Origin of the sequence: Mesorhizobium sp. M1142 (assembly GCF_040318565.1) — a bacterium.
Lineage (GTDB): Bacteria > Pseudomonadota > Alphaproteobacteria > Rhizobiales > Rhizobiaceae > Mesorhizobium.
In genome coordinates, this window is the sequence record NZ_JAMYMK010000007.1 from 1 (window position 1) to 225,191 (window position 225,191).

The 225,191-nt window shown below is 62.5% G+C and carries 217 protein-coding genes, 4 tRNA genes and 5 pseudogenes (1 of these 226 running past the window's edge); 128 read left to right on the forward strand and 98 right to left on the reverse strand.

What is annotated here, in order from left to right:
* The first annotated feature begins 240 nt into the window (after positions 1–240).
* Genes NKH42_RS13350 through NKH42_RS13360 form a run of 3 tightly spaced genes read left to right on the forward strand, consistent with a single transcriptional unit; the run spans position 241 to position 4,037 of the window.
* The gene (locus NKH42_RS13350; protein WP_352751675.1) at positions 241–1,170 is read left to right on the forward strand and encodes a carbohydrate ABC transporter permease; all 930 of its coding nucleotides are present in this window, start codon (positions 241–243) and stop codon (positions 1,168–1,170) included.
* Positions 1,170–2,027 (forward strand): carbohydrate ABC transporter permease, encoded by an 858-nt coding sequence (locus NKH42_RS13355; protein WP_352703313.1) that lies wholly within the window; start codon positions 1,170–1,172, stop codon positions 2,025–2,027. The genes NKH42_RS13350 and NKH42_RS13355 overlap by 1 nt, the downstream gene beginning before the upstream one ends.
* Positions 2,028–2,054: 27 nt before the next feature.
* Positions 2,055–4,037, forward strand: coding sequence for a glycoside hydrolase family 127 protein (locus NKH42_RS13360; RefSeq protein ID WP_352751671.1), 1,983 nt, complete (start codon positions 2,055–2,057; stop codon positions 4,035–4,037).
* Here NKH42_RS13360 and NKH42_RS13365 read toward each other — a convergent pair.
* Positions 4,024–4,763 (reverse strand): annotated as a pseudogene (locus NKH42_RS13365) (gamma-glutamylcyclotransferase). The gene NKH42_RS13360 and the pseudogene NKH42_RS13365 overlap by 14 nt on opposite strands.
* A 2-nt stretch (positions 4,764–4,765) precedes the next feature.
* A complete protein-coding gene (locus tag NKH42_RS13370; RefSeq protein ID WP_352509449.1) occupies positions 4,766–4,999 on the reverse strand; it encodes a hypothetical protein in 234 nt (77 codons plus the stop codon).
* Positions 5,000–5,072: 73 nt separating this feature from the next.
* Here NKH42_RS13370 and NKH42_RS13375 point away from each other — a divergent pair, with 73 nt between their 5' ends.
* Both NKH42_RS13375 and NKH42_RS13380 read left to right on the forward strand, forming a co-directional pair.
* Positions 5,073–6,230 (forward strand): putative hexosyltransferase, encoded by a 1,158-nt coding sequence (locus NKH42_RS13375; protein WP_352509451.1) that lies wholly within the window; start codon positions 5,073–5,075, stop codon positions 6,228–6,230.
* Positions 6,217–6,849: a hypothetical protein gene (locus NKH42_RS13380; RefSeq protein ID WP_352509452.1), complete on the forward strand. Its 633-nt coding sequence runs from the start codon at positions 6,217–6,219 to the stop codon at positions 6,847–6,849. The genes NKH42_RS13375 and NKH42_RS13380 overlap by 14 nt, the downstream gene beginning before the upstream one ends.
* On the opposite strand, the gene NKH42_RS13385 is transcribed toward NKH42_RS13380, so the two are convergent.
* From NKH42_RS13385 to NKH42_RS13400, 4 genes are all read right to left on the reverse strand, one after another.
* Positions 6,846–7,301 carry a GtrA family protein gene (locus tag NKH42_RS13385; protein WP_352703304.1) on the reverse strand — a complete coding sequence of 152 codons (456 nt, stop codon included), beginning with the start codon at positions 7,299–7,301 and terminating at the stop codon, positions 6,846–6,848. The genes NKH42_RS13380 and NKH42_RS13385 overlap by 4 nt on opposite strands.
* Positions 7,279–7,971, reverse strand: a complete 693-nt coding sequence (locus NKH42_RS13390) for a class I SAM-dependent methyltransferase (protein WP_352509455.1) — start codon at positions 7,969–7,971, stop codon at positions 7,279–7,281. Before NKH42_RS13390 ends, NKH42_RS13385 begins: the two co-directional genes overlap by 23 nt.
* Positions 7,946–8,986 carry a glycosyltransferase family 2 protein gene (locus NKH42_RS13395; protein WP_352509473.1) on the reverse strand — a complete coding sequence of 347 codons (1,041 nt, stop codon included), beginning with the start codon at positions 8,984–8,986 and terminating at the stop codon, positions 7,946–7,948. Before NKH42_RS13395 ends, NKH42_RS13390 begins: the two co-directional genes overlap by 26 nt.
* 476 nt (positions 8,987–9,462) lie before the next feature.
* Entirely contained in the window at positions 9,463–10,845 is a 1,383-nt protein-coding gene (locus NKH42_RS13400) for an FAD-binding oxidoreductase (protein WP_352509456.1), read from the reverse strand.
* Between the two features lie 226 nt (positions 10,846–11,071).
* Between NKH42_RS13400 and NKH42_RS13405 the strand changes: the two genes are divergently transcribed.
* Complete coding sequence (locus NKH42_RS13405; RefSeq protein ID WP_352751669.1) at positions 11,072–12,079, forward strand: AraC family transcriptional regulator; 1,008 nt, start codon at positions 11,072–11,074, stop codon at positions 12,077–12,079.
* 131 nt (positions 12,080–12,210) lie between these two features.
* Here the strand turns inward: NKH42_RS13405 and efp are convergent, their stop codons facing one another.
* Complete coding sequence (efp, locus tag NKH42_RS13410) at positions 12,211–12,777, reverse strand: elongation factor P (protein ID WP_023674374.1); 567 nt, start codon at positions 12,775–12,777, stop codon at positions 12,211–12,213.
* Between the two features lie 114 nt (positions 12,778–12,891).
* On the opposite strand from efp, the gene epmA reads away from it, so the two are divergent.
* Positions 12,892–13,938, forward strand: coding sequence for an EF-P lysine aminoacylase EpmA (epmA, locus tag NKH42_RS13415; RefSeq protein ID WP_352509458.1), 1,047 nt, complete (start codon positions 12,892–12,894; stop codon positions 13,936–13,938).
* A 126-nt stretch (positions 13,939–14,064) separates the two neighbouring features.
* On the opposite strand, the gene NKH42_RS13420 is transcribed toward epmA, so the two are convergent.
* Positions 14,065–14,199 carry a hypothetical protein gene (locus NKH42_RS13420; RefSeq protein WP_352474393.1) on the reverse strand — a complete coding sequence of 45 codons (135 nt, stop codon included), beginning with the start codon at positions 14,197–14,199 and terminating at the stop codon, positions 14,065–14,067.
* 89 nt (positions 14,200–14,288) lie between these two features.
* Here NKH42_RS13420 and NKH42_RS13425 point away from each other — a divergent pair, with 89 nt between their 5' ends.
* Positions 14,289–14,978 (forward strand): DUF8692 domain-containing protein, encoded by a 690-nt coding sequence (locus tag NKH42_RS13425; protein ID WP_352690755.1) that lies wholly within the window; start codon positions 14,289–14,291, stop codon positions 14,976–14,978.
* A 12-nt stretch (positions 14,979–14,990) separates the two neighbouring features.
* Here NKH42_RS13425 and NKH42_RS13430 read toward each other — a convergent pair whose 3' ends face one another.
* The 3 genes from NKH42_RS13430 to NKH42_RS13440 all read right to left on the reverse strand — a co-directional run bounded on the left by NKH42_RS13430 (position 14,991) and on the right by NKH42_RS13440 (position 15,961).
* On the reverse strand, positions 14,991–15,305 hold the full coding sequence (locus tag NKH42_RS13430) for an ABC transporter permease (RefSeq protein WP_352509460.1): 315 nt from the start codon (positions 15,303–15,305) through the stop codon (positions 14,991–14,993).
* Positions 15,299–15,439, reverse strand: a complete 141-nt coding sequence (locus NKH42_RS13435) for a hypothetical protein (protein WP_352509461.1) — start codon at positions 15,437–15,439, stop codon at positions 15,299–15,301. The genes NKH42_RS13430 and NKH42_RS13435 overlap by 7 nt, the downstream gene beginning before the upstream one ends.
* 231 nt (positions 15,440–15,670) lie before the next feature.
* Positions 15,671–15,961 carry a hypothetical protein gene (locus NKH42_RS13440; RefSeq protein WP_352974201.1) on the reverse strand — a complete coding sequence of 97 codons (291 nt, stop codon included), beginning with the start codon at positions 15,959–15,961 and terminating at the stop codon, positions 15,671–15,673.
* A gap of 150 nt (positions 15,962–16,111) precedes the next feature.
* Here NKH42_RS13440 and NKH42_RS13445 point away from each other — a divergent pair, with 150 nt between their 5' ends.
* The 6 genes from NKH42_RS13445 to lpxK all read left to right on the forward strand — a co-directional run bounded on the left by NKH42_RS13445 (position 16,112) and on the right by lpxK (position 21,696).
* Complete coding sequence (locus NKH42_RS13445) at positions 16,112–17,455, forward strand: TldD/PmbA family protein (protein WP_352751667.1); 1,344 nt, start codon at positions 16,112–16,114, stop codon at positions 17,453–17,455.
* Entirely contained in the window at positions 17,442–18,248 is an 807-nt protein-coding gene (locus NKH42_RS13450) for a 3'(2'),5'-bisphosphate nucleotidase CysQ (RefSeq protein WP_352509466.1), read from the forward strand. The genes NKH42_RS13445 and NKH42_RS13450 overlap by 14 nt, the downstream gene beginning before the upstream one ends.
* Positions 18,249–18,322: 74 nt before the next feature.
* Positions 18,323–18,568, forward strand: a complete 246-nt coding sequence (locus NKH42_RS13455; RefSeq protein ID WP_023674378.1) for a DUF4170 domain-containing protein — start codon at positions 18,323–18,325, stop codon at positions 18,566–18,568.
* A gap of 5 nt (positions 18,569–18,573) precedes the next feature.
* Entirely contained in the window at positions 18,574–19,353 is a 780-nt protein-coding gene (locus tag NKH42_RS13460; RefSeq protein WP_352509467.1) for a lysophospholipid acyltransferase family protein, read from the forward strand.
* Positions 19,350–20,666, forward strand: coding sequence for a lipid IV(A) 3-deoxy-D-manno-octulosonic acid transferase (gene waaA / locus NKH42_RS13465; RefSeq protein WP_254817457.1), 1,317 nt, complete (start codon positions 19,350–19,352; stop codon positions 20,664–20,666). The genes NKH42_RS13460 and waaA overlap by 4 nt, the downstream gene beginning before the upstream one ends.
* 1 nt (position 20,667) lies before the next feature.
* Positions 20,668–21,696 (forward strand): tetraacyldisaccharide 4'-kinase, encoded by a 1,029-nt coding sequence (gene lpxK, locus NKH42_RS13470; protein ID WP_352509468.1) that lies wholly within the window; start codon positions 20,668–20,670, stop codon positions 21,694–21,696.
* A gap of 252 nt (positions 21,697–21,948) precedes the next feature.
* Here the strand turns inward: lpxK and NKH42_RS13475 are convergent, their stop codons facing one another.
* Together NKH42_RS13475 and NKH42_RS13480 are read right to left on the reverse strand one after the other, a co-directional pair.
* Complete coding sequence (locus tag NKH42_RS13475; RefSeq protein ID WP_031211156.1) at positions 21,949–22,182, reverse strand: DUF2093 domain-containing protein; 234 nt, start codon at positions 22,180–22,182, stop codon at positions 21,949–21,951.
* Positions 22,183–22,412: 230 nt separating this feature from the next.
* Complete coding sequence (locus NKH42_RS13480; RefSeq protein ID WP_352690774.1) at positions 22,413–23,339, reverse strand: LysR family transcriptional regulator; 927 nt, start codon at positions 23,337–23,339, stop codon at positions 22,413–22,415.
* 90 nt (positions 23,340–23,429) lie between these two features.
* Between NKH42_RS13480 and NKH42_RS13485 the strand changes: the two genes are divergently transcribed.
* Together NKH42_RS13485 and NKH42_RS13490 are read left to right on the forward strand one after the other, a co-directional pair.
* The gene (locus NKH42_RS13485; protein ID WP_352690775.1) at positions 23,430–24,323 is read left to right on the forward strand and encodes a DMT family transporter; all 894 of its coding nucleotides are present in this window, start codon (positions 23,430–23,432) and stop codon (positions 24,321–24,323) included.
* A 76-nt stretch (positions 24,324–24,399) separates the two neighbouring features.
* Complete coding sequence (locus NKH42_RS13490) at positions 24,400–24,744, forward strand: DUF2185 domain-containing protein (protein WP_352690779.1); 345 nt, start codon at positions 24,400–24,402, stop codon at positions 24,742–24,744.
* 61 nt (positions 24,745–24,805) lie between these two features.
* Here NKH42_RS13490 and mutL read toward each other — a convergent pair whose 3' ends face one another.
* Positions 24,806–26,656, reverse strand: a complete 1,851-nt coding sequence (gene mutL / locus NKH42_RS13495; RefSeq protein WP_352690837.1) for a DNA mismatch repair endonuclease MutL — start codon at positions 26,654–26,656, stop codon at positions 24,806–24,808.
* Positions 26,657–27,259: 603 nt separating this feature from the next.
* Positions 27,260–28,162, reverse strand: a complete 903-nt coding sequence (locus tag NKH42_RS13500) for a LysR family transcriptional regulator (RefSeq protein WP_352751665.1) — start codon at positions 28,160–28,162, stop codon at positions 27,260–27,262.
* 103 nt (positions 28,163–28,265) lie between these two features.
* Between NKH42_RS13500 and NKH42_RS13505 the strand changes: the two genes are divergently transcribed.
* On the forward strand, positions 28,266–29,255 hold the full coding sequence (locus tag NKH42_RS13505; RefSeq protein WP_352509568.1) for a zinc-dependent alcohol dehydrogenase family protein: 990 nt from the start codon (positions 28,266–28,268) through the stop codon (positions 29,253–29,255).
* Between the two features lie 17 nt (positions 29,256–29,272).
* Here NKH42_RS13505 and NKH42_RS13510 read toward each other — a convergent pair whose 3' ends face one another.
* Positions 29,273–30,175, reverse strand: coding sequence for a LysR substrate-binding domain-containing protein (locus tag NKH42_RS13510; protein ID WP_352509569.1), 903 nt, complete (start codon positions 30,173–30,175; stop codon positions 29,273–29,275).
* 91 nt (positions 30,176–30,266) lie between these two features.
* Here NKH42_RS13510 and NKH42_RS13515 point away from each other — a divergent pair, with 91 nt between their 5' ends.
* From NKH42_RS13515 to NKH42_RS13540, 6 genes are all read left to right on the forward strand, one after another.
* Positions 30,267–31,817, forward strand: coding sequence for a trimethylamine methyltransferase family protein (locus tag NKH42_RS13515; RefSeq protein ID WP_352690781.1), 1,551 nt, complete (start codon positions 30,267–30,269; stop codon positions 31,815–31,817).
* A gap of 41 nt (positions 31,818–31,858) precedes the next feature.
* Positions 31,859–33,508 carry an ABC transporter substrate-binding protein gene (locus NKH42_RS13520; protein WP_352690786.1) on the forward strand — a complete coding sequence of 550 codons (1,650 nt, stop codon included), beginning with the start codon at positions 31,859–31,861 and terminating at the stop codon, positions 33,506–33,508.
* Positions 33,509–33,613: 105 nt separating this feature from the next.
* Positions 33,614–34,093, forward strand: coding sequence for a DUF3828 domain-containing protein (locus NKH42_RS13525; protein ID WP_352690791.1), 480 nt, complete (start codon positions 33,614–33,616; stop codon positions 34,091–34,093).
* A 4-nt stretch (positions 34,094–34,097) separates the two neighbouring features.
* Positions 34,098–34,655: a hypothetical protein gene (locus tag NKH42_RS13530; protein WP_352690796.1), complete on the forward strand. Its 558-nt coding sequence runs from the start codon at positions 34,098–34,100 to the stop codon at positions 34,653–34,655.
* 11 nt (positions 34,656–34,666) lie between these two features.
* Positions 34,667–35,851 (forward strand): mandelate racemase/muconate lactonizing enzyme family protein, encoded by a 1,185-nt coding sequence (locus NKH42_RS13535; protein ID WP_352690799.1) that lies wholly within the window; start codon positions 34,667–34,669, stop codon positions 35,849–35,851.
* 23 nt (positions 35,852–35,874) lie between these two features.
* Positions 35,875–36,747, forward strand: coding sequence for an alpha/beta hydrolase (locus tag NKH42_RS13540; protein ID WP_352690805.1), 873 nt, complete (start codon positions 35,875–35,877; stop codon positions 36,745–36,747).
* 14 nt (positions 36,748–36,761) lie between these two features.
* Here the strand turns inward: NKH42_RS13540 and queF are convergent, their stop codons facing one another.
* Positions 36,762–37,223, reverse strand: a complete 462-nt coding sequence (queF, locus tag NKH42_RS13545; RefSeq protein WP_023674394.1) for a preQ(1) synthase — start codon at positions 37,221–37,223, stop codon at positions 36,762–36,764.
* A 114-nt stretch (positions 37,224–37,337) separates the two neighbouring features.
* On the opposite strand from queF, the gene NKH42_RS13550 reads away from it, so the two are divergent.
* On the forward strand, positions 37,338–39,383 hold the full coding sequence (locus tag NKH42_RS13550; RefSeq protein ID WP_352751661.1) for an oxidoreductase: 2,046 nt from the start codon (positions 37,338–37,340) through the stop codon (positions 39,381–39,383).
* A 140-nt stretch (positions 39,384–39,523) separates the two neighbouring features.
* Here NKH42_RS13550 and NKH42_RS13555 read toward each other — a convergent pair whose 3' ends face one another.
* A complete protein-coding gene (locus NKH42_RS13555; protein WP_352509581.1) occupies positions 39,524–39,931 on the reverse strand; it encodes a hypothetical protein in 408 nt (135 codons plus the stop codon).
* 117 nt (positions 39,932–40,048) lie between these two features.
* Here NKH42_RS13555 and NKH42_RS13560 point away from each other — a divergent pair, with 117 nt between their 5' ends.
* The gene (locus NKH42_RS13560) at positions 40,049–40,477 is read left to right on the forward strand and encodes a MarR family winged helix-turn-helix transcriptional regulator (protein WP_352509583.1); all 429 of its coding nucleotides are present in this window, start codon (positions 40,049–40,051) and stop codon (positions 40,475–40,477) included.
* A gap of 21 nt (positions 40,478–40,498) precedes the next feature.
* The gene (locus NKH42_RS13565) at positions 40,499–40,741 is read left to right on the forward strand and encodes a type II toxin-antitoxin system Phd/YefM family antitoxin (protein WP_352509585.1); all 243 of its coding nucleotides are present in this window, start codon (positions 40,499–40,501) and stop codon (positions 40,739–40,741) included.
* Between the two features lie 5 nt (positions 40,742–40,746).
* Here NKH42_RS13565 and NKH42_RS13570 read toward each other — a convergent pair whose 3' ends face one another.
* The gene (locus NKH42_RS13570) at positions 40,747–42,819 is read right to left on the reverse strand and encodes a putative bifunctional diguanylate cyclase/phosphodiesterase (protein WP_352509586.1); all 2,073 of its coding nucleotides are present in this window, start codon (positions 42,817–42,819) and stop codon (positions 40,747–40,749) included.
* A 264-nt stretch (positions 42,820–43,083) separates the two neighbouring features.
* On the opposite strand from NKH42_RS13570, the gene NKH42_RS13575 reads away from it, so the two are divergent.
* Together NKH42_RS13575 and tdh are read left to right on the forward strand one after the other, a co-directional pair.
* Positions 43,084–44,271 carry a glycine C-acetyltransferase gene (locus NKH42_RS13575; RefSeq protein WP_352509587.1) on the forward strand — a complete coding sequence of 396 codons (1,188 nt, stop codon included), beginning with the start codon at positions 43,084–43,086 and terminating at the stop codon, positions 44,269–44,271.
* Positions 44,272–44,324: 53 nt separating this feature from the next.
* On the forward strand, positions 44,325–45,359 hold the full coding sequence (gene tdh / locus NKH42_RS13580; protein WP_352509588.1) for an L-threonine 3-dehydrogenase: 1,035 nt from the start codon (positions 44,325–44,327) through the stop codon (positions 45,357–45,359).
* 67 nt (positions 45,360–45,426) lie between these two features.
* On the opposite strand, the gene NKH42_RS13585 is transcribed toward tdh, so the two are convergent.
* Positions 45,427–45,864: a MarR family winged helix-turn-helix transcriptional regulator gene (locus NKH42_RS13585; RefSeq protein ID WP_352509589.1), complete on the reverse strand. Its 438-nt coding sequence runs from the start codon at positions 45,862–45,864 to the stop codon at positions 45,427–45,429.
* A 154-nt stretch (positions 45,865–46,018) separates the two neighbouring features.
* Between NKH42_RS13585 and hmgA the strand changes: the two genes are divergently transcribed.
* Genes hmgA through NKH42_RS13610 form a run of 5 tightly spaced genes read left to right on the forward strand, consistent with a single transcriptional unit; the run spans position 46,019 to position 50,162 of the window.
* Positions 46,019–47,332: a homogentisate 1,2-dioxygenase gene (gene hmgA, locus NKH42_RS13590; protein ID WP_352509591.1), complete on the forward strand. Its 1,314-nt coding sequence runs from the start codon at positions 46,019–46,021 to the stop codon at positions 47,330–47,332.
* A gap of 10 nt (positions 47,333–47,342) precedes the next feature.
* The gene (locus tag NKH42_RS13595) at positions 47,343–48,242 is read left to right on the forward strand and encodes an MBL fold metallo-hydrolase (protein ID WP_352690828.1); all 900 of its coding nucleotides are present in this window, start codon (positions 47,343–47,345) and stop codon (positions 48,240–48,242) included.
* Positions 48,243–48,290: 48 nt separating this feature from the next.
* On the forward strand, positions 48,291–49,313 hold the full coding sequence (locus NKH42_RS13600; protein WP_352509910.1) for a fumarylacetoacetate hydrolase family protein: 1,023 nt from the start codon (positions 48,291–48,293) through the stop codon (positions 49,311–49,313).
* Positions 49,310–49,603 carry a hypothetical protein gene (locus NKH42_RS13605; RefSeq protein ID WP_352690829.1) on the forward strand — a complete coding sequence of 98 codons (294 nt, stop codon included), beginning with the start codon at positions 49,310–49,312 and terminating at the stop codon, positions 49,601–49,603. Before NKH42_RS13600 ends, NKH42_RS13605 begins: the two co-directional genes overlap by 4 nt.
* Before the next feature lie 4 nt (positions 49,604–49,607).
* Positions 49,608–50,162, forward strand: coding sequence for a DinB family protein (locus NKH42_RS13610; protein WP_352690831.1), 555 nt, complete (start codon positions 49,608–49,610; stop codon positions 50,160–50,162).
* Here the strand turns inward: NKH42_RS13610 and NKH42_RS13615 are convergent, their stop codons facing one another.
* From NKH42_RS13615 to hppD, 3 genes are all read right to left on the reverse strand, one after another.
* Positions 50,163–50,540 carry a type II toxin-antitoxin system VapC family toxin gene (locus NKH42_RS13615; protein ID WP_352509908.1) on the reverse strand — a complete coding sequence of 126 codons (378 nt, stop codon included), beginning with the start codon at positions 50,538–50,540 and terminating at the stop codon, positions 50,163–50,165.
* Positions 50,537–50,761 (reverse strand): type II toxin-antitoxin system Phd/YefM family antitoxin, encoded by a 225-nt coding sequence (locus NKH42_RS13620; RefSeq protein ID WP_254817725.1) that lies wholly within the window; start codon positions 50,759–50,761, stop codon positions 50,537–50,539. The genes NKH42_RS13615 and NKH42_RS13620 overlap by 4 nt, the downstream gene beginning before the upstream one ends.
* A 68-nt stretch (positions 50,762–50,829) precedes the next feature.
* Positions 50,830–51,945 carry a 4-hydroxyphenylpyruvate dioxygenase gene (gene hppD / locus NKH42_RS13625; protein WP_352509906.1) on the reverse strand — a complete coding sequence of 372 codons (1,116 nt, stop codon included), beginning with the start codon at positions 51,943–51,945 and terminating at the stop codon, positions 50,830–50,832.
* 153 nt (positions 51,946–52,098) lie between these two features.
* On the opposite strand from hppD, the gene NKH42_RS13630 reads away from it, so the two are divergent.
* Complete coding sequence (locus tag NKH42_RS13630; protein WP_254817488.1) at positions 52,099–52,566, forward strand: Lrp/AsnC family transcriptional regulator; 468 nt, start codon at positions 52,099–52,101, stop codon at positions 52,564–52,566.
* A 9-nt stretch (positions 52,567–52,575) separates the two neighbouring features.
* Here the strand turns inward: NKH42_RS13630 and NKH42_RS13635 are convergent, their stop codons facing one another.
* The 4 genes from NKH42_RS13635 to aztA form a co-directional block, all read right to left on the reverse strand.
* The gene (locus tag NKH42_RS13635; RefSeq protein WP_352509905.1) at positions 52,576–52,914 is read right to left on the reverse strand and encodes a protein tyrosine phosphatase family protein; all 339 of its coding nucleotides are present in this window, start codon (positions 52,912–52,914) and stop codon (positions 52,576–52,578) included.
* 182 nt (positions 52,915–53,096) lie between these two features.
* Positions 53,097–54,038 (reverse strand): zinc ABC transporter substrate-binding protein AztC, encoded by a 942-nt coding sequence (gene aztC, locus NKH42_RS13640; RefSeq protein ID WP_352751659.1) that lies wholly within the window; start codon positions 54,036–54,038, stop codon positions 53,097–53,099.
* A 22-nt stretch (positions 54,039–54,060) separates the two neighbouring features.
* Positions 54,061–54,936: a zinc ABC transporter permease AztB gene (aztB, locus tag NKH42_RS13645; RefSeq protein WP_254817491.1), complete on the reverse strand. Its 876-nt coding sequence runs from the start codon at positions 54,934–54,936 to the stop codon at positions 54,061–54,063.
* Positions 54,936–55,748, reverse strand: a complete 813-nt coding sequence (gene aztA / locus NKH42_RS13650; RefSeq protein ID WP_352509901.1) for a zinc ABC transporter ATP-binding protein AztA — start codon at positions 55,746–55,748, stop codon at positions 54,936–54,938. The genes aztB and aztA overlap by 1 nt, the downstream gene beginning before the upstream one ends.
* Positions 55,749–55,960: 212 nt before the next feature.
* On the opposite strand from aztA, the gene NKH42_RS13655 reads away from it, so the two are divergent.
* Positions 55,961–56,305, forward strand: coding sequence for a RidA family protein (locus NKH42_RS13655; RefSeq protein WP_023674415.1), 345 nt, complete (start codon positions 55,961–55,963; stop codon positions 56,303–56,305).
* A gap of 176 nt (positions 56,306–56,481) precedes the next feature.
* Here NKH42_RS13655 and hutC read toward each other — a convergent pair whose 3' ends face one another.
* Together hutC and NKH42_RS13665 are read right to left on the reverse strand one after the other, a co-directional pair.
* Positions 56,482–57,243, reverse strand: a complete 762-nt coding sequence (gene hutC, locus NKH42_RS13660) for a histidine utilization transcriptional repressor HutC (protein ID WP_352506564.1) — start codon at positions 57,241–57,243, stop codon at positions 56,482–56,484.
* Complete coding sequence (locus NKH42_RS13665; RefSeq protein ID WP_352751655.1) at positions 57,240–58,592, reverse strand: formimidoylglutamate deiminase; 1,353 nt, start codon at positions 58,590–58,592, stop codon at positions 57,240–57,242. Before NKH42_RS13665 ends, hutC begins: the two co-directional genes overlap by 4 nt.
* A 98-nt stretch (positions 58,593–58,690) precedes the next feature.
* On the opposite strand from NKH42_RS13665, the gene hutI reads away from it, so the two are divergent.
* From hutI to NKH42_RS13705, 8 genes are all read left to right on the forward strand, one after another.
* Positions 58,691–59,926: an imidazolonepropionase gene (gene hutI / locus NKH42_RS13670; RefSeq protein WP_352974202.1), complete on the forward strand. Its 1,236-nt coding sequence runs from the start codon at positions 58,691–58,693 to the stop codon at positions 59,924–59,926.
* On the forward strand, positions 59,923–61,458 hold the full coding sequence (gene hutH, locus NKH42_RS13675; RefSeq protein ID WP_352738222.1) for a histidine ammonia-lyase: 1,536 nt from the start codon (positions 59,923–59,925) through the stop codon (positions 61,456–61,458). Before hutI ends, hutH begins: the two co-directional genes overlap by 4 nt.
* A gap of 421 nt (positions 61,459–61,879) precedes the next feature.
* Positions 61,880–62,698: an N-formylglutamate deformylase gene (hutG, locus tag NKH42_RS13680; protein WP_352751652.1), complete on the forward strand. Its 819-nt coding sequence runs from the start codon at positions 61,880–61,882 to the stop codon at positions 62,696–62,698.
* A gap of 32 nt (positions 62,699–62,730) precedes the next feature.
* Complete coding sequence (gene hutU / locus NKH42_RS13685; RefSeq protein WP_352738227.1) at positions 62,731–64,401, forward strand: urocanate hydratase; 1,671 nt, start codon at positions 62,731–62,733, stop codon at positions 64,399–64,401.
* An 8-nt stretch (positions 64,402–64,409) separates the two neighbouring features.
* Positions 64,410–64,997, forward strand: a complete 588-nt coding sequence (locus NKH42_RS13690; protein ID WP_352738229.1) for a HutD/Ves family protein — start codon at positions 64,410–64,412, stop codon at positions 64,995–64,997.
* A 267-nt stretch (positions 64,998–65,264) separates the two neighbouring features.
* On the forward strand, positions 65,265–73,835 hold the full coding sequence (locus NKH42_RS13695; RefSeq protein ID WP_352754647.1) for a glycoside hydrolase family 94 protein: 8,571 nt from the start codon (positions 65,265–65,267) through the stop codon (positions 73,833–73,835).
* 364 nt (positions 73,836–74,199) lie between these two features.
* A complete protein-coding gene (locus NKH42_RS13700) occupies positions 74,200–75,969 on the forward strand; it encodes a glucan ABC transporter ATP-binding protein/ permease (RefSeq protein ID WP_254817502.1) in 1,770 nt (589 codons plus the stop codon).
* 263 nt (positions 75,970–76,232) lie between these two features.
* Positions 76,233–76,988, forward strand: a complete 756-nt coding sequence (locus tag NKH42_RS13705; protein WP_254817503.1) for a heme ABC transporter permease — start codon at positions 76,233–76,235, stop codon at positions 76,986–76,988.
* A 13-nt stretch (positions 76,989–77,001) separates the two neighbouring features.
* On the opposite strand, the gene NKH42_RS13710 is transcribed toward NKH42_RS13705, so the two are convergent.
* Positions 77,002–78,060, reverse strand: a complete 1,059-nt coding sequence (locus tag NKH42_RS13710) for a D-TA family PLP-dependent enzyme (RefSeq protein ID WP_352506556.1) — start codon at positions 78,058–78,060, stop codon at positions 77,002–77,004.
* Between the two features lie 141 nt (positions 78,061–78,201).
* On the opposite strand from NKH42_RS13710, the gene NKH42_RS13715 reads away from it, so the two are divergent.
* A complete protein-coding gene (locus NKH42_RS13715) occupies positions 78,202–78,888 on the forward strand; it encodes a D-lyxose/D-mannose family sugar isomerase (protein ID WP_352506555.1) in 687 nt (228 codons plus the stop codon).
* 40 nt (positions 78,889–78,928) lie between these two features.
* Here NKH42_RS13715 and NKH42_RS13720 read toward each other — a convergent pair whose 3' ends face one another.
* Genes NKH42_RS13720 through NKH42_RS13750 form a run of 7 tightly spaced genes read right to left on the reverse strand, consistent with a single transcriptional unit; the run spans position 78,929 to position 85,253 of the window.
* A complete protein-coding gene (locus tag NKH42_RS13720; RefSeq protein ID WP_352506554.1) occupies positions 78,929–79,279 on the reverse strand; it encodes a hypothetical protein in 351 nt (116 codons plus the stop codon).
* A gap of 17 nt (positions 79,280–79,296) precedes the next feature.
* A complete protein-coding gene (locus NKH42_RS13725) occupies positions 79,297–80,163 on the reverse strand; it encodes an RDD family protein (protein WP_352506553.1) in 867 nt (288 codons plus the stop codon).
* Positions 80,150–81,181: a stage II sporulation protein M gene (locus NKH42_RS13730; RefSeq protein ID WP_352506552.1), complete on the reverse strand. Its 1,032-nt coding sequence runs from the start codon at positions 81,179–81,181 to the stop codon at positions 80,150–80,152. Before NKH42_RS13730 ends, NKH42_RS13725 begins: the two co-directional genes overlap by 14 nt.
* A complete protein-coding gene (locus NKH42_RS13735) occupies positions 81,178–82,485 on the reverse strand; it encodes a DUF58 domain-containing protein (protein ID WP_352974203.1) in 1,308 nt (435 codons plus the stop codon). The genes NKH42_RS13730 and NKH42_RS13735 overlap by 4 nt, the downstream gene beginning before the upstream one ends.
* The gene (locus NKH42_RS13740; RefSeq protein WP_352506550.1) at positions 82,482–83,438 is read right to left on the reverse strand and encodes an AAA family ATPase; all 957 of its coding nucleotides are present in this window, start codon (positions 83,436–83,438) and stop codon (positions 82,482–82,484) included. The genes NKH42_RS13735 and NKH42_RS13740 overlap by 4 nt, the downstream gene beginning before the upstream one ends.
* On the reverse strand, positions 83,425–84,624 hold the full coding sequence (locus NKH42_RS13745; RefSeq protein ID WP_352506549.1) for a DUF4350 domain-containing protein: 1,200 nt from the start codon (positions 84,622–84,624) through the stop codon (positions 83,425–83,427). The genes NKH42_RS13740 and NKH42_RS13745 overlap by 14 nt, the downstream gene beginning before the upstream one ends.
* A complete protein-coding gene (locus NKH42_RS13750) occupies positions 84,621–85,253 on the reverse strand; it encodes a DUF4129 domain-containing protein (RefSeq protein ID WP_352506548.1) in 633 nt (210 codons plus the stop codon). The genes NKH42_RS13745 and NKH42_RS13750 overlap by 4 nt, the downstream gene beginning before the upstream one ends.
* A 192-nt stretch (positions 85,254–85,445) precedes the next feature.
* Here NKH42_RS13750 and NKH42_RS13755 point away from each other — a divergent pair, with 192 nt between their 5' ends.
* Positions 85,446–86,180: a hypothetical protein gene (locus tag NKH42_RS13755; RefSeq protein WP_352506547.1), complete on the forward strand. Its 735-nt coding sequence runs from the start codon at positions 85,446–85,448 to the stop codon at positions 86,178–86,180.
* 201 nt (positions 86,181–86,381) lie between these two features.
* Here the strand turns inward: NKH42_RS13755 and NKH42_RS13760 are convergent.
* Both NKH42_RS13760 and NKH42_RS13765 read right to left on the reverse strand, forming a co-directional pair.
* Positions 86,382–86,717: pseudogene (locus NKH42_RS13760) on the reverse strand (N-formylglutamate amidohydrolase); the annotation flags it as partial.
* Between the two features lie 23 nt (positions 86,718–86,740).
* Positions 86,741–86,995: pseudogene (locus NKH42_RS13765) on the reverse strand (isochorismatase family protein); the annotation flags it as partial.
* 152 nt (positions 86,996–87,147) lie between these two features.
* On the opposite strand from NKH42_RS13765, the pseudogene NKH42_RS13770 reads away from it, so the two are divergent.
* The 5 genes and pseudogenes from NKH42_RS13770 to NKH42_RS13795 all read left to right on the forward strand — a co-directional run bounded on the left by NKH42_RS13770 (position 87,148) and on the right by NKH42_RS13795 (position 91,433).
* Positions 87,148–87,871: pseudogene (locus NKH42_RS13770) on the forward strand (LuxR family transcriptional regulator).
* Between the two features lie 83 nt (positions 87,872–87,954).
* The gene (locus NKH42_RS13780) at positions 87,955–88,614 is read left to right on the forward strand and encodes an acyl-homoserine-lactone synthase (RefSeq protein ID WP_352689416.1); all 660 of its coding nucleotides are present in this window, start codon (positions 87,955–87,957) and stop codon (positions 88,612–88,614) included.
* A 37-nt stretch (positions 88,615–88,651) separates the two neighbouring features.
* Positions 88,652–89,686 carry a hypothetical protein gene (locus NKH42_RS13785; protein ID WP_352751643.1) on the forward strand — a complete coding sequence of 345 codons (1,035 nt, stop codon included), beginning with the start codon at positions 88,652–88,654 and terminating at the stop codon, positions 89,684–89,686.
* 472 nt (positions 89,687–90,158) lie between these two features.
* Positions 90,159–90,590, forward strand: a complete 432-nt coding sequence (locus tag NKH42_RS13790; protein WP_023674442.1) for a YybH family protein — start codon at positions 90,159–90,161, stop codon at positions 90,588–90,590.
* 363 nt (positions 90,591–90,953) lie between these two features.
* Positions 90,954–91,433 (forward strand): YybH family protein, encoded by a 480-nt coding sequence (locus tag NKH42_RS13795; RefSeq protein ID WP_352506543.1) that lies wholly within the window; start codon positions 90,954–90,956, stop codon positions 91,431–91,433.
* Positions 91,434–91,734: 301 nt separating this feature from the next.
* Here NKH42_RS13795 and NKH42_RS13800 read toward each other — a convergent pair whose 3' ends face one another.
* From NKH42_RS13800 to NKH42_RS13815, 4 genes are all read right to left on the reverse strand, one after another.
* The gene (locus tag NKH42_RS13800) at positions 91,735–92,433 is read right to left on the reverse strand and encodes an NYN domain-containing protein (RefSeq protein WP_352506542.1); all 699 of its coding nucleotides are present in this window, start codon (positions 92,431–92,433) and stop codon (positions 91,735–91,737) included.
* A 456-nt stretch (positions 92,434–92,889) separates the two neighbouring features.
* Complete coding sequence (locus NKH42_RS13805) at positions 92,890–93,327, reverse strand: hypothetical protein (RefSeq protein WP_352751638.1); 438 nt, start codon at positions 93,325–93,327, stop codon at positions 92,890–92,892.
* Between the two features lie 193 nt (positions 93,328–93,520).
* Positions 93,521–93,594, reverse strand: a tRNA-Gln gene (locus NKH42_RS13810).
* Positions 93,595–93,713: 119 nt separating this feature from the next.
* Positions 93,714–94,646, reverse strand: coding sequence for a lysylphosphatidylglycerol synthase domain-containing protein (locus NKH42_RS13815; RefSeq protein WP_352506572.1), 933 nt, complete (start codon positions 94,644–94,646; stop codon positions 93,714–93,716).
* A 290-nt stretch (positions 94,647–94,936) separates the two neighbouring features.
* Between NKH42_RS13815 and NKH42_RS13820 the strand changes: the two genes are divergently transcribed.
* The gene (locus NKH42_RS13820; RefSeq protein WP_352506540.1) at positions 94,937–96,367 is read left to right on the forward strand and encodes a Ppx/GppA phosphatase family protein; all 1,431 of its coding nucleotides are present in this window, start codon (positions 94,937–94,939) and stop codon (positions 96,365–96,367) included.
* Between the two features lie 58 nt (positions 96,368–96,425).
* A complete protein-coding gene (locus tag NKH42_RS13825) occupies positions 96,426–97,136 on the forward strand; it encodes an RlmE family RNA methyltransferase (protein ID WP_352506539.1) in 711 nt (236 codons plus the stop codon).
* Positions 97,137–97,348: 212 nt separating this feature from the next.
* On the opposite strand, the gene NKH42_RS13830 is transcribed toward NKH42_RS13825, so the two are convergent.
* Positions 97,349–98,770: an MFS transporter gene (locus NKH42_RS13830; protein WP_352751636.1), complete on the reverse strand. Its 1,422-nt coding sequence runs from the start codon at positions 98,768–98,770 to the stop codon at positions 97,349–97,351.
* Positions 98,771–99,063: 293 nt separating this feature from the next.
* On the opposite strand from NKH42_RS13830, the gene guaB reads away from it, so the two are divergent.
* From guaB to NKH42_RS13845, 3 genes are read left to right on the forward strand one after another with little or no spacing between them, the layout of a single operon-like run.
* Positions 99,064–100,566 (forward strand): IMP dehydrogenase, encoded by a 1,503-nt coding sequence (gene guaB, locus NKH42_RS13835; protein ID WP_352458563.1) that lies wholly within the window; start codon positions 99,064–99,066, stop codon positions 100,564–100,566.
* Between the two features lie 28 nt (positions 100,567–100,594).
* The gene (locus tag NKH42_RS13840; protein WP_352751634.1) at positions 100,595–101,134 is read left to right on the forward strand and encodes a hypothetical protein; all 540 of its coding nucleotides are present in this window, start codon (positions 100,595–100,597) and stop codon (positions 101,132–101,134) included.
* Between the two features lie 28 nt (positions 101,135–101,162).
* On the forward strand, positions 101,163–101,582 hold the full coding sequence (locus tag NKH42_RS13845) for an MAPEG family protein (RefSeq protein WP_352754348.1): 420 nt from the start codon (positions 101,163–101,165) through the stop codon (positions 101,580–101,582).
* Positions 101,583–101,594: 12 nt separating this feature from the next.
* Here the strand turns inward: NKH42_RS13845 and rnd are convergent, their stop codons facing one another.
* Together rnd and NKH42_RS13855 are read right to left on the reverse strand one after the other, a co-directional pair.
* Positions 101,595–102,746, reverse strand: a complete 1,152-nt coding sequence (gene rnd / locus NKH42_RS13850) for a ribonuclease D (protein ID WP_352703169.1) — start codon at positions 102,744–102,746, stop codon at positions 101,595–101,597.
* Between the two features lie 74 nt (positions 102,747–102,820).
* Positions 102,821–104,068, reverse strand: a complete 1,248-nt coding sequence (locus NKH42_RS13855; protein WP_352689404.1) for an MFS transporter — start codon at positions 104,066–104,068, stop codon at positions 102,821–102,823.
* Positions 104,069–104,325: 257 nt separating this feature from the next.
* Between NKH42_RS13855 and NKH42_RS13860 the strand changes: the two genes are divergently transcribed.
* From NKH42_RS13860 to aspS, 4 genes are all read left to right on the forward strand, one after another.
* On the forward strand, positions 104,326–105,594 hold the full coding sequence (locus NKH42_RS13860) for an ABC transporter substrate-binding protein (RefSeq protein ID WP_352506532.1): 1,269 nt from the start codon (positions 104,326–104,328) through the stop codon (positions 105,592–105,594).
* Between the two features lie 20 nt (positions 105,595–105,614).
* Complete coding sequence (locus tag NKH42_RS13865; protein ID WP_352751685.1) at positions 105,615–106,535, forward strand: carbohydrate ABC transporter permease; 921 nt, start codon at positions 105,615–105,617, stop codon at positions 106,533–106,535.
* 19 nt (positions 106,536–106,554) lie between these two features.
* Complete coding sequence (locus tag NKH42_RS13870; RefSeq protein WP_352751631.1) at positions 106,555–107,379, forward strand: carbohydrate ABC transporter permease; 825 nt, start codon at positions 106,555–106,557, stop codon at positions 107,377–107,379.
* A gap of 214 nt (positions 107,380–107,593) precedes the next feature.
* Positions 107,594–109,384: an aspartate--tRNA ligase gene (gene aspS / locus NKH42_RS13875; RefSeq protein WP_352751683.1), complete on the forward strand. Its 1,791-nt coding sequence runs from the start codon at positions 107,594–107,596 to the stop codon at positions 109,382–109,384.
* Between the two features lie 76 nt (positions 109,385–109,460).
* Here the strand turns inward: aspS and NKH42_RS13880 are convergent, their stop codons facing one another.
* Positions 109,461–110,654, reverse strand: coding sequence for an aq_1923 C-terminal domain (locus tag NKH42_RS13880; protein ID WP_352751629.1), 1,194 nt, complete (start codon positions 110,652–110,654; stop codon positions 109,461–109,463).
* Positions 110,655–111,023: 369 nt separating this feature from the next.
* Here NKH42_RS13880 and parC point away from each other — a divergent pair, with 369 nt between their 5' ends.
* Both parC and NKH42_RS13890 read left to right on the forward strand, forming a co-directional pair.
* On the forward strand, positions 111,024–113,276 hold the full coding sequence (parC, locus tag NKH42_RS13885) for a DNA topoisomerase IV subunit A (protein WP_352506530.1): 2,253 nt from the start codon (positions 111,024–111,026) through the stop codon (positions 113,274–113,276).
* 279 nt (positions 113,277–113,555) lie between these two features.
* The gene (locus NKH42_RS13890) at positions 113,556–114,776 is read left to right on the forward strand and encodes an AI-2E family transporter (protein WP_352506529.1); all 1,221 of its coding nucleotides are present in this window, start codon (positions 113,556–113,558) and stop codon (positions 114,774–114,776) included.
* Here the strand turns inward: NKH42_RS13890 and NKH42_RS13895 are convergent.
* From NKH42_RS13895 to NKH42_RS13905, 3 genes are all read right to left on the reverse strand, one after another.
* Positions 114,764–115,660, reverse strand: a complete 897-nt coding sequence (locus tag NKH42_RS13895) for a DMT family transporter (RefSeq protein WP_352506528.1) — start codon at positions 115,658–115,660, stop codon at positions 114,764–114,766. The two genes, NKH42_RS13890 and NKH42_RS13895, sit on opposite strands and share 13 nt — an antisense overlap.
* Before the next feature lie 122 nt (positions 115,661–115,782).
* The gene (locus NKH42_RS13900) at positions 115,783–116,547 is read right to left on the reverse strand and encodes an arginyltransferase (protein ID WP_023717252.1); all 765 of its coding nucleotides are present in this window, start codon (positions 116,545–116,547) and stop codon (positions 115,783–115,785) included.
* A gap of 138 nt (positions 116,548–116,685) precedes the next feature.
* Positions 116,686–117,156 (reverse strand): RDD family protein, encoded by a 471-nt coding sequence (locus NKH42_RS13905; protein WP_352506527.1) that lies wholly within the window; start codon positions 117,154–117,156, stop codon positions 116,686–116,688.
* Between the two features lie 210 nt (positions 117,157–117,366).
* On the opposite strand from NKH42_RS13905, the gene sthA reads away from it, so the two are divergent.
* The gene (gene sthA, locus NKH42_RS13910; protein WP_352506526.1) at positions 117,367–118,755 is read left to right on the forward strand and encodes a Si-specific NAD(P)(+) transhydrogenase; all 1,389 of its coding nucleotides are present in this window, start codon (positions 117,367–117,369) and stop codon (positions 118,753–118,755) included.
* A 9-nt stretch (positions 118,756–118,764) separates the two neighbouring features.
* On the opposite strand, the gene NKH42_RS13915 is transcribed toward sthA, so the two are convergent.
* A complete protein-coding gene (locus NKH42_RS13915; protein WP_352689395.1) occupies positions 118,765–119,439 on the reverse strand; it encodes an alpha/beta hydrolase in 675 nt (224 codons plus the stop codon).
* Positions 119,440–119,655: 216 nt separating this feature from the next.
* On the opposite strand from NKH42_RS13915, the gene NKH42_RS13920 reads away from it, so the two are divergent.
* On the forward strand, positions 119,656–120,831 hold the full coding sequence (locus NKH42_RS13920) for an OpgC family protein (RefSeq protein WP_352751627.1): 1,176 nt from the start codon (positions 119,656–119,658) through the stop codon (positions 120,829–120,831).
* A gap of 23 nt (positions 120,832–120,854) precedes the next feature.
* Here NKH42_RS13920 and NKH42_RS13925 read toward each other — a convergent pair whose 3' ends face one another.
* Positions 120,855–121,937, reverse strand: a complete 1,083-nt coding sequence (locus tag NKH42_RS13925) for a LacI family DNA-binding transcriptional regulator (RefSeq protein ID WP_352506523.1) — start codon at positions 121,935–121,937, stop codon at positions 120,855–120,857.
* Between the two features lie 164 nt (positions 121,938–122,101).
* Between NKH42_RS13925 and NKH42_RS13930 the strand changes: the two genes are divergently transcribed.
* Entirely contained in the window at positions 122,102–122,245 is a 144-nt protein-coding gene (locus NKH42_RS13930) for a hypothetical protein (protein WP_352506522.1), read from the forward strand.
* A gap of 63 nt (positions 122,246–122,308) precedes the next feature.
* Positions 122,309–122,452 (forward strand): hypothetical protein, encoded by a 144-nt coding sequence (locus NKH42_RS13935; RefSeq protein WP_352477145.1) that lies wholly within the window; start codon positions 122,309–122,311, stop codon positions 122,450–122,452.
* 70 nt (positions 122,453–122,522) lie between these two features.
* Here the strand turns inward: NKH42_RS13935 and NKH42_RS13940 are convergent, their stop codons facing one another.
* Complete coding sequence (locus tag NKH42_RS13940; protein WP_352506521.1) at positions 122,523–122,894, reverse strand: DUF423 domain-containing protein; 372 nt, start codon at positions 122,892–122,894, stop codon at positions 122,523–122,525.
* Between the two features lie 53 nt (positions 122,895–122,947).
* On the reverse strand, positions 122,948–124,207 hold the full coding sequence (locus NKH42_RS13945; RefSeq protein ID WP_352751623.1) for a multidrug efflux MFS transporter: 1,260 nt from the start codon (positions 124,205–124,207) through the stop codon (positions 122,948–122,950).
* 181 nt (positions 124,208–124,388) lie between these two features.
* Here NKH42_RS13945 and NKH42_RS13950 point away from each other — a divergent pair, with 181 nt between their 5' ends.
* Together NKH42_RS13950 and NKH42_RS13955 are read left to right on the forward strand one after the other, a co-directional pair.
* Positions 124,389–125,051 carry a GntR family transcriptional regulator gene (locus NKH42_RS13950; protein ID WP_352506519.1) on the forward strand — a complete coding sequence of 221 codons (663 nt, stop codon included), beginning with the start codon at positions 124,389–124,391 and terminating at the stop codon, positions 125,049–125,051.
* A gap of 97 nt (positions 125,052–125,148) precedes the next feature.
* Complete coding sequence (locus NKH42_RS13955; RefSeq protein WP_023674477.1) at positions 125,149–125,406, forward strand: DUF982 domain-containing protein; 258 nt, start codon at positions 125,149–125,151, stop codon at positions 125,404–125,406.
* Positions 125,407–125,457: 51 nt separating this feature from the next.
* Here NKH42_RS13955 and NKH42_RS13960 read toward each other — a convergent pair whose 3' ends face one another.
* Positions 125,458–125,616: a hypothetical protein gene (locus tag NKH42_RS13960; RefSeq protein WP_254817539.1), complete on the reverse strand. Its 159-nt coding sequence runs from the start codon at positions 125,614–125,616 to the stop codon at positions 125,458–125,460.
* Positions 125,617–125,729: 113 nt separating this feature from the next.
* On the reverse strand, positions 125,730–126,773 hold the full coding sequence (locus NKH42_RS13965; protein WP_352449292.1) for an aldo/keto reductase: 1,044 nt from the start codon (positions 126,771–126,773) through the stop codon (positions 125,730–125,732).
* A 280-nt stretch (positions 126,774–127,053) separates the two neighbouring features.
* On the opposite strand from NKH42_RS13965, the gene NKH42_RS13970 reads away from it, so the two are divergent.
* On the forward strand, positions 127,054–127,527 hold the full coding sequence (locus NKH42_RS13970) for a polyphosphate kinase 2 family protein (protein ID WP_352751621.1): 474 nt from the start codon (positions 127,054–127,056) through the stop codon (positions 127,525–127,527).
* Between the two features lie 45 nt (positions 127,528–127,572).
* Here NKH42_RS13970 and NKH42_RS13975 read toward each other — a convergent pair whose 3' ends face one another.
* The 3 genes from NKH42_RS13975 to NKH42_RS13985 form a co-directional block, all read right to left on the reverse strand.
* Entirely contained in the window at positions 127,573–128,220 is a 648-nt protein-coding gene (locus tag NKH42_RS13975) for a dihydrofolate reductase family protein (RefSeq protein ID WP_352477155.1), read from the reverse strand.
* A gap of 515 nt (positions 128,221–128,735) precedes the next feature.
* Positions 128,736–129,767, reverse strand: a complete 1,032-nt coding sequence (gene hemB / locus NKH42_RS13980; RefSeq protein WP_352751620.1) for a porphobilinogen synthase — start codon at positions 129,765–129,767, stop codon at positions 128,736–128,738.
* 87 nt (positions 129,768–129,854) lie between these two features.
* Positions 129,855–130,679 (reverse strand): DUF8605 domain-containing protein, encoded by an 825-nt coding sequence (locus NKH42_RS13985; RefSeq protein ID WP_352703159.1) that lies wholly within the window; start codon positions 130,677–130,679, stop codon positions 129,855–129,857.
* Between the two features lie 144 nt (positions 130,680–130,823).
* Between NKH42_RS13985 and NKH42_RS13990 the strand changes: the two genes are divergently transcribed.
* From NKH42_RS13990 to NKH42_RS14065, 16 genes are all read left to right on the forward strand, one after another.
* Positions 130,824–131,867 carry an enoyl-CoA hydratase/isomerase family protein gene (locus NKH42_RS13990; protein WP_352751618.1) on the forward strand — a complete coding sequence of 348 codons (1,044 nt, stop codon included), beginning with the start codon at positions 130,824–130,826 and terminating at the stop codon, positions 131,865–131,867.
* Positions 131,864–132,286 (forward strand): DUF6163 family protein, encoded by a 423-nt coding sequence (locus NKH42_RS13995; protein WP_352751617.1) that lies wholly within the window; start codon positions 131,864–131,866, stop codon positions 132,284–132,286. The genes NKH42_RS13990 and NKH42_RS13995 overlap by 4 nt, the downstream gene beginning before the upstream one ends.
* Before the next feature lie 202 nt (positions 132,287–132,488).
* A complete protein-coding gene (ldtR, locus tag NKH42_RS14000; RefSeq protein ID WP_023674486.1) occupies positions 132,489–133,004 on the forward strand; it encodes a transcriptional regulator LdtR in 516 nt (171 codons plus the stop codon).
* A gap of 353 nt (positions 133,005–133,357) precedes the next feature.
* Complete coding sequence (locus NKH42_RS14005) at positions 133,358–134,611, forward strand: L,D-transpeptidase family protein (protein ID WP_352477160.1); 1,254 nt, start codon at positions 133,358–133,360, stop codon at positions 134,609–134,611.
* A 439-nt stretch (positions 134,612–135,050) separates the two neighbouring features.
* The gene (gene glyA, locus NKH42_RS14010; protein WP_352751615.1) at positions 135,051–136,364 is read left to right on the forward strand and encodes a serine hydroxymethyltransferase; all 1,314 of its coding nucleotides are present in this window, start codon (positions 135,051–135,053) and stop codon (positions 136,362–136,364) included.
* A 70-nt stretch (positions 136,365–136,434) separates the two neighbouring features.
* Positions 136,435–137,013, forward strand: coding sequence for a hypothetical protein (locus tag NKH42_RS14015; RefSeq protein WP_352751614.1), 579 nt, complete (start codon positions 136,435–136,437; stop codon positions 137,011–137,013).
* A gap of 153 nt (positions 137,014–137,166) precedes the next feature.
* Positions 137,167–137,676 (forward strand): transcriptional regulator NrdR, encoded by a 510-nt coding sequence (nrdR, locus tag NKH42_RS14020; protein WP_352506509.1) that lies wholly within the window; start codon positions 137,167–137,169, stop codon positions 137,674–137,676.
* A gap of 2 nt (positions 137,677–137,678) precedes the next feature.
* Positions 137,679–138,809: a bifunctional diaminohydroxyphosphoribosylaminopyrimidine deaminase/5-amino-6-(5-phosphoribosylamino)uracil reductase RibD gene (gene ribD, locus NKH42_RS14025; RefSeq protein WP_352751612.1), complete on the forward strand. Its 1,131-nt coding sequence runs from the start codon at positions 137,679–137,681 to the stop codon at positions 138,807–138,809.
* Positions 138,810–138,839: 30 nt separating this feature from the next.
* On the forward strand, positions 138,840–139,457 hold the full coding sequence (locus NKH42_RS14030; RefSeq protein ID WP_352751611.1) for a riboflavin synthase: 618 nt from the start codon (positions 138,840–138,842) through the stop codon (positions 139,455–139,457).
* A 130-nt stretch (positions 139,458–139,587) separates the two neighbouring features.
* Entirely contained in the window at positions 139,588–140,082 is a 495-nt protein-coding gene (gene ribH / locus NKH42_RS14035; protein WP_352506506.1) for a 6,7-dimethyl-8-ribityllumazine synthase, read from the forward strand.
* Entirely contained in the window at positions 140,079–140,579 is a 501-nt protein-coding gene (nusB, locus tag NKH42_RS14040) for a transcription antitermination factor NusB (protein ID WP_352506505.1), read from the forward strand. The genes ribH and nusB overlap by 4 nt, the downstream gene beginning before the upstream one ends.
* Positions 140,576–141,793 carry an MFS transporter gene (locus NKH42_RS14045; protein ID WP_352751610.1) on the forward strand — a complete coding sequence of 406 codons (1,218 nt, stop codon included), beginning with the start codon at positions 140,576–140,578 and terminating at the stop codon, positions 141,791–141,793. The genes nusB and NKH42_RS14045 overlap by 4 nt, the downstream gene beginning before the upstream one ends.
* Before the next feature lie 159 nt (positions 141,794–141,952).
* The gene (gene osmF / locus NKH42_RS14050; protein ID WP_352751608.1) at positions 141,953–142,864 is read left to right on the forward strand and encodes a glycine betaine ABC transporter substrate-binding protein OsmF; all 912 of its coding nucleotides are present in this window, start codon (positions 141,953–141,955) and stop codon (positions 142,862–142,864) included.
* Between the two features lie 42 nt (positions 142,865–142,906).
* Complete coding sequence (locus NKH42_RS14055; RefSeq protein ID WP_352506503.1) at positions 142,907–144,082, forward strand: ABC transporter permease; 1,176 nt, start codon at positions 142,907–142,909, stop codon at positions 144,080–144,082.
* The gene (locus NKH42_RS14060; protein ID WP_352506502.1) at positions 144,079–145,017 is read left to right on the forward strand and encodes an ABC transporter ATP-binding protein; all 939 of its coding nucleotides are present in this window, start codon (positions 144,079–144,081) and stop codon (positions 145,015–145,017) included. Before NKH42_RS14055 ends, NKH42_RS14060 begins: the two co-directional genes overlap by 4 nt.
* Positions 145,014–145,778: an ABC transporter permease gene (locus NKH42_RS14065; RefSeq protein ID WP_352974208.1), complete on the forward strand. Its 765-nt coding sequence runs from the start codon at positions 145,014–145,016 to the stop codon at positions 145,776–145,778. Before NKH42_RS14060 ends, NKH42_RS14065 begins: the two co-directional genes overlap by 4 nt.
* 26 nt (positions 145,779–145,804) lie before the next feature.
* On the opposite strand, the gene NKH42_RS14070 is transcribed toward NKH42_RS14065, so the two are convergent.
* Positions 145,805–146,038 (reverse strand): hypothetical protein, encoded by a 234-nt coding sequence (locus NKH42_RS14070; RefSeq protein WP_352506500.1) that lies wholly within the window; start codon positions 146,036–146,038, stop codon positions 145,805–145,807.
* A gap of 79 nt (positions 146,039–146,117) precedes the next feature.
* On the opposite strand from NKH42_RS14070, the gene NKH42_RS14075 reads away from it, so the two are divergent.
* Both NKH42_RS14075 and NKH42_RS14080 read left to right on the forward strand, forming a co-directional pair.
* Positions 146,118–146,618, forward strand: coding sequence for a DUF2165 family protein (locus NKH42_RS14075; protein WP_352506499.1), 501 nt, complete (start codon positions 146,118–146,120; stop codon positions 146,616–146,618).
* Between the two features lie 252 nt (positions 146,619–146,870).
* The gene (locus NKH42_RS14080; protein WP_352477171.1) at positions 146,871–149,012 is read left to right on the forward strand and encodes a sodium-translocating pyrophosphatase; all 2,142 of its coding nucleotides are present in this window, start codon (positions 146,871–146,873) and stop codon (positions 149,010–149,012) included.
* 123 nt (positions 149,013–149,135) lie between these two features.
* Here NKH42_RS14080 and NKH42_RS14085 read toward each other — a convergent pair whose 3' ends face one another.
* Complete coding sequence (locus NKH42_RS14085) at positions 149,136–149,669, reverse strand: outer membrane protein assembly factor BamE (RefSeq protein ID WP_352506497.1); 534 nt, start codon at positions 149,667–149,669, stop codon at positions 149,136–149,138.
* A gap of 114 nt (positions 149,670–149,783) precedes the next feature.
* Here NKH42_RS14085 and NKH42_RS14090 point away from each other — a divergent pair, with 114 nt between their 5' ends.
* From NKH42_RS14090 to NKH42_RS14120, 7 genes are all read left to right on the forward strand, one after another.
* Positions 149,784–150,323, forward strand: a complete 540-nt coding sequence (locus tag NKH42_RS14090; RefSeq protein ID WP_352506496.1) for a ubiquinol-cytochrome C chaperone family protein — start codon at positions 149,784–149,786, stop codon at positions 150,321–150,323.
* 41 nt (positions 150,324–150,364) lie between these two features.
* Entirely contained in the window at positions 150,365–150,913 is a 549-nt protein-coding gene (locus tag NKH42_RS14095; protein ID WP_352477174.1) for a YceD family protein, read from the forward strand.
* 123 nt (positions 150,914–151,036) lie between these two features.
* Entirely contained in the window at positions 151,037–152,107 is a 1,071-nt protein-coding gene (gene plsX / locus NKH42_RS14100) for a phosphate acyltransferase PlsX (RefSeq protein WP_352477175.1), read from the forward strand.
* 9 nt (positions 152,108–152,116) lie between these two features.
* Positions 152,117–153,088 carry a beta-ketoacyl-ACP synthase III gene (locus NKH42_RS14105; RefSeq protein ID WP_352506495.1) on the forward strand — a complete coding sequence of 324 codons (972 nt, stop codon included), beginning with the start codon at positions 152,117–152,119 and terminating at the stop codon, positions 153,086–153,088.
* Between the two features lie 104 nt (positions 153,089–153,192).
* Complete coding sequence (locus NKH42_RS14110; RefSeq protein WP_023717292.1) at positions 153,193–153,516, forward strand: integration host factor subunit alpha; 324 nt, start codon at positions 153,193–153,195, stop codon at positions 153,514–153,516.
* 242 nt (positions 153,517–153,758) lie between these two features.
* Positions 153,759–154,301, forward strand: coding sequence for a MerR family transcriptional regulator (locus NKH42_RS14115; protein WP_254817568.1), 543 nt, complete (start codon positions 153,759–153,761; stop codon positions 154,299–154,301).
* A gap of 74 nt (positions 154,302–154,375) precedes the next feature.
* Positions 154,376–154,717, forward strand: a complete 342-nt coding sequence (locus tag NKH42_RS14120) for a hypothetical protein (protein ID WP_254817569.1) — start codon at positions 154,376–154,378, stop codon at positions 154,715–154,717.
* A gap of 127 nt (positions 154,718–154,844) precedes the next feature.
* Here the strand turns inward: NKH42_RS14120 and NKH42_RS14125 are convergent, their stop codons facing one another.
* Positions 154,845–155,030, reverse strand: a complete 186-nt coding sequence (locus NKH42_RS14125) for a hypothetical protein (protein WP_352506494.1) — start codon at positions 155,028–155,030, stop codon at positions 154,845–154,847.
* Positions 155,031–155,345: 315 nt separating this feature from the next.
* Here NKH42_RS14125 and NKH42_RS14130 point away from each other — a divergent pair, with 315 nt between their 5' ends.
* The gene (locus tag NKH42_RS14130; RefSeq protein ID WP_352506493.1) at positions 155,346–155,624 is read left to right on the forward strand and encodes a helix-turn-helix domain-containing protein; all 279 of its coding nucleotides are present in this window, start codon (positions 155,346–155,348) and stop codon (positions 155,622–155,624) included.
* A gap of 118 nt (positions 155,625–155,742) precedes the next feature.
* Positions 155,743–156,201, forward strand: a complete 459-nt coding sequence (locus NKH42_RS14135) for a YbaK/EbsC family protein (protein ID WP_352506492.1) — start codon at positions 155,743–155,745, stop codon at positions 156,199–156,201.
* A 38-nt stretch (positions 156,202–156,239) separates the two neighbouring features.
* Here NKH42_RS14135 and NKH42_RS14140 read toward each other — a convergent pair whose 3' ends face one another.
* The 7 genes from NKH42_RS14140 to NKH42_RS14170 all read right to left on the reverse strand — a co-directional run bounded on the left by NKH42_RS14140 (position 156,240) and on the right by NKH42_RS14170 (position 162,323).
* On the reverse strand, positions 156,240–156,431 hold the full coding sequence (locus NKH42_RS14140; RefSeq protein WP_352506491.1) for a hypothetical protein: 192 nt from the start codon (positions 156,429–156,431) through the stop codon (positions 156,240–156,242).
* A 121-nt stretch (positions 156,432–156,552) separates the two neighbouring features.
* A complete protein-coding gene (locus NKH42_RS14145) occupies positions 156,553–156,747 on the reverse strand; it encodes a hypothetical protein (RefSeq protein WP_254817574.1) in 195 nt (64 codons plus the stop codon).
* Between the two features lie 825 nt (positions 156,748–157,572).
* A tRNA-Pro gene (locus NKH42_RS14150) sits at positions 157,573–157,649 on the reverse strand.
* Between the two features lie 36 nt (positions 157,650–157,685).
* Positions 157,686–158,975, reverse strand: a complete 1,290-nt coding sequence (locus NKH42_RS14155) for an O-antigen ligase family protein (protein ID WP_352751603.1) — start codon at positions 158,973–158,975, stop codon at positions 157,686–157,688.
* The gene (locus NKH42_RS14160) at positions 158,972–160,507 is read right to left on the reverse strand and encodes an undecaprenyl-phosphate glucose phosphotransferase (RefSeq protein ID WP_352477292.1); all 1,536 of its coding nucleotides are present in this window, start codon (positions 160,505–160,507) and stop codon (positions 158,972–158,974) included. Before NKH42_RS14160 ends, NKH42_RS14155 begins: the two co-directional genes overlap by 4 nt.
* Positions 160,508–160,622: 115 nt before the next feature.
* A complete protein-coding gene (locus NKH42_RS14165) occupies positions 160,623–161,747 on the reverse strand; it encodes a glycosyltransferase family 4 protein (RefSeq protein ID WP_352506488.1) in 1,125 nt (374 codons plus the stop codon).
* A 12-nt stretch (positions 161,748–161,759) separates the two neighbouring features.
* Complete coding sequence (locus tag NKH42_RS14170; RefSeq protein ID WP_352506487.1) at positions 161,760–162,323, reverse strand: polysaccharide biosynthesis/export family protein; 564 nt, start codon at positions 162,321–162,323, stop codon at positions 161,760–161,762.
* A gap of 255 nt (positions 162,324–162,578) precedes the next feature.
* Between NKH42_RS14170 and NKH42_RS14175 the strand changes: the two genes are divergently transcribed.
* Positions 162,579–164,828, forward strand: a complete 2,250-nt coding sequence (locus NKH42_RS14175) for a GumC family protein (protein WP_352751601.1) — start codon at positions 162,579–162,581, stop codon at positions 164,826–164,828.
* A gap of 21 nt (positions 164,829–164,849) precedes the next feature.
* Here the strand turns inward: NKH42_RS14175 and NKH42_RS14180 are convergent, their stop codons facing one another.
* Complete coding sequence (locus NKH42_RS14180) at positions 164,850–166,079, reverse strand: GNAT family N-acetyltransferase (protein WP_352751599.1); 1,230 nt, start codon at positions 166,077–166,079, stop codon at positions 164,850–164,852.
* An 89-nt stretch (positions 166,080–166,168) separates the two neighbouring features.
* On the opposite strand from NKH42_RS14180, the gene NKH42_RS14185 reads away from it, so the two are divergent.
* The gene (locus NKH42_RS14185) at positions 166,169–167,227 is read left to right on the forward strand and encodes a polysaccharide deacetylase family protein (RefSeq protein ID WP_352703112.1); all 1,059 of its coding nucleotides are present in this window, start codon (positions 166,169–166,171) and stop codon (positions 167,225–167,227) included.
* On the opposite strand, the gene NKH42_RS14190 is transcribed toward NKH42_RS14185, so the two are convergent.
* Positions 167,224–167,451, reverse strand: coding sequence for a DUF2842 domain-containing protein (locus tag NKH42_RS14190; RefSeq protein ID WP_254817582.1), 228 nt, complete (start codon positions 167,449–167,451; stop codon positions 167,224–167,226). The two genes, NKH42_RS14185 and NKH42_RS14190, sit on opposite strands and share 4 nt — an antisense overlap.
* A 151-nt stretch (positions 167,452–167,602) precedes the next feature.
* On the opposite strand from NKH42_RS14190, the gene NKH42_RS14195 reads away from it, so the two are divergent.
* A complete protein-coding gene (locus NKH42_RS14195; protein ID WP_352703110.1) occupies positions 167,603–168,697 on the forward strand; it encodes a COX15/CtaA family protein in 1,095 nt (364 codons plus the stop codon).
* Here the strand turns inward: NKH42_RS14195 and NKH42_RS14200 are convergent.
* Genes NKH42_RS14200 through speB form a run of 3 tightly spaced genes read right to left on the reverse strand, consistent with a single transcriptional unit; the run spans position 168,687 to position 171,490 of the window.
* Positions 168,687–169,526, reverse strand: a complete 840-nt coding sequence (locus NKH42_RS14200; RefSeq protein ID WP_352703108.1) for an aminoglycoside phosphotransferase family protein — start codon at positions 169,524–169,526, stop codon at positions 168,687–168,689. The two genes, NKH42_RS14195 and NKH42_RS14200, sit on opposite strands and share 11 nt — an antisense overlap.
* Positions 169,527–170,453 (reverse strand): N-acetyl-gamma-glutamyl-phosphate reductase, encoded by a 927-nt coding sequence (gene argC / locus NKH42_RS14205; RefSeq protein WP_352703106.1) that lies wholly within the window; start codon positions 170,451–170,453, stop codon positions 169,527–169,529.
* 29 nt (positions 170,454–170,482) lie between these two features.
* Positions 170,483–171,490 (reverse strand): agmatinase, encoded by a 1,008-nt coding sequence (gene speB / locus NKH42_RS14210; RefSeq protein ID WP_352703104.1) that lies wholly within the window; start codon positions 171,488–171,490, stop codon positions 170,483–170,485.
* Positions 171,491–171,795: 305 nt separating this feature from the next.
* Here speB and NKH42_RS14215 point away from each other — a divergent pair, with 305 nt between their 5' ends.
* Positions 171,796–172,854, forward strand: coding sequence for a glycerophosphodiester phosphodiesterase family protein (locus tag NKH42_RS14215; RefSeq protein WP_352751597.1), 1,059 nt, complete (start codon positions 171,796–171,798; stop codon positions 172,852–172,854).
* A gap of 30 nt (positions 172,855–172,884) precedes the next feature.
* Here the strand turns inward: NKH42_RS14215 and NKH42_RS14220 are convergent, their stop codons facing one another.
* Positions 172,885–173,769, reverse strand: a complete 885-nt coding sequence (locus NKH42_RS14220) for an aldo/keto reductase family oxidoreductase (RefSeq protein WP_352751596.1) — start codon at positions 173,767–173,769, stop codon at positions 172,885–172,887.
* Between the two features lie 94 nt (positions 173,770–173,863).
* On the opposite strand from NKH42_RS14220, the gene NKH42_RS14225 reads away from it, so the two are divergent.
* Complete coding sequence (locus tag NKH42_RS14225) at positions 173,864–174,772, forward strand: LysR family transcriptional regulator (RefSeq protein ID WP_352703097.1); 909 nt, start codon at positions 173,864–173,866, stop codon at positions 174,770–174,772.
* Positions 174,773–174,860: 88 nt separating this feature from the next.
* On the opposite strand, the gene NKH42_RS14230 is transcribed toward NKH42_RS14225, so the two are convergent.
* From NKH42_RS14230 to NKH42_RS14245, 4 genes are all read right to left on the reverse strand, one after another.
* Complete coding sequence (locus tag NKH42_RS14230; protein WP_352703095.1) at positions 174,861–175,391, reverse strand: hypothetical protein; 531 nt, start codon at positions 175,389–175,391, stop codon at positions 174,861–174,863.
* A gap of 224 nt (positions 175,392–175,615) precedes the next feature.
* Entirely contained in the window at positions 175,616–176,098 is a 483-nt protein-coding gene (gene rpsI, locus NKH42_RS14235) for a 30S ribosomal protein S9 (RefSeq protein WP_023674644.1), read from the reverse strand.
* A gap of 1 nt (position 176,099) precedes the next feature.
* Positions 176,100–176,564, reverse strand: a complete 465-nt coding sequence (gene rplM / locus NKH42_RS14240; protein ID WP_023674645.1) for a 50S ribosomal protein L13 — start codon at positions 176,562–176,564, stop codon at positions 176,100–176,102.
* 214 nt (positions 176,565–176,778) lie between these two features.
* Positions 176,779–177,243, reverse strand: coding sequence for a PaaI family thioesterase (locus tag NKH42_RS14245; RefSeq protein ID WP_352751594.1), 465 nt, complete (start codon positions 177,241–177,243; stop codon positions 176,779–176,781).
* A 156-nt stretch (positions 177,244–177,399) separates the two neighbouring features.
* Here NKH42_RS14245 and NKH42_RS14250 point away from each other — a divergent pair, with 156 nt between their 5' ends.
* The 5 genes from NKH42_RS14250 (at position 177,400) to NKH42_RS14270 (ending at position 181,041) form a co-directional block, all read left to right on the forward strand.
* Complete coding sequence (locus NKH42_RS14250; RefSeq protein ID WP_352737998.1) at positions 177,400–178,221, forward strand: enoyl-CoA hydratase; 822 nt, start codon at positions 177,400–177,402, stop codon at positions 178,219–178,221.
* A gap of 9 nt (positions 178,222–178,230) precedes the next feature.
* Entirely contained in the window at positions 178,231–178,653 is a 423-nt protein-coding gene (locus NKH42_RS14255; RefSeq protein WP_352702557.1) for a VOC family protein, read from the forward strand.
* Positions 178,654–178,729: 76 nt separating this feature from the next.
* Complete coding sequence (locus tag NKH42_RS14260; RefSeq protein ID WP_352738000.1) at positions 178,730–179,251, forward strand: CoA-binding protein; 522 nt, start codon at positions 178,730–178,732, stop codon at positions 179,249–179,251.
* 153 nt (positions 179,252–179,404) lie between these two features.
* The gene (locus NKH42_RS14265; RefSeq protein WP_352738002.1) at positions 179,405–180,685 is read left to right on the forward strand and encodes an O-acetylhomoserine aminocarboxypropyltransferase; all 1,281 of its coding nucleotides are present in this window, start codon (positions 179,405–179,407) and stop codon (positions 180,683–180,685) included.
* Positions 180,686–180,690: 5 nt separating this feature from the next.
* Complete coding sequence (locus NKH42_RS14270) at positions 180,691–181,041, forward strand: cupin domain-containing protein (RefSeq protein ID WP_352738004.1); 351 nt, start codon at positions 180,691–180,693, stop codon at positions 181,039–181,041.
* A gap of 33 nt (positions 181,042–181,074) precedes the next feature.
* Here NKH42_RS14270 and NKH42_RS14275 read toward each other — a convergent pair whose 3' ends face one another.
* Positions 181,075–182,322, reverse strand: coding sequence for a cytochrome P450 (locus NKH42_RS14275; protein ID WP_352751593.1), 1,248 nt, complete (start codon positions 182,320–182,322; stop codon positions 181,075–181,077).
* A gap of 97 nt (positions 182,323–182,419) precedes the next feature.
* Here NKH42_RS14275 and NKH42_RS14280 point away from each other — a divergent pair, with 97 nt between their 5' ends.
* On the forward strand, positions 182,420–183,523 hold the full coding sequence (locus NKH42_RS14280; protein ID WP_352754335.1) for an NAD(P)/FAD-dependent oxidoreductase: 1,104 nt from the start codon (positions 182,420–182,422) through the stop codon (positions 183,521–183,523).
* A gap of 4 nt (positions 183,524–183,527) precedes the next feature.
* Here the strand turns inward: NKH42_RS14280 and NKH42_RS14285 are convergent, their stop codons facing one another.
* Positions 183,528–184,118: a hypothetical protein gene (locus tag NKH42_RS14285; protein ID WP_352738007.1), complete on the reverse strand. Its 591-nt coding sequence runs from the start codon at positions 184,116–184,118 to the stop codon at positions 183,528–183,530.
* Between the two features lie 346 nt (positions 184,119–184,464).
* Here NKH42_RS14285 and NKH42_RS14290 point away from each other — a divergent pair, with 346 nt between their 5' ends.
* The 4 genes from NKH42_RS14290 to NKH42_RS14305 all read left to right on the forward strand — a co-directional run bounded on the left by NKH42_RS14290 (position 184,465) and on the right by NKH42_RS14305 (position 189,835).
* Positions 184,465–185,094, forward strand: coding sequence for an ATP-dependent Clp protease proteolytic subunit (locus NKH42_RS14290; RefSeq protein ID WP_254817601.1), 630 nt, complete (start codon positions 184,465–184,467; stop codon positions 185,092–185,094).
* A gap of 305 nt (positions 185,095–185,399) precedes the next feature.
* Positions 185,400–186,674, forward strand: coding sequence for an ATP-dependent Clp protease ATP-binding subunit ClpX (clpX, locus tag NKH42_RS14295; protein WP_006332719.1), 1,275 nt, complete (start codon positions 185,400–185,402; stop codon positions 186,672–186,674).
* Positions 186,675–186,954: 280 nt separating this feature from the next.
* A complete protein-coding gene (gene lon, locus NKH42_RS14300) occupies positions 186,955–189,366 on the forward strand; it encodes an endopeptidase La (RefSeq protein WP_254817728.1) in 2,412 nt (803 codons plus the stop codon).
* A 196-nt stretch (positions 189,367–189,562) separates the two neighbouring features.
* Positions 189,563–189,835 (forward strand): HU family DNA-binding protein, encoded by a 273-nt coding sequence (locus tag NKH42_RS14305; RefSeq protein ID WP_006201846.1) that lies wholly within the window; start codon positions 189,563–189,565, stop codon positions 189,833–189,835.
* 74 nt (positions 189,836–189,909) lie between these two features.
* Here NKH42_RS14305 and NKH42_RS14310 read toward each other — a convergent pair whose 3' ends face one another.
* Complete coding sequence (locus NKH42_RS14310; RefSeq protein WP_352506467.1) at positions 189,910–190,932, reverse strand: aldo/keto reductase; 1,023 nt, start codon at positions 190,930–190,932, stop codon at positions 189,910–189,912.
* Positions 190,933–191,112: 180 nt separating this feature from the next.
* Between NKH42_RS14310 and hxlB the strand changes: the two genes are divergently transcribed.
* Positions 191,113–191,679, forward strand: coding sequence for a 6-phospho-3-hexuloisomerase (gene hxlB, locus NKH42_RS14315; RefSeq protein ID WP_352506466.1), 567 nt, complete (start codon positions 191,113–191,115; stop codon positions 191,677–191,679).
* A gap of 5 nt (positions 191,680–191,684) precedes the next feature.
* Positions 191,685–192,426 (forward strand): annotated as a pseudogene (locus NKH42_RS14320) (creatininase family protein).
* Between the two features lie 60 nt (positions 192,427–192,486).
* Here the strand turns inward: NKH42_RS14320 and NKH42_RS14325 are convergent.
* The 3 genes from NKH42_RS14325 to NKH42_RS14335 form a co-directional block, all read right to left on the reverse strand.
* Positions 192,487–193,404: a carbohydrate ABC transporter permease gene (locus NKH42_RS14325; RefSeq protein ID WP_352506464.1), complete on the reverse strand. Its 918-nt coding sequence runs from the start codon at positions 193,402–193,404 to the stop codon at positions 192,487–192,489.
* A 13-nt stretch (positions 193,405–193,417) separates the two neighbouring features.
* Positions 193,418–194,539 carry a carbohydrate ABC transporter permease gene (locus NKH42_RS14330; protein WP_352506569.1) on the reverse strand — a complete coding sequence of 374 codons (1,122 nt, stop codon included), beginning with the start codon at positions 194,537–194,539 and terminating at the stop codon, positions 193,418–193,420.
* A gap of 128 nt (positions 194,540–194,667) precedes the next feature.
* The gene (locus NKH42_RS14335) at positions 194,668–196,332 is read right to left on the reverse strand and encodes an ABC transporter substrate-binding protein (protein WP_352689363.1); all 1,665 of its coding nucleotides are present in this window, start codon (positions 196,330–196,332) and stop codon (positions 194,668–194,670) included.
* Positions 196,333–196,626: 294 nt separating this feature from the next.
* Between NKH42_RS14335 and NKH42_RS14340 the strand changes: the two genes are divergently transcribed.
* Genes NKH42_RS14340 through rbsK form a run of 3 tightly spaced genes read left to right on the forward strand, consistent with a single transcriptional unit; the run spans position 196,627 to position 199,115 of the window.
* Positions 196,627–197,685, forward strand: a complete 1,059-nt coding sequence (locus NKH42_RS14340; protein WP_352506462.1) for an ABC transporter ATP-binding protein — start codon at positions 196,627–196,629, stop codon at positions 197,683–197,685.
* A gap of 31 nt (positions 197,686–197,716) precedes the next feature.
* Positions 197,717–198,169, forward strand: a complete 453-nt coding sequence (locus NKH42_RS14345) for an RbsD/FucU family protein (RefSeq protein WP_023674665.1) — start codon at positions 197,717–197,719, stop codon at positions 198,167–198,169.
* Positions 198,170–198,173: 4 nt separating this feature from the next.
* The gene (gene rbsK / locus NKH42_RS14350; protein WP_352506461.1) at positions 198,174–199,115 is read left to right on the forward strand and encodes a ribokinase; all 942 of its coding nucleotides are present in this window, start codon (positions 198,174–198,176) and stop codon (positions 199,113–199,115) included.
* A 235-nt stretch (positions 199,116–199,350) separates the two neighbouring features.
* Here rbsK and NKH42_RS14355 read toward each other — a convergent pair.
* Positions 199,351–199,427, reverse strand: a tRNA-Asp gene (locus tag NKH42_RS14355).
* 217 nt (positions 199,428–199,644) lie between these two features.
* On the opposite strand from NKH42_RS14355, the gene NKH42_RS14360 reads away from it, so the two are divergent.
* Positions 199,645–199,720, forward strand: a tRNA-Val gene (locus NKH42_RS14360).
* A 737-nt stretch (positions 199,721–200,457) separates the two neighbouring features.
* Positions 200,458–200,784 carry a hypothetical protein gene (locus NKH42_RS14365; protein WP_254817609.1) on the forward strand — a complete coding sequence of 109 codons (327 nt, stop codon included), beginning with the start codon at positions 200,458–200,460 and terminating at the stop codon, positions 200,782–200,784.
* A 201-nt stretch (positions 200,785–200,985) separates the two neighbouring features.
* On the opposite strand, the gene NKH42_RS14370 is transcribed toward NKH42_RS14365, so the two are convergent.
* The 8 genes from NKH42_RS14370 to NKH42_RS14405 all read right to left on the reverse strand — a co-directional run bounded on the left by NKH42_RS14370 (position 200,986) and on the right by NKH42_RS14405 (position 208,603).
* Positions 200,986–201,642: a GNAT family N-acetyltransferase gene (locus NKH42_RS14370; RefSeq protein ID WP_352506460.1), complete on the reverse strand. Its 657-nt coding sequence runs from the start codon at positions 201,640–201,642 to the stop codon at positions 200,986–200,988.
* Positions 201,639–202,409 (reverse strand): SDR family NAD(P)-dependent oxidoreductase, encoded by a 771-nt coding sequence (locus NKH42_RS14375; protein ID WP_352506459.1) that lies wholly within the window; start codon positions 202,407–202,409, stop codon positions 201,639–201,641. Before NKH42_RS14375 ends, NKH42_RS14370 begins: the two co-directional genes overlap by 4 nt.
* The gene (locus NKH42_RS14380) at positions 202,406–203,401 is read right to left on the reverse strand and encodes an ABC transporter permease (protein ID WP_254817612.1); all 996 of its coding nucleotides are present in this window, start codon (positions 203,399–203,401) and stop codon (positions 202,406–202,408) included. The genes NKH42_RS14375 and NKH42_RS14380 overlap by 4 nt, the downstream gene beginning before the upstream one ends.
* A gap of 162 nt (positions 203,402–203,563) precedes the next feature.
* A complete protein-coding gene (locus NKH42_RS14385; RefSeq protein ID WP_352506458.1) occupies positions 203,564–204,604 on the reverse strand; it encodes a sugar ABC transporter substrate-binding protein in 1,041 nt (346 codons plus the stop codon).
* Positions 204,605–204,643: 39 nt separating this feature from the next.
* Positions 204,644–205,408 (reverse strand): ATP-binding cassette domain-containing protein, encoded by a 765-nt coding sequence (locus tag NKH42_RS14390; protein ID WP_254817614.1) that lies wholly within the window; start codon positions 205,406–205,408, stop codon positions 204,644–204,646.
* Positions 205,405–206,571, reverse strand: coding sequence for an ROK family transcriptional regulator (locus tag NKH42_RS14395; protein WP_352506457.1), 1,167 nt, complete (start codon positions 206,569–206,571; stop codon positions 205,405–205,407). Before NKH42_RS14395 ends, NKH42_RS14390 begins: the two co-directional genes overlap by 4 nt.
* A gap of 133 nt (positions 206,572–206,704) precedes the next feature.
* On the reverse strand, positions 206,705–207,997 hold the full coding sequence (locus NKH42_RS14400; RefSeq protein ID WP_352974209.1) for a M23 family metallopeptidase: 1,293 nt from the start codon (positions 207,995–207,997) through the stop codon (positions 206,705–206,707).
* A gap of 138 nt (positions 207,998–208,135) precedes the next feature.
* The gene (locus NKH42_RS14405; RefSeq protein WP_352974211.1) at positions 208,136–208,603 is read right to left on the reverse strand and encodes a peroxiredoxin; all 468 of its coding nucleotides are present in this window, start codon (positions 208,601–208,603) and stop codon (positions 208,136–208,138) included.
* Positions 208,604–208,699: 96 nt separating this feature from the next.
* On the opposite strand from NKH42_RS14405, the gene NKH42_RS14410 reads away from it, so the two are divergent.
* Complete coding sequence (locus NKH42_RS14410; protein ID WP_352506454.1) at positions 208,700–212,077, forward strand: AsmA-like C-terminal region-containing protein; 3,378 nt, start codon at positions 208,700–208,702, stop codon at positions 212,075–212,077.
* A gap of 264 nt (positions 212,078–212,341) precedes the next feature.
* On the opposite strand, the gene NKH42_RS14415 is transcribed toward NKH42_RS14410, so the two are convergent.
* Positions 212,342–213,205 (reverse strand): LysR family transcriptional regulator, encoded by an 864-nt coding sequence (locus tag NKH42_RS14415; protein ID WP_352506453.1) that lies wholly within the window; start codon positions 213,203–213,205, stop codon positions 212,342–212,344.
* 98 nt (positions 213,206–213,303) lie between these two features.
* Here NKH42_RS14415 and NKH42_RS14420 point away from each other — a divergent pair, with 98 nt between their 5' ends.
* On the forward strand, positions 213,304–213,966 hold the full coding sequence (locus tag NKH42_RS14420; RefSeq protein WP_352689357.1) for an FMN-dependent NADH-azoreductase: 663 nt from the start codon (positions 213,304–213,306) through the stop codon (positions 213,964–213,966).
* A gap of 477 nt (positions 213,967–214,443) precedes the next feature.
* Here NKH42_RS14420 and tyrS read toward each other — a convergent pair whose 3' ends face one another.
* Positions 214,444–215,697 carry a tyrosine--tRNA ligase gene (gene tyrS, locus NKH42_RS14425; RefSeq protein ID WP_352506451.1) on the reverse strand — a complete coding sequence of 418 codons (1,254 nt, stop codon included), beginning with the start codon at positions 215,695–215,697 and terminating at the stop codon, positions 214,444–214,446.
* Between tyrS and NKH42_RS14430 the strand changes: the two genes are divergently transcribed.
* The 3 genes from NKH42_RS14430 to NKH42_RS14440 all read left to right on the forward strand — a co-directional run bounded on the left by NKH42_RS14430 (position 215,684) and on the right by NKH42_RS14440 (position 217,039).
* Positions 215,684–215,869, forward strand: a complete 186-nt coding sequence (locus tag NKH42_RS14430; RefSeq protein WP_352506450.1) for a hypothetical protein — start codon at positions 215,684–215,686, stop codon at positions 215,867–215,869. The genes tyrS and NKH42_RS14430 overlap by 14 nt on opposite strands.
* A gap of 116 nt (positions 215,870–215,985) precedes the next feature.
* Entirely contained in the window at positions 215,986–216,714 is a 729-nt protein-coding gene (locus NKH42_RS14435; RefSeq protein ID WP_352477338.1) for a glycosyltransferase family 2 protein, read from the forward strand.
* A complete protein-coding gene (locus NKH42_RS14440; protein ID WP_023674681.1) occupies positions 216,707–217,039 on the forward strand; it encodes a lipid-A-disaccharide synthase N-terminal domain-containing protein in 333 nt (110 codons plus the stop codon). Before NKH42_RS14435 ends, NKH42_RS14440 begins: the two co-directional genes overlap by 8 nt.
* A 40-nt stretch (positions 217,040–217,079) precedes the next feature.
* Here the strand turns inward: NKH42_RS14440 and NKH42_RS14445 are convergent, their stop codons facing one another.
* Positions 217,080–217,748 (reverse strand): FMN-binding negative transcriptional regulator, encoded by a 669-nt coding sequence (locus tag NKH42_RS14445; RefSeq protein ID WP_352506449.1) that lies wholly within the window; start codon positions 217,746–217,748, stop codon positions 217,080–217,082.
* Positions 217,749–217,754: 6 nt separating this feature from the next.
* Entirely contained in the window at positions 217,755–218,429 is a 675-nt protein-coding gene (locus tag NKH42_RS14450) for an alpha/beta hydrolase (protein ID WP_023674683.1), read from the reverse strand.
* A 254-nt stretch (positions 218,430–218,683) separates the two neighbouring features.
* Here NKH42_RS14450 and NKH42_RS14455 point away from each other — a divergent pair, with 254 nt between their 5' ends.
* The 6 genes from NKH42_RS14455 to NKH42_RS14480 all read left to right on the forward strand — a co-directional run.
* Complete coding sequence (locus NKH42_RS14455) at positions 218,684–219,862, forward strand: cysteine desulfurase family protein (protein ID WP_352506448.1); 1,179 nt, start codon at positions 218,684–218,686, stop codon at positions 219,860–219,862.
* A gap of 187 nt (positions 219,863–220,049) precedes the next feature.
* Positions 220,050–221,567, forward strand: a complete 1,518-nt coding sequence (sufB, locus tag NKH42_RS14460) for a Fe-S cluster assembly protein SufB (protein WP_352506447.1) — start codon at positions 220,050–220,052, stop codon at positions 221,565–221,567.
* A 19-nt stretch (positions 221,568–221,586) separates the two neighbouring features.
* Entirely contained in the window at positions 221,587–221,853 is a 267-nt protein-coding gene (locus tag NKH42_RS14465) for a hypothetical protein (protein ID WP_352506446.1), read from the forward strand.
* Complete coding sequence (sufC, locus tag NKH42_RS14470) at positions 221,853–222,608, forward strand: Fe-S cluster assembly ATPase SufC (protein WP_352506445.1); 756 nt, start codon at positions 221,853–221,855, stop codon at positions 222,606–222,608. The genes NKH42_RS14465 and sufC overlap by 1 nt, the downstream gene beginning before the upstream one ends.
* 43 nt (positions 222,609–222,651) lie before the next feature.
* A complete protein-coding gene (sufD, locus tag NKH42_RS14475) occupies positions 222,652–223,920 on the forward strand; it encodes a Fe-S cluster assembly protein SufD (protein ID WP_352506444.1) in 1,269 nt (422 codons plus the stop codon).
* Positions 223,921–224,099: 179 nt separating this feature from the next.
* A protein-coding gene (locus NKH42_RS14480) for a cysteine desulfurase (protein WP_352506443.1) crosses the window boundary here: on the forward strand, positions 224,100–225,191 show its 5' portion. 150 nt of this gene lie beyond the right edge of the window; 1,092 of the gene's 1,242 nt are visible here — the first part of the coding sequence; the start codon lies at positions 224,100–224,102; the stop codon falls past the right edge of the window.

The window sequence follows — 225,191 nt, forward strand, 5'->3', positions numbered from 1 at the left end:
GCATCCCGAACCCCCCAGCGCAAAGCGCGCCAAACTGTTCGCGATGTCCTCGCACACCTGTTCGCGATGTCCCCGGTCCAAACAGAGGGGAGGTCGGACCGCAGGTCCGGGTGGGGTCATCGCGGCAGTGCTCGACGCTCTTTTGATGTCGGCGCGCTTCGCGGAGGACCCCACCCCCGGCCTTCGGCCGGACCCTCCCCTCAAGGGGGAGGGGGACGTCCCGCCAATGGAAAAACAGGCATGACCACCATCATAGCAACCACCGCCGCGCCAGCGCGCGCATACAAACAGGTCGGCGCCGGCCGCCGGCAGTGGATCGGCCTGCTCTATGTCGCGCCGGCCGTCGCCCTGGTCGTCGTCTTCTTCATCGTGCCGCTTTGCATGACGGCCTGGATGTCGCTGCACAACTGGCCGCTGATGGGTGCGCACAGCTTTATCGGGCTCGACAATTACTGGGCGATCCTGCGCGACACCCGCTTCTGGAACGCGCTGAAGTTCACCGGCTACTACACGGTGGTGGTGACGATCGCGATCTTCGCCGTCGCCTTTCCGCTGGCGCTGTTCATCGAAAGGCCGCGGCAGCTGACGGGCTTCTACCGGACGTCCTTCTTCATGCCGGCGGTCATCGGCTTCGCCTCGGCCAGCCTTTTGTGGTCGTGGCTGCTCAATGTCGATTCCGGCCTGTTCAGCCCGGCCGCCTTCGAGCTTGGCCTGACCGAGAAGAAATTCAACCTTTTGGCGACCTTCCAGCCGGCCTTCTGGTCGATCATCGCCATGGTGGTGTGGAAGGTGGCGGGCTTTACCATGATCATCCTGATGACCGGCCTGCAGTCGATCCCGCCGGATCTGCAGGAAGCGGCGATGATCGACGGGGCAGGGCCATTCGCACGGTTCCGGGCGATTACCTTGCCCTTGATGCGCCGCACGCTGGCGCTGGCGCTGATCCTGTCGGTGGCCGGCTCGATCCTCGCCTTCGACCAGTTCTACATCATCCTGCGCGGCGGCCCGCGCAACCAGACGCTGACCGCCGTCTACTGGATCTTCAACCAGTCCTTCGTGTCGTTCAAGCTCGGCTATGGCGCGGCACTTTCGATGGTCCTGCTGGTCATCCTGGTGGCGCTCAGCCTCATCCAGCTGCGGCTGCTGCGCCAGCCCGAGGGGGTCGACTGATGGCGCAGGCAAGGAGCCGCAACCGCCGCATCGGCATGCAGATTGCCGAGCACTCGACCGGCATCATCGCGTCCATACTGTTCCTGGCGCCGATCGCCTGGACGGTGCTTTCGGCCTTCAAGCCGGCGCAGGAAGCGCGCCAGCCGCCGCTGCCGCCCTGGCCGACCAGCGGCATCTCGCTCGAGAACTACGCCACGCTCAACACCTTCGGCGATGGCCTCTGGCTGCCGGCGCAAAACAGCATCTACGTCTCGGTCATGACCGTGGTGCTGTCAGTGATCGTCAGCGTGCTCGCCGGCTACGGTTTCTCGCGCTTCCGTTTTCCGCTGAAGAACCTGCTCTTCGTCGTCATCCTGTCGACGATCATGATCCCGTTCCAGTCGATTCTGACGCCGATCTTCCTGGTGCTGACAAAAATCGGCCTGCACAACACGCTGACCGGGCTGGTCTGCGTCTATGTCACGCTGCAGCTGCCGTTCTCGATCTTCATGATGCGCAACGCCTTCGACGCGGTGCCGCGCGAGATCGAGGAGGCCGCGCGCATGGACGGCGCCAATAATGTCACCATGCTGTTGAGGGTGATGCTGCCGCTGGTCTGGCCGGGCATCGTCACCATCGCGCTGTTCGCCTTCCTCGGCGCCTGGAACGAGTTTCTGGCGGCCCTTGTGCTGATGACAGACCAGTCCAAATTCACGCTGCCGATCATGATGACCGCACTCCAGTCCGGCCGCTTCGGCGCCATCGACTGGGGTGCCGTGCAGGCCGGCGTCACCGTCATGATGGTGCCGTGCCTCGTGCTCTTCCTATTGCTGCAGCGCTTCTACATCCGCGGCCTAATGGCAGGGGCCGTGAAGTGACCAATCGAACCGAACCGGAGTGAATTGATGACCGCATCGCAATCCGCCAGTCAGGGCGTCAAGCCGAAACTCGCCTTCCGCCCGCTGCCGGTGCCGCAGGTCGACGTGCGCGGCTTCTGGGGCGACCGCGTCGATGCCGTCGCCTCGAAGACCGCCGGCATCCTCTATGACCGCTGCGTCGAGGCGCGCATGCTCGAGCAGATCGACCCGGACCGGCCGTCGCCCGGCGTCGTCATCCCGTTCCACTCACCCTCGCCGGACGAGGCCGCCACCGCCGGCAACGAGTTCACCGGATCGACGGTGACCACACAGATGTTCTGGGACTCCGATTGGGGCAAGACCATCGAGACTGCCGCCTATTCGCTCTACCGTCGCCGCAACGAGGAGCTGGAGAAGAAGATCGACGCTGTCATCGACATGTACGGCAAGCTGCAGCAGCCCGACGGCTATCTGTCGAGCTGGTACCAGCGCATCCAGCCGGGCTTGCGCTGGACCAATCTGCGCGATTGCCACGAGCTCTATTGCGCCGGCCACCTGATCGAAGGCGCGGTCGCCTATTACCAGGCCACGGGAAAACGCAAGCTGCTCGACATCATGTGCCGCTATGTCGATCATATTGCCGAGACGTTCGGTCCCGAGCGCGGCAAGAAGAAGGGCTATTGCGGCCATGAGGAGATCGAGCTGGCGCTGGTCAAGCTGGCACGGGTGACGGGCGAGCGCAAATACATGGAGCTTGCCAAATATTTCATCGATCAGCGCGGCCAGCAGCCGCATTATTTCGACGAGGAGGCGCGAGCACGCGGCGCCGACCCCAAGGCCTATCATTTCAAGACTTACGAATACAACCAGTCGCACAAGCCGGTGCGCGAACAGGACAAGGTCGTCGGCCATGCGGTGCGGGCGATGTATCTCTATTCGGGCATGGCCGACATCGCCACCGAATATGGCGACGACACGCTGCGGGTGGCGCTCGACCGGCTGTGGGACGATCTCATGACCAAGAACCTCTACGTCACCGGCGGCCTTGGGCCGTCCTCGCACAATGAGGGTTTCACCGTCGACTACGACCTGCCCAACGACACCGCCTATGCCGAGACCTGTGCTTCGGTCGGCCTGGTGTTCTGGGCGAGCCGCATGCTCGGCATGGGTCCCAATGCGCGCTACGCCGACATCATGGAGCGGGCGCTCTACAACGGCTCGATCTCGGGCCTGTCGCTCGACGGCTCGCTGTTCTTCTACGAGAATCCGCTCGAAAGCCGCGGCGCCCACCACCGCTGGAAATGGCATCGCTGCCCGTGCTGCCCGCCCAATGTCGGGCGCATGGTCGCCTCGATCGGCAGCTATTTCTACGGCCTGTCGGACGACGCACTCGCCGTCCATCTCTATGGAAACGGCACGGCTCGTTTCGATATCGCGGGCCGGCAAATAGAGCTGACCCAGACCAGCAATTATCCGTGGGACGGCGCGGTCTCGATCTGCGTCGAACCGGAAGCGCCGACCGCGTTCACCTTGCACCTGCGCCTGCCGGGCTGGTGCCGCAAGGCAACGCTCAAGGTGAACGGCGCCGATGTCGATCTGGCTGCTGTCACGAGCGACGGTTATGCCGCGATCCGCCGCGAATGGCGCAAGGGCGACCGCGTCGAGCTCGATCTCGAGATGGCGGTCGACCGTCTATACGCCAACCCGCAGGTGCGGCAGGATATCGGCCGTGTCGCACTGGCGCGCGGGCCGCTGATCTATTGCGTCGAGGAGACCGACAACTCCAGCCAGTTGCACCGCATCGCTCTGCCGCGCACGGCCGACATCGAGGCGCATCAGCAGCCGAACCTTCTGGGCGGCGTCGTGACACTTTCGGCGATCGCCAAAAAGGAGGCTTTCGAAAACTGGGAAGAGGGGCTCTACCGCACCGAACCGCCGGCGGTCGAGGAGGCAAAAGTCACCGCCGTGCCGTATTTCGCCTGGGACAACCGCGACCCAGGCGAGATGCTGGTCTGGCTCAGGGGCGAATGAAGCCCGACGGCAGCGCCCGACCGATCTCCTCGGCCACAAGTTCCTGCAGCTGCCAGAGATTGCGGTCGCGGATGCCACAGGCGTCGAGATGGCGAATGGTCTCGAACAGATATTCGGCGCCCGAACCCCAATGGCCGACGGCGTTGGCCAGGGTCGCCGCTATCGCTCGCTTGTCGAGTTTGCCGGCATAGCGCGGATTGGCGCGATCGACAACGAAACCAAGCGCTTGGCCCATGCCGTCGGCTGTCCTGACCTGCAGCCAGCGCGGCAGGTTGACGGAGGGCAGGATGGTCATCTCGCGGCGCAGCAGCGCTTCGAGATTGGCCGCCACGGGCTCGGCGATCTCGAACACCATGCCTGGCATTGGCCGCCGCGGTCGAGCGCCATCATCAGGCCGGGCTGCTCGACGGTGCCCCTGAAGCGCTGCACCGTAAAACAGAACGAACGGTGCCAGCCCGTCGCCACGGCCCGTTCGCCACCCCTGACCTCGCCGGCCGGCTTCCACAGCAGCGAGCCATAGGCGAACAGCTTCACCGGCCCGGCCGGCGCGCCGGCCACCACCTCGTCGCGAATGCGCGCGTAATCGGCATCGGTCATGTAGACCATGCCCGGTGTCGGCCCGGCATCCTCGACCGCACGCAAGGTGCGGGCGACCAGCGCCTCGGTCAGCGCCATCGGTGTCTTGCGTGGCGAACGCCGTGATGCGGCGGAAATGACCTTGCTCATCCTCATGCTCTCAGCCTTGCCGCCATGTTGCCGAAGGCTGAAAGATTCTCAAGGGCCGAGTACACCAGCGCGGTATCAGGATTCGAACTGTCGTGTACAACAGCTTGACTGCACAAATACCTACGCGACGGGTTAAACGCGTCGACTGAACCCATTTCAACGTGATGCAGCGAGATGCTGGTCTGGCTCAGGGACGCCGGATCGCTGGTATCACCAATTTGAGCCGCCAAATGCATGCCTTGAATTCGCCCGGGCGCGCGTCATCTAGCTTTGAGTGGCGCCAGTCACTTGAACGGGTGGAGGCAGATTGTGGCGCTCGAAGCTGTCGCGCGTCCCGGCGGTCGCTATATTGCGGTCGCCGTCGTGGCGGTGCCATTGCTGTTCGTCGTCGGTGGACTGGCCATTCGCTATGCGGCATTTGCCTCGATCTCGGCGGAACCAGGCTTCGCAGCCTATGCCCAGGCGCTCTGCCGGTGGGATTGCGCGTGGTATGTCGACATTTCCGAACACGGTTATGAGCGCTTTCCCATTCCAGGCCAGAGCAATGTCGGACGCTGGGGCTTCTTTCCGCTCTATCCGATGCTGGTGGCGGCAATCCGGTCTGTTTTCCCTTTGCCGACGATACTGCTCGCGTCGATCGCATCGATTGCGTGCAGCTACGCGGCCTGTCTGGTGGCGTGGCCGCTGCTCGAGAAGAACATGCGCGCTTATGTGCTGTATTGCGCCTTTCTGCTCAGCGGCCCGTTCTCCTTTCACTTCACGACTTTCCTGACCGAACCTCTTTTCGTGCTCCTGACGTCGTGCGTTTTTCTGGCACTCAAACGCTCCAGCTATCTGACCGCGGGGCTGTCATCGGCTCTGCTGTCGGCAACCAGGCTCGTCGGAGTGCTTGTTGTATTTGCGACCGTCATTCAGATGTTCAGGGATTACCGCGCAAAGGGCGGATCGGCGCTTTCGTTCCCACGTTGGGTGCTTGGCCGACCGGATCTGCTCGTTGCAATTCTCATCTCGCCTGCCGGCTTGTTCGCCTACATCCTGTTCCTCTATCTGACGGTCGGGGACGGCTTTGCCTTCCTGCACGTCCAGCGCGCGTTTGGACGGGTGGCGGGCAATCCGCTCGCCTTCATATGGGATGGACTCTCGGCCGTTCCGACGACTGGATGGCTGCCTACGGCGCCGCAATGGAGCGCGCTCGCCGCACTCATAGGACTGGCATTATCGGCGGTTCTGGCGGTTCGCAGGCAATATGGCGCCGCGCTGTTCTGCGCCTGCTGCATCATCCTGCCGCTGATCACGAACCTGGCCTCCATGGTCAGATACGTCATTGGGCTTGCGCCTCTGACAATGTTGCTGACCACGTTGTTGTCGGCGTCGAAGCTGACTTTTCTTTCGGCTCTGGGTCTCTTCCTTGGCGCCTGCTATTTCATGACGGTGGCATGGATCGGGGGCTATCTTGCCCTGGTCTAGCACTCCGGGCCCGCATCGGCGCGCGGCCTCGCTTGGCGGCTACACGCTGGCGGCGGTTCTGGCCGGGGCGGAAGTCATCATCCTTGCGCTTGCTGTCAATCCAAACGTCAATGCCGACTATCGCGCCTATTACATCGACTGGATGACAACCTGCCTCAATCGCGATGCGGTCGGCAGCTACACCCTTGGCCAGACGGTGTCGTTCCGGTCCGACGGAGCCAAAAAGGCAGCCGGCATGAGGGTCTGCGGCTGGTCGGGACCGGTAGCCGACGGCACCCATTCGCTGGGCGAGACCTCGCGGCTTCGCCTGAAGATACCGCCGCTCCGCGACGGCCTGACGGCTACGCTGCAAATGGCCGCCGTCATTCGCCCGCCACAGGTCACGCAAAGGGTCGTGATCTCGGTAAACCGCGTTCGGGCGCATGCGGTCACGCTGTCCGGCAAAGAGCCACGAACGGTCTCGTTCGTTATCCCACCGGCGGCTCTCGCCGAGGCTAAAACACTCGACATCGCTTTCGACTACCTCGACGGCATTCCGCCAAGTCCGGCCGCCAGCAACATCTACAAGCGCTCCATCAAATTGTTGTCGCTCCGGCTCGATCCCATTGAGGCGGATTAGGGCAGGCGATCACGCTGCTGGCCGCGTCTTCGCTGCGCGAAAACCCAGCGGTCGAGCATGAGAAGATTGACCGCCGGAACAAGCAAGCATGTAACCAGGATGGCGATGATCGGTGGAAGGCCGAATTTCGCGGTCAAAAGTGCCGGCGCCGCGTAGGCAACGGCGAAGCCTGTCGCCGTCAACAACAGAAAACGCGGAGCCTCCGATCGATGCGATCCGCTCGACGCGAAGGTCACGAACTTATGCGCGAGATAAGAAAACAGGGCGGCAGCGGTATAAGCCGCGAGCGAGGCACCGACCGGCGAGAGGCCGAACCGTTGCCATTTGACCAAAGCGGTGGCCATCACTGCATATAGGATCGTTGCAGCAATGCCGACCGACCCGAAGCGCGCCAGCAGCCTCAGCCCAGCGTCGCCGGTCGAACGGCGCTCAGACATGCGCACTGCACGCATACTGCGCTCCAAGCGGCAGGGCGGAAAGCAGGCGCTCGACCTTTTTGGCCAAGGGCGTTGCCGAGGGTAGCAGCAGAAAATGCTCGGAGCGGATGTCCCTGAAGCCTGTTTCCTGAAAAAGGGACCTTGCTTTAGCGGCGTTGAGCAGGACTGCCTCGTGATCGAACGGACACCGAAACACCGCAAGACGCGTCAGTGGATTGTAGGGATTGTGCTCGATGATGCAGGCGACGCCGCCCGGCCGCACGACGCGGCGCAGTTCCAGGAAGAAATCCAGCCAGACAGCGGGCGAGACATGATGGACGACGCAGCTGGCGAAAGCCAGATCGAACGTGCCGTCCTCATAAGGCAGCCGCTGCGTGCTGCAGGTCCTGTAGGCCACACGCGAATTGTCTTGGCTGGCACGCAAGATCGATTCTTGCGAGACGTCGCAGCCATCCAGGCTGTCGAAAGCACCTTCGAGGTAGGGGTGGAGCGAACCGACGCCGCAGCCGACATCCAGCGCCCTTACGGTCGCCCCACCCTGTCCAAGCTTTCGCTCGACGAGCAGACGCCGCAGCAGGTCCGCCTTGGCGACAAGGAAGAAGTCGTGCCTGAGTCCGGAAAACCGGATGGACCCTTCGACCGCCTCGCCATAGTTGGAATTATAGCTGTCGAAGAGTTCGCCCATTGGCGGGGACTCCACTCCTGGGCTTGTGAAACGATCGGCGGCGCTCACCAGAGACGGCACGCATCGCCTCGTCGAAGCCGGTGAGCCGATCGATCACATACAGCGGGCGGCGTTTCACCTCGGCGTGGATGCTGCCGACATAGAGTCCGACCACGCCGGTCATGAAAAGGTTGATGCCGCACAGGAGCGACACGATCACCACGGTTGATGTCCAGCCGGCAATGATGCCGGTTTCAAAAAACCAGGCAAAGATGGCGTAGGCACCAAAGACCACCGCAAGCGCGGAAATGGCCAATCCGCCCCAGAGGGCCAGGCGCAACGGCTTCTCGGAGAAACTAACGATGCCGTGAACCGCAAGGTGCATCATCTTCCAGAATGGGTATTTGGTCTGGCCCAGGGTTCGGGCGTGGCGCTCAAATGGCACTGCCGTCTGCTTGAAGCCCATCCAGCCGAACATGCCCCTGACGAAGCGGTCATGTTCGGGCATATGCTTGAAGGTTTCCAGCGCCTTGCGGCCGACCAGGCGGAAGTCGCCGACGTCGCGCGGAATATCGACCGACGTCATTTTCTCCAGCAGGCGATAAAAAAGACTTGCCGTAAAGCGCTTGAACCAGGATTCGCCCTCGCGCTTGACTCGGCGGGCATAGACGATCTCGAAGCCTTCCTTCCACTTTGCCACCAGGTCGAGAACGACTTCCGGCGGGTCCTGCAGGTCTGCATCCATGACGATGACGGCATCGCCCGCAGCGGCGTCCATACCGGCGGTAATCGCCACCTGGTGACCGAAATTGCGGGAAAATTCGATCAGCCGAAAGCGCGGCTCGGCGGCAACCACCTTTTGGAGGTATTCGACGCTTCCATCGAGGCTTCCGTCATCGACGAAGATGGCCTCCGTTTCGCCGTCCAGCCGGCCGATAAGCGAACTGATCCGCTCGATCAGCCGAGGAAGCACCTGTTCTTCATTGTATACGGGCAGGACCAGCGAGTAGCGAGGCGGTGACCTGTTCACCGTCATTCCAGGGTCGTGGACCACAGACTCTCGCATGCGGTTGAAAATGGAACGAAAGCTACAAAGTTCCAAAGGCACTTAAGAAACTGCTAATTTATCTAGTTCTGGAGGGAGTACCGGTTCTCGATAAGCACTTGGAGGATGTCGTCGTGAGGTCGGACGTCCACATCGAGGCGTAAACTATCGGTGGCTGCCGGCGCGATCGGGCTGGCGAGAAGCAGTCGTTGAGGCATAACGCGTTGACCGCGAGGCCTACTCTCCCGGACTTGTCGGTTAAAGCGGGGCTACGGGTGACCCTAAGGGTGCGGGCCGACCGCTTTTGACGCATGCCGGACATCGCTCATGGAACACGGTCGGCGAGCGCGGCCGAGTGTCCCGCTGGCAGGCCAGCGAGCGCCCTAACCGGCCGCCTTATCGTACCGGCCAAGCCTCAGCTGGCCCGCAGCCGGTACGACACTTGCCGGCCTGGCCGGTCGCCGCCGTCAAGCAGCCGGTCGAATGTTTTGGTTCACCCGGAAGAGGTTGTTCGGGTCGTATTTCTTCTTCAGCGTAGCCAGGCGCTCATAGTTGTCGCCATAAGCCGCCTTGAGCCTTGCATCGCCCTCGTCATCCATCATGAAGTTCAGGTAGGCGCCACCCAGATCGAATGGATGCACGGCCTCCCAGTAGGCCTTGGTCCAGCGCGTCACCGGGCCCGCTTTCTGTGGGTCCGGATCGATCCCGGCGATGACCATCGACCAGGTCGCATCACGGTAATTCCAGGGTGTCTCGTCTTTGCCGACGCGATGGACCGCACCATCGATCGGGTAGAGATGCATGAGCGATAGCTCGCTCGGCGTCTTCGCCGCCTGCTCGAGATGGGCGTCGATCGCCTCGTCGGACAGCGTCTTGACGAAATCGCCGCGCCAGTACCACTGCATTCCCTTCGGGTAGAGCCCATCGAACATGCTCTGCACCGCGGGATAGGGCATCGTTCCCATCCAGTTGAACCAGGGCGCGGGCAGCGCATCGAGCAGCGGGGCCAGCGCCTCTCTGCCCTTTTCCTCCGGGCCGTTGTAGCAGCACATCAGCAGACACATCCGCTGTCCCCAAAACTCTTCCGGGAAGGGTGCGCTCGACAGGACGGTCTTGAGCCCGAGGAAGATCCCGAGTTCTTCGGGCGCGTTCGGCAGGAACTCGCGATAATGCTGCATGATGGTGCGGGCGTGGCGCTGATCCCATGCGATCGGCCCCGCAAAGACCATGCTGACCCGGTGGAGCCTGAACACAAAGCTGGTAACGATGCCGAAATTGCCGCCGCCGCCGCGAAGCGCCCAGAACAGGTTGGGGTTCCGTTCCTTGCTGGCGGTGACGAAGCTTCCGTCGGCAAGCACGACATCGGCCTCGACCAGATTATCGATGGTCAGGCCATATTTGCGCGTCAGATAGCCATGGCCGCCGCTCAGCGTCAGTCCGGCGACCCCGGTGGTCGAGATGATGCCCGCCGGTACGGCCAGGCCAAAGGCATGGGTGGCATGGTCGAGGTCGCCCTGAGTGCAGCCCGGGCCTACCCGCGCCGTGCGGGCATCCGGATCGACGCGCACGCCGTTCATCGCCGACAGGTCGATCACCAGACCGTCGTCGCAGCTCCCCAATCCTGGTCCATTATGGCCGCCGCCACGTACCGCAACCAGCAAATTGTTGTCGCGGCCGAAATTCACCGCTGTGATTACGTCGGCGACGTCGACACAGCGGGCGATGATCAGCGGCCGCTTGTCGATCATGCCGTTGTAGAGCTTGCGGGCCTCGTCATAGCGGGCGTCGCCGGCGCGGATGACTTCGCCTCGCAGGCTTGCTGCGAATTTGGTGATGTCTTCATCGTTCATGACATTCCTCCCTGTTATTGGACCTGTCGGCCGGCCGATGAAACGCTAATCCCGTCCGCTGTTCCCGCAAATGTCACATCGTCCATTTCTGTTGCCCGATCGTTCAGAGTAGGATTAGACCGGATGGATAGTTGCTCGGGCGGCCATATTGCCGGATAGTTCGAGATGCCTGGCGGAAAAACTCGTTGTCAAAGGGAGTAGCCGATCGTTTCCGGAGGTGTAGTGCATGGATGTCCTTTCCGATGTGCTCCGAGCCGTTCGCCTCACCGGTGCGATCTATTTCGACGTTGACGCCAGCTCTCCCTGGGTTGGCGAGTCGCCGGGCACGGCCGACATTGCCGCCGCCATCATGCCGGAGGCAGAGCACATCATTTCTTTTCATGCCGTGATGTCGGGCTCGTGCTGGGCCGCGCTGGGAGACGATTCGGTGCCCCCGGTGCTCGTGAACGCCGGTGATGTCGTTGTCTTCCCCGGTGGTGTTCCGAACGTGTTGAGCTCCTCGCCGGGGGCGCGGGGCGAACCCAATATGGCGATGTATTATCGGCCGATAGACGAGAGCCTGCCGTTTGCGGTGATCCATGGTGGCGGGGGAGACGAGCGGACCCGGTTCATTTGCGGGTATCTTGGCTGCGATGCACGTCCCTTCAATCCTCTCCTGGCCGCATTGCCGGCCATCCTGTGCGCCCGCAAGCCCGCCGATGGAAGCAGCTGGGTTATCGACCTTTTTCGGCTGGCGCTGGCAGAAGGTGGCAGTGGGCGGGCGGGCTGTGAGACGATACTCGCCAAGCTGAGCGAGCTGATGTTTGTCGAGATCATCCGCCGCCATCTCGAGACCCTGCCCGACGATTCGCGCGGCTGGCTGTCAGGCCTACGGGATCCACATGTCGGCGAGGCGCTCCGGCTCATCCACGCTCGCCCCGGGGAGGAATGGACATTGGACCGGCTCGCCCGCGAAGTAGGGCTCTCGCGCACGGCGTTTGCGAGCCGCTTTACCCACTATGTCGGGGTTTCGCCCATGCACTATCTTGCTCGCTGGCGTCTACAACTGGCAGGACGCTTGCTCGAACGCCCTGAAATGAGCATCGCGCAAGCGGGTGCCGAGGTCGGCTACGAGTCGGAAGCCGCCTTCAATCGCGCCTTCAAAAAGTTCGTCGGCATTCCACCTGGCACCTGGCGAAAGGGACGGTCGGCGTTGCTCGAGGCTCAGAGATTGCCCGCTGGCGTCGTGCAATAGGAAAGAACTGGCAGGGCGTTGACGCTTCGGTCCGCGTAAAGCGTCCCAATGCTCGAAAGCCCCTGCCACAAAGCGGTTGACGATGACCGGCAGCCTCGACGCGTTCGGCGAGGCGTTTCAGGCCTCGCGCCTCAATCCTTCGCGCGCTCGACATAGGCGCCATCGGCGGTCATCACCACCACGCGGGTGCCAGCGCTGATGTGTGGCGGCACCAGGGTACGCACGCCGTTGGACAGCGTTGCCGGCTTGTAGGACGAGGACGCCGTCTGGCCCTTGGTCACCGGCTCGGTCTCGACCACCTCGAAAGTGGCGCGCTGCGGCAGTACCAGCGAGATGGCGATGTTGTTGTATTGCGAGATCTGCACCGGCATGCCTTCCACCAGATAGGGCGCCATGTCGCCGACCACGCTTTCCGGCACCGCGACCTGGTCGTAAGTCTCCGGATTCATGAAGTGAAAGCCTTCGCCGTCACGGTAGAGGAACGTGTGCTCGCGCTCCTCGACATAGGCGCGCTCGACCTGCTCTGTGGTGCGGTAACGCTCGGAAACCTTTACCCCGTCGGAGATACGCCGCATGTCGAGCTGGGTGACCGGCGTACCCTTGCCAGGATGAATGTTTTCGGCAAAGAGGATCACATAAAGCTTGCCGTCCTTTTCGACGACGTTGCCTTTGCGTAAGGAGCTGGCGATGACCTTCACGGGTTTCCATCCTGATAAAATTTGTTGGCGCAAATCGGCTGGAGAGGCCGTTGCGTGCGGCCTAGCGCATCTTGGCCGCAATCGCCAGCCCTCTGTGCAATTCCCCTGAAGCCGATGACCGCCGCCTCGCCGTGGTGGACGCCGCATGTCCACGCCGACCGCCGGCCGCGGCTGATCCTGCGCAATGCCATTGCCACCGGGATGCGCGACTGGTTCGCCCGCCGCGACTTCGTCGAGGTGGAGACATCGGCCCTGCAGGTCTCGCCCGGCAATGAAGCGCACCTGTCGGCCTTTGCCACCGAGGCGATCGGGCCGGACGGGCAGCGCCAGCCGCTCTACCTCCACACGTCGCCGGAATTCGCCTGCAAGAAGCTGCTTGCCGCCGGCGAAGAGCGCATCTTCAGCCTCGGGGCTGTCTGGCGCAACCGCGAGCGCGGCCCCTTGCACCATCCTGAGTTCACCATGCTCGAATGGTACCGCGTCGGCGAGACCTATGAGAGCCTGATGCGCGATTGCGCCGAGCTCGTAGCGCTGGCGGCCGAACGGGCCGCAGCGAAGCGTTTTAGCTTCCGCGGCCGTGAGGCCGATCCGTTCGCCGGGCCGGAACGGTTGAGCGTCGCCGAAGCCTTCATGCGCCATGCCGGCATCGATCTGCTGGCGACGGTTGCGGCCGATGGCAACACCGACCGCGCGGGGTTGCATGCCGCCCTGGTCCAGGCCGGATTGCGGACCGCGCCCGACGATAATTGGGCCGACCTGTTCAGCCGGGTGATGGTCGAAAAAATCGAGCCAGCGCTGGGGCAGGGGCGCGCTACCATTCTTTTCGGATATCCGATCTCGGAGGCGGCATTGGCCCGGCCGAGCGCCGACGATCCACGCACCGCCGAGCGTTTCGAGCTCTATTGCTGCGGCATCGAACTCGCCAACGCCTTTGGCGAATTGACCGATCCGGCCGAGCAGCGCCGACGCTTTGCCGCCGAAATGGATGAGAAGCAGCGCGTCTATGGCGAACGCTACCCGATCGACGAGGATTTCCTCGCCGCGCTCGCCATCATGCCGCAGGCGAGCGGCGCGGCGCTCGGCTTCGACCGGCTGGTGATGCTCGCCACCGGCGCGCTCAGGATCGACGACGTGATCTGGACGCCGGTGGCTGGTCCCTGAGGAAGGTTGGACAAGCCGATCTCGCCCGGCTTGAAAGCCAGGATCAGATGGTCGGTCCAGGCCGCCGCCGGCTCCGTCGAGCCAGAAGATTGGCGACGACCAGGAGGATTATCGACAGCCCCATCATCAGCGTGGCGGCGGCGCTATTGCCGGGGAGAGCTTTTCGCGCAAGCCGATGAACATTTCGAGCGGCATGGTGCGTTGGTTGGCGCTGGCCAGGAACTGCACCGCGACGACCTCGTCATGTGCGAGACGCTGCAACCGTTCCGTGTGTTGCCACGATCATGGTGGGCCGGCATAGTGCTGGCGGGGTTCTCGGCGCCGCGGAGCTATCGGCCGTCGTACTCAGAATGGCCTTCGGCACAATGCCAGACAAAAACGCGCTGAACGCAAAACATAGCAGCGAATGGACAATGTCCTGGCGCCTGGTCATACTTGCGGCCGTGGCGATTAATGTTGTGATGCTCTTGGCCGCGCTGTTCGTCGCGCAAACTCTTGGTCTGGACGCTACAATCTTCTATCGAGATCCATCTGCAGCCGCGGATGTCGGCTTCTATACGGGGTGGATTTCGTCCCTAGGTGCTTCACTGTGGATCGGCACCGGCGCGGCGACCCTGTTTGCCGGTCTGCTCACGCACCGATGGGATTGCACGTTTCTCGGCGGCCTTACCTTGGTCATGGGCCTCGATGACCTGTTGTTGATCCATGAGGACGTGCTGCCGTTTGTCGCGATACCAGAGATTGTTACGATGATTGCCTACGCCGTCGCCGGGTTGTTCTGGTTCTTTCGGCTGCGACGGAAGACATTCGACGGCTCGATCGTATTTGTGGCCGCAGGCTTCCTACTCGCGATGTCAGCAGCGATCGACCAGCTGGGAGAGCTGTTTCCTAGCCCGAGTTCGGCGGTCGACATCGCGGAAGACGCTGTCAAAGAGCTTGGCATCTTCCTTTGGGCGGCAGGTGCCGTCGGGTACGCGGCGATGGTGACACGGTTGGGCCGCCCGTGGGTGGATCCAGCCGATCCCAACTCTACAGGCTGACTGCCGCACATGCTATGAGCCAACGGCGGTGATCACCACCGGCACGATCAGGGGCGACAGCAGCAGCGGCATGACGATGCGGCGGCCGGGAAACTTTTCGTCGGAAAGCGCAATCGCTGCAAACGTGCCGAGTGTCGTTGCGATCAGCGTCGTCCCGAACGCAACGATCAGGCTGTTCCCGATCGCCGATTGCCAGCGTTGGGTGCCGAGCACGACCGCGTACCAGCGCGTCGAAATCCCCTCCAGCGGAAAGATGAAGAAGGCGCCGCTGTTGAACGACAAGGGGACCGGAACGAGGATCGGCACGAGGAGAAACAGGATCACCATGCGAGGCCCTTGGGCACGGAGGCGATGAGGCAGGCGAGGGGGAAGCCCAGTATCAGCGTGGCCAGCGTCTCCACCGCGGCGACGAAGAATGTGGGCATGAACACCTGCAGGAAGATCGCCTGCTCCGGCGGCACTCTTTCAATGCCTCCAATTCGTGCGGCAATCGCTTCCGGCGGCCACCCGCGCCAATGCGCTGGCGCTCGCCGGTCTGCTGGCCGAGGCCCTGACGGCCTGGGAGGAGGTGATGGCGGACGCTGACCTGGCAGACTTGCCGCGCTCCACGGCTGTCTCTACTTGTATCGTCGCGAGAGCGATTTCGCCAAGGCCGCTGGGGGCAGGGCACTGCGCGCCGGGTTTGGCGTCCATCAAGAGGTTATGATGGCGGAAGCGGTGGCCGCGCTGGAGCCCGGCCTGCCCGCGACCGGGGCCAGCGGTCTGTACTTCCCGGACTCGATGAATGTCACCGATTCCCGGCCGGTCATCGGTCCGTCGCGCGGCAGCTCCAGGTGATCCATGCCTTCGGTCATGGTCATCTCGGCCTGACACTCGCGCCGATCGCCGCGCGCCTGGTCGCCGAACTGATCGCTGGACGCGGCGATCCAGCGCGTCTCGCGGCGTTTTCGGCTGATCGCTTCCGCGCCTGATCGATCGAACATTTCGCCGTCGGGTTGCGATCAGGAGTCGCGCCGACCTGGGCTGGATGCCCCCTGATTGTCCGCTTCTCCCATTGCAGAAGCCGCACCGGGACAATAGATGGTGCAGCAACGGCTGCCCTTCAGCCGGCCGGAAATAACAGGATCATGCGCATGACCGATACGCTCGACGCAGCGAAACTGACCGATCGCGTCGCAGCCCTGGTCGAGGCTGCCAAACGGGCCGGCGCCGATGCCGCCGATGCGGTTGCGGTGCGCGGCCGTTCGACCGGCGTGTCGGTGCGGCTCGGCAAGGTCGAAGGCACAGAGGCGTCCGAGAGCGAAGACGTCTCGCTGCGTGTCTTCGTCGGCAAGCGGGTAGCGAGCGTCTCGGCAACGGCGGCATCCGACCCCAATATGCTGGCCGAGCGTGCCGTCGCCATGGCCAAAGTGTCGCCCGAAGATCCCTATCAGGGTCTGGCCGATCCGGCCTTGCTGGTCAAGACGCCGCGCGACCTCGATCTGTTCGACGCCACTCAGGTATCGGCCCACCAGTTGAAGGAAGCAGCCCTTGCCGCCGAGGCGGCGGCGCTTGCCGTCAAGGGCGTCACCAATTCGGCCGGCAGTAGCGCCAGTGCCGGGCTGGGCGGCCTTGTGCTCGCCACTTCGCATGGCTTTGTCGGCCATTATGTCGCGTCGCGCTTTTCGCGTTCGACCAGCGTGATCGCCGGCGAGGGCACCGGCATGGAGCGCGATTACGAATTCTCCTCGCGCCAGCATTTTTCCGATCTCGACGCGCCGGAAGACATCGGCCGCAAGGCCGGCGAGCGCGCCGTACGCCGTATTGGCGCGCGCAAGGCGGCGACCGGGCCGGTCGACGTGGTGTTCGATCCGCGCGTGGCGCGCGGCATTGCCGGCCATCTCGCTGGTGCCATCAATGGCGCCGCAGTGGCGCGCAAGACCAGCTTTCTGCGCGACATGATGGGCAAGAAGGTGGCTTCGGCCGCAATTACCGTCACCGACGAGCCGCTCCGGCGCCGCGGCCAGGCCTCGCGCCCGTTCGACGGCGAAGGCGTCGAGGGCGAAAAACTGTTCATGGTCGACAAGGGCGTGCTCAACCACTGGTTCCTGTCGACTTCCGCGGCGCGGGAACTCGGCCTCGTCACCAATGGGCGCGGCTCGCGCAATGGCTCGTCCGTCTCGCCGTCATCGACCAATCTTGCAATCGAGCCTGGCGAACGGACGCCGGAAGAGCTGATCAAGTCGCTCAAGACCGGCTTCTACGTCACCGAAGTGTTCGGCCAGGGCGTCGACATGGTGACGGGCGAATATAGCCGCGGCGCTTCCGGCTTCTGGATCGATAACGGCGAGCTGGCCTATCCCGTCGCCGAGGTGACCATCGCCTCCAATTTGAAAACCATGTTCCTCAACATGGTTCCGGCGAGCGATCTCGACCGCAATTTCGGCACTGCCGCGCCCACGCTTTTGATCGAAGGAATGACCCTTGCCGGAGCTTGATCCGGCCGTCTCGGCCGGCGCTACTGAAGACCTGCAGCTGCTGCTCGACGCTGCCCGCGAGGCAGGGCTCATCGCCATGCAGTACTTCAACAACAATCCGCAGGTGTGGATGAAGGGCGGCACCTCGCCGGTCAGCGAAGCCGATCACGCCGCCGACAAATATCTGCGCGAAACCTTGCTGGCGGCCCGGCCGGACTACGGCTGGCTGTCGGAGGAAACCGTCGACGACCCGGTAAGGCTTATCGCGCGCCGCACCTTCGTCGTCGATCCGATCGACGGCACGCGCGGCTTCCTCGAGGGCTTGCCCACATGGTGCGTCAGCGTAGCGGTGGTCGAGAACGGCCGCACGCTTGCCGGCGTGCTCGACTGTCCGGCGAAGGGCGAGATCTATTGGGCGCTGCCCGGCGAGGGCGCGTTCCTGAATGGCAAGCGCATCAGCGTGCGTCCGCCGTCGGAAACGGCCGAAATCGCCGGACCGAAGCCGATGATCGACCTGCTGCCGGCGAAATGGCACAAACGGCTGAAGCGGGTGCCCTATATTCCTTCGCTCGCCTACCGGCTGGCGATGATCGCCGGCGGCCAGCTCGATGCCACCTTCGTCAAGGCCAACGCGCATGACTGGGACATCGCTGCGGCCGATCTCATCCTGCGCGAGGCAGGCGGCGCCGTGCTCGATCGGCACGGCCGCGCGCCGCTCTATGCCGGCGAAGTGATCCGTCACGGACCGCTCGCCGCCGGCAGCGGCGAACTCCTCGCCGTGCTCGCGGGCGTCATCGCCGGGCTGGACAATTGAGCGCTATCAATAGTTCCAAAGTCGGCGGCTTTGGTCTAGACCTGTCCCAAACTCACGATATGTGAAGGATCGACATGGCCGCTGAAGACGGAAAGAAACAGCTTTTGCACCTGGTGTTCGGCGGCGAACTCAAGAAGCTGGGCGGCACCGAATTCCGCGATCTCGACGCGCTCGACATCGTCGGCATTTATCCGGACTACCAATCGGCGCACGCCGTCTGGAAGGCCAAGGCGCAAGCTAGTGTCGACAATGCCCATATGCGCTATTTCGTCGTTCACCTGCACCGCCTGCTCGACCCCGAAAACAAGGCTGTCGGTTGACATCGATGAACCATGAAGCGGTCAAGCGTTCAGCCCCGCGGTCGGCGGTCAGACGTCGCAAGCCGAAGACGTTCTGGCGCAAGATCCGCGAACCGCTGGCGCAGTCGCGATTCGTCAAGAATGCGCTTGCCGCGCTGTTTGCGTATTTCGTCCGCCTTGTCCGCTTGACCAACCGCATGGTCGACGGATCGGCCAAGTTTTCCGGCGGCGCCTATGCGCAGCTCGAGCCTGGCATCATCGCCCTCTGGCACGGCCAGCATTTGCTGACCCCGGCCTATTATCCCAAGGGACGGCCGCTGGTTGCCATGGTGTCGCGCAGCGCCGATGCCGAGCTCAACGCGCTGATGGTCGAGAAATTCGGCATCGAGGCGGTGCGCGGCTCTGGCGGGCGCCAAAGCGCAAGGCATCTCGACAAGGGCGGGGCCAAGGCGCTCATCGCCCTCAAAAAGTCGCTCGCCACCGGCAAGAATGTCGCCATGATAGCTGATATTCCCCACGGAACGCCACGCGATGCGGGGCTGGGTGTCGTCCTCCTGGCGCGGCTGTCCGGCCGGCCGATCCTGCCTGCCGCGATAGCCACCAGCCGCCGCAAGGTGATCGAGGGCAGCTGGGACAAGACGACGATCAACCTGCCCTTCGGCCGCTCCTCGATTGTCGTCGGCACGCCCGTCTTCGTGCCGGCCAACGCCGACGCCGCGGAAATGGAACGCAAGCGCCAGGAGGTCACGGCCTCGCTCAATGCCGCGACCGCCGAGGCCTATCGGCTTGTGGACGGTTCGAAATGAGTATGCGCTGGGCGCGCGCCTTCCTGACGGCATACCGTTTCGCCGGGGCCGCCGCCTACCCGCTGGTCGGACCTTACGTCGCCTGGCGCACTTCCAGAGGCAAGGAGGACCGCATTCGCCGGCGTGAACGCTACGGCGTCGCCGGACGCGAGCGCCCCGAAGGCCCGGTGATCTGGATCCATGCAGCCAGCGTCGGCGAGACCATCGCCGTCGTGCCGCTGGTCGAGAGCATTCTCGATTACGGCGTCAACATCGTGCTGACCACAGGCACCGTCACCTCGGCGCAGGTCGCCGAAGAACGGCTGGGCGACCGCATCATCCACCAATATGTGCCGCTCGACCTCAAGCCGGCGGTCAGCCGCTTCCTCGACCATTGGCAGCCGGACCTGGCGATCATCGCCGAATCGGAGATCTGGCCGATGACCATCCTGGAACTCGGCGCCCGCCGCGTGCCGCAGGTTCTGGTCAATGGCAGGCTGTCCGACCGCTCTTTCAAATCCTGGAAGAAGCGCGCCAACATTGCCGAAGCATTGTTCGAGAATCTCGCCCATGTCGTTGCCCAATCGGATCTCGATGGCGAGCGCTTCCTTTCGCTCGGCGCCCGGCCGGTCACCGTGTCCGGCAATCTCAAGGTCGACACCGCGCCGCCGCCGGCCGACGAGCGAGCACTGGCGGCGCTGAAACGCCAGATCGGCGGTCGCCCGACCTGGGCGGCGATCTCGACCCATGATGGCGAAGAGGCGGTCGCCGCCGAAGTTCACGCCATGCTGCACAAGCGCCACCACGGGCTTTTGACGATCATCGTGCCGCGCCATCCCGATCGCGCCGGGCAGCTGGCCGCCCAGATTTCCGGCATGGGCCTGAAGCTGGCGCAGCGCAGCAAGGGCGACAGGATCACTGCCGACACCGATATTCTGCTCGGCGACACGATCGGCGAGATGGGGCTTTATCTGAGACTGACGGAAATCGCCTTTGTCGGCCGTTCGCTGACTTCCGAAGGCGGCCAGAACCCGCTGGAACCGGCCATGCTGGAGACGGCGGTGCTTGCCGGCCGCAATGTCCAGAATTTTCGCGAGGCCTATCAGCGCCTGCTCGATAGCGGCGGCGCCAAGCTGGTGCGCGACCGCGATATGCTGGCCGGCGCCGTCAATTTCCTTTTGACCAACGAGGCGGCCCGCCATGAGATGATGGCGGCGGGCGCGGCGACGGTCGACGAGATGCGCGGTGCGCTGGCACATACCCTCAGGTCGCTCGAGCCCTATATCCAGCCGCTGGTCGTCAAGTCGCGCCTGAAGGGCGCGAACGGGCGCTGACGTGACCTCGGAAGCGCCGCCCTTCTGGTGGGAAGAGCCCGACTGGCGGGTCACGGCGCTGTCGCCGCTCTCCGCCATCTATGCGCTTGTCGCCGGTCGCCGCATGCGGCATGCGCCGCGCGAAAAGGTAGAGGCGCCGGTGCTCTGCGTCGGCAACTTCACCGTCGGCGGCACCGGCAAGACGCCGGTGGCGATCGCATTGGCCGAGCAGGCCCGGCGCATGCAGCTCAATCCGGGTTTCCTGTCACGCGGCCATGGCGGCTCCTTCGCGCAGCCGCATATCGTCGATCCGCACCACGACGCCGCCAAGCATGTCGGCGATGAGCCGCTGCTTCTGGCCGGACACGCGCCGGTCGCGGTGACGCCGAACCGGGCCGCCGGCGCCAGGCTTCTGCTGGAGAAGCTCGGCTGCGATTTCCTGATCATGGATGACGGTTTTCAGAGCGCGCGCATCCACATCGACTATGCGCTGGTCGTCGTCGACGCGCGCCATGGCATCGGCAATGGCCGCGTCATCCCTGGCGGACCGCTGCGGGCAAACATCGTCGACCAATTGGTCTTCACCAGCGCCTTGCTGAAGATGGGCGAGGGCACCGCGGCCGATACGGTCGTGCGCCAGGCAGCGCGCGCCGGCAGGCCGATCTTCGAGGCGCATACCGCGCCGAGCAGCAAGGTGACGCTGGCCGGCAGGCGGTTCCTGGCGTTCGCCGGCATCGGTCATCCCGACAGGTTTTTCGACACCGTAAGCGAGGCCGGGGGCGAGCTTGCGCTGACCCGACCATTTCCTGACCATCATTTCTACAGTGCGGACGAGCTTGCCGAATTGGCGGCGACAGCACGTAAAGCCGGACTTGGCCTCATTACCACCGCCAAGGACGCTGCCCGCCTGCGTCACGGCGCAGCACCGCCGGAATTCCTCGACGGGCTCGATGTGCTGAAGATCGACACTGTGTTCGAGCTTGACCACGTGCCGCAGCGCATTATCGACGAGACGCTGGATGCCTGGCGGCAGCGCAGGCTGAGGGGCTGACCAGCAGCTTGAGCACCGAGGCGATGTAGGACTGGAATTTGCAGCTTTCCGCCGGTCGAGCGTATTTTGTTCTTGCTTTGTGCCGGCAGCTATGCTACTAATCTGAGTATGGTGATGATTCGCCGGTGACCCGCCCTCGAGCCCGAGGCGGGTTTTTTATTTCAAGATAACCTCTAAGGTTTCGGTGTTGCCGGCCTGACGCCGCGGCAGAGGGCGCAGGATCGCAACGGGGCGACTCCCATTTGCGCTGAACTAGCGTCGGCGGCGCAGTTCCGGATGCGCTTCGATCTCGCGGCGCAGCGAGGCGGCGGCATTCACATAGGGTTCCTGCCTGGCGACACTCCAGTATTTGAGCTCGTCGAGCGGGATGCTCTCGCCGGTCACTGCGCAGCGCACGAAGGCGCCGGGGCTGGTCACCTGGAAGTCGCCATCGAGATAGCGGATGCGGGCTTCCTTGCCGCCGGGTCCTTCGAAACGGTTCATCATGGGGTGGTGCCGAAATTCATGACGATGTCATCGCCACAAATTGCGGCGAGGTCAAGCTTGGTTGGCCTTGCCTGGTTCTGTTTCTGGTGACACCTGCTCAAACAAGCCGGCAAAGCGAATGCCAATGCATGTCGCGCAAAAGTGTGCGGCGGTTTTGCGCGACATGCATAAACACAAGAACCTGAAGCACGTCGCATGAGGCCGGTCGAACGCGACGCGTCTTAGGCATCTCATTCCTCGGCCGTGATAAACTGCTCGATCTTCTCCGCTGGCAGCCCTGCCTGGACGGCGATGCGCCGGGCGAGTTCGGCGGCGGCTGCGCGCGGCCGCCCCAGCGGCCGGTCGAGCCAGTAAGATATCGGGCTTAGCGCACTGCGCTCGTCGACGGCGACGATGCGGCCCGATTTCAATTGGTCCACCGTCAACGGCGGACGTGCCAGCGCAATACCGAGCCCGTGCGCGGCGGCGTCGAGCACGAGGTTGTAGTCCTCGAAACGGCGGTCGTGCGGCCGCGGCCGATAGTCCATCTCCTGCGCCGCAAACCAGGCGCGCCAGGCCGAAGCGTCGGAATCATTGATCACCGGAAATTCGAGCAGTCGGGCGGGATCTCCGCGACCGATCTCTCTGGCCAATTCCGGCGAGGCGACAGGGAACACATATTCTTCGAAAAGCTGCACCGAGATCCGGCCCGGAATGCGACCGCGCCCGCAGCGGATCGACAGGTCGATGCCCTCGTCGGCAAGATCGCCCTGGCGGATGTCGACGTCGAGCACGATACGCAGCTTGGACGGGTGGTTCTCCAGCGCCGCTATGCGCGGCATCAGCCACAGCCCGCTGACCGAGGGGATCGAGGTCAGCCGCACCACCGCCGTGCCGCGCGGCTCGACCCAACGGTCCGAATTGCTGGCGATCAGGGCAAAGGCTTCGGTGGTGCGCAGATGCAGGCGATTGCCTTCGACGGTCAGAGAGACGCCGCGCGCGCCGCGATCGAAGACTTTCAGCCCAAGCCAGCCCTCGAGCTTGGCGATCTGCCGGCTGACGGCGCCGTGGGTGATGTTGAGCTTCTCGGCCGCCGCCGAAAAGCTGCCGGTCCGAGCCGCGGCGTCGAAGGCGCGCAGCGTTTCGAGCGGCAGCATCGGGTCTAAGCTGTGATCCATAGTCACAGGTGATCCTTGATTTGTTCGTTTGTCAACCGACCCGCAATAGCGTTTCTCTACTTCATGGCATTGGATCGCGAGGACACCCAGATGAGCGCTTACACCGGCACGTTGAATACGACACAGCGCATGGATGCCACGGCTGCCATCGCGGTGGCGCTGACGGTGGTCGGCTGGGCCTCCGCCTTTCCGGCGATCCGCGCCGGCCTTGCCGCTTTCGGGCCGCTGGAACTTGGCGCGCTGCGCTTTGCCATCGCCGCGGTTCCGGCGGCGATCTTCCTCGCGGTCAAGCGGCCGGCACTGCCCAGGCTCGATGAACTCTGGCGCTTTATCTTCGGTGGTGCCGTCTTCGTCGCACTCTACACGGTGATGCTCAATTTCGGCGAGCTGACCGTTTCGGCCGGTGCGGCGGGCTTCATCATCAATGTCAGCCCGATCTTCACCGCCATCATGGCCATGGCGCTGCTCGGCGAACGCTTCTCGGGCCTCGCCTGGGCCGGCACATTCCTGTCCTTCGCCGGTATCGGGATCATCGCCATGGGCGAGGGGCAAGGGCTGCATTTCAACAATGGTGCGCTGCTTGTCCTCGGCTCGGCGCTGTGCTCGGCCGTCAACACCATCGTCCAGAAGCCGCTGTTTGCCCGCCACCACCCGCTGACCATCTCGGGCTCGAACATGGTGCTTGGCGCGCTCTGCCTGTCGCCGTTCCTGTCGAGCGGTCTGGCACAGGCGGCGGTCGCCGACACCGCCGGGCTCGGCGCCGTCATCTTTCTCGGCATCGTGCCCAGCCTGATCGCCTATGCCGCCTGGGCAACAGCACTTTCCCGCCTGCCCGCGGCGCGTGCCTCGAACTTCCTCTATCTGGTGTCGCCGGTGGCGACGCTGATCGGCTTCTTCTGGCTGGGCGAGGTGCCGACGCTGCTCGGCATCTTCGGCGGCGCGCTGGCGCTGGGCGGCGTCATCGTGGTGAATTTGAAGAGATGAGAGCTTTAGTGCTTGACTGCTGGTGGCGTACGCGGCTGATTTAACTAGAAGTACGGTTGCCACCAGTGAGCTTTGAATGCCTAAGACGTTTTTCAGGGATGGTTCGACGTTTCGCCCAATAGCAGTTGGTTACGGCAGGTGTATTGCGACCGACCGCATCACCGTGGATGGCGCGCAAGTAGGCTATCTTTACCGCGAAACGCCAGATCATCCGGTTGATAGCGGATGGTGCTTTTTTGCAGGCGATGAATCTGACGAATACATCAATGACCCCAACAATTCCGGCTTGTACGATGTCAATACAATTGCGAATTACGACCCGCTCATTACCTCTTGTTTAGAGGCGCCTTGTGGAAGTGCGTTTTTGAGAATCGAGGGGAAGTTTGTCCGTCAGAAGTTCGAACCCCCAGACGATGATTAAAGCCGCCTGTGGAACCAGCCTTGCTAGCGAGTTATAGACAGCGCCAGCGCGAGCGACCTTCTCACCGCCTCCCAAACAGCCTCTCAATATCCGCGAGCTTGAGCTCGATATAGGTCGGGCGGCCGTGGTTGCAGGTGCCGGAGCCCGGCGTCGCCTCCATCTGGCGTAGCAGCGCATTCATCTCTTCGGGCTTGAGCAGCCGGCCGGAGCGCACCGAGCCGTGGCAGGCCATGGTCGCGGCTATTTTGTCCAGCCGCCCTTTCAGCGTGTCGACCGTATCGTTGTCGGCGATCTCGTCGGCGAGGTCGCGCACCAGCTGCTGGACGTTGGTCTCACCAAGCATCGACGGCGTCTCGCGCACCGCGACGGCACCGGGGCCGAAGCGCTCGATGCCAAGGCCGAAGCGGGCCAGCGTCTCGGAGTGTATGGCGAGCCGTTCGGCGTCTTCCTCTGACAGATCGACGATCTCGGGCAGCAGCAACATCTGTGACGGCACCGCGCGTGAGTGCAGCGCATTTTTCAAGGCCTCATAGACCAGCCGCTCATGCGCCGCATGCTGGTCGACGATGACGAGCGAATCCCTGGTCTGGGCGACGATGTAGTTCTCATGCACTTGTGCGCGCGCCGCGCCCAATGCCGTGCCGAGCAGCGTCTCTGCCGCCTGGTCCTGTCCGGCGCGCGCGTCGGCACTGTGCGGCGGCCCGGCATCGAACGCCGCCTGCTCGTCCTCGCCAAAGCCGCCGCCCATATCGAGCGGCCGCTGCGGCGAACGGGCCGGATCGAACCCGGCAAAGCCTGAGGCCCGATAGGCGGCCTCGTAGCTGCGATGGCCGTTGGCCGGCCCGCCATGCGCATAGGATGCCGCGCCGGGCCGGAACGCTGCCATCATGCCGGCTGCCCCCGTGGTGGCGGCGCGGATGCCGGCATTGGCCAGCGCTTCGCGGATGGCGCCGACGATCAGCCCGCGCACCAGCCCCGGGTCGCGGAAGCGCACGTCTGCCTTGGCCGGGTGGACGTTGACGTCGACGATCGCCGGATCGAGCGTCAGGAACAGCACGGTGGCGGCATGGCGGTCGCGCGGCAGCACGTCGGCGAAGGCGCCGCGAATGGCGCCGGCGATCAATTTGTCACGCACCGGGCGGCCGTTGACATAGGCGTATTGCTGTAGCGCGTTGGCGCGGGTGAAAGAGGGGACCGAGACATGGCCGGCGAGATGCACGCCGTCCCGCATCGCGTCGATGGCGATCGCATTGTCCGGAAAGTCGGCGCCCATCACTTGTGCCACCCGGCGCAGCCGGCCTTCCGGGCTGTCGTCGGTCGCCGGCAGTTCCAGCGTCGAGCGGTCCGGGCCGGCCAGGGTGAAGCGCACGGCGGGGAAGGCGATGGCGATGCGCTTGACCACGTCGCCGATGGCCGAGCTTTCGGCGCGCTCGCCCTTCATGAATTTGAGCCGCGCCGGCGTGGCGAAGAACAGGTCGCGCACCTCGACCGTGGTGCCGCGATTGGCAGCCGCCGGCCTGACGGCGGAGACGCGGCCGCCGTCGATGCCGATCTCGGCGGCGTTTTCACTGGACGCGGTGCGCGAGCGGATCGACAGCCGCGCCACCGAGCCGATCGAGGGCAAGGCCTCGCCGCGAAAGCCGAGTGAGCGGATGTCGTGAATGTCGTCGGCGAGCTTGGAGGTGCAATGGCGCGCGATCGCCAGCGCCAGTTCCTTTTCCGGAATGCCCGAGCCGTCATCGCTGACGCGGATCAGGTTCAGCCCGCCGCCGGCGGTGACGATCTCGACTCTGGTAGCGCCGGCATCGAGCGCGTTCTCGACCAGTTCCTTGACCACGCTTGCCGGACGCTCGATGACTTCGCCGGCGGCGATCTGGTTGATCATCGTTTCGGAAAGCTGGCGGATGGGCATGGCAGCACTATAGGCGGATTCGTGGCCGATGCGGGAGGGGGAGAATAGCGTTGATTGTTGCAAGGCAGGGAGACTGCTCCGTTGCGCTCCGTCCCACCCCCCTCTGGCCTGCCGGCCATCTCCCCCGCAAGGGGGGAGATCGGATGTCGCCTCGGCCTCCGCCAGTCTCCAATGTCTCAAAGGTTGGCGGGACGCATGAACCGCCAATCTCCCCCCTTGCGGGGGAGATGGCCGGCAGGCCAAAGGGGGGTGCTGTCCCGCCACGATGTAGAGATAGGAATATTGTTGAAGTGAATGGGCTTGGCCCCCAATTGACTTAGTGGATTTAGTCGGGCGAAGGCCAAAATCTGAAGCGAATGGCCGTTGGAGGCGACATTTGGACGTCATCCTAGATTACTTAATGGTAAAGTTCGCTCGATGGATACAGCGTCGAAAGAGTCGTATTGCAAGAGTAATTTTGTTCACTATTTGGACAATTATTTCAATATCGCTAACAGTTGTTCTGGTTTACCTCCTGTATATTCGAAATCTTACCATATAGATTATTGTTCAATCGTCGGGTCGTTCTCGAGGAAATCCGCGCAGCTGACCGCGAGCGTGCCTTCAACTCATGAGCTTGGGCAGCGCTGCCGCCAGTGCATCGACGGCAAGGCGGACTTTCATCGGCAGATGAGGCGTCTGCAACCAAAGGGCATGAACGTCGTAGAGAAACCGGGATTGTTCCGCCAATAGCAGGACAAGCGCGCCCGCCTGGATGCGCCGGCGAACCAGCCAGTACGGCAGCCAGGCGAGCCCCATGCCGGCGGCCGCGGCATCGGCGATGGCATCGAGATCGTCGAGCCGCAATCTGCTGACGGGCCGGATCTCCATCGCGGGCTGGCCGTTGCGCGGAAACAGCCACGGCTGAACGGCGCGCCCGGAACGGCGGTAGATGATCGCGTGATGGCGGCCCAGGTCATCTATTTCCTGCGGCTGGCCGTGGCGGTCGAGATAGGACGGCGACGCGCAGACGACCATGTGCTGGCGCGCGATGCGACGCGCCATTACCCCGGCCTGGTCCTCCAGGTCGCCCGTTCTAATGGCAAGATCGCAGCCGTCCTCGGCGAGGTCGGCGAGGGCGTCGCTGAACGACAGGTCAAGTTCCAGCGCCGGATATTGCTGCGCAAGCCCGAACAGGATCGGGGCAACGCAGCGCCGGCCGAAATGCACCGGCATGAGCACGCGCAGCTTTCCGCGCGGTTCGGCAAGCTGGTCGGCGGCGAGTGCATCCGCGGCCTCCGCTTCGGCAAGCACCAGCCGGCAGCGTTCGTAATAGGCGCGCCCGAAATCCGTCAGGCTTTGGCGGCGCGTGGTCCGGTTGATGAGGCGCACGCTCAGGCGCTCCTCGAGAAACCGGACATGCTTGCCGACCATCGGCCCGGACAGATCGAGAGCGGCCGCCGCGGCCGCGAACGAGCCCAGATCGACGGCTTTGACGAACACGGCCATGCTCGTAAGGCGATCCATATTCAAAACCTATAGTTTCTGCTGATCTACTCAAGCGGCTATTTATCCGCCTGATCGCCGCTGGCATAGGTGATTCAGTTCAAATATTTTGGAGTTGTGACCGATGACGCGTGTCGTTCGTTTTCATGAGCTTGGTGGTCCCGAGGTTCTGCGCATCGAGAATGTCGACATGCCTGCGCCCGGGCGAGGCGAGGTCCAGATCCGTGTCAAGGCGTTGGGTCTCAACCGGGCCGAGGCGCTGCTCCGTTCAGGCAGATATATCCAGACTGCGCCGTTGCCTTCCGGTCTTGGGCTTGAGGCCGCTGGCCTCGTCGAGATGGTGGGCGAAGGCGTGAGCGGTTTTGCGCCGGGCGATGCCGTCAGCATCGTGCCGCCATTGTCGATGGTCCGCTGGCCTGCCTATGGTGAGATTGCCACATACCCCGCCGAGCTCGTCGTCAAGCACCCGCCGGCGCTGAGCTGGGAAGAGGCCGCCGCCGCGTGGATGCAATATCTCACGGCCTATGGTGCGCTGATCGACATTGCCAAACTTGGCAGGGAGGACGTTGTCGTCATCACCGCGGCATCGAGCAGCGTCGGACTTGCGGCGACCCAGATTGCCAACCTGATTGGCGCGACCCCGATCGCGGTCACACGGACGTCCGCCAAGAAGCGGGCTTTGGTTGCGTTCGGCGCGGCCCACGTCATCGCTTCGGCAGAGGAGGATCTGGAAGCCAGGCTGAAGCAAATCGCCGGCCCGGACGGCGTGCGCGTGGTGTTCGACGCCGTCGGCGGTCCGATTTTCGAGCCTCTGACGGCAGCGATGGCACCGGGTGGCATTCTCATCGAATATGGCGGATTGAGCCTCGACCGGACACCCTTTCCGCTACCTGCAGTGCTGGCGAAGACACTGACGCTGCGCGGTTATCTCATGCATGAGATCGTGCGCGATCCGGTCCGGCTGCAGGCCGCCAAGGCGTTCATCCTTGACGGACTAAGCTCGGGTTCGCTGAAGCCGGCAATCGCCAGAACCTTTCCGTTCGACCAGATCGTCGAGGCGCATCGTTATCTAGAAGCGAACGAACAATTCGGCAAGATCGTCGTGACGGTTTGACCGGGCATTTATCGGCATCACGCCTGCGCTGCCAGCCAGTCCCGCACCTTGCGGGCGTTGTCGCTGAGCTCGCGGTTCCTCGACCAGATGACATGAAAGCCCTTGCCGGTCGTCATCGCGTGGCCGGTGACGCGCACCAGCAGCCCTGATGCCAGCAGCCGCTCGGCGAGGTGACCCCAGCCGAGCGCGATGCCTTGCCCTTCCATGACTGCCTGGATCACCAGCGCATAGTCGTTGATGCGCAAGCCACGTCCGGCATCGGCGATGTCGACACCGGCCGAGGCGAACCACTCGTCCCAGCTCGCGGCCTCGCGAAACGGCTCTTCGAGATGGATGAGGCGGTGCGATTGAAGGTCCGCGACACGCTCCGGCAGCCCGAACCGGGCCACATAACTCGCGCCGGCAACGGGGAATATCACTTCATCGGCCAGCGGCAGCGAATGATAATCCGGCCATTCCCTGGGCTCGCCGCCGCGGACGCCGAGCGGGATGTCCTCGGCGATGATGTCGAGATCGCGGTCGGCGGTCTGGATGCGCAGGTCGATGCCCGGTAATTCGTCGCGAAACTGCTGCAGGCGCGGCATCATCCAGAATGAGGCGAAGGCCGTCGAGGCGGCGAGCGTCACATGCGCGCCGACGGCGATCTGGCGCAGATCCTCCGCCGACTTGCGGATGTGCGACAGGCCGAGCGAGACGTCGGCATGGAAGCGGTCGCCGGCCTCTGTAAGGCTGACTTGCCGATGGCGGCGCTGGAAGAGTTTGGCGCCGAGCTGTTCTTCGAGCCCGCGGATCGCATAGGAGACGGCAGCCTGCGTCATGCCGAGCTCCCGTCCGGCGGCGGTAAAGCTCGACAGCCGCCCGGCGGCCTCAAAAACGATCAGGCTGCCCGCCGACGGCAGCAGGTGGCGCAAGCTTCGCATAAGCTGACCTTATACAAGAGATCAGGATTTTCCAGCGTCACAGCTGCATTTTGTCTGGCTAGATTGGTCGAGACAGGAAGATGGAGCCTCCATGAACGCACCGGCCGTTGAAGTGAGCGAACATACCAATCGTCGCGCGGGTGGCCGCCTGGGGCGCAAGGCGCTGCGAGGCGCACCCGTTGCGTCATTTCCGACCCTGGTCCGCAAGATTCCGGTGTATCAGATGGTTCCGGACGAGGCGGTGGAGCTGATCCACCAGGAATCGCTCTCGATCCTCGAAGAGGTGGGATGCGAGTTCCGCGACGACGAGGCGATCGCACTGTGGAAGGCGGCGGGCGCCGATGTCTCGGAGACAAGGGTCCGCATCGACCGCGCCCTGCTGATGGAGCTCATCTCGAAGGTCCCGTCGGAATTTACGCTCAATGCGAGGAATCCCCAGCGTTCCGTACGTGTGGGTGGCAACAACTCCATCTTCGTGCCGATGTATGGGGCGCCATACGTGCGCGACCTCGACAACAACAGGCGCTACGGCACACTCGCCGACCTCAACAATTTCCACAAGCTCGCCTACATGGCGCCGGCGCTGCACTCGTCGAGCTCGATCATCTGCGAGCCGATGGAAATTCCAGTGCCGAAACGTCACCTCCACATCATCCATTCGGCGCTGAAGCACTCCGACAAGCCGTTCATGGGTATCGTGACGTCCAGGGATCGAGCCGAAGACACGATGGCGATGGCGGGCATCGTGTTCGGCAAGGACTATGTCCGCGACAACCCGGTCCTGGTGGCGATCACCAACTGCAATTCGCCGCTGGTCTGGGATGCCACCATGCTGGACGCGATGAAAGTCTATGCGCGCCACAACCAGCCGCTGATTCTCGCGCCCTTCGCCCTTTGCGGCGCCTCGACTTCGGCCTCTGCCGTCGGTGCGGTCGCGCAGGTCAACGCCGAAGCGCTGGCGGGCGTCGCGTTCACACAGCTGTTGCGTCCGGGTTCGCCGCAGATCTACGGACAGTTCATGGTGACGGTCGACATGAAGACCGGCGCTCCCATGGGCGGCACGCCGGAGGCGGCCCAGATGATGTATCTCATGGGCGCGCTGGCGCGGAAGTATCGGCTGCCGTGGCGCACGTCCGGTTTCCATGTCGGCTCGAAGCTGAACGACGCCCAGGCGGGCTACGAGGCGAACATGCTGATGCATGCCGCCATCCTTGCCGGCGCCAACTACATCTGGCACTCCGCCGGTTGGCTCGAGGCCGGCCTGACCTGCGGCTATTCGAAATTTGCCACCGACTGCGAGCAGCTTGTCGGCTGGTACAAATATGCTGGCGGGTTGCCATTCGACGATTTCAAGGAGGCTATGGCGGCTATCCGCGAGGTCGGACCGCAGGGCCATTTCCTCGGCACCCAGCACACGCTCGAACATTTCGAGTCCGCCTTCTTCATACCGAGCATCATGGACTTCAATTCGTTCGAACAGTGGAAGGCGGAAGGAGCAAAGGACCACGACACCCGCGGCCGCGAGAAAGCGCGCAACATGCTCGCCGATTACGAGGAGCCGAAGCTCGACGAGGGCATCGCCGATGGTCTCAAAGATTTGATTGCGCGGCGCGAGGAGAAACTGCCGGACAGCGTTAGTTGATAACGGGCGAAGACCCGATGGGAACCATAACGGAGGAAAAAATGACACTCTTCAGAAGCAACGGTGATCGCGTACCGAGCGCCATCGAAGCGATGGCCAGCGAGGCTCGTGCAGGTCGTGTCGACCGGCGCGAGTTTCTGGCGCTGGCAAGCGCCTTCGGCGCATCGACGGCCTTTGCCTACGGCATGATCGGCCTTGCCGTCCCGCAGCGGGCTTTGGCTGAAGAGCCGAAGAAAGGCGGCACGCTCCACGTTTCGATGTCGGTGAAGGCACAAAAGGATCCGCGCACCTACGACTGGGTGGAACTCGCGAACATTTCACGCTGCTGGCTGGAGCCGCTTGTCCGCTACACCCGCCAGTTCACTTTCGAGCCGGTTCTGCTCGAAAGTTGGGAGGTCAACGACGACGCCACCGAATATGTGCTGCATGTTCGCAAGGGCATCGCCTGGAACAACGGCGATGCTTTTAGTGCCGAAGATGTGGTCTACAATCTGACGCGCTGGTGCGAGAAGGCTGCCGCCGGCAATTCGATGGCCGCGCGCGTCGGTGCGCTGATTGATGCAAAGACCGGCAAGGCCAGGGAAGGAGCGATCACCAAGGTCGACGACAACACGGTGAAGCTGAAGCTGAACGAACCGGACATCTCGCTGATCCCGAACTTCACCGACTATCCGGCGCTGGTGGTCCATCGCAACTTCGACGCCGACGGCGCCAATCCGATCGAGAAGCCGATTGGCACCGGGCCGTTCGAACTGGTGTCTTATGCGGTCGGCCAGAAAGCGGTCGTCAAACGTCGTGAGACTGGCAAATGGTGGGGTGGTGAAGCGCTTCTCGACGGCGTCGAATTCATCGACTACGGAACCGATTTCAACGCCTCGATAAATGCATTCGACTCCGGCGAAATCGATCTCAACTTCGAGACGCCTGCCGACTTCATTGACATCCTCGACAAGATGGGGCTGGTGAAATCGGAGGTCGCGACAGCGACCACGCTCGTTGCCCGCACCAACATCACGCACAAACCCTACGATGACAAGCGGGTCCGCAACGCCCTCCAGATGGCCGTCGACAACAATGCGGTGCTCGAACTTGGCTATGCCGGGCGAGGCACCGTGGGTGAAAATCACCACGTCAGCCCGATTCATCCGGAATACTACGCGCTGCCCAAGAAGACACGCGACGCCGCGGGCGCCAAGAAGCTGATGGCGGAGGCCGGGCGGGCCGACTTCGAGCATGAACTGATCACCGTCGAGGACGATTGGCAAAAGAACACCGGCGACGCGATTGCCGGCCAGTTGCGCGATGCCGGGATCAAAGTGAAACGCACGGTGCTGCCGGGTTCGACCTTCTGGAACGACTGGACGAAATATCCTTATTCCATGACCATCTGGTACATGCGCCCGCTTGGCGTCCAGGTGTTGGCGCTCGGCTATCGCACCGGCGAGGCCTGGAACGAAACCGGCTACTCGAACCCTGATTTTGACGCCAAGCTCAAGCAGGCTCTCTCGCTCATCGACGTCGAGAAGCGCCGCGAGGTCATGAAGGACATCGAGCAGATCCTGCAGGATTCGGGCGTCATCATTCAGCCGTTTTGGCAGAAGCTGTTCAGCCACATGAACGAGAAGGTGAAGAACTACGGTGTCCACCAAACCTTCGAGATGGATCTCCAGAACGTCTGGCTGAACGCCTGAGTTGCCAGCAAAGGACGCGTTGCAGGATTTCATGGACCGCAAGAAAGCCGACGGGCAAGATGCGTGGTACTGATAGCTTCCGTCAGTGAACAATCGGGGACACGCATGAAACTGCCACTTTTTGTTGCCGCGCTTTCGATGGCCTTGCCGGCGGCCGCGTTTGCCGGCCCCGCTGCCAACGCCGTGAAGTTCTTCTATGTCCCGTCGGTCAAATTCGAGGCCGATGCACAATATCGCGACCGCTTCACCGCGCCAGTGACGAAACTGTTCGAACTGAACGACAATGCGGCAAAGAACCATCCGGATGAAGTTCCCTGCATCGACTTCGCCCCTGGTCTCGATGCGCAGGACTATGACGAAAAGACCGTGGCCAAGACGCTGACGCTGGCCGAAACGCTGGATGGCGACAGCGCCGAGGTGACGGCGACCTTCAACCTTTTTCCGGAAGGGGATGATTCCAAACGCGAAATGGTCTGGTCGTTGAAGAAGATCCACGGCCAGTGGAAGGTCGCCGACATCACCTCGAAGACCAGCGGCTGGACGCTGAGTGCGCTCGAATGCCTGGCCGGGCAGTCGCCGGAGTGATGCCGTGCTCCGCTGCCATTCCTGGCTTTTGGCGACTGCGTGCCTGCTGACCGGATTGAGCAGCGCCGCCGCTCAGGGCCTGTTCGGCGCGCCGCCCGCAAACGCTCCGGCCGACAGTGCGGCACCTCCGCCGGCAGTGTTGCCGCCGCCAGAAAACGCGCCGGCCACACCCGTGCAGCCGGGCTCGCCGACCGCGGTGGTGAAGCCGTTCTACGAGCATGCCGGGCTCGAGGTCGATCCGGCTCAGCGGGGCCATTTCACCGACCCGGCAAAGTCGGTGCTCGACAAGAGCGACGCGCTGCGGAAGTCGGGGCAGGGCGAATGCCTCGATCCCAACATGGCGCTCGACAATTCCGAATACGACAAGGCGGAGATCGACAAAAGCCTGAAGACCATCGAAGCGATCAAGGGCGACGAGGCCAAGGTCGTCGTCGCCTTCGTCGTCGCCGGCAACCCGCACCGGCTGGAGTGGAAATTCAGGAAAGTCGATGGCGACTGGAAGATATCGGACCTTCTCTCGGTGACCGGCGAATGGGCGCTAAGCCAATACCAGTGTGAGTGAGAACGGAACCGATGAAGATCACCAACATCCGCGTCACCCACGTCAACGTCCCGCTCGATGCTCCGTTCTGGTGGACGGCTGGTCTCTACGGCGGCGCCTCGAAATCGATCATCGAGGTCGAGACGGACGAAGGCGTGGTCGGACTGGGCGAGGCGCCATGGTGGCATTTCGGCGAGGTGATCAAGGCCGAGATCGCGCCGGCGCTGATTGGCGCCGATCCGCTCGACATCGCCGACTGCGAGGCGCGCTGTGTGCCGCCCTGGCAGATCACCGCCAACACCGGCGAGAACGCAGCCACGGTGGCGTTCGGCGCCGTCGACCTGGCGCTGTGGGATATAAGAGGCAAGGTCTTCGGTATGCCGCTCTATAAGCTGCTCGGCGGCGCGGTGCGCAAGGACATTCCGTTTTCGGAATATTTCGCCTTTCGCCCCGCTCAAGGCGGAGCCGGCGGCGAGATGACCGCCGAAGCGATCGTCGACTACTGTCTCGGCATGCGAGAACAGCACGGCTCGACGATCTTCGAGGGCAAGCTGATCATGGGCGATCCCGAGCTCGAGATCAGGACAGTGCGCATGCTGCGCGAGGCGCTTGGCGACAAGGCGCAGATCAAACTCGATTCCAACATGCAGTGGTCGCTAACCACAGCGCGCTGGGTACTGCGCGAGATCGAGCCGTTCAACATCCGCAATTACGAGGATCCGGTCGCGACCTTCGAGGAGATGGCGGCGCTGCGCCAGCATTCGCGCATTCCGTTCTCCACGCACATCCCGGATCTCAGGCGGGCAGTCGCGCTCGGTGCGCCGGATTACTTCGTCTGCAATTTCGCAGCACTCGGCGGATTGTCGAAAACTCTGAAATTCATCGCCGCCTGTGAGGCGATGGGCAAGGGGTTCTGGTGCTATTCGAACGATCTCGGCATCATGACATCGGCTTATTTGCACGTCGTGGCGGCGACACCGTGGATCACCGAAGCATCGCAGTCGCTGTTTCGCTGGCAGATCGGCGATGTCATCAAGGACGGCCCATTCCGGCAGACCGGCAATACGGTGCGCGTGCCGGAGGGGCATGGCCTGGGCGTCGAACTCGATCCGGCTTCGATGAAGCGCTGGGCGGGCCACTTCGCCGAACACGGGCCGATGGGCCATTTCAGCGACCCGAATAATCCCAGCCGCTACCGGCGGCTGCCGCTCAACTGATGCGAAGTGCACGTGACCGATCGATGAGAAGAGGTCCTGTCGTGGTTGCTTTATTCGCGGCGGTTTGCGTCCTGGCCTGCGCTGTCAGCTGGGAGGCAGGAAGCCGCGCGGTGGCCCGCGTGCCTCGGCAAAGCTTCACGCTGCCTGTGGGGTTACCGGTGGAGCGCAGCGTTCTGAAGCAGGAGGGCGCGCCCGACCTTGCCGGTTGGGTGGCGGATCGGCAGGACAGTTGCGGAACAATCGTGCTGTTACACGGACGCGGTTCAAACAAGCTGGCCATGGTTCCAAGAGCGAACCTGCTTTTCGAAAGCGGCTACTCGATCGTGCTGTTCGATCTGTCGGGACATGGCGAAAGCGGCGGCGATATCAGAGGCTTTGGTTACATCGAACGGCAGGACGCCAGTCGCATCCTCGCCTTTGCGCGGCAACGCTTCGCTGGTCGCAAGGTGGCGGCCATCGGTTCGTCGCTCGGTGCGGCTGCTTTTGTGTTTGGCGCTCAGCAGGAGCATGCCGATGCCTATGTCCTGGAGCAGCTCTACGCGACTTTGCTGGAAACCACGGCGTTGCGAGCGCCCTTGCCTATATTACGCGACGTACAGGCGACCGTCCTCTTGGCGCAGATGCAGCTCCGCCTTGGCTTCGGGGTAGAGGATGTCAGGCCGGTCGATCGCATCGGCACGATTGATCGGCCGATCTTGCTGCTAGCAGGCAATTCGGATCCGTTTGTCGCTCGCAGCCAGACACTGGCGTTGAAAGATGCGGCGGGCGCTCACGCAAAGCTGGTGTGGTTCGACGGCGCGCCGCATGTCGATCTCTATCGCTATGACCAACAGCGGTACCGCGACGCGGTGATGCCTTTCCTGGAGACCAACCTGTGCCGGACCGGGATCAGATGAGCCGCTCCGTCCGATTAGCCGCGCCCGCGATAGGGGGCGACGCCGGTGTCGGGCAGCCACACACCTTCCGGCGGTGCGCCGGTTTGCCAGAACACGTCGATCGGAATGCCGCCCCGCGGATACCAATAGCCGCCGATGCGCAACCACAATGGCTTTGTCGCGGCGATGATACGGCGACCGATCATGACGGTGCATTCTTCATGGAAGGCGCCGTGGTTGCGAAACGAGGTCATGAACAGCTTGAGCGACTTCGATTCCACCAGCAGCGCATCGGGTGCGTAGTCGATGACGATATGGGCGAAGTCCGGCTGGCCGGTGACCGGGCAGAGCGAGGTGAATTCCGGGCAGGTGAAGCGAACGATGGCCGGCGGGCCGTCGCCGCGCGAAAACGGCACGGTTTCCAGGACGGCCGCTTCAGGGCTCTGTGGCGCCTCGACGTTGGTGCCGAGCTGGGTGAGGTTTTTCGTATCGGTCATGAGCAGGTTCCTTGCTGCATGTCGCCCAAAACTGCGCAGCGATTTTGGGACAGCGACATGCGTAAAAACAAAAATTTGCCGCTCATTAGCACAATTTGAAACAGCAGGAAGACGATGACTAGCAACGACCCGCTCCTCCAGCCCTATCAGCTCAAGCATCTGACGCTGAAGAACCGGGTGATGTCGACCAGCCATGAGCCGGCCTATTCAGAGGACGGCATGCCGAAGGAGCGGTACCGGCTCTACCATGCCGAAAAGGCCAAGGGCGGCATGGCGCTGACCATGACCGCCGGTTCGGCGATCGTCTCGCGCGACAGCCCGGCCGCTTTTGGCAATCTGCATGTCTATGACGACCGCATCGTGCCTTGGCTCGCCGAGCTGACCGACGCCTGCCACGAGCATGATTGCAAGGTGATGATCCAGATCACCCATCTCGGCCGCCGTACCGGCTGGAACAAGGCCGACTGGCTGCCGGTGCTGTCGGCCTCGCCGGTGCGCGAACCGGCGCATCGCGCCTTCCCCAAGACCATCGAGGACTGGGACATCGAGCGCATCGTCGCCGACTACGCGGCGGCCGCCCAGCGCTGCCAGGCTGCCGGCCTCGACGGCATCGAATTCGAGGCCTACGGCCATCTGATGGACGGTTTCTGGTCGCCGGCCACCAACCAGCGCGACGATGATTTCGGCGGCTCGCTCGACAACCGCTTGCGCTTCACCGGCATGGTGCTCGACGCGGTGCGGGCGGCGGTCGGCCAAAAATTCGTCGTCGGCATCCGCATGGTCGCCGACGAGGATTTCGAGAAAGGCCTGTCGAAACAGGAGGGCGTCGAAATCGCCAGGCGGCTGGCCGGATCCGGCAAGGTCGATTTCCTCAACATCATCCGTGGCTCGATCGAGACCGATGCCGCGCTGACCAAGGTCATCCCGGTGACCGGCATGCGCTCGTCACCACACCTCGACTTCGCAGGGGAGGTGAGAGCGGCGACGAAATTCCCGACCTTCCATGCGGCGCGGATTTCCGACGTCGCCACCGCGCGCCACGCCATCGCCACTGGCAAGCTCGACATGGTCGGCATGACGCGTGCCCACATTGCCGACCCGCATATCGTCAAAAAAGTGATGGAGGGCCGCGAGCACGAGATCCGCCCTTGCGTCGGCGCCACCTATTGCCTCGACCGCATCTATGAGGGCGGTGAGGCACTGTGCATCCACAATGCGGCGACGGGCCGCGAGGCGTCGATACCGCATACTATTCCGAAAACCGAGGGACCGAAGCGGAAGGTGGTCGTCGTCGGCGCCGGCGCCGGCGGACTGGAGGCGGCGCGCGTCGCCGCCGAACGTGGGCACCAGGTGACGGTGCTGGAAGCATCGAGCCAGGCCGGCGGCCAGGTGCGGCTGGCAACGCAGAACCCGCGCCGCAAGGAATTGATCGGCATCATCGACTGGCGTCTGGCCGAACTCGACCGGCTCCGTGTCGAGATCCGCTACGATACCTGGGCGGAGAAGGACGACGTGCTGGCGCTGTCGCCCGACGTGGTGGTGATCGCCACCGGCGGGCTGCCGCAGAACCCGCCTCTGACGGCGGGCGACGATCTCGTCACTTCGAGCTGGGACATCATGGCCGGCAGCGTCAAGCCGGCCGAGAATGTGCTGCTCTATGACGACAATGGCGGCCATCAGGGCATGGGTGCTGCCGAACTGATCGCCAATAGCGGCGCCAAGCTGGAGCTGGTCTCACCGGAACGCTTCTTCGCCCCGGAAATGGGCGGGATGAACCATGTGCCCTACATGCGCGCCTTTCAGGAAAAGGGTGTCACGGTGACCATCAACACACGGCTGCGTTCTGTGCGGCGCGAGGGCAACCAGCTGATCGCCGAGCTCGCCTCCGACTTCGCCTATGGCTGGCGCGGCGAGCGGCGGGTCGACCAGGTGGTGGTCGAGCATGGCACGCTGCCGCTCGACGATCTCTATCTGGCGCTGAAGCCGCTGTCGAAGAACGCCGGCGCGATCGATTACGAAAAACTGGTCAATGGCGGCGACATCTTCCCCGTGCGCAATCCGCAAAGTGGCTTCGTGCTCTTCCGCATCGGCGACGCAGTTGCCTCGCGTAACATCCATGCCGCAATCTATGACGGCATCAGGTTCGGCTTGCGGATCTGAGGAATATTTTGGATTGATTGGTGGCGCGCAGCCGAACCTCCGTACGGAGAGCCACCACGGTACTTTGGTCCGGGCTGCGCGCCGCGCACGCCGCCGGCCATCGCCGGGCACCGTACGATCTTGCGATTGCGGCAGGACGTTCAAAACATCCTGGCGGTGGCCATGCAGAACACGGTGATGACCAGCAGGCCGCCGGCGATGCGTTCGCCTTTTGTCATCTTGGCGCGCAACTGGGTTTGCTTCGCCGCATCGGCGCCGGCCAACTGCCTGCTGGCGGAACCCACCAGTGCGCCCTGAACCCCGCCGGCAATCAAGGCAGTCAAGATGCCGAGCGCCAACACCCTCTCCATCGAGCCGAAAGAGCCGTTGTGGAAGAAATACCACAGCAGCAAGCCTGTGAGGAAAACCACGCCGGCCGCGCCCATTTGCGGCCGGAAGAAACGTTCCGCCCTGATCTCCGGTTCGCGGGCAACCGCGATGGTGGTGCCGGCCCAGAACACACCCGCCATGACGTGAAGGCCGAGGACGATGATGTAGACATATTGCATGACCGCATTTCCTATCTTGCCCACCGCTAGGCATATTGATAGATATCAAATGATTAGATGTCAACGCATAAGCTCGAGCCGGTTCCATCGGCTTTGCCCTTGTTCTAGTGTCGGATCATGACGCCCTTTCACCGCCCGCCGATCGGGATGAATCTCGCCCGCACCGCCAAGCTGGTCGCGCAGGCTTTCGACGCTGCCTTGGTCGAAGCCGGCGGCACGCTGCCGGTCTGGGTCACTTTGCTGTCGGTCAAGTCGCGGGAGCTGGCCAACCAACGCGAGCTCGCCGGCATGATCGGCATTCGGGGCGCAACGCTGACCCACCATCTCAACGCCATGGAGACGCAGGGCCTGCTGATGCGCCGCCGCGATCCCGAGAACCGCCGGGTTCACCAGGTGGAGCTGACCCAGGCCGGAGAGGCGTTGTTCCTGAAATTGCGCACGGCCGCGTTAGCCTTCGACAAACGGCTGCGGAAAGGGCTGTCCGACGACAGGCTGGCGGAGTTTGCACAGGTGCTGGCTGCGCTGCGGGCCAATGTCGAGAGCTAGAAATTAGGCTAGGAAGACGCCATGCGCGAAATTTCGCTGAAGGATGCCAGGGCTAAACTCTCGGCGGTGCTCGATCAGGTCATCGCGGGAGAACCGGCCGTCATCACCCGGCGTGGCCGCAAGCAGGCGGTCATTCTGTCGTTCCAGGACTATGAAAAGCTGGCGCGTGTGCCCAGCTTTGGACAATTGCTGGCAGCATTTCCCGGTAATGAGGATGACCTTCCGCCTCGGCCCATCAGGTCGGTTCGCAAGGCCGAACCATGACGGATCTACGCCCGGCTGCCCTGCAGCACTGTCAGCCTGGCCTTTTTCGGCGTCCGTGCCACCAGCCATTCACGCACCCTGTCCGGCGGCATCGGGAAAGCGATGGAATAGCCTTGCACCTGGTCGCAGCCGATCGCCATCAGCGAGTCGAGCTCGGCTTCGGTTTCGGGGCCCTCGGCGACGATCGAGATGCCGAGACCGCGGGCGAGCTCGGTCAGGGCACGCACGATCTTGTTGTTGCCGCTGTTCTCGTTGATGTTCTGGACGAAGCGGCGGTCGATCTTCAGCCGGTCGATCTCGTTTGGATTGACATGGCTGAGCGATGCGTAGCCGGTGCCGAAATCATCGAGCTCAAGATGGATGCCGGCGGCGCGGATGTGCCGCAGCTTTGCCGCGATACCGGTCTTCTCGTCGTCGAGAATGACGGATTCGACGATCTCCAGCGATAGTTTGTGCGCGGGCAGGCCGGTCCTTTCCAGCGTCCCGAACAGGAAGACTTCGAAATCTGTCTCGCGCAGCTCCGAACCGGACACGTTGACGGCGATCCGGCCGAAGCCGATGCCTGCGCGGTTCCATTCGGCTGCTTCGTTGATCGCCTTGGCAATGACGATGCGGCCAATCTCGGACATCAAGCCGCATTTTTCCGCGATTGAAATGAACTCGCCCGGCGCGATCATGCCGCGTTCGGCATGCCTCCAGCGAGCCAAAGCTTCGATGCCACTGATGGTGCCGTCCGACAGCGACACCTGCGGCTGGAAATAGACTTCGAACGCCTTCTCCGAGATGGCGACCCTGATGTCGAGCTCGAGCTGCTTTCGGTTGTCGAGTTCGCGCCTCAGCTCATCGGAGAAGAACGACAAACTGCCGCCGCCCTGCTTCTTGGCGGAATACAACGCCAGATCGGCATGGACGAGCAGATCCTGCGCATTGTCGGCGTCGACAGGATAGACCGCAATCCCCGCACTTACGCCCGGATGGATCGTCGTGCCTCGGAATATGACCGGTTCATTGAGTTTGGCCAGCATGCGTCTGGCGACGATATCGATGTCCTCGGTGCTGCCGGCGTCGTTGAGGACGACGACGAATTCATCGCCTCCGAGACGCACGTTGAGATCCGACGTACGGCACGAACCACGCATGCGTTGCGCAGCCGTCACCAGCACATAATCGCCGGCGGCGTGGCCGAACGTGTCGTTGATCTGCTTGAACCGGTCGAGATCGAACTGCACCACGGCAACCCGTTCACGCCGTCGCTGCGCGGCATTGATCAACGTATCGAAATGCTCGGTCAGGAAGGTGCGGTTGTGCAGGCCGGTCAGCCCGTCATGCACGGCAATAAAGGCCATGGAATTGCGCGCATCGACCAGCTCACGCGTCCTGCGCAGGATGGCGTTCGACATCGGCCTGAAAATGAAAAGCGCCACCAGCACGATGACGCCCATGGTCGAGTAGAACAATGTGCGGTTAAGCTCGAGAAGTGTTTCGGATCGGCGGTCTGCAAAGGCGCTGATGCGCTGGCCAAGTGCGGCATAGCCCGACAATGTTGCGTTGGCAACGGAAGCGTTCAGGTTGACGCGCTCCTCTCCGCCCTTGTAGCCACCATTGCCGGCCATGTTGAGCCGCGATTCGAATGACGAGATCAGGCGTTCGCCGTTGGCGATAAGCCCGACCGAGAAATAGTCGAGATGGAACGGCTTGGCGAAAAGCACGCTCTCGATCGATTTGGGATCGAACCTTGCCGGCGACGCCGGATCGGCGGCGGTCCGCTCGAGCAGCAGATCGTAGTTCTTCTCGAACTCTACCGTCGCTTGCTTGAGCGCGCTGATCAGGGCCGGCTGCTGGTCGCGTGAGGCGGTACCGGTCGCGCCGGCAAGGAAGACGATGCGTTGCGACAGGGCTTTTTGTGTGCTGACCACATCGAGCAGCGCCTGGTTGTGTTGCTGGGCCGCCATCATCTGTTGCAGCAGGATGAAGGAGGCCACGACCATGGCGGCGATGATCAGCAGAGCCAGCCAGTAGCCCGATTTGATGAGGAGTATGAGCCTGCCTGAAACGGCGTGCACCGGCTGCTGCGACATTTTCTGAGTCGGCCCTCTCGCCAACGAATTCTTGTGCGACAACCTTTGGCTTCAAAGTGTTAACAGGTTAGGACAGCAACAGGCCGACAGCGGCGACCGTGGCGGGAAATCCGCAAAGTGGTTATTGCAATCTTTCGCAGCACCTCCGCATTTGAACATCGCGGCCTCTGCCGTGCCATTGCCGCCACCGAAGCGGTCGCTTTTGCGATGGATTTTTCGTCCGCGCGGCGCGACAGTCCTCATCGATCTCAACAGGGCCTGATCATGACCGCAGCATTCCTCTCCCACATCGACAGCGAGCTTGAAGGGCTGAAATCGGCAGGTCTCTATAAATCCGAGCGGGTGATAACCTCGACCCAATCGGCCGAGATCGAGGTGGACGGCGAGAAGGTGCTGAATTTCTGCGCCAATAATTATCTCGGCCTCGCCGACAGCGCCGAACTGCGCGAGGCGGCCAAGCAGGCGCTCGATCGTTACGGCTATGGCATGGCGTCGGTGCGCTTCATCTGCGGCACACAGGAGGAACACAAGCAGCTCGAGGCGACCATTTCTGATTTCCTCGGCATGGAGGACACTATCCTCTATGGCTCCTGCTTCGACGCCAATGGCGGCCTGTTCGAGACGCTGCTCGGCGAAGAGGATGCGGTCATCTCCGATGCGCTGAACCACGCCTCGATCATCGACGGGGTACGGCTGTCGAAGGCAAAGCGCTTCCGCTATGCCAACAACGACATGGCCGATCTCGAAGCGCGGCTGAAAGAGGCGCGCGATTGTCGGTTCCGGCTGATCGCCACCGACGGCGTCTTCTCGATGGACGGCATCATCGCCAATCTTCGGGGCGTGTGCGATCTCGCCGAGAAATACGATGCGATGGTCATGGTCGACGACAGCCACGCGGTCGGCTTCGTCGGCAAGAACGGTCGCGGCTCGGCCGAGCATTGCGGCGTCGAGGGCAGGGTGGACATCATCACCGGTACGCTCGGCAAGGCGCTTGGCGGCGCTTCCGGGGGCTACACCTCTGGTAAGAGGCAGGTGGTCGACTGGCTGCGCCAGCGCTCGCGTCCTTACCTCTTCTCAAACACACTGATGCCGGCGATCGCGGGCGCCTCGATCCGGGTGTTCGAGCTGATTCGCAATGGCGATGCATTGCGTCAGCGCCTATATGCAAACGCAGCGCGGTTTCGCTCCGAGATGGGCAAGCTGGGCTTTACGCTGGCCGGCGCCGACCATCCGATCATCCCGGTGATGCTGGGCGACGCGACGCTGGCGCAGGAAATGGCCGCGCGCATGCTCAAGCGCGGCATCTATGTCATCGGCTTCTCCTTCCCGGTGGTGCCGAAGGGCCAGGCGCGCATCCGCACGCAGATGTCTGCCGCCCATTCCAGCGCCGACATTGACCGTGCGGTTGAGGCGTTCGCCGCAGTCGGTCGCGAACTCGGCGTGATTTCCTGAATGACCGGCAGTCGAAAAGCGATTCCGGATCAAGACCTTCAAGGGACTGCAGAATGTCGAACATGATGAAGGCGCTGGTGAAGGCCAAGGCCGAGCCGGGCATGTGGATGGAAGAGGTGCCGGTGCCGGAGATCGGCCCCAACGACGTGCTGATCAAGATCAGGAAGACCGCGATCTGCGGGACCGACGTCCACATCTACAATTGGGACCAGTGGGCGCAAAAGACCGTGCCGGTGCCGATGGTGACCGGGCATGAATTCGTTGGTACGGTCGCCGATTTCGGCGCGGCGGTGACCGAATACAAAGTCGGCCAGCGCGTTTCGGGCGAGGGTCACATCGTCTGCGGCCATTGCCGCAACTGCCGGGCGGGCAGGGGGCATCTTTGCCGCAACACGCTCGGCGTCGGCGTCAATCGCCCCGGCGCCTTCGGCGAATATCTGGCTATCCCGCAGCACAATGTCGTGCCGATCCCCGACGACGTGCCGGACGAGATCGCCGCGATCTTCGATCCCCTGGGCAATGCGGTTCACACCGCACTATCTTTCGACCTCGTCGGCGAGGACGTGCTGGTCACCGGCGCCGGGCCGATCGGCATCATGGGCGCATTGGTGGCGCAATGCGTCGGCGCGCGAAAAGTGGTCATCACCGACATCAACCCGGTGCGCCTGGCACTGGCAAAAAAGCTCGGCGTCCAGCATGTCGTTGACGCCTCGAAAGAAAAGCTGCGCGATATCATGCCGGCGCTCGGCATGACCGAGGGTTTTGACGTCGGTCTTGAAATGTCCGGTGCCGCACCGGCATTCCGCGACATGATCGATACCATGAACAATGGCGGCAAGATCGCCATTCTCGGCATCGCGCCGACCGGCTTCGAGATCGACTGGAACAAGGTCATCTTCAAGATGCTGCATCTGAAGGGCATCTACGGCCGCGAGATGTTCGAGACCTGGTACAAGATGATTGCGCTGGTGCAGGGTCCTCTCAATGTCAGCGGCCTGATCACCCACCGCATCGGCATCGACGACTATATTTTCGGCTTCGAAGCGATGAAGAGCGGCAATTCCGGCAAGGTGGTCATGGACTGGTGAAGGCCCGAAGGAACACGGTGCGAACTGAAAGCTGTTCCGCCAAGGTGCCTGTAATTCTGGCAGGAACCTAGCTTTTCCCCAATGCCGCCTCCAGTGCTGCCACTCCGCCGACAATGGCCACACGCTCGGCGGGGCTCAATCTTGCCAGCAATTCCCGTTCGAACTCCTTCGCCAGCGGCACCATCTCGCGATAGGCGGCAACGCCAGCCTTGGTCAGCGCCAGATGCTCGACACGGCGGTCTTTTTCGTCAGGCGTCCGGCTGAGCCAGCGGCGCCGTTCGAGCTCGGCGACCGCGCGCGAAATCTTGGTCTTGTGCATGGCCGATTGCTCGCCGAGCGCCGTCGCCGTCATGGTGCCGTGCTGTCCAAGCCCGGCCAGCGTGCGCCATTCGGGCCGGGTCAGTCCGTGACGGTCCTTGTATATCCTTGAGAATTCGCGGCTGACGGCATCGGCAAGCCGATAGAGCCGGTAAGGCAGGAAGGATTCCAGCTCAAGGATTTCCATGGTTGGCCCTGACTGGGGATGCTGGCGGCTCATGGCGAAATCACCGTTGATGGTTACATTTTCAATGGTTACAAATGAAACCGGTATGGTCAACCCGGAGCATCTTTGCGGATGCGCAAACGATGCTCCGAGACCATGAATTCGGGAGGGTTCCATGGCCTACTCCTACATGCCGGGTTTCGGCAATGACTTCGAAACCGAGACTTTGCCGGGCTCGCTGCCGCAAGGGCGAAACTCGCCGCAGCGGCCGGCCTACGGCCTCTATGCCGAGCAGCTTTCGGGCTCTCCTTTCACCGCGCCGCGCGGCACCAATGAGCGCTCCTGGCTTTATCGGATAAGGCCGAGCGTGAGGCACACCGGTCGCTTCAAAGCGGCGAATTATCCGCTTTGGAAAAGCGCGCCGAACGTCGGCGACCACCAGCTCGCACTCGGCCAGTATCGCTGGAGCCCGGTGCCGATGCCCAAGGAGCCGACCGATTTCATTGCCGGCATGCGCTCGATCACCACCGCCGGCGACGTGCTCGGCCAGACCGGCATGGCGGCACACGTCTACGTCGCCAACCGCTCGATGGTCGACGATCATTTCTTCAACGCCGACGGCGAGTTGCTGGTCGTGCCGCAGGTTGGAGCCTTGCGCTTCGTCACCGAGATGGGGGTCATCGAACTCAGGCCGGGCGAGATCGCCGTGCTGCCGCGTGGTCTGGTGTTCAAGGTCGAACTGGTGGATGCCGAAGTGCGCGGCTATGTCTGCGAGAATTACGGCGCCAAGCTGACGCTGCCGGATCGTGGCCCCATCGGCGCCAATTGCCTGGCCAATCCGCGCGATTTCAAGACGCCCTGTGCTTGGTTCGAGGACAAGGAGACACCGTGCCGGCTGATCGCGAAATGGTGTGGCCAGTTCCATGTCACCGAGATCGACCATTCGCCGCTGGATGTCGTGGCGTGGCACGGCAATTATTCGCCCTACAAATATGATCTTGCGACCTTCTCGCCGGTCGGCGCAATCCTGTTCGACCACCCCGATCCGTCGATCTTCACCGTGCTGACCGCGCCGAGCGGCGAGGAAGGCACCGCCAATATCGATTTCGTCATCTTCCCGCCGCGCTGGCTTGTGGCGGAAAACACTTTCCGGCCGCCCTGGTATCACCGCAACATCATGAGCGAGTTCATGGGCCTCATACATGGTCAGTACGATGCCAAGGAAGAGGGCTTCGTGCCCGGCGGCATCAGTCTGCACAACATGATGCTGGCTCACGGACCCGATGCGTCTGGCTTCGAAAAAGCCTCGCGCGCGGAGCTGAAACCGGTCAAGCTCGACAACACCATGGCCTTCATGTTCGAGACACGCTTTCCGCAGATGGTGACCCGCTATGGCGCCGAGCTCGAAACCCGGCAGGACAATTACATCGACTGCTGGGCCGGCCTGAAGAAGCGCTTCAACGGCACGCCCGAGGGCGACTGGTCTTGAGCGCCGTCGCGTGACGGATCGTCTGGTCCTTCTTGGCTCGAAGGGTGGTCCCGCGCTGCGGCCGGGCGGGCCGTGGCCGAGTTCGTCACTGCTGGAGATTGGCGGCCGCACCCTTGTCGTCGATTGCGGGCTGGGCGTAACGCGCGGGCTGACCGATGCCGGCATCAGCCTGAAGGCGCTCGACCTGATCTTCATCACGCATTTGCATTCCGACCATGTGCTCGAACTCGGACCATTGATCCACACCGCGTGGACGGCCGGCCTGGCAACAAAGGCCACCGTATTCGGCCCGCCCGGCACCGCCTATTATTGGCAACGCTTTTGCCAGGCGATGGAGTTCGACATCGAGATCCGCATCGCCGATGAAGGGCGGCCGGATCTCCGCGACCTGGTCTCGATCGTCGAGTTTGGTGAAGGCCAGGTGGCGGAAGAGCGCGGCCTCAAAATATCGGCCTTGCGCGTCGACCACCCGCCGGTGACGGACTGCTTTGCGCTGCGCTTCGACCATGCGGGGCAAAGCATCGTCTTCTCGTCGGATACGGCGTTCTTTCCGCCATTGGCGGATTTCGCCCAAGGCGCCGACGTCCTGGTCCACGAGGCCATGCTGGAAGAGGGTATCGAGCGGCTGGTCGCGAAGACCGGCAACGGCGCAAGGCTGAGGGAACACCTGCTTGCCAGCCATAGCTTTGCCGAGGAAGCGGGCCGCATCGCCAGTGATGCAGGCGTCAAAAGACTGGTCCTCAACCATCTCATTCCCGCCGACGATCCCGAGATCGGCGAGGCCGACTGGATTGCCGCCGTCAGGAAAACATGGGCCGGCGACTTGACGATCGCACGCGACGGCCTTGTTGTGGAGCTGGAGCATGATCCCGAAAAGTGGAAACCGGTTTTCGGAAGAGATCATGCGTAGAACAAAAAATCAAAGCAGCACCAAAGCTGCGCCAGGAGAGGAAACCGCATGAAGCTTGCCACATTGAAGGATGGGACGCGCGACGGAAAGCTTGTCGTCGTCTCGCGCGACCTGACACGGTTCACCGATGCTTCGTTTCTGGTGCAGACGCTGCAGGCCGCGCTTGACGACTGGCTTCGGATCGCGCCGCATCTCGCTGCCATGGCTGAATCGCTAGAGAATAATGCGGTGCCGTCGGCTCGCTTTCACGAGCACGACGCCCATTCGCCGCTGCCGCGCGCCTACCAATGGGCCGATGGCTCGGCCTATGTGAACCATGTCGAACTGGTGCGGAAAGCGCGCGGCGCCGAGATGCCGGCAAGCTTCTGGACCGATCCGCTGATCTACCAGGGCGGCTCGGACGCTTTCCTCGCACCGCGGGACCCAATCCGCATGACCGACGAGACCCTTGGCATCGACATGGAAGGAGAGGTCGCGGTCATAGTTGACGATGTGCCGATGGGCGCAAGCCTCGAAGAGGCGCGGGCAGCGATCCGCTTGGTCATGCTGGTCAACGATGTGACGCTGCGCGGCCTGACCGGACCCGAGCTTGCCAAGGGGTTCGGCTTCTACCAGTCGAAACCGTCATCGGCCTTTTCGCCGGTAGCGGTGACGCCGGAAGAGCTGGGCGATGCCTGGGACGGCGGCAAGGTCAGCCTGCCGCTGCTGGTCGATCTCAACAGCAAGCCGTTCGGCCGGGCGAACGCCGGCATCGACATGACCTTCGACTTTCCGGCGCTGATTGTTCACGCCGCAAAAACGCGACCGTTGGCCGCCGGCACCATCGTCGGTTCGGGCACCGTCTCCAACAAGCTCGACGGCGGGCCGGGCAAGCCTGTCTCGGCAGGCGGCGCCGGCTATTCCTGTATCGCCGAGTTGCGGATGATCGAGACTATTGAGGCCGGCGGACCGAAAACGCCCTTCCTGCGCTTTGGCGATACCGTGCGCATCGAGATGAAGGACAGAGGCGGGCATTCGATCTTCGGCGCCATCGAGCAGAAGGTCGAGAAATACGACGGGGCAAGAGAATGACGGGCGAGACGTTCTACCTGCTGTGCGGTGTCTGGGCCCTTGTCATGCTGGCGATCTTCATCCTGGCGGTCCGCCTGAGCTACCGCATCGAGGCGCGCTCGCCCGGCCTGACCAACCGCAGCGGCTTTCCGCGCAAGGCGATGATGTTCCATACCGTCACCAACACCAACGTCGCACGGGACCAGGAAACGCAAGCCATGCGGCGGCACATGATCCGGCTTCTGCTGATCGTCATCGCCGGATTCGTGCTCATGTGGGCGGGCCTGTCTTTGGTCCGGTCAGCGGCGTGAAGTCATGGACCTGCTGAACCATTTCCGCCGCATGGCAGCTAACAATCTGTGGTCCAACGACCGGCTCTATCGTGCCGTGCTGCAGCTTGAGCCCGGCGAATTCGAAGCTGAAAGGATAAGCTTCTTCCCATCGATCAAGGCAACGCTGAACCACATTCTCGCGGTCGATCACCTCTATCTCGATTTTCTCGAAGAGAGCGGCGTCGGCGCCGCCGCCCATGACGATTTTGTGCCGTTCAATGATGCCAAGGCGCTTTTTGTTGAACAGGCGGAGGCCGATCGGCGGCTGATCGCCTTTTGCGACCGCCTGTCGGCGGACGATCTCGGGCGCCGCGTTCTCACCGACCGGCGCGAGGACGGCATGCTACCGGAGCGGATCGGCGATTTGCTCGCCCATCTCTTCATCCACGACATCCATCATCGCGGCCAGGTGCACGCGATGCTGTCCGGCACCTCGGTGAAACCGCCGCAACTCGACGAGTTCTTCCTCGATTACGATGTGAAACTCAGGAAAGCGGAGGTTGAGCGGCTGGGCTTGCGAGACCAACTGCTTGGATAATCATGCCAAAGCCACATCGTAACGGGCGAAATGCGGGTCGGATGTCAGGATGGTGAGGTTCTCCACTTGCGCCTGCGCAATCAGAAGCCTGTCGAACGGATCACCATGGTGGTGGGGTAGGCCGCCGACGGCGTTCGCGTGCTGGAAGGTTACGGCGAGCGGCTGAAATTGCATCCTTGGAAGCAGCGTTGGCAGATCGTCCGGCGCATTAAGTTTTCTGATCGAACGTTTGATGGCAATTTCCCAGATGCTTGCCGCGCTCGCGAACACCACCGCTTCCGAAGCCAGAATAACGCGGTGGTGCTCGCTGAGACGTCGATCGTCCGAAATCGACCAGAGGATGATGTGTGTGTCGGCGAGAAACGGGCCGACCGTCATTTCACGTACTCATCCCACTCGGGACCGAGTTCATCAAAATCGTCCGCAATCCAGATCTTGCCCTTCAATGCGCCGATACGCGGCAGGGGTTCGGCCACTGCCGGAGCTACGATACGCGCCGCCACCTTGCCGTGGCGTGTGAGCACGATCTCCTCGCCGGCTTCCGCGCGGCTGACGAGTTCCGACAATTTGGCCTTGGCTTCGGCAATAGAAACATTCATGACTCGATCCTTATGACCATAATTTAGGTCATAATTGATCAAACCACAAGACACCTCGGCCGAGCTGGCTACGCTGCCTTGCCGTCCACCCTCAGCACGCCGCGCTTGATCTGGTCCTGCTCGATCGATTCGAACAAAGCGCGGAAATTGCCCTCGCCAAAGCCTTCGTCGCCCTTTCTCTGGATGAATTCGAAGAAGATCGGCCCGATGACGGTTTTCGAAAAAATCTGCAGCAGGATCTTGGTCGTGCCGCCGTCGACCACGCCTTCGCCGTCGATCAGGATGCCGTGCTTCTTCATACGCTCGATCGGCTCATCGTGGCCGTTCACGCGAGCATGGGACATGTCGTAATAGGTCTCCGGCGGACCCGGCATGAACTTCAGGCCGTTTTCGGCCAGCCGGTCGGTGGCGTCGTAAATGTTGTCGGTACCGACGGCGATGTGCTGGATGCCCTCGCCATTATACTTTTTCAGATATTCGGCGATCTGGCTGGTCTCGTCCTTGGACTCGTTGAGCGGGATGCGGATCTTGCCGCACGGCGAGGTGATGGCGCGGCTGACCAGGCCGGTGATCTTGCCGTCGATGTCGAAGAAATGGATCTGCTTAAAGCCGAACAGGTCGCGGTAGAAATCCCACCATTTGTCCATCTGGCCGCGATAGACATTGTGGGTGAGGTGGTCGAGATAGTAGAAGCCGACGCCTTCCGGCCTGGGGTTGCGCTCGCCCAGCCAGTCGAACTCGGCGTCGTAAGCCGACCCCTTCTCGCCGTAGGCTTCGATGAAATAGAGCAGCGATCCGCCGATCCCGACGATCGCCGGCACATCGAGCGTCTTGTCGTTGCCTTCATAGGGCGTCGCGCCCCTGGCTACCGCATGGTCGAAGGCATGCCTGGCATCGACCACCCGCCACGCCATTGAGGCGGCGCAAGGGCCGTGCTTGTCGACGAATTTCATGGCATGCGAGCCGGGTTCGGCATTGACGACATAATTGATGTCGCCTTGCCGCCAGACGGTAATGTTCTTGCTGCGGTGCCTGGCGACCGGCACATAGCCCATACGGGTGAACAGTTCGGCGAGCTTTTCTGGCTCGGCATGCGCGAATTCGACGAATTCGAAGCCGTCGGTGCCGGCGGGATTGGTTTTGCTGATCTTGGCGGGCGGTGCGTCGTGCGGGAAGGGACCCATGGCATTGCTCCGAAATCTGGCCTGAAATCTGGCCTTGGCCGCGTCGGCCATATCTGAGCGCAATCATAGCGCGGAGCGAGTGCAAATTGCTTGCATTCAAACGCTTAAAATGGTCTGATTATGCGCGAGTTGTGCACTGCGGAGCCGAAATTCATGGATGAGGCGCGCATCGACCAGTTTGACCGCAAGATAATGGCTCTGCTGCAGGGCGATGCACGCCTGACCAACAACGACCTCTCGGAACGGGTGAACCTGTCCGCTTCGCAATGCTCGCGCCGTCGCCAGCGGCTGGAGGAGGACGGCTATATCAAAGGCTACCGGGCGGTGCTCGACCGCGACAAGCTCGGCTTTTCCCTTGTCAACGTCATCTCGGTGACGCTTGCCACTCACAACCGCGACAATGCGCGGCGTTTCGGCGAATTGGTGGCGCGGCTGCCGCAAGTGCAGGAAGCGCACGCGCTGACGGGCGAGATGGACTATATATTGAAAGTGGTGACGCCCGACCTGAAGTCGCTGTCGGAATTCGTCAACAGCGTGCTGCTGCCGCACGAATCCGTGCAGCACGTGAAGACGGCGATCGTGCTGGAGACGCTGAAGGAAACCGGCGCGCTACCGATCTGAGGGCGAATGTCACCCCTTCGACTGCTGGATCAGCCCATAAAGATTGGTGCAGCGGGCGCCGGAACGGCAGTAAGCGAAGACCGGGCCTTCAAGTTCCTCAAGCGCCTCGGCCTGGTCCTCGACATTCTCGGCCGTGATCTGGCCGCTGATGACGGGGATGTAGCGGAAGGCGAGCCCGGCGCCCTCGACCGCCGCCTTGACGGTGTCGGCCGATGGCTGGCCGGGCTGCTCATCGTCCGGCCGGTTGCAGATCACGCTTCTGAAGCCGGCGGCCTTGATGGTCGCGACGTCCTCGGGCTGGATCTGGCCCGAGACCGAATAGTCCTCGCTGATCTGTCGGTATTCCATGGCGGTGTCCTCGCAATCTGGTTAGCGGCAGTCTTGCCACTCCCTGACCCGGTCGGCAATCCGCGCGAAAAGAAATCCATCCGCGCAGATAGAGATTTCGATGCCGGAAATCCAGCCGGACAGCGCCGCGTGTGCTTGGATGCGCCATACGCCAGCCCGGCTGGATGTACGAGGTCGATCGCTCAGCTGCCGAGGATCGCGCCTTTGATCTGGGCGATGTTGTTGCGCATCAGGTCGATATAGGTCGCGGCCGGGCCGTCGGGCTGCGACAGCGCATCGGAATAGAGCGTGCCGCCCACCTTGATGCCGGTCTCGCTGGCGATCTGCTCGATCAGCCGCGGATTGGTGATGTTCTCGACGAAGATCGCCGCCGCCTTGTCCTGCTTCACCTGGCTGACCAGCTTGGCCACGTCGGCGGCGGAAGGCTCCGACTCGGTCGACACGCCTTCCGGGGCCAGGAAGGTCAAGCCATAGGCCTTCTCGAAATAGCCGAAGGCATCATGCGAGGTGATGACGACGCGCTTCTCTTGCGGGATCGACTGGATCGCCGCCTGCACTTCGCCCTCGAGCGCATCGAGCTTTTGCGTATAGGCGGCTGCATTGGCCTTGTAGCTGCCGCAACCCGCAGCGTCGGCCGTGCAAAAGGCGTCGGCGATGTTCTTCACATAGATCTTGGCGTTGGCGATCGACTGGAAGGCGTGCGGATCGGTGACCGTCTTGCCGCCATCGGTTTCCGCGCCTTCGGCGGCGTCGGCCTCGGCGAATTCGGGTTTGAAATTGATGGGCGTGACCCCCTTGGTCAGCACGGCAATCGAAGCCTTGGTAGCGCTGGCGTCGACCAGGCGCTGCAGAAAACCTTCGAAATGCAGGCCGTTGACCAGCACGATGTCGGCCTTGGCCATGGCCACCGCATCGGCAGGGCTCGGCTCGTAGACGTGGGCGTCGCCGTCCGGCCCGACGATGGTGGTCAGATCGATGCGGTCGCCGCCGACATTCTTGGCGAAATCGGCGATGATGGTGAAGCTGGCGACCACTTTCAACGGCTCAGCAAAGGCCGACGAAGCGCCAAGGGCGGTTAATGTTATAACGCTCACGGCCAACGCGGTGCGGATCGATTTCAGCATGGACAGTTTCTCCTTGTTGGGATCAGGCAGTTCTGTGGCGGTGATGGACGATGCGGGCGCGCAGGATGCCGCGCGTGCCGAACAGGATCGAGGCGAAATAGACGACGCCGGCGGACAGGATGATGGCCGGGCCGGAGGGCAGTGACGCATGGTAGGACAACAGCAGCCCGGCAATGCAGGAGGCAAAGCCGATCACTGTGGCCAACACGCACATCGGCTCGACGCGCGACGTCCAGAAGCGGGCCGCCGCCGCCGGCAGCATCATCAGCCCGACCGACAGCAAGGTGCCGAGCGCCTGGAAACCACCCACGAGATTGAGCACGACGAGGCCGAGAAAGATGAAATGCACCGGGCTGCCCATCCGGCTGACCGAGCGCAGGAACAAAGGGTCGAGGCATTCGGCGACCAGCGCCCGCCAGAAGATGGCGAGGCTGGCCAGCGTCACCACGACGATGCCGCCGATCAGCGTCAGCGCCTCGTTGTTGAGCGCCAATACGGTGCCGAACAGCACATGCATGAGATCGACGCTGGAACCGCGGATCGACACCATAAGCACGCCGATGGCCAGCGAAATCAGATAGAAGGCCGCCATCGAGGCATCCTCGCGCTGGATGGTGAAGCGCGAGACGGCGCCGGCGCCGAGCGCCACGATGATGCCGGCGATCAGTCCGCCGATAGTCATCGGCAGGATTTCCAGGCCATAGAACAGGAAGCCTGCGGCAGCACCCGGCAGGATGGCATGCGCCATGGCGTCGCCGGACAGGCTCATGCGCCGCAGCATCAGGAAAACGCCGACCGGGCAGGCGCCGAGCGACAGCATCATCGAACCGGCGAGCGCCCGCTGCATGAAGGCGTAGTCGGCGAACGGAGCGACGAACAGACCGTAGAGCACGTCCATCACGCCGCCGTCGGCCCGGGGCCGTGATGATGGTCATGGTCATGGCCGTGTTCGTGGCCACTGTGCTGGTGATCATGCTCGCTGGGCTCACACCATGGCGCGTTATCCTCCCAGGCCTCGTGGAAGCGACGCGCACGCAACAAATTCTCCGGCCGCAGCGTCTCCCTGGTCTCTCCCCAAGCGATCGGCTGGCGCGCCAGCAGCAGTGTTTCGGGGAAATTCTGCCGCACCAGATCGAGATCGTGGACCACAACCATGATCGTGCGCTCCTCGCCGTGCCAGCGCTTGATCAGCGCGATCAGGTCACCGACCGTCTTGGCATCGACGGCGTTGAACGGCTCGTCGAGCAGGATGAGCTCGGCATCCTGCAACAGCACGCGGGCAAACAGCGTGCGCTGCAGCTGGCCGCCCGACAACGTGTCGATCGGGCGCTTCTCGAAACCGCCGAGGCCGACGGCCATCAGCGCCTCGCTGACCGAGTCGCGATCTTCCCTTGTATAACGGCCGAGCATGCCGCGCCGCGGCCATAGGCCAAGTGAAACCAGGTCGACGACACGGGCCGGAAAGGAACGGTCGAGCTCCGATTGCTGCGGCAGATAGGCGGCGCGCACGCCGGGCGCCCGGATCACCGCACCGGCCATCGGCTTCAGGACGCCGACAATGCCCTTCATCAGCGTCGACTTGCCGGAGCCGTTGGCGCCGACGACCGCCGTCAACGACCCCTTGCGGATCGTACCATCGAGGTGGTGGATCGCTGGGTGGCTGTTGTAGCCCAGCGTCAGGTCGCGGAAGGTCAGGCAGGTTTGGCTCATGTGACGATCCATGGGGCGACGATCGGTGGTGCAGGGGCGGATTCGATATGTGATGTTATTACATTAGTCAACAAGCCAATCGGGCGGAATTGCGGCCGGGCCGTCATGTTGTGTGCATTGGCTTGGCTCAAGAAGTTCCGCTCGAGCGGCCTTGCTCCCGGCGAACCCGGCCCCTAAACAGGCGCAGCTGACAAGAGGAGAAGGAATATCCAATGAGCATTCGTCGCATCGATGTAGGCCCACGCATGAGCCAGATCGTCATCCACGGCAACACCGTCTATCTGGCCGGTCAGGTCGGCAAGCCGGGCGGAAACGTCGGTGCCCAGACCAGGGACATTCTGGCGGCGATCGACGAATTGCTGGCCAAGGCCGGCACCGACAAAACCAAGATCCTGCAGGCGATCATCTGGCTGGCCGACATGAGCACCTTTGCCGAGATGAACGCGGAATGGGACAAATGGGTGCCGCAGGGCAACACGCCGGCCCGCGCCACGGGCGAAGCGAAACTTGCCGGACCGGAATATCTGGTCGAGATCATTGTTACCGCGGCGATTTGAGAATGCGGCTCTAACCCTCCCCCTCGAGGGGAGGGTCGGCGAGTAGTCGAAGCGAAGCGGAGACTGCGAGACGGGGTGGGGTCGGCGAGGTTGCTCCGACCCCACCCCGCGTCACAAAATGCCGCCGCGCGGCAATTTGCTCCGCGACCCTCCCCTCAAGGGGGAGGGTTAGGAGCTCACCCCTGCGATGGCGTGAACCTTGCCACGAGAGTGTGGTTCTCTGCCGCATAGGTGAACCGGACATGGGTGACGGGGTGCTCGGCGCTCCATGTCCGCCGCTCGATCACCAGGCAGGGCGCGCCGGTCTCGATGTCGAGCGCCGCCGCGATGTGCTTTTCGGCGGCAACCGCGCGAATGCGATGCTCGGCGGCACTCCACGGCACGCGCCCGATCAGCCACGGACCGGGAGCGGTCTCGAAAAACGCCTCTTCGGCGGCTTCCGGCACGGCAGCCAGGTTGATCAGCCGCTGCTCGTGGGCAAACGGCCGCTTGCCGGCGAAATGCAGGCATTCCAGCGCCAGCACCGGCCCGGCGACGTCGAGTTCCAGCAGGGCTCGGTCGTCGGCGCTGCTGCGCCTTCCGCTTCGCGCCATGCGCTCATAGCGGTAGGGCAAGCCAAGTGCCTCGACCTCGATCCGGATGTCGTGGATTTCGAGAACGGCCGCCTGCGATTGCGGCCGGCGGACAAAGCTGCCCGAACGACGCCGGCGCTCGATCAGCCCGGCCTTGGCCAGTTGCGACAGCGCCTTGTTCACTGTCATGCGCGAACAATTGTATTCGGCCGTCAGTTCATGCTCGAACGGAATGCGGTGGCCGGGCGCCCAGGCACCCGACAGGATCCGTTCGCTGATGTCCGACAGGATGCGCTGGTGCAGCGAAAGAACCTCGCCGCCGTCCGCGCTTCCAGAATCCGCGCTTATTGTCGCGATCATACTCATGCCGAAAGCGCCGTCATCACCTTGCGGAACCGCTCGGCGATAGCATCGCGCCTGGCATGCATGCCGCCGCTGACCAGTTTCTTGCCATGCACCCAGACGCAATCGATCTTGGTGCCGTTGGCAAAAATCCAGGCGTCAAGGATTGTATCGCCCGTCTTGCCGGCCAGCGATGGATGCTTGCCGTCGAGCGAGACGAAATCGGCCGGGGCACCTGCTGCGATCTGCGAGGGGCCGGCGCCCAACGCGGCACTGCCACCATCGAGCGCTGCATCGAACAAAGCACGGCCGGTCGAGCCACCGGCCACCGCCAGCACGTTGCGGGCGCGGTGGGCGAGGCGCTGCGAATATTCGAGCTGCCGCAACTCGTCCGGCAGGCCGATCAGGACGTTTGAATCCGAGCCGATGCCAAAGCGGCCGCCATGCTGCATGAACAAGGACGCGGCAAAGGTGCCGTCGCCGAGATTGGCCTCGGTGATCGGACAAAGGCCGGCAACGGCGCCGCTTTTCGCCATTTGCACCGTCTCTGTGTCGGTCATGTGGGTGGCGTGGATGAGACACCAGCGCCGGTCGACCTTGGCATTGGCAAGCAGCCACTCGACCGGCCGCGCCCCGGACCAGGCAAGGCAGTCCTCGACCTCCTTCATCTGCTCGGCGACGTGGATGTGGATGGGCCCCTCCGGCGCCATCACCGTGATGTTTTCCAGTTCCTCCGGTGTCACGGCACGCAGGCTGTGCGGGGCGACGCCGACAACGCCTTGATTCAAGCTGCGAACGGATTCGCGGCATTTCTCAACAAGCCGCGAGAACTGGTTCACATTGTTGATGAACCGCCGCTGGCCTTCATTTGGCGCAGCGCCGCCGAAAGAGGAATGCGCGTAGAACACCGGCAACAGCGTCAGCCCGATGCCGGTCTCGGACGCTGCGGCAATGATGCGCTCCGCCATCTCGGCGATGTTGGCATAGGGCCGGCCGTCGCGGTCGTGGTGTAAATAGTGAAACTCGCCGACACGCGAGAACCCGGCCTCCAGCATCTCGACATAGAGCTGGGCCGCGACCGCCTCGACCTGGTCCGGCGTCATCGACAGCGCGAAACGGTACATCACCTCGCGCCAGCTCCAGAAACTATCGGCGGAAGGCCCGCGCAATTCGGCAAGCCCGGCCATGCCGCGCTGGAAGGCGTGGCTGTGCAGGTTCGGCATGCCGGATAAAAGGATGGCATGGCGCTCGTCGCCAGGCAGGAGCGAGGTATTCGCCTCGACCGTGGCGATCCTGCCGTCGGAGATGACGATCCGCACATTGCTGTGCCAGCCGTCGGGCAGAAGTGCCTGTTCCGCGAAGATTGCCGTCACGTTTTTCTCCAAATCCCGGTCTGCCATGCGATGATAGTGCTTGCAGTGCCTTTTGATATGTATATACATAATCGTCACCGATTGAAACGGAAAAGATGATGGCTGCAGAGAGCAAAAGCCGGGCAGGGGAGGTTCGCCTGTGGCGCAATGCGCGCCTCGCGACCATGGTGGATAGCAGCACCGGGTCAGGCGTCGTCGAGCACGGTGCAATCGCCGTGCGCAATGGCCGGATTGTCTATGCCGGGCCGGAAGCCGACATGCCGGCAGCGCTCCGCGAAAGCGCCGAGGCGATCGACTGCGACGGTCGCTGGATCACGCCTGGCCTGATCGACTGCCACACTCATCTTGTCCACGCCGGCAACCGTGCCAATGAATTCGAGATGCGGCTGGCCGGCGCCACCTATGAAGAGGTTGCCAAGGCCGGCGGCGGCATCGTTTCCTCGGTCAAGGCGTTGCGCGCCGCCAGCGAGGACGAGCTGGTCGCCCAGTCGCTGCCGCGCCTCGATGCGCTGATCGCCGAAGGCGTCACCACAGTCGAGATCAAATCCGGCTACGGTCTCGACCTCGAAAACGAGAAGAAGTCGTTGCGCGCCGCGCGACGGCTGGGCGGTGAGCGGCCGGTGACGGTCAGGACCACTTTCCTCGGCGCCCATGCGCTGGCGCCCGAAGCAAAAGGTGACAAGGACGCCTTTATCGATCTTGTCGCCAACGAGATTTTGCCGGCCATCGCTGCCGAGGGCCTGGCCGATGCCGTCGACGGCTTTTGCGAAGGCATTGCATTTTGGCCGGAGCAGATCGCCCGCGTGTTCGATGCCGCGAAGGCGGCGGGCCTGCCGGTCAAGCTCCATGCGGACCAGCTGTCCAATCTGCACGGCGCCAAACTTGCGGCGCGCTATCGTGCGCTATCGGCCGACCACCTCGAATATACCGACGAGGCAGGTGCGGCGGCGATGGCGAAGGCCGGAACCGTGGCGACCATCTTGCCCGGCGCCTACTACTTCATCCGCGAGACCAAGAAGCCGCCGATCGCCCTTTTTCGCCAGCATGGCGTCAGGATGGCCGTTGCCACCGATAACAATCCCGGCACGTCGCCGCTGACCTCGCTGCTGCTGACCATGAACATGGCGGCGACGTTGTTCGGCCTGACCGTCGATGAATGCCTTGCCGGCGTCACGCGCGAGGCTGCCCGCGCGCTCGGGCTGCTTGGACAGACCGGTACGCTGGAGGCCGGAAAATCCGCCGATCTGGCGATCTGGGACGTCGAACGCCCAGCCGAACTCGTCTACCGCATGGGCTTCAACCCGCTGCATGCCCGCATCTGGAGGGGACAATGACCGAACTCAAGCTAAGGCCAGGCAATGCCACGCTGGCCGAATGGCGCGCCATCTATCGCGGCGCCGCACTGAGACTCGACGATGCCTGCCGGCCGAAGATCAAGGCCAGCGCCGAGGCTGTCGCCAGGATCGTTGCCAAAGGCGAGCCGGTCTATGGCATCAACACCGGCTTCGGCAAGCTGGCCAGTGTTCGCATCCCCGCCGCCGACCTGGAAACGCTGCAGCGAAACATCGTGCTGTCGCATGCCGCCGGCGTCGGCGAGCCGATACCCGTCGCAATTTGCCGGCTGATGATGGCGCTGAAGCTGGCCAGCCTGGCACAGGGCGCCTCCGGCGTGCGGCCGCGGACCATCGAACTGCTCGAGGCGATGCTGGCCAACGACGTTATTCCCGTGGTGCCGGCGCAAGGCTCGGTTGGCGCTTCCGGCGACCTTGCGCCGCTGTCGCACATGACCGCGGTGATGATCGGCGTCGGCGAGTGCTTTACCCCGCATGGCCGCTTTCCCGCCAAGGTCGCCTTCGTTTCGCACGGCCTGGAGCCGGTGATACTGGGCGCCAAAGAAGGCCTGGCGCTGCTCAACGGCACCCAGTTCTCGACCGCGTATGCGCTTGCCGCTTTGTTCGAAGCGGAGGTGCTCTACCAGTCGGCACTGGTCGCCGGCGCGCTGTCGACCGATGCCGCCAAAGGCTCCGACGCTCCGTTCGATCCACGCATCCATCTGCTCCGGAAACATCGCGGCCAGATCGAGACGGCCGAGGCGTTGCGCAATTTGATGGCCGGCAGCGCCATCCGTGAATCGCACCGCGTCGGCGACGAGCGCGTGCAGGATCCGTATTGCCTGCGCTGCCAGCCGCAGGTGATGGGCGCAGCACTCGACGTGCTCCGCAAGGCCGCGGACACGCTCGCCACCGAGGCCAACGGCGTCACCGACAATCCGCTGATCTTTGCCGAGGACGACTCCGCACTTTCGGGTGGCAATTTCCACGCCGAGCCGGTGGCCTTCGCCGCCGACATGATCGCGCTCGCCGTCTGCGAAATCGGCTCGCTGTCGGAGCGGCGCATCGCCATGCTGGTCGACCCGGCGCTGTCGGGCATGCCGGCCTTTCTCACGCCCAAGCCGGGTTTGAATTCCGGTTTCATGATCCCTCAGGTCACGGCCGCGGCACTGGTTTCTGAAAACAAGCAAAAAGCCTATCCGGCCAGCGTCGATTCGATCCCGACCTCGGCCAACCAGGAAGACCATGTCTCGATGGCGGCGCATGGGGCGCGCCGGCTCATCGGCATGGTCGAGAATGCGACGGCCGTCATCGGCATCGAATTGCTGGCCGCCGCACAGGGCTGCGATTTCCATGCGCCTCTGGCCTCGAGCGCGGCACTGGAGGCGGTGCGCCGGCTGGTCAGGGCAGAGGTGCCGCATCTCGACAACGACCGGCACTTCCACCCGGACATGGAGAAGGCCATCGCCATGGTACGCAGCGGCGCGGCGGTGGAAGCGGCAAGCGCGGTGAAGCTGCCGGGGATTACGTCATGACACTGTTATCGCTGCGTTACGCCGCGATGGGTCGTGTTCCGTCGCGCCCCCCTCTGTCCTGCCGGACATCTCCCCCTCCAGGGGGGAGATTGGCAGCTTCGCGGACTGCGCCCTTTCTGCATCCTACGAGATTGGCGAAAGTAGAGATGATAGCCAATCTCCCCCCTGGAGGGGGAGATGTCCGGCAGGACAGAGGGGGGCGCTGTCCCGCCAACCTCAGCCCGGCAACACCGAAACTTTCAAGGCCAGAAACAAAAAACCCGCCTCGAGGGCGGGTCGTCGGGCTGAATCAGCACCATAGACAAATTAGTAGCATAGCTGCCGGCACAAAGCAAGAACAAAATACGTCGCAACCGACAAAAAGCGAGATCGGTGTTCAAAGACGGTCGCAAAGTGGCGTTCTGTCGCGTGGAGACTTCCGATGACCTCGCCCTCCTGGCTCACCGTCACCCAAGGCACGGCACCCTTGCTGGTTTCGATCCCGCATACCGGCATCGATCTCGCCGGCCTCGACAGCCGGCTAATCTCGCCCTGGCTCGGTCGCCGTGACGCCGACTGGTGGATCGACAAGCTTTATGACTTCGCAGAAGACCTCGGCGCGACCGTTGTGCATACGGCGATTTCGCGCACCGTCATCGACGTCAACCGCGATCCGTCCGGCGCCTCGCTCTATCCCGGCCAGACGACGACTGGGCTCTGTCCGACCGAGACCTTTGACGGCGATCCACTCTACCGCAAAGGTGAAGAGCCGGGACCGTCGGAGATCGACGAACGCCGCGAAAAATTCTTCCTGCCCTATCATGCCGCGCTGCAGGCCGAGGTCGACAGGCTGCGCGCTTTGCATGGGAAGATCGTCGTCTATGACTGCCATTCGATCCGTTCGGTGCTGCCGCGCCTATTCGAAGGCAAATTACCGGTCTTCAATCTCGGCACCAACGACGGCAAGAGCGCCGATCCAACGCTGCAGGAGGAAGTAAGGCAGATTCTGGGCGAAACCGGCGAGAGCTTCGTCGTCAACGGCCGCTTCAAGGGCGGCTGGATCACGCGCCATTTCGGCCAGCCGCAAAACGGCGTCCACGCGCTGCAGATGGAGCTGTCCAACCGCGGCTATCTGCGCGAGCCCGAAGGCAAGGGCATACCCGGCAATTGGCCGGTGCCTTACGATGCCGAATTCGCGGCGCCGATCCGCGTCACGCTGAGAAAGATCCTGGAAACCGCGATCGCCTGGGCCGAGCGCTGATGCGCGGCGCGCTTCATTCGAAAGGGACAATCATGACCGATCCTCGCCACAACATCCGTGAAGTGCGCAGCCCGCGCGGCAGCGAGCTCAACGCCCGCACCTGGCTGACGGAAGCGCCGTTGCGCATGCTGATGAACAATCTCGATCCCGATGTTGCCGAGAACCCCAATGAACTGGTCGTTTATGGCGGCATCGGCCGGGCGGCGCGCACCTGGAACGATTTCGACCGCATCGTTGCCTCGCTGAAGACCCTTGGCGACGACGAGACGCTGTTGGTGCAATCGGGTAAGCCGGTCGGCGTGTTCCGCACTCATCCTGACGCCCCGCGCGTGCTGATCGCCAATTCCAACCTGGTGCCGCACTGGGCGACATGGGAGAAATTCAACGAGCTCGATAGAAAGGGCCTGATGATGTACGGCCAGATGACGGCCGGCTCGTGGATCTACATCGGCACGCAAGGCATCGTGCAGGGCACCTATGAGACCTTCGTCGAGGCCGGCCGCCAGCACTATGGCGGCAATCTCAGGGGCAAGTGGATACTGACCGGCGGCCTTGGCGGCATGGGCGGTGCCCAGCCGCTCGCCGCGGTCATGGCCGGCGCCTGCTGCCTGGCCGTCGAATGCGATCCCGACCGCATCGATTTCCGGCTGCGCACCCGTTACGTCGACGAACGCGCCGACACGCTCGACGAGGCTCTGGAAAAGATCGAGCGCTGGACCAAAGCCGGTGAGGCGAAATCGGTCGGCCTCGTCGGCAACACCGCCGACATCCTGCCGGAACTGGTGCGGCGCGGCGTGCGCCCCGACATCGTCACCGACCAGACCTCGGCGCATGACCCGCTCAACGGCTATCTGCCCAAGGGCTGGTCGCTGGCCGAATGGCGCGAGAAGCGCAGCAGCGACCCGAAGGCCGTCGAAAGAGCTGCCCGCGCGTCGATGCGCGAGCACGTCGAGGCGATGGTGGCGTTCTGGAACGCCGGCGTGCCGACGCTCGATTACGGCAACAACATCCGCCAGGTGGCGAAGGAGGAGGGCTTCGAGAATGCTTTTGCCTTCCCAGGTTTCGTGCCGGCCTATATCCGTCCGCTGTTTTGCCGCGGCATCGGCCCGTTCCGCTGGGCAGCGCTTTCCGGCGACCCCGCGGATATCTACAAGACCGACGCCAAAGTGCGCGAACTCACGCCCGGCAACACCCATCTGCACAATTGGCTCGACATGGCGCGCGAGCGCATCGCCTTCCAGGGCCTGCCGGCGCGCATTTGCTGGGTTGGGCTCGGCGATCGCCATCGGCTCGGCCTCGCCTTCAACGAGATGGTCGCCAGGGGCGAACTGAAGGCACCGGTGGTCATCGGCCGCGATCACCTCGATTCCGGCTCGGTCGCCTCGCCGAACCGCGAGACGGAGGCGATGAAGGACGGCTCGGATGCCGTCTCCGACTGGCCCTTGCTCAATGCCCTGCTCAATACGGCGTCCGGCGCCACATGGGTGTCGCTGCACCATGGCGGCGGCGTCGGCATGGGCTTTTCGCAGCATGCCGGCATGGTCATCGTCGCCGATGGCACGCCCGAGGCGGCCAAGCGCCTGGAGCGGGTTTTGTGGAACGACCCGGCGACCGGCGTCATGCGCCACGCCGATGCCGGCTATGACATCGCGATCGAGTGCGCCAGGGAGAACCAGCTTAACCTGCCCGGCATTTTGGACTGAGCCGCGCCTTGCGCATCCTTCGGGCAGCCGAATACCGGTCGATGCCGTGGAAGAACGGCGGCGGGGTGACGACGGAGATTGTCGTGTCGCCGCCAGGTGCCGGGCTCGACGATTTCGACTGGCGTGTCTCGATGGCGCTGGTCGAGGGCAGCGGCCCGTTCTCCGGCTTCGCTGGCGTCGACCGGACCTTGGCCTTGCTGGAAGGCGAGGGCATGGTCCTCGATATCGCCGGCCGGCCGCCGGTCGAAATCACCAAGGGTTCCGCACCGCTTGCCTTTCCGGCCGACGTGCCGACGCAAGCCACGCTGATCGCTGGCCCGATCACCGACCTCAACGTCATGACCCGCCGCGCCCGGGCGGCCCACACGGTCGAGCGCCTGCTGATTCCGGCTTCGACGGAGATCCAGGCCGAAGCCGATGAAACACTTATTCTGTGCGTCGACGGCGAACTCAGCGTGGCCGGCGCGGCGCCCATGCAATTGGGGCCGCTCGACGCGCTGTTGCTCGGGGCGCAAGCGCCGGAACTGCACCTGGACCCCGTCCGGCCGGCCAGGCTGTTCGTGATCCGCATCGACCGCATTGCCGGCAACGATTAACGTCTGTTTCCAAACATGATCGTGACGCCGGCCAAATATCGCGTAAGCTGGTCGCTGCATCACGAAAAAGCCTGAATCTTCCGCCGATCAGAAGCCGAAACGATGCTCATAGTGCTCGCCTGGAAGTTGTCGAGAGACAGCATCTTGTCGTGGTGCGGAAACAAACTTTCGGCCAAGTGTTGCGATGCAACCAATTGCATTTGGACCGGTTTTAGGGACATTGCCGTGGCGGTGACGCCGCACTGCGTCCCCAACACGGAACCTTAGATGAATATCCAGACCAATCTCGCACAGATCGAAAAGACGAGCGCCAGCTTCCCGGCTGTCACCGACGAGCCGATACGCTCCCATTTCCTGCCGGAAGATCGGCTGCGCGCTTTGGGCGCAGCCCTTGCCAATGGCGATGCCAAGGACTTGTTCGGTCTGACGCCTTTCGATTTTCAGGCGCGCATTCGTGACAGCGCCAGGAAGATTCTCGATGTCTACCGTTCCACCAACGCTGCCCAGGCGAGGGGCGAAACGATCACGCCCGCGGCGCAGTGGCTGCTCGACAACAACTATCTGGTCGAGGAGACCATTTTTCAGGTCAAGCGCGACCTGCCGCGCCGCTTCTATCGCCAGTTGCCGACGCTGAAACTGTCGGATGGATCCAGCGTGCCGCGCGCACTGGCGGTCGCGTGGACCTATGTCGCGCATTCCGACAGTTCCGTCTCGTCGGCCATGTTCAAGGCGATCGTCGAAGGCTTCCAGTCCGTCGAGCCGCTGAAGATCGGCGAATTATGGGCGCTGCCGTCGCTGCTGCGCTTCGTCCTGATCGAGAACCTTCGCCGCATCGCGGTCCGCGTCAATCGCACGCGGGAACTGCGCCAGATCGCCAACGAGGTCGCCGACCGTGTGCTGGCGACGGACGACAGCGCCGACCGGCAGGCGATACTTTCCCACTACAGCGCCCATGCGCAGGACACCACCTTCGCCACCCAATTGCTCTACCGGCTGCGTGACGGCTCGCAAAATGCCGGCAGGGCGCTGGAATGGCTGGAGGGCGAGCTGGAAAGGACCGGCTCCGACGCCGAGGAGATCATCCTCAGCGAGCACCACACGCTGTCCAGCGGCAACGTGACCACCGGCAACATCATCCGCGGCCTGCGCCTGATCAACGACGTCGACTGGACGGTGTGGTTCGAGGGCGTCAGCCGCATCGACACCTTGCTGCGCGAACGCACCGATTTCGCCGCCCTCGATTTCTTTTCGCGCGACCAATACCGGACTGCGATCGAGGAGCTGGCGCGCCGTTCCGACCTCTCCGAATTTCGCGTTGCCGAAAGGGCGATCGAGCTCGCCGGCCATGCTGCCGATGCACCGGGCTCCGAAAGCGGTCCGATCGCTCACACCGACGTCGGCTTCTTTCTGGTCGGCCCGCGCCGGCAGGAGCTCGAGCGGTCGATCGGCTACCGGCCGACCATCGGCAAGACGCTGAACCGGACGTTCCGCAAGACCGGATGGCTGGGCATCGTCGTGCCGGTGTTTGCGCTGACGGTCCTGCTTCTGGTCGTTTCCGGCAATGCGCTTGCCAATCTCGGCCTGTCGGTGCCGTCGATCGTCCTGATGCTGGCCCTGTTCGCGGTGCCGGCCAGCGAAGGCGCGCTCGCATTCTTCAACACCGTCGTCTCGCTGTTTTTGAAACCGACGCGTCTCGTCGGCTATGATTTCAGGCACGGTGTGCCGCCCGAGGCGCGCACGCTGGTGGTGGTGCCGTCGCTGATCGGCTCGCGCGACGATGTCGAGGAGAACATCCGCAACATCGAGGTGCATCACCTCGCCAATACGGCGGGTGAGGTCTATTTCGCGCTGCTTTCCGACTGGCCGGACTCGAAGACCGAGATCGATACGGCGGATGTCGAAATCCTCGAATTCGCCCGCGCCGAAATCGCCAGGCTGAACGCCCGCTATCCCTCGGAAGGCGCGCCGCGCTTTTATCTGCTGCATCGGCGCCGGCTCTACAACGCATCGCAAGGCGTCTGGATGGGCTGGGAGCGCAAGCGCGGCAAGCTGCACGAATTGAACCTTCTGCTGCGCGGCGACAGCGACACCACCTTCCTGCCGTTGGAAGTGCCATTGCCGGAGAGCGTCGTCCACGTGATGACGCTCGACGCCGACACCCGCACCACCCGCGACGCCGTCGCTGCGCTGGCCGGCAAGCTTTGCCACCCGCTCAACCGTCCGCATTTCGATGTCGCACGGCGCGAGGTTACTGCAGGTTATTCCATCCTGCAGCCGCGCATCACCGCGTCGCTGACCAGCGGCGACGAGGCATCGTTCTTTCAGCGTGTCTTTTCCGCCAATCGCGGGCTCGATCCATACGTCTTTGCGGTGTCGGACCTCTACCAGGACATCTTCGGCGACGGTTCCTTCACCGGCAAAGGTCTCTACCATGTCGACGCCTTCGAGGCGGCGCTGAAGGGCCGCATCGAGGAAAACACCATCCTCAGCCATGATCTGCTCGAAGGCGCCCTGGCGCGCTCGGCCTTGGTCACCGACGTCGAACTGGTCGAGGACTATCCGACCCGCTATTCGGTCGATGCGTCGCGCCACCATCGCTGGGCACGCGGCGACTGGCAGCTTCTGGGCTTCATCCTCGGCCCGCGCTCAAACGTGCCGGCGCTGTCGCGCTGGAAGATGGTGGACAATCTACGCCGCTCGGTGACGCCGATCTTCTGGGTGATGGCCGCGATCGCCGGCTGGACGCTGCTGCCCTTCACGCAGGCCGCGCAATGGCAGGCGCTGCTGATCCTCACGCTGTTCATGGCGCCCACTTTCGACATCGTCAACGCCATCCTGCCGAAGAGCGGCGATCAGACGCCGCGCGGCCATTTCTCGGCGCTGGCACGCGATGTTGCCTTCGGTACCGCCCTGGTGGCGCTGAAGATTGTCCTGATGGCGCACCTAGCCTGGATGATGGGCGACGCGATCATCCGCACGCTTTACCGCCTGTTCGTCAGCCGCCAGAACCTGCTCGAATGGCGCACCGCCTCGCAGGCACACAAGGGCGGCGACAACGATCTCGGCTCCTACTACAGCATCATGTACGGCGCCGTGATCATCGGCGTCGTCGGCCTCGCCGTCCCGGTGCTGGCCGATTCCACCGGCGCCTTCGTCGCCTTCTTCTTTGCCTTGTTCTGGATCGGCTCGCCCGCCATCGCCTGCTGGATCAGCCGTTCGGCCGAAACCGAGGACCGCCTGCGCATATCGGCCGCCGACATCCACGCGCTGCGCACCGTGGCGCGGCGTACATGGCACTATTTCGAGACCTTCGTGACGGCCGAGCATCACCATCTGCCGCCGGATAATTTCCAGGAAAGCCCGGCCCCCGTGGTGGCGCCCCGCACCTCGCCGACCAATATCGGCGTCTACCTGCTGTCGGTGATTTCGGCACGCGACTTCGGCTGGATCAGCCTCTCCGACGCCGTCAACCGCATCGACGCGACCATGTCGACCATCGAGAGCATGCCGCGCGATCGCGGTCATCTCTTCAACTGGTACGACACCACGACGTTGAAGCCGCTCTATCCGCTTTACATTTCTGCAGTCGACAGCGGCAATCTCGCCGGCCATCTGGTGGCTGTGGCCGCAGCCTGCGCCGAATGGGCCGAAGCGCCGTCGGTGCATGTGCAGGGCGACTTCGAAGGCATCCTCGATACTGTCACCATCCTCGACGAAAGCCTTGAGGAACTGCCCGACGACCGGCGTCAATTGCGGCCCTTGCGCCAGCGGCTCGCCGACCGTCTCGATGGCATGCGGCGGGCGGTCGAATTGATCAAGGCGCAGCCGGAGATGGCGTCGATCCGTACCATCAACCTGGCCGTCCTGGCCGGCGAGATACGCAAGCTCGCGACAGCCATCCACACCGAGGCCGCGTCGACCCAGAGCGACACCATCGCCGATTGGGCGGCCAGGCTCGAAGCCACCTGCGAGGCGCATGTGCACGACGCGCACAGCGACGAAAACGCCGTCGCGGCATTGCGGGCCAAGCTTCTGACGTTGCGCGAGCGCACGCGCCGTTTCGCCTTCGAGATGGATTTCTCGTTCCTGATGCGGCCCGAACGCAAGCTCCTGTCGATCGGTTACCGGGTCGAGGAGCATCAGCTCGACGAAAGCTGCTACGATCTTTTGGCCTCCGAGGCGCGGCTGACCAGCCTGTTCGCCATCGCCAAGGGCGATTTGCCGACCGAGCACTGGTTCCGGCTCGGCCGGCCGATCGTCGAGATCGGCTTCCAGGGCGCACTGATGTCCTGGTCCGGCTCGATGTTCGAATATCTGATGCCGCCCCTGGTGATGAAGGAACCGCAAGGCAGCATTCTCAACCAGACCAGCAAGCTCATCATCAAGCGCCAGATCCAGTATGGCCGTTCGAAGAACGTTCCCTGGGGGATTTCGGAAGCGGCCTACAACGCCCGCGACCGTGAACTGACCTATCAGTACACCAATTTCGGCGTGCCCGGGCTCGGCCTGAAGCGCGGCCTTGGCCAAAATACGGTAATCGCGCCTTACGCGACCGTGCTGGCAGCGCAGTTCACGCCGCATGAATCCGTGCAGAACCTGGCCAGGCTGAGGCGGCTGGGCGCGCTGGGCCGGCACGGCTTTTACGACGCGGTGGATTTCACGCCGCAACGCGTCCCCGAGGGCACCGACCACGCCGTCGTGCTCAACTACATGGCCCACCACTCCGGCATGTCGATTGCCGCAGTTGCCGATGCGATCTTCGAAGGGCGCCTGCGCGATCGCTTCCACAGCGATCCGGTGATCGAGTCGGCCGAATTGCTGCTGCAGGAAAGGGCGCCGCGCGACATCCCGACTGCGACCGTCAGAACCGAGGCCGACGAGCGCTCGAAGGACGAGACCGAGCTGGAAAGCCCGGACACCCGCATCGTGCTCGATCCGCTCAGGGCGCTGCGCTCGACCAGTGTCATGTCCAATGGCCGCTACTCGGTCATGGTCACCGCCACCGGCTCCGGCTACAGCCGCTGGGGCGACCTTGCCGTCACGCGCTGGCAGCCGGATCCGACCGAGGACCGCCTTGGTTCCTATATTTTCCTGCGCGACGCCAGCAACGGCGACTGGTGGTCGGCCACCGCCGAGCCGAAGCGCGCCGCCGGCGAGCGGGCGCAGACGCTGTTTTCTGACGACAAGGCGAGCTTCGTCAAATCGGTTGGATCGCTGCGTTCGGAAGTCGAGTGCATCGTCATCTCGGAAGGCAATGGTGAGGGCCGACGGGTGACGCTCCACAATGATGGCCCCGCCGACCGGCATATCGAAGTAACCTCGTTTGCCGAACTGGTGCTGGGCTCCGAGCCCTCCGATAATGCCCATCCGGCTTTTTCGAAGATGTTCGTGGAAACCGAGATCGCGCCGAACAACGGCGCGATCTTCGCCACCAGGCGCAAGCGCGAAAAGGATGAACCCGACGTCACCATGGTGCACTTCGTCACCGACCCGTCTGGATCGGCGCGCGACGCCGAGGCGGAAACCGACAGGCGCGCCTTCATCGGCCGTGGCCGCACTATCACCGAGGCGGCTGCCTTTGATCCCGGCGCCAAGCTTGGCGGCCATTCCGGCTTCACCCTGGATCCGATCGCCTCGCTTCGCCGGCAGGTGCGCGTGCCGGCCAACAAGAAGATTTCGCTGACCTTCTGGACCGTCGTCGGTACCCATCGCGCCGAATTGGATGCCGCCATCGCCCGGCTCGACCATCCCGAAAGCTTCGCCCGCCAGGCGATGCTCGCCTGGACGCGCTCGCAGGTGCAGACCCGGCACCTTGGCCTCAGTCTGTCGGACGCCGCCAATGTGCAGAAGCTGGCGCGCTATCTGATCTATCCCGACCCGTTCCTGCGCCTTCCCGGCGAATCCATCGTCTCCGGGCTCGGCAGGCAGTCCAGCCTGTGGCCGACCAGCATATCCGGCGATTTTCCGATTTTCCTGGTCAGGATCGCCGATGTCGCCGATCTGGAGATCGTCGCCCAGGCGCTTCGCTTCCAGGAATACATGCGCGCCCGCGGCATGATGATCGATTTTGTCGTCGTCAACGAGCAGGCGTCATCCTACGTGCAGGACCTGCAGCGCGCGGTGGAGACGCTGTGCGAAAACAGCCGGTTGCGCGGCAAGGAACTCGGACCCCGCCAGCACATCTTCGCGGTGCGACGCGATCTGATGGAGGAAACGACCTACAGGACCTTGCTCGCCGTCGCTCGGGTGGTGCTGCATACGCGCAACGGCACCATCTTCGACCAGATCGAGCGCGCCGAGGCTGCGGCACTGCAGGCGCGGGACGCCGCCCTCCAGCCGGCAGACCTTGCAGCGCTTCGCGAGCCGTCCTTGCCGGTGCCGACGTCGCAAGCATCTGCCGCCCAGGCACTGATCGAGGGCCGCGTCGACGGCAGCGGGCTCGACCAATGGAACGGTTTCGGCGGCTTCGACGGCGACGGACGCCACTACGTCGTGCGTCTTGCCGGCCGGCGCACGACGCCGCAGCCGTGGATCAACGTGATCTCCAACCCATCGTTCGGGTTCCACATTTCGGCTGAAGGCGCTGCCTTCACCTGGAGCCGCAACAGCCGCGACTATCAGTTGACGCCATGGTCGAACGATCCGGTCACCAACCGGCCGGGCGAGGGCATCTATATCTACGATCATGCCAGTGGCAGGGCGTTCTCGCCAATGGCTGCCGTGGTGCGTGACCCGACAATGACCTACGAAACCTGGCACGGGCAGGGTTTTTCGACGTTCCGCTCACAACGCGGGCCGCTGACGATGGACCTGACCCATGTCGTCGATCCCGTTGATCCGGTGAAGATATCGCGGCTGCGCATCCAGAATTCGGGTTCGGTGCCGATGCGGCTGCGCGTCTACGCCTATGCGGAATGGGTTCTTGGCGGCCATCGCTCGCGCACCGCTGCAAGCATCGTTCCGTCGAGGGATGCCGCAACCGGCGCATTGCTGGCGCAAAATCCCTATGGACTCGATTTCGGCGAGCGAATCGCCTTTCTGGCCGCCGACGGTGCGGTGCATTCCGTCACCGCCGACCGCGGCGAATTCATCGGCAGGCAAGGCACGAGCGAGTTTCCGCATGCGGTGCTGAGCGGCGCCGACCTGTCGGGCCGCGTAGAGGCCGGCGACGATCCCTGCGCGGCCATCGCACGCGACATCGACATTGCTGCCGGTGGCGATGTCACGCTGCTCTGGCTGCTCGGCGACGCGGCCTCGCCCGACGAGGCCAGCGCGCTGGTGCAGACCCATCGCTCCAGGGATTTCGATCAGCGGCTGGCCGACAACGAGCGCACATGGCGCGGTTTTCTCGACACCATCCAGGTCGAGACGCCGGACAAAGCCCTCGACGCCATGGTCAATCACTGGCTGCCCTATCAGAGCCTGGCCTGCCGCATCCGTGCCCGCTCTGCGTTCTATCAGGCGAGCGGTGCCTTCGGCTTCCGCGATCAGTTGCAGGACACCTTGGCCTTGCTGGCGCATAACCCCAAGCTGGCGCGCGATCACATCCTCAACGCGGCGCGGCGGCAATTCCCCGAAGGCGACGTACAGCATTGGTGGCTGCCGCGCACCGAGGCCGGCGTCCGCACCATGATCTCTGACGACGTGGTCTGGCTGGCCCACGCTACCGCGCGCTACCTGCTGGTGACCGGTGACACCGCGATCCTGAAGGAGCAACTGCCCTTCATCGAAGGGCAGGCGCTGAGCGAAGGCGAGCACGATGCGTTCTTCATCCCGGAAATCTCGAAAAAGACAGCCTCGCTCTACGACCACTGCGCGCGGGCGCTCGATCTTGCCGTCAAGCGCAGCAGCCCGGCCGGGCTGCCGCTGATCCTCGGCGGCGACTGGAACGACGGCATGAACCGCGTCGGCGAGCACGGCAAGGGCGAGAGCGTATGGCTGGGCTGGTTCCTGCTGAAGACGCTGGGCGAATTTGCCGCTGTCGCCAAGGCAGAGCGCGATGCCAAGCGCGTGCAAGCCTGGACGAAGCACGCCGAGTTGCTGAAGCGGGCGCTGGAAAGCACCGCGTGGGATGGCGAGTGGTATCGGCGCGGCAGCTTCGACGACGGCACGCCGCTCGGCTCGCGCAAGTCGGACGAGTGCAAGATCGACTCGATCGCCCAGTCCTGGAGCGTGCTTTCGGGCGAGGGCGACCCGGCGCGGTCGACCACGGCAATGGGGCAGGCGATGAAAGCGCTCGTCGACGACGAGCTCAAGATCGTCAAACTGTTCACTCCGCCCTTCTCGAAGACGGAAAAGGACCCGGGCTACATCAAGAGCTATCCGCCGGGGGTCCGTGAAAACGGCGGCCAATACACGCACGCCGCGACATGGTTCGTTATTGCGCTCGCCGAGATGGGTCGCACCGACGATGCCTACCGCTGCCTTTCGATGCTAAATCCGGTCAACCATGCGCACGATGAAGCCGCGGCAGAGCGCTACCGCGTGGAACCTTATGTCGTCGCGGCCGATGTTTATTCCGGGCAAGACAAGGGCGGCCGAGGCGGCTGGACCTGGTATACCGGGTCGGCGGGCTGGCTTTATCGTGCTGCGGTCGAGAGCATTCTCGGCATAGAGCGCCGCGGACAGCGCCTCCAGTTCACGCCGAGACTTCCCAGCCATTGGGACGGCTATTCGGCAACCCTGAAGATGCTGGGCGCCGAGATCAAGGTATGCGTCGTCCGCGACAAAAAGGCCCGGGCCATCTCACTTGAAGTGAATGGCACGAAGACCAAATCTTCGTCCTTCGAGCCAAAAGCCGGCGACAATGCCGAGGTGGTCGTTAGAATACCGACCTAGATTCAAGGACTTGGAGCGTCGCTCAGGGCTCCCCAGGGCACGCGCGGGCGCTCCAAGTGCCTCCACCGGTTATATTTGCGTTTGACCTTGCTGAATGCCTGCACACGACTTTAGACGTCGTGCCTGGGGTCTTGCTGATTAAAAATGTGGCAGTGCTTTCCAGTTGCCATGATTTTGCCGCAACGCTGACATTTCACCTTTTATCTCAAACTGTTAGACGATCACGGCAAATTTCGAAGCGTCGTCATCTTTTGTTCGCGGAATGGGAACGGAAGAGGTAGACGAGCATTGTTTTGCGACGCGTCAACCGATACGAGTCAAAAAATGACGCACTGCACCATAAATAATTGGCGGAGTAGCTGAAGTGTCACTTCTGCAAATCTACTGGCGAGCCCTTGGTTATCTCGCTGCCGACAGGAAACGCGTTGCGTTTATCTGCGGGGCGAATGTCGCGCTTGCCATTATCGCCATTCTCGAGCCGATTATGTTCGGCCGGGTGATCGATGCCATTTCGGACCGCGGCTCGGTATTCGCGACACTGGCAATGTGGGCCGGCCTCGGCGCGTTCAATATCATCGCCTTCGTTCTGGTAGCGCGCGGCGCCGACCGCTTTGCCCACCAGCGGCGCAGCGAGGTTCTCTGCCAGTCGTTCGAGCGCGTGATCACCATGCCGCTTGCTTGGCATCATCAGCGTGGCACCTCCAATTCCCTGCACACGCTCCTGCGCGCGGTCGAGACCCTGTTCAGCCTCTGGCTCGAATTCATGCGGCAGCATCTGTCGACCGCGGTTGCGCTGGTTCTGCTGGTGCCCACCGCGCTCAGCATGGATATCCGCATGTCGATGGTGCTGCTGGCGCTTGGCGCGCTCTATGTCGGCATCGGACGGCTGGTGATGCGGCGCACCAAGGAAGGCCAGGCGGCCGTAGAGCGGCACTACCACAAGGTGTTTGCGCATGTGACGGACTCGGTCAGCAACGTCGCCGTCCTGCAGAGCTACAACCGCATCGGCCATGAGACCGAGGCGCTGAAGCGCTACGTCAAGAACCTGCTCGACGCACAGAATCCGGTGCTCGACTGGTGGGCGATGGCCAACGCGCTGCACCGCCTGTCGTCGACGATTTCGATGATGGTGGTGCTCTTGATTGGCGCCTATCTGGTGACGCACGGCCAGTTGCGGATCGGCGACGTCATCGCCTTTACCGGCTTTGCCACGCTGCTGATTGCCCGGCTCGACCAGATGTCGGCGTTCGCCAACCAGATTTCCGAGGCGCGCGCCAAGCTCGAGGAATTCTATCATCTCGAGGACTCTGCATCCGACGCCGCCGAACCCGATGGGCTGCGCGAGCTCGTCAACGTCACGGGGCACGTCCGTTTCGAGAATGTCTGCTTCGAGTTCGGCAACTCCGGGCAGGGCGTCGACGACGCGTCGTTCGAGGTCCAGGCCGGCCAGACTGTCGCTATCGTCGGCCCCACGGGCGCCGGCAAGACAACGCTCATCAATCTTCTGCAGCGCGTCTTTACCCCGTCCAGCGGCCGTATCCTGATCGACGGCATCGACACCCGCACGGTGACCCGCAAGTCGCTGCGCCATTCGATCGCCACCGTGTTCCAGGATGCCGGCCTGCTCAACCGCTCGATCGAGGACAACATCCGCGTCGGCCGTGCGGAGGCGACCTATGACGAGGTCCATGCCGCGGCCAATGCCGCCGCCGCGCAGGATTTCATCCTGTCGAAGAGCGAGGGCTACGACACGGTCGTCGGCGAACGCGGCGGACAGCTGTCCGGTGGCGAGCGCCAGCGCATCGCGATCGCCCGCGCCGTGCTGAAGGACGCGCCCATCCTGGTTCTCGACGAGGCGACCAGCGCGCTCGACGTCGAGACGGAAGATCGCGTCAAGGACGCCATCGACGAGTTGCGGCGCGGCCGCACCACCTTCATCATCGCTCACCGCCTGACCACCGTTCGCGATGCCGATCTGGTCGTGTTCATGGACAAGGGCCGGGTGGTCGAGATGGGCGGGTTCACCGAACTGTCGCTGCGCAACGGTCGCTTCGCCAGCCTGCTGCGCGCCGGCGGCCTGCTCAACGACGAGGAGGTTCGCCGCCTCAGCCGCCCGGTGAACGAAGCCGCCTGAGCAGCGCGGCCTGCCTTCTCCCCTTGCTTGCGGGAGAAGGTGGCCTCGCGAAGCGAGGTCGGATGAGGGGATGCTCCGGCTTGGCTCAAATCTCATCCAAAATCCAGACTTCGGCGCACGGCGATCATTGGCGCCTTACTCGTCCAGCACCTCTCGTCCGGCTCGACGCTACGTGCCGATCCGCCTTCTCACGCAAGGGGAGAAGAGACGACGTACCGCCGCTGTGGTTGCCGCAACTCCGCCGGCGGTCTATGTAAGGCCGCATGAGCGACACGACTTCACGCCCCTCCGGCTGGATGGATATTGCCAACCCGACGCGGTTCGTCGGGCTTGCCGACAAGGTTGTGCCGTGGCTGGCGAGCGTCGCCGCCGTCGTCCTCGCTGTCGGTCTCTATATGAGCTTCACGGCGCCTGAGGACTTCCAGCAGGGCATCACCGTTCGCATCATGTATATCCACGTGCCTTTCGCCTGGCTTGCCATGATGTGCTACACGCTGATGGCGGTCTCGGCACTGGGCACGCTGGTCTGGCGCCATCCGCTGGCCGACGTGGCGCTGAAATCGGCGGCACCCATCGGCGCCGTCTTCACCGCCCTTGCGCTGATCACCGGGTCGATCTGGGGCAAGCCGATGTGGGGCACCTGGTGGGTGTGGGACGCGCGGCTGACCTCGGTTTTCATCCTGTTCCTGATGTATCTCGGCATCATCGCGCTGACCCGCGCGCTAGACGATGCCGGGCGCGCCGCCTGGGCAGCGGCCATCATAACCCTGGTAGGCTTCATTAACATCCCGATCATCAAATTTTCGGTCGACTGGTGGAACACGTTGCATCAGCCGGCGTCGGTGTTCCGTCTTGGTGGGCCGACGATAGATCCAAGCCTGTTGTGGCCCTTGCTGGTGATGGCACTCGGCTTCACCGTGCTTTTCTTCGCGCTGCACCTGACGGCGATGCGCACCGAGATCCGGCGCCGCCGGGTCATTTCGATGCGCCGGGTTGCCGCGAGGCAGGCTGAACGGTAACCAACCGATAGTATCAAGCCATACGCCCGCGTGCTGCCACCGGCAGCGTCTTGATCACCTTGTCCCCTTCGATCAGATGCACCTCGTCGAACAGGTTGGTGACGACGCAGCAATGGTCGGGTACGACGCGCACGCGCTCGCCGATGCGAAGCTTGGCGCCGCCTGACAGCGTGACGTTGCCGTGCTCTTCGCTGAGGCTGGTCACCCTTGCGCCTGAAATGCCCAGCAGCTCGCCGAAATCGGCGAGCCCCAGCGTATCGCTGGAGAGCGCCTTGCTGCCGGCGTCGAGGATGGCGCGTGTCGGCGTTGGGTGGCTGACCACCGTCGACAGCACCGTCAGTGCGCAATCGTCGAGGCTGCCGACGCCTTTGGCGACCTGGTAGCGGTCGAGATAGATGTAGGTGCCGGGCCGGTATTCGGTAACGACGCTATGCTCGCCGGAACGCCACATATCGGGTGTGCCGCCGCTGGAGATGCGCTCGCAAGCAAGGCCGGCTGCGGCAAGTGCTTGCTGCGCATCGGCGAGCCACGCCTCGGTTTCGGCGGCGCGGCCCGCCCCCGGGTAGGTCATCAGGCCGCTGAAGACGAGCCCCCGGACCTTGTCGATCTCGCTCGCCAGCGCGACTGCCTCGCCGGCCGACTGCACACCGCAGCGGCCCATGCCGGTGTCGCATTCGACCAGCACCGGCAGGCGGTGGCCGGGATCGGTAAAGGTGGCGGCAAGTCCCATCAGCGTGTCCATACTGTCCGTTGTCACCGACAGGGTTACGCGGCCGTGCAGCGCCTTGAGGCGTTCCAGCTTGGCCCGCCCGAGGATATTGTAGGGCAGAAAGATGTCGGTCAGTCCGGCATCGGCCATGATTTCGGCCTCGCCGATCTTCTGGCAGGTGATGCCGATGGCCCCGGCCGCGACCTGCTTTTTCGCCCAGTAGGGCAGCTTGTGGGTCTTGATGTGCGGCCGGAGCTTCAGCCCGTGCCGGTCGGCATGGGCCTGCGCCCGGGCGATGTTGGCTTCTGCGCGGCGGGCGTCGATCAGGATCGCCGGCGTATCGAGGTCGTCTATGCTGCGCATGGAATGTCACCTTTGGGAATTTGTCGGGACTTATGGCCCTGATCGTCGCCGATGTCATGAGGCCAGAATGCGGTTTACGTCGACACCGGATCGGTGTTCGGTTATGCGCTGTAGGTGCCGCCTGAAGAAGGGATCATGATCATGAAACGCTCCGCCATCAACGACATCATCCGCGACGCCGACGCCTTCATCCGTTCGTTCGGCTACATCATGCCGCCCTTCGCCTACTGGTCGCCGGAAGAGATGAAGGCGCACCGGCAGGATTCGTCGGCCATCTTCTCGTCGCGGCTTGGCTGGGACATCACCGATTACGGCCAGGGCAAGTTCGACGAGCTCGGCCTGTTCCTGTTCACCGTACGCAACGGCCGCTACGAGGACATGAAGAAGGGCATGGGCATGCTCTATGCCGAAAAGATCATGATCTCGCGCAAGGATCAGCTGTCGCCGATGCACCGCCACAATATCAAGGCCGAGGACATCATCAACCGTGGCGGCGGCAAGCTGGTGCTGGAGCTGTTCATGCATGACCGCGATGGCGGCATCGATCCGAAGGCCGAAGTATCGGTGCCTGTCGACGGAACCATCTACAGACTGCCTGCGGGTGGATTGCTGAAGCTCGACCCAGGCCAGAGCGTGACGCTGCTGCCGGGCGTCTGGCACGCCTTCTGGGCCGAGGGCAAGGACGTGCTGATCGGCGAGGTCTCGACCGTCAATGACGATCTCACCGACAACGTTTTTCGCGAGCCGATCGGCCGCTTCGCGGACATCGACGAGGACACAGCACCGCTGCACCTCTTGGTGTCCGATTACGAGAAGTGGGTGGGCTAGGGCAGGAGGTGGCGCTGGTCGGAAATGCCGAAACCGATAGCTAGGAGTCCCAATTCAGCTGCTGCAAAAATGTCCGAAAACCGATTGTGCTGTCACTGAATTCGCTCGTGCTATGCAGTGAAAAAACGATATCCACCGTGGGCGGCGCTTCTATTCTCACTATTATTAAACGCACTCCGTCATCCAGGATCTCAACGCCCGTTTCTCGTTTCCAATTTCCGCCCACTTGCTGAAGTCTGGGGGAGGAATCGTCGAATTGCTCTCGCATCGATTCGTCGTTTGGAAAGGGAGTGTCGGTGAGGCTGCTGAATTCTTCCCAGGACCCAGAGACCGCCGCCTGAATTGCGCGATCTATCCTGGATTCCTCAATCGCGCTAATTTTGACCTGCATCTCGTCCCTCCTCCGGTCTAACGCTGATGCTTGTCGGCCCTGCGGTTGCCCAGCAGGAGCTTGCGTTCGAGATGCGCCCGCAACTCCCCATAATACGCCGTCAGGAATGCGCGTGCGTCATGGGCTTGTGGTGCCGCGCCGATCTTGCGTCCGATCGTTTCGGCCACCGTCCGCAGGGCGAAATAGTCGTCGCGGCGCAGCACCTCCTCCAGCTTGTGGAGTTCGGCAATCCCGTAGGCATCGAGCTGGGTGTGGCTGAACCGGAACGCGCCGGCCGCCGGATCCTGTCGTGCCGACAGGTCTTCAAGCAAGGCGCGCTTCGGCGCCTCGACCACCCAGGTCCCTGCCAACAGGTCGCCAATCCGCATGCGGTCTCGATTGAACAGCGGGAACAAGGCAAACAGCAGCGTCCACACCAGTCCGAACACCGTCGTCAGCGTGTCGGCGAGGTCGGTCCCGCTGCGTCCGGCGATGATCGACAGCGGCAGGAACACCTCGATCTCGCGCATCAGGTTGCGGGCAATGACCTGGTCGATCGACAGGCCGTCGCCACTGCGCGACGCGACCCGGATGCCGACGATCCGCTTGCCGGGCGTAGACGCGCGCCGGCCTGCTTCGAAGGCGATGAAGTAGGCGTTGCGCAGAAAGAAGATCAGGATGATCCAGACGACGAAGAGCGGCTGAAACCCCTCGCTGCCAAGGCCTCCCACTCCGAACAGCGCGACGATCGTGATCACGATTGCAGCCACGGCGATGAACACGACGTCGAGAAGGAAGGCGGAGGCCCGCGTGCCGGCGTCGGCGAGCCTAATCCGGAGATCGACGCCTTCGGGCGTGATCAGCGGCCGTACGGCCGCGAAGGCGGCGCGCCTACCGAGCGCCATGCCGCACCGCCCGGAACAGGTAGAAATAGCCGAGCCACAGCGCCAGCATGCCACCGCCAATGGCGTAGCGCGTGACGTCGCTGGTGATGGTCTGCCTGCCAATTCCCTCGAGCAGCCCGGCAAACAGCAGCATGACCGAGACCCCGACCATGGCGTTCGCGGCAATGCGTCCGGCACGAGCCGCTGCCGCCATGCGTGTCAATTCGCCGGGAAAGGCGATGCTGGTGCCGATGCGCATGCCGGCCGCGCCGGCCAAAGCGATCGCGAACAATTCGGTGGTGCCGTGGATGGCCAGCCAACCGCCGAGCTCCATGCCAAGTCCCTTGGACCAGTAGACTTGGAACAACGCCCCGATCATGCAGCCGTTGAACAGCATCAGCAGCACTGTCGGCACCGCGAAGGCGAAGCCAAGGGCGAAGGCCAGGATTGAGACCTGGACGTTGTGCGTGAACAGATAGGCGGCAAAGCCTGAGAGAAAGCCATTGTCGCCATCATAAAGCATGTTGCGCAGCAGTTCGGCCGACGTGTCGGGGCCGCGGCCTCCTGCCAGTCCGGGTGGGATGATCGCGTCGAACCAGCTCTTGTCGGATGCCACCAGCCAGGCGCCTGCACCAATGCCGATCACCATCAGCGCGACCGACGCCAATGTCTCGCGCCACAGGTCGCGAATGGCCTCGGGCCAGTCGTGCAGGAAGAAATCGGCGAGGCGCTGCCGCAGCCCGCGACGCGCGCCGTAGAGATAGAAATAACCGCGCAGCGACAGCGCTTCGAGATAGCCGACCAGCGCATTGTCGAGCGAGGTTGCGCGCGCCACTGACAGGGAAGACAACGCCGATCGATAGAGCAGGGGCAGCGACAGCAGCTCCTCTTCGGAAAGCGTCCGCGGCGCACGCTTCTCGACACGCGCCAGCAGCGCCTCGAATGCCTTCCAGTCGGCCTCGCGCTCGCGGCGGAAGCTGGCCAGCGACTGGCGTACCGCGTCGCCACGTGCAGCATTGTCGACGACTGGCGCCGTCACAGCAAGTCCTCCTGCTTGAACTGCAGATAGCGCTCGACCAGCGCGGGACCCAGCCGATTGTGGTCGGCTTCAATCACATGCGCCCCGAGCAGGCGCAGCCGGCCGATGACGACCTGCCTTTCGCGCAAAAGCCCTCCGGCGACGACCGCGCGGGCAACGTCCTCGCCGGAGCGTGGCGGCATATCGGCCAGGCCCTCCAGTTCGGTGTCCTTCATCAGCATGAACAGCACGAGATGCCGTTCGGTGAGCCGGCCCACGGTGCGCAGCATCAATTCCGCGCTGATCGGATCGACGAAATCGGTGAAGATGATGACGAGCGAGCGGCGGTCGAGCCGCGCCGCGAGCGTCGTCAGCGCCAGCGCGAAATTGGTCTCCTCGCTGGAATAGTCGATCTCCGCCGCTCGTTTCTGGATCATCGCAAAGTTGGCGGGGCCGCGTACCGCGCCGCTCGAAACGCGCGGCCTTGCATCGAAGCCGACCAGGCTGACCATATCGCCGCCCTTCAGCGCGATGAACGCCGACAGCAAGGCGGCCGTCACAGCCCGGTCCACCTTAGGCATACCGTCGACCGGCTCGCACATCAGGCGTCCGCTATCGATGGCCAGCACGATGTTGTTGTTCTCCTCGATGCGGAACTCGCGCGCCAACAGCTTGCCGTGGCGGGCGCTGCGCTTCCAGTCGATCATCCGCCGGCCCATGCCCGGCTGGTAATCCTTGAGCGCGTCGAACTCGCGGCCTTGACCGGCGCGGCGCTGCGCATGGCCTTCGGCAAGCGCCGCATGTTGCAGCAGCGTGATCGCCTCGCCGCGAGCGCTGCTGACGTCGGGCAGCACCGCAATCTTGCTTTCCACCGGCAGGACGACCTGGTTCCAGACCAGCCCAAACGGCCCGCGCCAGCGCACCCAGAGACGGTCGAAGCTGGCGACGCCGCGCCGCAGCGCCTGGAAGCGGAGGTTGAGCGACCCGCCTCTGGCGGTCGGCTGCAAGGCCCCGCCGCTGCCGCTCACCGGCGCCAGACGCGCATCGTGGCCGACGCGAGCCTCGGCGGCGCGCGGCCCCGAGTGACGAGCGGTGATTTGCACGCCGAATTCCCCACCGACACCGACCTGCTGCGGCGCATCGATGCTGGCATTCAGCGATGCCCGTCCGCGTCCCGCCGCGGCATCCACCGCCAGGAAGGCAAGCAGCAGGCAACTCCACAGCAATCCCAGATACCAGAAGGACGGCAATGCCAGCGCGACCAGGAAGGCCGGCACCGCGCCGGCAGCAGTTGCCCACACCGCTCGGCCGCTGGGATAGATCAACGTGGTGCTTCCGTCTGGTCGACCAGGTCGGAGACGATCTGCTCGACCAGGCGGCCGTCGATCTGGGCGGCAGGCGAAAGGATGACGCGATGGCGCAGTGCCGGCACCGCCAGCGCCTTGACGTCGTCGGGGATCACATAGGCGCGTCCGTCCAGCGCCGCCCGGGCACGCGCCGCCCGCGCCAGCATGGCGCCGGCGCGCGGGCTGGCTCCGACTTCCAGATCGGCATTTTCGCGCGTAGCCCGAACCAGCGCCGCTATGTAGCCGACAACATCGTCGACAAGGGTGACGGAGCCGACGACTTCAAGGGCCTCCTGCAGCGTCTCGCGGTCTGTCTGCGCCTTGATGCCGTATTGCGCGATCTCGTGCGAGGCGGAGCCGCCGCCGTGATGGACGATGATGGCCCGTTCTTCTTCGGGGCCGGGATAGCTGACGCGGTGCTTGAACAGGAAGCGGTCGAGCTGCGCCTCCGGCAGCGGATAGACACCCTGGTGCTCGATTGGATTCTGGGTCGCGACGACCATGAAGTTGCGGCCGAGCGAATGCGTGGTGCCGTCGAAGGTGACCGCATGTTCCTGCATCGCCTCGAGCAGTGCGGCCTGCGTCTTGGGCGGCGTGCGGTTGATTTCGTCGGCAAGCAGGAGATCGCAGAAGATCGGGCCGCGCGTCAGCGTGAACTGCCCGGTCTGGAAGTTGTAGATGTTCGACCCGACGATATCGCCGGGCATCAGGTCCGGCGTGAACTGGATCCGCCCGTAGGCGATCCCAAGCGCCTGGGCGAAGCAGCGTGCGGTCATGGTCTTGGCCGTGCCGGGAGGACCTTCGAGCAGGATATGCCCGCCCGCAAACAAGGCGGTCAGCATCAGGTCGACTGTATCGTGCTGCCCGGTAATCGCCTTGGCAACTTCTTCCCTGATCCGTGTCGCCAGGGCCTTCACATCATCGACGTTCACCGAGCCTCCTTGCCGTCCAGTCGTGCAGCCGCTCTGCTGCCTGTTGCATCTGCGTCAGGTTCTTCGCCTCGCCGGCGGCTTGCGAACGCGTCGCAAAGCCGCCAGCTTGCCCCTTATCGCGAGAGTCGAGCCAGCGGTCGAGCGCTTTGCCTTGCAGTCCGTGCGGTGCCCCGAGCAGCGCGCCGGCGCGCACCCGCATCAAGGCCGCATAGCGGCCTCCCAGCTCGTCCAGCCGGCCGGCACGCCGCATGAGCATCGCCGTGGTATCGACCAGCGCACGCTTGCCGAAGGCAATCGCACGCTGGTCGGCGCGCGCCGGGCCGAACCGGCCAAGGCCATGCAGGAACGCCAGGGCCGCCGCGATCAGGATCGTCAGTGTCAGGGCCAGGAACGGCGGCTCGACCAGAAGCTTGGCCAGATCATACTTCCGCCCCGCGCCGTGCAGCGTCAGATCGAACATCACCGGACCGTCGTCGGGCTGGAGCAAGGCAATCAGCCCGAGCGCGGCTGCTGCCTTTTCGGGATCCTTGAGGGCGGCGTTGTTGATTAGGTCGGGGTCAGTCAGGATATAGAACGGCTTGTCGTCTAGTTCGGTAAGCACGGCCTTGTCATTGCCGGCTGCGATGAGAGGGTACTTGTCGGCCACCCACTGCAATTCTTCGGGTGCGGCAACCATGTTGCCTTCGATGTCGAGTTGCTTTGCCGTGCTCTGGCCGGCACCGATCTTCGCATCGGCGATGCGGCCAAGCCATTCGTTCACCACCGAACCGGGCAATCGCCCGAATTTCATGTTCCAGCCTTCATGCCCCTGCAGCGGCAGGATCTGCCATTTGGGCAGCACGAAGAGCGTGTTCTGGTCCTGGCGAAGATTGAGGATGCGGTCGAGCGCCTCCTGGTCGCTGTCGGGCGAGATGGTGACGATCAGCAGTATATCTCTGGCAAGATCATCTTCGGTCCGCGCCATCAAGGGCGCTTCACCGGTGAGCCGCAGCCATTCCACCAGACCGGCGTAGCCGACGCCGCTCTTCGACAGCGGCGTGGCGCCGCCATTGCGGGGTTGCCGGAAATCGGGAGCATAGGTGGACAGCAGGAAGAAACCGGCCGCCGCAAGCAGGCTGGCGAAAATCCCCCAAAACAGTGTCTTTCGATTGAACGGCTCCTGCGCCTCGACCGCCGGTGCGCTCACGTCCAGGCATCCCGGAACGCGAAACGTTCATAAGCGCCGCGTGCTTGCCGCCAGCCTTCCGCGCCAACCGGCCGGCGCGCGAACAGCGCCGCCTCGACGATGCGGGCGATCTCGGTAAACGCATGGCGTGCCCTTCCCGGCAGGGAAGGGGCATTGGCGATGTCGCGCGCGGTGAGCGACGGGCGCAGGAAGTCCGGCAGCCGGCCGGCAATATCGGCGACGCTGCGCCGAAGCAAAAGGTGAACCGCCTCGTCATAGTCGCCGCGTGCGGCCAACGCATCCGCTTGCAACAACAGGATCTGCGCGGCGCCCGCGTCTGGGCGCCAGGCTTCTTCGTCTTCGACTTCGGGCCGCGCGCGCTGCCACGGCAGCCGCCAGGCGATGCCTTTCACCTCGAGGAAGACCAAAAGCAGGATGATTGCGACGCTCGATATCACCGCCCCCCAGAACAGATAGATCATGTAGGGACCGAGCCACGACAAAAAATCCTGCAGCGGTTTCAGCCACTCGGGCGGCTTCGGCGGCACATATGCCGGCAGGTCGAACTGGATCGACTCATCGGCGATCAGCTGCTTGTGCAGATTGGTCAGCCGTTCGGCTTCCGCTGTGCCTGGCTGTGCCAACGCCACCCGCTCCCCTGCAACCTGTGGTTCCCAGCCGACACTGACAATGCAGCACAAGAATTGCAAGTGGGCTGGACGGCGACCGTCAATCTTGGCAGAATTACTGTTAGGGCGCCGTGATACTGTTACGGCGAAACACGGGGGGAAATCATGGCTTCAACGACACTGGAACGGCCTGAGAAATTCGAGATCGGCAGGGTGTTCAATAACAGCTTCGCCGTGATCGGCCGCAACATCGGCTTGTGCGTTGGGCTCGCGCTCCTGTTTTCAGGCTTGCCGGCGATTATTCTTCGGCTGTGGAGCCAACCGCAAATAGATGCGGTTCTGCATGGCGACCCCGGCGCCGCGGCCGATCCCTCTATGGTGTTTCAGAATTCATGGATTACGGTTATTACGGGATTGCTATCGTTCGTTTTCGCGCTGCTGCTCCAGTCGGCGCTGGTGCGGGCGACGATCGAGGACTTGAACGGCAAGCGGCCGACGTTTGGCGACTGCATTCAGATAGCCATCCGCAATTTACTGCCGACCCTTGGTATTGGCCTGCTCGTCGGCCTGGGTGCGGGCCTGGCGTCGATAGCCTTGCTGGTTCCCGGCATCATCTTGTGGCTCGGATGGTGCGTGGCAGTGCCGGTTCTGATTCAGGAGCGGCTTGGCGTGTTCGGTTCGATGTCGCGCAGCCGTGTGCTGACCAAGGGCAACCGCTGGCCGCTATTTGGCCTGTTCTTGATCCTGATGGTCATCGCGATGGTCATCCAGTGGGTAATGCTGGCAGTCATCGTCATGTTTGGCGGGATCATTGCAGATGTGTTGGCAGCCTTGGTGTCGACCGTACTGTCGATGGTGCTGTCGGTGGCCACGGCGGTCAGCTATGTCGAGCTGCGTCAGGTCAAGGAAGGCACCAGCGTCGAAGAACTGTCGCAAATCTTCTCGTAGCGATCGTTCGCTCCGGCTTTTCACCGACGGCTCGGCTCTCGCGTTGCGCTCGAGCAGCCGAGCTTGTTCACAAAGCCTTGTCTGCGCCGGTAACGCTGTGGCCAGCCGCTTCGCCCATTCCTCGATGCCGGAGCGGCCCGCCAGCAGGTCCTGCCTGATCTCGATCAGGACGGCGGGAATGCCGCGATCGTCGCCATGGACCGGTATGGCGTAGTCGCCGTCGCGGCTGATCACGTAGGGGTCGTTTGCCGCGACATTGAGCGCACCGTCGATGTTCAGGCCGGCAAGCACTGCCTGGCCGAACTCGATTGCCTGGTCGTAAAGGACGCCGGCGTGCCAGGGCCTGCCAACACCGAGGAAGACCCGGGTGAAGGAATGAATCGTCGCGATCCGCGTCGCTCTGCCCTGCTTTGCCCGGTTGTCGAGATGGGCGGCCACGCGGTCATGAAACGGCGCGAACATGATTTCGGCACGCCGGCTTCGTTCCTCCGGATCGAGGCCGACATTGCCGGGGATGTCCGTGTCCTCCGATTGCACCGGAATGCTGCCGCTGGAATCAAGCGGCCGTCCTCGGTCAGGCTTTGGATGATGGTGTGGACCACCTCGACGCCGTTGGTCCGCGCCGCCGCCAGCAGGCGCTCCTGGTTGGGGATCGTTTGCGACGCCGTCTGCCGGTAGAAATAGTGGTCGGGACCGCGCTCCGGATGCGCCGGATCGGCCCCGGGTTCCAGCCAGACGCGCTGCATGTCGACCAGCAGCAGCGCGGTTTCGCCGGCCCGGAACGGCTCGTTTCGTTTTGGCAGTGATGGCGTCATGCTTGGGGGTCCTGTGTTGCTGACTACAATCCGGCTGATTTAGCTGATTTTGGTCCACGCGTCCTGCGTGGCGGACACACTTATTGGGAGTATTCGAAGTCGCTAATTTGAGTTAAACTTTGTGTTTGGGCGTGGAGACGGGGGTCTCTGTCATGATCGATTCAGACGTGTTCGACTTTGTCGAACGCTGCAGGAAGCACACAGCTACCGGGCCGCTGCTAGGCGACCTGCTCGAAACCGTGCGAAATCTCGGCTTCGAGCACCTGATCCTGAGCGGTGTGCCGCTCGGTGGCCAGAAGCTTGCACCGATGGTTGAACTGAATGGCTGGCCGGCCGGCTGGTTCGAGCGCTATGTCGAGGCCGAGCATGCGGCGGTTGATGGTGTTTGCATCTACTCGGCAAAGACTTTGAAGCCGTTCCTGTGGTCCGAAGTCCCGGCAAAGTGGTCGGATACGGAGGGCTCGCGACGCGTCGCCGGCGAGGCGACGGAGTTCGGCATCTGTAGCGGCTTCGCCGTACCGATGCTCAGCGTTCACCATTGGCAATCCGTGCTGTCGTTTGCCTCTTCCGCGAAGGCCTGCACCCTGTCGCCGCGCCATCAAGTGCAACTGGTTGACGATGGCGGTCTACGCGGGCATGTCGATCCAGGCCTTGGCCAATGACGATGACGACCATGAGGGCGTGCTGACCGACCGCGAAAAAGAAGTGCTCTTGTGGGCCGCGGCCGGCAAGACCTCGTCGGAAACCTCGCAGATCCTTGGCCTGACCGAGCGCACGGTCAAATGGCACTCGACACGGGCTCGCGAGGCTTTTGGCGTCGCAACGACCACGCAGGCGGTCGTCGAAGCGGTGCGCCGGCGCCTGATCCATCCCTAAGCGCGTCAACTGTCCCATCGGACAGGTGACGTATATTAGCGCGACTGCGAGTATCCCTTTGAGAACGATCGGGGGATCGCGCCATGATAACGGCCCACGTAGTCAATGCGCATAACAAGCATCTCTATGAAAACGAATTCGACGAGTTTCTGCGCCGCCGGCACGATTTCTTCGTGCACCAGAAACATTGGCGCCCTCCGAGCCCGGACGGTCGCGAGCTAGACCAATTCGATACCGACGCGGCGACTTACCTGCTGGGTATCGAAGATGGTCGCGTGGTGACTTCGGCTCGATTGATCCCAACGAGCGAGCCGCATATGGTCTCGGAGGTTTTTTCTCACATGTGCGAAAAATCGGGCGTCCCGAGGCGTCCCGATTGGGCCGAATGGACGCGCACATTCGTCGTTCCCGACAAGCGCATCGCAGGGCTGCGCGGCACGCTCACACAACTGTGCTGCGCGGTGATGGAATACGCTCTCGACGAGGGCCTCGGCGCCGTCGGCGGCATCCAGGAAACCTACTTCATGCCACACCATGGCGCGCTCAAATGGCGGGCCGAGCCGTTGGGCATGGCCAGGGAAGAAAACGGCGAGTGGTACATCGTCGCGTATATCGATGTGAACGAGGCGGCACTCGCGAGTGTGCGGAAGATCTTGGGGATTGGGCGTTCGTTGCTGGTTCGGCGTGGGAGGCAGGTGCCGTTTATCGATCACAAAAGAAGCCTGTGGCAGGCAGCTTCATGAGCAGGGTATTCTTGAGTTCCTCAAAAGGAGCATCAGCATGTTAAATCGCGCAACGTTTCTGAGTAGTGTTTTCCTTATGGTTACGCCTTATGCTCACGCGCAAAACCCGTCATATTGCAGCGTGGCCTTGACAGAAAAAGCCTACGATAAAATTTCGTCAAACATAAATTCCACGCTTGCGTTTTCTACAAGAGATGATTTGTGTAGCAGAGAATACAGCAATGTGGGAGAGGCGCAGTCTACAGCAAGAAATAGTGGTTTTAGCTTGGGATACAAGCTACTTTCAATTGATGCCTTGGACGCAAAACAGTCGTCAACTGGTCGTTGGAACATATCAGAGACTACGTTCTGCAAGTCTACAGCATCTGATCTAAAATCGGCATTTTCTGGGGACTATGAGTCAGTTGTAGCGAGCATTGCTGTTAAGTCTTGGCTCGAATGCGTGCGCCAGTCTTCTGAAAATGCGTTATATATTGAATACACTGTATCTAAGGATGGACAAGATTTTGCAGGAACGCTACGTGTGACAGCAAATACGGGTTCTTTGAATAGGCAAATTACCGGTATTTCGGTTGTCGGAAGAGCAAAAAATTCAGTTAAATGCAATATTGGTGGAATAGTTTATGAGCCTGGTGACCCTCCGTCGAACCCCATAAATGTTGAAACTGCCGGGACCGCTATAGCTTGCGAGAAAGCGGGCGACGAAGGTGTACGAATAGCGTTACAGACCTCTGGTGGCTCAACTCCCTTCATCACACTGCCAAGCGTCAGCGATCTGAAATTTAGTGAGTCGGAAAAACTGATGCAGGAAACGGTGAGAATCGGTGAAGCAGTAGTTAGAACTGAAATCCGAATTCAGTCACTAGAAGGATTTACAACAAGCTTGTCAAAGATACAGTTGTATAAGTGCCCGAAGGCGACAAATCATTATGCGCCTGGTGGTTGGGCGACATTTGGGTGTGTTGGTCAAATTAGTTCAGAGAATATTTGTACAAGCTACACTTATGTCAGCGGTAGAGGTCATGTTGCAGATGAAAAACCATGTGCTCCAATAACGTTGATGTCTCAGTAAAAATTTAGTGAGCGGTGCTATTGCAGTAAGCCTAGCCAAGCACTGCCTTTTTCGGATGGCTCTGAACCCTCCGTTGCAATCCCCTTCATCCGCATTCCGGTGACAGTGCACTATTTTCTTTCCGCTGCCTGCCTCGTTTTCCCGGTTTCACGGCTTTGCCGATTTGCCCGGCGATGCTCGGCCCACGGGTGCATCGAAAACGGCGACATCGGCGACGCGGCAATACTCGATGAGCAGTTCTTGTGGAACACATAGTCTTCGGACGTGAAAACACTTTGGCTCGCCCGGACGGTGCTGGGGGATGCGGCGGACCGGGAACGCGGGCAAGGTGCACCATGCGGCGGAGGCGACATGGTAAAAAGTGCACTCACCGTAATTCTGATCTATACTCCGGACACCAGCCCGAACGCCTACGGCAAGGCGGATGAAGCGCTTGATAGAGTTCTCTTTTTAGTCATGTGGCGATGTTAAGATGTTAGCCTCCGACCTAACGAAATTCATCGAGCAGGATCATCTGGCTCTGGATGCCTTCGTAAAGGGCGATCCTGAGCCCTTGAAAAACCTCTACTCGCGACAGGACGACGTCATTATTGCCAATCCCTTTGGCCCGCCGGCGAAGGGATGGAGAAAGGCCGCTGAGACCATGGAACGGGCCGCCACCAATTACCGGCACGGCAAGGCCATCGGATTTGAGCGCATCTCGGAGTATGCGACAGCCGACTTAGGATACATCATCGAGGTCGAGCGGTTCCAATCCAAGGTCGGTGGTGGCAACAAACTGGTGCCGATTGCGCTTCGAGTCACCACCATATTCCGGCGCGAGGAAGGCGCGTGGAGGATCGTCCTTCGTCATGCCGATCCGATAACCTCGGCACGCCCGCCGACGTCCATTGTCGGGGAGTAGAAGGGTTGCCGGAGAGGTTTTAGGAATTACGGTGACAGTCCGCTATTTTCTTTTCGCCGCGCGCCTCGTTCCGGGTTCTCACGGCTTTGCCGATTTGCCCGGCGATGCTCTCGGCCCACGGGTGCATCGAAAACCGCGACATCGGCGACGCGGCAATATTCGATGAGCAGTTCTTGTGGAACACATAGTCTTCGGACGTGAAAACACTTTGGTTCGCCGGTACGGTGCTGGGGGTGCGGCAGACCGGAAACGCCGGCAAGGTGCACCATGCGGCGGCGGCGGCATGGTAAAAAGTGCACTCACCGTAATTCTGATCTATACTCCGGATACCAGCGCGAACGCCTACGGCAAGGCGAAGGGCGGATGAAGCGCGTGATAGAGTTCTCTTTTCAGTCATGTGGCGATGTTAAGATGTTAGCCTCCGACCTGACGAAATTTATCGAGCAGGATCATCTGGCTCTGGATGCCTTCGTAAAGGGCGATCCTGAGCCCTTGAAAAATCTCTACTCGCGACAGGACGACGTCACTATTGCCAATCCCTTTGGCCCGCCGGCGAAGGGATGGAGAAAGGCCGCTGAGACCATGGAACGGGCCGCCACCAATTACCGGCACGGCAAGGCCATCGGCTTTGAGCGCATCTCGGAGTATGCGACTGCCGACTTGGGATACATCATCGAGGTCGAGCGGTTCCAATCCAAGGTCGGTGGTGGCAACAAACTGGTGCCGATTGCGCTTCGAGTCACCACCATATTCCGGCGCGAGGAAGGCGCGTGGAGGATCGTCCTTCGTCATGCCGATCCGATAACCTCGGCACGCCCGCCGACGTCCATTGTCGGGGAGTAGAAGGGTTGGCGGAGAGGTTTTAGGAATTACGGTGGCGGTGCACTAATTTCTTTTCGCCGCGTGCCTCGTTTTCCGGTCTCTCACGGCTTTGCCGATTTGCTCGGCGATGCTCTCGGCCCACGGGTGCATCGAAAACCGCGACATCGGCGACGCGGCAATGCTCGATGAGCAGTTCTTGTGGAACACCTCGGACGTGAAAACACTTTGGCTCGCCCGTACGGTGCCGGGGGATGCGACAGACCGGGAACGCGGGCAAGGTGCACCAGCAACTTTTGGCTGTGGTAGGTAAGGAGACAGGCGGCTAGACTTCGATCCAGTCCTCACCTGTGGCCGCAATACCCCAAGGATATATCAAATCGAACGCGGTTAGCGCTCTCGCCAAGCTGGCGCCAGGTGCCAAAAAATCCACGTAGGACCAACCTATTCCGGGACCGCTGCGCCAAACTCTCAGAGTGCCACCTTGCCAACGACCGGCGTACGCATGTTCACCCACGGTCACAATGTTATCCAATGCATCGTTCGCAGGCACCATCGAACCACCGCCAGATGCCCCAAATCGGAATGCCGACTGCTGACCATCAACGGTCATGCAATCGTGGCTAGCCTTGAAATCGAATAGGCGCGTGCTATCTGCCGCGCCCTTCAATTCAGCGTTCGCCTGCGGGGGATGCCAGAGAGTTACATGTAATCCCTCGCTGACCAGGGACTTGATGAGAGGAACAAAATCGGAATCGGCCGCAAACAGTGTTGCCTTCGATATGTTGCCTCGGAAAGCGTGGGTCATCATATCAACTGCTAGTCTAACATCGACGCCTTTTTGTCGCTTATCAGCCCCTACGATTTGCCCAAGTGCAAGGTGGACACGATCCAGCGCCTGAATTTTCGCAAGGCGATCGTAGTCTGGCTGCACACGAGCTTCATACGCGCCCTGGGCTTCTCCATGCGCCTTGCCCGGAACAGCATCGTAAAAGAAGATCTTGTCGTATGCCCCACTTGCCATCGCTGGGACATACGGTTGATAGGCGATCGCATCCCCAAATAAATCCTGACAAATCTTCCTGACGCTTGCTCGCAGGCAACCACCGTCGACAAAAAGGTATTCTCGCTCCTTGGTGCATGGCCCCCTCCAAAGATCATCGCACCTTCATCCCCTATGAGTTGCCAAATTCGACCTATCGCGCACGTGGTAGGAGTGCCGCCTTCTGTCCGCAATAGGTCGTGGGCTGAAATTCAAACTGAGGCACCCCGATCCGGTAGTGTCTCAGTTGGATTTTTGAGAAGGCGGGCTAAACCACAAGCGCAAACATGTGAATGCGCAGGCCCCCGCAATCGCGCCAGCGTTACTGCCCGCATGCTCCTTGGTGAGCGCGAATCCGATGAGCGAACCAATGATCGATAGTGAAACGATGCCCATGACCCAGATTATCAAAACACGCATCTCGCCCTCTTCCCTTGTCTATTTGGCTATCATCAACCGACAAGCAAGCTCGCGCTCATGCCACCGCGTGGCGAACGTGTCCGACACTTCGAACCAACTTCCATCGTTGCCCGCGCCATGGTTGACCCCCATGCATGAGCATTCGCACTCATGGCCGGTAGCATTCATGCAGGCCGGCGCGCATTTTTCTTGTTCGCGGTAGGGCTGGATCGCGTAGAGGCTTTTGTAGCGCACGAGTGCTTGATTAACGAAGTTGTTGAACCATGACTTTGGCAATTCCCAATACGATCCGCCGTGCATCCACACGGCGTAAGACTTCCCAAGGCTGTTGATCCACTTCCGGTTGTCACCGGCCTTTGGCAACCTTACCCTCAGTTTTTCGTGCCAGCCATCCCTACGCAAGATGACTGGAATTGCCTGCTGGTTCCAAATTTCATCTAGTCTTCCGGCATTCATTGTAGTCGCCTCCCTGCCTTCGCTAATTTGGTTCAAGCAGCGCTAAGGTGCAATGCAGGCGTGCATCAAAACCATGCATCCAGCATCGCGCGAGGGAAGAGTAGCTAATGATCCGGTTATGCGCCGGAAAACTGGTCCGGTTGCGATTTCCGAACTTCTGCTAAGCAGCTATTTTTATTTAATAAAAGAAGACTGGCTGGGGAACCTGGATTCGAACCAGGACTAACGGAGTCAGAGTCCGTGGGTCTACCGTTAACCTATTCCCCAGCAGGCGCGGCTGTTGAAAACCGCGCGGCAGGGCGACGATGTCGCCGCGCGGCCCTTGTAGCCGCCGCCGGAAAAGAGTCAACCCTGTGTCTGGGTTCAATCGTCGTCTTCCCGCGCCTTCAATTCTCGCTGCGGCTGTATTGCGAGTGCTCGAAATACAGCACCACGCCGAGCGCGATCAGCAGCGGGATGATCAGGTAGAACAGCCGGAACACCAGGAGCGCCGCCAGTACGCCGACCTGGTCCATATGTGACAAGCCCGCAAGGAACACCACCTCGAACACGCCGAGCCCGCCCGGCGCATGCGAGATCTGCGCGATCGAGAACGACACCAGGAAGACGCCGAGCACGACGAAATAGCCGGGATTGCCGGTGGCGGGCAGGGCGAAGAAGATGATCGCCGCCGCCGCCAGCAGCTCGATCGGGCCGACCAGCAATTGCCGCGCCACAATCGGCAGCGCCGGGTAGTGCAACTGGAAGCTGCCGATCCTGAGTGGTCTCAGATGCAGCCAGCTGCCGAAGACATAGGCCGCCACCACCAGCAGCATGGCAAGGCCGGCCGCCTGCGCCAGCCGGTGATGCGGCGTGCCGGAAAACCGGTCGATCACCTCAGGCTCGAGCAGCAGGACGATGCTTGAGACGAACAGTGTCGACAGCACGAAGGTGATCCAGCAGATCGCCACCAGAACGCCGACATCCTGGCCGGTCAGGCCCTTGGTGCCGTAGGCGCGGTAACGGATCACCGCGCCGGAAAACACCGATCCGCCGATATTGTGCGACAGCGCGTAGGTGGTGAACGAGCAGAAGGTGACGAAGAGCCACGACACTTTTTTGCCGATGTGCAGAAGCGCGATGTGGTCGTAGCCGGCGAGCGAGGCATAGGCGACGACCGAGCTCAGCGCCGCGAGCACCCAGCCGCGCGCCGGGATGGCGACGATGCCGTCCCAGACATCGTCGAGCGAGATGCCGCGCAATTCGTGCAGCAACAGCCACAGCGAGAACACCACCGCGGCGATCCCGATGACGGGCCAGAAATAGCGGCTCCAGTTCATTACCTGACGATCATGCGTTGCAGCCCGTACCCGTTTTCCGGTTCGCAGCAGGAAAACCGCCGGCGGTCCCGAATGGTTCATTTCAGAAATGCCTCATTGAAGCCGGCTATTCAACCGGGAACGCTCGTCATCATCGGGCCGAGGGCAGGGCGAGACAACGCCGTCGGCAAAATTCGGCCCTTGCACTCTTGGTGATCCGGCCCGGCGCTGATAGTCTGGCCGCAACTTGAACATGTAAAAGCGCCTGCTGCGTCCGGTCTCCGGTTCGCGCGGCGCCGGAAGGAACGACAGTGGAAGACCACGAAGCCGGCGCTGGTGCGCCGGAAGTGGGCGTGTCCAGGGGTTCGCCGCCGCCATCCGGCCAGGCAAACCCAGCCGCCGGACGCTACGGCCGTCAGATGCAGCCCCGGTCCGGCAATGGACAGGCTGGCGACACGTCCCACGATCACAAGGGTCAGAACGGCCCGCATCAGAACGGCAAACCCAAGAAGCGGCGCAAGCGGCGGCGCGGGCGCAAGGTTTTCGCACGCGACGAGGCTCGTCCGGTGATAACAGGCACTTCGGTGCCCGCCGCCGGCGGGGCCCCGGCCGCTCGCCAGCCCCAGCCAGCGGCTTCGATCGCGCCCCAGTCCTCGATCGCGCAATCGGCTTCAATCGCGCAATTGCCTCCAGCCTTGCCAAGGCCGGGGCAAGGTGCCCGCACGCCGCCACCGCTGCAGGAATTGCCGGTGTTTGCCGCGCTCGACCTCGGCACCAACAATTGCCGCCTGCTGGTCGCGGTGCCGACGCGTCATGGCCAGTTCCGCGTCATCGACGCTTTCTCGCGCATCGTCAGGCTGGGTGAGGGGCTCACCGCCAATGGCCGGCTCGGCGAGGCTGCAATGGATCGCGCGGTCGAAGCGCTGAAGATCTGCGGCGACAAATTGCGCAATCGCAAGGTCAGGAAGGCCAGGCTGATCGCTACCGAGGCCTGCCGCACCGCCGCCAACGGCGTCGAGTTCCTCGAACGCGTCGAGCGCGAGGCCGGCCTGAAGCTCGAGATCATCGACCGCCAGACCGAGGCGCGGCTGGCGGTGTCGGGCTGCGGCTCGCTGGTCGAGCGCGACACGCAAGGCGTCGTGCTGTTCGACATCGGCGGCGGCTCGTCCGAAATCGCGCTGATCGACCTTACCGGCCAGCGCTCGCCAAGGCTCGCCAACCATATCGTCTCGTGGACGTCGCTGCCGGTCGGCGTCGTCTCGCTGGCCGAGCGTTTTGGCGGCCGCACGGTGACGCGCGAGATCTTTGGCGCCATGGTCGACGATGTCGCAATGCGGCTGCGCGCCTTCGACGGGCGCGACCGGCTGAGCCACCTCCTGTCCAGCCCGAAATTCCATCTGCTCGGCACCTCGGGCACAGTGACGACGCTGGCCGGCGTCCACCTCGATCTCGAACGTTACGACCGCCGCCGCGTCGACGGGTTGTGGATGGATCGCGACAGCGTCGACCGCATGGTCGAAAAGCTGGTCGGCTGGGATTTCCAGCAGCGCGTCGCCAACCCTTGCATCGGCGCCGACCGCGCCGACCTGGTTCTGGCCGGCTGCGCCATATTGGAGGCGATCCGCGCCGTCTGGCCGTCCGAACGGCTGCGTGTCGCCGACCGCGGCCTGCGCGAGGGCATACTGAGCGAGTTGATGGCCGATGACGGCGTCTGGCGCAACAGCGGGCGAGGCAGAGCATGATCCCGAAAAGTGGCTGCCGGTTTTCGGACAAGATCATGCTCAAACAAGTAATCAAGCAATGACCAAAAAACCGGAAAGACCGAGCTCCGCCGGCATTCGCGTGCTGAAGACGAAGATCAAGAAGAAAAGCGGCTTGAAGGAATCGTCGCGCCGTTGGTTGCAGCGCCACATCAACGATCCCTATGTCCAGCGCTCGAAGGCCGACGGCTATCGCTCGCGCGCCGCCTACAAGCTGATCGAGATCGACGACAAGCACCATTTGCTCAAGCCCGGCATGAAGGTGATCGACCTTGGTGCGGCACCCGGCGGCTGGTGCCAGGTCGCCGCCGCACGTACCAAATCTACCGCGGAACACCCGAACGTCGTCGGCATCGATTACCTGGAGATGGACGCGGTGCCGGGCGCGCCGGTGCTGCTGATGGATTTCCTCGATCCGCAGGCGCCGGAGAAGCTGGCCCAGACGTTGGGCGGCCAGCCCGACATCGTGCTCTCCGACATGGCCGCACCGACCACCGGCCACAAACGGACCGACCACATCCGCACCATGCATCTTTGCGAGGTGGCGGCCGATTTCGCGCTGTCGGTATTGAAGCCTGGCGGACATTTCCTCGCCAAGACGTTTCAGGGCGGCGCCGAGAACGAATTGCTGGCGAGACTCAAGCGGAATTTCCGCTCGGTCCATCACGTCAAGCCGCCGGCCTCACGCGACGAATCGGTGGAGCTGTATTTGCTGGCGAAGGATTTTAAGGGCGGAAACGGCACAGCGTAAAAGTCGCTCTGTAGCGATCCTTCGCACCCCCCTCTGTCCTGCCGGACATCTCCCCCTCAAGGGGGGAGATCGGATGTCATCGCGGCCTTCGCAAACCTTCGACCGTGAAGAGTGAGTGCAGTGCCGAAGCTGCCAATCTCCCTCCTTGAGGGGGAGATGGCCGGCAGGCCAGAGGGGGGTGCCGTCCCGCCGGCGGTGGAGGGCGCCACTCCTCAACTCCCCGGCGGGCTCACCGGCTCCAGCGTCTTCGGCGGCGTCAACCGGCCATGTCCAGACACGGCATTGCCGGCGTCCGGCGCCAGCCGCATGAACGACAGCGAGGCTGCCGCCGACACCGCCGCTACGATGAAGAAGGCGGTGTGGAAGTCGCTCAGCGTCAGCGGGCCGCCATGGATATTGGTCGACACTTCCAGGATGCCGCCGGCCAGCGCCACGCCGAGTGCGATCGCCAACTGCTGGAACACCGCCGTGATCGGCGTGGCCTTGCTGGTGTCGGCGGCCGAAATCTCGGCGTAGGCAAGCGCATTGATGCCGGTGAAGAACATCGACCGGATGAAGCCCCCGGCGAGCAGCATGGCGAGGATCAGCCCATAGGGCGTGTCGGGTGTGAACAGGCCGTTGATGGCGATGGACGCGGCTGCGATGAGCGAGCCTGAAATCAGCACCCGGCGGAAGCCGGCGACCCTGAAGATCAGGGCAGTGACGAATTTCATGCCTATGGCGCCGATTGCCGAGACGAAGGTGATCATGCCGGACTGGAACGGCGTCAACCCGAAACCGATCTGGAACATCAGCGGCAAAAGAAAAGGTACGGCACCAATGCCGATGCGGAACAGTGCGCCGCCGAGCACCGACGAGCGGAACACCCGATTGCGAAACAGCTCGAGCGCCAGCAGCGGATTCTTGGCGCGCCGCGCGTGCAGCAGATAGAGTACCGCCGACGCCAGACCGACGGCTACGGTGACAAAGCCGGCAACGGGCGGCAGAGCCGGCAGGCTGACCACCGACAGGCCGAACACGATGCCCGATGCCGCCAGTCCGCTCAGCACGAAACCGGTGAAATCGAGCGGCGGCGTCTGCGCGGCGTCGGTCTTTGGCAGGAAACGCGTGGCCAGCCAGATCCCGATCAGCCCGATCGGCACGTTGATCAGAAAAATCCAGTGCCAGGAAAAATAGGTCGTGATGAAGCCGCCTACCGGCGGGCCGACCAGCGGGCCGACCAGAGCCGGGACGGTCAGCCACGACATGGCGGCAACGAGTTCGCTTTTCGGCGTCGCGCGTACCAGCACCAGGCGTCCGACCGGCGTCATCATGGCGCCGCCAATGCCTTGCAGGAAGCGTGAGACCACGAAAGCCGGCAGCGAATTGGAAATGGCGCACGCGACCGAACCGACGATGAACACGGCGATCGCGGCACGGAAGACATTCTTGGCGCCGAAGCGGTCGGCCATCCAGCCGCTGATCGGAATGAAGATCGCCAGCGATACCAGATAGGCGGTCAGCGCCAGCTTGAGCGCGATCGGGCTGCTGTGGATGTCGATGGCGATCGCCGGCAACGATGTCGCAATGACGGTCGAATCCATGTTTTCCATGAAGAGAGCGACCGCCAGGATAAGCGGAATGGTGCGGTTCACGATGGATCCGGCCTTGAAATGTGCGTCGCGATTGCTTGCCGGCCTTGGGGGCCAAACCGACAGGTAGGGCGGTTATCATGGCTTGGCCCGGATGTCGCATTAATTTGCTGTCACGTTTGTGCGACCGCAAGTCGTGCGGCACCTGCGGCAAATGCAGCTTTGCCACTACACAATCATCGACTTTTCAACGGCGACGGGACGTGTTACGAGCCAGCGCCAATCCTGAAAGGGAAGAAGACGAGTCGGCGCTGTCCATCAGGGCGAGCGCCTTTCCTGCATTCCGAGGGCTGGCCATGGCAAAAATCATCGAGACGTCCACCGGCGCATTGGCGCTGACCTTTGACGACGTGCTGCTGCAGCCGGGTCATTCCGAGGTCATGCCCGGAGAGACCGACATCCGCACCCGCATCGCCGGCGACATCGACCTCAACGTGCCGATCCTGTCGGCCGCCATGGACACGGTTACCGAGGCGCGGCTCGCCATCGCCATGGCCCAGGCCGGCGGCATCGGTGTCATCCACCGCAATTTCTCGCCGGCCGAACAGGCCGAGCAGGTACGGCAGGTGAAGAAGTTCGAGTCCGGCATGGTGGTCAACCCGGTCACCATCGGTCCGGAGGCGACGCTAGCCGATGCGCTGGGCCTGATGCGCACCTACAGCATCTCGGGCATTCCGGTGGTCGAGAACGGCGGCACCGGCGGCCACACGGTCGGCCGGCTCGTCGGCATCCTGACCAACCGCGACGTCCGCTTCGCGTCCGATCCGGCGCAAAAGGTCTATGAGCTGATGACCCGCGAGAACCTGATCACGGTCAAGGAGAACGTCGATCAGGACGAGGCCAAGCGGCTGCTCCATCAGCACCGCATCGAGAAGCTGGTTGTGGTCGATCGGGACGGCAATTGCGTCGGGCTGATCACGGTCAAGGACATCGAGAAGTCGCAGCTCAACCCGCACGCCACCAAGGATGCGCAGGGACGCTTGCGCGCCGCCGCCGCCACCAGTGTCGGCGATGACGGTTTCGAGCGGGCCGAGCGCCTCATCGACGCCGGTGTCGACCTTCTGGTGATCGACACCGCGCACGGTCATTCGCAGCGCGTTCTGGATGCCGTGACGCGGGCCAAGAAGCTGTCCAACTCGGTTCGCATCCTGGCCGGCAACGTCGCCACCGCGGAAGGCACCTTGGCGCTGATCGATGCCGGCGCCGACGCCGTAAAGGTCGGCATCGGACCAGGCTCCATCTGCACCACCCGCATCGTCGCCGGCGTCGGCGTGCCGCAGCTCTCGGCAATCATGTCGGCAGTCGAGACGGCACAGAAATCGGGCGTTTCGGTTATTGCCGATGGCGGCATCAAATATTCGGGCGATCTCGCCAAGGCGCTGGCCGCCGGGGCCAGCGCGGCGATGATTGGCTCGCTGCTGGCCGGCACCGACGAGAGCCCCGGCGAGGTCTATCTGCATCAGGGCCGCTCCTTCAAAGCCTATCGCGGCATGGGTTCGGTCGGCGCGATGGCGCGCGGCTCCGCCGATCGGTATTTCCAGGCCGAGGTGCGCGACACGCTGAAACTGGTCCCCGAAGGCATCGAAGGGCAGGTGCCGTACAAAGGACCTGTGTCTGGCGTGCTGCACCAGCTTGCAGGCGGCCTGAAAGCCGCTATGGGTTATGTCGGTGGCCGCGACCTTGCCGATTTCCGCGAGCGCGCCACTTTTGTGCGGATATCCAATGCCGGACTTCGTGAAAGCCACGCCCATGACGTCACGATTACCCGCGAAAGCCCGAATTATCCTGGCGGAGCCTGATCGCCATGCGTCTTGGCGCAATCTGGCAATGATCCTGCGGCTGTCGCGCCACGCGGCCGCACTCAGTGTCGCCACAGTGGCGGTTTTCATCATCATGACGGCGATGGAGTTCCTCTATTTTCGCCGATTGAGCGGCGGTCTGCCGTCGCTCGACATGCGCTATGCCGGTTTCACCCCGGATGAGGGCATGGCCTGGCTAACGGCTCTCGGCCGGCGCAGCAGCGAGATTATTCTCGTCTGGCATTACCTGACCTTCGACCTGCTGTTTCCGGCGCTGCTGTCGCTGACGATGGTCAGCCTGATCCTGGCCACGGGCCGGCGGCTGAAGAATTTCCATGCACTGCCTACGCAAACACAGGCGACATTCGCAGCTGTGCTGGTGCTGCCATACACGCTTGCCGACTATGCCCAGAACATCGCCGTGGCTCGTCTTTTGTCCGATTTTCTGTCGGCCAATCCGGATTCGCTATCCTTCGCCTCGGCGCTGATCGTCACCAAATTCGCCCTGCTGGCGATACCAGTGACCGTCATTGCGGCTTTCATTCTGATGGCTCAGAAACGGCCTTGAAGGCTGGGTGACAACGACAGGGGGCGTCTTGAACCAGACCGCGATCTTCTGGCCGATGCTGGCGCAGGTGCTGCTGGTCTATATCGTCTATGTCGTAATGGGCCGGCGCCGCCATGGCGCGGTCAGATCGGGCGAAGCCAAGACCGGCCAGTTCAAGACGCGCTCGACGGAGTCTGGGTCCAGTATCACCGTCGCCAACAATCTGAGCAACCAGTTCGAACTGCCGGTGCTTTTCTACGTCTTATGCTTGACGCTGCACGTGACCAATGGCGTCAATTATCTGACTTTGGCACTGATGTGGATCTTTGTCGTCTCCCGCTATCTTCACGCATCGGTCCACTTGACCAGCAATCGGCTAATCCTGCGCAGCAGGGCATTCTACCTGGGCGCGGTCGTTCTCGCACTTGGCTGGATATGGCTGGCGCTGCATCTGCTCGGCTTAGTCTGAGCAAGCTCAAGGCTACAAATCGAACACCGCGATCTTGCGCTTGTCGAACCTGATGGCGAGTTCGCCGCGCACCAGCTTGAGCGCGGCCTCGCCGAAAACGGCACGCCGCCAGCCCTGCAATGCAGGCACGTCGGCTTCCTCGCCCTCGGCAGCGATGCGGTCGATGTCGTCACTGGAGGCGAGTACCTTGGATGCGACGCCCTCCTTTTCGGCAACGATCCGCAGCAGCACCTTCAGCAACTCCGCCGCGGCGCTCGACCCCTCCGGCGGCTGGAAGCTCTTCGGCAGCTTCGGCATCTCTTCCCTGGGCAGGGCAAGGGCAGCGTTTACCGCGCCAAGCAGTGCCGTCGCCGTCGACGAGCGTTCCCAGCCCTTCGGCGTGGTACGCAGCTTGCTCAGCGCCGCAGCGTCGCGCGGCGCCTGTTGCGCCACTTCGTAGATCGCATCGTCCTTGAGCACCCGGCCGCGTGGCACGTCGCGCTCGCGCGCTTCGCGTTCGCGCCAGGCGGCCACCCCCTGCACGATCGCCAGTTCCTGCGGTTTGCGCAGCCGCATTTTGAGCCGCTTCCAGGCATCCTCGGGATGCGGATCGTAGGTCTCGCGCGAGGTCAGCACGTCCATCTCCTCGTTCAGCCAGTGGGCGCGGTTTTCCCGCACCAGCTCGGCGCTGAGATGCTTGTAGACCTCGATCAGGTGGGTGACGTCGGCGAGCGCGTAGTCGAGCTGCTTTTCGGACAGCGGACGGTGGCGCCAGTCGGTGAAGCGCGAGGACTTGTCGAGCCGCGCGCCGGTGATGCGCTGCACCAGCTGGTCGTAGGAAACGCTGTCGCCGAAGCCGCAGACCATTGCCGCGACCTGGGTGTCGAACACCGGATGCGGCACAAGATCGCCGAGATGCACAATGATTTCGATGTCCTGCCGCGCCGCATGGAAGACTTTGACGATCGCCTCGTTGGCCATCAGCCTGAAGAACGGTTTCAGGTCGATGTCGGGCGACAGCGGATCAATCAGCGCCGTCACCCCGGGCGCTGCCATCTGGATCAGGCACAGGATCGGCCAGAAGGTCGTTTCGCGAATGAATTCGGTATCGACGGTGACGAATTCCGCCTTTTCGAAAGCGGCAATAACGGTCTCGAGTTCTTTCTGAGTGGTGATGACGTGCATCAAATCGCTTTTGGCAAGGGAATAGGGTCTCTTTCAATTTCAGCCGCGCGCGCTTTCGTCAAGCGTAAGCACCTCTATCCAGGCTTTGCGGGTTCATCGGGATCGGCATTCCGCTTCGCCAACCGGGCAAAAACCGTAGACGTGCGCAACAGCGCCGTAAAACGGCTGCGATGGGTGGCCGGCACGGCGGAGCGCGCCTGCATCCGGTAAAGGATGACGGCCACGAAGATCGCATAGACGGTGGCGCTGAACACGAACAGCGCGCTCGGCCCGAAAAATTGCATCACCGTCGAGGCTGCGAACGGCCCGCCGATGGCGCCGAAGGAATAAAACAGCATCAAGGCTGCGTTGATCAGCACGAACTCGCCCTTGTCGGCGCGGTCGTTGGAATGCGCCGCCGACAGCGAATAGAGCGGCATGGCGAAGCAGCCGAAGATGAAGACGAGCAGGAAGTTGAGGAACGGACTGCCGCCTGCCACGAATGCCAGGGCCAGTGCCGCCACCATCGCACAGCACGTCGTCATCAGCAGCACCGAGCGCCGGTCCCAGCGGTCGGAGAGATAGCCGAGCGGGTATTGGATGATAGCGCCGCCGAAAATGCCGACGCTGACGAAGGTGACGACGTCGGCGACCGACATGCCGATCTGCTCGGCATAGACCGGCGACAGGGTGCGGAAGGCGCTGTTTGTGACGCCGACGGCGATACAGCCGAAGCAGCCGAGCGGCGAGATCCGCCAGACGCGGGCCAAATCGAGCTTGACGTCGTCCGGCGGCGTCGGATTGGAGCGGTCGCCGAGCGACACCGGCACCAGCGAAACGGTGATCATCATCGACATGATGGCGAAGATGGCAAAGCCGCCGGCGCCGAAGATCGGGATCAGGAACTGGGCGCCCGTCACCGAGCCGATGTCGACCATCCGGTAGATGGCAAGCACCCGCGCCCGGTCGGTGTTGGTGACGCCGGAATTCAGCCAGGCTTCCATGATTGTGAACAAGCCGGCGAAGCAGAACCCGCCGGCAAAGCGCACGGCGCACCACATCACCGGATCGATGACCAGCACCAGAAGCAGCGTCCCCGCCGAGGCGATCGCTGCCAGTGCCGAAAAGGCGCGCACATGGCCGACGGACTTCATGATGCGCGTCACGGCAAGGCAGCCGAGCAAAAAGCCGGCGAAATAGAACGTGCCCATCAAGCCGATCGACGAAGCGGGAAAACCCTCCTGCGCACCACGCAGCGCAATCAACGTGCTCTGCAGGCCGTTGCCGCCGAGCAGGATGCCGGCGGCGATCAGGAGGGGGATCAGCGGGCGGATGGAAGACATGAAGGAAAGCCTGTCGTTGATCCCTTCTTGAACCATCGCCTTCGCCAATACCAGCGGCAATTCCCGGCGGCGTTGGGGCCAGCCGGGGGCTGCCGCGTGGCGCCGGACCCTCCGTGTTGGAACCAAGGCGTATCTTTGTAGTTCAGTGCTGGTGGGGCGAATACGCGTCTTGTGAGCTGGCGGTGTGCGGAGACGGTGTTGGGCATCGATGTGGTTTCTGCTGCCCGGCCTGAAGCTCCAAAGGGAGGTCCGCCGTCATGAAATTTCATCCCGCATTTGCGGCATTTGCCATGGCCGCAGTTCTGGCGGCAGGGCCGGCGCGGGCTGTCGACCTCGCCATGGTGTCCGGCGATACCGGCAACGGCCAGAGAATCCTTCGCGAGATCCTCGATCAATACGAGAAGAAGACCGGCAATAAGGTTAGCGTCGTTCCGCTGCCTCCCTCGGCGACGGACCAGTTTGGCCAATACCGGCTCTGGCTCGCCGCCGGAAGCAGCGACGTCGACGTCTATCAAACGGACATCATCTGGGCCCCCCAGCTTGCAAGGCAGTTCATCGACCTGACCGAAGCGACCAAGGATGTCGTTGGCACGCATTTCCCATCGATCATCAAATCGCAGACCGTGGACGGCAAGCTGGTCGCCTTGCCGATATTCACCGACGCTCCGGCGCTCTACTACCGCAAGGATCTCCTCGACAAATACGGCGCCAGGGTCCCGGCCAACTGGGCTGAACTTGCCGATACCGCCAAGCTTGTCATGGACAAGGAGCGCGCGGCCGGCAACAAGGACATGTGGGGTTTCGTTTTCCAGGGCAACGCCTATGAGGGGCTGACCTGCGATGCACTCGAATGGGTGAAGTCGAACGGCGGCGGCCAGATTATCGAGCCGGACGGCACGATCTCCATCAACAATCCGCAAGCAGTTGCGGCGCTGGAAATGGCGAGGAGCTGGGTGGGAACCATCTCGCCGCCCGGCGTTCTGGCCTATCAGGAAGAAGAGTCGCGCGGAGTCTGGCAGACCGGCAACGCCGTCTTCATGCGCAACTGGCCCTATGCCTACGCGCTTGGCAACAGCGAAAGCTCCCCCATCAAAGGCAAGTTCGAGGTGACCACGCTGCCGCCGGGGTCGGGCGAGGGCGCCCGCCCGGCAGCAACGCTTGGCGGCTGGAATCTCGCGGTTTCCAGATATTCGAAGAACCCGGATGCAGCGATCGATCTGGTCAGATGGATCGCCTCGCCGCAGATGCAGAAGTACCGCGCCTTGAAGGGGGCATATCTGCCGACCATCCAGGCACTCTATGACGATGCCGACATCGCCAGCGCCCAGCCGGTGATTCCGCGCTGGAAGGAAGTCGTCCTCAACGCGGTGCCGCGTCCCTCGGCCCAAGCCAAGAGCAGGTACAATGAGGCATCGAGCGAGTTCTGGACCGCCGTCCACAACACCATTTCCGGCGAGGGCACGGCCGCCGACAACCTTGCCGATGTGGAGTTCTCCTTGACCAGGCTCAAAGGCACCGCCTGGTGACCTCGCCGCGCTCAGGCTCGATGCTGGCGCGTCAGCGTGCGCGCTCGGCATGGCTGCTGCTTGCCCCGACGCTCATCGTGCTCGCCGCCGTTGCCGGCTGGCCGTTGATGCGCACGATCTATTTCGGCTTCACCGATGCCTCGCTCGCCGACCTCGAAGCCCGCCGCTGGGTTGGTTTCGCCAACTATTTCTCCATCGTGCAAATGCCGAGCGGCCGCGTCATCTACGACGGGCTGCTCGCCGATCCGGTCTGGTGGCGCGCCGTCTGGAACACCGTGCGCTTCGCGGTGATTTCGGTGACCTGCGAGACGGTGCTCGGCATGATCGTCGCGCTGGTGCTCAACACGAGGTTTCGCGGCCGCGGCATCGTGCGCGCCGCGATTCTAATCCCTTGGGCCATCCCGACGATCGTCTCGGCGAAAATGTGGCAGTGGATGCTCAACGACCAGTTCGGCATCATCAACGACGTCCTGCTCAAGCTCGGCCTGATCAGTACAAAAATCGCCTGGACCGCCAGCGCCGACACGGCGATGGTCGCCGTCCTCGTTGTCGATATCTGGAAAGCGACCCCGTTCATGGCGCTTCTCATTCTCGCCGGCCTGCAGATGCTTCCACAAGAAATCTACGAGGTCGCCAAGCTCGACGGCGTCGGCGCGTGGAGAGTTTTCTGGAAGATCACCTTGCCGCTCATCCGACCGGCGTTGATGGTGGCCATGATCTTTCGCGGTCTCGATGCCCTGCGCATCTTCGATCTGATCTACGTGCTTACGCCAAACAACATACACACCAAGTCGATGTCGGTGTTTGCCCGCGAGAGCCTGTTTGAGTTCGACAAATTCGCTTCCGGTTCCGCCGCCTCGACGTTGCTCTTCCTTATCCTCGCCCTACTGACCATGCTCGTTCTTTGGCTCGGCCGGATAAGACTGGACAAGGACTATTGATCATGTGGGAGCACTGACCATGTGGATCGTCAAGCGCACGGCTTTCTACCTCCTCGTCGCCGTTATCGTTGTTGTCGCGGTGTTCCCGTTCTACTACGCCATCATCACCAGCCTGAAATCGGGGACGGCGCTCTTCCAGATCGACTATTGGCCGACGGCGATTACCTTTAGCAACTATAGGACCGTGTTCACCGAGGGGACCTTTTTGCGCAATCTCGTGAACTCGCTGTTCATCTCGAGCGCCGTCGCCTTCATTTCGCTGTTCCTCGGCATCACCGCTGCCTATGCGCTGGCGCGCATCCGCTTCAGAGGCCGTTCGGCACTGCTCCTCATCATCCTGTCCGTCTCGATGTTCCCGCAATTGGCGGTGCTTGCCGGGCTTTTCGAGCTAATCCGCATCTTCGGCCTCTACAATTCGCCGTTCGCGCTGATCTTGTCCTACATGATCTTCACCTTGCCGTTCACCGTCTGGGTGCTCACCGCCTTCGTTCGCGACCTGCCGACCGAACTGGAGGAAGCGGCGATCCTCGATGGCGCCACGCCCTGGATCATCATCGGCCGCGTCTTCCTGCCGCTGATGTGGCCGGCGCTGGCGACCACCGGGCTTCTCGCCTTCATCGGTGCTTGGAACGAGTTCCTGTTCGCCCTGACGTTTACCTCCAGCAACGAGCAGCGAACCGTGCCGGTCGCGATAGCGCTGCTCTCCGGCAGCTCGCAGTTCGAGATCCCGTGGGGCAACATCATGGCCGCATCGGTGATCGTCACCGTGCCGCTTGTCGTCCTCGTTCTCATCTTCCAGCGCAAGATCGTCTCCGGCCTCACGGCGGGCGGGGTGAAGGGATGAGTGCATAGTTGAACTGCCGGCACAGAGCAGCGAACTCAGATTGACGCCTCTGGCATAAATTGATGCCGGTGGGATAGGGGCGGGAAGAACGCGAACTCGACCCAGCCGCCGCTTGCCTTGACAAATGCACCCTCTCATGTGCTTTTCGCGCAAATTTTCAGGCTGGGCCATCATGCCTTGGCCGCAACCCAACATCCGGACCTTAAGAATGACAATGCATCGTTACCGCAGCCATACCTGTGCCCAATTGAGGAAGGCCGACGTCGGCTCGACCGTTCGCCTGTCGGGTTGGGTGCATCGCGTGCGCGACCATGGCGGCCTGCTGTTCATCGATTTGCGCGACCATTACGGTCTGACCCAGATCGTCGCCGATCCGGATTCGCCTGCCTTCAAGATCGCGGAGACCTTGCGTGGCGAATGGGTCGTCCGCGTCGACGGCGAGGTCAAGGCGCGCCTCGCCGACACCGTGAACCCCAATTTGCCGACCGGCGAGATCGAGATTTTCGCGCGCGAGATCGAAGTGCTGTCGGCGGCCAGGGAATTGCCGCTGCCGGTCTTCGGCGAGCCGGACTATCCGGAGGACATCCGCCTCAAATACCGCTTCCTCGACCTGCGCCGCGACACGCTGCACAAGAACATCGTGGCGCGGACGAAAATCATCGCCGAGATGCGCAAGCTGATGGGCGAGGTCGGCTTCACCGAATTCTCGACGCCAATCCTGACCGCCTCATCGCCGGAAGGCGCGCGCGACTTCCTGGTGCCGTCGCGTATCCACCCCGGCACTTTCTATGCGCTGCCGCAGGCACCGCAGCAGTACAAGCAGCTGATCATGGTGTCCGGCTTCGACCGCTACTTCCAGATTGCGCCGTGCTTCCGTGACGAGGACCCGCGCGCCGACCGTCTGCCGGGTGAATTCTACCAGCTCGACGTGGAGATGAGCTTCGTCGAGCAGGAGGATGTGTTTACCACCATGGAGCCGGTGATGCGGGGGGTGTTCGAGACCTTTGCCGCCGGCAAGCCGGTGACGGAGAAGTTTCCGCGCATCGCCTATGATGTCGCCATGCGCAAATACGGCACCGACAAGCCGGACCTGCGCAACCCGATCGAGATGCAGGCCGTCTCGGATCATTTTCGCGAATCCGGCTTCAAGGTATTCGCCAACATCCTTGCCAACGATCCGAAGGCCGAGGTCTGGGCCATTCCGGCCAAGACCGGCGGGTCTCGCGCCTTTTGCGACCGCATGAACTCATGGGCGCAGGGCGAGGGCCAGCCCGGCCTCGGCTACATCTTCTGGCGCAAGGAGGGCGAGAAGCTCGAAGGGGCCGGGCCGCTGGCCAAGAACATCGGCGAGGAGCGCACCGAGGCGATCCGCCTGCAACTCGGCCTTGCCGATGGCGATGCCGCCTTCTTCGTCGCCGGCGATCCGAAGAAGTTCGTCTCCTTCGCGGGTGCGGCGCGCAGCCGCGCCGGCGAGGAGCTCAATCTTGTCGACCGTGATCGCTTCGAACTGTGCTGGATCGTCGACTTCCCGTTCTTCGAATGGAACGAGGAGGAGAAGAAGATCGACTTCGCGCACAATCCGTTCTCGATGCCGCAAGGTGGCATCGATGCGCTTAACGGCGAGGATCTGCTCGGAATCAAGGCGTTCCAGTACGACATGGTCTGCAATGGTTTCGAGATCGCCTCAGGCGGCATCCGCAACCATCTGCCCGAAACCATGGTCAAGGCGTTCGAGACCGTCGGGCTGGACCGCGAGACGGTCGAGGAGCGCTTCGGTGGCCTCTACCGCGCCTTCCAGTATGGCGCGCCGCCGCATGGCGGCATGGCGGCAGGCATCGACCGCGTCGTCATGCTTCTGGTCGGCGCGAGGAACCTGCGCGAAGTGACGATGTTCCCGATGAACCAGCAGGCCTATGACCTGTTGATGAACGCGCCGTCGGAGGCCAGCCCGCAGCAGCTTCGCGAATTGTCGCTGCGCGTCGTGGCGACGAAGAAAGAGGTTTAGGAAACGCTCCGAACCGATGCTGTTGATTCATAAAAAAGCCCGGCATCGCTGCCGGGCTTTTGCTTTGGGATCTCGGTCAGTCTTCGTTTGCCGTAACCGTCACGCCAAGCGTTTTCGGCAGGTCGAGCGGGTTGGACATGGCGCCCGCCATGATCAGCGCGAACGGCACCGCCGCCGGCGGCTCGGCCGAGACCTCGATGCTTTGCGGATCGTCGAGGAATTTGTTGACCGCGGCCGAAACCTGCGCCGTCAGTTCCGGATTGTTGAGCTGCGCCATGCCGAAGGGCACGATCGCCTTGGCCTGGTTGGCAATGTCCTTGCCGGACATGCCTTGCTGCTTGCCGGCATAATCGAGCACCTTTTTAGTCAGCGAATCATCATCGAAGCGGATCGAGGCGCTGTTGAACGAAAGCTGCTGCAGCAGCCCGAGCATGGCCATGCCTTGCGCCGAATTGTCGGCGCCTTCGGGCTGCGCCGCCATCTTCTTCTGCATCTCCTGCAGTGATTTGATGACGTCCAGCGTGTAGCCGCCGAGATCGAAGGTCATGCCGAGCGTGCCGGCATTGTCGACCGATATTTCGTATTTCGACAAGTCCATCCTGCCGTCGGTAGGCTGCCAGGTGCCTTCCATCTCAAGATTGCCCGATATGTTCTGGTAGCCGAGCGCGTTGATGACTTCCTTGGACTTCGCATCTTCGACCAGTGTCAGGTCGGCAGTGAATTTTTCCGTGGTGCCGGAAAACGCCAAGGCCTTGCCGTCGGCCGGCGGCGTGATTGCGATGGCAAGCCCGTCCATCGAGAAAGCGGTCTTGTCGGCCACCTTGACGGTCATGTTGTCGAGCTCGGCCGATTTGTAAATCATCAGCGAGCCCAGCGGGCCGCTTGCGCCTTCGGCCGGAACCGTCATGTCGTGGATGACGAAGGGGCTGAGATTGAGCGTGACGCCATCCTCGCTATGTTCGAACGGCGACGTCGACACGGTCGCGATTTGATAGCCACCATTGGCTTCGGTCACCCCTTCGAGCTTGACGTCGCCGATCTTGAGCGCCTCCTTTTCGGCCGCCGGTTTGACCGCCACGCCTTGCAGAACCATGCTGGAGGTGTCGCCGGTTACTCCGGTCCAGGAGAGGTCGACACCCTGGGCGGCGAGGGCAGCCTTCAGCCGGTCGGCGACCGCGGTATCCTGCGCGAATGCCGCATTCAGCGGCAGCGTCAGCAAAAAGGTCGAAAAAGCCAGTCTTTTAATAAGTGTCGAGTGCCTGATCGTCATCGAGAGCTCCCCTGAGAGTGTCCTGAAATTCTTTTCAAATCGTCGCGTCGTCACCATTCGGCGACGAACTGGACCGGAAAAAGGCGGGCCTCGGCACAATGATCGAAAATCGCGGCTAAAGGCAAACCCGATCCATCAGGCTTGCGATAGAAGCAGGATGTAACGGGTTGATGTTGGCCGGCGTCGCGACGCTCCCAATTCCCGTTGCATAATGGATGTCGCGCAAAGTGTGCAGCGGTTTTGCGATGACGACATGCATCAAAACAAGGACCTAAAGCGTCGCATGAGGCCGGTCGAACGCGACGCGCTTTAGGAGGAGGCATACTGGTGCCTCTTGCCGCGAATCACCCGCTCGGCTAGTGCCAGCCCATGGGAAAAAGGCTTTTGCCGCCCGAGAGTGGCGGCGGCGACAATATCGAGCCGGTCGATCTGAAGAAGGCGCTGGAAGAGCGCTATCTCGCCTACGCGCTGTCGACCATCATGCATCGGGCGCTGCCGGACGTGCGCGACGGATTGAAGCCAGTGCATCGTCGCATCATGCATGCCATGCGCTTGTTGCGGCTCAACCCCGACCAGGGTTTTGCCAAATGCGCCCGCATCGTCGGCGAGGTGATGGGCAAATTCCATCCGCATGGCGACCAGTCGATCTACGACGCGTTGGTGCGGTTGGCGCAGGATTTTTCGATGCGCTACCCGCTGGTCGACGGGCAGGGTAATTTTGGCAATATCGACGGCGATAACGCCGCCGCCATGCGCTACACCGAAGCGCGCATGACCGAAGTGTCGACGCTGCTTTTGGAAGGCATCACCGAGGACGCGGTCGATTTCCGCCCGACCTACAATGAGGAAGACGAGGAGCCGGCGGTGCTGCCCGGCGCCTTCCCGAACCTGCTCGCCAACGGCTCGTCCGGCATTGCCGTCGGCATGGCGACCTCGATCCCGCCGCACAATGCGGCCGAGCTTTGCGACGCCGCGCTTCACCTGATCGATCATCCGGATGCGCCCGTCACCAAGCTGATGGACTTCGTCCAAGGGCCGGATTTCCCGACCGGCGGCATCATCGTCGACAGCCGAGCGTCGATCCTCGAAGCCTACGAAACGGGCCGCGGCGGCTTTCGCGTCAGGGCGAAATGGAGCCAGGAGGATCAGGGCAGGGGCACCTGGAACATTGTCGTCACCGAAATCCCCTATGGCGTCCAGAAGGCCAGGCTGATCGAGAAGATCGCCGAGCTCTTGATGGCACGCAAGCTGCCGCTGCTCGAGGATATCCGCGACGAGAGCGCCGAGGACATCCGCGTCGTGCTGGTGCCGAAGAGCCGCTCGGTCGATCCCGGCATCATGATGGAATCGCTGTTCAAGCTGACCGAGCTCGAAAGCCGCTTTCCGCTCAACATGAACGTGTTGTCGCGCGGCAAGGTGCCGAACGTGCTGTCGCTGAAAGGTGTGCTCAAGGAATGGCTGGAGCACCGCCGCGACGTCTTGATCCGCCGCTCCAAGCACCGCCTCGGCGAGATCGAGCGGCGGCTGGAGATCCTCGCCGGCTATTTGATTGCCTACCTCAACATCGACGAGGTGATCAGGATCATCCGCGAGGAGGACGAGCCCAAGCAAGTGATGATGGCTCGCTGGTCACTCACCGACACCCAGGCTGAAGCCATCCTCAACATGCGGCTGAGGGCGCTGCGCAAGCTCGAGGAATTCGAAATCCGCGAGGAATTCAATGGCCTGACCGGCGAGAAGAAGCAGATCGAGGCACTGCTTGCGTCCGACGCCAAGCAGTGGGCGACGATCAAGTGGGAAGTCGCCAATGTTCGCCAGAAATACGGGCCCGAGACCGACATCGGCAAACGCCGCACCGAGTTCGCCGATGCACCCGAGCATGACCTGACCGATATCGCCCACGCCATGATCGAGCGCGAGCCGGTCACAGTGGTCGTTTCGGAAAAGGGCTGGCTGAGGGCCATGAAAGGTCATCTGACCGACCATTCGGCCCTGACCTTCAAGGAAGGCGACAGCCTCAAGCTCGCCTTCCACGCCCAGACCACCGACAAGGTGCTGGTCTTCACCACCGGCGGCAAGTTCTACACGATCGGCGCCGACCGGCTGCCCGGCGGGCGTGGGCATGGCGAGCCGATCCGCATCATCGTCGACATGGACAACGACCAGGATATCGTCACCGCCTTCGTCCACGATCCCAAGCGCAAGCTGCTGCTGGTGTCGCATGACGGCAACGGTTTCATCGTGCCGGAAGAAGAGGTCGTCGCCAACACCCGCAAGGGCAAGCAGGTGATGAACGTCAAGGCGCCCGACGAGGCCCAGCGCTGCGTGAGCGTCGCCGGCGACCATCTCGCCATTGTCGGCGAGAACCGCAAGATGCTGGTGTTCCCGCTGGCCGAGATCCCGGAGATGGGGCGCGGCAAGGGCGTGCGCCTGCAGAAGTACAAGGACGGCGGCGTCCTCGACCTCAAGACCTTCACGCTCGCAAGCGGCCTGTCCTGGCAGGATTCGGCAGACCGCACCTTTACCAAATCGCGTGACGAGCTTGCCGAATGGATTGGCGCCCGCGCCTCGGCCGGCCGCATGGTGCCGAAGGGGTTCCCGCGCACGGGGAAGTTCGGGTGAAGCGGTATCTCCCCCCTTGAGGGGGAGATGTCGCCGAAGGCGACAGAGGGGGTCGGAACGTCCAGACACGACCCTTATCGCAGACGGAGGGGACTGGCGCCTCACGTATCGCAGACAGAGGAGGCTGGCGTCTCACGCTCGGCGACCCCCCTGGCCTGCCGGCCATCTCCTCCTCAAGCGGGGAGATTAGCAGCTCTACCCAAACATTTGGAATGTCGTCACGATTGCTGCACTATATCAGTGCATAAGCGACGCTATGGGCCAGGGAGAATTGGGCGCTTGAAGGAAGTCAGGATACAGAAGCCGGAGCGGCAGCAGCGCCTGTTTGGCCTGTCGACGCCGCTCAGGGCCGCTGTCATTCCGCCGCTGTCGGCGGCGCGCTGGCTCCTGGTGCTGATCGTTGCCGCTGGCGTTTACTTCTTCCACGGCTTCCTGTTTCCGGTCCTTGCCGCCCTGGTGATCGCCTTCGCCAGCTGGCCGCTCTACCGACGGCTGCTCGCCGGCGTCGGCGGCAACCGCACCATCGCGGCGACGCTTGCGATCTTGTTCATCCTGACCTTCCTGGTGGTGCCGATCGCGCTTGCCGGCACCTACGCCATCAATGAGGTGCGCGAATGGGTCAACTGGTCGATCGAGACCAACCGCTACGGTGCGCCGACGCCGCACTGGATTGCCACCATGCCGGTGGTGGGCGAATGGCTCAATGAACAATGGACGGTCAACGTTGGCCACCCTGGCGGTATCGGCGAACTGATCCAGCTGATCAGCGGCGCCAATATCGGCAGCATCTACCGCGGCGTGCTTGCCGCGGGCGGCAGCGCCTTCGGCCTTTTGCTGACGCTGCTGTTCATGATGATCGCGCTGTTCTTCGCCTATCGTGACGGCGAGCATTTCGCCGGACAGGTCGATCGCCTCGGCGAACGCATCCTGCCGGCCAGATGGGAACGGATCTCACGCGTGGTGCCGGCGACGATCTCCTCGACGGTGACCGGCATGACCGTTATCGCCATCGGCGAAGGGCTGGTGCTGGGCATCGCTTACTGGTTGGCCGGCGTGCCTTCGCCGGTGACGCTCGGCGCGCTGACCGGCATCATGGCGCTGATCCCCGGCGGCGCGCCCCTGTCCTTCACGCTGGTCTCGATCTATCTCGCCGCCAGCGGCTCGCCGATGGCTGGGCTGGCACTGTTCGTCTGGGGCGCGGTCGAACTCTTCGTCGTCGACAAGACATTGCGCCCAAAGCTGGTCGGCGGGCCGATAAAGCTGCCCTTCCTGCCAACCTTTTTCGGCCTGATCGGCGGCGTCAAGACGATGGGTTTTCTCGGCCTGTTCATAGGCCCGGTGCTGATGGCCCTGCTGGTCGCAATCTGGCGCGAATGGCTGCGCGAAGTGGAACTGACCGATGAGCTCGCTGCCGCCGAACCGGCGGAGCACGATGACGCGCCGCCGCAGATCGAAATTGTCGCCGAACGTGCCGCCGCGAAAAAGAATCAGGCCGGGTGACTGACGGCGAACGTGGCGCGGCGCTTGCGCCCCTCGTGCAACTGCCAGAGCGAATGGCCGATCAAGGTCATGATGAGGATTGCGCCGCCGATCAGGCTGTAGCGCGACGGCGCTTCGGCGAAGATCATCCACACCCAGACCGGCGCCAGCACGGTTTCTAACAGGTAGAACATCGCCACTTCCGGCCCGGAGATGTATTTCGGGCCGTTGGCGAGGCAGAAGAAAGAGATCGGCATGATGACGGCACCGTTGAAGACGATCCACCATGGCGCGTTGACGTGAAAACCCACCTTGGAAACCATCAGGGCGGCGACGGCCAGCGGCAGGACCACTCCGATCAGCGCCGTGAAACCCATATCCTTGCCGCTTGCGCGCGAGATAGTGATGGCCGCTGCGATCATGAAAGCCGAGCATAGCGCCATCAGGTCGCCGAAGAGATGTCCGGTTCCAACGGAATCGCCGACAATGATCGTCACGCCGACGATCATCAGTGCCAGCGCTGCAAGCGTCAGGGGCCGTGGCCTCTCCTTCAGGAACAGCCATGACAAAAGGGCCGCGAACATGGTTGTGAACGCCAGGATGAAAACGAGGTTGGCGGTCGAGGTGCTGTAGACGCCGGTGATGAAGGCGATCGAGCCGAGCCCGTAGAGGGCGGCAACGATGAGCCCTGACCAGCCCGGGATAAGCTGCGGCGCCTTTGCGCTCAGCGAGCGCCAGACGGCCCAGATGATGAGCGTGGCGACGAAGGTCGTACCGGTGCGCAACAGCAGGATCGTCCATGCCTCGCCATCGGCGAGCCGGATCAGCGGAATGTCGACCGTCAGCGTCAGCCCGCCGATGGCGGTGATCAGAAGGCCTCTCTGGTGCTCGTTGTGGGAAGACATGCGGCAATTCTCGCGTAGGCTTGGAGGCGCAAAATTGACCTGCCCGGTTTCCAGCCGATCGGCCGGAAGCCCAGCGGGCATCTTCCTCGAAACAATTTAAGACTGAATACCGAAAGCGAAGATCAGCGCGAAACCGCTTCGTGATTGTAGCGTTCCCAACCTTTCGGGCCGAGATGCTCCTGCGGCTGGAAGCGCATCTTATAATTCATCTTGCGCGAGCCGTTGACCCAGTAACCCAGGTAGACATGGGGCAGGCCCATCGCCCTGGCGCGGGCGATGTGGTCGAGGATCATGAAGGTGCCGAGCGAGCGGTCCTCGAAGTCCGGGTTGAAGTAGGAATAGACCATCGACAGGCCATCGGCCATCTTGTCGGTGAGCGCCACGGCGATCAGCTCGCCCTGGCCCTTGCCGGTGATGAAGCTGTCGGGTCCGCGGCGACGGTATTCGATGACCTTGGTGTCGACATGGGTATCCTCTACCATCATGGCGTAGTCGAGCACGGTCATATCGGACATGCCGCCACGGCGATGGCGGGCGTCGAGATAGCTGCGGAACAGCGAATACTGCTCGGTGGAGGGCTCGGCGTCGTGCATGGCGCCGACCAGATCCGAATTATGCTGTATGACCCGTTTCATGTTGCGGCTGGCGGTGAATTCCTGCGCCAGGATGCGCACCGACACACAGGCGCGGCAGGTCTCGCAAGCCGGCCTGTAGGCGATGTTCTGCGACCGCCTGAATCCACCCTGCGTCAACAGATCGTTCATTTCCGGGGCCTTGTCGCCGACCAGGTGTGTGAACACCTTGCGCTCGAACTGGCCCTCGAGATAGGGACATGGCGAGGGCGCGGTCAGAAAGAACTGCGGCGACTGGGTCGGGTGCTGCGTCATCGAGCCTTGGAAACACTCCTGCGAATCGCTCTACCTTTGGCGCGGAAGCCGAAAAATTCAACAGGATTGTGAAAGCCTGGTTGATTGGACGTCTTCACATTTGTGCGCAAAGGCTGCGGCCGCGCTTCAAAAGTCTGCTCAGCGGCCGCTGCGGCTGACGACAGTGCCGAGCAGCAGGTCGTGCAGCGTGCGCTTGCGATCGGAAAACAGGCTCACCAGCAGGACCAGCGGCGAAAGGATGACATTGCCGGCCCAAAACAGCACCGAATGCACGACGGCGGTCAGCCCGTCGATGGGGCTGCCGTCGAGTCGGTCGAGCCGGATGCCCATTATCTTCATGCCGGTGGTGGCCTGGTCTTTACTGCCGAGCGTGTTCCAGATGTAGAGGATGGCGACGGCTGGCACGAGAATGGAAAACAGCATCCAGCCGAGGCCGAGCGTCAACAGCCCGAACAAGAACACCAGGATCGCGAATGGAATGGTGAGCAGCGCCACGATGAAATAATCGATGAAGAAGGCGAGAATGCGCCGCGTGCGTACGCCCTCATAGGCGCTGATATCTTCGAGCCTGCTGGTGATGATTTCGCCGTCGAGAACGCGAGCGTTCATGTCATTTCCTCGTAATCGAACCCGGGTTAATGCACGGGGCCGCTTGTGGATGAAATGGTGAAGGTTCGCGGCGGAATCAAGATCGAGCCGTCCACCATGTAGATGGTGACGGAGCACTTGGCGCCGTCTGTGACTTGTTGAATTTGTGGCGCGGATAGCGTTAGCTTGCTGCGGCGCAACAAAAGCGCCAAGCCGAGGGGACGGGGCGACATGGACTACGACATGCTGGTCATCGGCAGCGGCCCATCCGGGCGCCGCGCCGCGGTGCAGTCGGCCAAGCTCGGCAAGTCGGTGCTGGTGGTCGACAGAGGCCGGCGCCTCGGCGGCGTGTCGGTGCATACCGGCACCATCCCGTCGAAGACGTTGCGCGAGACGGTGCTCAACCTCTCAGGCTGGCGCGAGCGCGGCTTTTACGGTCGCGGCTACCGGGTCAAGCAGGACATTTCGGTTGGCGATCTGGTCGAGCGCCTGCATAAGACGCTCGACCATGAGGTCGAGGTGCTGCAGCACCAGTTCATGCGCAACACGGTCAAGAGCGCACGTGCCGCGGCAAAATTCCTCGGCCCCAACAAGGTCAGCCTGACCACCGACACCGGCGACTACAGCGAGGTTGGCTTCGCCCATGCGCTGATCGCGGTCGGCACCCGGCCGCACCGGCCGCGCGACGTGCCGTTCGACAAGACACGGATCTTCGACAGCGACGAGATGCTGGAGCTCGACCGCCTGCCGCGCACTCTGACGGTGATCGGCGCCGGCGTCATCGGCGTCGAATATGCAACGATCTTTTCGGCGCTCGACGTGTCGGTGACGCTGGTCGAGCCGCGCAATACCATGTTGGATTTCGTCGACCGCGAGATCGTCGACGACTTCATCCATCAGATGCGCGACCGCGGCATGACCATCCGCTTGGGCAGCGCCGTCAAGGAGATCGCCTCGAAACCCGATCATGCCGAGGTGATGCTGGCCGACGGCCGCACCATACGTTCCGAGATGGTGCTTTATGCTGCAGGGCGTACCGGCAATGTCGGCAGCCTGGGCTTGGAAGCGGTCGGCATTGAGGCCGATCCCAGGGGCCGCATCAAGGTCGATCCGCAGACGTTCCAGACAAGCGCGCCCAACATCTATGCCGCCGGCGACGTCATTGGTTTTCCGAGCCTGGCCTCGACTTCGATGGAGCAGGGCAGGGTGGCCGCCTGCCACGCGTTCGGCGTGCCGTTGCCGCCGCCGCCCGAAACCTTTCCCTATGGCATATATGCCGTGCCGGAAATCTCCACTGTCGGCCAGTCCGAGGAGCAGGTGCGCGAGAGTGGTGCAGCCTATGAGGTCGGCGTGGCGCGGTTTCGCGAGACCTCGCGCGGCCACATCATGGGCGTCAACACCGGCTTTCTGAAGCTTCTGTTTTCGATCGAAACACGCCGTCTGCTCGGCGCCCATATTGTCGGCGAGGGCGCGACCGAACTCATCCACATTGGCCAGGCGGTCATCAATCTCGGTGGCACTGTCGACTTCTTCGTCAACAACACCTTCAACTATCCGACGCTGGCCGAAGCCTACAAGATCGCCGGGCTGGACGCCTGGAACCGCATGGGGCGAGGCTAGCTTCGAGGCTTATCGATCTGACGTTGCAACGGCGGCTGCAGGATCTGCCAGCCACCGCCTGACGATCGCGGCGTCCGGATTGCCGATTTCATGGCCGGAGGCGACGGTGTGGGCCTCGACTTTGGCGCCATGCCGGCTGAGCAGTCCGACCAGCGCGAGTGCGAAGGGCCGGTAAATCAGGTCGTCGGCGCCGGATAAGATTACCACCCGTGCGTTGCTGAGATCCGCCGGCGGCACCTCGTCCAGAACCGGCATCGGGCGCAGCAAAGCCGCTTGGACGATCAGCCGCGGATGAAGCAGCATCACGCTTGAAACCAGGTTGGCGCCGTTGGAGTAGCCGATAAAGGAGGCTCGGGCGAGATCGAGGTCGTGGCGTTTCGCGGCCTTGGGGATGAAGTCAGCGAAAGCGTCCGCCTCTTTGCGGATGCTGTCCTGCTCGAATCGTATCGGCGAAATCCGCCTGAACCAGCGGAAACCGTCTTCCTGGGCGATGCGGCCACGCACCGCCACCAAGGTGGCGTGCGGCGAGACTTGGCGCCCCAGCGGCACCAGAGTCGTCTCGTCGACACCCGATCCATGCAGCAGAAAGAGGCACTCTCCGGTTGGTGCTGCGGGCCTGTAAACGCGATAAAAAAATGGCAGGTCGCGCCGCAAAAAGTCATCTTCCGGAGGTTTTTCGGACATAGTTGCATCCTTTTGTTTTCACGATGTTTCATTCATTTGCCGGCTTCAAAACGGAATATTTTCAAGCTCCGCGAAAGTTGATTGAACCGGGCGCATTTCAGTCCGTTTCTTTGCCGATATAATCCCCGCGGGAGGGATTCGAAGCAGTGTGCGCCGGGTGGTCGCCCGGGTGGTCGCATACCGCGCATGAACAACCAGCTTTAAGGCCTTTTATCGATGACCATGCCAGTTTCGCCGGAACGCGATACGCGTATTGACGTGTTCCGGGCACTCGCCCTCCTGACCATATTCATCGACCACGTGCCGGGCACAGTTTTCGAAACCCTGACCTACAAGAATTTCGGGTTTTCGGATGCGGCCGAGGCCTTCGTGCTGATCTCCGGCATGTCCGTCGCTCTTGCCTACGGCACCAGATTCCAGCCGGGAAACCGGTTGGTCGCAACGCTGAAGATGTGGCGCCGCGCCGGCGTGCTCTATGTCACCCACATCGTCACGACGATGGTGGTCATGGCCATCTTCTGCGCAGCGGCGGTGTTTGCGAAACGGCCGGACCTTCTGACGCTGATCAACATCGAGCCGCTCGTCAGGAATCCGCCGCAAGTCCTGGTCGGTGTCGTCACGCTCGGCCATCAGCTCGGTTACAACAACATACTGCCGGTCTATGCGGTGCTGCTGTTGATGGCGCCGGCCTTCCTGCTGTTCATCAGCTACAGGCCAATGGCCGCGCTTGCCGTGTCCGCAGCCCTTTGGCTGGTTGCCGGAATCTACCAGATCGCGCCGCCGAACTACCCGGAGCCCGGGTTCTGGTTCCTCAATCCGCTGTCATGGCAATTGCTGTTCAATATCGGCATGGCCAGCGTGTTGCATGTGCGGCGCGGCGGCACCATCCCGGTCAATCGATGGCTGGTCGGCGCGGCGGCCGCCTATGTGCTGACGGCGCTCGTCTGGGTGCATAGCCCGCTGTGGGGGCATGTGTCATGGCTCGACCTGCCGGTGGTGCTGACCGGTTTCGACAAGACGTTCCTGTCGTTGCCGCGGCTGCTGCACATCCTGGCGATGAGCTATCTGGTCGTCGCCTTGCCTTTCGTCTCGAACCTGTTCCGCACCGGCCGCGACAATCCGCTCGCCATATTGGGCAAACGCTCGCTGCCGGTTTTCATTGCCGGCACGGTGATTGCCATGGCGGCGCAGGTGATGAAGCTGATCAACCCGGGCGGCATTGCCTATGACAGTCTGCTGCTCGCCGCCGGCATCGCCATGCAGTTCGCGCTCGCCTTTTATCTGGAGTGGCTGTCCGCAATCGGCTGGTCCGGCAAGGGCAAGCCGGTCCGCAACGAGGCGCTGCCTGTTCGTCCATCCTTTGGCATCGGTCCCATGGCGGCCAATAGATAAGATTTGGAGCCGATCTGCCCCAGTCAGCCTGTACTTGGCGGTGGTCCGGACGATGCCCTGACGACAAGTTCGACGTCGAGCGTTTCTCGCCGCACCGTGCCGTCGAAGTCGAGGATTCTTCGCGCTGCCCGGCGGCCGATCTCGGCGATCGGCTGGGCGATGGTGGTGAGCGGAGGCTCGCAAGTTGCGGCTTCAGGCACGCCGTCGAAGCCGACGACGGAAACATCGCGGGGAACCGCGATGCCCCGTGCGTTGAGCCATTCCAATGCCACCATTGCGATCCGGTCCGACATCGCCAGGATGGCGGTCGGCGGTTCCGCCGAGGCGAAGATGGTTTCAAGGCCAGCCCTTGTGCTCGCCTTATCGTTTTCGGTCTCGTAGACCGGCACTTTGGTGGTGTCGACACCAAACCGGGAAAGCTCTTCGAAATAGCCGAGGAGGCGATCACGGGTTCCGGTATAGGACGCCGTCCGGACCTGCTCGGGCGAGACAAGACCGGTGCTGTCGTCGGCGAAGGCCAGCGACAACACGGCGAAGCGGCGATGTCCAAGTTCCGCCAGATGGCGCGCCGCGAGCCGGCCGCCGGCAACATTGTCGATACTGATCGCGGAGACCGTGTCGTCCTGCGAGCCGAGCTCGAGCGCGACGAAGGGGAGCTTTCGTTCGCGCGTCAGCTCAACGAGACGCGGACCGCCCTCGATGCAGAACAGGATGAAGCCGTCCACGAGGGCGCTCTGGATATTCCAGGCAAGTTTTTCCTCGTTGCCAGCCGACACGAGGGCTATTCCCGCGCCGGTGGCGTCGCAGGCCTCCGAGATGCCGGCCATCATCACGCGGGCAAACGGGTCGTCGAAGAAATAAGACAGCGGCTCGGTTGTGGCGACGCCGATTGCATTGACCTTGCCGGCGCGCAGCAGGCGGCCCTTGGGATCCGGGCCGGCGTAGCCCAGCGCGTCGGCCGCCGCCTTGACCCGCTCGCGGACCTCCTCGCGCACGATTTCGGGACGGCTGAAGACATTGGAGGCAGTGCCGTGCGATACGCCCGCGGCCTTGGCGATGTCCGCCAGCCGGATGGGCCTCCTGCCGCCTTCGGTGAGTGATGCCATTTGTTTGTCTCCAGGACTCCTGTCCAACAGTATCGCCGATTACCTAACATCTTCCTTGGATCGATTCAAATTTCTGCTTGACATTTATAATGTGACGCGTATTCTTGAATCGATCCAAGAGCGGTTTTTATCCGCAGATTGGATCGATACAAGAGGAGAGCGCCATGCACCCCGTCAATTATCTGTTCGAGGACATTTACCGGAACGACTGGAGCATCCGCTCGGGCGCGGATGTCCGTAAGGGGCGCGACAGGACCGGTCCGTGGATTCGCGACCTGCGTTTCCTCGTAGGGCGCAAGCGGAGCTGATCGGCGGCCTATTATTTGTGCCCGCGCATTGGATCGATTCAAAAAGCTAGAGGACATTAAGCCATGCATCCGATCAAGCATCTGTTCGAAGACATCTATCGCAATTATTGGGGCATCTCGCCGGCCACCGAACGGCTGGAGCGACGGCGTATAGTCAAGACGCCCAAGCGCGACGGCCAAGTCCGGCCCGAACGTCCGCAAGACTGAGCTGGCAAGACAGAGCTCGTGGATCGAGCGCGGCTGGCGAAAAGAGCAGCGGCCGCCATTGGTTGCCGCATCAATGGCGGCGCGGGTGTACCAGCGCCGAGGCGGCCATCACGAGCCAGCCGCCGATGAGCAACGTGCCGCCGATCGGCGCCGACATCGGGAACAGCCGCGAGCCAAGGAAGTCGCGGGCCAAAAGATCTCCCGAGAAAAGCAGAAGCCCGACGAGAAGGATGAGGCTTCCGGTTCGCAGGATTCTATTGCCACCGAGCAGCCCGACGGTAAGGAAGACCGGCGCATGCATGAGCAGGAAGGATGCGGCCGTACCGACGAAAGCGCCGCCGAGATGTGCCGCCGCCGCCGAAAGAGCCACGCCGGTTGCGCCGCATAGGCTGCCGGCAAAAATCAGAATGCGACTGCCCGCCGTCTGTTCAGCCATGCTCATTTCCACGCCTCCGCGATTCCTGGCGACCGCCTGAGATAGTGCGGCGAACCGTGTCAGGATTTGCCGGCTTCCGCCAGCATGGCGCGTTCGCGGCGCGACTGGACCAGCCAGTTATAGGCCGCTCCGCCCGCCATCAGCACCGATGTGCCGAGAAACACCGAGCGCATACCGAAATGGCCGCCGACGAAGCCGCCGAGCAACGGTCCGGCGACCTGCCCGACATATTGCGCCGAGATCGACAAGCCCAGCACATTGCCGCCGACGCCGTCTGGCACATTGTGGCGGATGACGCTGGTGATGCAGGGCACGAGACCGCCAAGCGCCAGGCCCATCAAGAAACGCAGGCCGACGAGTTGCCAGCCCTGCGTAACGAAGGCCTGCGGGATCAGGAGCAGCGCCGAGACGGCGAGTGCGGCAACGATTACGTTCCAATGGCCCATACGGTCGGCGAGCTTGCCGAGCCGCGACGCTGACAGGATGGCGCCGAGCGCTGCCGCGGACATGACGATGCCGGAGATCAGCGTGACCTGGCTCTGATCTTCGATGAGCTGTTGGACATAGACGGTGATGATCGGCTCGATCGACATGGTGGCAAAACTCAACAGCATGCCGGTCGCCAGCATGGCGACGACGGGGCGCTTGTCGGGAATCTGCGACCAGCCGCCTCTCGCTTTTTCTTGTGACGCCGCCTTGACGGCAACCGGGCGAGGGGCCTCCCTGATCAGCAAGGTGGTTGCCAGAAACGCCAGGAAAATGACGCCGCCGGCGAGCAGGAAGGTGGCGCGGATTCCAATCAGCGGCGGCAGCGCGCCGCCGAGCAGCGGACCGACCAGAGCACCGGCGGTTATGCCGGCCGACAGCACGCCCAGCGCCCAGCCAGAGCGATCCTTCGGCGTCTGCATGGCAACCAGGATGGTCGAGCCCGAAGAATAGCCGCCGGCAAAGCCGATCAGCAGGCGCAGGAGCACCAATTGCCAGACGGTCTGCACCATGCCGGTCAGCGACATGCACAGCGCCATGCCGAAACTGGCACGCACCAGCATCAGTTTGCGGCCGTAGCGGTCGCCTAGCCGCCCCCACAAGGGCGCAACCAGCGCGGCAGCAAGGAAGGTGGCGCCGTAGGCAATGCCCGACCACTGGACGATCGCCGCGTGACCCTCGGCGCCCAACTGCTCGACGTACAGCGGCAGGAAGGGCAACAGCAGCGTCATCGCTACAAGCGTGCTGAACGAGCCGGCAAAACACACGGCGAGATTGCGACGCCAGTGGACGTTGTGCGTGCCTTGCGTGGCGAGGGTGGCGTCTTGCGGCATGTCCTGTCCTGTCCCGCCGGCTTGGATGAAAACTTGTTGTGGATCCCATTTTGGTATACCAGATTGGTATCCATCATGGACGCAAGGCTGGTCGCTGTCAATGCGGCCCCTGCAAAGGGATCGGCAACAAATGGCCGGTGAACAGAGAGCCAATGAACCGGCTCCAACAAAAGGAACGCCAATGTCGCAGATGCAAAACGTCGAAAAGCAGCTTCGCGAGATGATCCTCGGGCTCGAGATCGGTCCCGGCGAGCGGCTGACGGAGCGCTGGGTCGAAAGCCGTTTCGGCGCCTCGCGCACGCCGGTCAGGGCGGCATTGCTGCGGCTCGAGACCGAAGGCCTGATCTGCCGCGACGGCCGCGGCTGGACGGTCTCGCCTATTAATCTCGCCGAACTCGAGCAGATCGCCGTCTATCGCGAGGCGGTCGAGGTCGCGGCGCTCAGAATAACTTGCACCTTGCAGGACCGGAGTGCCGTCGAAATCATTGAGGGGATGCTCGATTCTTGCGACGACAAGACGCCGCGCGAGGAATGGCATCGCGTCGGCATGGACTTTCATATCGAGTTGGCGCGTCTGTCCGGCAACGAGTTTCTGTTCAGAGCGGTTCGCGACGCGATGACACGCCTGTCGCGCGCCCGCTGGCTCGAGGTTCGCGACGAGGCAGCACTTGGCCGTGCCTGGGCCGAACACCATGCCATTCTGTCGGCGGTACGGGCCGGCGATGCCGATAGCGCTGCCCGCCTGCTTTCAACCCATATCATCGGCAGCCGCGACCGGCTGGTGACCTCGCTGCGCAACGACCGGCGCGGCCTGCGCGCCCGGGGATTTGCCGTCGTCGCTTGAGTGAGGATCCGCGGCCATTGATGACGAAAAAGGGCAGATGAGCGAAGAATGCTACTTTCGGTCTCGCTTCGCAAATGCCGATGGCGTAAGAGCGGCGATGGAAAACAACCGATTTGACACACCCGTGACCGTCAAGGGCGCGGCAGGAAGCAATCAGCTCTTGCGTACGGCCCGCGAGGCTTCCGACTACCTCCTCAACAATTGGCCCGGCAAGCGCAGCCCCAAGCACCGCGAAGCGCTGCAGGCCTGTCATGATGCGCTGGCCGGCGACAAGCCGGCCATGAACGCAAGACGGGCCTTCATTGCCGCCGCTCGTGAAGTGAACGTCTTCGTCAGCGACAAGGCGCCCGCCTGAGGCATAGCGGGATTTGACCGAGGCCCGGACCGCCTGACAGGCCGGGCGTCATCACTCGGCCGTTTCGGTTTTGGTTTGGGACTCGCTCTCGCCCTCGGGCTTCGATCGCTCCTTGGCTGCGACCTTGGCAGCCTGCTTCTCCGCCTTCTTGGCGGCCTTCTGCCGGTCGCGTTCCTTGCGTTCCTGACCGTAGTTCGGTGCTCGTGCCATATCGGTTCCTTTCATTGTGCTTGGCCTTTGCCTAGGAGCATTGGGCCGCAAACACAACACCGCAAGGCACGATCGGGCTCCATATCTCGGCGCAGTCCGGAGAGCCCGGCTTTTCAGGCGCCGTCGCGGTCGAGGACGAGATCGGCCGGACCGAACCGGTCCTTTGCGGTGAACTGCTGGTGCCAGTAGGGATAGAGCACGGGCGGCCTGCTGACCACGTCGAGCCGTGTGCGCTCCTCATCGGCAAGCACAAGGCTTGCAGCGGCGATATTGTCTTTGAAATGCGCTTCGGTTCGTCCGCCGATCACCAGCGAACTGACAGCGGGCCGGCCGAGTAGCCAGGCAAGCGCCACTTGCGCTGCCGACACACCGTGGTTCTTGCCGATATCGATCAGCACGTCGACGATCCGCCACAGCCGGTCCTCGTCGCGGATCGGCGGTTCCGACCAGCCGCTGAGCTGGCGGGCGGTCGGCTGGTCACGGTGGTATTTGCCGGACAGCAACCCGCCGGCAAGCGGGCTCCAGACCAGCACGCCGAGCCCCTGGTCGACCGAGATCGGCAACAATTCATACTCGGCCTCGCGGGCTTCCAGCGTGTAGTGGATCTGCTGGGTGACGAAGCGCGGCTGGTGATGACGGTCGCTGATCCCCAGCCCCTTCATAACTTGCCAGCCGGAATAATTGGAGCAGCCGACATAACGGACCTTGCCCTGCGCGACCAGCGTGTCGAGCGCGGCGATGGTTTCCTCAAGCGGTGTCAGGCCATCCCACTCGTGCAGGAAATAGATGTCGATGACATCGGTCCTGAGGCGCTTCAGGCTTCTCTCGCATTCGCGGATCAGATGGTAGCGCGACAAGCCTTCATCGTTGGGGCCCTTGCCGATCCGCATGCGCGCCTTGGAGGCGATCAGCACGTCGCCCTTGCGCTTGCCGCCGAGCGCTTCGCCGATGATCTCTTCCGACACGCCGTTCGAATAGACGTTGGCGGTGTCGATGACATTGACGCCGGCATCGATGCAAAGGTCGATCATCCGGCGCGCCTCGTCGAGATCGGTCTTGCCGACCGCCGAAAACGCGCCGCCGCCGCCGAACGTCATGGTGCCCATGGTCAGGGTCGAAACCTTCAGCCCGGAACGGCCGAGAGTGCGGTATTCCATGTCGTATCCTCACGATTTATCGGGAAAGGGCGTTGCAAACGACAGCCCTCAGTGAACCGGGCATTTGTAGGATAATTCGTTCCGCTTGTCGCCCGTTCCGCAGGGCAAGCTCGATCACATCTTGCGGATTGAAACGCACAGCCAGCGCAGTAGTGGCTGCAATAAAACCGTCATTGCCGGCCTATACTAACATCGGTCCAGCGCTTCGACTTCCGGCCGCCGGGCCGGGCGGCAGAGCGCCTGACAGCGGCCGGCAAGGCCTGTAAGCGGAGCAGCGCAAATGACCGAGATAAAACAGAATTCCCCGGCCACGGACTGGCTGGAAGCGGAACTCGCCGACACGCTCGACGAAGATTATGAGCTGGAAATCTCGGAGCCGGCGCTGTCGATGGAGATCGCCAAGATCTACAAGAATGCGCATCCGCCATCGATCGACCGCCTGCAGTATTTTCGCAATCTCATCACGCTGCAATCCGAATTGATCAAGCTGCAATCCTGGGTCGCCTATCACAAGAAGAAGCTCGTCGTGGTCTTCGAGGGCCGCGACTCGGCGGGCAAGGGTGGCGCCCCGTGGTTCATCGTCGAGGGCAACGACAAGAAACGGGCACGGCTGAACTGCATCGACCAACTCCTCAAGCAGATGCCTTATGAGGAGGCGCCGCACGAAGAGATCACACTGCCGGAGCGCGTCTTCAATCCCGAATACAAGCGCCAGGTACTGCCGCGCGAACTGTATGTGCCGGAGAAGTACTGACTAAAGCGGCGAGGAGGGCGCTGCTCTGTGGCGCCCTGCGACAAGCTAGGTACGCTCGATGATGACGTGCGTGGCTTTCGGCGTCGCGACCTGCTCGCTGCAGCGATAGCCGAGCTTGGGCATGTCGATGCCGGCAAAAAGGTTCTCGCCGGCGCCCAGCAGGACCGGTGAGATCGCCAGATGCAATTCGTCGATGAGCTTTTCCTGGAGATATTGCCGGATCGTTGCGACGCCGCCGCCGAGCCTTATGTCCTTGCCGTCAGCCGCTGCTTTCGCCTTTTGCAGCGCTGAGTGGATGCCATCGGTCACGAAATAGAAGGTCGTGCCGCCCTCCATGACAATCGGATCACGCGGATGATGCGTGAGCACGAAGACCGGCACATGGTAGGGCGGGTTGTCACCCCACCAGCCTTTCCAGCTGTCATCCGGCCATTCGCCGCGGATTGGCCCAAACATGTTGCGGCCGAGGATCCATGCGCCGACGTTTTCGAAGCTGCGTGCGGCGAACGCCTCGTCAGTGTCCGTGGTCCCGCCATCCTTGCCGAGGACCATCTTGCGGAAAGTGCGGGTGCCAAACATCCATCCGTGCAGGGCTTCCCCGCCAACACCCAGCGGGTTCTTCAGGTCTTGGTCGGGACCGGCGCCGAAGCCGTCGATCGACAGGGTGAAAGCGCTGACGCGAAGTTTGGACATGAGAGCCTCCTCGATAACCAATTGTGACATGCAAGCAGTTATCGGGTTAGCTTAACTGATTGCATTTTGCAAGCGGTGTTTTTGGATCGCCGGCTAGCGATGAACGGCTGGGCCACAACCGCCAATCTCCCAACGCTGGCGATTGGCCATAACCAACCATCCCGTCGTCATCCTGGGGCGAAGCAAGGAGCGAAGCGACGCGGCGCAGACCCTAGGATCCATGCCGTGACATCGGCCGAAGAACACAGCGGCCCAGAACGACGAACCACGCGAATGGAGATCAAGAAGACCAATCCGGAATGGTCCGAACTTTTTCGGAGAACCGGATGGGTGCGTTCGTTTTCGATCCGCCGGAGCACTGCCGCCAGGTCACGGCATGGATCCTGGGGTCTCCGCGACGGAGCTTCGCTCCTGCTCCGCCCCAGATGACGAGGGGGAGGGAGGATTCGGCCAATCCCGAAGGTTTACCACAGGCCCCCATCCCATGCACCAAAGTTCCAAAACGATGCGATCACCTATCCCTTCAGCATCGCCGCTACTTCGGGCGCAAAGTAGGTGAGAATCCCGTCGCAGCCGGCGCGCTTGAACGCGAGCAGCGATTCCAGCATCGCCTTTTCGCCGTCGATCCAGCCATTGGCGGCGGCGGCCTTGATCATCGAATATTCGCCCGAGACCTGATAGGCGAAGGTCGGCATCTGCAACTCGTCCTTCAGCCGGCGGATGATGTCGAGATAGGGCAGGCCGGGCTTGACCATCAGCATGTCGGCGCCTTCGGCTAGATCCTGCTCGGCCTCGCGCACCGCTTCGTCGGAATTGGCGTGGTCGATGTAATAGGTCTTCTTGTCGCCCTTGAGCAGGCCGGCGGTGCCGACCGCCTCACGATAGGGGCCGTAAAAAGCGGATGCGAACTTGGTCGCATAGGACATGATCGCTACATCCTGAAACCCATTGGCGTCGAGCGCATCGCGGATGGCACCGATCCGGCCGTCCATCATGTCCGAGGGGGCAATGATGTCGGCCCCCGCCGCCGCCTGGATGACGGCCGCCGCCGTCACCTGCTCCACCGTTTCATCATTGACGATAATGCCCTCACGCAAGATGCCGTCATGGCCATGCGAGGTGAACGGGTCCAGCGCCGCGTCGGTGATGATGCCGATCTCCGGCACCGCCCGCTTGATGGCGCGGGTGGCGCGGTTGATGATGTTTTCCGGATCGAGGATATGCGAACCGGTCTGATCGCGCAGGCCGAGCTCCACATTGGGGAAAGTGGCGATCGCCGGAATGCCAAGCTTGGCCGCGCGCTCAGCCTCCTTGACGGCGAGGTCGAGCGACAGGCGGTACACGCCGGGCATGGCGGCGATCGGTTCGCGCACTTGTCTGCCGTCGACGACGAAGATCGGCCAGATCAGATCGTCGACCGAGAGCCGGTTCTCCTGGACAAGGCGGCGCGACCAATCGGCCTTGCGCATGCGCCGCAGCCGCCGGCTGCCGGTGATCTCGTCGACGCTGCGCGCGCCGGCAGGCTTTGCAGGTGTGAATTTGTTCATCGCCAAAACTCCGGACCGGGCGGCTTTTACCACGAGCCTTCGCTGCTGACCAATGCGACACGATTGTGCCAGCGGTCCTGTCGGGCGTTATTCTGGTTGACCATTGCCCGACAGAATCTGCGCAGCACCCCGCATGGCGACGCGGAATGCCTCGTCGAAGCTGACACCGCGCACTTGCCATTTATAAGCCTTGCCGTTCATGGCAAGCCGCCAATCGGCGATCCAGCCAAACTCCTTGTCGCTCCAGATCAGGCTGCCGGCGAGCGCCTGATCGGCACCGGCCTTTCGGGCAAGCTGGTCCAGCGTCGCCATATCGGCATGGCGCAGGGCCCGGTCGTCAAGCTTCGAGGCCGACAGCAGCGACGCTTCGGGAAACACAATCCGCATGACCAGCGGACCGGTGGCATTAACGAAGGATTCGCGCATCGCCGCCCCGCGCTGGTCGTCGGCAGTCAGCGCGAACTGCCTTGTGCCTTGCTCCGCCGCCAGAAAAATCGCCAGGCGTGGCCGCTCGGCCAGCCATGGCTTGCTGCCAAGCGCGGCAAGCACCGGATCGATGGCGTCGGGCTTGTACAGGCAGGTGAGATCATGCGGCCGGTCGTGAGTGCCTTGTTCGTCATGGACCGGAATGCCTTCAAGGCGGTCGTGGTAGCGGAATTCGGCAACGAAGCTGCCGGCCTTGTCGCGCAGCGCCGCCATCTCAGGTTTTTTCGCCAGCCGCTGATCACCCGAGACACGCACCAGCACCGCATCCAGACATGTCTTGAAACCGATCTGGCGATTGACCTCGCCCTGGCCGGTGACGATGGTCTGCGATTGGTAGAGACTATCCACGGTTTCGGCCGATACGGGAGGAGTGTTCGCAGCGATTAGGCCGACCACCACAACAGCAAGGCGTGGCAACCAAGGCATGGTCCAACCTTCCAGTTCAAAGCGCCAGCATTAGCACCGGCTGCGGCCACGGGCCAGCAGGCGGGATTGGCGCTGCCATTGACGTGGCTATGCGCCACGCATTAGCACTTCACTCTCGGCGGGCGCGGGAGGGATTCTCTGGCGATGGATTTTGGCGGAGGCGACGAGATTCGCTTCGAAAGGTTGGGCAGGGCCGGCGTCGTCACGCTGACGCGGCCGCAGGCGCTCAATGCCGTAACCCACCGCATGGTCAAGGCGCTGGACAAGGCGCTGCGCAGCTGGGAACGCGACGATGGTGTCGACGTCGTCGTCGTCAAGGCCGAGGGCAGGGCATTTTCGGCGGGCGGCGACATCCTCCACATCTACGAAGCCGGCCGGGCTGGAAAACCGCCGGTCGAGTTCTTCGCCGACGAGTACCGGCTGAACGCCCGCATCGCCCGTTTCAAGAAACCCTATGTCGCCCTGATCGACGGCATCGTCATGGGCGGCGGCGTCGGCATCTCCTTCCATGGCTCGCAGCGGGTGCTGACCGAGAACGCGCAATTTGCCATGCCAGAGGTCGGCATCGGCTTTTTCCCGGATGTCGGCGCCAGCCATCTGTTGCCGGATCTCGGCGGCAGCTTCGGCATGTATCTGGCGCTGACCGGCAACCGCATCCGCTATGGCGATGCTTTGTGGTCGGGCCTCGCCACCCATACGATCAAGGCGGAGGACCAGCCCGGCTTTCTCGACCGGCTGGCGACAAGCGGCGACCCGGAATCGGTGCTGCGCGGCTGCTTCGTCCCGGCCAAACGCGAGACAGACAGGCCGACGCTGGAAGCCATCGCCCGGCATTTCGCGCAGCCGTCACTGGCCGATATGGTCGCCAGCCTGGAGCGGGCAGCCATCGCCGACGAGTTCGCGGCAAAGACGCTGGCCACCATCCGCACACGTTCACCGACCAGCCTGCATGTCGCGTGGCGCCAGATCAGCGCCGGGCAGACGTTGTCGATGGACGAGTGCATGAAAATGGAGTTCCGTATCCTCAACCGTATGCTTGTCGGGCACGACTTCTATGAAGGTATCCGCGCCGCCATCATCGATAAAGGCTCGACGCCGCAATGGCGGCCGGCAGGCATCGATGACGTCAGCGCCGCCGACGTCGATGCCTATTTCGCACCGCTCGGCGAACGGGAACTGAAGCTGTGAGCGAGGCCACCTCGAGACGCGTGGTGCTGCAGCCCTCGACGATCGAGGTCATCTTCGCCTGGTTCCAGCGCGTTATCGCCGGCTATTGTCTGCTGTTCGGCATCTTGCACTGGATCCGGCTGATCGGCGTTTACCCCGGCCAGTTGTGGCGGTTCGATCTGATGCCGGTGCACTGGCAGGTGGCGGCGGTGGTGCTGGCGGTGTTTTTTCCATTCGCTGCCGCCGGCCTGTGGATGCTGGCGTCCTGGGGGCCGGTGATCTGGTTCATCTGCGCGGTGACCGAGTGCGTCATGTATGCTGGCTTCCCCGACTTGTTCGGCCGCCGGCCGCTGATCGTCGCCTCGCACCTTGCGGTGGCGCTGCTCTACATAGTGTTCCGCGTGGTGATCTGGATCCAGAAGCGGCAAGCCCGGCGATAGCAATTCCGGCCAGGATCGTTGGCTAAATCTTTAGGTTAATCATCCTTGCTCGGGTGACCGTCCGTTAAGCCTCTTTCGAAACCCCTTACCGGTAAGCTCTTGTTAGCCTTGGCGTTTAAGTCGAATTTTATGAGTATTCGATAGTGTCGCGATCAAGGTGAAGAACAAAAAATCACCGGGCGACAAACGAGAGGCAAAGACAATGATCAATTCGCGTCCGGCGGCGAAGACCGCCAACGTATCCGATGACCGCCGCGAGGCGATCCGTTCGCTGTACATGGAATCGCTGCAGCTGGTCGAGCGGCTGCATCGCCGTCTGCTTGATGTGATCAAGGACGAATTCGACCGCAACGGTCGCTCCGACATCAACGCCATCCAGGCGCTGCTGCTGTTCAACATCGGCAATTCGGAGCTGACCGCCGGCGAACTGCGCTCGCGCGGCTATTATCTCGGCTCGAATGTCTCCTACAATCTAAAGAAGCTGGTCGATCTCGGCTTCATCAACCACCAGCGCTCGCGCATCGACCGCCGTTCGGTGCGGGTTTCACTGACGCCGAAGGGCAATGAGGTGGCGGAAGTCGTCGCCGGCCTTTACGAACGCCATGTGGGCTCGATCGAGCAGGTCGGCGGCATCAACACGGAAGAGTTCAAGCAGATGAACCGCGCCCTGCAGCGGCTGGATCGGTTCTGGAACGATACCATCGCCTATCGGATGTAATCGCACCCGCCGCAGCAAGATCTGAAGCTGGACCACGGAAGTGCTGCCGCGGAGCAGACCAAAGACCGGTGCCGAAAAGCACCGGTCTTGCCCGTTTCGTCAGGCCGGCCGATCCAAATTCGAGCAACAGCCACGTTGCCGCCATATTCGAATGGAACCGAAGATGCGGGTGATGCTGGGCCAAAGCCGTGCATTTGTCCTGTGCTCAAGTCACTTCCATGTGTTTTTACACCCATGTGTTTTTACAGCGAAGTGATGCGGGCCATGGTTGGCTAATTGTTAAGAAGCCAACTCTAGAGTGCGGGCGAGACCGCCCGGTGGGTTGAATTGTAGCAAGAATGTCTGGACCATCCATGAGAACCAGCCGCCGTTTCTTTCTTTCAGGAGCCTCCGCGCTCGCAGCCGCAATGGTCGCCGGCCGCGCCAGTGCACAGGATGTGATCGGGGATATCCTGAAATCCTCGGCGCGTGGCAATTGGGACGACCAATTCGATGCGCGTGCCAGCGAAGGCGGCAAGGTTGCCTCGACGCTGCCGATCTTCAGCCTGCAGACGGTATCCTTCACCGAGCAGGCGATCATGCAGTATCAGAATATCGTCGCGCAAGGCGGCTGGGAGCAGGTTCCAGACACCAAGAAGCTGCAGCTTGGCGTCGAGGATCCCGATGTGGTGCCGCTGCGCAGGCGCTTGATGATATCGGGCGACCTGGCGCAGAGCGCCGGGCTCTCGGAAGCGTTCGATTCTTACGTCGACTCGGCGCTCAAGCGCTTCCAGTTGCGTCACGGCTTGCCGGCCGACGGAACCACCGGCAAATATACTTTCGCGGCAATGAACGTGTCGGCGCCGGTTCGGCTTGGTCAGCTGCAGACCAATCTGCAACGGCTGCGTGAGCGGGCCGGCACGCTTGGCAACCGCTATGTGCTGGTCGACATCCCGGCGGCGCAGATCGAGGCTGTCGAGAATGACCGCGTTGTGCTGCGCCACACCGCAATCGTCGGCAAGATCGATCGCCAGACGCCGATCGTCAATTCCAAGATCAACGAAATCATCGTCAATCCGTACTGGAACGCGCCGGTCTCGATCGTGCGCAAGGACATCATTCCGCTGATGCGGAAGGACCCCAACTATCTCAAGGATAGCCATATCCGCCTGTTCGCGCCGGACGGCAGCGAGGTCGACCCAATGACGGTCGACTGGTCGACCGACGATGCCGAAAAATATCGCTTCCGCCAGGATCCCGGTTCCGGCAACGCGATGGCCTCGGTCAAGATCAATTTCCCCAGCCCGGACGGCGTCTACATGCACGACACGCCGCAGCAGAGCCTGTTCGGCAAGCTGATGCGCTTCGATTCCTCTGGCTGCGTGCGGGTTCAGAACGTGCGCGACCTCGTCACCTGGATTCTGCGCGACACACCGGGCTGGGATCGCCAGCATTTCGAGGCGGCGATCAAGACCGGGGAGAACATGCCGGTGCAGGTTACCAATCCGGTGCCGGTTTATTTTCTCTACGTCTCGGCCTGGTCGACAGGGCCGGGCGTGGTCCAGTTCCGTGACGACATTTACGGCCTCGACGGAGCCAACGAGCTGCAGATCACATCCGCGCTCTAAGCAGCTGAGTTCATTTGCAAAAGGCCGCCGGAAGGGCGGCCTTTTTCGTTGCCGGGTCTTTCGCGACAAGCTTCGCTGGGCCGATCGCCGCATGGGGCTGCGCTTCCTGGGGGTCTGGGTCGGCGACATCGCGACGCGCGTCTCGGCGCGATTACACAAGCGCAGGCCGAGCCGTTCGGGCTGCGCGTCCGGATCGCCGGCTCTGTTGCCGGCGTGTGCGGCGCCATCACGCCGGCCAGATCAACGACCATACGATGCAGGCGCTGTTCCCCGAGATCACGCTCACCGAAGCCTGCCGGCCCTTCAGCAGGGCAAGGAAATAGAGGCCGCCAGTCTCTCTGGCGCAATCCGGCCAGCAAATTTCGCGCAGCAAACGTGGCGGGCCGAAAGCAACTGTGTTAATGGCGCGACAGACCCCGAACCTTGAGGATTTCAGCCCATGGCAACAGCAGCGGCAGTGTCGAACAAATTCGAATCCTTCTTCGAAACCACGCTTGCCGATGCCGACCCCGAGATTTTCGGCGCCATCCGCAACGAACTCGGCCGCCAGCGCCACGAGATCGAGCTGATTGCCTCGGAAAATATCGTCTCGCGTGCCGTGCTCGAGGCACAGGGGTCGATCATGACCAACAAATATGCCGAGGGCTATCCGGGCAAGCGCTACTATGGCGGCTGCCAGTTTGTCGATGTCGCCGAGGAACTGGCCATCGAACGTGCGAAAAAGCTGTTCGGCTGCAACTTCGCCAACGTCCAGCCGAATTCCGGCAGCCAGATGAACCAGGCGGTGTTCCTGGCGCTGCTGCAGCCCGGCGACACCTTCATGGGTCTCGACCTCAATTCCGGCGGGCACCTGACGCATGGCTCGCCGGTCAATATGAGCGGCAAATGGTTCAAGGTCGTCTCCTATGGCGTGCGCCGGGACGATCATCTGCTCGACATGGACGCGATCGAGAAGACTGCCCATGAGACCAAGCCGAAATTGATCCTGGCCGGCGGCACCGCCTATTCACGTCTCTGGGACTGGAAGCGTTTTCGCGAGATCGCCGATTCGATCGGCGCCTATCTGATGGTCGATATGGCTCATATCGCCGGACTGGTCGCCGGTGGCATGCATCCGTCGCCGCTGCCGCATGCCCATGTGGTCACCACCACGACGCACAAGTCGCTGCGCGGCCCGCGCGGCGGCATGATCCTGTGCAATGACGAGGACATTGCCAAGAAGATGAATTCGGCCGTGTTTCCCGGCTTGCAGGGCGGACCGCTGATGCATGTCATCGCGGCCAAGGCGGTGGCCTTGGGCGAGGCGCTGAAGCCGAGCTTCAAGGTCTATGCGGAGAGCGTCGTTGCCAATGCCAAGGCACTGGCCTCCAGCCTGCAGGAAACCGGTCTCGACATCGTCTCCGGCGGCACTGACAACCATCTGATGTTGGTCGACCTGCGCCCCAAGAACGCCACCGGGAAGCGCGCCGAGGCTGCCCTTGGCCGCGCCAACATCACCTGCAACAAGAACGGCATCCCCTTCGACCCGGAAAAGCCTTTCGTCACCTCGGGCGTTCGGCTTGGCACGCCGGCTGGCACCACGCGCGGCTTCGGCCAGGCTGAGTTCCGCGAGATTGGCAAGCTGATCGCCGAGGTGCTGGATGGACTGAAAGTCGCCAATTCCGACGATGGCAATGCGGCCGTCGAGGCAGTTGTGAAGACCAAGGTGGCGGCATTGACGGATCGTTTTCCGCTTTACCCGTATCTTGGTTGACCGACGCCGAGTGTCCTCCATGTGCGCGACAATCCCGGTGCGACAGCAAGGCACCTGCGGAGAAGCATCAATGATGCAAACTTTCCGTTTCGCCGGCTTTGGTGCCTTGCTGGCCTCGGCTATTTTGCAGCTGTCCGGCTTCGCCTTGGCGCAGACCGAGCCGACGCCGGCAGCGCCAAGGACAGAGACGTTCGGCAGGTGGTCCACCACGATGGACGAGGTCAACACCGGTGAGGATGTGCGAAAGACCTGTGCCGCCTCTACGGTCTTTTTCGACGCTAACGGCACCAGTGGCACCCTTACGCTGGCCATCTCGAATGGCGACGTACTGCCACCCGGAGGCTATCCGAGCCTCATCATCGCCGTGAGAAACAGTGACTTGCCCAAAGGTGACAACGTCCCGGCGGTGTTTCGCGACGTTAACGACAAGATCAAGGCTGGTTTTCATCTTATCGCCGACGGACAGTGGATGATGGACAACAAACCCGAGACCACGCTTGCCATACTGCGTGCCATGCGCCGTACGAGCGCCCTTGATGTCAGCTTCGCCGACAAGCCGGTCGCGACCATATCGATGGACGGCTTCACCAAGGCCTATCGCTATCTCGGCACGTCCTGCGGCTTCCCGACCGGCGACGTCGCTCCCTGATTGGCGTATTGCCGTCCAACTGATTGCCACTCTCGCAATTTTCCTCGTGCCTCGCTATCTCTGAGGCGCGATCGGTCATCGGCCATACTTTGCCATCGTGGCAAAAACCTCTAAGCCTTTCGCCCCACGAGAATCGCGAACCGAAGGCCCTCCATGCGCTGTCCCTATTGTCAGTCCGAAGATACGCAGGTGAAGGATTCACGCCCCGCCGAAGACGGCGCGGCGATCCGCAGGCGGCGCGTCTGCCCGGATTGCGGCGGCCGCTTTACCACGTTCGAGCGGGTACAGCTGCGCGACCTTGTCGTAGTGAAGAAGTCTGGACGCAAGGTGCCGTTCGACCGCGACAAGCTGTTGCGCTCGGTCGAGATCGCGGTACGCAAGCGCAATGTCGATCCCGAGCGCATCGACCGGGCCGTGACCGGCATCGTGCGCCAGCTCGAAAGCTCGGGCGAGACCGAAGTGGCTTCGGGCGAAGTCGGCCGGCTGGTCATGGAGGCGCTTAAGTCGCTCGACGATGTCGCCTATGTGCGCTTTGCCTCCGTCTACCGCAATTTCCGCGAGGCCAAGGATTTCCACGACGTATTGGGCGAACTCAAAGGCGACGAGCTCAAAACCGACGAGCCCAGGGGCGAAGAGCGGAAGAGCGAAGAGGACGCCAGTTGAGCATGGCAGGGTCCGAACGCAGCACGGCTGAGCAAGAGCTCCTCGATCGCCGCTATATGGCGGCAGCCCTCAGGCTGTCGCGCAAGAATGCCGGCCGGACCTCGACCAATCCTTCCGTCGGCACGCTGATCGTGCGTGATGACGGCAACGGGCCGATGATCGTCGGCAGCGGCGTCACCGCCGTCGGCGGCCGGCCGCATGCCGAGACCCAGGCTTTGGCAGAGGCCGGCGAACTGGCGCGCGGCGCCACCGCCTATGTAACGCTGGAGCCCTGCGCCCATCACGGCCGCACGCCGCCTTGCGCCAATGCGCTGGTCAGTGCCGGCGTGGCGCGTGTGGTCGGCGCTGCCAGCGATCCGGACCCGCGTGTTTCCGGCAAGGGCTATGCAATCTTGCGTGCCGCTGGGGTCGAGGTGGTGGAAAAAGTGCTGGCGGCCGACGCCGCGGAGCAGATGGCCGGCTATTTGATTCGATCTCTGAAAAAACGCCCGGAAGTGATTCTGAAGCTTGCGCTTTCAAGCGACAACAAGATCGGCGTGAGAGGCGAGGGACAAGTCTCCATCACCGGCGATATCGCCCGGCGCGAAGTCTATCTGATGCGGGGCGAAGCCGATGGCATATTGATCGGCATCGGCACGGCACTGGAGGACGATCCGGCGCTGACGGTTAGGCTTCCGGGACTGGAGAGCCGTTCGCCGGCGCGCATCGTGCTCGACCGTCAGATCAGGCTAGCCGAGACTTCGAAACTGGTCGCCGGCGTCGACCGTGTGCCGCTCTATATCGCTGCCTGCGCCGAGGCCGATCCGCACCGGCGCGCCGCGCTCGAACGCGTCGGCGTTCGCTTCATCGGCACTGAGACGTATGAAGGCGATATTGCGCTGCCGGAACTGCTCGAGGATCTGGCGGCGCTCGGCATGGCCAGCCTCTTGGTCGAGGGCGGCGCCAGGGTGGCCAAGGCGTTCCTCGACGAACAACTGGTCGATCGTATCGTGCTGTTTCAGGGGCCGGACGCGATCGGCGAGGGCGGCATTGTATCGCCAATCGATGCCAACAATATCCCGCCGGGATTTCGCAAATTGCGCAACATGCGTTTCGGCGAAGACACATATGCGGAATGGATAAGAGACATCTAGGACCGAACTGATGTTCACGGGGCCAAACTAATGTTCACTGGAATCGTCACCGATGTCGGCACCGTCGCTGCCGTGAAGCCGCTCAGGGAAGGCGTCGGTTTGCGTATCGACACCGCCTACGATCCGCAGACCATTGCCATCGGCGCCTCGATTTCCTGTGGCGGCGTCTGTCTGACGGTAACGGGACTGCCGGAAGACGGCGTCAACGCACGGTGGTTCGAGGTCGAGGCCTGGGAAGAAGCACTCAGACTGACGACAGCTATGGCCTGGAAATCCGGCACGAGGATCAATCTGGAGCGGGCGCTGAAGATCGGCGACGAACTCGGTGGCCACATTGTATCAGGCCATGTCGACGGCATGGCCGAGATCGTGGCCCGCAAGGAGGAGGGTGACGCCGTGCGCTTTACCCTGGAAGCACCGCGCGGGCTTGCCAAATTCATCGCCCCCAAGGGTTCCGTCGCACTCGACGGCACTTCGCTCACCGTCAACAAGGTCGAAGGCACCCGCTTCGACGTGCTGTTGATCCATCATTCGCTGACCGTCACCACCTGGGGCGAACGCCAGGTCGGCGACTGGGTCAATCTCGAGATCGACACCATGGCCCGCTACGCCGCGCGGCTGATGGAGGCGGCGAAGGAGGGGCTTTGAGGCGCTCGTCCATAAAGCCCATTCCCTGATGCGATCGCCGCCGAGTTGGCCTTGAAAGTTCCTTCGGCAATCTTCCGCTTGCGATCAAACCGGCTTCGGCCTAAGTCACCGGCGATCCCCGGAGACATCTATGGCAGGCACATCCCAACACGGCAAAGCGTTCACCCGTCCGAAGAAGAAGGCGCACCTTCTTGTCATCGAGGCGCGCTTTCACGACGACCTTGCCGACGCGCTGCTCGAAGGCGCGACCAGCGCGCTCGACCAAGCGGGCGCGACATACGATGTCGTCACCGTTCCTGGCTCGCTCGAAATCCCCGCCGTGATTTCCTTCGCGCTCGACGGTGCCTCCGAAGGCGGGACGAACTATGACGGTTTCGTCGCCCTCGGCACAGTCATCCGCGGCGACACCTATCATTTCGAGATTGTCGCCAATGAATCCAGCCGTGCCCTGATGGACCTGTCCGTGCAGGATTCGGTCTGTATCGGCAACGGCATCCTGACCACCGAAAACGACGAACAGGCGTGGACACGGGCCAGGCGTTCGGAAGGCGACAAGGGCGGCTTTGCGGCGCGCGCGGCGCTGACCATGATCGCTCTAAAGGAACAGCTGGGAGAGCGAACGTGAGCGAACCCGCTTCGCCCGGCCAGCCTGCGGTTCGCCATGCCAACAAGCGCGGTGCAGCCCGTCTGGCCGCTGTACAGGCGCTCTATCAGATGGACGTCGCCGGCAGCGGCGTGTTTGAGATCACCGCCGAATACGAGGCGTTCAGGCTCGGAAAGGAAGTCGACGGCGCGCTCTATCGCGAAGCCGATGCGCAATGGTTTCGCGCCATTCTTGCAGGCGTCGTCGAGCACCAGAAGACCATCGATCCGATCATCCGACAGGCACTGACCGAGGACTGGCCTCTATCGAGGCTCGATTCCACATTGCGCGCCATATTGCGCGCCGGCGTCTACGAGCTGATGCAGCGCGAGGACGTGCCGGTGGCGGTCATCGTCTCCGAGTATGTCGACATCGCCAAGGCATTTTACGAGGACGACGAGCCGAAACTGGTCAATGCCGTGCTTGATCGCGTGTCGCGCCGGGTGCGCGGCGAGGGCCGCGGTAAGGACGCCTCATGACCGCCGTCGTCGCCGTTGAGGCGGGCAAGGAAGCGCGTCGCACCGCCTTCATCCTCGCAGCCTCGCAGGCGATCATCGGCTCGGCCGCACCCATCTCCATTTCCATGGGCGGATTGGCCGGGCAGTATCTGCTCGACGCTGACAAGTCGCTGGCAACCGCGCCGATCACCGGCTTCAATGTCGGCGTGGCACTCGGTTCCCTGCCGGCCGCGGCGGTCATCCGCCGGCTCGGCCAGCGCGACGGCTTCATGACCGGAACGGCGGTGACAGCGCTTGGCGGCCTGATCGCCACGCTGGCGCTGTTTCATCCCAGCTTCTGGCTGTTCGCTTTCGGCTTGGCCGTGATCGGGATCGGGGGCGCCTTCGTCCAGCAATTCCGCTTTGCCGCCGCCGACAATGCTCCGCCTGAATTCAAGGCGCGTGCCATCTCCTTCGTGCTGGCCGGCGGCATCGTCACCGCCATACTCGGGCCGCAGATCGTCATCTTCACCGGCGATCTGTTCTCGCCGGTGAAGTTTGCCGGCTCGTTTGCGTCCATCCTGGTGCTGGCGGCGGTCGGCGCCGCCATTCTCTCTCTGTTGCGTATCCCAGCCAAGGCAACCGAGAAGGTTGAAATTTCCGACGGCGACGCCAGGCCGCTCTCAGAAATCGTCACCAGGCCACGCTTCGTCGCGGCGTTGTTTTGCGCCATCGGCAGCTACGCACTGATGAGCTTCGTGATGACCGGCGCGCCGCTGGCCATGGTCGGCTGCGGCCTTTCGACCGACGACGCCACGCTCGGCATTTCCTGGCACGTCATGGCGATGTTCGCGCCGAGCTTCTTCACGGGGTCGCTGATCCATCGTTTTGGCGCTGAACGGATCGTGGCTATCGGCCTGGTACTGCTCATTGGCTGCGGCATAGTCGCGCTGTCGGGGTTGGCACTGTGGCAGTTCTGGACGACGCTGATCCTGCTCGGCCTTGGCTGGAACTTCAGCTTCATCGGTGCCACTGCCATGGTGGCCGACAGCTACCAGCCATCCGAAAAAGGCAAGGTCCAGGGGTTCCACGATTTCGTCCTGTTCGGCTCCGTCGCCTTCGCCTCGCTGATGTCGGGCGCGGTCTACAATGCCTGGGGCTGGGAGATGCTGAACTGGATGATTTTCCCGGTCGTCGCGCTGTGCTTCGTGGCACTGGGCGTGTTGAAGATGACGGGCTTGCGGGCGGCCAACTGACGTCACGCTGTCGGGGCGTCGCGGCAGCGGATTCACTCACATCCGAACAAAATTATTGCGCCCATCCCCCCTCTTATGAAACCGTGTACCCCGACGGGGCATCGAAGCCATGCTCATATGCGGCAGCCGTATTCCGGTTCACAGCAAGGGATTTGTGAGATGTTTTCAATCAGGGTTCTGGCCGGCGCTGTACTAGCGCTCGGAATTACGTTTGCCTCGGCGAGTGCCCAGGTGGTGGTGTCGTCGAAGATCGACACCGAGGGCGGCGTGCTCGGCAATATCATCCAACTGGTGCTGAATGCCAATAATATCCAGACCACCGACCGTATCCAGCTCGGCGGCACGCCCGTGGTCCGCAAGGCGATTACAGCCGGCGAGATCGACATCTATCCGGAATACACTGGCAACGCCGCCTTTTTTTTCGAGAAGGCCGACGATCCGGTGTGGAAAGACGCCGCCAAGGCCTACGAGACTGCCAAGAAGCTCGACTACGACGCCAACAAGATCGTCTGGCTGTCACCGTCACCGGCCAACAACACCTGGGCGATCGCCCTGCGCAAGGAGGTCGCCGATACCAATAAGCTCGTCACCCTTTCTGACTTCGGCAAATATGTCTCGGGCGGCGGCAAGGTGGTGCTGGCGGCCTCCGCCGAGTTCGTCAATTCGGCGGCCGCGCTGCCCGCGTTCCAGAAGACCTATGGCTTCACGCTGAAGCCGGACCAGTTGATCACGCTGTCGGGCGGCGATACGGCGGCGACCATTGCCGCTGCGGCCAACCAGACCAACGGCGCCAACGCCGCCATGGTCTACGGCACCGACGGCGGCATCGCGCCCTCCGGCCTAGTCGTGCTTGAAGACGACAAGGTTGTGCAGCCGGTCTACCAGCCGGCGCCGATCATTCGCGAGGCGGTGCTGAAGGAGCATCCCGAAATCGAGACGCTGCTGAAGCCGGTCTTCGCCAAGCTCGATCTCGTCACGCTGCAGGAGTTGAATGGCCGCGTGCAGGTTGGCGGCGAGCCAGTCAAGGGCGTCGCTGAGGACTTTTTGAAAAAGAACGGCTTCCTGAAGTAAGGCGATTCCGGCGCTCCGCTTCAAGGTGCGCCGGATCGGCCGATGGGGGAGGGCGTGCGCATCCGGTTCGACAAGCTTGGCGTGGTCATCGCGGCGATATCGGCCTATGCGGCTTTCGCGGCGCCATTCGCCACCTTCCGTGCCAATCGCATCGTACCCGGCGAGGCGCGCTCGATCCTCGAATCTTTGCCCGCGGCGGTCGGTCCGCTATTGATGGCGATTGTTGTCGCAGCGGCGCTCATTGCGCTGCTGAAAACGCCGCTTGCTCTGCGCCTCGCCGCCAGTGCGGTTGCACTTGCGGCGCTGGCGCTGCTGATCGGCGTTGCCGGCAGCTTCCTGACGCCCGCAGGCAACACCTTCGCCCGTATCTCGCCGGCTTCGGGCTTCTGGCTGCTTATCTTCGCCTTCACCCTTCTGCTCGCCGACGTGCTCACAAGACTGAACCTGTCGCCCCGGGCACGGGTCGGCGTGCTTGTTGTCGCCGCAGCGGCGATCGGCCTGCTGCTCGTCTCGGGGAGCTGGAACAGCCTGTCGATCCTCAAGGAATATTTCAATCGCTCCGATAGTTTTTGGGCGGAAGGCTCCAAGCACGTTACGCTGGCGCTGGGTTCACTGGCGGCAGCAGTGATTATCGGCCTGCCGCTTGGCATCCTCTGCCATCGCGTCGAGAAATTGCGGGCCGGCGTGCTCAACGTGCTGAACATCATCCAGACCATTCCTTCGATCGCGCTGTTCGGCCTCTTGATCGCGCCGCTCGGCTGGGTCGCTTCGCATGTGCCGGGTGCTGCCGCGCTCGGCATTCGCGGCATCGGCACAGCGCCGGCTTTCGTCGCCCTGTTCCTCTATTCGCTGCTGCCGGTGGTGACTAATACCGTGGTCGGCCTTGCCGGTGTGCCGCGTGCCGCCAACGACGCAGCGCGCGGCATGGGCATGACCGACCGCCAGCGGCTGTTCGGCGTCGAGTTTCCGCTCGCCTTCCCGGTGATCCTCACCGGCATCCGCATCGTGCTGGTGCAGAATATCGGCCTCGCCACGATTGCCGCGTTGATCGGCGGCGGCGGCTTTGGCGTGTTCGTGTTCCAGGGCGTCGGTCAGACGGCGATGGACCTGGTGCTGCTCGGCGCCGTGCCGACGGTGGCGCTGGCCTTCGCCGCCGCCATCATCCTCGATGCAGTGATCCAAATGAGCGCCAGCAAGCGCAGGGTTGAAACGGCATGATCGAGATCGAAGGCATCACCAAGCGCTATGGCGAGACGACAGTCGTCAACGACGTGTCGATGGTAATCGAGCCGCGCAGCATCGCCGTCATCGTCGGCACCTCCGGCTCCGGCAAGACGACGCTGCTTCGCATGATAAACCGGCTGGTCGAGCCGACATCGGGCGTGATCAAGCTCGACGGCGTCGACAACCGCTCGGTGCCGGATTATGAGCTGCGCCGCAGCATAGGCTATGCCATCCAGGGCCACGGCCTGTTTCCGCATCGCACGGTGGCGCAGAACATCGCCACTGTGCCGGTATTGCTCGGCTGGGACGCCAACCGCATCAAGGCCCGCGTCGACGAGCTGATGACGCTATACCAGCTCGACCCGCAAGACTACGGGCCACGCTATCCGCACGAGCTTTCCGGCGGCCAGCAGCAGCGCGTCGGCGTCGCTCGGGCGCTTGCCGCGGAACCCAACGTGCTGTTGATGGATGAGCCGTTCGGGGCGCTCGATCCGATTATCCGCAACAAGGCGCAGGAGGATCTGCTGGCAATCCAGAAGCGCTTCGGCACCACCATCATCCTGGTCACCCATGATATGGAAGAGGCCGTTCACATGGGCGACAAGATCGCCGTGATGGACGGCGGCAAAGTGGTGCAATATGCCGAGCCGGCCGAAATACTGGCGAAACCGGCCAGCACGTTTGTCGAAACCCTGGTAGGTGCCAGCGAAAAACCGTTCCGGCTGTTGTCGCTTGGCCGGGTCCGCGACGCGGTGGAAAACGGCACCGCCGAAGGCGAGGCGATCCCCGGTGACGCCAGCCAGCGCGACGCGCTCGCCGAACTCCTGTGGTCGGGCCGCCCTGCGCTGCCGGTGACAGATACCGACGGCAAGCCGCTTGGCCGCGTCACGGTGGACGGGCTAGTTAAGCGCGCGGCGAGACCGGCATGAAAGAGGCTGGCTTCAAGGCTTGGCTTCCATCACTGCTCAGGCTTGCCCTGGTGGTGGTGCTTATCGCCTTCCTCACCAATCCCGGCTGGTTCGAACCGCTGCTGAAGCCGCTGACAGAGAACAACGCGCCGGTAATCTACAATCAGGGCAGCCTGTTGACGCTGACGCTGCTGCATCTGCGGACCGTGCTGATCGCGACGGTTGCCGCGACGATCGTTGCGGTCGCGCTCGCCATTTTGGTCACCAGGCCGGCCGGCGCCGAATTCCTGCCGCTGTCGCGCAGCCTGGTCAATATAGGCCAGACCTTTCCACCGGTGGCGGTGCTGGCGCTTGCCGTGCCGGCGGTCGGCTTCGGCGAAAAGCCGACGCTGATTGCGCTGTTTCTCTATGGCCTGCTGCCGATCTTCGAGAACGCGCTGACCGGCCTGACGACGCTGCCGGCCAACGTCGTCGAGGCGGCGCGTGGCGCCGGCATGACTGGCTGGCAAAGGCTGGTCAAGGTCGAGCTGCCGCTCAGCGCGCCGACCATTCTCGGCGGTATCCGGCTGTCGGTGGTGATCAGCCTTGCCACCGCGACCATCGGCTCGACAGTTGCGGCGAGGACATTGGGCGAGGTGATCATCGCCGGCCTGCTGTCGAACAACCTCGCCTTCATCCTGCAGGGCGGCCTGATCGTCGCCGCCCTTGCCGTACTGATCTATGACGGGCTGTCGGCGATCGAGCGCCGCACAGCGCGGCGCATGGGACGCGAGGCGGAGTAAGCCTCTCCGAGCGAGCTTCGTTCCTTTCAGCGGCCGATCGAACGCGCCGGATGATCAAGCGTCAGTTCGAGCGCCATACCCGTCCCGCTGGCGATCCAGCGGCGGCGGATGACGGCGAAATCGTGCTGTGTACCGGCTCTAACCACAGAGACCAAGTCGCCCACAGCGCAATCACTATCGAGATCGAGGGCTTCGACAGTCTCGGCAATGTCTTGCTTGCCGGCATAATGTCTTGCAATGGCTGTGAGTACGATGATCACTGGGCCACCCGTTGCGCGATCTTCGGGACTCGGCGATTGATGAGTGTGATCCCCCGATCTTTCAGCAGGAGTTCTTGCCATGACCGCGCGTTTCTCCAAGATCGTCATGTGTTTGTGTCTGGCGGCTTTCGCCTTCCTCGTCGCCTTTGGCAACATCACCGATTACGGCTCAAACTTCGCCTTTGTCCAGCATGTGCTGAGCATGGACACGACCTTTCCCGGCAACGCACTGATGTACCGCTCGATCACCAACCCGGCCTTGTGGACGGCAGGCTACTGGCTGATCATCCTTGGCGAGGCGCTGACCTGCCTGCTGTACCTGATCGCCGCCTGGCAACTTTGGCAGGCGCGCAACGCCAGCGGACAGGCTTTCAACGATGCCAAGAAGTTCGCCATCATTGCCGCCACAATTGGCTTTCTCGTTTGGTATTTCGGCTTCATGGTCGTTGGCGGCGAGTGGTTTGCCATGTGGCAGTCTTCGACATGGAATGGTCAGGAGGCGGCGTTCAAATTCTACATGACCATGCTGGTGGTGCTGGTCTTCGTCGTCCAGCCGGACGGCGACCCGCGCAAAGCTTGACGGCCCTTCGTCGATTTCAATCGATCTAACCGGATGGCGGTGTCGACAGGCGCACTGCCGTCCAGCCTTTTGGGCGAAACCCGGGATCTTTTGGGCGAAAGCCGGACAAGAACCGAACAATATCTTGACGTTCCGAGCCCTGTTTCGCATAAGCCGCTGCGAAGGGACGGATTCCGGTTGCGGAAATTCGTCCCCTGTCTCAACGGCCCGGGGAGGGGTTCTTTTGGGCCACCAATCGAGGAAAATTCGGCAATGACCATAATTTCAGCTGTCATCGCCTGCGGTCTGCTTTCAGTCCTTTACGCCATCTGGGCGACACGTTCGGTTCTCGCGGCCGATCAGGGCAATGCACGCATGCAGGAAATTTCCGCGGCCATCCGCGAAGGCGCGCAGGCTTATCTGGCGCGCCAGTACACCACCATCGCCATCGTCGGTGTCGTGGTCCTGCTGCTCGCCTGGTGGCTGCTTTCGATTACCGCCGCCATCGGCTTCCTGATCGGCGCCGTTCTGTCGGGTGCCGCTGGCTTCATCGGCATGCACGTCTCGGTGCGGGCCAATGTGCGCACCGCGCAGGCGGCTTCCAACAGCCTCGCTGCCGGCCTTGAGATCGCCTTCAAGTCGGGCGCCATCACTGGCATGCTGGTTGCTGGCCTGGCCCTTCTCGGCGTCTCCATCTACTACCTGATCCTGACCCAGTTCATGGGTCTGCAGCCAAACGATCGCGTCGTCATCGACTCGCTTGTTTCGCTCGGCTTCGGCGCCTCGCTTATATCGATCTTCGCCCGTCTCGGCGGCGGCATCTTCACTAAAGGCGCCGACGTCGGCGGGGATCTCGTCGGCAAGGTTGAAGCCGGCATTCCCGAAGACGATCCACGCAATCCGGCCACCATTGCCGACAATGTCGGCGACAATGTCGGCGATTGCGCCGGCATGGCGGCCGACCTGTTCGAGACCTATGCAGTGACTGTGGTCGCCACCATGGTCCTCGCCGCCATCTTCTTCGGCGGCACCGCCGTTCTCGGCGCGGCCATGCTCTATCCGCTGGCCATCTGCGGCGCCTGCATCCTCACCTCGATCGTCGGCACTTTCTTCGTCAAGCTTGGTTCCAGCGGCTCGATCATGGGCGCGCTCTACAAGGGCCTGATCGTGACCGGGCTGCTGTCGATTGTCGGCCTTGCCGTAGCCACTTCGGCATGTATCGGCTGGGGGGAGATCGGCACCGTCGCCGGCATGGCTATTACCGGCACGAACCTGTTCATCTGCGGTCTTGTCGGCCTTGCGGTGACCGGCCTCATCGTGGTGATCACCGAATATTATACCGGCACCAACAAGCGTCCGGTGAACTCCATCGCCCAGGCCTCGGTCACCGGTCACGGCACCAACGTCATCCAGGGCCTCGCGGTCTCGCTGGAAGCGACGGCGTTGCCGGCGATCGTCATCGTCGGCGGCATCATCTCGACATACCAGCTTGCCGGCCTCTACGGCACGGCGATCGCGGTGACGACGATGCTCGGCCTCGCCGGCATGATCGTCGCGCTCGATGCCTTCGGCCCGGTTACGGACAATGCCGGCGGCATTGCCGAAATGGCGGGCCTCCCCAAGGAAGTGCGCCAGTCAACCGACGCGCTTGACGCTGTCGGCAACACCACCAAGGCGGTAACCAAGGGCTACGCCATCGGCTCGGCCGGCCTCGGCGCGCTGGTGCTGTTCGCGGCCTATTCTAACGACCTGAAGTTCTTTGCCGCCAATGGCGACAAATACCCGTACTTCCAGGGCATGGGCGACGTCTCCTTCGACCTCTCCAATCCTTACGTCGTCGCCGGCCTGATCTTCGGCGGCCTGATCCCGTATCTGTTCGGCGGCATCGCCATGACCGCCGTCGGCCGCGCCGCGGGTGCTATCGTCCAGGAGGTGCGCAAGCAGTTCCGCGAGGATCCGGGCATCATGGCCGGCACCTCGAAGCCGAACTATGCGCGCGCCGTCGACCTTCTGACCAAGGCAGCGATCCGGGAGATGATCGTTCCGTCATTGTTGCCGGTGCTGGCGCCGCTGGTCGTCTATTTCGGCGTCCTCCTGATCTCCGGTTCGAAGGCATCCGCCTTTGCCGCGCTCGGTGCCTCGCTGCTCGGCGTCATCGTCAACGGCCTTTTCGTCGCCATCTCGATGACCTCCGGCGGCGGTGCCTGGGACAACGCCAAGAAGTCGTTCGAAGATGGTTTTGTCGACAAGGACGGCGTCAAGCATATGAAGGGCTCCGAAGCGCACAAGGCCTCGGTAACCGGCGACACGGTCGGCGACCCCTACAAGGATACTGCCGGCCCGGCGGTCAACCCGGCGATCAAGATCACCAACATCGTCGCGCTGCTGTTGCTGGCCGTTCTCGCGCACGGCTAAGCTCGGTCGCTACGACCTTAAGACAAAAACCCGCGGGATCGCTCCCGCGGGTTTTTCATTGCCTGAGATGTGCCGCTTACAGGGAAGCGAAAGGAACGGAAGGAAGCCGACACCCTGGGTGGATCAGGTGCCGCCGAGCGAGCTGCCGCCGCTGGCGCCGGGAACACCAGGCGCCAGCTTGCTGGCGCCACTGATGATCTGGCTGAGGAAGTTCTGGTCCTTGCCGCCGGTCGGCGTGGTGCGCGAGATGAAGTCGAACACTTTGCCGTCCTTCAACCCGTAATTGGCTATCTGCGTAACGCGCCCATCATCGCCAAAATAGACCGCCAGTACATGCTGGTCGACCAGCCGCGGCTTGTCGAAGGCGACGTAGCGCTTGCGCGTCTGCGAAATGTAATAAAAGGCCTCGTTGTCGAAGGTCGCTTTCGTCGAGGGAGTGCCGAGCGCCAGCAGCACCTGTTCGCGGCTTGAGCCGACCGGCACCAGGTCGATCGCCTGCTGGTCGATGACGTAGCCTTGCGTCAGCGTCTCGCTCGGATTGAGATCGCCGATCATCTTGGATGAATTGCAGGCGGAAAGCGCCGCAGCGATCACCAGCAGCGGAACCGCACCGGTGGGCCTGGGCAGGAAAGTCGACTTGAATTTCAGCGCGCGCAACTACAACTCCATAAGCTGGCCGCAACTTGCGCTGGGCCGCAAAACCGGTAAACCAGCTTGCTTGCCGATGCAACAAGGCCACTTCAACAAACGGTCCCGGGAGACCACCCTCAAATGTTCCAGCGCCTCTTTGGCCGCGAACGACATGCCAACCGCGCCATCACCGAGGCGCTTTACGCACAAATCGTGGCGGCGGCGCGGCAAACGGTGTTTTATTCCGCCTGGAACGTGCCGGACACACCGCTCGGCCGCTTCGAGATGCTGTCGTTGCACATGTTCCTGTTCCAGCACCGGTTGCGCGGCGAGGGTGGTGCGGCGGCAGAGGTTGCGCAGGTGCTGATCGACGAGTTCTTCATGGATGTCGAACATTCATTGCGGGAATTGGGCATTGGCGACGTCGGCGTGCCGAAGCGCATGCGGAAACTGGCGAAGATGTTCTACGGCCGCACCGCCGCCTATGACGATGCACTGCAACGAAATGACCATGATGCACTTGCCGCCGCCCTTGCCCGCAATGTCAGGCCCGATGCCGGCGCCTGGCCGCAAGCGTCGCAGCTGGCACTCTATGCCGCCAATGCATCCAGGCAACTCACGGAACAGCCGACCGAATCGATCGTTTCCGGCACGGTGGTATTTCCCGTGGCCAACGCTTGAGCGGCGGCAGGCCGAATGAAGATGGCGAAGTGGAGGCGAAGATGAAACGTCCTGATATCCACAGCCCAGTGTCATTCCGGGCAAATGTCGCTCGGCTGCCGCAAAAGGGGCTGCCGGTGGTGATCGATGCCGACGCCGGGCAGCGCGCCCTGCTGGCCGCCGAGCACGAGCTGCTTTCGGTAGAAAACTATCGCGCCGAACTCCTGGTCGAGCCTTGGAAGCGCAACGGGGTGAAAGTCAGCGGCCATGTCGAGGCCGATGTAACGCAGGCCTGCATCGTCACCCTCGACCCGGTCAAGGCGCATATCGACGAGCCGGTCGAAGCGCTGTTCCTGCCGGAGCAATCCAAACTCGGGCGGCAAGGTTTCGACGGCGGCGGTGAGATCCTGCTCGACGCCGAAGGGCCGGACAGCCCGGAAACCTTTTCCGGCGACGCCATCGACGTCGGGGCGCTTGCCGAACAGTTCTTTGGCTTGGCGATCGATCCCTATCCGCGCAAGCCCGGTGTGTCGCTGGAGGCTGCCGGCGATGCCGAGCCTGTGGAGAATGAATTCCAGCAAAAGCTGAGATCACTGTTGGGAAAATCCTGATAGCTGATCCAATTTGAGAAAAGTTGGTTGTGCGGCAGCCCAAAACCGTTATTTTCGCCGAACCTTCGCGAGCCCCGTACCTTGGCAAGCCCGCTGGCCAAGCAACCGTGAGATGAACACCGCGTGATCAGGATTTCCATCGATGCCATGGGCGGCGATCACGGGCCAAGCGTGGTCATCCCGGCGCTCATGACTGTCGCCACCCGCCGTCCGGACATACGCTTCGTCATTTATGGGCGCGAAGAAGTGGTACGGCCCGAACTCGCCAAATTCCCCAAGCTGGCGGACGTGAGCGAGTTCATCCACTGCGAGATCGCAGTCCGGATGGACGACAAGCCGAGCCAGGCGCTGCGCCATGGTCGCTGGAAATCATCGATGTGGAAGGCCGTCGAGGCGGTCAAGGCAGGCACTGCCGACGCCTGCATCTCAGCCGGCAATACCGGGGCGCTGATGGCAATGTCCAGGTTCTGCCTTCGCACCATGGCGACCATCGATCGCCCGGCAATCGCAGCGCTCTGGCCGACATTGCGCGGCGAAAGCGTGGTGCTGGACGTCGGCGCCACTATCGGCGCGGATGCGCATCAACTGGTTGATTTTGCCATTCTGGGCACCGGCATGGCGCGCTCGGTTTTCGGCATCGAACGGCCGAGCGTCGGCCTGCTCAATGTCGGCGTCGAGGAGATCAAGGGTCAGGAGGAGGTCAAGGAGGCGGGCCGCATGCTTCGCGAGGCCAACATGGCCTCGATGAACTACCATGGCTTTGTCGAGGGTGACGACATCGGCAAGGGCAGTGTCGACGTCGTCGTTACCGAAGGATTTGCCGGCAACATCGCGCTGAAGACGGCGGAAGGCACGGTCAGGCAGATCGCCGGCTATCTGCGCGCGGCGATGAACCGGACGCTGATGGCCAGGATCGGCTATATCTTCGCGAAGACCGCCTTCAATCGCCTGCGCGAGAAGATGGATGTCGGCCGCTCCAATGGCGGCGTCTTCCTCGGGTTGAACGGCATCGTGGTGAAAAGCCATGGCGGGGCTGATTCGGATGGCTTTGCGGCGGCGATCGAGCTTGGCTACGACATGGTACGCAACAATCTGCTTGACCGCATTGAAGCCGATCTCGACCTGTTCCATGCCCGCAATCCGAATGCCCAGACAATCCGGAAATCCGACGTCGTCATCGACGCAAAGGAATAGGAAAGAGCATTGATCAGATCAGTCGTGCGCGGCACGGGCGCCGCGCTGCCCCGCCGCATTATGAAGAATGCCGATTTCGAAGGCATGGTCGAGACATCGGACGAGTGGATCGTCCAGCGCACCGGTATTCGCCAGCGCCACATCGCGGCCGACGACGAGACGACGGCCTCGCTGGGCGAGGCGGCGGCGCGCGCAGCCCTCGACAGCGCCGGCCTGATGGCGGACGACATCGACCTGATCGTGCTGGCGACCTCGACGCCCAACAACACCTTTCCCGCGACCGCGGTCGAGATCCAGAACCGGCTCGGCATGCACCACGGTTTTGCCTTTGACCTGCAGGCGGTTTGCTCCGGCTTCGTCTATGCAGTGACGACCGCCGACCTCTATATCCGCGGCGGCTTGGCCAGACGGGTGCTGGTGATCGGCTCGGAAACATTTTCGCGCATTCTCGACTGGAACGACCGCTCGACCTGCGTTTTGTTCGGCGACGGCGCCGGCGCGATGGTGCTGGAAGCAGGCACGGGAGCAGGCGGCATCGCCGACCGAGGCGTTCTGGCGGCCAGCCTGCGCTCCGACGGCATCCACAAGGACAAGCTTTTCGTCGACGGTGGGCCGTCGACCACCGGAACGGTCGGGCACCTCAGGATGGAAGGCCGCGAAGTGTTCAAGCATGCGGTCGGCATGATCACCGACGTCATCGAGGCGACGTTCGCACAGGCCGGCATCAGCGCCGCCGATCTCGACTGGTTCGTGCCGCATCAAGCCAATAAACGAATTATTGACGCTTCGGCCAAAAAGCTCGGGATAGAGGAGCGGAAGGTGGTTGTGACCGTCGATCTGCACGGTAATACCTCCGCTGCTTCCGTGCCGCTGGCACTGTCCGCGGCCGTCGCCGACGGTCGCATCAAAACGGGTGACCTGGTACTGCTTGAGGCGATGGGCGGCGGCTTCACCTGGGGCGCGGTCCTGCTCCGCTGGTAAGTGCCGAACTATCGGGTTCGGGTCCTTGACCTTGACGGATCAATTACTTAGGTTCTGCCGTTGCTTGTATCGATTTATGTTTTTGAGCTGATGGGACGGTTCGTATGGGGGGAAAGACACTTACGCGCGCCGACCTCGCCGAAGCCGTTTACCGCAAGGTTGGGCTGTCGCGTACTGAATCGGCTGAGCTTGTCGAGGCGGTGCTGAATGAGATCTGCGAGGCGATCGTTCGCGGCGAGACGGTGAAGCTGTCGTCCTTCGCGACCTTCCACGTCCGCTCCAAAAACGAGCGCATCGGGCGCAATCCCAAGACCGGTGAGGAAGTGCCGATCCTGCCGCGCCGGGTGATGACCTTCAAGTCGTCGAACGTGCTGAAGAACCGTATCCTGCGCTCCCATCAAAACAGCAAAGCCAAGGGCAGCAAGTAGACGCCCGATCCACTTTGCTGAGAATCATGCTCCAGGCTTCGGTTGAAAAACGAGCCGTGCTTTTGCGCTGGGCTTGAATATTGTTTCATAAACCGCTGAAATAGATGCGATTCGGTAGGCCGGATCGGTATTTGGGTGTGATCCGTTCCGGCGGGACGGAAAGCTGCTCTCTTTGTCAAGCGTGACGTCGCCCGAACCCGGTTCCCGCCTTCGCGATCATGCTCTAGCGTGAGGATTCGTCCATGGACAAGAGCCCTGATGCTTTCCGCACCATCAGCGAGGTCGCGGAGGATCTGGATTTGCCGCAGCACGTGCTGCGCTTCTGGGAGACGCGTTTCAACCAGATCAAGCCGATGAAGCGCGGCGGCGGCCGCCGCTACTACCGCCCGCAGGATGTCGAACTGATCAAGGGTATTCGCCATATGCTCTACGATCAGGGCTATACGATCAAGGGGGTGCAGAAGCTGTTGCGCGAGAACGGCAACCAGTTTCTGATCGCCGTCGGCAATGGCGACATGGCGGCGGTCGAGGCGATCTCGCAGCGCCGACAGGCTGACACGGTACCGCTGACGCAAGCGGCGCAGCCGCGCGGCCCGGACGACGAAATGCTGGTCGGCCAACCGAGGGTGAAACCCAGCCGTCGTTTTTTCGGCATCGGCAAGACCGACGAGGAAGGTCCGGTTCCGCCGGACACGTCAAAGCTTTCCCGTGACAATCGCGCATTGCTGCAGGAGGCGCTGTTCGACCTCCTGGAATGCAAGCGCCTGCTCGATCAGGTTCGCTAGAGCCCGCCGGGCTGACCGGAACGGTCTTCAGGGTCATGCGTTAGGCTTCCTTCTACATATGAAGGAAGCACGTCATGCCATCGCTTTCGAGCATCTCCGACACCGATCTGAACAAGCAGGTCGCGGCCCTGACCAGGGAACTGGCCACCTTGAAGAAAGCCGTGTTAAAGCGGGGCGGCGCCTTTTACGAAGACGGGCGCGATACCGCATCGGATTATTATTCGGATATCACTGAGCGCCTCGGCGACGCCTTGCCGGCAATCAGAAGGCAAGGCCGGGCGATCGAGAAGACCGCCCGAGATCACCCGGCGACGGCGGCCGCTGTCGGACTGGTTGTGGTCGGGCTCGTCGCCAGTCTGTTCCTCGGCGGCCGGCAGCAACAAGCACCGCGGGCGCGTTCAAGATCGGCACGTTGAGATAAGCAAATGGCGGCGGTCAGCGGACCGCCGCCATTGTTCGCCGACACGGCAAACCCGGTAAGCGTGCCGCCCTTGATCAAGGGCCAGAATGCCTTGTTTGCCGGTTGTTCGTCCGAGGGTGTTTTCAGTACTTCTTCGCCACAACCTTCTTGTGATGGTGGCGGTAGTGGCGGTGGAGGCGGTGATGGCGGTGATGCTTCTTGACGGTGGTGTGCATCGTCGTTGCATTCGCGCTGCTTGCGCCGATGATCGGCATCGAGAGGGCAAGTGCGATTGCAAGTCCAAGGGCGGAGAGAAGAGGCTTGTTCATGACATCGTTTCCTTTTTGCGCAGGCGGAATTTAAGCGTCACCGATTCAGTCGGTGACCCGATCGGTGCGGTTGCGACTATCGCCTTGAAGTTTTCGGCAGTTTTTCCGGCCTGTAGAATTTTGTTTCCGAACCGTGTCTGCCGATGATCCGGCCAGATGTCGGCGCACCGGCATCCGCCATTGATTCCGGCGTCGGTTCACGATGCCGTGACGCTATCTTTGATGCTTGGCAAATCACCGACGAGCGGGCATTCTCCCGATCGTCTCAGGCAACAACATGATTTGATCTAACTCTTTCATCCCACGGAGTTGCCAATGCCCCAAATAGCAAAACGCGAACCTTACTCCGACCTGGCGGCGAGCGCGGTTACGCCTGAACGCAGTGCCGTCCGCACCGCCCGGGAAGCCCGTGGATACAGCATCGAAGAGCTGTCCTTGGCGTGCGGGCTGGCAGCCTATGAGATTGCCGACATCGAAAGCGGCAAGGATGCCGATCCTTCGAAACGTCGGCGTATTGCCTCCGCGCTTCAACTTCCGGAAAGCGCTCTGTTTGACGAAGCCGTGTTGCCTGTCAAAAGGCGATCCGTGTCGTAGCGACGTGTCATGCTTTTATTCCACGAGCTCGCCATGGGTCGCCCTGGCGGGCTTCGTTTTTTCGGCCACGTAGTGGACTTGCCGGCCGCCAGGCGACGCCAGACGGAAATTGCCGGAGATGAGCCTCGAATCCGTTCGCGCCTTTTTCGACGCACACGCGCCCGACATCGACGTTATCGTCACGGAAGCCAGCTCGGCGACAGTGCCTCTGGCCGCCGAAGCGCATGGCGTAGCGCCAGCGCAGATTGCCAAGACGATCTGCTTGCGCGCCGGCGACCAGACGATGCTGATCGTGGCCAGCGGGATCTCCAGGCTGGACAATCGCAAATTCAAGGACCGGTTCGGCGGCAAGGCGCGAATGCTGGATGCCGAACAGGTGCTTGCCGCGACCGGTCATCCCGTCGGCGGGGTGTGCCCATTCGGCCTACCGGCGCCGCTCCCGGTCTACTGCGACATCTCGCTGAGCGCCTTTGACGAGGTCGTCCCGGCGGCAGGCGCGACGAATGCCGCCGTACGGCTCAGCCCGCAACGCCTGGCCGAACTCGTCGACGCCGAGTGGGTGGATGTGTGCCAGTAGCCATTTACCCGGGTCGTGGGATCCGCTGAGCGTTACCGCTACTCGGTCTTCTGTGGCTCTTCTTTCTTGATCGTCTGAGCGTCCGTGGCAGTCGACATATCGGCCTTCTCGACGCTCGCTGTCGTCTGCGTGTCGACCGATGCCTGGACCTTTGAATGCGCGGGGCAATCCGCAGAGGCAACTGATATGGACATGGTCAGTGCCGCGGCTATTGCGAGGAATGTCTTCATGATCATTCTCCTCGTTCGTTCGATGGGCAAAGTTAGCCCGTCTGGCACCGACGGCCAAATCACATTTGTTCACACGCTGGCCCAGTAATTCAAATGGCTGCGCGGATAGCCGCTTGCCGTATCAAAGCCCACTGGCTCCGGCCGGAGGATTTTTGGCGTTAAAGATCTCGCCGCTCAGAGCCAGTCTCAGGTCTTCGGCGCTGAGCTGACCACTTTCGAACAAATCCATCACCCTGCGGCCGAGCACTTCTCTGCCTGGATCGCCGTCAGCGAGGCCTAGTTCACGGCATCGGGCATCAAGTGCCTTGGTCAACATGGTCAGCTCGGCAGGACAGGCAACCCCTTGAAGCGACATTGCATCTCTCCCGGAAGGGCGAAAGCGCGTGGCATCTTCCTAGCGTCCGCTCGCCCTTACAACTGCGAACGACGGCAATTCAAATAAAGCCAACCTTTTTCGAACTCAACATTCAAACGTACCAAAACGCCGCGCGCTCCAATGCGAGGATCCTGCTACAATACGGTATGGCCGTCCGAATAGCGGTTATCCTCGCGCTTCTCTTCGCCTTCGCCTACGGTTTCGCAAAACTCGCGGAACATTATGGCAGAGTTGGCCACAGGCCCCCTCCGTGTGAAGAATTGCCCTATCCTGATTGTCCTGATCAAAAAGCTCTTCCCCGGGAAGAAACTGAGCCTTGAGCGCGCCTGTTCAGGCCAGGCCAGCCATCGGGATTGAATTAGTTCTTTCCAACCGACGGTTGGTGGACGCATTGCAGCTGATGGGCCTAGGGTTCACTACGATCCGCGCGCACCGGGCGTGCCCAAACCCCCGAGTCACCCCTGCCTGATGCAAGGCGCCTGATCGAGTCCCGCCGTTCTGGTATGTGCGGCGGGACCTTTTCTTATTGAAGCTGGAATACGGGCTCACGATAAAGGTTGGCGTACGCAGCAAAGCTTACCTACCTATTACCGCGCGGTTTCTCGGTGGGCTTCTGGCTAGACGCCAGCCTCCGTGCCTCGCGCACGAGTGATGCGTGATGATTCCTCGATGAGATCACGCGCCTGCGTATGTTGCGCTGGCTGCAGTGCGGTTATGTCTGTACAGCCAGTTTGGGGGAAAACTGGCTAAGCCTTTGGATTTTAATGGTCGGAGTGGCCGGATTCGAACCGACGACCCCTTGACCCCCAGTCAAGTGCGCTACCGGGCTGCGCTACACTCCGGACCGGTCGCGATGTATCGTGATAGACCGGCTCCGGTCAACCGAATTCGGTTGCTGTCCTGCCTGAAGCAACAGCAACGGGCATTGCCGGTCGCTGCGCCGCCCGCAGTTGCCACTGGTGGCGGTATTCGAGCGCGATGGCACCCCAGATCAAGCCAAGCAGCAGGTAGACATGTCGCCAGTGGTCGATGTCGATGAAGGTGCCGAGCCCGATATTGCCGATGAAGGCGACGTAGGCGCATAGAAGATAAGGCTGCCACGGCCGGTCGCGCAGCAGAATGCGGAAGCCGGCGGCGATCGTCCAGCACGTCAGCGTCAGGAACGACATGAAGCCGAGCCAGCCGTAATCCATCAGCATCTTCAGCCAGATGTCGTGCGTGTCCTCGCCGAACATCTTGCCGAAGACGAGCGGGCCGATGCCGAACGGATGCTCCAGTGCCATCTGAAAGCCGATCGTGTAGCGGGCGAAGCGGCCGAGGCGGGCGGTGTCGTAGCTTTGTTCAAGCTGTGCGCGGTTCGAGAACATCTCGGCGACGCCCGGCAGTTGCAGGATGACGATCATTGCGATGACCAGCAGTCCGACGGCGGCGATGGTCATGACGACCACGCGCAGCCGGAACTTGCCGCTGGCGCTCTGCAGGAACAAGGCACCGGTTAGCAGGATCGCCGAAACGGCGAACATGCCCCAGGCGCCGCGCGAAAAGGAAAAGAAGATGCCGGCGGTGATGATCAGCAGCGGCACAGCCAATAGAGGCATGCGCGCGACCGAGCCGGTAAGCAGCAGATAGAGCAGGTAGATGCCCGGCAGCACCAGGAACGGCCCGAACACGTTCGGGTCCTGGAAGGCGCCGGCGGCGCGGTCGTATTTGGTGAAGATCTCGGCTCCCGGAAAGGCATGAAAATAGCCGGCTATGCCGACCAGCGAAGTCAGCACCGCCGACACCACATAGGCGACGAAGATCACCCGATAGAGACTGGGCCGGACCGCCGTTACCGAAGCGAAGAAAACCGCGGTTAAGGCCAGGAACAGCGAGACGGCGAGATAGAGCGGCGTGCCGGCGAGGTCCGACATCTGCGTCATCGAGATCATGCCGCCGATGTTCATGATCAACAGCAGCACCAGAAGCGGCACCGCCGCGTGCTGTATGCGCATTCCGAACAAGGGCCACACCACGATCAGCCCGATCATATAGACGTCGTACGGCGCCGGCTCGGCAATGACGAAGCCGGACAGGAAGACGCCGAGGAAAACCGCCCCTGACGCAATCAGTGCGATCAGCTTGGCGTTGACCGCCGCCGCCGGCAATTCATAGGCCGTCGCGCTCAATATGCATTTTCCGTGTTGAGCAGGCGGATCGGCGTCAGGAACAGGATTTTGAGGTCGAACAGGAGCGACCAGTTCTCGATGTAATAGAGGTCGTATTCCGTCCGCATGCGAATCTTCTCGTTGGTGTCCATCTCGCCGCGCCAGCCATTGATCTGCGCCCAGCCGGTTACACCGGGCTTGACCTTGTGACGGGCGAAATAGCCGTCGACCACCTCATTGTAGAGGAGGTTGTGCGACTGCGCGGCAATGGCGTGCGGGCGCGGCCCGACCAGCGACAGCGAACCGAACAGCGAATTGAAGAACTGCGGCAATTCGTCGATCGAGGTCTTGCGGATGAAGCGGCCGACGCGGGTGACGCGTGGATCGTTCTTTGTCACGGTCTGCTTCGCCGTCGGGTCCGCCTTGTCGGTGTACATCGACCGGAACTTATAGACCTCGATGATCTCGTTGTTGAAGCCGTGCCGCTTCTGGTGGAACAGCACCGGCCCCTTGCTGTCGAGTTTGATCGCGATCGCGGTCGCCAGCATCACCGGCGAGAACACGATGATGCCGATGATTGAAAAGACGATGTCGAAGGCGCGCTTGGCGACCGAATCCCAGTCGTTGATCGGCTTGTCGAAGATATCGAGCATCGGCACCGAGCCGATATAGGAATAGGCGCGCGGCCTGAACTGCAGCGCGTTCGAATGCGCCGACAGCCGGATGTCGACCGGCAGCACCCACAGCTTCTTCAATAACTGCAGCACGCGCGATTCGGCGGTCAGCGGCAGTGATACGATCAGCATGTCGATGCGCGCGATGCGGGCAAATTCGATGAGTTCGGAAATTGTGCCGAGCTTGGGATAACCGGCTACAACCGGCGGCGACCGCTTATCGCCGCGGTCGTCGAAGATGCCGCAGATGCGGATGTCGTTGTAGGGCTGCCTTTCGACCGAGCGGATCAGTACTTCCGCCGCCTTGCCGCCACCGACGATAACGGCGCGGCGCTCCATCCGCCCATCGCGCGCCCAGCGCCGGATCAGCTTCGACATCACCAGGCGGAGACCCAGGATCAGCACGAAGCCGACAACAAACCACGTGCCGAAGAGCAGGCGCGAATAGTCTTCCGACATTTTCATGGTGAAGGCGGTGAGCGCCATCAAGGCGAACGTTCCGGCCCAGACCAGCAGGAGCCGGCCAAAATTGGCGATCGGCCGCATTAGCGCGACGATCTGGTAGCAGTCGGTGACGTCGAGCAGAACGACCGCGAGGAACGAGGTGGCGGCGATCGTCAGGGAGTATTGCCAGGCAAGATAGTTGAAAAAGCCGACGTAGTAGAAATAGACGGCAAGACCTGACACCAACAGCAGCGCGAATTCCACCATGCGCAGCACGCCGCTCACCATGATCGGCGACATCGTATCGCGCCGGTATTGCGAGGCGACCTGGCGGGCGACGTCGTTCATGCCGCCGGCCGTGTTGTTCTCGGCAGGGGCGTTGAATTTGCGCACCGCGTCTAGCGAAAAACGGCGCGCGGGGTCGATTTCGTTCATGGGGTGTCCGCAGGTTTCCCTCAGGTGAATAGCAAAAGAGAGCTAAGAAACCCTTGAAACAACAGATGGCTTTGGAGACGCTTTCACCAGGTGCAGCCCGGTGGAACCCGTTGCCCTATTTTTTTTGCGCGGCGAAATAAGCCTTTTCGATTTCAGCGGCCATTACATCGGCGCCGAATCGTGCCTTGAGGTCGGCGATGCCGGGCATCAGGCCCTTGTAGGCGTCGAGATCGGCCAATGCGGCGCTTATCTTGTCGCCAAGTTCGCGCGGGTCGGGCCGGATCAGGGCAGGCGAGCTGGCGTCGAAGATTTCCGGTATGCCGCCGACCGACGTCGCGATGATCGGCTTGCCGGCGGCGAGCGCTTCCAGAACGATATAGGGCATGGCTTCCGCGCGCGATGGAACGACGACCAGCTTGGCCAGCGTGAAGGCCAGCCTGGCCGGCATCGGCGCCAGGAAGCCGACGTCCAGGCCGCGCTGACTCACCTGGGCGCGATAGCGCGGCAGGTCGTCGCCGTCGCCGACCATCAGCGCCTTCAATGGGTGGCCGAGCCGTGTTGCGGCAAGCCCCAGCGCATCGATGAAGATGTCGGGGCCTTTGAGGTCTCGCATCATGCCGATGTAGAGGAGGTCAACCGCATTGTGCTCGGTCCGCACCGGCTCGAACTCTGCGGCGCGCAGGCCGTTGTGGACGAGAGCGTTCGGAATAGGCGGCTCGCCGACCTTCCTGCGATAAGTCCGTCGCTCATAATCGGAAACAAACAGCAGGCAATCGGTGAAGCGAGCCATGAAGCGCTCGAGCGCGAAGAACAGCTTCCCCATGGCGGTGGTCTCGTCATAGTGAAGCGAGCCGCCATGCGGCGAATAAAGGCGGGCTACGCGAGACCTGGATACCCGCAACAATGAGCCGAACAGACGGGCATAGGCGCCACCTTTGGCGCCATGCCCGTGCAGCACGTCCGGCCGCAATTCTTTTATGATCCTATAGGTGCGCCGGGCCGAGGCGAGATCGCCTGGCCCGACATGCCGCTGCATCGGCGTGCGGTGAATGCCGAGCGCCAGGCTGCCCTTCATCTGTTCGAACAGCCGTTCCTCGAAATCGCCGCCCGTCGTCGAATCGCAGACGATGCCGACGGCATGGCCGGCGGCGACCTGAGCCTCGGTCAGGTCACGCACATGCCGGAAGATGCCTCCGACCGGTGAGCGAAAGCAGTGGACGATCCTGAGTGTGTCCGCCACTTGGTCAGCACATCAAAACAGGCGTTCGCGAACATAGACTGTATCGCCGGGCAGTAGCGGGTCGGAGGTCACCACGCGTCCGGTTATCACCTTGCCGTTGATGTCGCGGGTAATGTCGACGCTTTCCTGGTTGGCGCGTGGCGTGAACCCGCCGGCGATGGCGACGGCCTTCTGCACTGTCAGGCCCGGAACATAGGAATACTGGCCCGCCGCACCCACTTCACCCATGACGAAGATCGGTCGATAGCGATCGATTTCGACCGAAATGTCAGGATCCCGCAAATAGCCCTGGCGCAGTTTCTCGGCGATCTCGCCCTCGAGCTGCTGGGCGGTGTGGCCGCGCGCCGGCACGTTGCCGACGAGCGGCAGCGAGAGATAGCCGGATTGGTCGACACTGTAGGTGTTGGTCAATCCTTCCTGCTCGAACACTGTGACGCGGACGCGGTCGCCGGCGCCGAGGCGATAGGGCTGGTCAAGAACTTCATGGAATGCGGCCGGCGTCGGCCGGTAGCTGGAGCAGCCCGAAAGCATCGATACGGCAAGCAGCGCGCGGAAAAGGGGAGCAGTGCTTTTCATGAGCGGACACGTACCTTTGAATAGCCGGCGACTCTGCGGCAAACCTTAACGATCGAGCTCGGTTATCATCCTGTTAGGGTTAATGGCCGGTAAAGGCGCACGGCCGATACGGGCCGGATCGACAAATGCAGATCGTTTTCAGCCTCTTGTTTGCGGCTTGTTAGTAGAGCCTAACAGGCTCTTACCGCGATATTAACGGCTGAGTTACCATAGTTGTTTACGGTGCATGCTGACTCAGTACCGGAGCAGGGATGCATGTCCGTTCAATCCGCGGCCGCAGATGTCGACATCGATCTCAGGCAGCTTTTCGCCAGCCTGGCGCGAAACTGGTTGCGCATCCTTGTCGTCGCGCTGGTTGTAACCGGCCTGGCCTTTGCGCTCGCCTGGCTTGCAACGCCCGAATACAAGGCGGCAGCCAAGCTGGAGATCGGGCCTCGAGAATCGGAGTTCACGCGGCCAGCCGGGGCCAACGGCAACGAACGGTCGATTCCCGACGAAGAGGCTGTGGCCACCGAGGTCCAGATCATCTCGTCCCCCGACATCCTCAAACAGGTGGCGGCGAAGCTCAACCTGGCGAAGTTGCCCGAATTCGACGAGGCGCTGAAGATGTCGGCGCTGAGCCGCACCCTCGTCCTCGTTGGCTTGAAAAGCGATCCCTTCGAGATCCCGCTGGAAGAGCGCGTGCTGGACGCAATGCATGAGAAGCTCAACGTCTATGGCGTCGAAAAAACCCGTGCGATAGCAATCGAGTTCTCGTCGGAGGATCCACAGCTTGCCGCCGCGATCCCAAACGCCATTGCAAACGCCTATATCGCATCCAAGGGCAACGCCAAGCTCGAATCGAATTCCGCTGCCACCGACTTTCTGGCGCCGGAAATCGCGGATCTGCAGAATCGGGTGAAGGAGGCGGAAGCCAAGGTTGCCGCATTCCGTGCCCAGTCCGATCTTTTGATGGGTGGCAACAATTCGGTCCTTGCCACCCAGCAGCTGTCCGAATTGTCGAGCGAATTGTCACGGGTGCGCGCCAACCGCGCTTCAGCGGAAGCGACCGCCGACAGCGTGCGCAGGGCATTGCGCAGTGGCGGCTCACTGGATGCCGTTCCGGAGGTGTTGTCGTCCGAACTGATCCAGCGCCTGCGCGAGCGCCAAGTCGAACTCAAGAACAACATCGCCGACCTTTCCACCACCTTGCTCGACAACCATCCGCGCATCCGGGCGCTGAGGTCGCAACTCGCCGATCTCGACCGCCAGATCCGCAACGAAGCGGAAAAGATCATGAAGGGTCTGATGGCGCAGGCCGAGACGGCAATGGCGCGCGAGGCTCAACTCTTAGCCGACGTCAACACGCTGAAGGCGGCGTCCGCCCGCGCCGGCGAAGAGCAGGTGGAACTCGATGCGCTGCAGCGCGATGCCGCGACCAAGCGCCAGCAACTCGATCTCTACTCGTCCAGCTATCTCCAGGCGGCCGCACGCAAGGATCGCAACTACCTACCTGTTGACGCTCGCCTATTTTCGGAGGCCCGGGCGCCGACCGAACCCTATTTCCCCAAGATTGGTCCGATTGTCGGCGCGGCCTTTGTCGGCTCGTTGCTCATCATGGCGATCGTCACGTTGCTGCAGGAACTGTTTTCCGGCCGTGCCATGCGTCCGGCCGCCGGTGCCCATTTCGAACACATCGAGCAGGTTGCGATGCCGGCTGTCCAGGCCGAACGCGCATTGGCCGAGCCCGACCCGCCGGTTGCGCGGTCCGAACCGGCAGTCGCCGAGATCGATGAGACCGACGACGACAGTATCATTGAAACCAAAGTGGAGCCGGAACCCGTCGCGGTGGCGGAAGCGGCTGCCGAGAAAATCGAACCGGAGTACTCTGAAATGGCCGCTGGAGACATTGAACCGGCACGTTCTATCCTCGGCGAGATCGACATCGACAAGGCCGCGGAAAAACTGATCGCCACCGGTGCAGCCCGGGCCATATTCGTGTCACCGGAAGGCGACGAGGCGGCTGCCTCGGCGGTGCTGGTGGCGCGCGCAGTCTCCGACGCTGGGCTACGCGTGCTGCTGCTTGATCTCACCGCTTCGGGTGCTGCCTCGCGGCCGATGCTGGACAGCGGGCTGTTTCCGGGCATCACCGATCTGCTCGCCTCGCAAGCGCAGTTCACCGATGTGATCCACCCCGATCTCTATTCGGATTGCCACGTGATTCCCGTCGGCACAGCCGATCCGGTCCGTGCCATGCGCGCCGCCGACCGGCTGCCGATCATCATGCAGTCGCTAACCACGGCCTATGATCTGGTTGTGGTCGAATGCGGGCCGGCCGACGCGCAAGGCATCAGCCGCCTGGTGGGCGAGGGCACCGAGGTGCTGCTCTCCATGCTGGAGCCGGACGACCAGGTGACGCAAGCCGCAGTCGCGCTCATCGAGAGCGGTTATCCCGACCTAACGCTGGTCACGCCAATCGGCCATGTGGCGCCGGGGCCAATGCCGGGACGGCGCTCGGCGGCCTGAGGCATTTTTCTCAAATCGAAATCAGCTGTCGTCTTCGCCTGCGGCCGGTGCTGTCTGGCCCACGGCCTTGCGGCGCAGCAGCTTGGTCAGCTTCCAGACCATTGGGCTGTGCTTGATGAATGCTTTCAGGCTTGCGCCGTGCCTGAGCGCAAGCGCCAGCGCGCGACCTTTCAGCGTCAGCGGAACCAGCGCCTCGAAATGTTGCGTTTCGACATCGCACCACAATCGCTTGTAGGGTTCGTCACCGACCGAGAAATCATAGATTTCAAAACCCGCCTCGCAGGCTTCCTGGATGTTCTCGAAGAACAGGAAGTCGCCGGGGCTGGTGTGTGCGAGTTCGTCCTCGGCGATCGCCCCGAATTCGCAGATCAGCCGCTTGCCCGAGCGGCTCGATCCGGTGACCGCACGAAGCTTGCCGGCGACTTCCAGCCCATGCAGCACGAAGGACGGATCTTCCTCTTGGAGCGCGTCGGTAAACAGCGAGCGAAAAAAAGCACGCACCTCCGCTTCACCGAAAACATTGGCGATGCCCATCTTGCGGAAGCGAAATTCCTTCATCTCGAAAAAGGCGTCGAGCAGCCTGTTCACCTCGTCCGCAGTCCTCGCCTCGATGCGGCAATGGCTGCCGACGGCCCCGAATTTGCGCGCCTGCGAGCGATGCTTCTTGCGCCTGCGCTTGCCGCTCACGCGGGTGAGCAATGCATCAAACCCTCCTACAAGACCGGCGGCCAGAGACAGATTGGGGCTCGAAAAATGCGGCAAGGCGGAGAGCGGGTTGGCAACGCCGTCGAGATCGGGCAGCAGCCGCTCTAGCGCAACAAGATCGATATCACGCCGCACCTTGGCAATCGCAGCCAGCATAGCGCGGATCGCCGCGTTATCGGCATTCGCCAGCCATTGCGGGTCGGCGGCGGCAAAATTGCCGTTGGCATGGCGGCCGCCCATGAACCGGGCGACGCGGAACGCTCCACTGCGAGTGACCTCCAGCGCCAGTGAGAAAACCGGCCTGTTGTCGGCGCGCAGCGTCGCAACGACAACGTCGGCGCCGGTATGTGCGGCCCAGTTCAGGATCCAGCCTGCGCTCTGCGCCGGGGCAAAAAGCGCCGAACGGCAGAATTCGGCGTACGCCGCCAGCGCCGCCCTATCGGCAACCGAGATCGACAAGCCGGCTTTGCCGGCCGGCGAGGTATACGGCGACGCCTCGCTGCTTGCCAGCCGATTGCCGTCAAATGACGCGGTGGCGTCAACCATACCTCAATCCTTAGGGCGTATTCGTCGCGATTGGGGGTCCGCGCAGGCGCATTCCATGCTTGATGAGCTTAGGCGCAAAAGGTGAATGAATGATCGACGGGGGCGAGGCAATTCGCAAACTGGCGCTCAATCTCGCCCGCTATTCCGGTCTCGCGCCGCTGGCCAAGCCGTTTATCGGCGGCCTTGGCGTCATCCTGATGCTGCATCGGGTCACCGCGACGCCGGAAAAGCCGAACGGCGTCAACCGCCACTTGAACATCGCGCCTGGGTTCCTCGATATCGTGATCGCCGACATGAAGGCGAACGGCTACAGGTTCGTCACGCTGGACGAGGCGATCGAGCGCATCAGGGCCGGCGACAAGGACGGCCAGTTCGCGACGATCACCGCCGACGACGCCTATCGAGACAACATGACCGAGGCGCTGCCGGTGCTGGAGAAGCACGGCGCGCCGATCACCATCTACGTCGCGCCGGGACTGATCGACGGCGCTGCCGATCTGTGGTGGGACGTGGTTGAGGATATCGTCAATGCGCGCGATCGCCTGACGCTGACGACGCCGGACGGCCCGGTGACGATCGACTGCTCGAACCTGGGAAAAAAGGTCCAGGCCAATGCGCGCCTGCACGGGTATCTGACGCTGAAGGTGCGCGAGCGTGACCAGCGTGCGGTGTTGCGCGATCTGGCGCGCTCGAACGGCATCGAGTTGGGCGGTCCGCGTCCGAGCACGCTGATGAGCTGGGACGAGATCCGCACCATGGCCGGGCACCCGCTGGTGACGATCGGCGCGCATAGCGTCAATCATTGCAATCTGAAGCGGCTTTCCGAGAGCGACGCGCGGCATGAGATCGGCGACGTCAAGCGCATATTGCAGGCCAAACTCGGCGAGGAGCCCCGCCATTTCGCCTATCCCTACGGTCATGCCAGCGCAGTCGGCCGCCGCGAAGTGGGCCTTGTCCGCGATGCCGGCTATGCGTCGGCGGTGACGACCCGCCACGGCGTACTGCGCGCCGAGCATGCCGGGTTCCTGCATGCCCTGCCGCGCATTTCAGTCAACGGCCGCTATCAGAGCATCGCCCACATCCGAACCATGTTGTCGGGCGTGACGACGCCGCTGGCCAATGCTGGCAAGACGGTGGTGACGATTTAACTGTTGCCTCGGCCCTTCGGCCGCGGCTCGAGGATCAGCCACTTGATGATGCCCATCGCCGGCAGCACCCACAAAAGCCCGCTCAGCAGGAAGAAGATGAAGTGCGCCAGCGGCCCGGACTGCGACAGTTGGGCGACCGCGACGATCGAGGCGACCAGCGCATAGACGACGACCAGCACTACCAGCAGGAAGCTTCCGATCAGCTTTTTCAGGCGAATGGGCATGGCGCGATCTCGTTGATCGCTATCGCTTAGGCCGAACGGCGAATGCGCGCAACCCGCCAGAAACGGCGCGACGGCGTGCCGCGTCGCCCGGCCTTGCAAGCCGGGTTGCGATGGTTCACCAATCCGCGACTTCAACTGCCGGGACAAACCCATGGCTGCTGCCATATCCGACGACGCGCCCTTCGCCGCCCGCGATCGAGACCTTCGCAATCGTGCACTGGTGCGCGGTTGGCTCTATGTCGTGCTGCTCGTGCTGTTTGCGCTGGTGGTGGTCGGCGGCGCTACGAGGCTCACCGATTCCGGCCTGTCGATCACCGAATGGCAGCCGATTCACGGCGTCATCCCGCCGCTCAACGATTCCGAGTGGCAGGAGGAGTTCCTGCGCTACCAGCAGATCCCGCAATATGCCGAACTCAACAAGGGCATGAGCATCGAGGCGTTCAAGTCGATCTTCTGGTGGGAATGGGTGCATCGTATCCTGGCACGTAGTGTCGGCGTGGTCTTCGCCCTGCCGCTGCTGTTCTTCTGGGTGACGCGCTGCATTGAGCGGGGCCTCGGCACGAGATTGTCGGGCATCCTCCTGCTCGGCGGGCTGCAGGGCGCGATAGGCTGGTGGATGGTGGCATCCGGCCTGGTTGACCGGGTTTCGGTCAGCCAATACCGGCTGGCGACGCATCTGACGCTGGCGGCGCTGATCTTCACGGCGACCATGGTTGTCGCGCGTGGGCTGGCGCCGCACTCGGAACCTGCCGCCGACCGCTCGACGCAACGTCTGGCCGGCTTTCTGGTGCTGCTGGCGCTCGTCCAGATCTATCTCGGCGGGCTGGTCGCGGGGCTTGACGCCGGCTTGAGCTACAACACCTGGCCGCTGATGGACGGCAAGCTGGTCCCTGGCGACCTGCTGCTGCTCGAGCCGGCGTGGCGCAATTTCTTCGAAAATCCGAAGACAGTGCAGTTCGTGCACCGGATCGGCGCCTACACGATCTTCGCGGTCGCGCTCTGGCACATGATTGCGACACGCCGGCGTCTGCCGGGCACGACGCATGCCCGACGCGCGACGCTGCTGTTCCTGATTGTCGTGGTGCAGGCATCGATCGGCATCGGCACCCTATTGATGCAGGTGCCGCTGCACATGGCCCTGACGCATCAGGCATTCGCGCTGGTTCTGCTGGGCTTCGCCGCCGCGCATTGGCGCGGTACCAAGGGCGCTTACCCGCTGCCCCACGAGATCGCTCTCAGAGGCTGAGCCGCACCCGCCGGATTGCCGCGGCAATCGCCAGCTCGCGGTTTTCGTCGACCGCATTGCGATCTTCATGGTGCCATGCAGCCGACAGGCAGCCATAGGCAACGGCGTGGTCCAGTACGGCAGGCCCCGTCTGGCCGAGCGTAGCGCCAAAGACTTGCGCCATATGGGCGATCCGCCTCGGATCGAGGCAAAGATCATCTCGGTCGAGTGGGTTGTAGAACATGTTGGCGGCGTCGAAACCCGGGTCGCCGAGGACGCCCTTCGGATCGATCGCCAGCCAGCCGCGTGGACCGTGCATGATGTTGTCGTGATGCACGTCGCCATGCAGCGGCCGTACGTCGTGCGGATTGGACAACAGCCGTTCCGCGATTTCGGCAGCTTCGACATACAGGCTCTTTTCGCCGCCGGCGCGATCGGCCTTCGCCTTTTTGAACAGGCTGGAAAACCGTCTCCGCAACGGCTGAAGGTCCGGCGGGGCGGCGTGCTTCGACGGCGAGACCAGTCTTGCCATCACCTCGGCCGCGATGGCGGTGGCGGCATTGTCGTCCTGATCCGCAATGATCTGTGACAGCGAGATTTCGCCGGCGTATTCGAGCAGCATGCAGTGGCCGTCGCGGCCGAGCAGCCGCACCGCGCCTTCGCCGCGTCGCCAGGCGAGGAAATGCTCGCCACGCAACTCGTCCTCCACATCGTCGAAAGGCTTTAGATCCTTGACGATTGCCGGTGAGCCGTCCTCGCGAACAACTTTCCAGATGCGGCTACTGAACGTTTCGGTAATGAGCTCCGGCGCGCCGACCTTCCAGCGCTTTGGAAATCTCGGCGCATCCATTCAAAGGCCGAGCATCAGATCCATGTTCTGCACAGCGGCGCCCGAGGCGCCCTTGCCGAGATTGTCGTAGACGGCAATCAGCAGCGCCTGCGCCCTGTTATCGTTGGCAAAGACATAGAGCTTCATCCGGTTGGTGCCGTTGTAGATCTCCGGATCGATGTCGGGCATGCGTTCCTGATGCAGATACGGCGCCACCTCGACCACGCCGCCACCGATGGAAGCGAAATGATCGGCGATTGCCGCATGAAGCTCCGCGCCGGTCGGCACATGGTCGAGGCCGCCGAGTTGCAGCGGCACCACGGTGATCATGCCTTGCGCGAAATTGCCGACTGCCGGCTGCATGATCGGATCGTGCGAAAGCTTGGCATAGGTCCTGAGCTCAGGCACGTGCTTGTGCTGCAGCGTCAGCCCGTAGGGCAGGAATTCCGGCGCATCCTCGCCCTTGGCGACATAATCCTCGATCATCGGCCGGCCGCCGCCGGAATAGCCGGAAATGCCGTTGACAGTGACCGGAAAATCGACTGGCAACAGCCCCGCCGCAACCAGCGGCCGCAGCGTCGCGATCGGTCCTTGCGGCCAGCAGCCCGGATTGGCGACGCGCTTCGCCGAAGCGATCTTCTTCGCCTGGTCCTTGTCCATTTCGGCGAAACCATATTCCCAGCCCTCGGCGACGCGATGCGCCGTCGAGGCGTCGATCACCTTGGTGGTGTCATTGGCGATCAGCGAAACGCTTTCCTTAGCGGCCGCGTCCGGGAGGCAGAGGATCGCAACATCGGCGGCATTGAGGAACTCGGCGCGCGCTGCCGTTTCCTTGCGGCGTTCGGCCGGGATGGAGATGATTTCCAGGTCGCCGCGCTCGGCAAGCAGCGCCCTTATCTGCAAACCGGTGGTGCCGTGCTCGCCGTCGATGAAGATTTTCGGTTTCATTGCCTGCCAAAATTCCTGTTATCTCAAAGCTATATGCCGCTTGCCTGATTCAATCCGGCAACGCTGTGATTGCCCTGGTTCATGTCCTCGAGCCGGGCCTTTCGTTCCGCCAGCAGCCCGAGATAGTGCATGGCCACCATCGAGCCGGCAATTGCCGTTATATCGGCGTGATCATAGGCTGGCGCAACCTCGACGACGTCGGCGCCGACGATATCGACCTGGTTGATCTGGCGCAGCACCGACAGGATCTTTGCCGAAGACGGGCCTCCCGCGACCGGCGTTCCCGTGCCGGGCGCAAAAGCCGGATCCAGACAATCGATGTCGAAAGTGACGTAGGTCTTCTTGCCGCCCGTACGGTCGACGATGGCATAGGCGATGTCGGACGCCCGCATTTCCTCCACTTCATGGCCATATAGGATCTTGATGCCGAACGTGTCGGGCGCATGGGTGCGGATGCCGATCTGGATGGAGCGGTCGGGATCGATGATGCCCTCCTTGACCGCACGGCCGACGAAGGAGCCGTGATCGATGCGCTTGCCATCGTCGGGCCAGGTGTCCTGATGTGCGTCGAACTGCACCAGAGCCAACGGGCCGTGGATGGCGGCATGCGCCTTGAGCAGCGGCCAGGTGACGAAATGGTCGCCGCCGAGTGAAAGCAGAAAGGCGCCGGATTTCAAGATCTTTGCCGCTTCGCGCTCGATCGTGGCAGGCGTCTTCTGGTGATTGCCGCTGTCGAGCAGGCAATCGCCAAAATCGATCACAGCAAGCTGTTCGAACAGGTCGCGCGAAAACGGATATTGCGGATCGTTGTCGAGGATGGCCGAGGCGCGGCGAATCGCCTGCGGTCCGAAACGAGCGCCCGGCCGATTGGTGACCGCCGCATCGAAGGGAATGCCCCACACCACTACATCGGCGCCCTTCACGTCCTTCGAATACTTGCGCCGCATGAACGACAGCGCGCCGGCATAGGTCGGCTCGAACGACGCGCCTGTCCTGGAGCGGGTGGTGAAGGCGTGATCGATGGTCCTTGGCGGCATGAAGCGATCTCCTGTGCGTCGACGCGCAACCTTATTGGACATAATTCTCAGAATTGCGACCCCTGCGGAGGATCACGGCCATTCGATCCGGTCACAAATCCTTGCTCGCCAGGCGAACCCCGCATGGCCGGCCCGGAGATTGCCTGGTAAATAACCGAAAGTAGCCGCCAACGGCTGCTTCGGCCGGCATTGATCTGATTTTTCTGCGTTTGCGAAGCCGGCTTCGTTCACCTGCCTGTCACGGGCATCGCTTAACCGGGGTGCGATCCCGGTACGGAGCGATTCTCGTGCGAACGACTTGTCTCATGCGAACAATTTGGCTGAGCCTTCTGCTTTCCGCGGCGCTGGCGGTCTCCCTTGGCCAGGCATTGGCGGGTGAAACGCGCGCCAGGCAGATTCTCGACCGTTTCGAGCACGCCAACCAATGGCGCGACCATGTGATGGTGGCCGCGCACCGCGCCGGCGGCATGCAGGCCGGCAAGACGCTCTATCCCGAAAACTCGATCGCCGCCGTCGAGGCGTCGATCGCAATGGGCGCCGAAATCGTCGAGGTCGACATCAGGCGCTCGAAGGACGGAGAATTCGTCGTCATGCATGACAGCTGGCTTGACCGCACCACGACCTGCAAGGGCGAGGTGGTCAACCGCACATTGGCCGAACTCAAGACCTGCCGATTGGTGATCGAAGGCACCGGCGCCGTTACGGGCGAGACGGTCTCGACGTTGCGCGAGATGCTGGTGGCGACCAGGGACAGGATTCTCGTCAACCTCGACAACAAGCTCGACACCGGAAGCCTCGCCGGCATGGTCGCCGTCGCTCGCGATCTCGGCACGGCCGAACAGGTGATCGTCAAGGAGAACCTGTGGAATGCGGAGAGGATCGCCAGGGTCAAGGCTGCCATGGCCGAGATCGGTAGCGGCTTCCAGTTCATGCCGATCATCGCCGATGACGCGGTTCGCGACGCCATGTTTGCCGAGGAAGTCAGCCGGGCCTTCCCGATGCGCGCAGTCGAGATGATCAACTGGCGCATGGGATCAGAGACGCTGACGGAGACCGGCGGCCCGCTGTTCAGCTCGCGCATGCGCGCGCTGGCGGTGAGGGGCGACTGGCACATCTGGGCCGACACCTATGCCATCGTCAACAAGCCAGGCGGCTTCCTCGCCGGCGGTCGCGGCGACGAGCTGGCGGTTGCGGGCAGCCTGCCGCGCGAGACTTATGGCTTCTGGGTCGAGCGCGGCGCCACCATCATCCAGACTGACGAACCGAAGGCGGCCATCGGTTGGCTGGCGGCGAACGGTTTTCGCGTGCCCTACGCCGGTGAGAAGCGCCCGGCCGAGCCGGCGAATACGGCTAGCATTAACTAACGCCCGGCACGACCCGGAGCGATTGCGGCGCTACGCGTGAGCGGGGACATTGCCGGCGATACTGTCCAATTCCTCGATCGCATCTTCGGGCAACGCGAGATCGCCCGCGGCGAGGTTCTCCCTGAGATGCGCGACGGAAGACGTGCCTGGGATCAGAAGAATGTTGGGCGCGCGGCGAAGCAGCCAGGCGAGCGCGACCTGCATGGGCGTGGCGCCGAGGCGTGCGGCGACCTTGGACAAGGTCGACGACTGCAACGGATTGAAGCCGCCAAGCGGGAAGAACGGCACATAGGCGATGCCGTCGCGGGCGAGATCGTCAATCAAGGCATCGTCGCCCCGATGCGCCAGATTGTACTGATTCTGCACGCAGACGATCTTGCAAATCCTGCGGCCTTCGGCGATCTGCGCAGCGGTGACGTTGCTCAGCCCGATGTGGCGCACGAGGCCCTGTCGCTGAAGCTCGGCGAGCGTCGCAAGCGGCGCCTCGATCGACCCTTCGGCGGGGCCATGCGCGTCGAACATGATCCGAAGGTTGACCGCCTCCAGCACGTCGAGCCCGAGATTGTGCAAATTGTCGTGCACCGCCTGGGTGAGTTCTTGGGCCGAGAAGGCCGGCAGCCACGATCCGCCCTGGCCGCGCCTGGCGCCGATCTTGGTGACTATAAGGAGGTCGTCAGGATAGGGTGCGAGCGCTTCGCGGATCAACAGGTTGGTCACGTGCGGGCCATAGAAGTCGCTGGTGTCGATGTGGTTGACGCCTTGTGCAACGGCTTCGCGCAGCACGGCCAATGCCGCGTCGTGGTCCTTTGGTGGGCCGAAGACGCCGGGCCCTGCGAGCTGCATGGCGCCGTAGCCGAGCCGTCTGACTTTGCGGTCGCCGAAGATGAATGTGCCGGACTGGTCGATACTGGACATTGTCTTTCTCCTTCAGGAACGGTGCACAGATAGACGCTGTCCGATCTCATGATAATTGGGTACAATTCGCACGGGCTGTGCGGAATGACGAACAATGCAGATTGATCTCGGGGACCTGAACGCCTTCGTGGCCGTAGCGCGCGCCAAAGGTTTTCGGGATGCGGCACGCGCCAGCGGCGGCAGTGCGTCCGGCTTGAGCGAGGCGGTGCGGCGCCTGGAGACGCAGCTCGGTGTCAGGCTGCTCAACCGGACGACCCGCAGCGTTGTCCTAACGGAAGCCGGCGAAGGCCTGCTGGCGCGGCTCGGTCCTGCCTTGACCGAGGTGGAGTCGGCCGTCGACGTAGTGAACGGCTTTCGCGACAGGCCGGCAGGTACGTTGCGCCTCAATGTGCCGGTCAGCGCGGCGCGGCTGGTACTGCCCAGCATCGTTCCGCCTTTTCTCGCCGCCTATCCAGGCATCCGGTTGGAGGTGATCTCGGAGGAGAGCTTCGTCGATGTGCTGGCGGCGGGGTGCGACGCCGGCATTCGCTATGAGGAGCGGCTGGAGCAGGACATGATCGCTGTGCCGATCGGACCGCGCGTGCAGCGCTTCGCCACCGCCGCCAGCCCGGCCTACCTGGATCGTCATGGCCGGCCGCAACACCCGCGCGACCTGCTCAGCCACGCCTGCCTGCGCGGCCGCTTTGCCAGCCGTGCGATGCCGCCGTGGGAATTCGAGCGCGACGGCGAGGTGGTGCGGGTCGACCCGACGGGGCCGCTTCTCGTGACCCTGGGCGGGGCGACTGACCTCAAAGTCGATGCAGCCATCGCCGGCACGGGCATCATCAGCCTGTTCGAGGATTGGCTACGTCCTCACTTCGAGAGCGGAGCGCTCGAACCGCTGCTTGAACCCTGGTGGCAGAGCTTCTCCGGGCCGTTCCTTTACTATCCCGGCCGGCGCCTCGTGCCGGCGCCGTTGCGGGCGTTCATTGACTTCATCAAGGCGTCCGCCGGCCAGCCCTGACACCCGGAAGAGTCGCGCCCGAAAATAAGCGCGGCTCCCTTCCCTCAGGGTGACCCGCCACTACGCTTCGCGGCAGGTCTTGCTTGATCTATTTGACTGGGATCATCAGGTGCGCGTAGGGCGTGTCGGGGAACATGACGTATGGCTGTGTGGGGTTCGGCTCGTGGGGATACAAGGCCATCATGTCTGGTGCGTTCATGACCATCACGTGCGGACCATCATGCAGCCATTCGGCCCCCTCCGGCGGCTTGGTTGCAAAGGGGTCGGTATTGCTGGCCGCATCGCCTCCTTTTAGCATGTAGGCGAAACCAACTTTTCCTGCCGGCGGCTCCTTCTTGGACATGATCGCGTGCATCCACGCCATCCCGTTCTCATCCGTGCACATTGGGTCGTCGGCGGGAGTGCCCGGGTCGTCCGGGATGCAAGTGAAACCGTTGGTGCCCTTCCTCAACGTTTTCATCTCCCAATTCACGACGGCGGCGTTTTTGCCGACAGCCGCCGGTGCCGCTCTAATCGCATTCTCGATCAGCTGCTTGTCGCTTTTGTCGGCCGCAGGCGCGGCGAATGCCCAAGTGGCGGCGACAGCTGCTAGAAACACACTGCTGGAATGGATGCGCATTGCCTCCTCCTTCGCGAGCGTCGGGTTACCGGCGCGTCGCAACGTGCACAGCTCCCGCTCTGTGGAGTTGGCTGCTGCCCTGGGATATAGAACGCGCCGGTAATTAAGATACTGCTAATATTACGATAGGTCACCTGAAGATGCGGGACTGCTATGTCGACAAAGAAAAGGGGCTGCGAAATACGCAGCCCCTTTGAAAAAATCGATAGAAAACAGGTATCTGTTTAACGCTTCGAGAACTGGAAGGAGCGGCGGGCCTTCGCCTTGCCGTACTTCTTGCGCTCGACGACGCGGCTGTCGCGGGTCAGGAAGCCACCCTTCTTGAGCACGGCGCGCAGCGCCGGCTCGTAATAGGTCAGCGCCTTGGAGATGCCGTGGCGCACGGCACCGGCCTGGCCGGAAAGGCCGCCGCCGATGACGGTGGCAACGATGTCGTACTGGCCGGCGCGATTGGCGGCGATGATCGGCTGGTTAAGGATCATCTGCAGCACCGGGCGCGCGAAATATTCGGCGAACACCTTGTCGTTGACGACGATCTTGCCGGAGCCGGGCTTCACCCAGACGCGGGCGATGGCGTTCTTGCGCTTGCCGGTGGCATAGGCGCGGCCCGATTTGTCGAGCTTCTGGACATGGACGGGTGCGGCCGGCTGGGTGTTGGTATTGCCGGTGGCAGCTCCGAGTTCTGCGAGCGAGGAAAGCTCAGCCATCTTACGAAACCTTCTTGTTCTTGGCGTTCAGCTTGGCCACGTCGAGGACGACGGGCTGCTGGGCGACATGCGGATGTTCCGTGCCTGCATAGACGCGGAGGTTCTTCATCTGGCGACGGCCGAGCGGGCCACGCGGGATCATGCGTTCGACGGCCTTCTCGACGACACGCTCGGGGAAACGACCCTCGAGCAGCTGGCGCGCGGTGCGCTCCTTGACGCCGCCGGGGTGGCCGGTGTGCCAGTAATAGACCTTGTCGGTGAACTTCTTGCCGGTGAACACCACCTTGTCGGCATTGATGACGATGACGTTGTCGCCGTCGTCGACGTGCGGGGTGAAGGTGGGCTTGTGCTTGCCGCGAAGATGATTGGCGATGACAGTGGCGAGACGGCCGACGACGAGACCCTCGGCGTCGATCAGCACCCACTTCTTCACCACATCCGCAGGCTTCTGCGAAAAGGTTGCCATGAATTGTTGCTTTCGGTTCGGACCTTCAAAAGAAGGCGTTTCTTGTTGCTTGGATTGGCGAAAGGCGCTTGCCCGCCGCCAATAACAAAACGGCGGCCTTTGCGGGCCGCTGTTCCGTGAGGGCTTATAGGAGAGGACGGCGACTGCGTCAAGGCGCGTGAAATGTCAGCAAGCTATCAAAATCCAGCAAAAACAATGCCTTGGATGAAAGGTATTATTTTACCACACCATCAATCCGCTTTGGCGGGATCGAATAGGTGCCCGTTGCGTGCGCTACCGTGTGTCCCTCCGGGCCGGCGACGATGTCGATATCGAACACCATCAGGCTCTTGCCGAGCTTGAGGATGCGGCAATGGCCGTCGATAGGACCACCCTCGGCCTTGCGGACAAAATTGATGTTGAGACTGGTGGTGACCGAAAGCGCATCCGGCCCGGCATGCGAGAGCACGCAGACATAACCGCCTATGTCGGCCAGCGTGAACAGCGCCGAACCCGACACGGTGCCGCCGGGACGCAAATGGCGCTCGTCGGTATTGAGTCGCACGACACAGCCGCCTGGAAACACCTCCAACGCCTCGTAAAAGGTGAACTGGTCGTTGAGCTGCGGGAAAATGGTCGCCATCAGCGCATTGATTTCGGCGGCCGTCAGCACCGGCTTGAGATTGCTGTGGGCGGGCATTTCAGGCTCCCGGTTTGCGCCCTGCATGTATGAACGCGACGTGGCGTTTCTGGCAACAGCCATTCATTAGGGCAGAAGCGGACGAGGGAGTTGGACGAAGCGAGACGGCATACTAGATTAGTCCATCATCGATCCGGAATCGCGGAGGAACGATCTATGGCCGAAATCGTCGCCATCAAGCCTGCCGTTGCCGAAGGGCCGGTCGTCTCCAGGCTGGACAAGGGCGTGCTGCGCCTGACGCTCGCCAATCCGCCGGCCAATGCTCTTTCGCTTGCAGTGATGGCGGCGCTGACGGCGGAACTCGACCGCGCCAAGGCCGACAAATCCGTCCGCGTCATCGTCCTCGGGGCGGTCGGCAAGGTGTTCTGCGCCGGACACGACCTCAAGGAGTTGAGCGCGCACCGCGCCGATGCCGATCGCGGCAGGGGCTTCTTCGAAAAGACGTTTTCCGCCTGCGCTTCACTGATGCAGGCGATCGTTCGCCATCCTAAGCCGGTGATCGCCGAAGTCGACGGCCTGGCAACGGCGGCCGGATTGCAGCTGGTCGCCAGCTGCGACCTCGCCATCGCTTCGCACGAGGCGACCTTCTGCACGCCTGGCGTCAATATCGGACTGTTCTGCTCGACGCCGATGGTGGCGCTGTCGCGCAACGTCTCGCGCAAGCACGCCATGGAGATGCTTTTGACCGGCGAGACGATCGATGCGGCAACCGCCAAGGAATTCGGCTTGGTCAACCGCGTCGTGCCGCGCGAATATCTGAATCAGATTGTCACCAAATACGCGCAAACCATTGCGTCCAAATCCTCCCTGGTCGTCAAGATCGGCAAGGAAGCCTTTTATGAGCAGGCGGAAATGGGGCTCGCCGAGGCCTATGGTTACACCGGGCGCGTCATGGTCGAGAACATGCTGGCGCGCGACGCGGAAGAGGGCATCGGCGCCTTTATCGGCAAGCGCAAGCCGGAATGGCCGGAGGAATAGGAGGCGGATATGGAACCGCGCATCTCCATCATCACCATCGCGACGGACGATCTTGACCGCGCGGTGCGCTTCTACGAGGCGATGGGCCTGAAGCGCCATGCCGGGATCACCGAGGGCGTTGCCTTCTTCCAGATGGGCGGCGCCATTCTCGGCCTGTTCCCGCGGCAAAGCGCCGAAGAGGATTCGGGCGTGACCTTCAGCAAGGCACCTTCGGCCGTCTACCTTGCCTACAACACCCGCTCTGACGCCGAGGTCGACGAAGTGCTTGCGGCGGCTGAGAAGGCCGGCGGCAAGATCGTCAAGCCGGCCGGGCGCGCCTTCTGGGGCGGCTGGTACGGCTATTTCGCCGATGCGGACGGGCATGTCTGGGAAGTCGCGCACAATCCGGCTTTTCCGATCGCGGAAGACGGATCGATTTCGCTGCCGGGCTGACGACGTTCTCCCTGGCCCATTGCAAGCCACTTGCTCGGCTGTTGGCACCTCACTCCGAAGCGCTGTATGACGAGGCATGAACCACGACGCCTACGACAACGCCTATATCGCCGGCATCCTCAATTCGGTGAAGACCATCGCCATGGTCGGCGCATCGGCCAATGACGTGCGGCCGAGCTATTTCGTGCTGAAATATCTGCTCGGCAAAGGGTTTTCGGTGTTCCCGATCAATCCCGGCCAGGCTGGCAAGGTGATTCTGGGCCAGATGACCTATGCCAGACTCGCCGACGTTCCAGGACCTGTCGATATGGTCGACGTGTTTCGCGCTTCCGCTGCCGTGCCGGGCATTGTCGACGAGGTGTTGCGGCTCGATCCGCTGCCGAAGGTCATCTGGATGCAGCTTGGCATACGCCATGACGAGGCGGCCGCACGCGCCGAAGCCGCCGGCATCAAGGTGGTGATGAACCGTTGCCCCAAGATCGAATATGGCAAGCTGTCCGGCGAGATCGGCTGGACCGGCGTCAATTCAGGCGTGCTGTCGTCGAAGAAGCCGCTGATGCGGCCGGGGTTCCAGAGTTTCGGCGTTCGCCAGAAGTAGGTAAATGAATGGTGAATGGTGAATAGAAGGATTTTTCTGGAAGGCCGGCAAGGCGGCATATGAGCCGCTTGCAATCAGGGTGGGGCTGGCCGACTTTGCCATTCACCATTCACCATTCACCATTCACTATTCACCATTGAGGGAGGTTTTTCGATGGCCCGCACGCCCGGTTTCAACACGCTCGCCGTCCATGCCGGCGCCAAGCCGGATCCGGCGACCGGGGCGCGAGCGACTCCAATCTACCAGACCACCTCCTTCGTCTTCGACGATGCCGACCATGCCGCCTCGCTGTTCGGGCTGAAGGCGTTCGGCAACATCTACACCCGCATCATGAACCCGACCCAGGCGGTGCTGGAAGAGCGCATCGCGGCACTCGAAGGCGGCACGGCAGGCCTTGCGGTCGCCTCCGGCCATGCCGCGCAGGTGCTGGTCTTCCACAATCTGATGCAGCCCGGCGACAATTTCGTTTCAGCGACAAAGCTTTACGGCGGCTCGATCAACCAGTTCGGTCATGCCTTCAAAAATTTCGGCTGGCAGGTGCGCTGGGCCGACACCAATGACATCTCGAGCTTCGAGAGCCAGATCGACGACAGGACCAAGGCAATCTTCATCGAAAGCCTGGCCAATCCGGGCGGCGTCTTCGTCGACATCGAGAAGATCGGCGACATTGCCCGCAAGCACGGCCTGCCGCTGATCGTCGACAACACACTGGCCTCGCCCTATCTGCTGCGGCCGATCGAGCATGGCGCCGACATCGTCGTGCATTCGCTGACCAAGTTCATCGGCGGTCACGGCAATTCCATCGGCGGCGCCATCGTCGACGGCGGCACCTTCGACTGGTCGAAGTCGGGCAAATATCCGATGCTGTCGGAGCCGCGCCCCGAATATGGCGGCCTGGTCCTGCACGAAACCTTCGGTAATTTCGCCTTCGCCATTGCCGCCCGCGTGCTCGGGCTGCGCGATATCGGCGCGGCGATTTCGCCGTTCAATGCATTCCTTATCCTGACTGGCCTGGAAACCTTGCCGCTGAGGATGCAGCGCCACTGCGACAATGCGGCCGCAGTCGCCGGGTGGCTTTCCAACCATCCCAAGGTCGCCTGGGTGTCCTATCCCGGCCTGCCCGGCGACAAGAACAATGCGCTGCAGAAGAAGTACTCGCCGCTTGGCGCCGGCGCGGTATTCACCTTTGGGTTGAAGGGCGGCTATGCGGCGGGCATCAAATTCGTCGAAGCGCTCGAATTGTTCTCGCACCTGGCCAATGTCGGCGACACCAAGTCGCTGGTCATCCACCCGGCATCGACCACGCATCGCCAGCTTTCCGACGAGCAGAAGATCAACGCGGGGGCAGGGCCGGACACGGTCAGGCTTTCGGTCGGTATCGAGGACGTCAACGACATCGTCGCCGATCTGGAACAGGCTCTCGCCAAGGTTTGATCGCCATGACCCCGCCGAAATTTCTTTCCGTCGGCGTCGACACCGTCGAACCGGAACTTGGCGCGCCGGCGCCGGATCGCCTGATTTCGGGCGATCCGAAATTCCGCACCTGGAATGTCGAGGAACAGGACGGCGGCCTTTATGTCGGCGTCTGGGAAGCGACGTCAGGCAAATGGCGCATCGAATATGATGAGTGGGAGTTCTGCCACATCCTGTCAGGGGTTTCGGTGATCGCCGAAGACGGCGGCGATGCGCGCACTGTCAGGGCAGGCGACAGCTTCGTGCTGAGGCCAGGCTTTAAGGGCAGCTGGGAAGTGTTTGAAACGACTCGCAAGGAGTATGTGATCAAGCTTTAATCACCCCTGCGGCTGAGCCTGCCGGACGAATGCTCAAAAGCGCACGGCGAGCGTTTCCAGCCCATGGAAATGATAGGTGTCGCGCAAGCGCGGCTGTTCGGCAAGATGCAACTGCGGTAGCCGGTCGAACAGGGTTTTCAGCGACACCTGCAATTCGAGCCGGGCGAGCGGCGCGCCGATGCAGAAATGAATGCCGGCGCCGAACGATACGTTCTTCTGGTCGGCGCGGCCCGGCCTGAAGGCGAAGGGCTCGGCAAAGGCCACCGGGTCGTGATTGGCCATGCCGAGCAGCAGACCGATCGTTTCGCCCGGCTGGACGACGATACCAGGCCCGGCCTCGACCTTCTGATAGGCGTAGCGCGTGAACATGTGCAGCGGCGCGTCGAAGCGCAGGCACTCTTCGACCGTCGCGGCTGTTGCTTCCGACGAGGTGAAGAAGCGGCGTGGATCGCCGCCTTGTGCGAGGATCGACCGCACCGCATTGCCGGTCTGGTGGACAGTTGCCTCATGGCCGGCATTGAGCAAAAGGATGGCCGAGGATACCAGCTCGTCCTCCGACAGTTTCTGGCCGTCCTCCTGCGCCGCAATCAGCAGCGACAGAAGATCGTCGCCCGGCCTCTTTCGCCGCTCGGCGACGTAGCCACGCAAAAAATGCGAAAAGTCCCGCGCCGCGCGATTGGCCGTCTCTTCGGTCTCGCGGGTGCGGCCGTGCATGTACATGGCGACCATCCGATGCGACCAGTCGAGCAGCTGCGGCCCCATATCGACCGGCACGCCGAGCATCTCGGCAATGATGGTGATCGGCAAGGGAGCGGCGAGCGCCGGCAGCAGGTCGACTTCTCCTGGTTCGAAGCGGTCGATCAGTTCGTTGGCCAGCGCCTCGACACGCGGCCTGAGCCGCTCGATCTGGCGCGAGACGAAGGCGCGGTTGACCAGCGTTCTGAGCCGTGTGTGGACGGGCGGCTCCAGCTCCAGCATCGAATTGGCCTCGACGCCGTCGAAGGCGCTGAGATGCGCGCGGTCCTGGCCGATGCCCCGGCTGTCCGGAATGCCGGCCGGGTTCTGGCGGCCGAAGCGGCGATCGCGCAACAGACGGTTGACGTCGTCGAGGCCGCCAAAGCACCAGAAACCAAATTCTTCCCAGACGAAGGCGTTCGATGCGCCGTGCAGGAAGGCATAGGCTTCGTAAGGGTTCTGGAAAAAAGCCGGCTCGTGCGGATCGAGCCGCAGGCGGCGGGAGGCTGGATCAAAGGCAAGATAGGGCGTCTTCAATTCGGTCATGCCAGATCATTAGCGCGGCTTGCCAGTCTGGTGCCAGACCGTATGTTGGCCCTCCCGTGAGGTGAGCCGCCGAAGCGGTTGCGGAAGGACGGTTTTCATGAATGTGATCGTAGTCGGTGCAGGCATTGCCGGGCTTTCCACGGCCTGGTCGCTGGTCAAGGCCGGGCACCTCGTCTCGATCGTCGAGCAGGGACCGATCCCCAATCCGCTCGCCGCCTCCGGCGACCATCATCGCATCATCCGCCGCGCCTACCGGGCCGGAACGGGCTACGGCCGGCTGATCACCGAAGCCTATGAAGCCTGGGATGAGATGTGGGCCGATCTCGGTGAAAGCCATCTCGATCCGCGCGGCTTCATCTGCATTTCGCGCGAGCCGGGAGATGAGGCGGAGGAATACCGCGAGGGCATGGAAGCGGGAAATTATCCGTTCGAATTGGTCGAGCCGGACGCCGCGGTCGAACGCTGGCCGTTCCTAGAACCTGGTTCATTCCGCTATGCATATTTTTCGCCGGACGGCGGCGCGCTGCACTGCCGCAAGATCGCTTCGGGTCTCGCCAGGTGGCTGCGCGCGAACGGCGCCAATGTCTACGAAAACAGCAAGGTCGCCGAGATCGACGCCGACGCCGGACAGGTCGTGCTTGCGAGCGGCGAAACGATGCAGGCCGACTGGATCGTCGTCGCTGCCGGCGCCTGGGTCCTGAAACTGTTCCCGGAACTGGACGGCGAACTGAAAACCTGGCGCACCGCGCTCGCCTATGTCGAACCGCCGGCGGATTTGAAAGAAACGTGGCAGGCAGCGCCGGTCGTCCTCAACGTCGGCGGCACCATCGACGGCTACGCAATTCCGCCGACAGGTGGCGCCGGCATGAAATTCGGCTCGGGCCTGCACAGGGTGCCGACCAGCGATGCCGACTGGAACCGCCAGCCGGTGCCGGGCGAGGGTGAGGCGATCCGCAACCTGTTTTCGCCGCCGATTGCCCGGATCGAGGAGTACAGGGTCACCGAAGTGGTCACCTGCGCCTACACCTTCACCGTCGACGAGAGATTCCTGGCCCACCGGAAAGGCAAATGCCTGGTCGTCTCGGCCTGCTCCGGCCACGGCTACAAGTTCGGCGCGGCTGTTGGCAGAAGGGTTGCGGCCTGCGTCGGCAATGACGATGTCGACGGCCTGAAGAAATGGCTCAGGGCCGAGGCGCCCTGAGCGCCTAGTATCGGCAATGCCTCGGAATATGCACTCGCCGCCAGCTCGACGAACCCTCCCTGACCACCAAGCGGCGAGCCACTGTCTGATACGACGCCGGAATGTCGATGATGCGCCGCTGCTCCGGCCGCACCAGAACCTCTTCGGCGACGCTCTCGTATTCGGCGGGGAGGACAACGCGCCGCCGGCGTTCCGGCTCAACCACGACGATTTCGGCCACGCGTTCATAGCGCGCCTTGTGCCTGACCTTGCACAGCACCTTGCGGCCATTGATGATGCGCCATTCCCAGGAATAGCCGCCGTCAGCAACCTTCACGGAGCGGTAGATGGTGCGGGTGATGGCGGGCACGATCTCGTAGCTGACACGCACCGGCGCGATCTGCACCACGCGCTCGCGCGTTCCGTAGATTGGCGCCTCGTATTCCACCTGCTGGCCGGCTGGGCTGACGAGCACGTCCTCATAGACCGTGTCGTAGACGGCCGGCCGGTTGACCTGCTCGTAGCATTCGACCGCGCGTCCGCCGGCAGCCGTTTCGGACGCCATGCCGAGAACGGTAATGCCGGTAAGGGCCAAGGAAGCAGCTTTCCTGATCATCGCACTCCCCCTGTTTGAACTGCATGAAGCGAGTTCAACGTTGAATTGTAGGGTAAGCCGTGGCTGGAAAAAGCGGTTTCACCACTTTTCGTTAAGCGATGCGGTTAAGAAAACGCTAAACGCCGGCCAGGCATGAGCGCCCTTCCGACGGCAGGAGAGGGCTGCCGGCACGGCGACGGGCGAAACTTGCTTTGGAAAGCTTGATTCGACTTAACCGGATGGCTAGGAGAGGCGGCCTTGCGCTAGGGTGAGCCGGCATCCTATTTACACAATAACGATCCAGAACCGATTCTGCCCGATTGCAAATCTCCGGCGCCGGAATCCCATCCTCAAAAAGGGATAGTCCATGAAGAACCCCGTCGAAACCTACATGAACCTCGTTCCGATGGTGGTCGAACAGACCAATCGCGGCGAGCGGGCCTACGACATTTTCTCGCGGCTCCTCAAGGAGCGCATCATTTTCATCACCGGCCCGGTCGAGGACGGCATGGCGACGCTGGTCTGCGCGCAACTGCTGTTCCTCGAAGCGGAGAATCCGAAGAAAGAAATCAACCTCTATATCAACTCGCCCGGCGGCGTCGTCACCTCCGGCATGGCGATCTACGATACCATGCAGTTCATCAAGCCCGCCGTGTCGACGCTCTGCATCGGCCAGGCCGCATCGATGGGTTCGCTGCTCCTGACTGCCGGCCACAAGGACATGCGCTTTGCTACGCCGAATGCCCGCATCATGGTCCACCAGCCTTCCGGCGGCTTCCAGGGCCAGGCCTCCGACATCGAGCGCCATGCCCAGGATATCATCAAGCTGAAGCGCCGCCTCAACGAGGTTTACGTCAAGCACACCGGCAAGAGCTACGATGAGATTGAAAGAACGCTCGACCGTGACCATTTCATGACTGCCGACGAGGCCAGGGATTTCGGCCTCATCGACAAGGTCATTTCGTCACGTGAGCCGGTCGAAGGTATTGCCTTATAGTCCCGCGGTGGCCCCTGCGGTGGCAATGAGTGGCGGGATTACGCGCTTTTGGCGCAGCTTGCGGCATTTCGGCCACAATTGGCTGTTCCCTCGACGGGTGCAATTGCCTACGTTAAGGCTATGTTGATTTTCGACGGCTTAGCTTTGCGTGGGGTTGTTCGAATCATTGCCCCGTTTTCCGATTTGTGTTTCGTACGGAATGCGTTGCGGGAGCCGGGGCACTGGCGGCAGCGGATTCCCGCGATAGATTGAATATGCGCCCTTTCAACCAGACCATCGGCGGGCGGCCATGAAAGGACAGGAAAATGAGCAAGGTCGGCAACAACAGCGGTGATTCCAAGAACACGCTTTATTGCTCGTTTTGCGGCAAAAGCCAGCACGAAGTGCGCAAGCTGATCGCCGGGCCGACGGTGTTCATCTGCGACGAATGCGTCGAACTGTGCATGGACATCATTCGCGAAGAGAACAAGACCTCGATGGTGAAGTCGCGCGAGGGCGTGCCGACACCGCAGGAAATCCTCAAGGTTCTCGACGACTACGTCATCGGCCAGCCCTACGCCAAGCGCGTGCTGTCGGTGGCCGTCCACAACCACTACAAGCGCCTCGCCCATGCCGGCAAGAACAACGATGTCGAACTGGCGAAGTCGAACATCCTGCTGATCGGCCCGACCGGCTGCGGCAAGACGCTGCTGGCGCAGACGCTGGCCCGCATCATCGACGTCCCCTTCACCATGGCCGACGCGACGACGCTGACCGAAGCCGGTTATGTCGGCGAGGACGTCGAGAACATCATCCTGAAGCTGTTGCAGTCGGCCGACTACAATGTCGAGCGCGCCCAGCGCGGCATCGTCTATATCGACGAGATCGACAAGATCTCGCGCAAGTCGGACAACCCGTCGATCACCCGTGACGTATCGGGCGAGGGCGTGCAGCAGGCACTTTTGAAGATCATGGAAGGCACTGTCGCCTCCGTGCCGCCGCAGGGCGGTAGGAAGCATCCGCAGCAGGAATTTCTGCAGGTCGACACCGCCAACATCCTATTTATCTGCGGCGGCGCTTTCGCCGGGCTGGACAAGATCATCTCGGATCGCGGCAGGAAGACCTCGATCGGTTTCGGCGCTATCGTCGCTTCGCCCGAGGATCGCCGCACCGGCGATGTTTTCCGCCTGGTCGAGCCTGAGGACCTCTTGAAGTTTGGCCTCATTCCCGAGTTCGTCGGCCGTCTGCCTGTCTTGGCGACGCTGGAGGATCTCGACGAGCCGGCACTGATCCAAATCCTGACCGAGCCGAAGAACGCGTTGGTCAAGCAGTATCAGCGGCTGTTTGAGATGGAAAATGTCGACTTGACCTTCCACGAGAACGCGCTCTCGGCGATCGCCAAGCGCGCAATCGAGCGCAAGACCGGCGCACGCGGCCTGCGTTCGATCATGGAAGCGATCCTGCTCGACACCATGTTCGAGCTGCCAGCACTAGAAGGCGTGCGCGAAGTGGTTATTTCGGAAGAGGTGGTGTCAGGCAACGCCAGGCCGCTCTACATCTATTCCGAGCAGAAGGAAAAGAAGGGCAACGTCAGCGCCTGACGTGAGCCGGCAATGGATTTTTCTGAAACGGCGCCGCGGGGCGCCGTTTTGCTGTCGCACACCGCGTATGGCGCCGCGTGCTGGGTGCGGATTGGAGGTACGGACCGTGTTGACCCTTGATCTTTACCCTCAGTGCCTCCAACTAATGGCAGAAGGCCGTGGTGCCGAATTCTGTGCTGTAAAACTCCCGTCACAAACGGTGGTAGGCGGAACGATCCCCGGTCGTTAATATGAGATTCGCGGTTGGCCGATTGGCGGCCGCGACATGAAAGGTTGGACAATGGCCAAATTATCCAAGGCTCCCAGCGACGGCGTCTTCGCAGTCCTCCCGCTGCGCGACATCGTGGTGTTCCCGCACATGATCGTTCCGCTCTTTGTCGGGCGTGAAAAGTCGATCAAGGCGCTGGAAGAAGTGATGGGTCAGGAAAGGCAGATCCTGCTCGCGACCCAGATGAATGCCGCCGACGACGATCCGGAGCCCGATGCGATCTTTGACATCGGCACGCTCGCCAATGTGCTGCAATTGCTGAAACTGCCGGACGGCACCGTGAAGGTGCTGGTCGAAGGTGCCTCGCGCGCGAAAATCGTCGCGTTCACCGACCGTCCCGACTTCCATGAAGCCCGTGCTGCGGCGCTGGTCGAACCGGATGAGGAAGAGGTCGAGGTCGAGGCGCTGGCACGTTCCGTGGTCACCGACTTCGAGAACTACGTCAAGCTGAACAAGAAGATCTCGCCCGAAGTGGTGGGTGCCGCCAGCCAGATCGACGACTATTCCAAGCTCGCCGACACGGTCGCTTCGCATCTTGCCATCAAGATCCCCGAGAAGCAGGAGATGCTCGCCACGCTGTCCGTCAAGGAACGGCTGGAAAAGGCGATGGGGTTCATGGAAGCCGAAATCTCGGTGCTGCAGGTCGAGAAGCGCATCCGCTCGCGCGTCAAGCGCCAGATGGAGAAGACACAGCGCGAATACTACCTCAACGAGCAGATGAAGGCGATCCAGAAGGAGCTCGGCGAGGGCGAGGACGGCCGCGACGAGGCCGCCGAGATCGAGGCGCGTATCAAGAAGACCAAGCTTTCCAAGGAGGCCCGCGAAAAGGCGGAAGCCGAACTGAAAAAGCTGCGGACGATGTCGCCGATGTCGGCTGAATCGACCGTGGTGCGCAACTATCTCGACTGGCTGCTGTCGATCCCATGGGGCAGGAACTCCAAGGTCAAGCAGGATCTGGCCTTTGCCCAGAACGTGCTCGATACGGATCATTTCGGCCTCGACAAGGTCAAGGACCGCATCGTCGAATACCTCGCCGTGCAGAGCCGCCAGAAGAAGCTGAAGGGGCCGATCCTGTGCCTCGTCGGACCTCCCGGTGTCGGCAAGACCTCGCTCGGCAAGTCGATCGCCAAGGCGACTGGTCGCGAGTTCATCCGCATGGCGCTGGGCGGCGTGCGCGACGAGGCCGAGATCCGCGGTCACCGGCGCACCTACATCGGCTCGATGCCCGGCAAGGTCATCCAGTCGATGAAGAAGGCGAAGAAATCCAATCCGCTCTTCCTGCTCGACGAGATCGACAAGATGGGCCAGGATTTCCGCGGCGATCCGTCATCGGCTTTGCTCGAGGTGCTCGATCCCGAGCAGAACTCGACGTTCATGGACCACTACCTCGAGGTCGAATACGACTTGTCGAGCGTGATGTTCGTGACGACGGCGAACACGCTGAACATTCCTGCGCCCTTGATGGACCGCATGGAGATCATCCGTATCGCTGGCTACACCGAGGACGAGAAGATCGAGATCGCCAAGCGTCACCTGATGCCCAAGGTGATCCGCGACCACGCGTTGCAGCCGAAGGAGTTCTCCGTCGGCGAGGACGCGATCCGCGGCATCATCCAGACCTACACCCGCGAAGCGGGCGTCAGGAGCCTGGAGCGCGAGCTGATGAAGCTCGGGCGCAAGGCGGTGACCGAGATCCTGAAGACGAAGAAGAAGACGATCAACATCACGGCGGACAATCTTGCCGATTACCTTGGTGTTCCGCGCTTCCGCTTCGGCCAGGTCGAGAGCGACGATCAGGTCGGCGTGGTCACCGGGCTCGCCTGGACGGAAGTCGGCGGCGAGCTGTTGACGGTGGAAGGCGTCATGATGCCCGGCAAGGGCCGCATGACCGTGACCGGCAATCTGCGCGACGTGATGAAGGAATCGATCTCTGCGGCGGCCTCTTACGTCCGCTCGCGGGCCATCGATTTCGGCGTCGAGCCGCCGCTGTTCGACAAGCGCGATATCCACGTCCACGTGCCGGAGGGCGCAACCCCGAAGGACGGACCGTCTGCTGGCGTGGCGATGGCGACGGCAATCGTTTCGGTGCTGACCGGTATCCCGGTCAGGGCCGATGTGGCGATGACCGGCGAGATCACGCTGCGCGGAAGGGTGCTGCCGATCGGCGGCCTTAAGGAAAAGCTGCTTGCCGCACTGCGCGGCGGCATCAAGAAGGTGCTGATCCCGGAAGAGAACGCCAAGGATCTGGCGGAGATTCCGGAAAACGTGAAGAGCGGCATGGAAATCATTCCGGTCTCACGCGTCGGTGAAGTGTTGCGCCATGCGCTGGTGCGTATGCCGGAACCGATCCAGTGGGTCGAACCCGTTAATGCGCCGGCCGTGGTCGATGTCGCAGACGAAGCTGGTAAATCGCTGGCGCATTAGCGCTTGCTAAAGTTGCAATGCACAAAGAGAGAGCCGGGCCTTGAGCCCGGCTTTTTCATGTGAAGAACCGCAGATTTCCGGGCTTTTTTCAACTTTCTTGGCGCTTTTCGACTTGGTTGCCGGGGCGCTTCTTTCTAAAGTCCGTTTCCTGCCGGATGAGTCGAGTGTTCCGGTTTTCTCATGGAAGGGAATTTTTATGAACAAGAACGAACTGGTATCCGCTGTCGCCGATGCCGCGAGTATTTCGAAGGGTGACGCGCAGTCGGCGGTTGATGCGGTGTTTTCCGTCATCACCGGCGAACTGAAAAAGGGCGGCGATGTCCGGCTTGTCGGCTTCGGAAATTTCACCGTGTCAAAACGCGCCGCGTCGACCGGCCGCAATCCGCAGACCGGTGCGGAAGTGAAGATCCCGGCGCGCACCGTGCCGAAGTTCTCGGCCGGCAAGGGCCTCAAGGACGCGGTCAACTAAGCGCCTCCTTAAGTCTTTCAGAGAAAAGAAGAACCGGCATATCCGGTTTTTCTTTTCTGTTGGAAAGGACGGCGCTACGCCGTCGGCGCGTCCGTGCGCATCAAGCCTTCTTTCTTGAGATCGGCCCACAGCGCCGATGGCAGCTTCGCGTCGAGCAGCGAGCGATTGCTTTCGACTTCGCCAGGCCACTGGCCGCCGGGGATTACCGAGACGACGGAAGGATGCAGCAGCGGGAACTGCAGCGCCGCCTCGATCAGGCGCGCGCCGTGGCGCTTGCAGACGGCCTCGATACGGGTGACGCGGTCGATGATGTCCTGCGGCGCCTTCGAATAGTTGTAGTAGGCGCCGGGCTTCGGCCCGGTTGCCAGGATGCCGGAATTGTAAGGCCCGCCGAGAACGATGCCGATGCCGCGTTGCTGGCATAGCGGCAGGAAAGACTGCAGCGCCTCCTGCTCCAGCAGCGTGTAGCGCCCGGCAAGCAGGAACAGATCGAAATCGCCGCGCTCGGCCAGCGTCTGGGCAACCTGCCACTCGTTGATGCCGCCGCCGAACGCCTTGATCACGCCCTGGTCGCGCAATGCCAGCAATCCATAGTAGCCGGAGCTCATGAATTCCTGGATGCGCTGGTCCGAGGCTTCCTTGCTGCCATGCGTGAAGACGTCGACATCGTGCACGAAGAGGATGTCGATGCGGTCGACACCGAGCCGTTCCAGCGAGGCCTCGAAGGAGCGCATGATACCGTCATAGCTATAGTCGTAGACCTCGCGGCGCGAAGGGGTGTCGAAGAATTTGCCGATGCCGGTGCGCTGATCCGGCGGACAGGCGCGCATGATGCGTCCGACTTTGCTGGACAGCACGTAGTCGTCGCGCTTCTTCGAACGCAGGAACGGATTGAGCCGCGTTTCGGCTAGGCCTAGCCCATAAAGCGGCGCGGTGTCGAAGTAGCGGCAGCCGACCCGCCATGCCGCCTCCAGCGTGGCATTGGCGTCCTCGTCGGAGACGGCGCGGTAGAGATTGCCGAGCGGCGCGGTGCCGAAGCCGAGCTCGGTGAAGGTGATGCCGCCATTGCCGATGCGGTCGAAATGCCGTGTCTTCATATACTGTTGTTCCTCATTTGCGATTTGCCGTGACACTATCACGGCTGTGGCACATCAAAAGCACTGCGTGTCGTTGGACACCGATTTTCGCGGTGATAGCATGAATGAAAACAAGCTGTTCGGGGCAGATGTGACTGACATATTCAAGTGGTTCTCCGGCAACTGCAAGCTGGTGCAGTCATGAGGGACGCCGGCGAAAACCTGTTTGGGATTGCGCTGAGCGAGCTTGGTACCGTGCTGGAACGTATCGACGAAAGCCGCATCGACGCCGCTTGCGCCATCTTGGCGGGCGCGAGAAAGATCGTCACCTATGGGTGCGGCCGCGAGGCGCTGCAGGTCAAGGGTTTTGCCATGCGGCTCTATCACCTCGGTCTGCCGGTTTCGGTTGTCGGCGATATGACCACGCCGCCCCTGGGCGCGGGCGATGTCTTCCTCGCCAGTTCCGGCCCGGGCGAGACCTCGACGGTGCTGACCTTGATGCGGGTCGCGCGCGAGGCCGGTGCCACAGTCCTGCTGCTCACCGCGCAATCCCACAGCACTGCCGCGAAGCTGGCCGACTTCACACTGCTTATCCCGGCTCAGACCATGGCCGACGACCAGGGGCCGGAAAAGACGTCCGTGCTGCCGATGGGCTCGGTCTTCGAAGGCGCGCTGTTCGTTCTCTTCGAAGTGATGGTGCTGAAGCTCCGGGACCTGACCGGCGTCTCGCCTGAAGCGATGCGCGCCCGCCACACCAATATGGAGTAGTTGTCATGCGGTACGAATTGATGCTGCCGCACCAGATCCGCAAGGCGATTGTCGAGAACCGGCCGGTCGTGTTGCCGCTCGGTGTGCTTGAATACCATGGCGAGCACATGGCCGTCGGCATGGACACGCTGGCGGTGATCAAGAGCCTGGAACTGTTCGAAAAAGAAGCCGAGATCGTCATTCTGCCGCCCTTCTATTACGGCGCGGCGAGCTATGCGGTTGCAGCACCGGAGGGCAGTGGTTCGGTGCAGGTCGGCGGCAATGTGCTGGCGCCATTTGCGGAAGAATTGTTCTACAGCCTGCTGCGTATCGGCTTCCGCAACATCCACGCCATCATTCACCACCAGACCGAAAATTTTGCTGCCGGCATGCCAACCGATCTCGCCTTCAAGGCCGCCGGCCGGCAGGCGATCTTCCGCTTCCTGGAGAAAGAACGTGGCGAAGGCTGGTGGGGCTCTGCGGCGATGGCCAACTATTATGCCGAGCACGCCGAGGGCAGCAATTTCTTCAACTGGGTGCAGGTGCATCCGCTGATGCCGGCTTCAATGCACACCCAATACCCGTTTGACCATGCCGGCATCGGCGAGACGTCGCTGATGCTGGCGTTGTGCCCGGAAGCGGTCGATGCCGACCGCTTCGCCGACAACACCGGCTGGTACACGGCAAGTGCTTCCGAAGCCTCGGCCGAATTGGCAAAAAGGGATCGCCATGATCCTCGATCATTTGCGGGCAACCCTTTCGGGTTAGCGCGGTTTTCCCTCTTCCCTTGTTATTCCCTTGTTGTGGAAGAAGGGAAGGCTGGCGCAGTTATTTCACCGCGCCCGCCGTCATGCCCATGATCAGGTAACGCTCGAGCGCGATGCCGATAACGGCGAGCGGTGTGATGGCCGCGGTGGCGAGCGCTGCCATCGACCACCAGTTGATGCCTTGTGAGCCGGTCTGGCTCGCCACCATGACAGGGATGGTTTTGGCGTCGGTCGAGGTCAGAAGCGCGGCGAAGAAATACTCGTTCCAGCACAGCACCATTGCAAGGATGAAGGCCGCGACCATGCCCGGCAGCGCGATCGGCATGACGATGCGCAAGAAAGCGCCCCAGATCGACAGGCCGTCGACGAGTGCTGCCTCCTCCAGTTCTACGGGAATGGAATTGAACTGGTCGCGCATGATCCAGATGACGATCGGCAGCACCATCAGCGTATAGAGCAGGATCAGCCCGATGCGTGTGTCGAGCAGGCCGACTTCCCGGTAGAGCACGAGAAAGGGCAAGGCCAGTACCACCGGCGGCAGGATCAGCTGCGACAGGAAGAAGAAGGAGATGTCCTCGTTCCTGAACCAGGCGAACTTGTAACGATAGCGGGTCAGCCCGTAAGCGGCGAGGCTGCCAATGACGATCGCCAGGCTCGAGGCGCCGACCGAAGTGATGACCGAATTCATGAAGCGCTTGATAAATTCGTCGCGAACCGTCGACGTCCGAAGGATCGAGTCCGGAGAGAGGCCGAGTGACCGCCAGCCTTTCCAGTCGGGCTGGAAGTCGACGAACGGAATCAGATGGCCCTGGGTGACGTCCACCGCGGTCTTGAACGAAGTGGTTATCGTCCAATAGATCGGGAACAGACAGATGAAGGCCCAGAAGATGAGCGCGCCGTAGATGAAGACGCGGTTGGCGACGAAGCTCGCCGGCGAACGAATTTCGGAAGCGGCATAGTCCGTGGTCTGAACGCTCATCTTGCCGGCCCGATCAGTTGACGTTGCGCACGAAGCGGCTGGCGAATTTCAGCAGCCAGGTCACGAACACGATGATGATGATCAAATAGGCCATCGCCAGCATCGTGCCGTAGCCGACATTCGATCGATCGCGATATTCGCGGTAGATGAAGCTCGACACTGAATCGGTCGCGCCGCCCGGGCCGCCAGAGGTGACGGTGATGATGATATCGGCGAGCTTCAGCTTGAAGATGATGCGCAGGATGACTGCCGTCACCGAGACCGGCAGCATCAGCGGGAAGGTGACCTGCCAGAAGGTCTGCCATGGGTTGGCGCCATCGACACGCGCCGCCTCGAGCACTTCGCGCGACATCGCCTGCAGGCCGGCGAGCAGCATGATCATCATGAACGGGATGAAGGTCCAGGCGTCGAGCACCATGATCGAGATGCGGGCGGTGATCGGGTTGGAGAAGAAGGCCGGGTTTTCCCAGCCGAGATGCCGCGCCAGCGTGGCGGCCGGCCCGAAGCGGTATTCCATCAACGACTTGCCGATCATCCACGACACCGCCACCGGCGACAGCATCAGCGGCAGCAGGAAGACGACGCGGAAGAATTTTCGCGCCCGGATCTGCGCGTTGAGCAGCAGCGCCAGGCCGAAGGCGATCACATATTCGACCAACACCGCCAGCACGTAGAGCACCATGTTGAACAGCGCGTTGCGATAATAGGCATCGTTCAGCATCTGCCAGAAATTGTCGAGCCCGTTGAACTTCCGGCCGCTGAAAGAACTGAGGTTCCAATCGGTCAGCGCGATGTAGAAGCCGAACAGGGTCGGGAAGATCACCATGGCAATGGTGAACAGCAGCGCCGGCAGCAGGAACAGCGCGCGCTGGCCGTCCTCGCCGCGCGTCAGCACCTGGCCGATGCCGAGTGCGACACCCCACAGCACATAGGCGTAGACCACCGGCCGCCAGCTCTCGAAGCCGATAGCGTCGACATCGCTCTTGTAAAGGATCTGCAGCGCGATCACCGCCAGAAGGCCGAGCGTTGCAGCAGCCATCAGCGCCCAGCCAAGCCGTTTGCGGCTCCGTGGGATCAGGTCGGATGGCACGGCGCCTGCCGGCCATTCACTTGTCGACAAAGTCTGGTCAGCCAGGGTCCGGTCAGCCACGCGTCTTGCCCGTTCACAGGAGGCTCGATGACCGGCCGAGCCGGTCGAGGCCAAGTCGGTCAAGCGGAGGTCCGGCGGCTTTGCGCTGCCGGACCAAGTTTCACGATCTCAGCCTACATGCCGAGCGAGGCCTTGTAGAGCTTGATCTGGTTGTCGCGGCCAATCTGGTCGGTGATCTTCTCCCAAGCGGCTGCGATGGCGTCGGCGCCTTCCTGCGCCTTCATCTTGCCGGCAAAGGTGTTGGCCAAAATGTCCTCGGCGGCGCTGTAGTACTGGAAGATGCCGGGGATACGCGGCTCGATCGCCGCGTTCGGATGGTTGTAGCTGTCGGCTTCCGACTTGAGATATGAGCTTATGAACGCTTCGTCGTAGCCCGCCGCCACCCATTCCGGAATGTTGAAATGCGAGTTGCGGTAGGGCTGGAAACCCGACGGATAGGCCGCGCACCAGAGCGACAGGTCCTTGCCGCCGAGATGAGCGGCGGCGGACCAGGCGGCCTTCTTCTTCTTTTCGTCGCTGTCGACGCGCGCCATGACGTAGACGCCCCAGCCGAGATAGGCGCAGTTCGGCGCATGGTTCGGGCCGCTGGCGAGCTTGTCCCACTGGCCGGTCTTGGAGTTGTAGACATCGTCCGAGCCCGGCAGGATCGAGAAGCCGGTGACGTCCCCTACGACCGACGAGTCGTTGGTTTTGACGTTCGAGCCAGCGTCTCCCCACCAAACCAGCATCGACCCGGTGCCGCCGAGGAATTGAGAGAAACAGGTCTGGTTCGGGTCGGCATTGATCTGATCTTGCGGTTCGGAAGGCAATGCATCGATCACGTCCTGGATCGCGCGGACCCAGGCCGGGTTGTTGACGCGCGGTTTCATGGTGTCCGGATCGAATAGCCAAGCTTTGTCGTCGGGATGTTTGGCGTAAGCGCTGGCGCGGCTGCCGAGGAAGTAGAAGCCGAAACCGCCCCAGGGCTTGGGCGCATCGAGATAGCCATAGACGTCCTGGCCGTTCACCTGCTTGCCCTTGAGGAACTTGGTCACCGCCTGCACTTGCTGCCAGGTCTTCGGCACGCCCCATTCGCCTTCACCGCCCCCATCCTTCCACGCCTTGGCGAGATCGGCATCGGCGAACACATCGGTGCGGTAGTTGAAGTTATGCGCGTCGCCGTCGACGGTCACACGATACTGCTTGCCGTTCCATGTGCCGACGGGAGGTTTCAGATAGGCCACCAGGTCGTCCATGTCGATCTGCGTCCTGACCCAGTCGGGCATCTCCGAAGTCAGGCCCTTGCCGCAGACGTCGCCTTCGAACGGTGCGCCCATTTCGACAATGTCGAAGTCGATAGTGTTGGTAGCGATCGCCTGCTGCAGACGCGGATTGTAGTCAGCCTGCGCCAGGTCGATCCAGTTGATCTTGGCGCCGGTATAGGTCTCCCACGGCTTCAGGAAGCCGCGAAACAGCACATTGTGCAGGTTCTGGTTGTTGAGGCCCATGAAGGTGAGTTCAACGCCGGCGAATTCGCCTTCCTTGACATTGGCCTTGGTGGCTCCCAGGCAAAGCTCGCCGACCTGCTGGAAATCGGCATCGGTCGGCTGACCCTTGCCGACGCCCGGAATCTGCAGGATCTGCGCACGCAGGTCATCGGCGGCCGCGGCCGGGCGCGTCAGGGCGCCAAGCCCGGCGCCAGACGCCGCGGCGAGGGCGGCCATGCTGGCCGCTCCCTTCAGCACGTCGCGGCGGGTGGCCCCGGCGCGGACAAATTGGTTATAAAGGCTGACTTTCATCTCGTTCCTCCCAGAAGGTCAATCGTGAATTTGGTTCAGATGATGGAGCGCCGATTATGTTCCCCAACGACAGCGACTCCCGTAAATAGCGGCCCGAATTCTCCCTCCCGCGACGCTTGGCATTCAGTCCCGGACAAGCGTACCGGTGCGCCCGGAACAGGGTCATAAGCCGGACACTGTCACTATTCGCACAACGAAGTGCGGTGTCAACGTGAATGGGTTTTTTATCTATAAGAGACCGACTTGCCCTCGCCGTTTGCGTTGTTTAGCTTCACGGCAACCAAAGGGGGAATGATGGCTCAAGTCGCGATCCGCAATGTGGCCAAGGCGTTCGGAACCGTCAAGGTTCTGCACGATGTCAGCGTCGACATCGCCGACGGGCAGTTCGTGGTGCTGGTCGGGCCTTCCGGTTGCGGCAAGTCCACGTTGCTGAGGATGGTAGCGGGGCTGGAAACGGTCTCCGGCGGCACCATCGCCATCGGCGAGCGCGTCGTCAACCATTTGCCGCCGGCCAAGCGCGACATTGCCATGGTGTTCCAGAACTACGCGCTCTATCCGCACAAGACGGTCGAGCAGAACATGGCCTTCGCTCTCAAGCTGCGCAAAACCGACCCGGCGGTGGTCACTGAGCGGGTCAAGCGGGCCGCCGACATCCTCGACCTCAATCCCTACCTCAAGCGCTATCCGCGCCAGCTCTCGGGCGGCCAGCGCCAGCGCGTCGCCATGGGCCGCGCCATCGTGCGCAACCCGCAGGTGTTCCTGTTCGACGAGCCGCTCTCCAATCTCGATGCCAAGCTGCGTGTCCAGATGCGCACGGAGATAAAGGAACTGCACCAACGACTGAAGACCACCACCATCTACGTCACCCACGACCAGATCGAGGCCATGACCATGGCCGACAAGATCGTGGTGATGCGCGACGGTCGCATCGAGCAGGTCGGCGCGCCGCTGGAATTGTTCGACCGGCCGGCCAACCTGTTTGTCGCCGGCTTCATCGGCTCGCCCTCGATGAACCTGCTCAAGGGCGTCGTGCGCAAGGGCGACAAGCCCGTCGTCGAGATCGCCGGGACGCCGTTCCCGATTGCTGCCAAGAGTGCCGTGGAAGATGGCCGCAATGTCGTCTACGGCGTGCGGCCCGAGCACCTCGAAATCCATCCAGATGGTGTTTCGGCGAAGATTTCGGTGGTCGAGCCGACCGGTTCCGAGACGTTGGTGTTCCTGCGCTTCGGCGAGGGCGAGATGGTGGCGCTGTTCCGTGAGCGCCACGACTTCAAGCCGGGCGACACACTGCAGCTGAAACCGCGGCTCGACCAGGTGCATCTCTTCGACGCAGAGACCGGCAAGCGTCTTTGATTTCGCCCCAGCAAACTTCGCGAGGAATACCATGCTCAAAGGAATCAATCCCCTGCTCAATGCCGATGTGCTGCAGGCGCTGCGGGCGATGGGCCACGGCGACGATCTGATTATCGCCGACACCAATTTCCCGTCCGATTCGGTGGCGCGCCAGACCGTGCTTGGCCGGCTGCTGCGCATCGATGCGTCGGCGGCCGACGTGGTCAAGGCGGTGCTTTCGCTCTATCCGCTGGACACCTTCGTCGACGACGCGGCCGCGCGCATGGAGATCGTCGGCAAGCCGGACGACATTCCCGCCGTGCAGCAGGAAGTGCAAAAAGAGATCGATGCCGCCGAGGGCAAGGCCTGGCCGATGATCTCGGTCGAGCGCTACGCCTTCTACGAACGCGCCAAGAAGGCCTATTGCGTCATCCAGACCGGCGAGCGCCGCTTCTATGGCTGTTTTGCCTTCCGCAAGGGCGTCGTGCCACCGGATGCGGAGTAGGGGCATGCCGGCGAAACCGATCGTCATGAAGCCGGTTGTCATATTGGGCGTCTTCGTCGCCGACACGGCCTACCGCGCCGCCCGCCAGCCGCGGATGGGCGAGACGATCCTGGGCACGTCCTTCACGCTCGGCCCCGGCGGCAAGGGCTCGAACCAGGCGGTGGCAGCCGGCCGGCTCGGTGCCGATGTCACCTTCCTGACCCGCCTCGGGGCTGACCCCTTTGCCGATATGGCGAGACAGACCTGGTCGCAGGCCGGAGTGAAGAGCGCCGTCATCGACACGCCGGAAAGCTACACCGGTGCCGCCTATATCTTCATCGAGGAGACGAGCGGCAACAACGCGATCATCGTCAGCCCCGGTGCGGCGATGCTGATCACGCCCGCCGATATCGAGGCAAATGCCGGCCTGATCCGCGCGGCCGGCGTCTTCGTCACCCAGCTTGAGCAGCCGATCGAGGCGGCGATGCGGGCGCTGGAGATCGCGCGCGGGGCAGGGGTGACCACCATTCTCAACCCGGCGCCGGCGGCCAAGCTTCCGGACCGCATCTATACACTTTGCGACTATGTGACGCCGAACGAGACTGAGGCCGAGGAACTGACCGGCATCAAGGTGTCCTCCATCGACGATGCCCGCCGTGCCGCCGACAGCCTGCTTGAGAAGGGCGTGGGCGCTGTCGTCGTGACGCTCGGCGAAAAGGGCGCGCTGCTGCACACGGCCGACCGTTCCGAGCATGTCGCAGCGGTCGCCGCCGGCCCGGTCATCGAGACCACCGGGGCGGGCGACGCCTTCAATGGCGGCCTGGCCGCCGCGCTGTCGAGCGGGATCGAACCCCTGCAGGCGGTGCGCTTCGCCTGCGCCGTCGCCGGCATCTCGGTCACGCGCCCGGGCACCGCGCCGTCCATGCCGACGCTGCAGGAAGTCGAGGCACTGCTCGCCAAGGGGTGAAGCCCGGCGCTGCGGGATGAGACTGTGAGCGGGAGCGAATGGGTTAGACCCGGCTCTTGTCCGAGAAGCTATTGTCTTCTGGCTTGACCACAAACAGGCGGGCAGGTCGATGGATGAGGATCAATGCCAGAATTCGAAAGGAATGGACCTGGACTGGGTCACGAAAGAAGATGATTTTTGACAAATCAACGTCGACATTTCTCCGACATCAAGGGCACGTGGCCCTAAGGAGAAATGGCGCGAGTGACGGGGCTCGAACCCGCGACCTCCGGCGTGACAGGCCGGCACTCTAACCAACTGAGCTACACCCGCGCATGGACGAGCACGTGTCAGCCGTGTTCGTCGTTGGGGCGGTGGATAAGGGGTAAGCCACCGGGTGTCAAGCGGACCCGGACAGCATAACAGCAAACAGGAGAAGGTTTTTTGACAAGCCGAACTTTGTTGCCGAAACCGACTCCCGGCCAAGCCACTCGCCGTTCATTTGGCCTTGCGAAGCCGGTCCTAACTGCTTAAAGGTCCGGCCCGGAGCGGGCGATTAGCTCAGTTGGTAGAGCGCTTCGTTTACACCGAAGATGTCGGCGGTTCGAGCCCGTCATCGCCCACCACTTTCCATCGACGTGTTCATTCAGGCATTGTCTTTTTGCAATGTCCGGTTCACACGCCTGCACCGTCGGAGAATCGTCCAACTGGCGGTTGGTAGACGCAACTATCTGGCATCTTATCATTTCTCCTTGATCGCCCCGCCGCATCGGAAAGAGGCGGCGGGCTTCTTCGTTGCCAGGCACTGGTCTTCGCGATAATGTCGGCATGGTTTGGAGGTCGGAGCGTGAAAGAATTCCCTCGGAAGCCCGACAATAACCAAGTAGCACGTGCTCGTCAGGCCACTGAACACGGAACCGCGCTGATTGAAGAGCTTCGCTACACGATCGCCCTATCGCGTCGGCTGATCGAGGCGTCACATTCACTGCTGAAGAGGTCGCAGAGCCAGGGCAGGCCTCTCGAGAGTGATGGTATCGAGATTGGCTAACAGGCACGTGGTCGGTCGACGGTAAGGTCCCGCCGCAGTGCACATGGACCCTTAGATACTGAGTTGTCCCGGCAAACAAACCAGCAATCGACGCAACTGGCGGTTTCGTGATTGTTGCGGTATCTCCGCTCCCAAACGCTTCGCGGTCCGGGGTGAGCGCATAGACAGTAGGACTTTGGTCTGATCGAACTGTCTTTCCCGTGGGACCTAAGTCTGATCTGCTGGCTCCCTGGGTGGCAAACGATTGCCGAAAGTTAAAGCTTACAGTAATTTAAGGGAGCACAAAAGAAAGCTAAAATCTTACTGCACATGGGCATGGGTGGGCGCGAAAATATTCCTGGATGGCTTGCGAGTCATCTTCCGGATGATGCGGTGATCGCAGGAGATCTCGCCGATAAGATATCTAAGGAGGCCGAAGGAAACCGGCTTCCGGGCGAACGGGTTGTGGAGACAACCCGTAGCGCAGAAGACACCTTCAAGAAGGAAAAAGGCGAACCGTATCGCCGCGCCACGATTGCGGGAATCTTGGCCAGCGGCTCATTCCTCGCGCTGTTGGTGTTAGCGATCTATCTGCTTTATGTGTTCTCGATCGTGGCCGGGGAAACGGTCGCGAATGTTCCCCTGCCGCCCACAGTGAACTAGTAGCCGCTCCGCCAACACTCGAATTAGCCCCGCACTGTGTTGATGCTGGTAACTTTCGTGTCTGCGGTGGACCACCCGAGGAAGGTTTCGTTCCCGCGGCAAAGGTGTTCACACGGGGCAACTGGCTGCTGCAGAACGGCAGCATTGTACTTCCATCGGCCTCCCGGTTCTTTGCAACTTGGGCGATTGGCTTGTCGCAGATCAGCCTGCACTCGCCGGAGCGTGAGCAATCAGTTTCGCCACATAAACACAACGCTTCGATGAATCAGCGTCCTGCACCACCTCAAATCCAATCGCCTTATAGAACTTCAGCGCACCATCGTTCTCCGGCATGACTTCGAGGTGAATGCCGGTCGAGCCGCTCGCGGCAAGGCGCTGCTCGAGGAAGGCCATCGCGCGCCTGCCGATGCCTTTCCCGCGCGCTTGCGGCAACAGGTCGATATGGCCATGCGACGGGTAGGCCGCCAGCGCAGGCGAAACAGCGAAATCGGGATGATGGACCCGGTGCCGCGCCCAATCGCTGCCACGCCAGCGTGAGCTGTCGGGTCCCGGGGCTGCAACGCGCCGCTGCAGCTCCGGGTACCAGTCTGATGCCAGGCTGGCATTGAAAGCGGCTGTTTCGGCTGCGCCAAGCAGATAGCCGGCCGCACCTGTCGGGCTATCGATAATAAAGGCCAGATCGGGTTCGAGGGCCTGGTAGGGAATGGTGTAGAGCAGGCCGAGCAGGTCCGGGTCGTCCTCTCGGCAGCTGGCCTCCTTGCCGGCATCGCCGGTCTTGAGACAGATCATCGCAAGTGCCGGATGATCGGCGGCGGTCGCCCGGCGCAGGAAGAAACCGCCGCCGAAATCGAGGATCATGGCGGCAGCAGCCGGAAATCCTTGCCCTCAGGCAAAAGCTGCCCGCCGTCGACGATGATGGTCGTGCCGGTGATGTAGTCGGCGTCATCTGAGGCTAGGAACAGGAAGGCATTGGCCACATCGCGTGGGCTGCCGAGACGGCCGAGCGGGATGGCGTCTTCCATGTTCTTGATGAAGGCCGTACCGCGATGCTGCTCTATGCCTTCGGTGAGGATGTTGCCGGGCTCGACGCCGTTCACGGTGATGCCGTACGTCGAGAATTCGAGAGCCGCCGAACGGATGAGGCCGTTGATACCGGCCTTGGTCGCCGAATAGTGGCCATGACCGGGGCTGGTGACGTGCGGGCCGGTGATGGAGGAGGTGAACAGCATGCGGCCAAAATGCTGTGCCTTCATCGGCACCAGCGCCGCGCGTGCGGCGATGAAGCTGCCACGCAAGTTCACCGCCATGACCCGATCCCAATCGTCGGGACTCGTGTTTTCCAGCAATTGCCAAGGATAGATTCCGGCATTCTGCACCATGATGTCGAGCCGGCCGTGACGGTCGAGCGCCAGTGCAACAGCAGCCTCGGCATCGGCCATCTGCGAGATGTCGGTGCGAATGAAGGCGGCGCCAAGCTCGTCCGCAGTCGCTTGCCCGGCCTCAACCTCGGTATCGGCCAGGACCAGCTTCGCGCCCTCCTCGGCAAAGCGCTGTGCGATCGCCTTGCCGATCCCGCGTGCGCTTCCGACGATCAGCGCGACCTTATCTTCCAGACGGCCGGTCATGCCAGCCTCTGGCGAATGGTCTGCTTGAATGCGTCGAGCAGCACGGCGGCGAGCACCAGAAGGCCGTGGATCACCTGGGTGAAGTTGGCCGGCAGGCCCATCAAATTGATCGCCGTGTTGATGGCCGAGAGCAGCAGCACGCCGGCATAGACGCCGGGCAAGGTGCCGACGCCGCCCTTCAGGCTGACGCCGCCGATGACGACCGCGGCGAAGGCATTGAACAACAGGCCGACGCCGAGATTGGCGGTTGCACCGGAGGTGCGGATTGCCAGCAGCCAGCCAGCAAGACCGGCAATGGCGCCGGCGAGAACGAAGGCTATGACCAGGTTGCGGTTGACGCGGATGCCGGCGCGAAAGGTCGCCGTCTCGTTGCCGCCGATCATGACCAGGTGCCGGCCGAAGGGCGTCTTGGCCATGATCAGCGAGAAGACGATGAAACAGGCGATGGCGATCCAGGCGGTCAGCGGCAGGCCGCCCAGGCGCTGGATGGCGAACCAGCGGATTGCCGGCGCAAGGTCCTGTGCCGAGCGGCCGCCGGAAATGACCAGCACCAGGCCGCGCACCCAGATGTAGGAGGCCAGCGTGATGATGAAGGCACTCATCTTCACCTTGACCACCAGGTAGCCGTTGATGACGCCGATGAGGCCGCCGACGGCAAGGGCGATGAGCAGCGAAACCGGAACCATCAGCCATTGCGGCTGCAACTGGATGCCAAGGCCGATGCCCGACGAGCAGAACAGAATGCCGACCGCCATGGCGCTGAGCGCCGCCACCGATTCGACAGACAGGTCCATATGGCCGGCGATGATGACCAGCGCCAAGCCGATCGACATGACGCCGAGCACGCTCGACGCCTCGATGATGTTGGCGAAGATGCCGAGCTGAAAATAGTTCGGGATAAGGATGGAAAAGACCACCAGCACGAAGACCAGCATGAACCAGACGAGATTGTCGAGGATGAACTCGAGGGTTTGGCGCGTGCGGGGGTTCATCTCAGGATCCGGTTGGCGCCGACCCCGAAAAACCACCCGGTTTTCGGACTATCAGGCGCGGTTGCAAATTGCTGCAGCATTCCCGTGCGCGTCCGTTCGAACGCACCGTGGCTGCAGGGCTGGGCTCCGGGCCGGCATGGCCCGGAGCTTCTGGTGAGTTCGCTATTCGACCGGCTTTATGGTTTCGGTCGGCGGCTTCATGTTGCCCCAGAAGGCCGGGTTATCGACGTTTTCCTTGGTGATCGCAGCGCCGGGGATCTTGATGTTCGGCCCCCACGCTTCCTTGGTCAGGGTCGATTTCAGGCCAAGCACATCATATTCGCCTGGCTTGATCTCCTGCTTGCTGACCACCTTGTCCATGAACATCGCGACCGCCGCAGCCTGAGCGTAGAGCGGCTGCTCGACTTCGACATTGAGCCAGCCCTTGCGGATCAGGTCGAGGCCGACCGGAGCGCCGTTCGAGCTCATCAGCATGACGTCGCCCGGTTTCTTGCCGGCGGCCTCGAGCGAGGCGACGGCGGCGACCGAAAGATGCGCGGCGTGGCTGAAGATCAGGTCGATGTCGGGGTTGGCGAGCATCTGGTCGGCAACGATGGTGCCCGCGTTACTGGCCTCCCATTGCATGGCCGGCAGCGAGATGATCTTGACGTCCGGGAACGCCTTCATCTTCTCCTCGAAACCCTTCTGAATGTCGAGCGTGTAGGGGTCGCCCGGATCGCCGAGCACCTGCAGGATCTTGCCCTTCACCGAGCCGTTCTTCGCGGTCAGGAGCTTTTGCGCCTGATCGGCAGCGACGTAGCCGATCTCGACGGTTCCGGCCACCGAGGTGAAGTCGGACGGGGTCGAGGTTATCTGGCGGTCGAACTCGACGACCGGGATGCCGGCGGCACGGGCCGCCTCGACCGACGGCTTCAGCGCATTGAAATCGACGGCGGCAAGGATGATCGCCGCCGGCTTCAGCGCGATGACGTCGTTCATCTGCGATTGCTGCGCGTCGGTCTTGTTGTCGGCGTTCAGCGTCTTCATCTCGTAACCGACCTGCTTCAGGAACAGTTCCAGCGCGCTCACCGAGCCGGTCTGGAACTCATCGAGCAATGTCGGCACCATGTAGTAGACGGTGCCCTTCGACTGAGCGAATGCCGGCGTGAGCGTGGCAAAGGCCAGTGCCAGGATACCGAAGACGGAAAGAAGTATTTTCTTCATGTCGTTCGCTCCTCTTGCGCCGGACCCCTCATTTGTCCCTCAGTTCGCCGGTCCGGCACCGGCGAGCGTCTCTCCGGTGATCATGTTGATCACCGCGTCGGGACTTGTTTTGTTGCGTGCGACGTCGCCAGCCACGACACCTTGCCGGATCACCACGATCCGGTCGGCGACCTGGAAGGCCTGTTGCATGATATGGGTGATGATGACGACGCCGATGCCCTGGCTCGCCACCTGGCGGATCATGTCGAGGCCGCGCCGCGTCTGCTCGACGCCGAGCGCCGCGAACGGCTCGTCGAGAAGCACCAGCTTGCCGCCAAAATGCACGAACCGATTGAGCTCGATGGCCTGCCGCTGGCCGCCGGAAAGATGCTCGACATTGGTGCGAAGCGAGGGAATGCGGGTGCCGGCGCTGGCCAGTGCCCTTTGTACCACCTGCTCCATCGCGCGCTCGTCGAGTACCGGAATGCCGAGAACCTTCCTGGTGATCTCGCGGCCCATGAAGAAATTGGCGACCACGTCGACGTTGGTGCAAAGCGACAGGTCCTGGTAGACCGTCTCGATCCCAGCGGCTTTGGCCTCGGCGGGAGATTTGGCCAGGAATTCCTTGCCTTCGAACAGCATGCGGCCGGAGGTCGGCTCGAGGCCGCCGGCAATGATCTTGACCAGCGTCGATTTGCCGGCGCCGTTGTCGCCCAGAAGCGCCACCACTTCGCCCTTGCCGATCGAAAAGCTGATGCCTTTCAGCGCTTCGATGGCGCCGTAATTCTTGGCGACGTTGTCGAGCACCAGCAGCGGTTCACTCATGCCGCGATCCCCTTGTTATGCAAGAGATCCCGACCGCGTTCGCGTTCGGCGGTGAAGATCTGGCCGAAGCGCGGCGAAAGCACCCCCGAAACGGCAAGTGCGGCGGCGCCGCGCAACACCGCATGCTGGCCGCCGCGTGCGACGCTGACGCGGGGCGTCGTGCGATCGCTTCGCGCCGAGACCGAATTGGGCAGGTGCGCGGCCGCGCCGGCAAGCCTTTCGAGCAGGTCGGTGGACGCCAGCCCGCCGAGGATGATGGTTTCGGGGTCGAACAGGTTTTCGATGATGGTGACGGCGTTGCGGAATATCGGCGCAATCTCGCTCACCCACTCGGCGTCGGCGATTTTGCGGCGCCGCAGCGCCTCGAGCGAGAGATACCGTTCGAGGCAGCCGCGATTGCCGCACGGGCACGGCTCGCCGCCCGGCACAGCAGGAATGTGGCCGATCTCGCCGGCATTTCCCCAGGCGCCGCGCAATGCGGCCCCATCATGCACCATGACGCCGCCGAGGCCGACACCGAAATAGAGATAGTAATATTCGGAATATGCCGTCCCGAGGCCGTAGAGGCGCTCGCCGATAGCCGCCGCCGCCATGTCGGTTTCGAAAAAGGCCGGCAGCCCGGTTGAGGCGGCCAGCCGCTCGCGCAGCGCCACATCCTTCCAGCCGGTCATGGTGGTCGGCCCCACAAAGCTCATGGACTCCACGCCGAACGGTCCGGGCAGCGCCATGCCGATGCCGAGAACGCGGCCACCGGGCCGCAATGCCGTCAATTCGAGCACCATGGCGCCGATCAGGTCGAAAGCGTGGTCGGGCGTTGCATTTGGGGCTTCGCGGTAGGTGCTCTCGATAACATCGCCGCTTAGGTTGATCAGGGCGGCATTGATGCCCAGCGGGGTGACGTGGATGCCGACGGCATAGCCGCCTTCCGGATTGATGCGCAGCGTCGCCGGTGGCAGGCCGCGCCCCTTGGGCTCTTCGCGCAGCGACAACACGTAACCGTGCTCTTCCAGCTCGCGAACGATGGTCGACACCGTCTGCACGGTGAGCCCGACGCGTCTTGCAATGTCGCCGCGGGCAATCGGTCCGTGAAGGCGGATGGATTCGAGCACGATGCGCCGATTATACGGCCGCCCGAACTCCTGATTGGTTCCCCGCAGTGCCATGCCTTGCGCCCTCGAGAGAGGTCAGACTGGCACCGAAGATTTATTCAGTCAAATGGAATTCAAAAATAAAATTGACACCCCGTGCGGAGCGAACCTGGCGTCATGCCGAGCCCGAAGGGAGCAGCCCGGCTCCCTAGAGGTACCGCTCGACCTTCTTGCCGATGGCCAGAAACCGTAGCGGATCGATTGCCTCGCCGTTGTGGCGGACCTCGTAATGCAGATGCGGGCCGGTTGAGCGGCCGCTGTTGCCGGTCTTGCCGATGATGTCTCCGGCATCGAGCTTCTGTCCGACGGCGACGTCGATTTCGCTGAGATGCCCGTAACGCGTCACAAAACCGTTGCCGTGGTCGACCTCAATCATGCGGCCGTAGCCGCCGTTCCAGCCGGCCTTGACGACCACGCCGGCTGCCGTGACCTTGGCCGGCATACCGACCGGCGCCCTGAAATCCATGCCGGAATGCAAGGCGGCCGTGCCGAGGATGGGATCGGTGCGCACGCCGAACGGGCTGGTGACGCTATGGCCGGGCGCGGGGTTGGCGAGCGGCAGCCGCCGCGCTTCCTTTTTAAGATGGTCCAGCGCGTCAAGAGCCTCGTCCAACTCCTTGACCTTGCTGTCGAAGACCAACGAGCTGTCGAGTGGTATCAGCGGGCCACCGACGTCGCTCTTTTCGAATTCGCTATCGACGAGCAGGCCGGCGGCCTCAAGCGCCTGCGAGATCGCGTCGGCGCTTTTGTAGGCATTGTCGGCAAGTGTGGCGATGCGGGTGAGCTGCTGGCTCTCGATGGCCTTCAGCGAGTTGTTGATCGAAACGAAGAGCTTGTCCGCCCGGTCGGCCGCGCTTTCGCTCGGCAGCGGATCGGCGCGGGTCGACCACAGTGAGAACGGCCTGGTGTCGTCAACGCCCACAGGAGCGGCAAGGGGGGCGGCAAGGCTGGCGACGGAATAGCCCATCGGCTGGATGCTGCCGGTCGCGTCGGCATGTTCGTCCGGCTTTGCCGTCGGCACGGGCGGCGTTGCGACCTCGTTTTCGGCTCGTGCGAGGATCGGCCCGAGGCGGCCGTGACGCAGGCTGAGCTGGCTCTGCCGTTCCAGCAGCTCGCTGACCTTGGTTTCCATCAGCTGCTGATCGAGTAGCTGGCGGCTGGTGATGCGATCGACCTGGCTGCGCAGTGCCGAGATGCGGTCTTCGTAGGCCTGCTGCATGCGCGCCTGCCGCGCCGTCGTGGCGCCGATCAGATCGTCGCGCAGCACCAGATAAGAGGTCGCCAGCAGGTAGCCAATGACGATCGCCGCTAGCGCCGAGCCGCAAAATGCCGCAAGCCACGGGTGTATGGTGAAATGCCTTATCTGGTCGCCCCGGGCGATGATGACCGTGTGGGGCTCTTTGCGTCTGCCGAAGACCGCTGACTGACTGGCTACGTTCACGGGACCAAGCTTTCGTTACGACACCAACGACGAGCCTGATTACACATTATTAGGGTTAACAAAGTTTTGCCGGATCGAACGACAGGCAAAGGTCTTCGCGCAAAACGGGTATCGCATTGCGGCGGCCTGGCGCAGCTCTCAAAGAGCGCGAATCGCGTTCAGCACCTCTTCGGCGTGCCCCTTGACGCGGACGTTGCGCCAGATCCTGGCGATGCGTCCGTCGCGGCCGATCAGGAACGTCGCCCGCTCGACGCCCATATAGGTGCGGCCGTAGAGCTTCTTTTCCACCCACAAATGGTAAGCCTCGATCACTTTGCGCTCTTCGTCGGCGACAAGATCGACGCTCAGATCGTACTTCGCCTTGAATTTGTCGTGTTTCTTGGCGCTGTCCGGCGAGAGCCCGATGACGACAGCGCCGGCCTTTTCGAACTCTGGCTTCAACTGCGAAAAGCCGATCGCCTCGTTGGTGCAGCTTGTGGTGTCGTCCTGTGGGTAGAAATAGAGTACGATGGGTTTTCCCAGCAATGCGGCGAGGCTGAGTGGACCGCCGCCGTCGCGCGGAAGATCGAATTGCGGCGCAACATCGCCCACGTCGAGGTCAGCCATACCGATGCCCTTGTTTGAAGTTACGCGCCAGGCTGCACCGATATAATGTCGAGCGAGGATTCGTCCACGATCGAATTCGTCTCAACGGAAGATTGCGTGGATCAGGAGCTACCGCAGCACGAGAAGATCAGGTTCAGGCGTGACGAGATCACCGACCTGGGAACCTTTCCGTCCGCGTGCCGCGTCCCGCCGCTCGGCCAGGCGTCGATCGGTCGCGGCGTCCGTTTGATGGCGCGGCTGTTTGCCGGCCTCGTCGCCCTTGTGCTGCTGGCTGCCGCCGGCGTCTACGCGATCGGCGTATCCGGCTTCGGCTCGGAGCGGCTTCGCGCGGAAGCCGAAACGGCAATCGAGAAATTGGCCGGCTTCGATGTCGACGTTGCCGTCGGACCGGCCCGGCTGACGCTTGACGGGTCGAGCTTCATTGCGCTGCAGGTCAGCGACGTCAGCCTCAAGACCGCCGACGGAACACCGATGGCCGACGCCGGCCGGGTCCGCTTTGGCATCCGGCTGATCCCGTTGCTTTCGGGCGAGGTGCGGCTGACCAGCGCCCGGATTTCCGACGCGCACATCGTCATGGCGGCAATGCCGTCCGGCGGTGACTGGACGGCGGAGCTGCGCAACCAGGACGGCCTCATCGATCCGGAAAAACTTTCCGCCGCCGTCTTCGCCAACCTCAACCGGGCGCTCGATGCGGTGCGCGAGGATTCGATGCGCCAGATCGATCTGCGCAACGTCGAGCTGGTACTGCCCGAGACCGGATCTGTCGAGTCGGTCACCATCGCCGACGCCTCAGTCTCGCAATCGGGACCGGGAAGCATGGAGTTTTCATCCGACGCGGATGTCGACGGCAGGGCGCTCACCATCGCCGCTTCCGCCACCCGCGATCCGGCGACGCGACGCATCACCATGCTGGACGCCAGCATCCAGACGGCGGACGCCGACGCTGCGGCAGCAGGTGGCAAATTGGGCGCGATCGCCTTGAAGCTGGCGGGGTCGGAAGGGACCGGCGACAACGGTTCGCGGCTGACCGCTGCCCTGTCGCTGACCGGATCGGTGCTCGATCTCGGTTCGCGCGGCCTGCTTCCGGCCGATATCGATCTCGATGCGACGCTCGTCGCCGGGTCGAACAAGATCCAGGTCGACAGTTTGCTGCTGAAAACCGGCCGCTCGACCTTCGATTTCGCCGGTTCGATCGGGCCGAAGCCGGCTACCGGCACAGCCGGCGAGGAGCCATCCTATCGTTACGACCTCACCAGCGACGGTTCGACCCTGGCGCCTTCGGATTCGCCGGAGCCGGCGCTCAGCTTCATCGCCCGTATTGCCGGCCTCTACCAGCCGACGAGCCAAAAGCTGATCGCCGAGCAGATCGGCGTCCGGTCCGGACCCGGCAGCGAAGTGCTGGGCACGGCTTCGGTTTCATACGTCGCCAACCAGGCGCCGGGCATATCGGTGGCGCTCAATGTCCACGACATGCCGGTCTCGCACGTCAAGCAATTATGGCCGTGGTTTTCGGCGCGCAATGCCAGGCTGTGGGTGCTTAAGAACCTGTTCGGCGGCCGCGTCGCCAATGGCAGCCTGCAATTCCAGGTCGTGCCCGGACGGCTCGGCAACGGCGTGCCGCTTTCCGCCGATGAAGTGTTCGGCCGCTTCCAGGTCGAAGGATCGCGCTTCGACACGGCCGGCCGCATTCCGCCGATCCGCGATGCCGTCGGCGTCGTCGGCTTCCACGGCAACGACGTCGACGTCGCGCTGTCGTCGGGTAGCGTCTATATGCCGAGCGGCCGCACCGTGGCGGCAAGCAACGGCACGCTTACCGTCAAGGCGGCGAACCATCCGCCGGTGATCGGCGCGCTCGACATCGATGTCGCCGGCGAGGCGCCGGCAATCGCCGAACTGGCATCGTTTGATCCGATCAACGCTATGCGCCATGTCGGCCTGCTGCCGGACGACCTGTCCGGCACGGTGACCGGCCACGTCAAGGCTGATATTCCGCTGCAGTCCGGTGTCGACTCGTCCAAACTCGATTGGCTGGTGGCGCTCGACTACAAGGACCTGTCGCTTGCCAAGCCGTTCGAGGGCCAGACGGTCAGCCATGCCGACGGCTCGATCACGGTCGCGCCCGACCGGGCGGTGATCTCGGCCAAGGCACTGCTCAACGGGATTCCGGCCGAGCTCGACCTGATTGAGCCGCTGAGGGATGGCGGTCCGCCGCGCAGTCGTAAAGTAGCGCTGGTGCTCGACGACAAGACGCGCGCCAGCGCCATGCCTGGCCTGTCGACACTGCTTTCCGGAACCATCAAGGTGGCAATCGACAAGAGCGGCGCCGGCTACCAGAACGTGTCGGCCGACCTGACCAATGCCAGGCTGGACATTCCCTGGGCCGGCTGGAGCAAGGGCCCCGGCATTCCCGCCAAGGTCGTCTTCGCCATGGCGAAGACCGGCGACACCACGACGCTGTCCAATTTCGAACTCGACGGCAAGACCTTCTCCATCGACGGCAGCGCCGTGCTGATTAACGGCGCCTTGTCCTCGGCCCGGTTCAGCAAGGTCACGTTGAACAGGGGCGACGACGTCGCCGTCTCGGTGAAGCGGTCGGGCAAGGCCTATGCGGTCGAGGTCAGCGGCAGCGCGTTGGACGCACGCTCGCTGATCAAGCAATTCACGTCCGATGTCGATACCGCGACGAAGACCACCGGCGTCGATGCGATCTCGGTCAGCGCCGACGTCAGCTCCCTGACCGGCTTCCACGACGAGGTGCTGTCGAATCTGAAGCTCGACTACAGCGCCGCCGGCTCCAGAGTGAACGGGCTCAAGGTGAGCGCCACCGCAAGTTCGGGAGCCGCGATCACCGTCAGCAACACGACCGGCGGCGGCCTGCGAACGCTCAACATGAAGTCGGCCGACGCCGGCGCCATACTGCGCTTCCTCAACATCTACGAGCATATGGAAGGCGGCTCGATCACGTTGGCGCTCACCGGGGCCGGCGACGGGCCGATGAAGGGCCAGGTCGACGCCAGGAATTTCGTTGTCGTCAACGAGCCGAAGCTCGCCTCGATCGTGTCGACGACGCCGGCCGGCGACAGCCGCAGCCTCAACGAGGCGGTCAAGGGCAATCTCGACACGTCGAGGGTGAAATTCGAGCGCGGCTTCAGCGAGATCGACAAGGGCAGTGGCTATCTGAAGCTGCGCAACGGCGTGCTGCGCGGCCCGCGCATCGGCACCACCTTCCAGGGCACGCTCTACGACCAGAACAACAACATGGACATGACCGGCACGTTCATGCCGGCCTACGGCGTAAACCGCATCTTCGGCGAACTGCCGGTGATAGGCGCGCTGCTCGGCAACGGCCGCGACCGCGGCCTGATCGGCGTCACCTACAGGCTCAAGGGCAACGCCAACAAGCCCAACCTGGAGGTCAATCCGCTATCGGTGATAGCGCCCGGGATCTTCAGGTCGATCTTCGAGTATCGGTGAGGTCAAAACCCAATTACCTCGAGCGACCGAGTTTTGATCTCAAGCGGCCGCTCGTCCGCCCGCGAATTCACGCCCATGATCCAAAGGCGACTGACGTCAGCCCGGGTTTAAATGGCCGCTTCCCGCCGCAATCTCGGCCATTGAGGTGACCGTTACCATTGCCTGACAGCAGACATTGTTGTGACCATGATGGAGGTCGCGCGGTTGCGCCATTTCTGGACATTCGGAACTAGCCATAAAGCAGACGTCGGTGCGAGTTCAGGATCAGTCCTCGCCAGCGTGCCTTCGAGGAACGGCATTCATGATGGCCTCCGCCAGTTCTTCGAGGACGGAGGTATCGCCGTTCGATGCGGCAAATAGCCTGAACTCCGCTTCTGGTAACTCTGGCAGACCGTAGCTTTCGGGTACCCTGACAAGGCCGTTTCTCAGCTGACTGGCGATCATCGGCGCTACAGCAAAGCCTGAGATGGCAGCCGCCCTCAGGCTGGAGTTGCTTGCGCAGATCATCACCGTGCGCTGGCTGATCCCGGCCTTGGCAAGCCGTTCAAGAGCAACTTCCCTGTAGGGGCAAGGTTCCGGCAACACCGCCAACGGCAGCGGGTCCGGAAGATTCACGCCGGTACGATCCCCCCATGCCCAGACAAGAGGCTCGCGCCACAGGAGGCGCCCCATCTCCTCACCCTCACATTGTGATCCGAGCACCAGTTCGATGTTGCCCTCCTTCATCTTCGAGAGGAGCGCACTCGGAATCCCGACTTGCACCTCGACCTGCAATCCGGGGCGATCAGCGCCGAATGCCTGCAAGGCGCGAAGGATGGGGACCTGTGCGAAGTCTTCCGAGAGGCCGACGCGAACCCTGCCGTGAAAGGGTGCCTGCGCCAGATCGGCCAAAGCATCCCGGTTAAGGGCGAGCATCGCCCGGGCATAGGCGAGCAGGCGCTCGCCATCGGGTGTCATCTCCAGCGAGCGCGTCGTCCTGTTGAGTAAGGGCTTTCCGACCTGCTCCTCGAGACGGCGCAGGTGCCCACTGACGGCCGACTGCGTAAGGTTTAGTCGCGCTCCTGCCCGACTGAAGCCGCCTTCGTCGAACACGGCGACGAACGTCCTGAGCAGGACCAATTCCAACATATATTCTGATCCATGATTAATATCGTCGATAATCTCAATTTCTATATCGAATTGAAATATGACGCAATGTGGTTCGTCACAATGAGCAAGGGTGATCCATGACCAAGCTACTGCATATCGTTTCCTCGCCCCGCAAAGAGCGTTCCGCCTCGCGTGAGGTCGCCGACGCCTTTGTTCAAAGCTATCGTGCTCGACGACCCGACTTGGAGATTTCAACGCTCGACCTATGGGATGTCGACCTCCCAGAATTCGGTGTGGACGCGATGTTGGCCAAATATGCGGGGCTCAGCGGCGCGCCGCTTACCCCTTCTCAACAGCAGGCATGGGCCACATTGCAAGAGTTGGCGCAACAACTGCACTGGGCGGATATTGTCCTGCTGTCGACGCCTCTGTGGAATTTCAGCATTCCCTACAAGCTCAAGCACTTCATCGACCTGGTATCGCAGAAGGACATCCTTTTCTCGTTCGATCCTGAACACGGGTTCGGAGGACTGCTCCGGGATAAGATCGCAGTGGTAGTCTACGCGCGAGGTCTCGACTATGCAGCGCAATCTATCACTCCGGCGCAGCGCTTCGATTTTCAAAAACCTTATATACAAGCGTGGTTGCGCTTCATCGGTATCGAAGATGTCCGCAGTCTAATCATCCAGAAGACCCTCTTTGGACCCGATATTGATCATGCGGCTCGCCAGGATGCGCGAGAGGCCGCGTCACGGCTGGCGGAAGACCTCCTGTCACGCACAACAGAGGCGATTGCATGATTATGAAGCGCTTGCTGCGGACAAGCGCGTTGATAACCCGTTCTGACCCCAGCTTGCACGTGCATCCCCGTCCACCCGGCGTAACAACTTTGGAGAACGGACGTCCGCAACGTCGCCTAAGCCGGGGCAGGCGCACCGATTCTACCTACGTCCGCTTTCAGGCAATGGATCAGTCTCGGCAAGGACCGTTTTGGATCAGATCAGGAGGCTGCTCGCGCGGAACTTAATGTCAGCTTGTATAGATCTCGCTTCTACGAGCAGGCGGTCCGCTTCCGGCCCCGAACAAGACGTTCATCGAAGCGCCGCAGAACGTCCGCAATTTGCGCTACCTGCTCCTTCCGATCGATGAGACGAATGGCATCTCGGCCATTCTCGGGAGCTAGCCGATTAACCTCGGCCGTGATTCCGAACCTAAGGTCCAGCGCCGCAAGATGAAACCGGTTTCGGAAAAGATCTAACAGGAAGGGCGGGCCCTGGTCAGACCGGCCGCACCAGAACGTGCTTCTTCTTGCCGAGCGACAGCTTTGCGACGTTTTCCGGCCCCAGATCCTGCAGCGTCACCATCCTGCGATCGTCTGACACGGGCTGATCGTTAAGGCGCATGGCGCCGCCCTGGATATGCCGCCGTGCCTCGCCGTTGGACGCAGCCAGCCCGGCGGTGACGAACAGCGACAATATGCCGACGCCGGCTTCAAGATCGGCCCTGCCCACCTCGACTGTTGGCAGTGTTTCGGCGAGCGCCCCTTCTTCGAACGTCTTGCGCGCCGTTTCGCTGGCCTCCTCTGCCGCCCCGCGGCCATGCAGCATGGCGGTGATTTCGGTGGCGAGGATCTTCTTGGCTTCGTTGATCTCCGAGCCGCCGAGCCGTTCGAGGCGCGCGACCTCGGCGAGCGGCAAGGTCGTATAGAGCTTGAGGAAACGGCCGACATCGGCATCCTCGGTGTTGCGCCAATATTGCCAGAAGTCGTACGGGCTCAACATCTCCGCATCGAGCCAGACCGCGCCCGAGGCCGACTTGCCCATCTTGGCGCCGGACGAGGTGGTGAGCAGCGGCGTCGTCAGCGCATAAAGCTGCGCGCCTTCCATGCGATGGCCGAGATCGATACCGTTGACGATGTTGCCCCACTGGTCGGAGCCGCCCATCTGCAGCCGGCAACCGAGGCGTTTGTAGAGCTCGACGAAGTCGTAGGCCTGCAGGATCATGTAGTTGAATTCGAGGAACGACAGCGACTGCTCGCGATCCAGCCGGAGCTTGACCGAATCGAAGGCCAGCATGCGGTTGACCGAAAAATGCCGGCCGACATCGCGCAGAAAATTGACGTAGTTGATATCCATCAGCCAGTCGGCATTGTTGATCATGACGGCGCCGTTCGGGCCGCTGCCGAATTTGAGGTAGGGCATGAAGTTGCGGCGGATGCCGGCGAGATTGTTCTCGATATCCTGCGGCGTCAAAAGCTTGCGGGCCTCGTCCTTGAACGACGGATCGCCAATCATCGAGGTGCCGCCGCCCATCAGCGCGATCGGCCGGTGGCCGGTCTGCTGCAGCCAGTAAAGCATCATGATCTGGATCAGCGACCCGGCATGCAGGCTCCTCGCGGTGGCGTCGAAGCCGATATAGGCGCTCACCGTTTCCGTGGCGAAAAGCTGGTCGAGGCCGGCATCGTCCGAGGTCTGGTGGATGAAACCGCGCTCGCTCATGGTGCGCAGGAAATCGGATTTGAAGGCGGACATTTTCTTTCCCGAAAAGCTTCCGGCCGAACGCGGCCCGGCTGTGCATGAAGGCGGGCGTTTAGCACTCAAGCGCGATCAGCAAAAGTGGAATCCGGTTTTGCGTCCGATCACGCTTCGGATGGTTTTGCGCGATCAGCAAAAGTGGAATCCGGTTTTGTGTCCGCGCGGATAGCGTGCGGCCTGCTTGCGTCATTGTTTCGGCTGGCGTAATGAGGCGCCGCGCCAGCGGGGCTCTTCCTCTGGACCGCGCGGCATCGATCGAATGCCATATCCTGTGACAGAGTCGAGATGCCGGAGATATCCATCGTCATTCCTTGCCGGAACGAGGCGGCGAACCTGCCGCTTCTGCTCGACGAGATCGGCACTGCCATGGCCGGGCGGGACTTCGAGGTCATCGTCGTCGACGATGGCTCGACAGACGATACGCCTTCGGTGCTTGCAGCAGAGGCAGCGCTTCGCCGGTTTCCGCTGCGCCATCTCAGGCATGAAAAATCCGCCGGACAGTCGCTCTCGGTGCGCTCAGGCGCCTGGGCGGCGCGGGGCGATATAGTCGCCACCATTGACGGCGACGGTCAGAACGACCCCGGTTATATCCCAGTGTTGATCGACGCGCTGCGGCAGGCTGGTCCCGAAGTCGGGGCCGCGCAGGGACAGCGTCTGAAGCGCCGCGACAGCAAGATCAAGCAACTGGCGTCGCGTTTCGCCAACGGGCTGAGAAAAGCCATCCTGCACGACGAGACGCGGGATACCGGCTGCGGCCTCAAGGCGATTCACACCGACATTTTGCGGAAATTGCCCTTCTTCGACGGCACCCATCGCTTTGTTCCAGCGCTGGTCATCCAGGAGGGCTACCGCGTCGTCCATTGCGATGTCGTCGACCGCTCCCGCCGTCACGGCAAATCGAATTACGGCATCTTCGATCGCGGCCTTCAGGGCGTGCTCGATCTTGCCGGCGTCTGGTGGCTGCGCCGCAGGCGCCGCAGAATGCCCAAAGTAGAGGAAATCAGGCATGGGTAACGTGCTTCAGGAATTGGCGACCTGGCTTCACGATGTTTTCGTCAAGCAATTCGATGCCTGGGTGCTGCTCGGCTTCGTCGCCCAGTTCTTCTTCACCATGCGCTTTCTGGTGCAGTGGGTGGCGTCGGAAAAAGCCAAGCGCAGCGTCGTGCCGATTGCCTTCTGGTTCTTTTCGCTGTTCGGCGGCGGCCTGCTGCTGATCTACGCCATCCAGCGTCAGGATCCGGTGTTCATCGCCGGCCAGGCCATGGGCCTGTTGATCTATATCCGCAATCTCTGGCTGATCGCCAACGAGCGCAAGGCGGCGATGACCAAGGTCGATTGAGCCCGCCACCGGCCTGAACCGGTCGAGCAAGCAAGCAAGACTACTTGCCGTCCAGCCCGCCGTAGGACCTTACCAACTGGACCATGTCGGCCGAGTTGGCGGTCTCGCTCTCGAGCCCCTCGGCGACACCGACGCGGTCGCCGGCCGGGCGGTTCTGGCTGACTTTCCACTTGCCGCTGATTTCGGTGATTTCGATTTCCAGGCCGACGATGCCCTTGATCTGTGACTGGATGAAGGGTGCCGGCGCGTCGGTCACCGCCCACGGCGCCGGGCGGCTGCCCTCCTGCGACATCGTCAGATCGGAAATCTGCTCGGCCAGCCAATCCTGGTCTTCGATCACCGTGACGATGCCGCGCACCTGGACGATGGCGTAGTTCCAGGTCGGCACCACCTTGCCGGTTTCACGCTTGGTCTCGTACCAGGACGGCGTCACATAGGCATCGGCGCCCTGGAAGACGACCAGCACCGGCACCAGGGGACTGTCGGCCAAAAGCCGCCATTGCGGATTGGCCTTGGCCAGATGGGCGCGCAGCCTGCCGTTCGGCGGCACATCCGCGTTGAGCAGGGAGGGCGCGTCTAGAAGAAAGGGAATTGCGTTGGCGATCGGCCCCTCGGTGCCGTTCGACACCAGCAGGCCAAGCGGATGCGCCCGGATCAGCCCGTGCAGGACGTCCGGCCGTGTTTCCTGGAAGTGAGGCGGTTGGTACATCGCCGATTATCTCAGCCGCTTCGGCCGTGGGTCGGACAGTTCCCCGGCCAGCCGGCGGTCGAGGTAGTCCGCGCATTCCTCGATCAGAAGCTCCGCATGGTTGGCAAAGAAATGGTTGGCGCCGGGCAAGGTCTTCTGAGTGATGGTAATGCCTTTTTGCGTGTGCAGCTTGTCGACCAGGCCCTGCACGTCCTTGGGCGGCGCGACCTTGTCGGCGTCGCCGTGGATGATCAGGCCGGACGACGGGCATGGCGCCAGGAACGAGAAATCATAGGTATTGGGCTGGGGCGCGACCGAGATAAAGCCCTCGATCTCCGGCCGGCGCATGAGAAGCTGCATGCCGATCCACGAGCCGAACGAATAGCCGGCAACCCAGCAACTCTTCGAATCGGGGTGCAGCGACTGCACCCAGTCGAGCGCCGCCGCGGCGTCGGACAACTCGCCGGTGCCGTGGTCGAACTCTCCCTGGCTGCGGCCGATGCCGCGGAAATTGAAGCGCAGCGTGGTGAAATTGCGCTTCTGGAACATGTAGAAGAGGTCGTAGACGATCTTGTTGTTCATCGTGCCGCCGAACTGGGGGTGCGGGTGCAGGACGATGGCAATCGGCGCGCTCTTTTCCTTCGAGGGCTGATAGCGACCCTCCAGACGGCCGGCCGGACCGGTGAAAATGACCTCAGGCATGAAATACTCCACTTGGCATAAATTGCGCGGCGCCCGGAACAACTTTTCCTCTGGCCCCAGTTTTCCCTAGGCCTTGACGCAGGGCGAGCGTCTTTCTAGAAGCTAGTTTAGAATTGTTCAAAACTGGGCGGCCAAAACTGTGGCTCGGCCACCCGCGCCGCAAGCCGCGTAAATAGGACGTCTTGCCTTGCAATTTCAAGGAAATAACGCGCTATCTTCGCGGAACGGCTTTTGAAGGGACCAGTTGGACGGAAATGGCCGGAGCACGCGCCTATCTCGACTACAATGCCAGCGCGCCGCTGCTTGCCGCCGCGCGCGCGGCGGTGGTCGCCGCGCTCGACGTCGCCGCCAACCCGTCCTCCGTCCATGCCGAGGGCCGCGCTGCGCGGCGGCTGATCGAGGATGCCAGGCGCAATGTGGCGCGACTGGCCAACGCCAGGGCCGAGCATGTCGTATTCACCTCCGGCGCGACGGAAGCGGCCTCGACGCTGCTGACGCCGGACTGGCAGATGGGGCGCGGTGCTGTCCGTATGAGCCGGCTCTATGTGTCCGAGGCCGATCATCCTTGCCTGCTGAACGGCGGGCGTTTCCCAGCGGCGCAGGTGATACGGATCGGCGTCGACGCCGACGGCGTCGTCAGGCTCGACGTTTTGGCCGAGGCTCTCGCCCAGCATGACAAGGCCGAAGGCTTACCGCTGGTGGCCATCCACGCTGCCAACAATGAAACCGGCGTAATCCAGCCGGTCGGCCGCATCGCCGAAATCGTCAAGGCGGCGGGTGGCATCCTGGTCGTCGATGCCGTGCAGGCAGCCGGCCGCATTCCGCTCGATATATCAGAGGCTTACGCAGACTATTTTATTCTCTCGTCGCACAAGATCGGCGGCCCCAAGGGCGTCGGCGCCATTGTCGCGGCGTCGGACCTGATGATGCCAAAACCGCTGGTCAGCGGCGGCGGCCAGGAAAAGGGCCATCGGGGCGGCACCGAAAACCTGGCGGCGATTGCCGGGTTTGGTGCGGCCGCTAGCGAAGCGTCTGCCGGCTTGCAAACGATCGAAGCGGTGCGGCAGCGTCGCGACGAAATCGAGGCGATCGTTAAAACGCTTGTTCCGGACGCCGAAATCTTCGGGACCGGCGCTGCAAGGCTTGCCAATACCACATTCTTCGCTATTCCCGGCATCAAGGCCGAGACGGCGCAGATCGCCTTCGACCTTGCCGGTGTGGCGCTGTCGGCCGGATCGGCCTGTTCGTCGGGCAAAGTCGGGCCGAGTCACGTGCTGAAAGCCATGGGTTACGGCGATAGCGTTGGCGCGTTGCGTGTGTCCATCGGCCACGCGACCAGCGCCAAGGATATCGAGCTGTTTCGCGCGGCGCTGGCGACGATCGTTGCACGGCAAGCCGGTAGGGAAAAGGTGAACAGGGAAAAGGCCGCCTGAGCGCGGCGAAGGAATATTTGGGCCTTGTGGCCTGGTAGAGCCGTGCGTTCGAATTTGGCCGGGTGAATTTCCGGCATGAACGCACTATATGAAACTTACGCCGCCGCGGGTGCTCAAGGGTGCTCGTTCGCGGTGCCATAGTTTGAAAACTGCCGGGCCTTGACCCCGGCGTGGATGGAGAACGCTGATGCCTGCTGTGCAGGAGACGATCGATCGAGTTCGAAAGATCGATGTCGACCAGTATAAATACGGATTCCAGACCGAAATCGCGATGGACAAGGCCCCCAAGGGCCTGAGTGAAGACATTATCCGCTTCATTTCGGCCAAGAAGGACGAGCCGTCCTGGATGCTGGAATGGCGCCTGGAAGCCTATCGCCGCTGGCTGACGCTGGACGAGCCGAAATGGGCGCGCGTCCACTATCCCAAAATCGATTTCCAGGACATTTATTATTACGCGGCGCCCAAGAGCACGCCCGGCCCGACTTCGCTCAGCGAGGTCGATCCCGAACTGCTGAAGGTCTACGAGAAGCTCGGCATTCCGCTCAGGGAACAGGAAATCCTCGCCGGCGTGCAGAAGACCGATGCGTCGGAGCTCGAGGAAGCCAGCGACAACGTCTACAAGTCGGGCCGCGTCGCCGTCGATGCGGTGTTCGATTCCGTCTCCGTCGTCACCACTTTCAAGAAGGAGCTGGCGCAGGCCGGCGTCATCTTCTGCTCGATCTCGGAAGCCATCCGCGAGCATCCGGAGCTGGTGAAGAAGTATCTCGGCTCGGTCGTGCCGACCTCCGACAATTTCTACGCGACGCTGAATTCGGCCGTGTTCACCGACGGCTCCTTCGTCTTCGTGCCCAGGGGCGTGCGCTGCCCGATGGAACTGTCGACTTATTTCCGCATGAACGAGAAGAATACCGGCCAGTTCGAGCGCACGCTGATCATCGCTGAGGAGGGGGCTTACGTCTCTTACCTCGAAGGCTGCACGGCGCCGCAACGCGACGAGAACCAGCTTCATGCCGCGGTGGTCGAGCTGATCGCGCTCGATGACGCCGAAATCAAATATTCGACGGTGCAGAACTGGTATCCCGGCGACGCCGAAGGCAAGGGCGGCATCTATAATTTCGTCACCAAGCGCGGCGACTGCCGCGGCCATCGCTCGAAGATTTCGTGGACACAGGTCGAGACCGGTTCGGCCATCACCTGGAAATATCCGAGCTGCATCCTGCGCGGCGACGATTCTAGTGGCGAGTTCTATTCGATCGCCGTCTCCAACGGCTATCAGCAGGTCGACAGCGGCACCAAGATGATCCATCTCGGCAAGAACACGTCGAGCCGCATCATCTCCAAGGGCATTGCCGCCGGCTTCTCGCAGAACACCTATCGCGGCCAGGTCTCGGCGCACCGCAAGGCGACCAACGCCCGCAACTTCACCAATTGCGATTCCCTGCTGATCGGCGATCAGTGCGGCGCACACACCGTGCCCTACATGGAAGCCAAGAATTCGACCGCGCAGTTCGAGCACGAGGCGACCACTTCGAAGATTTCAGAGGACCAGAAGTTCTACGTCATGCAGCGCGGCATCCCGGAAGAAGAGGCGATTGCGCTGATCGTCAACGGCTTCGTCAAGGACGTCATCCAGCAACTGCCGATGGAATTCGCGGTCGAAGCGCAGAAGCTGATCGGGATTAGTCTTGAGGGGAGTGTTGGGTGAGTTAACTGGAACGGCGATCATGGATTTGTTCAAGCGGGTGGAAGGCTTGATATTTGCCGTTCTGATGCTCTTGCTGACATTGGCTGTTGGTGGTGCTGTGATGGCGTTGATAGGCGCAGTGTTTGGCTTGAGTTCGACAAAAACTATTGGTGGTTCGATTGCAGGCTTAAGCGCGGCTGGGTTTTTTGGCTGGATGTTGGTCACCAGCAAGTTTGTACGCGCTTTTCGAGCTTTTAGAAAAGTTCCGTCGCAGGCCGGGCACCGCGAACAAGAAAGTGGAAAATAATGCTTGAAATCAGAAACCTCCATGCCCGTATCGTCGATGACGGCACCGAGATCATCCGCGGCCTGAATCTTTCGGTGAAGGCCGGTGAGGTCGCCGCCATCATGGGGCCGAACGGCTCGGGGAAATCGACGCTGTCCTATATCCTCGCCGGCCGCGAGGACTATGAGGTCACCGAGGGCGACATCCTCTACAACGGCCAGTCGATCCTTGAAATGGATCCGGCCGAGCGCGCTACCGCCGGCATCTTTCTCGCCTTCCAGTATCCGATGGAGATACCGGGCGTGGCGACGATGGAATTCCTGAAAGTGGCGATGAACGAGCAGCGCAAGGCGCGCGGCCAGGAGCCGCTAAAAATCCCGGAATTCCTCAAGCGCGTGAAGGACGCGGCGGCCTCGCTCAACATGGACATGGCGATGCTGAAGCGGCCGCTCAATGTCGGCTTTTCCGGCGGCGAGAAGAAGCGCGCCGAGATCTTGCAGATGAAGCTTCTCGAGCCGAAGCTTTGCGTCCTCGACGAGACCGATTCCGGCCTCGATATCGACGCGCTGAAGATCGTCGCGGACGGCGTCAACACGCTGCGCTCGCCGGACCGCGCCATCGTCGTCATCACCCACTACCAGCGCCTGCTCCAATACATCGTGCCCGATACGGTGCACGTGCTCTACAGGGGCCAGGTGATCAAGTCGGGCGACAAGTCGCTTGCGCTCGATCTCGAGGCCAATGGCTATGCCGGCGTGATCGGGCAAGCCGCGTGAGATGCCAGCAGGCCCGGAAGGCAAGCCAAACAAGGCGATACTGATGAATATGCACACGACACCCCAGCGGACACCGGCCGAAACGGCGCTGATCGACGCCTTTGGCGAGCGGCTGTCGCTGCTGCCCGGCGACGGCGCGGTGATGCTGAAGCGCGACGACGCCATCGAGGCGATCAAGAGCGGCCTGCCGACGCGGCGCGTCGAATCCTGGCACTATACGGACCTGCGCCGGCTGCTGATCTCGGTGCCGGACTTCGATCCGGCAGCGGTCGCGAAAGCCGTTGCGCCGATCGTCGAGGGCTCCAGCGTTTTGCCGGTGCTGAACGGCGTTTCGAATATGAAACTGCCCGATATCGAAGGCGTTGCCGTGCAGCGCCTGTCGGAGAAGCTGACCGACGGCAGCGCAGCATCTGGGCTTGATTCTTATGGCAGCGACGACGCCATCGGCGCGCTCAACACCGCCTTTGTCGCCGACGGCTATTTCGTCGACATCGCCGACGGCGCCCAACTGGAAAAGCCGCTTGAGCTGCAGAATCTGCAGGCCGGTGGACAGACGCATGTACGCCTGGCCGTCCGTGTCGGTGCCGGCGCCAACGCTGTCATCGTCGAACGCCAGGCGGGCGAGGGGGCGGCGCTGGTCAGTTCGGTCAGCCAGCTTGTGCTTGGCGAGGGCGCCGAAGTGACATGGCTTGTCGTGCAGGAGCAGCCGGATACGGCGACGCATCTCGCCCAGTTCAAGGCGCATCTCGGCAAGAATTCGAAGCTGACGCTGTTCGTCATGAATGCCGGCGGCAGACTGGTGCGCCAAGAGGTCGTTGTGAAGACGACCGGCGAGGGCGCCGAATTCACGCTGCGCGGCATCAATCTGCTCGCCGGCGACACCCATACCGACGTCACCATGGTGCTCGACCACGCCGTGCCGCATACCGCATCGACCGAAGTCATCCGCAATGTGGTGACCGGCAAGGCGCGCGGCGTCTTCCAGGGCCGCATCAACGTCCACCAATATGCGCAGAAGACCAACGCCAAGATGGCCTGCAACACGCTGCTTCTGTCGGACGACGGCGAGTTCTCGACCAAGCCGGAACTCGAAATCTTCGCCGACGACGTCGTCTGCGGCCATGGCGCGACCGTCACCGAGATCGACCACAGCCATCTGTTTTACCTGATGGCGCGCGGCGTCGACGAGAAGACCGCGCGCGGCTTGCTGGTCAAGGCCTTCGTCGCCGAAGTGATCGAGGAACTGGACGACGAGGCCATCGTCGAGGCGCTGGAACGTCGGCTCGACGATTGGTTTTTGACGCACGGGTAGAGGTGACTGAGGGGTTGGTGCCAACACCCCTCATCCGTCGCCTTCGGCGCCACCTTCTCCCACAAGGGGAGAAGGAGAGGCGCTCTTCCTTCTCCCCTTGTGGGAGAAGGTGGCCGAGCGAAGCTCGGTCGGATGAGGGGTGCTGGACGGAATGAGGCGATGCCTCGAGAGAGCTTGTGATGGACCAGAAAGTCGAAAACATCCCCTACGACGTCGAGGCGATCCGCCGCGACTTCCCGATCCTGTCGCGGCAAGTTTACGGCAAACCTCTGGTCTATCTCGACAATGGCGCCTCGGCGCAGAAGCCGCAGGCCGTGCTCGACGCTATCCAGCACGCCTATTCCCAGGAATATGCCAACGTCCACCGCGGCCTGCATTTCCTGTCCAATGCTGCGACCGACGCCTATGAGAAGGCGCGCGAGACGGTGCGCCGTTTCCTCAACGCACCGAGCACCGACAACATCGTCTTCACCTCGAACACCACGGCGGCGATCAACACGGTTGCCTATGGTTTCGGCATGCCCAATATCGGCGAAGGCGACGAGATCGTGCTCTCGATCATGGAGCACCATTCCAACATCGTGCCGTGGCATTTCATCCGCGAACGGCAGGGCGCGAAACTGGTCTGGGTGCCGGTCGACGATCTCGGCGTCTTCCACATCGAGGAATTCGAGAAGCGGCTGACCGACCGCACAAAACTGGTTGCTATCACACATATGTCGAACGCGCTGGGCACGGTGACGCCGATCAAGGAGATCGTGCGCATCGCCCATGCCCGCGGCATTCCGGTGCTGGTCGACGGCAGCCAAAGCGCCGTGCACATGCCGATCGACGTGCAGGACCTCGACTGCGACTTTTTCGTCTTCACCGGCCACAAGGTTTATGGCCCGTCGGGCATCGGCGTGCTCTACGGCAAGAAGGATATTCTGGAGCGCATGCGCCCGTTCATGGGCGGCGGCGAGATGATCGAGGAGGTGACGCAAGACATCGTCACCTACAACGACCCGCCGCACCGTTTCGAGGCCGGCACGCCGCCGATCGTGCAGGCGATCGGGCTTGGTGCTGCGCTGGAATACATGGAAAAGATCGGCCGTGAGCGCATCGCAGCGCACGAGGCCGATTTGAAGGACTATGCGCATCAGCGGCTGCGCGCCATCAACTCGCTGCGCATCTTCGGCGATGCGCCCGGCAAGGGCGCCATCATCTCGTTCGAGCTGCAGGGCATTCACGCCCATGACGTGTCGATGGTTATCGACCGGCAGGGCGTGGCG

Excerpts from the sequence above, each read along its gene's own strand:
- NKH42_RS13350 (WP_352751675.1), top strand. The coding sequence starts at position 241 with ATGACCACCATCATAGCAACCACCGCCGCGCCAGCGCGCGCATACAAA.
- NKH42_RS13355 (WP_352703313.1), top strand. The coding sequence starts at position 1,170 with ATGGCGCAGGCAAGGAGCCGCAACCGCCGCATCGGCATGCAGATTGCC.
- NKH42_RS13360 (WP_352751671.1), top strand. The coding sequence starts at position 2,055 with ATGACCGCATCGCAATCCGCCAGTCAGGGCGTCAAGCCGAAACTCGCC.
- NKH42_RS13370 (WP_352509449.1), bottom strand. The coding sequence starts at position 4,999 with ATGCATTTGGCGGCTCAAATTGGTGATACCAGCGATCCGGCGTCCCTG.
- NKH42_RS13385 (WP_352703304.1), bottom strand. The coding sequence starts at position 7,301 with ATGCGTGCAGTGCGCATGTCTGAGCGCCGTTCGACCGGCGACGCTGGG.
- NKH42_RS13390 (WP_352509455.1), bottom strand. The coding sequence starts at position 7,971 with ATGGGCGAACTCTTCGACAGCTATAATTCCAACTATGGCGAGGCGGTC.
- NKH42_RS13395 (WP_352509473.1), bottom strand. The coding sequence starts at position 8,986 with ATGACGGTGAACAGGTCACCGCCTCGCTACTCGCTGGTCCTGCCCGTA.
- NKH42_RS13400 (WP_352509456.1), bottom strand. The coding sequence starts at position 10,845 with ATGAACGATGAAGACATCACCAAATTCGCAGCAAGCCTGCGAGGCGAA.
- NKH42_RS13405 (WP_352751669.1), top strand. The coding sequence starts at position 11,072 with ATGGATGTCCTTTCCGATGTGCTCCGAGCCGTTCGCCTCACCGGTGCG.
- epmA (WP_352509458.1), top strand. The coding sequence starts at position 12,892 with ATGACCGCCGCCTCGCCGTGGTGGACGCCGCATGTCCACGCCGACCGC.
- NKH42_RS13425 (WP_352690755.1), top strand. The coding sequence starts at position 14,289 with ATGGCCTTCGGCACAATGCCAGACAAAAACGCGCTGAACGCAAAACAT.
- NKH42_RS13430 (WP_352509460.1), bottom strand. The coding sequence starts at position 15,305 with ATGGTGATCCTGTTTCTCCTCGTGCCGATCCTCGTTCCGGTCCCCTTG.
- NKH42_RS13440 (WP_352974201.1), bottom strand. The coding sequence starts at position 15,961 with ATGTTCGATCGATCAGGCGCGGAAGCGATCAGCCGAAAACGCCGCGAG.
- NKH42_RS13445 (WP_352751667.1), top strand. The coding sequence starts at position 16,112 with ATGACCGATACGCTCGACGCAGCGAAACTGACCGATCGCGTCGCAGCC.
- NKH42_RS13455 (WP_023674378.1), top strand. The coding sequence starts at position 18,323 with ATGGCCGCTGAAGACGGAAAGAAACAGCTTTTGCACCTGGTGTTCGGC.
- NKH42_RS13460 (WP_352509467.1), top strand. The coding sequence starts at position 18,574 with ATGAACCATGAAGCGGTCAAGCGTTCAGCCCCGCGGTCGGCGGTCAGA.
- waaA (WP_254817457.1), top strand. The coding sequence starts at position 19,350 with ATGAGTATGCGCTGGGCGCGCGCCTTCCTGACGGCATACCGTTTCGCC.
- NKH42_RS13475 (WP_031211156.1), bottom strand. The coding sequence starts at position 22,182 with ATGATGAACCGTTTCGAAGGACCCGGCGGCAAGGAAGCCCGCATCCGC.
- NKH42_RS13480 (WP_352690774.1), bottom strand. The coding sequence starts at position 23,339 with ATGGATCACAGCTTAGACCCGATGCTGCCGCTCGAAACGCTGCGCGCC.
- NKH42_RS13485 (WP_352690775.1), top strand. The coding sequence starts at position 23,430 with ATGAGCGCTTACACCGGCACGTTGAATACGACACAGCGCATGGATGCC.
- NKH42_RS13490 (WP_352690779.1), top strand. The coding sequence starts at position 24,400 with ATGCCTAAGACGTTTTTCAGGGATGGTTCGACGTTTCGCCCAATAGCA.
- mutL (WP_352690837.1), bottom strand. The coding sequence starts at position 26,656 with ATGCCCATCCGCCAGCTTTCCGAAACGATGATCAACCAGATCGCCGCC.
- NKH42_RS13500 (WP_352751665.1), bottom strand. The coding sequence starts at position 28,162 with ATGGATCGCCTTACGAGCATGGCCGTGTTCGTCAAAGCCGTCGATCTG.
- NKH42_RS13505 (WP_352509568.1), top strand. The coding sequence starts at position 28,266 with ATGACGCGTGTCGTTCGTTTTCATGAGCTTGGTGGTCCCGAGGTTCTG.
- NKH42_RS13510 (WP_352509569.1), bottom strand. The coding sequence starts at position 30,175 with ATGCGAAGCTTGCGCCACCTGCTGCCGTCGGCGGGCAGCCTGATCGTT.
- NKH42_RS13515 (WP_352690781.1), top strand. The coding sequence starts at position 30,267 with ATGAACGCACCGGCCGTTGAAGTGAGCGAACATACCAATCGTCGCGCG.
- NKH42_RS13520 (WP_352690786.1), top strand. The coding sequence starts at position 31,859 with ATGACACTCTTCAGAAGCAACGGTGATCGCGTACCGAGCGCCATCGAA.
- NKH42_RS13525 (WP_352690791.1), top strand. The coding sequence starts at position 33,614 with ATGAAACTGCCACTTTTTGTTGCCGCGCTTTCGATGGCCTTGCCGGCG.
- NKH42_RS13535 (WP_352690799.1), top strand. The coding sequence starts at position 34,667 with ATGAAGATCACCAACATCCGCGTCACCCACGTCAACGTCCCGCTCGAT.
- NKH42_RS13540 (WP_352690805.1), top strand. The coding sequence starts at position 35,875 with ATGAGAAGAGGTCCTGTCGTGGTTGCTTTATTCGCGGCGGTTTGCGTC.
- queF (WP_023674394.1), bottom strand. The coding sequence starts at position 37,223 with ATGACCGATACGAAAAACCTCACCCAGCTCGGCACCAACGTCGAGGCG.
- NKH42_RS13550 (WP_352751661.1), top strand. The coding sequence starts at position 37,338 with ATGACTAGCAACGACCCGCTCCTCCAGCCCTATCAGCTCAAGCATCTG.
- NKH42_RS13555 (WP_352509581.1), bottom strand. The coding sequence starts at position 39,931 with ATGCAATATGTCTACATCATCGTCCTCGGCCTTCACGTCATGGCGGGT.
- NKH42_RS13560 (WP_352509583.1), top strand. The coding sequence starts at position 40,049 with ATGACGCCCTTTCACCGCCCGCCGATCGGGATGAATCTCGCCCGCACC.
- NKH42_RS13565 (WP_352509585.1), top strand. The coding sequence starts at position 40,499 with ATGCGCGAAATTTCGCTGAAGGATGCCAGGGCTAAACTCTCGGCGGTG.
- NKH42_RS13570 (WP_352509586.1), bottom strand. The coding sequence starts at position 42,819 with ATGTCGCAGCAGCCGGTGCACGCCGTTTCAGGCAGGCTCATACTCCTC.
- NKH42_RS13575 (WP_352509587.1), top strand. The coding sequence starts at position 43,084 with ATGACCGCAGCATTCCTCTCCCACATCGACAGCGAGCTTGAAGGGCTG.
- tdh (WP_352509588.1), top strand. The coding sequence starts at position 44,325 with ATGTCGAACATGATGAAGGCGCTGGTGAAGGCCAAGGCCGAGCCGGGC.
- NKH42_RS13585 (WP_352509589.1), bottom strand. The coding sequence starts at position 45,864 with ATGGAAATCCTTGAGCTGGAATCCTTCCTGCCTTACCGGCTCTATCGG.
- hmgA (WP_352509591.1), top strand. The coding sequence starts at position 46,019 with ATGGCCTACTCCTACATGCCGGGTTTCGGCAATGACTTCGAAACCGAG.
- NKH42_RS13600 (WP_352509910.1), top strand. The coding sequence starts at position 48,291 with ATGAAGCTTGCCACATTGAAGGATGGGACGCGCGACGGAAAGCTTGTC.
- NKH42_RS13605 (WP_352690829.1), top strand. The coding sequence starts at position 49,310 with ATGACGGGCGAGACGTTCTACCTGCTGTGCGGTGTCTGGGCCCTTGTC.
- NKH42_RS13610 (WP_352690831.1), top strand. The coding sequence starts at position 49,608 with ATGGACCTGCTGAACCATTTCCGCCGCATGGCAGCTAACAATCTGTGG.
- NKH42_RS13615 (WP_352509908.1), bottom strand. The coding sequence starts at position 50,540 with ATGACGGTCGGCCCGTTTCTCGCCGACACACACATCATCCTCTGGTCG.
- NKH42_RS13620 (WP_254817725.1), bottom strand. The coding sequence starts at position 50,761 with ATGAATGTTTCTATTGCCGAAGCCAAGGCCAAATTGTCGGAACTCGTC.
- hppD (WP_352509906.1), bottom strand. The coding sequence starts at position 51,945 with ATGGGTCCCTTCCCGCACGACGCACCGCCCGCCAAGATCAGCAAAACC.
- NKH42_RS13630 (WP_254817488.1), top strand. The coding sequence starts at position 52,099 with ATGGATGAGGCGCGCATCGACCAGTTTGACCGCAAGATAATGGCTCTG.
- NKH42_RS13635 (WP_352509905.1), bottom strand. The coding sequence starts at position 52,914 with ATGGAATACCGACAGATCAGCGAGGACTATTCGGTCTCGGGCCAGATC.
- aztC (WP_352751659.1), bottom strand. The coding sequence starts at position 54,038 with ATGCTGAAATCGATCCGCACCGCGTTGGCCGTGAGCGTTATAACATTA.
- aztB (WP_254817491.1), bottom strand. The coding sequence starts at position 54,936 with ATGGACGTGCTCTACGGTCTGTTCGTCGCTCCGTTCGCCGACTACGCC.
- aztA (WP_352509901.1), bottom strand. The coding sequence starts at position 55,748 with ATGAGCCAAACCTGCCTGACCTTCCGCGACCTGACGCTGGGCTACAAC.
- NKH42_RS13655 (WP_023674415.1), top strand. The coding sequence starts at position 55,961 with ATGAGCATTCGTCGCATCGATGTAGGCCCACGCATGAGCCAGATCGTC.
- hutC (WP_352506564.1), bottom strand. The coding sequence starts at position 57,243 with ATGAGTATGATCGCGACAATAAGCGCGGATTCTGGAAGCGCGGACGGC.
- hutI (WP_352974202.1), top strand. The coding sequence starts at position 58,691 with ATGGCTGCAGAGAGCAAAAGCCGGGCAGGGGAGGTTCGCCTGTGGCGC.
- hutH (WP_352738222.1), top strand. The coding sequence starts at position 59,923 with ATGACCGAACTCAAGCTAAGGCCAGGCAATGCCACGCTGGCCGAATGG.
- hutG (WP_352751652.1), top strand. The coding sequence starts at position 61,880 with ATGACCTCGCCCTCCTGGCTCACCGTCACCCAAGGCACGGCACCCTTG.
- hutU (WP_352738227.1), top strand. The coding sequence starts at position 62,731 with ATGACCGATCCTCGCCACAACATCCGTGAAGTGCGCAGCCCGCGCGGC.
- NKH42_RS13695 (WP_352754647.1), top strand. The coding sequence starts at position 65,265 with ATGAATATCCAGACCAATCTCGCACAGATCGAAAAGACGAGCGCCAGC.
- NKH42_RS13705 (WP_254817503.1), top strand. The coding sequence starts at position 76,233 with ATGAGCGACACGACTTCACGCCCCTCCGGCTGGATGGATATTGCCAAC.
- NKH42_RS13710 (WP_352506556.1), bottom strand. The coding sequence starts at position 78,060 with ATGCGCAGCATAGACGACCTCGATACGCCGGCGATCCTGATCGACGCC.
- NKH42_RS13715 (WP_352506555.1), top strand. The coding sequence starts at position 78,202 with ATGAAACGCTCCGCCATCAACGACATCATCCGCGACGCCGACGCCTTC.
- NKH42_RS13720 (WP_352506554.1), bottom strand. The coding sequence starts at position 79,279 with ATGCAGGTCAAAATTAGCGCGATTGAGGAATCCAGGATAGATCGCGCA.
- NKH42_RS13725 (WP_352506553.1), bottom strand. The coding sequence starts at position 80,163 with ATGGCGCTCGGTAGGCGCGCCGCCTTCGCGGCCGTACGGCCGCTGATC.
- NKH42_RS13780 (WP_352689416.1), top strand. The coding sequence starts at position 87,955 with ATGATAACGGCCCACGTAGTCAATGCGCATAACAAGCATCTCTATGAA.
- NKH42_RS13785 (WP_352751643.1), top strand. The coding sequence starts at position 88,652 with ATGTTAAATCGCGCAACGTTTCTGAGTAGTGTTTTCCTTATGGTTACG.
- NKH42_RS13790 (WP_023674442.1), top strand. The coding sequence starts at position 90,159 with ATGTTAGCCTCCGACCTAACGAAATTCATCGAGCAGGATCATCTGGCT.
- NKH42_RS13795 (WP_352506543.1), top strand. The coding sequence starts at position 90,954 with ATGAAGCGCGTGATAGAGTTCTCTTTTCAGTCATGTGGCGATGTTAAG.
- NKH42_RS13800 (WP_352506542.1), bottom strand. The coding sequence starts at position 92,433 with ATGGCAAGTGGGGCATACGACAAGATCTTCTTTTACGATGCTGTTCCG.
- NKH42_RS13805 (WP_352751638.1), bottom strand. The coding sequence starts at position 93,327 with ATGAATGCCGGAAGACTAGATGAAATTTGGAACCAGCAGGCAATTCCA.
- NKH42_RS13815 (WP_352506572.1), bottom strand. The coding sequence starts at position 94,646 with ATGAACTGGAGCCGCTATTTCTGGCCCGTCATCGGGATCGCCGCGGTG.
- NKH42_RS13825 (WP_352506539.1), top strand. The coding sequence starts at position 96,426 with ATGACCAAAAAACCGGAAAGACCGAGCTCCGCCGGCATTCGCGTGCTG.
- guaB (WP_352458563.1), top strand. The coding sequence starts at position 99,064 with ATGGCAAAAATCATCGAGACGTCCACCGGCGCATTGGCGCTGACCTTT.
- NKH42_RS13840 (WP_352751634.1), top strand. The coding sequence starts at position 100,595 with ATGATCCTGCGGCTGTCGCGCCACGCGGCCGCACTCAGTGTCGCCACA.
- rnd (WP_352703169.1), bottom strand. The coding sequence starts at position 102,746 with ATGCACGTCATCACCACTCAGAAAGAACTCGAGACCGTTATTGCCGCT.
- NKH42_RS13855 (WP_352689404.1), bottom strand. The coding sequence starts at position 104,068 with ATGTCTTCCATCCGCCCGCTGATCCCCCTCCTGATCGCCGCCGGCATC.
- NKH42_RS13860 (WP_352506532.1), top strand. The coding sequence starts at position 104,326 with ATGAAATTTCATCCCGCATTTGCGGCATTTGCCATGGCCGCAGTTCTG.
- NKH42_RS13865 (WP_352751685.1), top strand. The coding sequence starts at position 105,615 with ATGCTGGCGCGTCAGCGTGCGCGCTCGGCATGGCTGCTGCTTGCCCCG.
- NKH42_RS13870 (WP_352751631.1), top strand. The coding sequence starts at position 106,555 with ATGTGGATCGTCAAGCGCACGGCTTTCTACCTCCTCGTCGCCGTTATC.
- aspS (WP_352751683.1), top strand. The coding sequence starts at position 107,594 with ATGCATCGTTACCGCAGCCATACCTGTGCCCAATTGAGGAAGGCCGAC.
- NKH42_RS13880 (WP_352751629.1), bottom strand. The coding sequence starts at position 110,654 with ATGACGATCAGGCACTCGACACTTATTAAAAGACTGGCTTTTTCGACC.
- parC (WP_352506530.1), top strand. The coding sequence starts at position 111,024 with ATGGGAAAAAGGCTTTTGCCGCCCGAGAGTGGCGGCGGCGACAATATC.
- NKH42_RS13895 (WP_352506528.1), bottom strand. The coding sequence starts at position 115,660 with ATGTCTTCCCACAACGAGCACCAGAGAGGCCTTCTGATCACCGCCATC.
- NKH42_RS13900 (WP_023717252.1), bottom strand. The coding sequence starts at position 116,547 with ATGACGCAGCACCCGACCCAGTCGCCGCAGTTCTTTCTGACCGCGCCC.
- NKH42_RS13905 (WP_352506527.1), bottom strand. The coding sequence starts at position 117,156 with ATGAACGCTCGCGTTCTCGACGGCGAAATCATCACCAGCAGGCTCGAA.
- sthA (WP_352506526.1), top strand. The coding sequence starts at position 117,367 with ATGGACTACGACATGCTGGTCATCGGCAGCGGCCCATCCGGGCGCCGC.
- NKH42_RS13915 (WP_352689395.1), bottom strand. The coding sequence starts at position 119,439 with ATGTCCGAAAAACCTCCGGAAGATGACTTTTTGCGGCGCGACCTGCCA.
- NKH42_RS13920 (WP_352751627.1), top strand. The coding sequence starts at position 119,656 with ATGACCATGCCAGTTTCGCCGGAACGCGATACGCGTATTGACGTGTTC.
- NKH42_RS13925 (WP_352506523.1), bottom strand. The coding sequence starts at position 121,937 with ATGGCATCACTCACCGAAGGCGGCAGGAGGCCCATCCGGCTGGCGGAC.
- NKH42_RS13930 (WP_352506522.1), top strand. The coding sequence starts at position 122,102 with ATGCACCCCGTCAATTATCTGTTCGAGGACATTTACCGGAACGACTGG.
- NKH42_RS13935 (WP_352477145.1), top strand. The coding sequence starts at position 122,309 with ATGCATCCGATCAAGCATCTGTTCGAAGACATCTATCGCAATTATTGG.
- NKH42_RS13940 (WP_352506521.1), bottom strand. The coding sequence starts at position 122,894 with ATGAGCATGGCTGAACAGACGGCGGGCAGTCGCATTCTGATTTTTGCC.
- NKH42_RS13945 (WP_352751623.1), bottom strand. The coding sequence starts at position 124,207 with ATGCCGCAAGACGCCACCCTCGCCACGCAAGGCACGCACAACGTCCAC.
- NKH42_RS13950 (WP_352506519.1), top strand. The coding sequence starts at position 124,389 with ATGTCGCAGATGCAAAACGTCGAAAAGCAGCTTCGCGAGATGATCCTC.
- NKH42_RS13955 (WP_023674477.1), top strand. The coding sequence starts at position 125,149 with ATGGAAAACAACCGATTTGACACACCCGTGACCGTCAAGGGCGCGGCA.
- NKH42_RS13960 (WP_254817539.1), bottom strand. The coding sequence starts at position 125,616 with ATGGCACGAGCACCGAACTACGGTCAGGAACGCAAGGAACGCGACCGG.
- NKH42_RS13965 (WP_352449292.1), bottom strand. The coding sequence starts at position 126,773 with ATGGAATACCGCACTCTCGGCCGTTCCGGGCTGAAGGTTTCGACCCTG.
- NKH42_RS13970 (WP_352751621.1), top strand. The coding sequence starts at position 127,054 with ATGACCGAGATAAAACAGAATTCCCCGGCCACGGACTGGCTGGAAGCG.
- NKH42_RS13975 (WP_352477155.1), bottom strand. The coding sequence starts at position 128,220 with ATGTCCAAACTTCGCGTCAGCGCTTTCACCCTGTCGATCGACGGCTTC.
- hemB (WP_352751620.1), bottom strand. The coding sequence starts at position 129,767 with ATGAACAAATTCACACCTGCAAAGCCTGCCGGCGCGCGCAGCGTCGAC.
- NKH42_RS13985 (WP_352703159.1), bottom strand. The coding sequence starts at position 130,679 with ATGCCTTGGTTGCCACGCCTTGCTGTTGTGGTGGTCGGCCTAATCGCT.
- NKH42_RS13990 (WP_352751618.1), top strand. The coding sequence starts at position 130,824 with ATGGATTTTGGCGGAGGCGACGAGATTCGCTTCGAAAGGTTGGGCAGG.
- ldtR (WP_023674486.1), top strand. The coding sequence starts at position 132,489 with ATGATCAATTCGCGTCCGGCGGCGAAGACCGCCAACGTATCCGATGAC.
- NKH42_RS14005 (WP_352477160.1), top strand. The coding sequence starts at position 133,358 with ATGAGAACCAGCCGCCGTTTCTTTCTTTCAGGAGCCTCCGCGCTCGCA.
- glyA (WP_352751615.1), top strand. The coding sequence starts at position 135,051 with ATGGCAACAGCAGCGGCAGTGTCGAACAAATTCGAATCCTTCTTCGAA.
- NKH42_RS14015 (WP_352751614.1), top strand. The coding sequence starts at position 136,435 with ATGATGCAAACTTTCCGTTTCGCCGGCTTTGGTGCCTTGCTGGCCTCG.
- nrdR (WP_352506509.1), top strand. The coding sequence starts at position 137,167 with ATGCGCTGTCCCTATTGTCAGTCCGAAGATACGCAGGTGAAGGATTCA.
- ribD (WP_352751612.1), top strand. The coding sequence starts at position 137,679 with ATGGCAGGGTCCGAACGCAGCACGGCTGAGCAAGAGCTCCTCGATCGC.
- NKH42_RS14030 (WP_352751611.1), top strand. The coding sequence starts at position 138,840 with ATGTTCACTGGAATCGTCACCGATGTCGGCACCGTCGCTGCCGTGAAG.
- ribH (WP_352506506.1), top strand. The coding sequence starts at position 139,588 with ATGGCAGGCACATCCCAACACGGCAAAGCGTTCACCCGTCCGAAGAAG.
- NKH42_RS14045 (WP_352751610.1), top strand. The coding sequence starts at position 140,576 with ATGACCGCCGTCGTCGCCGTTGAGGCGGGCAAGGAAGCGCGTCGCACC.
- osmF (WP_352751608.1), top strand. The coding sequence starts at position 141,953 with ATGTTTTCAATCAGGGTTCTGGCCGGCGCTGTACTAGCGCTCGGAATT.
- NKH42_RS14055 (WP_352506503.1), top strand. The coding sequence starts at position 142,907 with ATGGGGGAGGGCGTGCGCATCCGGTTCGACAAGCTTGGCGTGGTCATC.
- NKH42_RS14060 (WP_352506502.1), top strand. The coding sequence starts at position 144,079 with ATGATCGAGATCGAAGGCATCACCAAGCGCTATGGCGAGACGACAGTC.
- NKH42_RS14065 (WP_352974208.1), top strand. The coding sequence starts at position 145,014 with ATGAAAGAGGCTGGCTTCAAGGCTTGGCTTCCATCACTGCTCAGGCTT.
- NKH42_RS14075 (WP_352506499.1), top strand. The coding sequence starts at position 146,118 with ATGACCGCGCGTTTCTCCAAGATCGTCATGTGTTTGTGTCTGGCGGCT.
- NKH42_RS14080 (WP_352477171.1), top strand. The coding sequence starts at position 146,871 with ATGACCATAATTTCAGCTGTCATCGCCTGCGGTCTGCTTTCAGTCCTT.
- NKH42_RS14090 (WP_352506496.1), top strand. The coding sequence starts at position 149,784 with ATGTTCCAGCGCCTCTTTGGCCGCGAACGACATGCCAACCGCGCCATC.
- NKH42_RS14095 (WP_352477174.1), top strand. The coding sequence starts at position 150,365 with ATGAAACGTCCTGATATCCACAGCCCAGTGTCATTCCGGGCAAATGTC.
- NKH42_RS14110 (WP_023717292.1), top strand. The coding sequence starts at position 153,193 with ATGGGGGGAAAGACACTTACGCGCGCCGACCTCGCCGAAGCCGTTTAC.
- NKH42_RS14115 (WP_254817568.1), top strand. The coding sequence starts at position 153,759 with ATGGACAAGAGCCCTGATGCTTTCCGCACCATCAGCGAGGTCGCGGAG.
- NKH42_RS14120 (WP_254817569.1), top strand. The coding sequence starts at position 154,376 with ATGCCATCGCTTTCGAGCATCTCCGACACCGATCTGAACAAGCAGGTC.
- NKH42_RS14125 (WP_352506494.1), bottom strand. The coding sequence starts at position 155,030 with ATGAACAAGCCTCTTCTCTCCGCCCTTGGACTTGCAATCGCACTTGCC.
- NKH42_RS14130 (WP_352506493.1), top strand. The coding sequence starts at position 155,346 with ATGCCCCAAATAGCAAAACGCGAACCTTACTCCGACCTGGCGGCGAGC.
- NKH42_RS14135 (WP_352506492.1), top strand. The coding sequence starts at position 155,743 with ATGAGCCTCGAATCCGTTCGCGCCTTTTTCGACGCACACGCGCCCGAC.
- NKH42_RS14140 (WP_352506491.1), bottom strand. The coding sequence starts at position 156,431 with ATGAAGACATTCCTCGCAATAGCCGCGGCACTGACCATGTCCATATCA.
- NKH42_RS14145 (WP_254817574.1), bottom strand. The coding sequence starts at position 156,747 with ATGTTGACCAAGGCACTTGATGCCCGATGCCGTGAACTAGGCCTCGCT.
- NKH42_RS14160 (WP_352477292.1), bottom strand. The coding sequence starts at position 160,507 with ATGAACGAAATCGACCCCGCGCGCCGTTTTTCGCTAGACGCGGTGCGC.
- NKH42_RS14170 (WP_352506487.1), bottom strand. The coding sequence starts at position 162,323 with ATGAAAAGCACTGCTCCCCTTTTCCGCGCGCTGCTTGCCGTATCGATG.
- NKH42_RS14175 (WP_352751601.1), top strand. The coding sequence starts at position 162,579 with ATGTCCGTTCAATCCGCGGCCGCAGATGTCGACATCGATCTCAGGCAG.
- NKH42_RS14180 (WP_352751599.1), bottom strand. The coding sequence starts at position 166,079 with ATGGTTGACGCCACCGCGTCATTTGACGGCAATCGGCTGGCAAGCAGC.
- NKH42_RS14185 (WP_352703112.1), top strand. The coding sequence starts at position 166,169 with ATGATCGACGGGGGCGAGGCAATTCGCAAACTGGCGCTCAATCTCGCC.
- NKH42_RS14190 (WP_254817582.1), bottom strand. The coding sequence starts at position 167,451 with ATGCCCATTCGCCTGAAAAAGCTGATCGGAAGCTTCCTGCTGGTAGTG.
- NKH42_RS14195 (WP_352703110.1), top strand. The coding sequence starts at position 167,603 with ATGGCTGCTGCCATATCCGACGACGCGCCCTTCGCCGCCCGCGATCGA.
- NKH42_RS14200 (WP_352703108.1), bottom strand. The coding sequence starts at position 169,526 with ATGGATGCGCCGAGATTTCCAAAGCGCTGGAAGGTCGGCGCGCCGGAG.
- argC (WP_352703106.1), bottom strand. The coding sequence starts at position 170,453 with ATGAAACCGAAAATCTTCATCGACGGCGAGCACGGCACCACCGGTTTG.
- speB (WP_352703104.1), bottom strand. The coding sequence starts at position 171,490 with ATGCCGCCAAGGACCATCGATCACGCCTTCACCACCCGCTCCAGGACA.
- NKH42_RS14215 (WP_352751597.1), top strand. The coding sequence starts at position 171,796 with ATGCGAACAATTTGGCTGAGCCTTCTGCTTTCCGCGGCGCTGGCGGTC.
- NKH42_RS14220 (WP_352751596.1), bottom strand. The coding sequence starts at position 173,769 with ATGTCCAGTATCGACCAGTCCGGCACATTCATCTTCGGCGACCGCAAA.
- NKH42_RS14225 (WP_352703097.1), top strand. The coding sequence starts at position 173,864 with ATGCAGATTGATCTCGGGGACCTGAACGCCTTCGTGGCCGTAGCGCGC.
- NKH42_RS14230 (WP_352703095.1), bottom strand. The coding sequence starts at position 175,391 with ATGCGCATCCATTCCAGCAGTGTGTTTCTAGCAGCTGTCGCCGCCACT.
- rpsI (WP_023674644.1), bottom strand. The coding sequence starts at position 176,098 with ATGGCTGAGCTTTCCTCGCTCGCAGAACTCGGAGCTGCCACCGGCAAT.
- rplM (WP_023674645.1), bottom strand. The coding sequence starts at position 176,564 with ATGGCAACCTTTTCGCAGAAGCCTGCGGATGTGGTGAAGAAGTGGGTG.
- NKH42_RS14245 (WP_352751594.1), bottom strand. The coding sequence starts at position 177,243 with ATGCCCGCCCACAGCAATCTCAAGCCGGTGCTGACGGCCGCCGAAATC.
- NKH42_RS14250 (WP_352737998.1), top strand. The coding sequence starts at position 177,400 with ATGGCCGAAATCGTCGCCATCAAGCCTGCCGTTGCCGAAGGGCCGGTC.
- NKH42_RS14255 (WP_352702557.1), top strand. The coding sequence starts at position 178,231 with ATGGAACCGCGCATCTCCATCATCACCATCGCGACGGACGATCTTGAC.
- NKH42_RS14260 (WP_352738000.1), top strand. The coding sequence starts at position 178,730 with ATGAACCACGACGCCTACGACAACGCCTATATCGCCGGCATCCTCAAT.
- NKH42_RS14265 (WP_352738002.1), top strand. The coding sequence starts at position 179,405 with ATGGCCCGCACGCCCGGTTTCAACACGCTCGCCGTCCATGCCGGCGCC.
- NKH42_RS14270 (WP_352738004.1), top strand. The coding sequence starts at position 180,691 with ATGACCCCGCCGAAATTTCTTTCCGTCGGCGTCGACACCGTCGAACCG.
- NKH42_RS14275 (WP_352751593.1), bottom strand. The coding sequence starts at position 182,322 with ATGACCGAATTGAAGACGCCCTATCTTGCCTTTGATCCAGCCTCCCGC.
- NKH42_RS14280 (WP_352754335.1), top strand. The coding sequence starts at position 182,420 with ATGAATGTGATCGTAGTCGGTGCAGGCATTGCCGGGCTTTCCACGGCC.
- NKH42_RS14285 (WP_352738007.1), bottom strand. The coding sequence starts at position 184,118 with ATGATCAGGAAAGCTGCTTCCTTGGCCCTTACCGGCATTACCGTTCTC.
- NKH42_RS14290 (WP_254817601.1), top strand. The coding sequence starts at position 184,465 with ATGAAGAACCCCGTCGAAACCTACATGAACCTCGTTCCGATGGTGGTC.
- clpX (WP_006332719.1), top strand. The coding sequence starts at position 185,400 with ATGAGCAAGGTCGGCAACAACAGCGGTGATTCCAAGAACACGCTTTAT.
- lon (WP_254817728.1), top strand. The coding sequence starts at position 186,955 with ATGGCCAAATTATCCAAGGCTCCCAGCGACGGCGTCTTCGCAGTCCTC.
- NKH42_RS14305 (WP_006201846.1), top strand. The coding sequence starts at position 189,563 with ATGAACAAGAACGAACTGGTATCCGCTGTCGCCGATGCCGCGAGTATT.
- NKH42_RS14310 (WP_352506467.1), bottom strand. The coding sequence starts at position 190,932 with ATGAAGACACGGCATTTCGACCGCATCGGCAATGGCGGCATCACCTTC.
- hxlB (WP_352506466.1), top strand. The coding sequence starts at position 191,113 with ATGAGGGACGCCGGCGAAAACCTGTTTGGGATTGCGCTGAGCGAGCTT.
- NKH42_RS14325 (WP_352506464.1), bottom strand. The coding sequence starts at position 193,404 with ATGAGCGTTCAGACCACGGACTATGCCGCTTCCGAAATTCGTTCGCCG.
- NKH42_RS14335 (WP_352689363.1), bottom strand. The coding sequence starts at position 196,332 with ATGAAAGTCAGCCTTTATAACCAATTTGTCCGCGCCGGGGCCACCCGC.
- NKH42_RS14340 (WP_352506462.1), top strand. The coding sequence starts at position 196,627 with ATGGCTCAAGTCGCGATCCGCAATGTGGCCAAGGCGTTCGGAACCGTC.
- NKH42_RS14345 (WP_023674665.1), top strand. The coding sequence starts at position 197,717 with ATGCTCAAAGGAATCAATCCCCTGCTCAATGCCGATGTGCTGCAGGCG.
- rbsK (WP_352506461.1), top strand. The coding sequence starts at position 198,174 with ATGCCGGCGAAACCGATCGTCATGAAGCCGGTTGTCATATTGGGCGTC.
- NKH42_RS14365 (WP_254817609.1), top strand. The coding sequence starts at position 200,458 with ATGGGTGGGCGCGAAAATATTCCTGGATGGCTTGCGAGTCATCTTCCG.
- NKH42_RS14370 (WP_352506460.1), bottom strand. The coding sequence starts at position 201,642 with ATGATCCTCGATTTCGGCGGCGGTTTCTTCCTGCGCCGGGCGACCGCC.
- NKH42_RS14375 (WP_352506459.1), bottom strand. The coding sequence starts at position 202,409 with ATGACCGGCCGTCTGGAAGATAAGGTCGCGCTGATCGTCGGAAGCGCA.
- NKH42_RS14380 (WP_254817612.1), bottom strand. The coding sequence starts at position 203,401 with ATGAACCCCCGCACGCGCCAAACCCTCGAGTTCATCCTCGACAATCTC.
- NKH42_RS14385 (WP_352506458.1), bottom strand. The coding sequence starts at position 204,604 with ATGAAGAAAATACTTCTTTCCGTCTTCGGTATCCTGGCACTGGCCTTT.
- NKH42_RS14390 (WP_254817614.1), bottom strand. The coding sequence starts at position 205,408 with ATGAGTGAACCGCTGCTGGTGCTCGACAACGTCGCCAAGAATTACGGC.
- NKH42_RS14395 (WP_352506457.1), bottom strand. The coding sequence starts at position 206,571 with ATGGCACTGCGGGGAACCAATCAGGAGTTCGGGCGGCCGTATAATCGG.
- NKH42_RS14405 (WP_352974211.1), bottom strand. The coding sequence starts at position 208,603 with ATGGCTGACCTCGACGTGGGCGATGTTGCGCCGCAATTCGATCTTCCG.
- NKH42_RS14415 (WP_352506453.1), bottom strand. The coding sequence starts at position 213,205 with ATGTTGGAATTGGTCCTGCTCAGGACGTTCGTCGCCGTGTTCGACGAA.
- NKH42_RS14420 (WP_352689357.1), top strand. The coding sequence starts at position 213,304 with ATGACCAAGCTACTGCATATCGTTTCCTCGCCCCGCAAAGAGCGTTCC.
- tyrS (WP_352506451.1), bottom strand. The coding sequence starts at position 215,697 with ATGTCCGCCTTCAAATCCGATTTCCTGCGCACCATGAGCGAGCGCGGT.
- NKH42_RS14435 (WP_352477338.1), top strand. The coding sequence starts at position 215,986 with ATGCCGGAGATATCCATCGTCATTCCTTGCCGGAACGAGGCGGCGAAC.
- NKH42_RS14440 (WP_023674681.1), top strand. The coding sequence starts at position 216,707 with ATGGGTAACGTGCTTCAGGAATTGGCGACCTGGCTTCACGATGTTTTC.
- NKH42_RS14445 (WP_352506449.1), bottom strand. The coding sequence starts at position 217,748 with ATGTACCAACCGCCTCACTTCCAGGAAACACGGCCGGACGTCCTGCAC.
- NKH42_RS14450 (WP_023674683.1), bottom strand. The coding sequence starts at position 218,429 with ATGCCTGAGGTCATTTTCACCGGTCCGGCCGGCCGTCTGGAGGGTCGC.
- NKH42_RS14455 (WP_352506448.1), top strand. The coding sequence starts at position 218,684 with ATGGCCGGAGCACGCGCCTATCTCGACTACAATGCCAGCGCGCCGCTG.
- sufB (WP_352506447.1), top strand. The coding sequence starts at position 220,050 with ATGCCTGCTGTGCAGGAGACGATCGATCGAGTTCGAAAGATCGATGTC.
- NKH42_RS14465 (WP_352506446.1), top strand. The coding sequence starts at position 221,587 with ATGGATTTGTTCAAGCGGGTGGAAGGCTTGATATTTGCCGTTCTGATG.
- sufC (WP_352506445.1), top strand. The coding sequence starts at position 221,853 with ATGCTTGAAATCAGAAACCTCCATGCCCGTATCGTCGATGACGGCACC.
- sufD (WP_352506444.1), top strand. The coding sequence starts at position 222,652 with ATGAATATGCACACGACACCCCAGCGGACACCGGCCGAAACGGCGCTG.